227 protein-coding genes, 1 pseudogene, 1 riboswitch and 1 other annotated feature (1 of these 230 running past the window's edge) are annotated in these 230686 nt (G+C 44.7%); of the genes and pseudogenes, 64 read left to right on the plus strand and 164 right to left on the minus strand.

Translation table 11 applies throughout. The features are described 5' to 3' along the window. Positions 1–1960 carry the 5' portion of an ATP-binding cassette domain-containing protein gene (locus GC102_RS29795; RefSeq protein ID WP_171692733.1) on the minus strand. Its footprint begins 1205 nt before the window's first position, so the window shows 1960 of its 3165 coding nt (coding positions 1–1960); it begins with the start codon at positions 1958–1960; the stop codon falls past the left edge of the window. Between the two features lie 66 nt (positions 1961–2026). Here GC102_RS29795 and GC102_RS40755 point away from each other — a divergent pair, with 66 nt between their 5' ends. From GC102_RS40755 to GC102_RS29810, 3 genes are all read left to right on the plus strand, one after another. Beyond that, the gene (locus tag GC102_RS40755) at positions 2027–2281 is read left to right on the plus strand and encodes a tyrosine-type recombinase/integrase (RefSeq protein WP_171692920.1); all 255 of its coding nucleotides are present in this window, start codon (positions 2027–2029) and stop codon (positions 2279–2281) included. 279 nt (positions 2282–2560) lie between these two features. After that, positions 2561–3037: an SDR family NAD(P)-dependent oxidoreductase gene (locus GC102_RS29805; protein WP_246321190.1), complete on the plus strand. Its 477-nt coding sequence runs from the start codon at positions 2561–2563 to the stop codon at positions 3035–3037. 203 nt (positions 3038–3240) lie between these two features. Further along, complete coding sequence (locus GC102_RS29810) at positions 3241–4206, plus strand: cation diffusion facilitator family transporter (protein ID WP_171692734.1); 966 nt, start codon at positions 3241–3243, stop codon at positions 4204–4206. Positions 4207–4266: 60 nt separating this feature from the next. Here the strand turns inward: GC102_RS29810 and GC102_RS29815 are convergent, their stop codons facing one another. Next, a complete protein-coding gene (locus GC102_RS29815) occupies positions 4267–5325 on the minus strand; it encodes a LacI family DNA-binding transcriptional regulator (protein ID WP_171692735.1) in 1059 nt (352 codons plus the stop codon). Between the two features lie 186 nt (positions 5326–5511). Between GC102_RS29815 and GC102_RS29820 the strand changes: the two genes are divergently transcribed. Continuing rightward, a complete protein-coding gene (locus GC102_RS29820; protein WP_171692736.1) occupies positions 5512–6399 on the plus strand; it encodes an EamA family transporter in 888 nt (295 codons plus the stop codon). 230 nt (positions 6400–6629) lie between these two features. On the opposite strand, the gene GC102_RS29825 is transcribed toward GC102_RS29820, so the two are convergent. Genes GC102_RS29825 through GC102_RS29835 form a run of 3 tightly spaced genes read right to left on the minus strand, consistent with a single transcriptional unit; the run spans position 6630 to position 9301 of the window. Then, positions 6630–7436: an ABC transporter ATP-binding protein gene (locus GC102_RS29825; protein WP_312883409.1), complete on the minus strand. Its 807-nt coding sequence runs from the start codon at positions 7434–7436 to the stop codon at positions 6630–6632. A 3-nt stretch (positions 7437–7439) separates the two neighbouring features. Next, on the minus strand, positions 7440–8258 hold the full coding sequence (locus tag GC102_RS29830) for an ABC transporter permease (protein ID WP_246321191.1): 819 nt from the start codon (positions 8256–8258) through the stop codon (positions 7440–7442). Positions 8259–8281: 23 nt separating this feature from the next. Continuing rightward, positions 8282–9301, minus strand: a complete 1020-nt coding sequence (locus tag GC102_RS29835; protein WP_171692737.1) for an ABC transporter substrate-binding protein — start codon at positions 9299–9301, stop codon at positions 8282–8284. A 64-nt stretch (positions 9302–9365) separates the two neighbouring features. Beyond that, positions 9366–9474, minus strand: a riboswitch (guanidine-I (ykkC/yxkD leader). 160 nt (positions 9475–9634) lie between these two features. On the opposite strand from GC102_RS29835, the gene GC102_RS29840 reads away from it, so the two are divergent. After that, a complete protein-coding gene (locus GC102_RS29840; protein ID WP_171692738.1) occupies positions 9635–9820 on the plus strand; it encodes a hypothetical protein in 186 nt (61 codons plus the stop codon). A gap of 638 nt (positions 9821–10458) precedes the next feature. Here GC102_RS29840 and sdhB read toward each other — a convergent pair. The 3 genes from sdhB to GC102_RS29855 are packed head-to-tail and all read right to left on the minus strand — an operon-like array spanning position 10459 to position 13659. Continuing rightward, entirely contained in the window at positions 10459–11223 is a 765-nt protein-coding gene (gene sdhB / locus GC102_RS29845) for a succinate dehydrogenase iron-sulfur subunit (protein ID WP_047680827.1), read from the minus strand. A gap of 2 nt (positions 11224–11225) precedes the next feature. Beyond that, positions 11226–12989, minus strand: coding sequence for a succinate dehydrogenase flavoprotein subunit (gene sdhA / locus GC102_RS29850; RefSeq protein ID WP_171641079.1), 1764 nt, complete (start codon positions 12987–12989; stop codon positions 11226–11228). Between the two features lie 16 nt (positions 12990–13005). Next, entirely contained in the window at positions 13006–13659 is a 654-nt protein-coding gene (locus GC102_RS29855; protein ID WP_171641077.1) for a succinate dehydrogenase cytochrome b558 subunit, read from the minus strand. A 288-nt stretch (positions 13660–13947) separates the two neighbouring features. On the opposite strand from GC102_RS29855, the gene GC102_RS29860 reads away from it, so the two are divergent. Then, entirely contained in the window at positions 13948–14844 is an 897-nt protein-coding gene (locus GC102_RS29860) for a LysR family transcriptional regulator (protein WP_171692739.1), read from the plus strand. Positions 14845–14893: 49 nt separating this feature from the next. On the opposite strand, the gene GC102_RS29865 is transcribed toward GC102_RS29860, so the two are convergent. The 4 genes from GC102_RS29865 to GC102_RS29880 all read right to left on the minus strand — a co-directional run bounded on the left by GC102_RS29865 (position 14894) and on the right by GC102_RS29880 (position 19003). Beyond that, positions 14894–15631, minus strand: coding sequence for a response regulator transcription factor (locus GC102_RS29865; RefSeq protein ID WP_171692740.1), 738 nt, complete (start codon positions 15629–15631; stop codon positions 14894–14896). 93 nt (positions 15632–15724) lie between these two features. Beyond that, positions 15725–16975: a cation:proton antiporter gene (locus GC102_RS29870; RefSeq protein WP_171692741.1), complete on the minus strand. Its 1251-nt coding sequence runs from the start codon at positions 16973–16975 to the stop codon at positions 15725–15727. Then, positions 16975–17637, minus strand: a complete 663-nt coding sequence (locus GC102_RS29875; RefSeq protein ID WP_060647541.1) for a potassium channel family protein — start codon at positions 17635–17637, stop codon at positions 16975–16977. Before GC102_RS29875 ends, GC102_RS29870 begins: the two co-directional genes overlap by 1 nt. Positions 17638–17650: 13 nt before the next feature. After that, on the minus strand, positions 17651–19003 hold the full coding sequence (locus GC102_RS29880; RefSeq protein ID WP_171692742.1) for a TrkH family potassium uptake protein: 1353 nt from the start codon (positions 19001–19003) through the stop codon (positions 17651–17653). A gap of 275 nt (positions 19004–19278) precedes the next feature. Between GC102_RS29880 and GC102_RS29885 the strand changes: the two genes are divergently transcribed. After that, positions 19279–20850 (plus strand): CPBP family intramembrane glutamic endopeptidase, encoded by a 1572-nt coding sequence (locus tag GC102_RS29885; protein ID WP_171692743.1) that lies wholly within the window; start codon positions 19279–19281, stop codon positions 20848–20850. Here GC102_RS29885 and uvrC read toward each other — a convergent pair. The 3 genes from uvrC to GC102_RS29900 all read right to left on the minus strand — a co-directional run bounded on the left by uvrC (position 20810) and on the right by GC102_RS29900 (position 24075). Further along, positions 20810–22807: an excinuclease ABC subunit UvrC gene (gene uvrC / locus GC102_RS29890; RefSeq protein WP_171692744.1), complete on the minus strand. Its 1998-nt coding sequence runs from the start codon at positions 22805–22807 to the stop codon at positions 20810–20812. The two genes, GC102_RS29885 and uvrC, sit on opposite strands and share 41 nt — an antisense overlap. Positions 22808–23234: 427 nt before the next feature. Further along, complete coding sequence (gene trxA, locus GC102_RS29895) at positions 23235–23549, minus strand: thioredoxin (protein ID WP_057307540.1); 315 nt, start codon at positions 23547–23549, stop codon at positions 23235–23237. Between the two features lie 142 nt (positions 23550–23691). Further along, complete coding sequence (locus tag GC102_RS29900) at positions 23692–24075, minus strand: MerR family transcriptional regulator (protein ID WP_171692745.1); 384 nt, start codon at positions 24073–24075, stop codon at positions 23692–23694. Positions 24076–24284: 209 nt separating this feature from the next. On the opposite strand from GC102_RS29900, the gene GC102_RS29905 reads away from it, so the two are divergent. Then, on the plus strand, positions 24285–24428 hold the full coding sequence (locus GC102_RS29905; RefSeq protein ID WP_156410805.1) for a YqzM family protein: 144 nt from the start codon (positions 24285–24287) through the stop codon (positions 24426–24428). 141 nt (positions 24429–24569) lie between these two features. On the opposite strand, the gene dnaI is transcribed toward GC102_RS29905, so the two are convergent. From dnaI to GC102_RS29920, 3 genes are all read right to left on the minus strand, one after another. After that, entirely contained in the window at positions 24570–25520 is a 951-nt protein-coding gene (gene dnaI / locus GC102_RS29910) for a primosomal protein DnaI (RefSeq protein WP_171641064.1), read from the minus strand. 54 nt (positions 25521–25574) lie between these two features. Continuing rightward, a complete protein-coding gene (locus tag GC102_RS29915) occupies positions 25575–27095 on the minus strand; it encodes a replication initiation and membrane attachment family protein (protein WP_171692746.1) in 1521 nt (506 codons plus the stop codon). Positions 27096–27266: 171 nt separating this feature from the next. Next, positions 27267–27623 (minus strand): winged helix-turn-helix transcriptional regulator, encoded by a 357-nt coding sequence (locus tag GC102_RS29920; RefSeq protein WP_171692747.1) that lies wholly within the window; start codon positions 27621–27623, stop codon positions 27267–27269. Positions 27624–27749: 126 nt separating this feature from the next. Here GC102_RS29920 and GC102_RS29925 point away from each other — a divergent pair, with 126 nt between their 5' ends. After that, positions 27750–28784 (plus strand): zinc-binding alcohol dehydrogenase family protein, encoded by a 1035-nt coding sequence (locus tag GC102_RS29925; protein WP_246321192.1) that lies wholly within the window; start codon positions 27750–27752, stop codon positions 28782–28784. Positions 28785–28840: 56 nt separating this feature from the next. Here GC102_RS29925 and GC102_RS29930 read toward each other — a convergent pair whose 3' ends face one another. Both GC102_RS29930 and GC102_RS29935 read right to left on the minus strand, forming a co-directional pair. Further along, positions 28841–29713 (minus strand): alpha/beta fold hydrolase, encoded by an 873-nt coding sequence (locus GC102_RS29930; protein ID WP_171692748.1) that lies wholly within the window; start codon positions 29711–29713, stop codon positions 28841–28843. 75 nt (positions 29714–29788) lie between these two features. Beyond that, complete coding sequence (locus tag GC102_RS29935; protein ID WP_171641056.1) at positions 29789–30073, minus strand: YuiB family protein; 285 nt, start codon at positions 30071–30073, stop codon at positions 29789–29791. Positions 30074–30263: 190 nt separating this feature from the next. Between GC102_RS29935 and hemQ the strand changes: the two genes are divergently transcribed. After that, positions 30264–31010, plus strand: coding sequence for a hydrogen peroxide-dependent heme synthase (gene hemQ, locus GC102_RS29940; protein WP_171692749.1), 747 nt, complete (start codon positions 30264–30266; stop codon positions 31008–31010). Positions 31011–31174: 164 nt separating this feature from the next. Here hemQ and GC102_RS29945 read toward each other — a convergent pair whose 3' ends face one another. Both GC102_RS29945 and GC102_RS29950 read right to left on the minus strand, forming a co-directional pair. Next, positions 31175–31456 carry a hypothetical protein gene (locus tag GC102_RS29945; protein ID WP_029194771.1) on the minus strand — a complete coding sequence of 94 codons (282 nt, stop codon included), beginning with the start codon at positions 31454–31456 and terminating at the stop codon, positions 31175–31177. 27 nt (positions 31457–31483) lie between these two features. Further along, a complete protein-coding gene (locus GC102_RS29950) occupies positions 31484–32674 on the minus strand; it encodes an NAD(P)/FAD-dependent oxidoreductase (protein WP_047681609.1) in 1191 nt (396 codons plus the stop codon). A 413-nt stretch (positions 32675–33087) separates the two neighbouring features. On the opposite strand from GC102_RS29950, the gene GC102_RS29955 reads away from it, so the two are divergent. Next, complete coding sequence (locus GC102_RS29955) at positions 33088–34089, plus strand: NAD(P)/FAD-dependent oxidoreductase (RefSeq protein WP_171692750.1); 1002 nt, start codon at positions 33088–33090, stop codon at positions 34087–34089. Between the two features lie 311 nt (positions 34090–34400). Here the strand turns inward: GC102_RS29955 and sda are convergent, their stop codons facing one another. Continuing rightward, positions 34401–34565, minus strand: a complete 165-nt coding sequence (gene sda / locus GC102_RS29960) for a sporulation histidine kinase inhibitor Sda (RefSeq protein WP_373460170.1) — start codon at positions 34563–34565, stop codon at positions 34401–34403. Positions 34566–34896: 331 nt separating this feature from the next. Here sda and GC102_RS29965 point away from each other — a divergent pair, with 331 nt between their 5' ends. Next, positions 34897–35058 (plus strand): hypothetical protein, encoded by a 162-nt coding sequence (locus GC102_RS29965; RefSeq protein ID WP_029194774.1) that lies wholly within the window; start codon positions 34897–34899, stop codon positions 35056–35058. 45 nt (positions 35059–35103) lie between these two features. On the opposite strand, the gene GC102_RS29970 is transcribed toward GC102_RS29965, so the two are convergent. The 4 genes from GC102_RS29970 to GC102_RS29985 all read right to left on the minus strand — a co-directional run bounded on the left by GC102_RS29970 (position 35104) and on the right by GC102_RS29985 (position 37077). Further along, complete coding sequence (locus tag GC102_RS29970) at positions 35104–35784, minus strand: glycoside hydrolase family 73 protein (protein ID WP_171692751.1); 681 nt, start codon at positions 35782–35784, stop codon at positions 35104–35106. A gap of 150 nt (positions 35785–35934) precedes the next feature. Next, entirely contained in the window at positions 35935–36213 is a 279-nt protein-coding gene (locus GC102_RS29975) for a hypothetical protein (protein WP_171692752.1), read from the minus strand. Positions 36214–36384: 171 nt separating this feature from the next. Next, the gene (gene erpA, locus GC102_RS29980) at positions 36385–36756 is read right to left on the minus strand and encodes an iron-sulfur cluster insertion protein ErpA (protein ID WP_029194777.1); all 372 of its coding nucleotides are present in this window, start codon (positions 36754–36756) and stop codon (positions 36385–36387) included. Between the two features lie 132 nt (positions 36757–36888). Further along, positions 36889–37077, minus strand: coding sequence for a Spo0E family sporulation regulatory protein-aspartic acid phosphatase (locus tag GC102_RS29985; RefSeq protein WP_312883410.1), 189 nt, complete (start codon positions 37075–37077; stop codon positions 36889–36891). 332 nt (positions 37078–37409) lie between these two features. Between GC102_RS29985 and mqnE the strand changes: the two genes are divergently transcribed. Together mqnE and GC102_RS29995 are read left to right on the plus strand one after the other, a co-directional pair. Continuing rightward, positions 37410–38513 carry an aminofutalosine synthase MqnE gene (gene mqnE, locus GC102_RS29990; protein ID WP_376769421.1) on the plus strand — a complete coding sequence of 368 codons (1104 nt, stop codon included), beginning with the start codon at positions 37410–37412 and terminating at the stop codon, positions 38511–38513. Between the two features lie 44 nt (positions 38514–38557). Further along, a complete protein-coding gene (locus GC102_RS29995) occupies positions 38558–39622 on the plus strand; it encodes an NAD(P)/FAD-dependent oxidoreductase (RefSeq protein WP_171692754.1) in 1065 nt (354 codons plus the stop codon). Positions 39623–39624: 2 nt separating this feature from the next. On the opposite strand, the gene GC102_RS30000 is transcribed toward GC102_RS29995, so the two are convergent. Then, positions 39625–39879: a YuzB family protein gene (locus GC102_RS30000; RefSeq protein ID WP_057307555.1), complete on the minus strand. Its 255-nt coding sequence runs from the start codon at positions 39877–39879 to the stop codon at positions 39625–39627. A gap of 95 nt (positions 39880–39974) precedes the next feature. Here GC102_RS30000 and GC102_RS30005 point away from each other — a divergent pair, with 95 nt between their 5' ends. Then, a complete protein-coding gene (locus tag GC102_RS30005) occupies positions 39975–40220 on the plus strand; it encodes a NifU family protein (RefSeq protein ID WP_056829608.1) in 246 nt (81 codons plus the stop codon). Positions 40221–40285: 65 nt separating this feature from the next. On the opposite strand, the gene GC102_RS30010 is transcribed toward GC102_RS30005, so the two are convergent. The 5 genes from GC102_RS30010 to GC102_RS30030 form a co-directional block, all read right to left on the minus strand. Next, on the minus strand, positions 40286–41077 hold the full coding sequence (locus GC102_RS30010; RefSeq protein ID WP_171692755.1) for an SDR family oxidoreductase: 792 nt from the start codon (positions 41075–41077) through the stop codon (positions 40286–40288). 7 nt (positions 41078–41084) lie between these two features. Next, positions 41085–41795 (minus strand): Cthe_2314 family HEPN domain-containing protein, encoded by a 711-nt coding sequence (locus GC102_RS30015; RefSeq protein WP_171641040.1) that lies wholly within the window; start codon positions 41793–41795, stop codon positions 41085–41087. A gap of 37 nt (positions 41796–41832) precedes the next feature. Continuing rightward, positions 41833–42789, minus strand: a complete 957-nt coding sequence (locus GC102_RS30020; RefSeq protein ID WP_171692756.1) for a DMT family transporter — start codon at positions 42787–42789, stop codon at positions 41833–41835. After that, complete coding sequence (locus GC102_RS30025) at positions 42786–44549, minus strand: UbiD family decarboxylase (protein WP_171692757.1); 1764 nt, start codon at positions 44547–44549, stop codon at positions 42786–42788. The genes GC102_RS30020 and GC102_RS30025 overlap by 4 nt, the downstream gene beginning before the upstream one ends. Before the next feature lie 134 nt (positions 44550–44683). Further along, on the minus strand, positions 44684–45583 hold the full coding sequence (locus GC102_RS30030; RefSeq protein WP_171641035.1) for a COX15/CtaA family protein: 900 nt from the start codon (positions 45581–45583) through the stop codon (positions 44684–44686). Positions 45584–45828: 245 nt separating this feature from the next. Here GC102_RS30030 and GC102_RS30035 point away from each other — a divergent pair, with 245 nt between their 5' ends. Beyond that, complete coding sequence (locus tag GC102_RS30035; protein WP_171692758.1) at positions 45829–46350, plus strand: general stress protein; 522 nt, start codon at positions 45829–45831, stop codon at positions 46348–46350. 86 nt (positions 46351–46436) lie between these two features. Here GC102_RS30035 and GC102_RS30040 read toward each other — a convergent pair whose 3' ends face one another. Next, complete coding sequence (locus GC102_RS30040; RefSeq protein ID WP_171692759.1) at positions 46437–46781, minus strand: thioredoxin family protein; 345 nt, start codon at positions 46779–46781, stop codon at positions 46437–46439. Between the two features lie 165 nt (positions 46782–46946). Here GC102_RS30040 and GC102_RS30045 point away from each other — a divergent pair, with 165 nt between their 5' ends. The 4 genes from GC102_RS30045 (at position 46947) to GC102_RS30060 (ending at position 50440) form a co-directional block, all read left to right on the plus strand. Continuing rightward, a complete protein-coding gene (locus GC102_RS30045) occupies positions 46947–47786 on the plus strand; it encodes an SPFH domain-containing protein (RefSeq protein WP_171692760.1) in 840 nt (279 codons plus the stop codon). Positions 47787–47799: 13 nt separating this feature from the next. Continuing rightward, positions 47800–47991, plus strand: coding sequence for a type II toxin-antitoxin system antitoxin (locus tag GC102_RS30050; protein ID WP_171692761.1), 192 nt, complete (start codon positions 47800–47802; stop codon positions 47989–47991). 111 nt (positions 47992–48102) lie between these two features. Next, positions 48103–48465: a hypothetical protein gene (locus GC102_RS30055; RefSeq protein ID WP_171692762.1), complete on the plus strand. Its 363-nt coding sequence runs from the start codon at positions 48103–48105 to the stop codon at positions 48463–48465. Between the two features lie 673 nt (positions 48466–49138). Next, on the plus strand, positions 49139–50440 hold the full coding sequence (locus tag GC102_RS30060; RefSeq protein ID WP_171692763.1) for a DUF2515 family protein: 1302 nt from the start codon (positions 49139–49141) through the stop codon (positions 50438–50440). Positions 50441–50455: 15 nt separating this feature from the next. Here GC102_RS30060 and GC102_RS30065 read toward each other — a convergent pair whose 3' ends face one another. From GC102_RS30065 to GC102_RS30100, 8 genes are all read right to left on the minus strand, one after another. Continuing rightward, entirely contained in the window at positions 50456–52129 is a 1674-nt protein-coding gene (locus GC102_RS30065; protein ID WP_171692764.1) for a putative polysaccharide biosynthesis protein, read from the minus strand. A 33-nt stretch (positions 52130–52162) separates the two neighbouring features. Next, positions 52163–52642, minus strand: coding sequence for a DUF456 domain-containing protein (locus GC102_RS30070; protein ID WP_171692765.1), 480 nt, complete (start codon positions 52640–52642; stop codon positions 52163–52165). A gap of 42 nt (positions 52643–52684) precedes the next feature. Further along, complete coding sequence (locus GC102_RS30075) at positions 52685–53428, minus strand: Cof-type HAD-IIB family hydrolase (RefSeq protein ID WP_216628214.1); 744 nt, start codon at positions 53426–53428, stop codon at positions 52685–52687. A 26-nt stretch (positions 53429–53454) separates the two neighbouring features. Beyond that, positions 53455–55329, minus strand: coding sequence for an asparagine synthase (glutamine-hydrolyzing) (gene asnB / locus GC102_RS30080; RefSeq protein WP_171692924.1), 1875 nt, complete (start codon positions 55327–55329; stop codon positions 53455–53457). Between the two features lie 623 nt (positions 55330–55952). Then, a complete protein-coding gene (locus tag GC102_RS30085; protein ID WP_171692767.1) occupies positions 55953–58016 on the minus strand; it encodes a peptidoglycan D,D-transpeptidase FtsI family protein in 2064 nt (687 codons plus the stop codon). A gap of 18 nt (positions 58017–58034) precedes the next feature. Then, entirely contained in the window at positions 58035–58757 is a 723-nt protein-coding gene (locus GC102_RS30090; protein WP_171692768.1) for an HAD-IA family hydrolase, read from the minus strand. A 171-nt stretch (positions 58758–58928) separates the two neighbouring features. Next, on the minus strand, positions 58929–60077 hold the full coding sequence (locus GC102_RS30095; protein WP_376769422.1) for a transglutaminase domain-containing protein: 1149 nt from the start codon (positions 60075–60077) through the stop codon (positions 58929–58931). Between the two features lie 31 nt (positions 60078–60108). Then, a complete protein-coding gene (locus GC102_RS30100; protein ID WP_171692769.1) occupies positions 60109–60543 on the minus strand; it encodes a hypothetical protein in 435 nt (144 codons plus the stop codon). A 321-nt stretch (positions 60544–60864) separates the two neighbouring features. On the opposite strand from GC102_RS30100, the gene GC102_RS30105 reads away from it, so the two are divergent. Together GC102_RS30105 and GC102_RS30110 are read left to right on the plus strand one after the other, a co-directional pair. After that, the gene (locus tag GC102_RS30105; protein ID WP_171692770.1) at positions 60865–62031 is read left to right on the plus strand and encodes an MFS transporter; all 1167 of its coding nucleotides are present in this window, start codon (positions 60865–60867) and stop codon (positions 62029–62031) included. 168 nt (positions 62032–62199) lie between these two features. Beyond that, the gene (locus tag GC102_RS30110; protein WP_171641005.1) at positions 62200–62553 is read left to right on the plus strand and encodes a ribonuclease M5; all 354 of its coding nucleotides are present in this window, start codon (positions 62200–62202) and stop codon (positions 62551–62553) included. 21 nt (positions 62554–62574) lie between these two features. Here GC102_RS30110 and GC102_RS30115 read toward each other — a convergent pair whose 3' ends face one another. From GC102_RS30115 to GC102_RS30150, 8 genes are all read right to left on the minus strand, one after another. Beyond that, positions 62575–63207: an SCO family protein gene (locus GC102_RS30115; RefSeq protein WP_171692771.1), complete on the minus strand. Its 633-nt coding sequence runs from the start codon at positions 63205–63207 to the stop codon at positions 62575–62577. Positions 63208–63224: 17 nt separating this feature from the next. Beyond that, positions 63225–64202 carry a heme o synthase gene (cyoE, locus tag GC102_RS30120; protein ID WP_312883412.1) on the minus strand — a complete coding sequence of 326 codons (978 nt, stop codon included), beginning with the start codon at positions 64200–64202 and terminating at the stop codon, positions 63225–63227. A 206-nt stretch (positions 64203–64408) separates the two neighbouring features. Further along, on the minus strand, positions 64409–65263 hold the full coding sequence (locus GC102_RS30125; RefSeq protein WP_171692772.1) for an urease accessory protein UreD: 855 nt from the start codon (positions 65261–65263) through the stop codon (positions 64409–64411). Beyond that, positions 65256–65915 carry an urease accessory protein UreG gene (gene ureG / locus GC102_RS30130; RefSeq protein WP_171692773.1) on the minus strand — a complete coding sequence of 220 codons (660 nt, stop codon included), beginning with the start codon at positions 65913–65915 and terminating at the stop codon, positions 65256–65258. Before ureG ends, GC102_RS30125 begins: the two co-directional genes overlap by 8 nt. Positions 65916–65957: 42 nt before the next feature. Beyond that, complete coding sequence (locus tag GC102_RS30135; protein WP_246321193.1) at positions 65958–66683, minus strand: urease accessory protein UreF; 726 nt, start codon at positions 66681–66683, stop codon at positions 65958–65960. 40 nt (positions 66684–66723) lie between these two features. Further along, the gene (gene ureC, locus GC102_RS30140) at positions 66724–68406 is read right to left on the minus strand and encodes an urease subunit alpha (protein ID WP_216628221.1); all 1683 of its coding nucleotides are present in this window, start codon (positions 68404–68406) and stop codon (positions 66724–66726) included. A 13-nt stretch (positions 68407–68419) separates the two neighbouring features. Next, positions 68420–68803 (minus strand): urease subunit beta, encoded by a 384-nt coding sequence (locus GC102_RS30145; RefSeq protein WP_171692775.1) that lies wholly within the window; start codon positions 68801–68803, stop codon positions 68420–68422. A gap of 33 nt (positions 68804–68836) precedes the next feature. Beyond that, positions 68837–69139, minus strand: coding sequence for an urease subunit gamma (locus GC102_RS30150; RefSeq protein WP_029194808.1), 303 nt, complete (start codon positions 69137–69139; stop codon positions 68837–68839). A 283-nt stretch (positions 69140–69422) separates the two neighbouring features. Between GC102_RS30150 and urtA the strand changes: the two genes are divergently transcribed. From urtA to gerQ, 7 genes are all read left to right on the plus strand, one after another. After that, complete coding sequence (gene urtA, locus GC102_RS30155; protein ID WP_171692776.1) at positions 69423–70697, plus strand: urea ABC transporter substrate-binding protein; 1275 nt, start codon at positions 69423–69425, stop codon at positions 70695–70697. A 173-nt stretch (positions 70698–70870) separates the two neighbouring features. Beyond that, positions 70871–71776, plus strand: coding sequence for an urea ABC transporter permease subunit UrtB (gene urtB, locus GC102_RS30160; RefSeq protein ID WP_047681504.1), 906 nt, complete (start codon positions 70871–70873; stop codon positions 71774–71776). A 20-nt stretch (positions 71777–71796) separates the two neighbouring features. Further along, on the plus strand, positions 71797–72873 hold the full coding sequence (gene urtC, locus GC102_RS30165; protein WP_171692777.1) for an urea ABC transporter permease subunit UrtC: 1077 nt from the start codon (positions 71797–71799) through the stop codon (positions 72871–72873). Between the two features lie 49 nt (positions 72874–72922). Continuing rightward, complete coding sequence (gene urtD, locus GC102_RS30170) at positions 72923–73714, plus strand: urea ABC transporter ATP-binding protein UrtD (protein WP_171692778.1); 792 nt, start codon at positions 72923–72925, stop codon at positions 73712–73714. Further along, complete coding sequence (gene urtE / locus GC102_RS30175; RefSeq protein ID WP_312883413.1) at positions 73707–74402, plus strand: urea ABC transporter ATP-binding subunit UrtE; 696 nt, start codon at positions 73707–73709, stop codon at positions 74400–74402. Before urtD ends, urtE begins: the two co-directional genes overlap by 8 nt. Positions 74403–74628: 226 nt before the next feature. Continuing rightward, a complete protein-coding gene (locus GC102_RS30180) occupies positions 74629–75315 on the plus strand; it encodes a response regulator transcription factor (RefSeq protein ID WP_171692780.1) in 687 nt (228 codons plus the stop codon). Between the two features lie 169 nt (positions 75316–75484). Next, positions 75485–75940: a spore coat protein GerQ gene (gene gerQ, locus GC102_RS30185; protein WP_246321194.1), complete on the plus strand. Its 456-nt coding sequence runs from the start codon at positions 75485–75487 to the stop codon at positions 75938–75940. Positions 75941–75996: 56 nt separating this feature from the next. On the opposite strand, the gene GC102_RS30190 is transcribed toward gerQ, so the two are convergent. Further along, positions 75997–76293, minus strand: coding sequence for a hypothetical protein (locus GC102_RS30190; RefSeq protein WP_171692781.1), 297 nt, complete (start codon positions 76291–76293; stop codon positions 75997–75999). 250 nt (positions 76294–76543) lie between these two features. On the opposite strand from GC102_RS30190, the gene GC102_RS30195 reads away from it, so the two are divergent. Continuing rightward, positions 76544–77527, plus strand: coding sequence for a metal-dependent hydrolase (locus GC102_RS30195; protein ID WP_171692782.1), 984 nt, complete (start codon positions 76544–76546; stop codon positions 77525–77527). Positions 77528–77657: 130 nt separating this feature from the next. Here the strand turns inward: GC102_RS30195 and GC102_RS30200 are convergent, their stop codons facing one another. Then, positions 77658–77885 (minus strand): alpha/beta-type small acid-soluble spore protein, encoded by a 228-nt coding sequence (locus GC102_RS30200; protein ID WP_047681486.1) that lies wholly within the window; start codon positions 77883–77885, stop codon positions 77658–77660. A gap of 153 nt (positions 77886–78038) precedes the next feature. Here GC102_RS30200 and GC102_RS30205 point away from each other — a divergent pair, with 153 nt between their 5' ends. Then, positions 78039–78221: a DUF5325 family protein gene (locus GC102_RS30205; RefSeq protein WP_029194821.1), complete on the plus strand. Its 183-nt coding sequence runs from the start codon at positions 78039–78041 to the stop codon at positions 78219–78221. Between the two features lie 78 nt (positions 78222–78299). On the opposite strand, the gene trpS is transcribed toward GC102_RS30205, so the two are convergent. Beyond that, the gene (gene trpS, locus GC102_RS30210; RefSeq protein ID WP_171692783.1) at positions 78300–79283 is read right to left on the minus strand and encodes a tryptophan--tRNA ligase; all 984 of its coding nucleotides are present in this window, start codon (positions 79281–79283) and stop codon (positions 78300–78302) included. 65 nt (positions 79284–79348) lie between these two features. Next, positions 79349–79614, minus strand: a binding site (T-box leader). A 160-nt stretch (positions 79615–79774) separates the two neighbouring features. Between trpS and GC102_RS30215 the strand changes: the two genes are divergently transcribed. Next, positions 79775–80920, plus strand: a complete 1146-nt coding sequence (locus GC102_RS30215; RefSeq protein WP_246321195.1) for a permease — start codon at positions 79775–79777, stop codon at positions 80918–80920. A 551-nt stretch (positions 80921–81471) separates the two neighbouring features. On the opposite strand, the gene ilvD is transcribed toward GC102_RS30215, so the two are convergent. From ilvD to GC102_RS30245, 6 genes are all read right to left on the minus strand, one after another. Next, positions 81472–83157 (minus strand): dihydroxy-acid dehydratase, encoded by a 1686-nt coding sequence (gene ilvD, locus GC102_RS30220; RefSeq protein WP_171692784.1) that lies wholly within the window; start codon positions 83155–83157, stop codon positions 81472–81474. Positions 83158–83278: 121 nt separating this feature from the next. Further along, a complete protein-coding gene (locus GC102_RS30225) occupies positions 83279–84265 on the minus strand; it encodes an ABC transporter permease (protein WP_171692785.1) in 987 nt (328 codons plus the stop codon). Position 84266: 1 nt separating this feature from the next. Beyond that, on the minus strand, positions 84267–85775 hold the full coding sequence (locus GC102_RS30230) for a sugar ABC transporter ATP-binding protein (RefSeq protein ID WP_171692930.1): 1509 nt from the start codon (positions 85773–85775) through the stop codon (positions 84267–84269). Between the two features lie 70 nt (positions 85776–85845). Continuing rightward, complete coding sequence (locus GC102_RS30235; RefSeq protein WP_171692786.1) at positions 85846–86940, minus strand: sugar ABC transporter substrate-binding protein; 1095 nt, start codon at positions 86938–86940, stop codon at positions 85846–85848. Between the two features lie 268 nt (positions 86941–87208). Further along, complete coding sequence (rnhA, locus tag GC102_RS30240; RefSeq protein WP_171692787.1) at positions 87209–87856, minus strand: ribonuclease H; 648 nt, start codon at positions 87854–87856, stop codon at positions 87209–87211. Between the two features lies 1 nt (position 87857). Next, the gene (locus GC102_RS30245; protein ID WP_171692788.1) at positions 87858–88355 is read right to left on the minus strand and encodes a hypothetical protein; all 498 of its coding nucleotides are present in this window, start codon (positions 88353–88355) and stop codon (positions 87858–87860) included. Between the two features lie 159 nt (positions 88356–88514). On the opposite strand from GC102_RS30245, the gene GC102_RS30250 reads away from it, so the two are divergent. After that, the gene (locus tag GC102_RS30250) at positions 88515–88754 is read left to right on the plus strand and encodes an alpha/beta-type small acid-soluble spore protein (RefSeq protein ID WP_029194830.1); all 240 of its coding nucleotides are present in this window, start codon (positions 88515–88517) and stop codon (positions 88752–88754) included. A 193-nt stretch (positions 88755–88947) separates the two neighbouring features. Here the strand turns inward: GC102_RS30250 and GC102_RS30255 are convergent, their stop codons facing one another. From GC102_RS30255 to GC102_RS30280, 6 genes are all read right to left on the minus strand, one after another. Beyond that, on the minus strand, positions 88948–90108 hold the full coding sequence (locus GC102_RS30255) for a trans-sulfuration enzyme family protein (protein WP_171692789.1): 1161 nt from the start codon (positions 90106–90108) through the stop codon (positions 88948–88950). Between the two features lie 31 nt (positions 90109–90139). After that, complete coding sequence (locus GC102_RS30260) at positions 90140–90973, minus strand: carbohydrate ABC transporter permease (RefSeq protein ID WP_171640962.1); 834 nt, start codon at positions 90971–90973, stop codon at positions 90140–90142. 2 nt (positions 90974–90975) lie between these two features. Then, entirely contained in the window at positions 90976–91857 is an 882-nt protein-coding gene (locus GC102_RS30265; RefSeq protein ID WP_171640960.1) for a carbohydrate ABC transporter permease, read from the minus strand. A 69-nt stretch (positions 91858–91926) separates the two neighbouring features. Next, a complete protein-coding gene (locus GC102_RS30270) occupies positions 91927–93282 on the minus strand; it encodes an ABC transporter substrate-binding protein (protein ID WP_246321196.1) in 1356 nt (451 codons plus the stop codon). 119 nt (positions 93283–93401) lie between these two features. Further along, positions 93402–94079, minus strand: coding sequence for a FadR/GntR family transcriptional regulator (locus GC102_RS30275; RefSeq protein WP_171692790.1), 678 nt, complete (start codon positions 94077–94079; stop codon positions 93402–93404). An 804-nt stretch (positions 94080–94883) separates the two neighbouring features. After that, positions 94884–95882 carry an ABC transporter substrate-binding protein gene (locus GC102_RS30280; RefSeq protein ID WP_171692791.1) on the minus strand — a complete coding sequence of 333 codons (999 nt, stop codon included), beginning with the start codon at positions 95880–95882 and terminating at the stop codon, positions 94884–94886. A gap of 179 nt (positions 95883–96061) precedes the next feature. Between GC102_RS30280 and GC102_RS30285 the strand changes: the two genes are divergently transcribed. From GC102_RS30285 to GC102_RS30295, 3 genes are read left to right on the plus strand one after another with little or no spacing between them, the layout of a single operon-like run. After that, the gene (locus GC102_RS30285) at positions 96062–97093 is read left to right on the plus strand and encodes a FecCD family ABC transporter permease (RefSeq protein WP_246321197.1); all 1032 of its coding nucleotides are present in this window, start codon (positions 96062–96064) and stop codon (positions 97091–97093) included. Beyond that, positions 97090–98139, plus strand: coding sequence for a FecCD family ABC transporter permease (locus tag GC102_RS30290; protein ID WP_171692792.1), 1050 nt, complete (start codon positions 97090–97092; stop codon positions 98137–98139). Before GC102_RS30285 ends, GC102_RS30290 begins: the two co-directional genes overlap by 4 nt. A gap of 33 nt (positions 98140–98172) precedes the next feature. Next, a complete protein-coding gene (locus GC102_RS30295) occupies positions 98173–98985 on the plus strand; it encodes an ABC transporter ATP-binding protein (protein ID WP_171692793.1) in 813 nt (270 codons plus the stop codon). Between the two features lie 56 nt (positions 98986–99041). Here GC102_RS30295 and GC102_RS30300 read toward each other — a convergent pair whose 3' ends face one another. Further along, positions 99042–99410 carry an O-methyltransferase gene (locus tag GC102_RS30300; RefSeq protein WP_171692794.1) on the minus strand — a complete coding sequence of 123 codons (369 nt, stop codon included), beginning with the start codon at positions 99408–99410 and terminating at the stop codon, positions 99042–99044. 283 nt (positions 99411–99693) lie between these two features. Between GC102_RS30300 and GC102_RS30305 the strand changes: the two genes are divergently transcribed. Next, on the plus strand, positions 99694–100953 hold the full coding sequence (locus tag GC102_RS30305; RefSeq protein ID WP_171692795.1) for a methyl-accepting chemotaxis protein: 1260 nt from the start codon (positions 99694–99696) through the stop codon (positions 100951–100953). A 53-nt stretch (positions 100954–101006) separates the two neighbouring features. Here the strand turns inward: GC102_RS30305 and GC102_RS30310 are convergent, their stop codons facing one another. After that, a complete protein-coding gene (locus tag GC102_RS30310; protein WP_171692796.1) occupies positions 101007–102815 on the minus strand; it encodes a M3 family oligoendopeptidase in 1809 nt (602 codons plus the stop codon). A 156-nt stretch (positions 102816–102971) separates the two neighbouring features. Here GC102_RS30310 and GC102_RS30315 point away from each other — a divergent pair, with 156 nt between their 5' ends. Genes GC102_RS30315 through GC102_RS30320 form a run of 3 tightly spaced genes read left to right on the plus strand, consistent with a single transcriptional unit; the run spans position 102972 to position 104518 of the window. After that, the gene (locus tag GC102_RS30315; protein ID WP_171692797.1) at positions 102972–103136 is read left to right on the plus strand and encodes a YycC family protein; all 165 of its coding nucleotides are present in this window, start codon (positions 102972–102974) and stop codon (positions 103134–103136) included. Positions 103137–103139: 3 nt separating this feature from the next. Continuing rightward, a complete protein-coding gene (locus tag GC102_RS39710; protein ID WP_082562640.1) occupies positions 103140–103373 on the plus strand; it encodes a hypothetical protein in 234 nt (77 codons plus the stop codon). Positions 103374–103411: 38 nt separating this feature from the next. Beyond that, a complete protein-coding gene (locus GC102_RS30320; RefSeq protein WP_171692798.1) occupies positions 103412–104518 on the plus strand; it encodes a diguanylate cyclase in 1107 nt (368 codons plus the stop codon). A gap of 68 nt (positions 104519–104586) precedes the next feature. Here GC102_RS30320 and GC102_RS30325 read toward each other — a convergent pair whose 3' ends face one another. Beyond that, on the minus strand, positions 104587–105291 hold the full coding sequence (locus GC102_RS30325) for a DUF2225 domain-containing protein (RefSeq protein ID WP_171692799.1): 705 nt from the start codon (positions 105289–105291) through the stop codon (positions 104587–104589). Positions 105292–105333: 42 nt separating this feature from the next. Further along, the gene (locus tag GC102_RS30330) at positions 105334–105726 is read right to left on the minus strand and encodes a globin domain-containing protein (RefSeq protein WP_171692800.1); all 393 of its coding nucleotides are present in this window, start codon (positions 105724–105726) and stop codon (positions 105334–105336) included. 281 nt (positions 105727–106007) lie between these two features. Here GC102_RS30330 and spoVV point away from each other — a divergent pair, with 281 nt between their 5' ends. The 4 genes from spoVV to GC102_RS30350 all read left to right on the plus strand — a co-directional run bounded on the left by spoVV (position 106008) and on the right by GC102_RS30350 (position 111474). Further along, positions 106008–107246 carry a dipicolinic acid transporter SpoVV gene (gene spoVV / locus GC102_RS30335; protein ID WP_171692801.1) on the plus strand — a complete coding sequence of 413 codons (1239 nt, stop codon included), beginning with the start codon at positions 106008–106010 and terminating at the stop codon, positions 107244–107246. 1 nt (position 107247) lies between these two features. Next, entirely contained in the window at positions 107248–109848 is a 2601-nt protein-coding gene (glgP, locus tag GC102_RS30340; RefSeq protein WP_246321198.1) for an alpha-glucan family phosphorylase, read from the plus strand. 127 nt (positions 109849–109975) lie between these two features. After that, complete coding sequence (locus GC102_RS30345) at positions 109976–110650, plus strand: flagellar brake protein (protein WP_171692802.1); 675 nt, start codon at positions 109976–109978, stop codon at positions 110648–110650. A gap of 11 nt (positions 110651–110661) precedes the next feature. Next, positions 110662–111474, plus strand: coding sequence for an NAD kinase (locus GC102_RS30350; RefSeq protein ID WP_171640932.1), 813 nt, complete (start codon positions 110662–110664; stop codon positions 111472–111474). Positions 111475–111535: 61 nt separating this feature from the next. Here GC102_RS30350 and GC102_RS30355 read toward each other — a convergent pair whose 3' ends face one another. Together GC102_RS30355 and lipA are read right to left on the minus strand one after the other, a co-directional pair. Further along, positions 111536–111853, minus strand: a complete 318-nt coding sequence (locus tag GC102_RS30355) for a YutD family protein (protein WP_171692803.1) — start codon at positions 111851–111853, stop codon at positions 111536–111538. Between the two features lie 40 nt (positions 111854–111893). Continuing rightward, positions 111894–112769, minus strand: coding sequence for a lipoyl synthase (lipA, locus tag GC102_RS30360; RefSeq protein ID WP_171692804.1), 876 nt, complete (start codon positions 112767–112769; stop codon positions 111894–111896). A 155-nt stretch (positions 112770–112924) separates the two neighbouring features. Between lipA and larE the strand changes: the two genes are divergently transcribed. From larE to larC, 3 genes are read left to right on the plus strand one after another with little or no spacing between them, the layout of a single operon-like run. Further along, the gene (larE, locus tag GC102_RS30365; protein ID WP_171692805.1) at positions 112925–113773 is read left to right on the plus strand and encodes an ATP-dependent sacrificial sulfur transferase LarE; all 849 of its coding nucleotides are present in this window, start codon (positions 112925–112927) and stop codon (positions 113771–113773) included. Then, positions 113770–114546 (plus strand): nickel pincer cofactor biosynthesis protein LarB, encoded by a 777-nt coding sequence (gene larB / locus GC102_RS30370; RefSeq protein ID WP_171692806.1) that lies wholly within the window; start codon positions 113770–113772, stop codon positions 114544–114546. Before larE ends, larB begins: the two co-directional genes overlap by 4 nt. 9 nt (positions 114547–114555) lie before the next feature. Next, on the plus strand, positions 114556–115422 hold the full coding sequence (gene larC, locus GC102_RS30375) for a nickel pincer cofactor biosynthesis protein LarC (RefSeq protein WP_171692807.1): 867 nt from the start codon (positions 114556–114558) through the stop codon (positions 115420–115422). A 50-nt stretch (positions 115423–115472) separates the two neighbouring features. Here larC and larC2 read toward each other — a convergent pair whose 3' ends face one another. Then, entirely contained in the window at positions 115473–115961 is a 489-nt protein-coding gene (gene larC2, locus GC102_RS30380) for a nickel pincer cofactor biosynthesis protein LarC2 (protein WP_171692808.1), read from the minus strand. Positions 115962–116077: 116 nt separating this feature from the next. On the opposite strand from larC2, the gene GC102_RS30385 reads away from it, so the two are divergent. Continuing rightward, positions 116078–117127 (plus strand): M23 family metallopeptidase, encoded by a 1050-nt coding sequence (locus tag GC102_RS30385; protein ID WP_376769423.1) that lies wholly within the window; start codon positions 116078–116080, stop codon positions 117125–117127. A gap of 10 nt (positions 117128–117137) precedes the next feature. Here GC102_RS30385 and yunB read toward each other — a convergent pair whose 3' ends face one another. Beyond that, positions 117138–117935 carry a sporulation protein YunB gene (gene yunB, locus GC102_RS30390; protein WP_246321199.1) on the minus strand — a complete coding sequence of 266 codons (798 nt, stop codon included), beginning with the start codon at positions 117933–117935 and terminating at the stop codon, positions 117138–117140. Between the two features lie 463 nt (positions 117936–118398). Here yunB and GC102_RS30395 point away from each other — a divergent pair, with 463 nt between their 5' ends. Beyond that, positions 118399–119247, plus strand: a complete 849-nt coding sequence (locus tag GC102_RS30395) for a transposase (RefSeq protein WP_171692810.1) — start codon at positions 118399–118401, stop codon at positions 119245–119247. A gap of 339 nt (positions 119248–119586) precedes the next feature. On the opposite strand, the gene GC102_RS30400 is transcribed toward GC102_RS30395, so the two are convergent. The 35 genes from GC102_RS30400 to GC102_RS30570 all read right to left on the minus strand — a co-directional run bounded on the left by GC102_RS30400 (position 119587) and on the right by GC102_RS30570 (position 154534). Further along, on the minus strand, positions 119587–120450 hold the full coding sequence (locus GC102_RS30400; protein WP_171692811.1) for a hypothetical protein: 864 nt from the start codon (positions 120448–120450) through the stop codon (positions 119587–119589). A gap of 158 nt (positions 120451–120608) precedes the next feature. Next, positions 120609–121169, minus strand: a complete 561-nt coding sequence (locus GC102_RS30405) for a 5' nucleotidase, NT5C type (protein WP_171640915.1) — start codon at positions 121167–121169, stop codon at positions 120609–120611. A 63-nt stretch (positions 121170–121232) separates the two neighbouring features. After that, positions 121233–121877 (minus strand): pentapeptide repeat-containing protein, encoded by a 645-nt coding sequence (locus GC102_RS30410; protein WP_171692812.1) that lies wholly within the window; start codon positions 121875–121877, stop codon positions 121233–121235. A 92-nt stretch (positions 121878–121969) separates the two neighbouring features. Beyond that, positions 121970–122545: a hypothetical protein gene (locus GC102_RS30415; protein ID WP_171692813.1), complete on the minus strand. Its 576-nt coding sequence runs from the start codon at positions 122543–122545 to the stop codon at positions 121970–121972. Positions 122546–122800: 255 nt separating this feature from the next. Continuing rightward, complete coding sequence (locus tag GC102_RS30420) at positions 122801–123823, minus strand: ATP-grasp domain-containing protein (RefSeq protein ID WP_171692814.1); 1023 nt, start codon at positions 123821–123823, stop codon at positions 122801–122803. Then, positions 123820–124656: an HAD family hydrolase gene (locus tag GC102_RS30425; protein ID WP_171692815.1), complete on the minus strand. Its 837-nt coding sequence runs from the start codon at positions 124654–124656 to the stop codon at positions 123820–123822. Before GC102_RS30425 ends, GC102_RS30420 begins: the two co-directional genes overlap by 4 nt. Beyond that, the gene (locus GC102_RS30430) at positions 124653–125786 is read right to left on the minus strand and encodes a cysteine protease StiP family protein (RefSeq protein ID WP_171692816.1); all 1134 of its coding nucleotides are present in this window, start codon (positions 125784–125786) and stop codon (positions 124653–124655) included. The genes GC102_RS30425 and GC102_RS30430 overlap by 4 nt, the downstream gene beginning before the upstream one ends. After that, positions 125759–127174 carry a phosphoribosyltransferase family protein gene (locus GC102_RS30435; RefSeq protein ID WP_246321200.1) on the minus strand — a complete coding sequence of 472 codons (1416 nt, stop codon included), beginning with the start codon at positions 127172–127174 and terminating at the stop codon, positions 125759–125761. Before GC102_RS30435 ends, GC102_RS30430 begins: the two co-directional genes overlap by 28 nt. Further along, positions 127119–128222: an HpcH/HpaI aldolase/citrate lyase family protein gene (locus GC102_RS30440; RefSeq protein WP_171692817.1), complete on the minus strand. Its 1104-nt coding sequence runs from the start codon at positions 128220–128222 to the stop codon at positions 127119–127121. The genes GC102_RS30435 and GC102_RS30440 overlap by 56 nt, the downstream gene beginning before the upstream one ends. 75 nt (positions 128223–128297) lie before the next feature. Beyond that, a complete protein-coding gene (locus GC102_RS30445; RefSeq protein WP_171692818.1) occupies positions 128298–129035 on the minus strand; it encodes a MeeY/MeeF family manganese export membrane protein in 738 nt (245 codons plus the stop codon). Between the two features lie 32 nt (positions 129036–129067). Continuing rightward, a complete protein-coding gene (locus tag GC102_RS30450) occupies positions 129068–130324 on the minus strand; it encodes a TerD family protein (protein ID WP_171692819.1) in 1257 nt (418 codons plus the stop codon). A gap of 71 nt (positions 130325–130395) precedes the next feature. Next, positions 130396–130983, minus strand: a complete 588-nt coding sequence (locus GC102_RS30455) for a TerD family protein (protein WP_171692820.1) — start codon at positions 130981–130983, stop codon at positions 130396–130398. Between the two features lie 52 nt (positions 130984–131035). Beyond that, positions 131036–131617 carry a TerD family protein gene (locus GC102_RS30460; RefSeq protein ID WP_171692821.1) on the minus strand — a complete coding sequence of 194 codons (582 nt, stop codon included), beginning with the start codon at positions 131615–131617 and terminating at the stop codon, positions 131036–131038. Between the two features lie 39 nt (positions 131618–131656). Next, positions 131657–132256, minus strand: a complete 600-nt coding sequence (locus GC102_RS30465; RefSeq protein WP_171692822.1) for a TerD family protein — start codon at positions 132254–132256, stop codon at positions 131657–131659. A 106-nt stretch (positions 132257–132362) separates the two neighbouring features. After that, positions 132363–132809, minus strand: coding sequence for a tellurite resistance TerB family protein (locus GC102_RS30470; RefSeq protein WP_171692823.1), 447 nt, complete (start codon positions 132807–132809; stop codon positions 132363–132365). Positions 132810–133035: 226 nt separating this feature from the next. Then, on the minus strand, positions 133036–134364 hold the full coding sequence (locus GC102_RS30475; RefSeq protein ID WP_171692824.1) for an LLM class flavin-dependent oxidoreductase: 1329 nt from the start codon (positions 134362–134364) through the stop codon (positions 133036–133038). Between the two features lie 22 nt (positions 134365–134386). Next, complete coding sequence (locus tag GC102_RS30480) at positions 134387–134917, minus strand: GNAT family N-acetyltransferase (RefSeq protein ID WP_171692825.1); 531 nt, start codon at positions 134915–134917, stop codon at positions 134387–134389. A 41-nt stretch (positions 134918–134958) separates the two neighbouring features. Next, positions 134959–135435, minus strand: coding sequence for a DinB family protein (locus GC102_RS30485; protein WP_171692826.1), 477 nt, complete (start codon positions 135433–135435; stop codon positions 134959–134961). Continuing rightward, a complete protein-coding gene (locus tag GC102_RS30490; protein WP_171692827.1) occupies positions 135432–136619 on the minus strand; it encodes a M20 peptidase aminoacylase family protein in 1188 nt (395 codons plus the stop codon). The genes GC102_RS30485 and GC102_RS30490 overlap by 4 nt, the downstream gene beginning before the upstream one ends. Before the next feature lie 36 nt (positions 136620–136655). Continuing rightward, entirely contained in the window at positions 136656–137666 is a 1011-nt protein-coding gene (locus GC102_RS30495; RefSeq protein WP_171692828.1) for an LLM class flavin-dependent oxidoreductase, read from the minus strand. Between the two features lie 27 nt (positions 137667–137693). Continuing rightward, complete coding sequence (locus GC102_RS30500; protein ID WP_171692829.1) at positions 137694–138446, minus strand: amino acid ABC transporter ATP-binding protein; 753 nt, start codon at positions 138444–138446, stop codon at positions 137694–137696. After that, entirely contained in the window at positions 138443–139153 is a 711-nt protein-coding gene (locus GC102_RS30505; protein WP_171692830.1) for an amino acid ABC transporter permease, read from the minus strand. The genes GC102_RS30500 and GC102_RS30505 overlap by 4 nt, the downstream gene beginning before the upstream one ends. Continuing rightward, complete coding sequence (locus GC102_RS30510) at positions 139150–139932, minus strand: amino acid ABC transporter permease (RefSeq protein WP_171692831.1); 783 nt, start codon at positions 139930–139932, stop codon at positions 139150–139152. The genes GC102_RS30505 and GC102_RS30510 overlap by 4 nt, the downstream gene beginning before the upstream one ends. A 44-nt stretch (positions 139933–139976) precedes the next feature. Then, complete coding sequence (locus GC102_RS30515; protein WP_171692832.1) at positions 139977–140840, minus strand: transporter substrate-binding domain-containing protein; 864 nt, start codon at positions 140838–140840, stop codon at positions 139977–139979. A gap of 147 nt (positions 140841–140987) precedes the next feature. Next, complete coding sequence (locus GC102_RS30520) at positions 140988–141878, minus strand: LysR family transcriptional regulator (RefSeq protein ID WP_171692833.1); 891 nt, start codon at positions 141876–141878, stop codon at positions 140988–140990. A 186-nt stretch (positions 141879–142064) separates the two neighbouring features. Next, positions 142065–143648 (minus strand): sensor domain-containing diguanylate cyclase, encoded by a 1584-nt coding sequence (locus GC102_RS30525; RefSeq protein WP_171692834.1) that lies wholly within the window; start codon positions 143646–143648, stop codon positions 142065–142067. Positions 143649–143859: 211 nt separating this feature from the next. Then, the gene (locus tag GC102_RS30530) at positions 143860–144699 is read right to left on the minus strand and encodes a hypothetical protein (RefSeq protein ID WP_171692835.1); all 840 of its coding nucleotides are present in this window, start codon (positions 144697–144699) and stop codon (positions 143860–143862) included. A gap of 690 nt (positions 144700–145389) precedes the next feature. Next, entirely contained in the window at positions 145390–146736 is a 1347-nt protein-coding gene (locus tag GC102_RS30535) for a gamma-glutamyltransferase family protein (RefSeq protein ID WP_171692836.1), read from the minus strand. Continuing rightward, positions 146729–147748 carry an ABC transporter ATP-binding protein gene (locus tag GC102_RS30540; protein WP_171692935.1) on the minus strand — a complete coding sequence of 340 codons (1020 nt, stop codon included), beginning with the start codon at positions 147746–147748 and terminating at the stop codon, positions 146729–146731. The genes GC102_RS30535 and GC102_RS30540 overlap by 8 nt, the downstream gene beginning before the upstream one ends. Beyond that, the gene (locus GC102_RS30545; RefSeq protein WP_171692837.1) at positions 147748–148746 is read right to left on the minus strand and encodes an ABC transporter ATP-binding protein; all 999 of its coding nucleotides are present in this window, start codon (positions 148744–148746) and stop codon (positions 147748–147750) included. The genes GC102_RS30540 and GC102_RS30545 overlap by 1 nt, the downstream gene beginning before the upstream one ends. Before the next feature lie 35 nt (positions 148747–148781). Then, positions 148782–149702 (minus strand): ABC transporter permease, encoded by a 921-nt coding sequence (locus tag GC102_RS30550; protein ID WP_171692838.1) that lies wholly within the window; start codon positions 149700–149702, stop codon positions 148782–148784. Between the two features lie 13 nt (positions 149703–149715). Then, positions 149716–150633: an ABC transporter permease gene (locus tag GC102_RS30555; protein WP_171692839.1), complete on the minus strand. Its 918-nt coding sequence runs from the start codon at positions 150631–150633 to the stop codon at positions 149716–149718. Between the two features lie 104 nt (positions 150634–150737). Then, entirely contained in the window at positions 150738–152294 is a 1557-nt protein-coding gene (locus GC102_RS30560) for an ABC transporter substrate-binding protein (protein WP_246321201.1), read from the minus strand. A gap of 65 nt (positions 152295–152359) precedes the next feature. Then, the gene (locus GC102_RS30565) at positions 152360–153067 is read right to left on the minus strand and encodes a gamma-glutamyl-gamma-aminobutyrate hydrolase family protein (RefSeq protein ID WP_171692840.1); all 708 of its coding nucleotides are present in this window, start codon (positions 153065–153067) and stop codon (positions 152360–152362) included. 45 nt (positions 153068–153112) lie between these two features. Continuing rightward, on the minus strand, positions 153113–154534 hold the full coding sequence (locus tag GC102_RS30570) for an NAD-dependent malic enzyme (protein ID WP_171692841.1): 1422 nt from the start codon (positions 154532–154534) through the stop codon (positions 153113–153115). A 222-nt stretch (positions 154535–154756) separates the two neighbouring features. On the opposite strand from GC102_RS30570, the gene GC102_RS30575 reads away from it, so the two are divergent. The 5 genes from GC102_RS30575 (at position 154757) to GC102_RS30595 (ending at position 161537) form a co-directional block, all read left to right on the plus strand. Beyond that, the gene (locus GC102_RS30575; RefSeq protein ID WP_171692842.1) at positions 154757–155698 is read left to right on the plus strand and encodes a LysR family transcriptional regulator; all 942 of its coding nucleotides are present in this window, start codon (positions 154757–154759) and stop codon (positions 155696–155698) included. Between the two features lie 197 nt (positions 155699–155895). Then, positions 155896–156909: a hypothetical protein gene (locus tag GC102_RS30580; protein ID WP_171692843.1), complete on the plus strand. Its 1014-nt coding sequence runs from the start codon at positions 155896–155898 to the stop codon at positions 156907–156909. Between the two features lie 367 nt (positions 156910–157276). Then, positions 157277–158707: a peptidoglycan DD-metalloendopeptidase family protein gene (locus tag GC102_RS30585; protein WP_171692844.1), complete on the plus strand. Its 1431-nt coding sequence runs from the start codon at positions 157277–157279 to the stop codon at positions 158705–158707. Between the two features lie 424 nt (positions 158708–159131). Next, a complete protein-coding gene (locus GC102_RS30590; protein ID WP_171692845.1) occupies positions 159132–160547 on the plus strand; it encodes a peptidoglycan DD-metalloendopeptidase family protein in 1416 nt (471 codons plus the stop codon). Positions 160548–160910: 363 nt separating this feature from the next. Continuing rightward, the gene (locus GC102_RS30595) at positions 160911–161537 is read left to right on the plus strand and encodes a dienelactone hydrolase family protein (RefSeq protein ID WP_171692846.1); all 627 of its coding nucleotides are present in this window, start codon (positions 160911–160913) and stop codon (positions 161535–161537) included. A gap of 101 nt (positions 161538–161638) precedes the next feature. Here GC102_RS30595 and GC102_RS30600 read toward each other — a convergent pair. From GC102_RS30600 to GC102_RS30640, 9 genes and pseudogenes are all read right to left on the minus strand, one after another. After that, a pseudogene (locus tag GC102_RS30600) lies at positions 161639–161920 on the minus strand (AAA family ATPase); the annotation flags it as partial. Positions 161921–161933: 13 nt separating this feature from the next. Then, complete coding sequence (locus GC102_RS30605; RefSeq protein WP_171692937.1) at positions 161934–162398, minus strand: hypothetical protein; 465 nt, start codon at positions 162396–162398, stop codon at positions 161934–161936. Between the two features lie 87 nt (positions 162399–162485). Beyond that, on the minus strand, positions 162486–162635 hold the full coding sequence (gene rpmG / locus GC102_RS30610; protein ID WP_029195131.1) for a 50S ribosomal protein L33: 150 nt from the start codon (positions 162633–162635) through the stop codon (positions 162486–162488). Between the two features lie 34 nt (positions 162636–162669). Continuing rightward, positions 162670–163896: a GTP-binding protein gene (locus GC102_RS30615; protein WP_171692848.1), complete on the minus strand. Its 1227-nt coding sequence runs from the start codon at positions 163894–163896 to the stop codon at positions 162670–162672. 66 nt (positions 163897–163962) lie between these two features. Next, a complete protein-coding gene (locus GC102_RS30620) occupies positions 163963–164907 on the minus strand; it encodes a metal ABC transporter substrate-binding protein (RefSeq protein WP_171692849.1) in 945 nt (314 codons plus the stop codon). 15 nt (positions 164908–164922) lie between these two features. Continuing rightward, positions 164923–165807, minus strand: a complete 885-nt coding sequence (locus tag GC102_RS30625; RefSeq protein ID WP_171692850.1) for a metal ABC transporter permease — start codon at positions 165805–165807, stop codon at positions 164923–164925. After that, complete coding sequence (locus GC102_RS30630; protein ID WP_171692851.1) at positions 165753–166460, minus strand: metal ABC transporter ATP-binding protein; 708 nt, start codon at positions 166458–166460, stop codon at positions 165753–165755. The genes GC102_RS30625 and GC102_RS30630 overlap by 55 nt, the downstream gene beginning before the upstream one ends. Positions 166461–166642: 182 nt before the next feature. Next, positions 166643–167029 carry a hypothetical protein gene (locus tag GC102_RS30635; RefSeq protein ID WP_171692852.1) on the minus strand — a complete coding sequence of 129 codons (387 nt, stop codon included), beginning with the start codon at positions 167027–167029 and terminating at the stop codon, positions 166643–166645. 858 nt (positions 167030–167887) lie between these two features. Next, positions 167888–168469: a TetR/AcrR family transcriptional regulator gene (locus tag GC102_RS30640; protein WP_171692853.1), complete on the minus strand. Its 582-nt coding sequence runs from the start codon at positions 168467–168469 to the stop codon at positions 167888–167890. Between the two features lie 146 nt (positions 168470–168615). Here GC102_RS30640 and GC102_RS30645 point away from each other — a divergent pair, with 146 nt between their 5' ends. Continuing rightward, entirely contained in the window at positions 168616–168834 is a 219-nt protein-coding gene (locus tag GC102_RS30645; RefSeq protein ID WP_029195127.1) for an alpha/beta-type small acid-soluble spore protein, read from the plus strand. Between the two features lie 78 nt (positions 168835–168912). Here the strand turns inward: GC102_RS30645 and GC102_RS30650 are convergent, their stop codons facing one another. The 10 genes from GC102_RS30650 to GC102_RS30695 all read right to left on the minus strand — a co-directional run bounded on the left by GC102_RS30650 (position 168913) and on the right by GC102_RS30695 (position 183082). Then, on the minus strand, positions 168913–169758 hold the full coding sequence (locus GC102_RS30650) for an ATP-dependent DNA ligase (protein WP_312883416.1): 846 nt from the start codon (positions 169756–169758) through the stop codon (positions 168913–168915). 69 nt (positions 169759–169827) lie between these two features. Further along, positions 169828–170931 carry an SGNH/GDSL hydrolase family protein gene (locus GC102_RS30655; protein ID WP_171692854.1) on the minus strand — a complete coding sequence of 368 codons (1104 nt, stop codon included), beginning with the start codon at positions 170929–170931 and terminating at the stop codon, positions 169828–169830. Continuing rightward, positions 170928–171812, minus strand: coding sequence for a carbohydrate ABC transporter permease (locus GC102_RS30660; RefSeq protein ID WP_216628215.1), 885 nt, complete (start codon positions 171810–171812; stop codon positions 170928–170930). The genes GC102_RS30655 and GC102_RS30660 overlap by 4 nt, the downstream gene beginning before the upstream one ends. Positions 171813–171825: 13 nt before the next feature. After that, positions 171826–172725 carry an ABC transporter permease gene (locus GC102_RS30665; RefSeq protein ID WP_171692855.1) on the minus strand — a complete coding sequence of 300 codons (900 nt, stop codon included), beginning with the start codon at positions 172723–172725 and terminating at the stop codon, positions 171826–171828. A 67-nt stretch (positions 172726–172792) separates the two neighbouring features. Then, the gene (locus GC102_RS30670) at positions 172793–174481 is read right to left on the minus strand and encodes an extracellular solute-binding protein (RefSeq protein ID WP_171692856.1); all 1689 of its coding nucleotides are present in this window, start codon (positions 174479–174481) and stop codon (positions 172793–172795) included. 124 nt (positions 174482–174605) lie between these two features. After that, complete coding sequence (locus GC102_RS30675) at positions 174606–176282, minus strand: response regulator (RefSeq protein WP_171692857.1); 1677 nt, start codon at positions 176280–176282, stop codon at positions 174606–174608. Positions 176283–176295: 13 nt separating this feature from the next. Next, positions 176296–178104 (minus strand): sensor histidine kinase, encoded by a 1809-nt coding sequence (locus GC102_RS30680; protein WP_171642760.1) that lies wholly within the window; start codon positions 178102–178104, stop codon positions 176296–176298. Positions 178105–178123: 19 nt separating this feature from the next. Beyond that, positions 178124–179119 (minus strand): SGNH/GDSL hydrolase family protein, encoded by a 996-nt coding sequence (locus GC102_RS30685; RefSeq protein WP_171642758.1) that lies wholly within the window; start codon positions 179117–179119, stop codon positions 178124–178126. Positions 179120–179144: 25 nt separating this feature from the next. Then, positions 179145–181643, minus strand: a complete 2499-nt coding sequence (locus tag GC102_RS30690) for a hypothetical protein (RefSeq protein ID WP_171642756.1) — start codon at positions 181641–181643, stop codon at positions 179145–179147. Next, positions 181640–183082 carry an L-fucose/L-arabinose isomerase family protein gene (locus GC102_RS30695; protein ID WP_171692858.1) on the minus strand — a complete coding sequence of 481 codons (1443 nt, stop codon included), beginning with the start codon at positions 183080–183082 and terminating at the stop codon, positions 181640–181642. The genes GC102_RS30690 and GC102_RS30695 overlap by 4 nt, the downstream gene beginning before the upstream one ends. Positions 183083–183251: 169 nt before the next feature. Between GC102_RS30695 and GC102_RS30700 the strand changes: the two genes are divergently transcribed. Beyond that, positions 183252–184040 (plus strand): AraC family transcriptional regulator, encoded by a 789-nt coding sequence (locus tag GC102_RS30700; protein WP_171692859.1) that lies wholly within the window; start codon positions 183252–183254, stop codon positions 184038–184040. 181 nt (positions 184041–184221) lie between these two features. Here the strand turns inward: GC102_RS30700 and GC102_RS30705 are convergent, their stop codons facing one another. Genes GC102_RS30705 through GC102_RS30720 form a run of 4 tightly spaced genes read right to left on the minus strand, consistent with a single transcriptional unit; the run spans position 184222 to position 188215 of the window. Further along, positions 184222–184410 (minus strand): hypothetical protein, encoded by a 189-nt coding sequence (locus GC102_RS30705; protein WP_171692860.1) that lies wholly within the window; start codon positions 184408–184410, stop codon positions 184222–184224. A 23-nt stretch (positions 184411–184433) separates the two neighbouring features. After that, positions 184434–185204, minus strand: a complete 771-nt coding sequence (locus tag GC102_RS30710; protein WP_171692861.1) for a sugar phosphate isomerase/epimerase family protein — start codon at positions 185202–185204, stop codon at positions 184434–184436. Then, a complete protein-coding gene (locus GC102_RS30715) occupies positions 185201–186283 on the minus strand; it encodes a Gfo/Idh/MocA family protein (protein ID WP_171692862.1) in 1083 nt (360 codons plus the stop codon). Before GC102_RS30715 ends, GC102_RS30710 begins: the two co-directional genes overlap by 4 nt. 39 nt (positions 186284–186322) lie before the next feature. Continuing rightward, positions 186323–188215 carry an ADP-ribosylglycohydrolase family protein gene (locus tag GC102_RS30720; protein ID WP_171692863.1) on the minus strand — a complete coding sequence of 631 codons (1893 nt, stop codon included), beginning with the start codon at positions 188213–188215 and terminating at the stop codon, positions 186323–186325. Positions 188216–188332: 117 nt separating this feature from the next. On the opposite strand from GC102_RS30720, the gene GC102_RS30725 reads away from it, so the two are divergent. Beyond that, positions 188333–189217, plus strand: a complete 885-nt coding sequence (locus GC102_RS30725; RefSeq protein ID WP_171692864.1) for an AraC family transcriptional regulator — start codon at positions 188333–188335, stop codon at positions 189215–189217. 112 nt (positions 189218–189329) lie between these two features. Here GC102_RS30725 and GC102_RS30730 read toward each other — a convergent pair whose 3' ends face one another. The 13 genes from GC102_RS30730 to GC102_RS30790 all read right to left on the minus strand — a co-directional run bounded on the left by GC102_RS30730 (position 189330) and on the right by GC102_RS30790 (position 206162). Further along, positions 189330–191963 (minus strand): OmpL47-type beta-barrel domain-containing protein, encoded by a 2634-nt coding sequence (locus tag GC102_RS30730; RefSeq protein ID WP_171692865.1) that lies wholly within the window; start codon positions 191961–191963, stop codon positions 189330–189332. Between the two features lie 117 nt (positions 191964–192080). Beyond that, positions 192081–193865, minus strand: a complete 1785-nt coding sequence (locus GC102_RS30735; protein ID WP_171692866.1) for a type 2 periplasmic-binding domain-containing protein — start codon at positions 193863–193865, stop codon at positions 192081–192083. Between the two features lie 91 nt (positions 193866–193956). After that, positions 193957–194853 carry a carbohydrate ABC transporter permease gene (locus GC102_RS30740; RefSeq protein WP_246321202.1) on the minus strand — a complete coding sequence of 299 codons (897 nt, stop codon included), beginning with the start codon at positions 194851–194853 and terminating at the stop codon, positions 193957–193959. Positions 194854–194884: 31 nt separating this feature from the next. Continuing rightward, positions 194885–195829 (minus strand): ABC transporter permease subunit, encoded by a 945-nt coding sequence (locus tag GC102_RS30745; RefSeq protein WP_171692867.1) that lies wholly within the window; start codon positions 195827–195829, stop codon positions 194885–194887. Between the two features lie 170 nt (positions 195830–195999). Continuing rightward, complete coding sequence (locus GC102_RS30750) at positions 196000–197835, minus strand: cache domain-containing sensor histidine kinase (RefSeq protein ID WP_171692868.1); 1836 nt, start codon at positions 197833–197835, stop codon at positions 196000–196002. After that, a complete protein-coding gene (locus GC102_RS30755; RefSeq protein ID WP_171692869.1) occupies positions 197816–199465 on the minus strand; it encodes a response regulator transcription factor in 1650 nt (549 codons plus the stop codon). The genes GC102_RS30750 and GC102_RS30755 overlap by 20 nt, the downstream gene beginning before the upstream one ends. A gap of 167 nt (positions 199466–199632) precedes the next feature. Then, a complete protein-coding gene (locus tag GC102_RS30760; protein ID WP_171692870.1) occupies positions 199633–200700 on the minus strand; it encodes a Gfo/Idh/MocA family protein in 1068 nt (355 codons plus the stop codon). Between the two features lie 253 nt (positions 200701–200953). Beyond that, positions 200954–202051, minus strand: coding sequence for a bifunctional diaminohydroxyphosphoribosylaminopyrimidine deaminase/5-amino-6-(5-phosphoribosylamino)uracil reductase RibD (gene ribD, locus GC102_RS30765; RefSeq protein WP_171692871.1), 1098 nt, complete (start codon positions 202049–202051; stop codon positions 200954–200956). Next, positions 202044–202805, minus strand: coding sequence for a GTP cyclohydrolase II (locus tag GC102_RS30770; RefSeq protein ID WP_171692872.1), 762 nt, complete (start codon positions 202803–202805; stop codon positions 202044–202046). The genes ribD and GC102_RS30770 overlap by 8 nt, the downstream gene beginning before the upstream one ends. A 79-nt stretch (positions 202806–202884) precedes the next feature. Further along, positions 202885–204249, minus strand: a complete 1365-nt coding sequence (locus tag GC102_RS30775; RefSeq protein WP_171692873.1) for a hypothetical protein — start codon at positions 204247–204249, stop codon at positions 202885–202887. A 28-nt stretch (positions 204250–204277) separates the two neighbouring features. After that, a complete protein-coding gene (locus tag GC102_RS30780) occupies positions 204278–205048 on the minus strand; it encodes a DODA-type extradiol aromatic ring-opening family dioxygenase (protein ID WP_171692874.1) in 771 nt (256 codons plus the stop codon). A 27-nt stretch (positions 205049–205075) separates the two neighbouring features. After that, a complete protein-coding gene (locus GC102_RS30785) occupies positions 205076–205735 on the minus strand; it encodes an alpha/beta hydrolase (protein WP_171692941.1) in 660 nt (219 codons plus the stop codon). Between the two features lie 22 nt (positions 205736–205757). Then, positions 205758–206162: a DoxX family protein gene (locus GC102_RS30790; RefSeq protein ID WP_171692875.1), complete on the minus strand. Its 405-nt coding sequence runs from the start codon at positions 206160–206162 to the stop codon at positions 205758–205760. A 145-nt stretch (positions 206163–206307) separates the two neighbouring features. Here GC102_RS30790 and GC102_RS30795 point away from each other — a divergent pair, with 145 nt between their 5' ends. Next, positions 206308–206859, plus strand: a complete 552-nt coding sequence (locus GC102_RS30795) for a helix-turn-helix domain-containing protein (RefSeq protein ID WP_171692876.1) — start codon at positions 206308–206310, stop codon at positions 206857–206859. A 98-nt stretch (positions 206860–206957) separates the two neighbouring features. On the opposite strand, the gene GC102_RS30800 is transcribed toward GC102_RS30795, so the two are convergent. Then, positions 206958–207770 carry a TrmH family RNA methyltransferase gene (locus GC102_RS30800; protein ID WP_171692877.1) on the minus strand — a complete coding sequence of 271 codons (813 nt, stop codon included), beginning with the start codon at positions 207768–207770 and terminating at the stop codon, positions 206958–206960. A gap of 10 nt (positions 207771–207780) precedes the next feature. Next, positions 207781–208440 (minus strand): potassium channel family protein, encoded by a 660-nt coding sequence (locus GC102_RS30805; RefSeq protein ID WP_171692878.1) that lies wholly within the window; start codon positions 208438–208440, stop codon positions 207781–207783. A 158-nt stretch (positions 208441–208598) separates the two neighbouring features. Here GC102_RS30805 and sspI point away from each other — a divergent pair, with 158 nt between their 5' ends. Beyond that, positions 208599–208802 (plus strand): small acid-soluble spore protein SspI, encoded by a 204-nt coding sequence (sspI, locus tag GC102_RS30810; protein WP_171642708.1) that lies wholly within the window; start codon positions 208599–208601, stop codon positions 208800–208802. Positions 208803–208861: 59 nt separating this feature from the next. Here the strand turns inward: sspI and GC102_RS30815 are convergent, their stop codons facing one another. Then, positions 208862–209587: an MtnX-like HAD-IB family phosphatase gene (locus tag GC102_RS30815; protein ID WP_171692879.1), complete on the minus strand. Its 726-nt coding sequence runs from the start codon at positions 209585–209587 to the stop codon at positions 208862–208864. Positions 209588–209774: 187 nt separating this feature from the next. On the opposite strand from GC102_RS30815, the gene GC102_RS30820 reads away from it, so the two are divergent. Both GC102_RS30820 and GC102_RS30825 read left to right on the plus strand, forming a co-directional pair. Then, on the plus strand, positions 209775–210290 hold the full coding sequence (locus GC102_RS30820) for a carbohydrate ABC transporter permease (RefSeq protein WP_246321203.1): 516 nt from the start codon (positions 209775–209777) through the stop codon (positions 210288–210290). 11 nt (positions 210291–210301) lie between these two features. Further along, positions 210302–211126: a carbohydrate ABC transporter permease gene (locus GC102_RS30825; protein WP_171692880.1), complete on the plus strand. Its 825-nt coding sequence runs from the start codon at positions 210302–210304 to the stop codon at positions 211124–211126. 51 nt (positions 211127–211177) lie between these two features. On the opposite strand, the gene GC102_RS30830 is transcribed toward GC102_RS30825, so the two are convergent. The 5 genes from GC102_RS30830 to GC102_RS30850 all read right to left on the minus strand — a co-directional run bounded on the left by GC102_RS30830 (position 211178) and on the right by GC102_RS30850 (position 216318). Continuing rightward, entirely contained in the window at positions 211178–211648 is a 471-nt protein-coding gene (locus GC102_RS30830; RefSeq protein WP_171692881.1) for a hypothetical protein, read from the minus strand. 618 nt (positions 211649–212266) lie between these two features. Continuing rightward, positions 212267–213361 (minus strand): Gfo/Idh/MocA family protein, encoded by a 1095-nt coding sequence (locus GC102_RS30835; RefSeq protein WP_171692882.1) that lies wholly within the window; start codon positions 213359–213361, stop codon positions 212267–212269. 20 nt (positions 213362–213381) lie between these two features. Next, positions 213382–214011, minus strand: a complete 630-nt coding sequence (locus GC102_RS30840) for a ThuA domain-containing protein (RefSeq protein ID WP_171692883.1) — start codon at positions 214009–214011, stop codon at positions 213382–213384. Positions 214012–214041: 30 nt separating this feature from the next. After that, a complete protein-coding gene (locus GC102_RS30845; RefSeq protein WP_171692884.1) occupies positions 214042–215202 on the minus strand; it encodes a Gfo/Idh/MocA family protein in 1161 nt (386 codons plus the stop codon). A gap of 78 nt (positions 215203–215280) precedes the next feature. Then, positions 215281–216318, minus strand: a complete 1038-nt coding sequence (locus tag GC102_RS30850; RefSeq protein WP_171692885.1) for a LacI family DNA-binding transcriptional regulator — start codon at positions 216316–216318, stop codon at positions 215281–215283. Between the two features lie 263 nt (positions 216319–216581). Between GC102_RS30850 and GC102_RS30855 the strand changes: the two genes are divergently transcribed. After that, a complete protein-coding gene (locus tag GC102_RS30855) occupies positions 216582–217946 on the plus strand; it encodes a putative bifunctional diguanylate cyclase/phosphodiesterase (protein WP_171692886.1) in 1365 nt (454 codons plus the stop codon). On the opposite strand, the gene GC102_RS30860 is transcribed toward GC102_RS30855, so the two are convergent. The 5 genes from GC102_RS30860 to zwf form a co-directional block, all read right to left on the minus strand. Further along, positions 217941–218729 (minus strand): YheC/YheD family protein, encoded by a 789-nt coding sequence (locus tag GC102_RS30860; RefSeq protein ID WP_171692887.1) that lies wholly within the window; start codon positions 218727–218729, stop codon positions 217941–217943. The genes GC102_RS30855 and GC102_RS30860 overlap by 6 nt on opposite strands. Continuing rightward, positions 218695–219858, minus strand: a complete 1164-nt coding sequence (locus GC102_RS39715; RefSeq protein ID WP_171692888.1) for a glycosyltransferase family 4 protein — start codon at positions 219856–219858, stop codon at positions 218695–218697. The genes GC102_RS30860 and GC102_RS39715 overlap by 35 nt, the downstream gene beginning before the upstream one ends. 151 nt (positions 219859–220009) lie before the next feature. Further along, positions 220010–221593, minus strand: a complete 1584-nt coding sequence (locus tag GC102_RS30870) for a peptide chain release factor 3 (protein WP_171692889.1) — start codon at positions 221591–221593, stop codon at positions 220010–220012. Positions 221594–221639: 46 nt separating this feature from the next. After that, positions 221640–222710: a metallophosphoesterase family protein gene (locus tag GC102_RS30875; RefSeq protein ID WP_171692890.1), complete on the minus strand. Its 1071-nt coding sequence runs from the start codon at positions 222708–222710 to the stop codon at positions 221640–221642. A 195-nt stretch (positions 222711–222905) separates the two neighbouring features. Further along, positions 222906–224441 (minus strand): glucose-6-phosphate dehydrogenase, encoded by a 1536-nt coding sequence (gene zwf / locus GC102_RS30880; protein WP_171692891.1) that lies wholly within the window; start codon positions 224439–224441, stop codon positions 222906–222908. A 191-nt stretch (positions 224442–224632) separates the two neighbouring features. Here zwf and GC102_RS30885 point away from each other — a divergent pair, with 191 nt between their 5' ends. Further along, the gene (locus GC102_RS30885) at positions 224633–225010 is read left to right on the plus strand and encodes a hypothetical protein (RefSeq protein WP_171692892.1); all 378 of its coding nucleotides are present in this window, start codon (positions 224633–224635) and stop codon (positions 225008–225010) included. Positions 225011–225049: 39 nt separating this feature from the next. Here GC102_RS30885 and GC102_RS30890 read toward each other — a convergent pair whose 3' ends face one another. Further along, positions 225050–225496, minus strand: coding sequence for a GNAT family N-acetyltransferase (locus GC102_RS30890; RefSeq protein ID WP_171692893.1), 447 nt, complete (start codon positions 225494–225496; stop codon positions 225050–225052). A 167-nt stretch (positions 225497–225663) separates the two neighbouring features. On the opposite strand from GC102_RS30890, the gene GC102_RS30895 reads away from it, so the two are divergent. After that, positions 225664–226383 carry a hypothetical protein gene (locus tag GC102_RS30895; RefSeq protein ID WP_171692894.1) on the plus strand — a complete coding sequence of 240 codons (720 nt, stop codon included), beginning with the start codon at positions 225664–225666 and terminating at the stop codon, positions 226381–226383. Positions 226384–226511: 128 nt separating this feature from the next. On the opposite strand, the gene lepB is transcribed toward GC102_RS30895, so the two are convergent. The 6 genes from lepB to GC102_RS30925 form a co-directional block, all read right to left on the minus strand. Then, positions 226512–227060, minus strand: coding sequence for a signal peptidase I (gene lepB / locus GC102_RS30900; RefSeq protein WP_171646686.1), 549 nt, complete (start codon positions 227058–227060; stop codon positions 226512–226514). 26 nt (positions 227061–227086) lie between these two features. After that, on the minus strand, positions 227087–227734 hold the full coding sequence (locus GC102_RS30905) for a response regulator (RefSeq protein WP_047679491.1): 648 nt from the start codon (positions 227732–227734) through the stop codon (positions 227087–227089). A 54-nt stretch (positions 227735–227788) separates the two neighbouring features. Next, positions 227789–228853 (minus strand): sensor histidine kinase, encoded by a 1065-nt coding sequence (locus tag GC102_RS30910; RefSeq protein WP_171646736.1) that lies wholly within the window; start codon positions 228851–228853, stop codon positions 227789–227791. A gap of 49 nt (positions 228854–228902) precedes the next feature. Then, on the minus strand, positions 228903–229565 hold the full coding sequence (gene liaF / locus GC102_RS30915; protein WP_171692895.1) for a cell wall-active antibiotics response protein LiaF: 663 nt from the start codon (positions 229563–229565) through the stop codon (positions 228903–228905). Between the two features lie 173 nt (positions 229566–229738). Then, positions 229739–230365 carry a PspA/IM30 family protein gene (locus GC102_RS30920; RefSeq protein WP_171692896.1) on the minus strand — a complete coding sequence of 209 codons (627 nt, stop codon included), beginning with the start codon at positions 230363–230365 and terminating at the stop codon, positions 229739–229741. Positions 230366–230392: 27 nt separating this feature from the next. Next, a complete protein-coding gene (locus tag GC102_RS30925; protein ID WP_171692897.1) occupies positions 230393–230683 on the minus strand; it encodes a hypothetical protein in 291 nt (96 codons plus the stop codon). Positions 230684–230686: the final 3 nt, after the last annotated feature.

The following is a 230686-nucleotide window of genomic DNA, read 5'->3' on the forward strand; positions in this document are numbered from 1 at the left end:
TTGGATGAGCAGCCACAATATGGTTGATCAGTCCACCTATTTCATAGAGAAAACTATATTGACTATATAGATGTCGTTCAAGATCAATGGCGATGACAGGAGCAATCTTTTCAGATTCATATTCACCATAAATCACATGGGCAATTGGCGATAAGCTTTTTAAGATACCACCCTTATAGACGTTTTCTGCCTTTTTAAAATAGTCCAACTGATTTTCTTGTAAGTAGTGAATACCATTTTGGGGCTTGAGTGTGGAAGAAATATGCAATGGGGCAATACTATCTTCCCTATCTTTTTGACGATAATAATCATCATGACTGACAACATCAAGCTGCTTCACAGGTTCAGGCTGCCTTTTTCCAAAATCGATGATAAAATCGGAGCTTTCCATCATATAGGCATTATGTTCAATCATCAGGATGGAGACAGATTCATCTTGCAGAATGTCCCTAACACTATCAATAAATTGGTTTAAAATATTTTGAGATAAACCTTTTGAAGGCTCGTCAAAAATAAAAAGGGTATGTGGGTTTCTTGAATTAGTAAACAACTCAGAAACTAAATGAACACATTGAAATTCACCAGTCGATAAGGACTGCGTTTTTCTTTCCAGCGTCAAATAACCAAGTCCAAGTTTGATCAATAAGCTCAAGCGTTTATGAGCGATGTCTTCATTCGGCAGTTCATCAATAATATCTTCAATCGAGCGCTGAAAAATATCATCAATATCTTCACTATATTTGGTGAGTTTCTTTTTAATATCAAGAAACGTCGCAACGGTTGATCGACTGGAAATCGATTGATTTCGATCTTGCCCAACCACAACCAGTTTATCTTTTGGATAACGCTTCTGAAAATCTTTGACCATACACTCATTGACAAGTGTAGATTTACCGCATCCCGACTCACCCGTAAAGGTTACAAGTCTATTCTTGGGAATCTGAATTTCAGCCATTTGAATATTACGGCAGTAAAGATCATGAAATTGATAGTATTCTGTTGGCATTGCCTTATTTAGTTCACAATGGATTGGTTTTGGACGTGGTGATTCTTCAACAATTTTCCCACCGTATTTACCACTACCAGGTCCAAAGAACAATTGCTCATCTGCTGTGCCCAGCACCGTGTCAGAATGGTCAATGAGCCAAATTTGATTCTTATACCCCAATTGTTTAATCTCATCTAAAATTTTCAATAATGTTTGGTGATCAAGACCCACGGAGATTTCATCAATGATAATAACCGTATTTTCACTAGTTGCCATGAATTCTGCCAAGTAAAGTCTTGTTATTTCTCCACCTGACAATGTACCCATAATGCGATTTATTGTTAAGTAACCCATATTCATATTGATTATATTCTGGAGAATATGCTGCTTCGCTTCACTAATTTGTAATGCCTCTGCAAGAGAAAGAATCGTTTCAATGCTTAAGTTATTCATATCGGAAATACTACGTGGTTGATTTAATAATTCCATCTTATATTGCTCAACTTCTTGATTGTAGCGCCTACCCTTGCACTTTGGACAATCGACATTTTGGGTCATACTGCGCCCTTTACAATCTGGACACCAGCCTAAGGCATTATTAAAGGAAAAAACCTCTGGTGAAAGATTAAATTTATCAGCAAGCGTTACACGAATCTCTTTAAACACGCCTGTATGTGTGCCAATGGTTGAACGAGGATTGGATGAAATCGATGATTTTCCGAGAAAAAGGACTAAAGGCATTTCTTCCATCTTGATGGCACTGAAATTAGTTTCCATAATTTCAGGAAATAAATACTGATATTCAGCCTTTGGCAATAAAGAAACGAGACGCTTCTTGGATTCTTCACCAATGGTTTGACAAAAAGTTGTTTTACCAGATCCAGACAAACCAGCAATACCTAACGATTTATCTACTGGTAGATCTGCATCTAATAGATTAATATTATTCGAAATTAATTGATTTATTTTCATATGTACATCCTTTCTCTATACTTATAAACTTATTATTTCCATATTATCACAGTGTTAAATGTATGAATTGCTTTTTTTTGGACGGAAGAAGAGGCTAAAACTTTCTTTAGAGCTATTGATGGTTACAGACATGAAATTATATTCGTGTTAGCAATTCATTGCGGTATGCGTATGAGTGAAAGTCATGCGTTGAGGTTTTCAGATATCGATCTGAAAAGGGGGATTATATCTGTGAGGCATATCATTGACCCTGAAAGGAATTTGCAAAATCCTACCAAGACTCCCTTTAGGAATGTAAAACTACAACCAAACGACCCGTAAACGCTTAATGCAAAAGGGTTATTTATCATACACAAAAAAAAGGAACCCAGCCAACGGGGCCAGGTTCAAAAGTTTATATTAAAAAGGGGGTCTTGGTTATTATAATACCTCGCCAACATTATGAAACCATAACAGGAACATTTCAATTATGTTACAAATTAGAAAGCGCTTTATTTCCTTACCTTCTCCGACTATTACACCACTAAGATTCGATCCCTTAAAGCCGGGGTAATTGATTCTTATACATGTATTCCATTCATTTAGGAGGTTTTTTCCCCAATGACCGCACAAGAACAAAACCATCCAGAGTCATACGATAATTCAAAGAAAGTCGCCATTGTGACCGGCGCATCGTCCGGCATTGGCTTGGCATCTGCTATACGTTTGGCTGAAAAAGGGTTCAAAGTCGGGCTGCTCAATCGTCCAGGCGGTGAGCTTGAAGCAGCGGTGGCGAAAGTGAAAGCTGCCGGAGGAGATGCGGTCTCCTTAGAAGCGGATATTGCCGTCGAAGAAGAAGCGAAACAGGCTGTTCAATCCGTGATCGACAAATGGGGACGACTCGATGTACTAATACGGACCGCAAACCCGAGCTGGAAGAAATCACAATCCCTATTGAATTTCCCGAAGGAGATCATCCGCTTAGACACAAATCCGGAACCGCTAGTCAAGTCGCGAATCTGGTGCTGTTCCTCGCCACGGATCAATCCGACCATATTACCGGAACTTCCGTCTTTATCGACGGCGCAGAATCCTTAATCCATGGATGATAAAGGAGAACTTCCCATGCAGATCTCAACCGGAAACATAGTTAACATAAGCCTGAGAAATCAGGCTTTTACTATGCCCAACACTTGCCTCTCACGCTCTTCATATACTCTTTATACAAAATCAGTTGCACCTGACGAAGCTCTAGCATATAATTATCTTAATTAGAATTATTATAAACAAGGAGGAAACGTATGAGTATCGAATACGACTATCACCATCTCCATCATGTTAAAGAACAGAGCAAATCCAGAAAAACGTTATGGGTGACTCTCATACTGACCGCCTTTTTCACTATTGTAGAAATCGTAGGTGGGGTGCTCTCGAATTCCCTTGCTTTGCTATCCGACTCTGCTCATATGATCTCCGACGTCATCGCTTTGGGACTTAGTATGGTTGCTCTGAAGCTGGCTACTCGTCAGCCTAATGCGCGGTTCACCTTTGGTTTTCTGCGGTTTGAGATTATCGCTTCTTTTCTGAATGGATTAGCCCTCTGTATCATTGCTTTGGGAATTTTCATCGAGGGGATTCAACGTATCATTGACCCGCAGCCTATTCGCCTGGCTCTTATGCTTGGAATTGCTTCCATCGGTTTCGTTGTCAATCTTGTGCTTACATTGGTTCTCCATAACAGTGTGAAAGAGGAGGACAATCTGAATGTGAAAAGCGCGCTGTGGCACTTTTTCGGTGATTTACTCAGCTCGGTAGGTGTCATTATCTCTTCTATTATCATTTATTACACAGGTCTTCTCTTGTTTGATCCGCTGATTTCGATGGTCATTGGCGGCATTATTTTCATTGGTGGGAGCAAAATTATTCGAGAATCTTACCTGATTCTAATGGAGTCAGTGCCTGAACGCTTCAACTTAGATGAAATTCGCAGTGAGATCGCGCGTGTTGAAGGTGTTGAAGATGTGCATGAGATGCATCTGTGGGCGGTTTCGACCGATCACTACTCTTTAACTGCGCATGTGTTCATCAATCCTAACATTCAACCCTTCTGTGTTATTCTTGCGATTAATGAAACTCTGAAAAGTAAATATGGCATCGAGCACTCCACCATCCAAATTGAACACGCAGATATTAATCCACACGGGGATTATGGCAAAGAGTTCTTGAAGCATCAAAGACAAACGAATAGAAATGAGCTTCAAGTCTAATAAGCGATATACCAAAAAGACCGCTATACTTCTCATCTTAACGAGAGTATAACGGTCTTTTCATGTTGTTGTAGACTTCCGGACAATCATCTCCAAATCAATAAATAGCTCGTGTCCGTGAATATGCGGCAGGAACTCATCCAGCAGCTGTGTATTCTCCTCATCCAAGTCTTCGCCAATCTGCCTCATCAGAAAAGCGGCAACTAATCTCGTTTGCAGCTCGACAGGCATGTCGAAGCTTGTGATAGAGGGAAAGCTGGCCTTAGAAAACAGTTCATTGTCCATTCCAATCAACTGCACATCCTCTGGCACGCGAATGCCTCGCTCATGACACACAGCTAGAAGTTCCAACGCCAACGCATCATTAAAGGTGTAGATGCCGATAGGCCGCTGCTCGCCGCTTATGCGCAGAGCTTCCTCCAGTGTACCCTCGATACCGAGCTCTCCCGCATCCAGAAGCGCATGAACCGTCAAATTGGCCATATTTCCTAGCCCTGCCATAAACCCTTGAATACGCTGCTCATTGGCCCCCATCCCTTTACGCCTGCCGGCATAAATAATGGAGCGGCAGCCGCCCGCGAGAAAATGCTGGACAGCTTCCGTCGAAGCTTTCGCGAAATCCAAATTAACCGCCAGTTTGACGATGTCGCTAGGCCAGCCCCAGCCATTAAAGATAACCAGCGGCGTGCCCTCACCGACTAACTGCTGGGTCGATTGCATACTCATCGCTAAACCATGGCTTACTAAACCGTCTACTCTTCGCTGCAGCAAGTGCTCCAGGTGACGCTTCTCGATCACTGGATCCATACCCGCTGCTGAAAATACAGATAAATGGTAGCCGAAACTATGTACTTTCTGCTCCAGCTTCTCTGCAAATCGGCCATAATAGCCGCCGAAATGCGGTATGATAAGGCCTAACTCATAGGATCGACGCCGACTAAGGTTCGTTGCCATCACATTGCGGCGATAACCCAGTTGTACAACGGCCTCCTCCACTTTACGTATCGTCTCAGGTGACATCGGCACCTTTCTCCGATTCAAAACATTGGAAACCGTCGCAATGGAAACGCCTGCTTCGGAAGCAACATCGACTATGGTGGGCTGTTTACTTCTCTTCATAGGAAATCCCTCATTCTTGAAATGCTATAACTCATTTTATCGATAAGCAAATCGCTCGTCAAATTTCGATAATCTGTGCATTCCTACGGCAATTCGCTATAATGAATAGATTCGTGTATTCGAAAAATCAATTGCTTGGGGATACATGCAGCCCTATGAAAAGAAAACGTAAGGAGTTCACACATCATGTGGTTTATTGCTGCAGTCGGCAGTGCCGTACTATTTGGACTAACCGGCTTTTTTATGAAAGTGAGTCAGATGCGCCAAGGCTCTACACCGCATCTATTGCTCGGACTCTATCTCACAGGAACACTTGGCTTCGCAGTGAACAGTCTATGGGAAGGCTCCCTCTTCTTAGATGATTGGCGTGTTTGGTTAGCTGGCATCATCATTGGCGTGGGGTCAGGCTGGGGCAATGTCGTGTTCATGAAGGCGCTCGATAACGGTCCGGCAAGCTTGACAGCGCCGCTAATGAACTTAAATATTTTGCTAGTCATACTCATGTCCGTCACTATCTACGGTGAACGCTTACATAGCACGGAAGCCAGCGGCATCGTCCTGCTCATTGCTTCAGCGGTACTTGTATCCATAAAGCTCAAAGAGCCTCTCACCATCAAAGAGAAGAAATGGTTCGCACTCGTTGCGCTCGGCGGACTTCTGTTCTTCTTCCGCAACGGCGGCTTGAAAGTTACTGCCGAACTAGAGTTAGCAAATACGCCTATTCTATTCATCAGTTATCTGCTATCAGCATTTTGGTTCGCCATAGCCGCAGTTAGCCACACCAAGAAGCAGCAAAAGCCTGTCCAACAAGGTCTCATCACTACTTATGATGCGTTACCAAGTCGTACAGGACTTCTATGGGGGCTGCTTTCTGGCTGCTTCTCTTACGGTGGCCTTCAGCTTTACTCCGTCGCGCTGCAAATGGGGCCGGGATCCATCGTCGCGCCCATTTTCTCTACCTATGGACTAGTCGTCGTTGTCGGCTCTGTTCTGGTTTATAAAGAACGTCTTACCCTCTTGCAAACCATTGCCCTATTCCTTCTCTTTGCCGGTCTTATCCTGGTCAAACTATAGCGTCTAGCTTGTTTTTTTGTACGTAGATCCGTCTGTAGTCTGTGGTCTGCTCTTGCTGCTCCAGGATTCACAATTAGCTGATCTTTTTACATCTAAGTCTAGTAGCGGGACTGGGGTTGGGAATTCTCCGAGGGTCTGCCGTCTGCACTTGCCGTCCTCTAGGGAAACCACAATCCCCACCCCAAACGCAAAAAAACTCAGCCATTAAAGGCCAAGTCTCTTTCAATTCCTTACTCCTCATGATCCCCGATAAGCGAAATAATTTGCTTCTTCAGCTTAATAAACGACTCCGAATCTTTACAATCCAAATTCTCACGAAGTCCTTGCGGAATCACGATTTCTTGGCGAATCCTTCCCGGATGCGCCTGCATCACATACACGCGTTGTGATAAGAAGATAGCTTCCTCGATGTCATGAGTAATGAAAACGACGGTGGTTTTTTCCTTTTCCCAAATACGCAATAACAGCTCCTGCATCGAATTCTTCGTCTGCGGATCGAGTGCGCCGAATGGCTCATCCATCAGCAGGACTTCCGGATTGTTCGCCAAGGCCCGAGCGATAGCGACCCGCTGCTTCATACCGCCCGAAAGCTCCTTCGGCAGCGATCTAGCGAACTTTTGAAGTCCGACGAGCTCCATAAAGTGATCGGAAATGGCCCTCTTTTCGAATAAAGGAACGCCTTTAAGCGTCAGTCCGAACTCAATATTCTCCCTCACAGAAAGCCACGGGAATAACGTGTATGACTGAAATACCATCCCACGGTCAGCTCCAGGACCATCAATCTCATGACCGGAAATGCTTAACGAACCTGTCGTCAATGGCTCTAAACCAGCAAGAATTCTGAGCAAAGAGGACTTACCACAACCCGACGGACCTACAAAACTAACAAACTCATGTGCATCCACATGGAATGAAACACGATCCAACGCAACAAACTGGGATTTCTTCGTGCTATACACCTTCGTTACATCCGTCGCCGTAATTTTACTCACAGACACAGCTCTGTCATCTGAGGGCTCCATATTCAAAGCATACATATTTTAACGCCCTCCTTCCAACCACGGGAAAAATCTGCGGTGACAATAAGCAAATGTGCGGTCCGTTAGCAATCCAAGCAAGCCAATGGCGATAATTCCTACGAAGATCAAATCCGTATTGAGGAACCGCTGCGCTTTCATAATGGAGAACCCTAGTCCGCTGCTAGCCGCAACCAGCTCTGCTACAACGAGATATGTCCAAGCCCAACCGATGATTAAACGCATGGTATTCATTAAATCCGGTAGTAGAGCAGGAATAAGCACCCTCTCGATGACTTGCCAGCGGTTCGCACCAAGGGTATAGGAGGTTTGAAGCAAATCATTGGATACCGAACGTGTATTATCGGCAACCATCAGCATGAGCTGGAAGAAGCAGCCGATGAAGATGACGATCACCTTCGCCCACTCACCAATCCCTGCCCAAACCATAATGAGTGGGATGAAAGCCGTCGCAGGCATATACCGGATAAACTCTGTCGGAGGAACAAGCAGCGCTTCAGCGAAACGAAACGTACCGGCCAGAATGCCAAGCGGAATACCCAGTAAACAAGCAAGCAGAAAGCCCGCCCCTACTCGAAAAATACTTATACCAACATGGTTCCAGAAGACAGAACTCTGAAGTTGAATGGCAAACTGACGAAGTACTTGATCCGGTGTAGGTAAGAACGTACGATTTACAAAGCCGCCATAGCTGAGCACACTCCAGAAGAGCAAAGCTATCACAACAATGAGCACGACACCGGATGTATAGGTTCTACGGCTAATATCTCCCCGTATGGCAAACAAAGTTGATTTGCGCTTTTTTTTCACCATGGTGTCCATTTAGAGCCCTCGCTCTCCAGTTGTTATTTCTTACGTTCCTTCAGCACTTCTTCTACAAAGTGTCCATCTAAAAAACTTTCCGCTTTCGGAATAGAAGTCAGCATATCTAATCCCTTTAAGAACTCGGCTGTCTTTTGCGAAGTGAAGTGTAGAGATTCTAAGTTATCACCCTTTTGGAAAGCTTTCACATTATCTTCAAGTTGGAAAATTTTCACGCTATCCACGCCAGCTTTATATTCATCAACCGGCGTCTCCGCCGCTTTGGCCATAATTTTCAAAGACTCTTCAGGATTGGCTTTCCAGTAATCCAAAGCATCGAACCAAGCGTTGATAATTTTTTTCACATCTTCCGGACGATTCTTCGTTATTTCTTCTTTGAAAACTAGCAGATCAGGGATAAGTCCGGGTGTATCCTTTGAGGAAAATAATAGCTTGCCTTTGCCCTCTTGAATCGCCTTACTTAGGAATGGCTCCCATAGTACCGCGGCATCCAGGTTACCTGAAATGAAAGCAGGCCCTGCATCGTTAACCGTCATATTCGTATAAGCAACATCTTTCTCCGCAAGCCCCGCCTTTTCAAGTGCGGTTAACATCAGAAGGTGATCAACCGTTCCCAGCTCAGTCGCTACTTTCTTACCCTTCAAATCCTTCAATGAATTAATGCTCGGCTTCGCAACAACACCGTCTCCGCCATTGGAGTTATCATTCACTAGCACAGCCTTGAGTTTAATCCCTTTACTTGCTGGAGCAAGCGTATCGCTTAAGGTCTGGCTGTTCGCATCGACTTTCCCAGACGCCAATGCCGATAAGGAATCGCTATATACCGGGAACCAAACGAGATCAACGTTAACCCCATTTTTCTCAAAGAACCCCTTTTCCTTCACTAAATACCACACAAACCAACCCGGCCATGGACTGAGTGCCAATTTAATTGGTTCTCCGCTTTTACCTGTTGTGCTAGTTGCCCCTTTGCTCGTACATCCGCTAACTACTGTAAAAATCAATAGCAACGCCATCATCAGAAATACCACTCTTTGTCTCATTCCGATCTCCCTCTCCATTTGTACTGGTAAAAAGAAAAACCCGGAACGATATCATATTCTGATATCCTCCCGGGCTTTTATCCCTCCGTGTGCACGATGAAGCTCACCGTGTGTCTTCTCTTGGACCTGACCAACAGCCTTCATTCTGTCGCGGAACCCTAGAAAACAAGTTTGCTATGAGGTTTGGTACTTCGATGTCTTACATTTGTCTTAATCATACTTACATCTGACTTATATGTCAATATATATAACATAAATAAATAATGAGTTGTCAAAACAGCTATACGTGTAATATTATATAACACATAGAACGACAAAACGGAGGTGTATACGATGTACTCGATTCATTTCCACATCACCATGTTAGATAATCAACCTATTCTACCTAAACCTGTTGTATTAACGGGACCTTCTGTTTCTGAACAACAAGAAGGACACGCGTTTTCCGAGCATCCTCTCCTGATTTCCCCTATAAATAATCAAGCAGCCACTCAAGCTGATAGCCTGCCCGCTGACTAGCCTCACAATCCTACGAAGACCATTAGGGCGATCCTCCTGATGGTCTTTTTCTGTATGTTGAGTTTCCATCGGATATACCCAATTCTCCCTCACATCGGGCGACTTAAAGGCTAATTTGTTTGCAATAAAAGAGACTGTCGATATGCTTTCTCTAATGCGGATCCATGGACACCTGCTTTCGGTTATGAAGTCATCATTCGGAAACAAAGTACATGTAAATGGGCATCCGTGGTTAGCAGTGTTGTATTTTCTGCAACAATTCCCGCTCCCAAAGGCCATTTGGCGGGTTGAAGTTGTAGTTCGTACAACATTTTGACCCCATTTGTTGCGAAACGGCCTGTTTATGGATGAATTGTTGTACATTATGCAACAAAGTAGGGAGAGAGGCGCGATATAGGTAGAAATTGTTGTAATTTATACAACATCTTCCATCGATAGTCTGGATGAATTTATCTAGCTACCTCAAGCGAGCGTATATGACGATGGATTCCGATATAAGACACCTCAGTGTAGAACAAAATGGAATGAATGAAATCCGTGGTTGCAGTGTCGGAGGTCTAGATGAATACTTCTGGCGCTAAAAAAAGCCCGATACCCTGAAGATCAGGGTATCGAGCTTTATCCTTATTAAGCGAAGTTTACACGCCTAACCATTTTTTGAACATATGTTTCGTTGTATCTGCATTCAGTGCTGCGATAGAAGTCGTAAGCGGAATGCCTTTCGGACAGGAGCGTACGCAGTTCTGCGAGTTACCGCAGCCTTCGATACCGCCATCTGTCATCAACGTATCCAGACGCTCGTCTTTGTTCATTTCACCCGTTGGATGCGCATTGAACAGACGAACTTGAGAAAGTGCTGATGGCCCGATAAAGGAGTTCTTGTCATTCACGTTCGGACAAGCCTCAAGACAAACGCCGCATGTCATACATTTGGAAAGCTCGTAAGCCCATTGACGCTTCGACTCCGCCATACGTGGTCCTGGTCCAAGATCATACGTACCGTCGATCGGAACCCATGCTTTGACTTTCTTCAAAGCCGTGAACATGCGTCCACGATCGATAACAAGGTCACGCATAACAGGGAAAGTGCTCATTGGAGCTACGCGAATCGGCTGCTCCAGCTTATCAACAAGAGCCGAACAAGCTTGACGCGGCTTTCCGTTGATAACCATGGAACATGCTCCGCATACTTCCTCGAGACAGTTGGATTCCCAGCATACAGGTGTCGTCTTGTCACCTTTGGCATTCTTCGGATTACGCTGTACTTCCATCAAACCGCTGATGACATTCATATTGGAGCGATAAGGAATTTCAAATTCCTCGGTATAAGGTTTGGAATCTGGACTCTCTTGACGAGTCACGATAAACTTCACTGTCTTTTGTGCGCTTAGTGTCTCAGCCATGATTAATGTCCTCCCTTTTTCTTCTCCGTGGAGTAATCACGCTTCCGCGGTGCAATCAAAGATACATCGATTTCTTCATAGCTGATTTTCGGACCATCTGGCGTCCAATCGGCAATTGTTGTTTTCATGAAGTTCTCATCATCACGCTCAGTGAATTCTGGCTTGTAATGCGCACCGCGGCTCTCGTTACGCAGCAAAGCGCCAAGTGTCATCGCTTCAGCCAATTCGAACATGTTCCAAAGCTGACGCGTGAACGCCACCCCTTGATTGTTCCAACGAGCTGTATCTGTGATGTTGATGTTGTTGTATCTTTCTTTCAAATCCTTGATCTTACCAATTGTATCTTCGAGACGATCATTGTAACGAACAACCGTCATGTTGGCATTCATCATGTCGCCAAGCTCTTTATGCAGAACGTAAGCATTCTCCGTACCGTTGTTCATTTTGAGCAAGTTCTCATAACGATCTGTATGACGTTTCTTCTCGCGATCGTATACGATCGAGGAAGTATCATCAGCGTGCTTCTCTAAGCCGCGGATATACTCAACCGCTTTAGGACCGGAAACCATTCCATCATAGATGGCCGAAACGAGTGAGTTCGCTCCGAGACGGTTCGCACCGTGATGTTGGTACTCACACTCACCAGCAGCGAATAAGCCAGGAATATTCGTCATCATGTTGTAATCGACCCAAATTCCGCCCATGGAATAGTGAACCGCAGGGAAAATCTTCATCGGAATTTTACGCGGATCGTCGCCCATGAATTTCTCGTAGATTTCCATAATACCGCCAAGCTTAATATCAAGCTCCTTCGGATCTTTATGAGAAAGATCGAGGTAAACCATGTTCTCGCCATTGATACCAAGCTTCTGGTCTACGCACACCGAGAAGATCTCGCGAGTTGCAATATCACGTGGCACCAAGTTACCGTATGCTGGATATTTCTCTTCGAGGAAGTACCAAGGCTTCCCGTCTTTGTAAGTCCAAATACGTCCGCCTTCACCACGCGCAGATTCAGACATCAAGCGAAGCTTGTCATCTCCAGGAATCGCCGTTGGGTGAATTTGAATCATTTCGCCATTCGCATATTTAACGCCTTGTTGGTAAACAGCACTTGCTGCCGTACCTGTATTAATAACCGAGTTCGTTGTTTTGCCGAAAATAATACCAGGACCGCCTGTAGCCAAGATGACCGCATCGGATGGGAATGTTTGAATTTCCATACTACGCAAATCCTGAGCGGCAATACCACGGCATACGCCATCATCATCGAGAACGGAACCTAGGAACTCCCAATGCTCGAATTTCGTTACAAGACCAGCTGTTTCCCAGCGGCGTACTTGCTCATCAAGTGCATACAAAAGCTGCTGCCCTGTAGTAGCGCCTGCGAATGCCGTACGATGATATTTGGTACCGCCGAAACGACGGAAGTCGAGAAGACCTTCTGGTGTACGGTTGAACATAACACCCATGCGGTCCATTAAGTGAATAATGCCTGGAGCCGCATCGCACAAAGCTTTAACAGGTGGTTGATTCGCTAAGAAATCTCCACCGTAAACTGTATCATCAAAGTGCTCCCACGTGGAGTCACCTTCACCCTTCGTATTCACCGCTCCGTTAATGCCGCCTTGCGCACATACGGAATGGGAACGTTTAACAGGGACCAAAGAGAACAATTGCACGTGAACTCCGGCCTCTGCTGCTTTAATTGTCGCCATGAGTCCCGCAAGGCCTCCACCGACGACGATAACTTTTGAATTAGCCACTTCTGTTCACCCTCCCTTATTTCCCCGTATGCGCTTCTACCGGAAGCTGAAATTGCGTATCTGTAAATGCAGTCAAAGACATAATAAACATCACGGCCATGACAACGAACAAAGCCATCCAGATGATGGATGAAAAACGCTGCGCGCGCGGTCCAATTGTAATTCCCCAGCTAACCAAGAACGACCACATGCCGTTACAGAAATGGAATGCTGCGGAAAGTGTACCGATGACATAGATTGTAAACATAACCGGGTTCGTCGCGATATCATGCATCGTCCGGCCAAGCTCTTCATGCGCTACGTTACCGAATGCAACCTGCAAGCGGGTCTCGAAGAAATGCCAAGCAACGAACAAGAATGTAATCACACCAGTAACACGTTGAAGCATGAACATTTGATTACGGAAGTAACCATACTGCGACACGTTGTTACGTGCTTGATACGCTACGTACAGACCATAGACCGCATGATAAAGAAGCGGTATCCAGATTCCGAAGATTTCTAGAAACAGCACCAATGGCAAGCCATTTAACCAGTTAATTTGATCCACGAACGCGCCTGGTCCCTTTGTTGCTTCATAGTTCGTGAGCAAATGCTCAATAAGAAAGAAGCCCACAGGAATTACGCCAAGCAAAGAGTGGATCTTTCGAAAGTAATACGAATTACCCATAATTGAACCAATTCCCCCCTCATAAAAATTCATTCATCATTTATCCGACATTATCAGACAAGACAAGCCACATACCATTGTACTCTCGCCGCAAACGAGCGTCAACCCATAATCATCCAAGCCTATTTTGCCAAATCAGTGAATGATTATACACCTTCGTCCAAGAAATGTGAATAAAAAGTGACATGTACATCGTACCTCTTTCACACTTATAATGGAAGTGCCGTTTTTTTATATACACTTATAACTTAAACACATATACTAAGCGCAAAAGGAGTCGATAGAAGCATGGAACTTTTGGATGTTTTCGCTGTTGTTGTCGAACAAGTAAGCCTCAATAAAGCATCTCAGCTACTTAACATCTCTCAACCGGCTCTCTCTCGCAAAATAATGAAACTCGAGGAAGAGCTGGGCGTTGAACTCTTTATCCGCAAAGGGAAAAGGCTGGAGCTGACCAAAGTCGGTCAAATTTGCTATGACCATGCCTTAGAACTGCGCCATCTAGAGCGCAAGTTCAAGCAAGCGATCCAAACCTACAAAGCAGCGGGCAGCCACACTTCGATTACCATAGGAGCAAGCCTGACAACGCTGCAAACAACGCTCCCTGATCTCATCACAGACTACTTGCAGGATTACCCGCTGACAGAAATTAAGCTGCTTACGGGGAAGACGCACGAGATCGTTACGATGGCGAAAGAAAACAAAGTGGATATCGGCATCGTTGCTTCCCAGATTAATGCTTCCAGCCTTCATTGTGAGCCTTTATTCGATGATCACTTATGTCTGGTGCTTCCTCTAGGACATGCTCTTATCGATCACACTACCATCACAATGAACGATTTAAATGATTTGCCGATGATCCTCTTCTCCAAAGGTACTTGGTATCGCATTTTGATGGATGAGCTGTTCAACCGTTATACCATATTACCCAATGTACAAATGGAGATCGACTCCTTCGAAGCCATCATCCGACTCGTTTCAACCTGCAAAACGGCAACCTTGCTTCCAAGATCCTATTTACGTGAAGATTTGATTCGTAATAATGAATTGATTTTGCGCAATCTGGTCGAGTTAGAACAGACGAAACGAACGACTTCCCTCATTTACTCCGACCATACAGCGGATAATATGGCGTCTATGAAGTTTATAACTCAAGCGATCAATTACTTCGCTAAGCAAAAATAAAACCTCTATGCCACACATCCTAGAAGGTGCTGAGGCAAGAGGTTCTTTTCTAATAAACAAATTTGTAGCCTACACCCCAAACCGTCCGAATCCACTTAGGTTCTTTGGGATTGTCCTCGATCTTTTTACGAAGGTTAGCAATATGTACATCAATGGCCCGATCCGTAACTAAACAGTCAAATCCGCGAACCGTTTGCAGTAAATCTTCTCGGCTATATACGCGGCCTGGATGCTTCACGAAGCATTTCATAATTTCGAATTCCGAATAAGTCGTCTCTACCAAAACACCATGAACACGCATAGAGCGCGTATTCGGATTGAGCGTAATCTTCTTATCGATATCCAAAACTGCCTCTAATACCGCAGTTGTTGATCCTCCAACTGCTTCCATTACTTGACGAGTATTCACACTCGATTTCAAATACAAGTTGGAGCGCCGAATGAGAGCGTGAACTCTCGCACTCATCTCGTGCATACTGAACGGTTTACACATATAGTCATCCGCACCTGCCCCGAGCGCGTTAACTCGTTCAACAACTTTACTTTTCATCGAGACGATCATAATAGGTATTTTTGAGGTTTCCCGAACTTGTCTGCATAATGCAAGACCGTCCATATCAGGCAGCATCAGATCAAGCAAAATGACATCTGGATCAAACTGGGAGACAGCTGCAATGCCTTCTGCCCCATTCGGCTTTCTTATGACATGAAATCCTTCTTCACTTAAATACATAGTGACCATATCGCCGACCATGGCATCGTCTTCAATTATTAATACCTTATACATGGGGAGTCCACCTTCAGTTAGAAATTCTCTTGTTGTATATGTACTCGCAAATTTATTAATTGAATAGTCGAATGGTGATCAAAGAAATTTATTTTAATCATGGTTGTCGGGATCGTCGGGCTTTATTTCAAGACCCAGTTTACGCGCCACATAAGCAGTTGTACTTGCTTGAAACAAAATGGTTATAAGCACGGCCATAAACGTAACGCTGGCAATAAGCTCACTATGCTTAACGCCCATTCCAGCTACCATTCCGGATAACGCCGCGGGTATAACACCTGTCTCTCGAACCCAGAACATGAACAGAATTTCATTTCGTTTCCACTTCGCTTTACGATCCGGCCAAGTACAGATCAGAACCGTAAGCGGGCGCGCGATAAACATAAATACAAAGATAACACCTAAGCTTGTCCAGAAATGCTCAAGGATTAATGGGAAGTTCACTTGACTGCCTAGTAAGATGAAAATGAGCATGCGCATGATGACGGTAATATTTTCTGAAAAATGCTCCATTTCAAGCTGTTTATCATTCATTTCCAGCTTAAAAGTACCCGCATTCCCCCAGATCAATCCTGCTGTAAAGGTCGCCATAAAACCACTTACACCTAATGCTTCTCCCGCGATATAAGCACCAAGTGAAGTCACAACCATCGCTATCGTAGCGTAGTCTCTTAGATGACCCAGCTTCAAATGAGCCGTCAGGAACGTCATCACATAACCAATTATCGCACCAACTAGAAGCCCACCCAGTGCTGTCTTCACAAAATCAATGACACCCGAAGCAACAGAAACCTCTTGTGTGCCAAGTATAATCGCTAATAAAGAAAAAGTTAGTATCGAAGCCGTCGCGTCATTAAAAGCAGATTCACTTTCAACCGTTTCACGCACTTTCGGGCGGATCTTCACTTGTTTAAACACTGGGATCAGGGTTGCAGGATCTGTTGAAGCAATAATCGCTCCCAGCAATAGCGCATAAAGCCAAGGCAAATCCAGCAGCAAATGAGCGACTACTGCCACTGCACCGCATGTGATAAGAACGCCAGGAACGCTGAGTAAACTTACAGTAAGCCATACCTTGCGAAGACCAGAGAGTCTGATATTGCGTCCTCCATCGAAGAGGATTAAGGTAGAGCCAATGACAAGGATGAATTGATTCGTAAAAGATGTGCTGGACTCGGTAATCCAATGAAAGGCTTGTCCCACCAGCATACCCGCAATGAGAAATAGAGCAACGTCAGGAAGCTTCAACCATTGCGCTGCTTTCCCAGATATCATGCCCAATCCAAAAATAAGCACAAGTAAAATGATAACATGATCAATTAGGATCGAGGTTGTATTTTCCATTACCCGATGACTTCACTTTCAAATTTATCAATTTGATTGTTGGTTCCGATGATGACCATCACATCATTCTCATTCACGACATCGCCCGCCGTTGGTGCAATGATAATCCCATTTTGTTTATTGATAGCCACAATGCTGCAGCCATACTTAGCACGAGGGTCCAGCTCTCTGAGAGCAAAGCCACATAGATTCTTAGGGACAGATAATTCCACGATCGTGTACTCTTTGGAAATCTCAATATAGTCCAGAAGGTTAGGTGATACCAGTTGATGTGCAACACGAATTCCCATATCTCTCTCCGGATAAATCACACGGTCAACACCTAGCTTATTCAGTACTTTGCCATGCAATTCGGACAATGCCTTAGCGACAACCTTTTTGATCCCCAAATCTTTAAGAACAATGGCCGCTAGGATACTCGATTGAATATCATCCCCAATGGCTACAACAGCGCAGTCGAAATTTCGTACGCCTAATGACTTCAATACCTCTTCATCCGTCGCATCCGCAACTACCGTATGGGTAAGCACAGAACTCAGCTCATCAACGACTTCTTCATCTTTATCAATACCCAACACTTCATAACCAAGCTTTATGAGTTCTTTGGAAATACTGGCCCCAAAACGACCCAGCCCGATTACGACATATTGATTTTTTTTCATATTTCTACTTCCCCTATCCAATCGTGATTTTACCCTCTGGGTATCTATATAATTCTTTCTCTTGCTTCGGCTGCAGAGCATAGGCTAATGTGATAGGCCCAAGACGCCCAGCAAACATCGTCAAACTTATGAGAATTTTCCCAAATGTTGTTAATTCAGGAGTCAAACCCATAGTCAAACCTACAGTACCGAAGGCGGATGTCACTTCAAACAAAATTTTCAAAAACTGTGAATCCTCCGTCGTCGATAACAGCATAGTGACAATAATAACTAAAAACAGAGCCATCATGGTTAAGGTAATAGCCTTGAGAATACGATCCTTAGCCAAACGATAACGGAAAATGACAATATCCTCTTTCCCACGGATCATCGTCACTATAGCACTAATTAGAATCATAAATGTAGTTGTTTTAATACCTCCGCCTGTAGAGCCGGGTGAAGCACCGATAAACATAAGAATAACAATGAAAAATTGAGAAGCTTGACGAAGAGCTCCAATATCTACCGTATTCGGACCGGCTGTACGCGGGGCAACGGATTGAAAGAAAGAAGCTAATACTTTGCCTCCCATATCAAGTGAACCCATGGTTCTGTTATTTGTAAATTCGAATATAAAGATGACAAGGGCTCCAAACACAATAAGAAAACCCGTCATGCTAAGCACAACTTTGGAATGCAGGGAAAGCTTCTTCTTAGTCTTATAGTCCATCAAATCGGACATAACAATGAATCCGATACCCCCGAGCACAATAAGCGCCATTACAACGAAGTTCACCACGAAATCATCGGCATAGGCTGTAAAGGAAACAAATGGTGCATCGACAGTTCCAAACAAATCGAAACCAGCGTTATTAAACATCGATATGGCATGCCAAATCCCGAAGTAAAGGGCTTTCGGAAAACCCAAATCAAACGTCCAACGAATCGTTAAAATCACGGCTGCAATGGCTTCAATTGATAATGAATAAATAATAACTTTACGAATAAGTCGTACGATACCTTCCATACTGCCTTGGTTAAAAGCCTCTTGAAGAACTAGCCGTTCTTTTAACGTGATTTTTTTACGGAAGGCAAAAGCGATTAAAGTCGACATCGTCATGAAACCCAAGCCGCCAATTTGAATCAAGCTCACTATGACGATCTGCCCAAACATCGTGTAGGTGCTCCCTGTATCCACTACGACCAAACCCGTCACACACGTAGCCGAAGTCGCTGTAAACAACGCATCAATGAAAGCAATAGAATGTCCGGTTGCCGAAGCAAAGGGAAGTGTCAAAAGCCCTGCTCCTAAGAAAATAATAGCTGCAAATCCGAGAACGAGAATTTGTGGAGGCGTCAATCGCCAAATATTCATTTTTTTAATCATAGTGCCTCCTGTATTTACAAAAAAGACATAAGGATTTCCAATACGTTAACGGTAGGGTTCCCCCGTTATTATTTAGAAATTCCGAACGTTACCCAATTGATAGGTATTATATAATTGTTTTTAATTCTTTACCACTAAATTGGCTTTCTTTTTAAACTATGATAACGTGAAAGATGTGATTTCAGAATCGAGAATGTAGAAGGGAACTCACTATGATCAGGCCAAAATTAAATCGTTTTCTCCTCTTCCTTGCATGCATTGGAGTTGCCCTTTACTTGGGAATATCCGCATTGTACGGACTTCAGGCCGAAGAACCGTCAGCAGCAGACAATCCAACAATTACGAAGCAGCAGGCTGCGGATCGCGCAGCTCAATTTGTAAGTGAGCGTTACGATGTGCATAACCCGAAAACCTTTGTTGTTTATCAGTCCAAGAAGGATCGCAGCGGTTATTTGCAAAAGGAGCATTTGTTAGAAGCTTATATGAAGGATTATGGGGAACGTTACCCCATAGATTACTATCAAGTAAGCGTAGAAGATCCCAAGACCAACCGTCAGTTTGAAGTTGAGATTAATTACACGAATGCATCTGTTATTGGATGGCGTGAAACGCAAAATCCCTCCGATCAGGCAATCATCAGTAAGCAGAAAGCAGACATTTTGGCCAAGCAGGAAATTCGGAAGCAAGGATTTGAGCCGGATGACTTCGCACCCATAGATAAACGGACCGCCGAAGACGAGCGAGCACATGGAACAACCTTATTTTATGAAAAACAAACGAAACCGCTTGGTGAAGCAAAGTTACAGGTTCGAGTTGATTTCGATGATAAAAATCTGACCGGTTATAACGTGCTGTTCAGCTTACCGGCGTCGCATCAAATCTGGATCGATCAGCAGGATCGCTCCGCATCTATCATGACTTGGATTTCCATGGGCTTCACACTCATCATGACCATTGCCGCGATTGTATTCGCCATCATCTATAGAAAACATATGAAATTCAGTAGAGGGCTGCTTTTGACAGCCATTTTCTTAGCCATTTATATCACCAACAATTTTAATATGTACCCTGCTTTTAGGTCTATGAGTGGAGCTCTGAACGATGAATTCGCAACATGGGCAGCTATTATTTTCATGAATGTAGTGACTGTGTTGCTCGGCATATCTCTCTACCTAGCTTTAGTAGCAGGTAACGGATTGTGGAATTCAATCGGAGCGCGGAAATGGCCTGCTTGGAAAGAATCATCATTTGGGACTGAGGTTTATAACGGCATGGGGCGCGGCTATTTGCTTGCTCTCTTCATTTTAGGCGTTCAGCAGGTGCTCTTTTACACAGGTGAAGTAAATTTTGATGTTTGGGCTGTGAACGATCCGTCCGATTCAGTTCTTAATATGGTAGAACCTCGCTTCTTCCCTCTTATGGCTTGGGTTGCTGCCATATCTGAAGAGGCGACCTACCGACTGCTCGGCATCATTCTATTCAAGAAGCTGTTTCGCTCAAACTTTATTGCAATTGTTATTCCCAGCGTGATCTGGGCGGCCAGTCACACTCAGTATCCCATTTATCCAGTCTATACTCGGCTAATCGAGGTCACCATCATAGGCATTATTCTTGGTTATGTCTTCCTTAAGTACGGTTTCATTACCGCCGTATTCGCTCATGCCTGCATGGACAGCATCCTCATGGGGATGTCCCTCTTCTACCTCGGACATGTAAGCGATGTGCTTGCTGGCATTTTCTATATTGTTCTGCCTGGTTTGATTGGCTTGCTGCTAGCCTGGCTGCATGGAAAAAGGCGGGGTCCCCTTATTCCTGGGGAGCCGCCGCCTCGCCTTGAAGCGCTTTGAGAATTTCGTTAGCTAATTTCTCACCTATACCCAGAGGCTTGAAGTCTTGGACTTCAGCCTCTTTTATTTTGCGTACGGAACCAAAGTGCTTAAGCAATGCCTTCCGACGTTTCTCGCCTATGCCAGGAATCGCGTCCAGCTGTGAAACAACCATCGACTTCGCCCTAGTTTCGCGGTGGAACGTAATCGCGAATCGGTGAACCTCGTCTTGAATCCGCTGCAGCAGGTAAAACTCTTGGCTGTCACGCGGCAATGGCACAACTTCTGCAGGATCTCCGATCATGAGCTGCGCTGTTTTGTGCTTCGCATCTTTTACGAGTCCACAGATCGGAATGAATAGGCCTAATTCATTCTCAAGCACGTCTATGGCTGCTGAGATCTGCCCTTTCCCACCGTCCACGACAATCAGGTCAGGCATCGTGAGATTGTCCTTAAGTACGCGCTCGTACCTCCGACGTATGACCTCGCGCATTGTTTCGTAGTCATCCGGGCCAACGACCGTTTTGACTTTGTACTTGCGGTACTCCTTACGATCCGGCCTGCCGTCCACGAAGACGACCATCGCAGAAACCGGGTTCGTCCCTTGTATGTTCGAGTTATCGAAAGCTTCGATACGGCGAATCGTTCCCGTGCCGAGCCACTCTCCAAGATTCTCGACCGCTTTGGTCGTGCGACGTTCATCGCGCTCCACCAAGCGAAATTTCTCATCCAGTGCATTGCGGGCGTTGTCTTTGGCCATATCGACCATTTGCTTCTTCAGCCCTCGCTGCGGGATATGCACCTTGACCTTGAGCCAGGATTCCAGTGCTTCGCGGACATCCTTCTCTTCAGCCTCTACCTGAGCAACAACTTCCGCAGGGATTTCCGCAGGGGTGTCAATTGTGGCTTCAGTGGGAGCTTCGGCAATGACATCTGTAGGTACAGCTGTAGGCTTATCGGCATTTCCTTCGGCCCCCGTCATGGGAGCAACAACCGCTTGTACGGGTATCGACGGCAGGAAGATCTCCTTCGGCAGCGCCGGATTGTCGCTGTAGACCTGAGTAACGTAGGTGATGAAGTCGTTGTACTCATCACCATAATACGGAAATAGCGATACGTGCCGCTCGATGAGCTTGCCCTGACGCATGTATTGGATGTGCACAGCCATCCAGCCCTTGTCGACCGCGTAACCGAAGACATCTCGGTCTAGCGCATCAGCCGTCGTGATCTTCTGTTTCTCCATCACGGCGTCGATGTTCATGATATGATCGCGCAGTTCCTTGGCGCGCTCGAAGTTCAGTTCCTCCGCTGCGGCCAGCATTTTGGTCGTCAGCTCTTCCTTAATAACGTCGTGTCCCCCGTTCAGGAAACGGCTGATCTCTTGCACCATCCGCTCGTTCGTCTCGGCGGTTACGTCGAATTCGCAAGGCGCCAGACACTGCCCGATATGATAGTATAGGCATACTTTCTCGGGCATCGTCTTGCACTTGCGCAGTGGATAAAGCCGGTCCAGCAGCTTCTTCGTCTGCTGGGCAGCAAAGGCATTCGGATAAGGGCCGAAGTACTTGCCCTTATCTTTAAACACCCGCCGCGTGACTTCTAGGCGCGGCTGCTCTTCATGTGTAATCTTGATGTACGGGAACGTCTTATCATCCTTCAGGAGTACGTTGTACCGCGGATGATGCTGCTTAATCAGATTACACTCAAGAATCAAAGCCTCCATGTTAGAGGAGGTAATTATATATTCAAAGTCGCGGATTTCGCTGACTAGTTTTTGCGTCTTTGCACTGTGGCTCCCCGTGAAATAGGAGCGCACACGATTCTTCAGAACTTTCGCTTTTCCCACATAAATGATGGTACCTTCGCGGTTTTTCATGATATAACAGCCTGGTTTATCCGGTAATAAGCTCAGCTTGTGTTTGATTACTTCCAGACTCTGTTCGCGGACTCCAGCGTCCTCTTGCTCATGCTCGGTCATGTATCCATCTCCTCTCGCACAAAAACTTACACCATATTTCCTCGTTAATTTCGGGAGTTCCTAAGTTCCCTAAACCTAAGTTCCTAAGTCCTTAAGTCCTTAAGTTCCTAAGTTCCATGTTGCACTGCGTACAACATTTTCACCTCAGGGCAAGCCATTCCTCTGTTTATCTTGCAGTTCATACAACAATTTAACCTGAAAATACGCTCACAGAGGAATAGCGGCCATTTTTATTGTACAAAATACAACATTCGTCCATAAATTGACCATCTACTCGAACAATTGTTGTATTTCGTACAACATAATCGTCGCAGTAGCTACCAATTATAAACGCTCCCCTGTTATCGGAAAACAAAAAAAAGCTCTTTTTCAGCATAGCAGAAAAAGAGCTTTTTCTCACGAACAATTGTTTCTAGTTTGTAACAAATTATTGATGACGAGAAACAACATTTTTCAGCGCTTCTTTGGATTGGAAGCCAACTACTTTATCAACTGGCTGTCCGTCTTTGAAAACGATCAAAGTTGGGATACTCATAACACCAAAGCGAGCAGCCGACTCTGGATTGTCATCCACGTTTACTTTTGCGATTTTCAAGGACTCAATTTCTTTATCAAGCTCTTCCAAAACGGGAGCGATCATTTTACAAGGTCCGCACCAAGGTGCCCAGAAGTCTACAAGTACTGTACCTTCTCCTTCAACTTCGGCTTTAAAGCTGTTATCAGAAACATTCACGATTGACATGATAGTTCCTCCTTCTAAGAATGGATTTGATTTATAACATCAAGTAGTACCTAGCTACCGATGAACGTCAACATGTAAAGTATACCACACCAGTGGGTCATTTCAACCAAGCCATAAGTTAGCAAAAAGGTTGAAATTAGATCTACTTAGCAGGTAAACCTACAGGCAGCCCCTGAAGTCTTTGCTGCTCGATATAAGCAATACGATCCTTCAAATTAGCTTGCAGCATCTGCAGCATCTTCATCTGTTGTTCGATTTCTTCGAGCTTCTCTGTGTAGAGTGGCAGCAAATCATCGCACATCGACTCCTGATTTTTCATGACGCAGTTCAGAAAGCTTTCAATTTGTTCGGTCGTAAAGCCTAAGCTCAAATAAAACTGAATGGTCTTCACGCGCTCAACAGCCATCTGATTGAACACCCGATATCCGTTTTCTTCACGCTGTGTCGCGATTAGCCCTTTCGCCTCATAATACCGCAATGAACGAATACTGGCTCCGGTAAGTTTGGATAACTCACTAATCCGCATGGCCTTCACCTTTTTCCTTTTCCTTGATCAAGTAAGGATGATTTCATTGTAAACCATGACACTAATGTTAGAGTCAAGTCTTATTTTATACTTTCCGCTGCTATCTGTTATTGTTTGCACAATTGTCACTTTGATAAGCTTTACAACTTTCGACGAATTTGGGTATACTAAACTTAAACATACGAATGTCGGACGTAGGGGGTAACCACATGAGCGATCCTAAACACCCTGAGCTTCACGTGTACGAAGAACCGCGTAATGATTTCATGGATGTAGGCATTGGCTTTGGCGCTTTCTTTGGCGTATTGTTTCTAATTGCAGCCATTGCAACCGTGATTCAAGTTATGAAATAAGAATGTCCAAGCCTGAAAGAGAACCGCTTTGCACTCAGTGTGAAGCGGTTTTTTTTCAAGCCTTTTGTTATTAGGAAAAACTTATAATTTCTTATATGGTCAAAAAAGCTGTACAGATAAACTCATCTGTACAGCTTTTTACTATTTCCCACGCTTGTTCGTACCTGTCACCACAACCACATCGACAAAAGGTCGAATACGGTCCATAATCCGTTGTCCCTTGTATTCCTCGTCACCATCTTTATTCGTGAAGCTGAAATGCTTTTCCAAATCAGAGAGTGCGTAATTGGATGTGAAAAAGGTCGGCTTACGATTCATGCGATGATTCACGATAGCGCCAATAACATGATCTCGCAGCCACGGATTCAAATTCTCCGCGCCAATATCATCGAAAACTAATAGATCCGTATCCTTCAGAAGATCAATCGTTTCCTTAAGCTTGTAAGGCTCTTGGAACATACCCTTCAAGTCCTCGGCAAAGTCCGGCATATAGACGATTGCACCTGTCATACCGACTTTGGCCAGTTGGTGCAGCATATAGCCCATAAGGAACGTCTTTCCCGTTCCAAATGATCCGGATAAGTAGAGTCCTCTAGTTTGAAGCCCCTCTTCCATGGTCAGGCTGACATAGTCGTTAATTTGCATAACGGCTTTCGCTCGATCTAGATCCGTTTCAAGGATATCTCCAAACGAGTAACTGCGCGAAATCATCCGCGGATCCACGTGAAAGGTGCGGATTCGGCTGCTTATGGCATCCTGCAGCTGCTTCGCGTTGAACTTCTTACAAGCTACCTTTTCCTCATGAACAAACGACTTTTCATTGACGGAATCGGCGGTTAACATCGTATAATGCCCTGTCATATCATTCGGACAGTTTTCTAAACCTGGACAGTTCGAACAGTTTTTGAACTCTGTCACATATTGATACAGCTTGTTCATATTAATCTTAATGGTATAGTCATCGACAAATGGATACTTTTGGCGAAATTTGTGAACTAAGGCGTCATCCATGACAACTTTAATTTTCGCTTCTGCCTTCCGTCTCCATTCGGATTGCGGCATTGATTTGAGTAAGTGAGAAAGGGAATCCATGCTTCCTGCACCTCCTTATAATTCTCTTGTACGTTGTTCCTTCGGCGCTAACCGTCAGCTCTTCCGATTAAAGCGCTCGTCCAGCTTCTGCGCCATCCGTCTCGCGGCTTCCAGCTCTTCATCCGTCAGCCTCGATGCCGCCGCTGTGCCGGCATCCGGCACAACGATCGGAATATGAGGCTTCTGCGTCTTGCCTTGTCGGCCTCTAGTTACAGAGCCACCGCCTGCTTTAGCGGCCTCAACCTTGGAAGCAGCCTTCTGTTTGTAGCTGATTTTCTCACGCACATATTCCACTGCTTGTTCGTAAGTGACAATTTGCTTGCCCAGCATGTCCGATGCGACCGCCTCAATCGAAGACTTGGCCCATGAGCGGCGGTCGATATGTAGGAAGTGGATCAAGACATTAATGACTTCCTCTTTCAATCTATAATTCAAATCAATCTTCTCAAATATATTAAGTACACCGTCCGGAATGGAGCCCTGAGTAAAGAACATTTTCAGAACTGCCGTATACGGTTCATTTCGCATAATGTAATTGTATTGATGATCTGTACATTCGCCGCGCAGCTGCTGCGGTACTTCTAGGTAATAAGCCATCTCGACTGACTTGTCTCCAGACGTATCTAGCATATCCTCATTCGATTCGCCTTGCGACTTCTCTTCTGACCTGGACAACGTGCGCTCTCGTTCCTCATCCCGCTTCTTGCTCTGTCTGTAGAACAGATTCGCATTATACTGCATAAGATCCATCTGCAGCTCGCCCTCTTCGGTGAATGCGCCATCCTCATCCAGCAAACGGCATGTTTCCTGAAGCGATAGGTTGTACTTCTTCGCCACGATATTAATTGCAGCCATCTGATCCGGTTTATGTTTGAGAGCTTCAACGAAAACGCGATTACTCGCTCCTCGCGGGAACCTCATAATGATATCCGCATACTGGAAGCCTTTGGTTGTCACGTCCATACGAGCGTCTCCCTGTTTACTGGCCGAGGCCTCATACAGGGCTTGCTCCAGCTCGTAATCAACCACCTGAGTATTGAGGCGGAATAGATCATAGAACGGAACAGACAGGTTCTCTTCACTCGCATCACGGCACTCTTCCGGCTCCGGCGAGAGCAGCTCTTCCCGAAGGGACAGGAGCATGAACTTACCGACCTTATCGCGGAGCAGCAACGTCAAATGCTGATTGCGGAAAAACTCATTGGGCCCTAGCGGAGGGAACAAGGTGTATACGAAGACATAGTCTTCTTCACCAGGAAGAAACTTGCGAGTTGTCTGCAGGAGCCCTATGGCTTCAAGCTTCGAGGATTGCTCTATTAGATATTTGCGTCCTCGCTCCCCCTGCTCAAGCTCGAGCAGAAGAAATAGCTTTCGTTGTTGTTCCAGAGGCGAATATCCGACTTTTTCTGCACTCATCTGCAGATAAAGTGCTTGATAGAGGCTAATAGCCAATCCGCCGATCATAGGCTGATACATAATAGCTAACATTTTATAATCCAGACTGCTCAAAGAAAACTCACGGTTCACACAAAACCTGTGGTTCTCGGTGAAATGCAGCATATTCGTCATTCTCATTCCGTTACAGCACCATCCTGCCTCAACCGATTACAGCTATGTAAGCTTCTCGGTTTCTCTCTATTAGTCTACCACAAAAATCGACACGCTTGGTATCTACGAGAGAAAGATAATATTACCTAATATGAAAAAACCAACCTTTCGGACGGCAAAATTCCGACAACTTACCCGTTAGACGCGACACTCCGACTTATTTTTGTAAGCATTGCCCCAATCTTTCATAAGTAAAATAATAGGGACCAATGTTTGTCCGAAGTCAGTCAACGAATATTCAACCTTTGGAGGAACTTGATGATACACCTCGCGGTGGACAATGCCGTTCTCTTCCAGTTCCCTTAGTTGTAGAGTCAGCATTCTCTGCGTAATGGACGGACAGATTCTTCTGAATTCATTAAATCTTTTGGTCCCTCCAATCAGGTGATATAAAATAACGCCTTTCCATTTGCCTCCGATAACATCCAATGTATATTCAACTGGACAGCCTTCATCATTATGAAGGTTGCCGTACCCGCTTTTACGATCACGCATTACGATTCAGCTCCTTAACAGTATACAAATTGATACTACATAACACGATTGTGCGTACTTACTATTTTAAAACGGATCGATTAAACTAACAACATAGAACATTTATTTGAATGAGGAGATGGGAATATGATTGCAAAAAATACTATGAAAGCAGTAGGTCTATATAAGTATTTAAATGTGGAGCATTCGGAAAGCTTGATTGATGTGGAAATTGAGAAGCCGGTTCCTGTTGGTAAAGATCTACTTGTCAAAGTTAAGGCTATTTCTGTAAATCCAGTCGATACCAAAGTTAGGGCTCCAAAAGATAAGACTGAAGTATCACCAAGAATTCTGGGGTGGGACGTCGCGGGAGTAGTGGAACAAACAGGACCGGAATGCACATTGTTTCAACCAGGCGATGAGGTTTATTATGCAGGCAGCATTACACGCCCGGGCGGAAACAGCGAGTTTCATCTTGTCGATGAACGTATCGTCGGAACGAAACCTTCAACGCTTGATTTCGCTCAATCGGCAGCGCTGCCGCTAACAGCCATCACAGCTTGGGAGGCACTGTTTGACCGACTAGGTGTGTCCCACAATAAAGACATAAACACAGGTAAGGTTATTTTGATCATAGGTGCTGCTGGAGGCGTAGGATCCATTGCAACACAACTAGCGAAGTATGCCGGCCTGACAGTGATTGGTACGGCTTCCCGTCCCACATCGATCGATTGGGTGAAAACAATGGGAGCAGATCATGTCATCAACCATCACAATTCTTTCGTTCCTCAATTGAACGCTCTCGGTTTACAGCATACCGACTATATCTTGTGTTTAAATAGCACGGAGCAGCACTGGCAGAACATGGCCGAAGCGATTGCGCCGCAAGGCAAAATTTGCTCCATCGTTGAGACGGACCAGCCACTCAATTTGACTTTGCTTAAAAATAAAAGCGTAACGTTTGTCTGGGAATTAATGTTCACCCGCTCGATGTTCCAAACGGAAGATATGATCGAACAACATAACCTGCTAAATGAAGTAGCCCAACTAATCGATTCTGGTACCATCCGTACCACTTTGGCTGTAAGGTTGGAGCCTATCGATGCAACAAATTTGCGGAAGGCCCACGCTATGATCGAAGCAGGCGACACAGTTGGAAAGGTTGTTTTGGAACATTTTTAATTCTTGTGTAGAAAAAACAGAGCCTGTTGAGTTTTCTCAACAGGCTCTTCAATCTATCAGAGTGGCAGCTGACTTTCCTTGATGTCCTCGCCATACATGTCTGGGTTCAGCTTCTTTGCAATCGCTAGGTCCAACTGTATACGCTGTGTCTGAATATCTTCCAGGCTGTCCACCCAAAGGCGGATCAAGTTATTCATCTTTGAAGGGTTTTTAATCGGAATTTGATGCTTAGCATCCTTTATGAAATAGAGGGAGCTATGTGGCAGCTCTTCATGGAGTATGTTCGCATACCGATGAAATGTGCGGTCCTTTTGACCATAAATCAATAGGATCGGATGCTCGATCCCCCGAAGACGGCGCGTACAGGTGTAGGTAAGCGCCTGTTCATAATATGGCTTCACATTTTTTGCATCATCGCTAACGGAGCTTTGGTACAGTTCCTGATAAGTAGAAGCATTATCCGCATTCCCGAAGGTGATCGCTTTTTTCAACAAATTCATAAAGAGACCAGAACCGGCCATCCGCGCGGCGAGCCATACCCTGCTTTTGTTATAAGAATCCGTTAATTCGGACATCCCGCTTACCACGATTCCCCCAAAGAAACGATTCGGATATGTAAGCAGGGCTTCCAGCAGCAACGAGCTGCCTGTGGAATAACCACATAAGAACGCTTTTTCAATACCCAGATAATCTAGCAATTGTCTTATATCTTCAACAATAAGCGCATAGCTAAATGTACGTTCTGAAGACTTGCTCGCACCATGCCCTCTGATATCAAAAGTAATGACTTGAAAATGATCCGAAAGCTGCTCTTTTTGATACGTAAAAGTCTGTAAGGTTAATAAAGGTGGATGAATAAAGACAATTGGGGTGCCAGTCCCCGTAATCTCAACATTCAATTTGGTTCCGTTCACATGGGCCAAAGGCAAAATAGTCTCCTCCGAAAGGTCAATTTAGGCAACTCAACCTTAGAATGACCAGTTCTGCCTATTTCTATGAAAACCTTAAAACATTTTGAAGCCTCTAATCCGCAGCGCTTTAATGGCCGATCCACTTAAGATAGCGCCAACTAAACCACCGATAGCCGGAACAATATCAACAATTGTGAAGCTCTCTCCGCTGGAAAGAAAAGACGCCTCTCCTATTGAACCATAAATAACAACACCGATAACCAAAGCAATAAAAGCATAAAGTGGAAACCATGTTGTTTTCATTAGCATATTCAAAATAAACCCGATCCCAAAAAATAACACTATCATTAAGACAGTGGCAATGACCATTTGTAACAATGTATGTTCCCCCTTAACAATGTAAGAAGCCGTTCATCTATCTGACTTCCTTATAATTGTAATCCACGAAATGTCACAGGTAAAGTGTACACAAATTGAACATTTCCCTCTTCACCCTTTGTTCATTTGCCCTTTCCCCATGAATTGGATACAATGTAGGGGATATTAGCCCTTGAATGGAGGAAAACCAATGAGTGAAGCCGTACAAACGCTGGAAGGCTGGTATGCGCTCCATGATTTCCGTCTGATCGACTGGAACGCATGGCATGCTGCAACCCCGCAGGAGCGTAAGCACGCAATGGACGAGCTGAATACATTTCTGTCTCAGTGGCAGCAATTCGAGAACGATAAACTAGGCAGTACTGCCGTTTATAGCATCGTTGGTCAGAAAGCCGACTTTGTATTCATGCAAATGCGCGAAACGCTTGAAGAACTGAATGAATTGGAAAATACGTTTAATAAATCAAGCTTCGCCGCTTTTACAATCCCGGTCTATTCCTACGTATCCATTGTAGAATTAAGCAGTTATCTAGCTAAGCCAGGTGTGGATCCTTCGGAAGATCCGGAAATTCAAGCCCGCTTGAAGCCTATCCTGCCTAAATCGAAGCACATTTGCTTCTATCCGATGAATAAGCGTCGCGATGGCAATGACAACTGGTACATGCTCCCTGCCGAAGATCGCAAAACAATGATGCGCAGCCATGGCATGATTGGACGCACATACGCGGGTAAAGTCAAACAAATTATTACCGGTTCCGTAGGACTTGATGATTGGGAGTGGGGCGTAACCCTGTTCTCCGATGATCCTCTTCATTTCAAAAAGCTTGTTTATGAAATGCGTTTCGACGAAGTGAGCGCACGTTTCGGTGAGTTCGGCGACTTCTACGTCGGCAACCTGCTGACACCTGATAAATTTGTTAAATTAATTCAAATTTAAGAGATAACTCAAGAGTGAAGGACTCCTTGTCCTTCACTCTTTTTGCATCCCTGTACAATCAACAATGTGCACATTTTTGAAAGAGGGTAAACAGCCATTGCAGACGAATGAAGCAAAAAAAAGAAAGCTTGCTCAGTGAAGAGCAAAGCTTTCTTATCAATGAATTATTCCTCATCCTCGTCGTCACGCAGGGCAGCCTCTAATTCAGCTTCCATCTGCGCTTTACGAGCCAGATACGCTTCCGTATCACGGTCACGCTGACGACCTTTTTCTTTCAAGCGTTCAATCGCAGGAAGAATGAGAATATCAATTTCCTTTTGCACAACGGCTACATGATCATAACGCTTCTCAGTCTCTAGAAAGTGACCGACCTCGATCAAGGCATTGTAACGATCCAGTTCATCCCGGGTAAGAAGTCCTCTTACTTGGACACTGCAGTGCCGCATGGCGATCCCCCCGTTTACAAATGATGACTAGAAACGTCCCTTACGTATAACAAGTGGAATACCGCCGATAATGTAGAGGTATCTCATATCAACCACTTTTTTCATCATGGCTGCAACATTACCTTTAAGCTTACGGGAACCAACGATACCAATGGCTTGACCTTTACCTAAGGAAGCAACTGTACCTTTGTTGGAGTATTTGAAAGTTTTCATTTGCGAACCGCGAATGGAAGCAATCAGGTTGTGCGCAACAGCTTCACCTTGCTGCATAGCGATTTGGGCTGTTGGAGGGTATGGTCTGCCTTCATCGTTCATCACGATGGAACAGTCACCAACAACATAGATGTTATCGAAACCTGGCGCATGCAGGTGCTCATCAACTTTAATTCTGCCGCGCATCGTTTCGAAGCCAGCTTCATCAAGCATATGGTTACCGCGGATACCGCCTGTCCAAACAACTGTAGCTGCTTTGATGAACTCATCGCCAGCGATCAGAACACCTTCAGGTGTACATTCTTTAATTGCTGTACCGATTTTGAAAGTAATGCCTTTGTCAGTCAGAACTTTCATCGCATACTCAACAAGCTCAGGATCGAATCCTGGCAGCGCTGTTGGAGCTGCTTCAATATTATAAATCTTCACAAGGGAAGGATCCACGTCGAATTCTTTGCAAAGCTGTGGAATACGGTCAGCAAGCTCACCAATGAACTCGATGCCAGTAAACCCTGCTCCACCGATAACGAATGTCAGGTAATCTTTGCGATCTGGCTCACGCTTGTACTTCGCAAATTGATACTCAATATGTTCACGAATGAAACGAACGCTGTTGATACTGCGAATGTTCAATGCATTTTCTTTAAGACCTGGAATACCGAAAGTTTCAGCTTCGCCACCAAGACCAATAACGAGGTAGTCATAGGAAAGCGTTCCATCTTCGAGAATAACCTTTTTCTCGTGCGGACGGATCTGTGTAACTGTGGATTTCACGAAATCAACTTTAAATTCATCAATCAATTTCAAAATGTTCACGCGTGCATTTTCAGGATTATCTGTCCCTGCAGCAGGCATGTGAAGATGGGTAGTAATGTAATGATAGTCATGTTTGTTTACAAGTGTTACATCAGCTTCATTGTAATTTAATTCTTTTTGCAAACGAATTGCGGATAGGATCCCGCCATAGCCTGCACCCAAAATAACGATTCTTGGTATTCTACTCATATCTCTCTCACTTCCATATCCGTATTTATAGTCCTATGGTTTCTCTATCTTGTGAAAAATTACACAAACAGCTTCAAAAGTAGTATACTGCCTCTAGTTTGCACACAGCTGCAGCGAATTATGATGAAACAGGATGAAATTAGTCACAACATGCGTAAACCGATTCTCATGATATAATATAATTTTCATAAGTAAATATCAAGTGCTATTTTGCTTTAAAATAAGGCGTACAGGCCCTTCTAGCCTGACCAACCACTGTAAGCATTATTTATCATATATATAAGCGATTTATATAAAGAAATCTCACTTTTCTGTTTCCTTCAATAGAAGAGACGTTTATAATGGAATAATGATTGTGACTGTACACAGGAGAATCACACACATCAAAAGAACTGAATCGGAGGAGTCTAAGAATGAACGAGAGAGAAACAAATCAAGATATCGTAGATATCATAGTAATTGGTGGAGGCCCTGCTGGAATGTTCGCATCTTTCTATGCGGGTATGCGCCAAGCATCTGTAAAAATTATCGAAAGTATGCCACAGCTTGGTGGTCAGCTTGCAGCTTTATATCCGGAGAAATACATTTATGATGTAGCTGGGTTCCCAAAAGTAACGGCACAAGAATTAGTGGACAACTTGTTAGCTCAAATGAAACACTTTCAAATCAATACTTGCTTGGAAGAGAAAGTACACCAAGTGATCAAAATAGAAGAGCGTCTCTTCGAAATAACAACAGACAAAGGCACACACTACAGCCGCGCCGTTATTATTTCAGGTGGGGTCGGTGCATTCGAACCGCGTCGCCTTGAGTTACCGGAAGCCGCGCAATTCGAGAAGAAGAACTTGCATTACTTCGTTAGCGATTTGAATGCATTCGCTGGCCAAAAAGTGTTAATCAGCGGTGGCGGCGATTCAGCTGTTGACTGGGCCTTAATGCTTGAGCCTATCGCAGAGAAAGTCACGCTTATCCACCGTAGAGATAAATTCCGTGCACATGAGCACAGCGTAGAAAACTTGATGAACTCCAAAGTAAACGTTGTAACTCCTACGGAAATCACTAAACTTCACGGTAGTGACCGCATTGAGCAAGTAACGCTTAAAGATATCAAATCCGGCGAAGAAACCGTACATGATGTCGATGCTGTTATCATTAACTTTGGCTTCGTTTCTTCCCTTGGTCCGATCTCCGAGTGGGGCCTTGAGATTGAAAACGGCTCAATCGTTGTTGACTCCAGAATGGAAACAAACATTCCAGGCATCTTCGCTGCCGGAGATATCACAACTTATCCTGGGAAATTGAAACTGATTGCTGTTGGCTTTGGTGAAGCACCTACTGCTATTAATAACGCTAAAGTCTATATTGACCCTAATGCCAAGCTTTCGCCAGGACACAGCAGTAACTTAAAATTTTAATCTTCTCAAATAAAATGGGGTATTCTAAACCTAATCTACGGATTAGGAGGAATACCCCTTTGTCATATATATGTCCGGTTTGCAACGGCCTACAGGAGCTGAATACCGAGTGTCCTGTTTGTTCACAACAGATGAATGATTGCGGGAAATGGAGTGACTATCTAGGTCCCTACTCTCCTTATCGAGAGATTGATGATATCTCCATGTCAGATGGGACACTAGGATCACAGAATAATCAATGCCTTCATCTGGTAAACTGCGCCGACTGCCACCAGAATTTTACCATCCAAATAACTTCATGATGAAACTCTCTAGTTTAGCGGGGTTTCATCCTTGATGTAGACGTGCAGTTTTAAATTACGTCTCTGTATTTCTGCGAGCAACAGGTCAACAAAATCTGATTCCAATCTCAAATCTAATGCTTTGTAATAAGAGTCAATCAATGTTTCGTCACTAATTTGTCTCACTGAAATCACCTTTATTCTATAATTTGTAATTATATTATCATGGGGGGAAAATTAGAACAAGCGTTCCGTTATCCACAGATACCTGTGCATATCCTGTGGGTAGATTGTTAATATGTCCCAGAAACTCACTGTATTTATGGGGGATACTGTGTATAAAGTTATGCACACGCTAAACTGTCAGTCTGCCGATAAAAAAAATTGATCAAAATAACGGAAATATTTTACGTTCACTTAACATATCGTTAAGTTTGTTCACACAATTGAAAAGAAATTTTAATCGTCATTTAATATTTATAGCCTACAATGATAGTAGAAAGACAAAAACAAAGGAGTGAAAGATATGATCGTCTACGATATTGTACTAAATGGTGAAATTAAAGAAACGATTAAGCCTCGTAAGAACCGTTTGAAAGAAATTTACGCATTTATGCTAGAGCAAAGTAAGCTCATGAAAGCCAAGTATGGTGATAATGTTAAAATTAAAGGCCGCATGGTGTATTAGGGATAAGCAACCCGTTACACTTGCGGCCTTTTTTCTTCCATGCCATTAGATGATCCCTTTGCGATGAAGAACTGTTAATAATCGATAGAAATCATAGCTCCCTTTCTCCGGAGTATCGATTAATGAGGCTTTGACCGCAGCATCTACAGCAGCTTTCGCCCATTGTGGTACGACCTCCATCGCCGCTTGCTCCTCTAAGGAACTTACTCTATTTTGTAAGGCTACGATTTGTTCCTGCAGTTTCTCTAACATAAGAACGACCTCCTCATCAAAGTGAGTTAAACCATAGGTTTGAATAATCGTATTCAGTTTACTAGCATAAGAGGGATCCGTTGCATACCCACTGCTTTGCAATGCTTTCACTTGCTCACCAGGACTTCTCGCTATTCTGACACTAGCATAACGAGGGGATCCAAAAAGTAAATCCTGATCACGAAACCCAGCCTCAAGCGTAGGATATGCGCGAAAATCTCCAGGTACGTTATCATAACGTATACCTCCAATGACTTCCCATGTTGTTGTTGAAACGCGATCCCCCTGCCAATAGGGTGTTAACACCCCATTACCAACCTTATATCCGACTAGATTGTTCCACACGTTCAAATTGCCCCCAGTCTCATGAATGGCTTGCGCAATTCTCACTGAAGGATAGATCGGTGAGTTCTCTAAGCGAAGCTTCACTGCAATAGGTGCAATCAACTCAATAAATTCCTGTCTAGTAGCCATCGACACACCTTCTTCTTATATCACTAGTAAACTAAACCTTTCAATCTATTCTATTCTTTCAATGCTTAAAAGGGTTCCGCTAGTCATTAGTTTTTTTGCAAATAATGTAAAAAAGGCTCCCACAAGTGCAACTATCCTGCACTCGGGAAGCTAATGAATCCAATAACCAATCAACATCATAAGTAATCCAAATATAGCCGAATATCGCTTTATCGTTCGGTTCGTCTTCGGGTGAAACAAAAGCAGCCAAATCATAAAACCAATAGGAATTAAAATACCAATTTTTAAATTGAATGTTCCTAAAATGTAATATCCAACTAATTTCAACCCTAAATATCCTTCGTCCTCTTCCCTATTTCTGTAAAACAGCATTAATATGAAAATGACAACAATTGTAGAGATGATTGAAACATTAAAATTCCAATTCACTTAAAAGATTCAACTCCTCTCACCAACTGTAGGAATTCCTTGTTATGTATATTGTAGCACTTGAAGGATTGTCTTTGCTAAGATGAAAATACAAAGATGAAAACAAAAAAACCTCCCAAGACAAGTGTATTTTAAAATACACATGTTTGGAAGGATAATTCTTATTGTTCATTAAGCCTCAACTTTATCGTCACACTTCTCGACTAAGCCCTCTTCATCCTTCACTTTGAAGGAAGAGCCGCATCCACAGGAAGCTACTGCGTTCGGATTGTTAATGGAGAACCCGCCGCCCATGCCTGCGTCTGTGTAGTCAATTTCAACACCGTATAAATATTTGGAGCTATCTTCGTCCACAACGACCTTGAGGCCATGAATGGTAAATACTTTATCGTCATCCTTCTGCTCATCATCGAAGCCCATGCCGTAAGAGAAACCGCTGCAGCCTCCAGCTTTGACACCTAGACGCAAGAACAGGTTCGGTGATTCTTCAGAAGATAGAAGCTCTTTAATCTTATCTGACGCTGATTCACTAATGTTAATCATAACGGAAATCCCTCCCTAAAGTTCTCCTTATGGAAAACTGGCAATATACTAAGTTTTCGTAATGCTTACTATCAAGTATACTCCTATCTGGCGCATTGCTCAAGGGCAGCTGCGCAGTCATTCTTAGCCATTTCAGCCATACTTACGGTTACGTCGTATCGCATAATATTGTAACAGCAATTGATCGAGCTCTCGACTGCACTGCTGAACTTCTGGATGAAGGAAGCCGTATGCCGTACCTAAGGAAACCATTTGGCCTCTAAGCTGTTCTATTTCTATATTTAATCGTTCCTGCGGTTCGGTCACGAATACTGGTATCACGATATAATCACCTTTAGCCCTACGTAATCACATTGCAATAGTATACAGGAATTTGTTAATATTGGGAATAACATTTCCTAATATAATAGGAAATATCATGTCCTAATTGTATATTGTCAATTTATCTCCATCTAAATGATATTGCCCCTCCCAACACGTAGGTTTATAATGGGATGGATGGATTGCACGTATAGTGAAAAGCGATGTGAATTCCTGAACCGAACTGGATGAACAGGTACGCGAGCGTCTCACACCGCAAAACGCATTTGGTCCTTATCTAGCTGAATGCGTCGATTCAGTATGGACTTTATTTACTATTCAGAGGAGGAATAATGATGAGTGTTGTGACTACAGACCCGGTCAAACGGATGGCCGAAATTGCTGACAAGGTTGAGAACAATCAACGTCTATCTATGGAAGATGGGCTATTTTTGTATGAATCGGACGATTTACTAACCATCGGTCAATTAGCGAACAAAGTGAACACACGAATGAACGGAAACAAGGTTTATTTTGTCCAAAATATGAGTTTGTACTTTACGAATGTATGCGAGGAGCATTGTGCTTTTTGTCATTTCCGCCGCGACGAAGGTGAAGAAGGCTCATACACTCTGACACCTAGTCAAATGTTAGATTATGTAGCTGAAAATTTTAATCCAGAAATTAAAGAATTTCATATTAGCCAAGGGCATAACCCGCATTTGCCTTTTGAATATTATGTGGATTGTATCCGCCAATTGAAGCAAGCCTACCCAGACGTTACGATTAAAGCTCATACGGCGGCTGAAATTGAATTTTTCTCGCGTATCAGTGGTCTCAGTTTCCGAGATGTCCTCAAAACACTAATGGATGCAGGTTTGTCCACTCTTCCAGGAGGAGGAGCCGAAATTCTAACTGAGCGCTACCGCACTAAAATGAAGGTAGAAAAAGCGTCCTCGGAGGAATGGATTGACGTACATCGTAACGCTCATTTGCTCGGAATGAAAACTCACGCAACGATGTTGTACGGCTCAATTGAAACGAAAGAGGAACGCATTCGTCATATGATGCTGCTGCGTGAGCTTCAAGATGAAACAGGCGGCTTCTTAGTATTCATTCCTAATTCCATTCAACCGGCAAGCAAAAATGCAGGCCTCAAACAACGGGTACCAGCTTGGGATGAACTGAAAACCATTGCGATTAGTCGTTTGATGCTGGATAATTTCCCGCATATTAAGGCTTATTTCATCAACATTGGTACGAAGTTAACCCAGCTATCCTTCGCTTTCGGTGCTTCGGACGCACATGGTACGATCGTGAAAGAGAAGATTTCCCATGCTGCTGGTGCATTGTCACCTGAAGGTCTTACACGTGATGAACTCGTTTATCTTATTAAAGGCGCAGGACGCGTTCCTGTTGAACGTGACACCTTTTATAATGAAATCAGGGTATATTAGTCATACTAGAGAAGAGATATTGTTCAGAAGGGATATTGGATAGGATGAAAAAGTTCGTGATTCTCGGAGGAGGTTATGGCGGTTTGACCATAGCCTTAAACATGCTGGAGAAGGATTTACCAGAAGATACACTATTAGTACTTATTGACCGAAGCCCTTTTCAAGGATTAAAAACGGAATATTATGCACTAGCTTCAGGTACGATTGCTGAAACGCATATTCGTGTTGCCTATCCGAATGACCCACGGTTGCTGCTAACATTCGGTGAGGTTTCTAGCGTCGATTTGAACAACAAGCAAATTCTTTTTGAAGACCAAGAGCCGCTATCGTACGACTGGTTAGTTATCGGTCTGGGCTGTGTGGATAGTTATCACGGAATTGTCGGTGCTAAAGAGTACTCTTCCAGCATCCAGACTCTTTGCCAGACACGTGCCACTTACCAGCGCATTAACGACATTGCGCCATATGGACAAGTCTCCATTATTGGAGGAGGTCTAAGCGGTGTTGAAATGGCAGCTGAGCTCCGTGAAAGCCGGGCTGATTTGAACATTCGATTAATCGATCGTGGTCCAAGCTTACTTTCGGCATTCCCGAGCAATCTGCAGCAGTACGTCCGTGAATGGATGACGGAACATCATATTGAGCTCCGTCCTCAAGTATCGTTAGTCCGACTAGATGGTGGAGATTTGTACAACGGGGATGAAATTATTAAAACCGATGCTACGATCTGGACAGCAGGCATTCAGCCAAATCCAATCGTGGAGGCTTTGAATGTGCCCAAAGACCGCCAAGGCCGTATCCTTCTTAATGAGTATCATCAAATTCCAGATTATCAAGAAGTGTTCGTCGTAGGGGACTGTGCTTCCCTGCCGTTCTCTCCTAGTGCGCAAGCGGCGCAAGCCCAAGGCAAGCAGATTGCCGAAGCCATGCTGTCGATTTGGAAAGGCGATACACCTCGTCTTGGTAAAATCAAACTTAGAGGTACACTGGGTTCACTTGGTAAAAAGGCCGGCTTCGGCATCATGGGTAAACGTACGTTAATGACGGGTAAGATCGCTCGTGTACTCAAAAGCGGTGTACTCTGGAAGTCGAAACGCCACTTCGGGTAAGATTAGTCTCCAAGAAGTTCGTACATTGCTTCTATTTCTTTAATCCGGTTTAAAATGCGCTCGTGAAGAGCATCGGCGCTTTCAGCTGCAATGATTTCGCCATTCACAAGCGCATAAGGTTCCATATAGCACTGTCCGCAATTGCCTAGACAGCCGTATTCCATGACGTCGAAGTCAGGATTTTGTTCCAAAGCTTTCATGACTTTATCAGTTCCATGGTGCATATTACTGGCACAAAACTCAATGATTGGTCTCATTATATAAATTCCACCTTATGTTGATATTCAAGCCCACAACCATTTTCATTTAAACATTATTGTAATATAATAATAGAAGAAAGGAGATGAATCAAATGACTGAAAAAACAAAAGAAGTAATTTATGATGAAGTCCTTGAGGTTTTAGATAAACTCCGTCCTTTTCTACAACGCGATGGCGGTGACGTAGATCTCGTTGATGTAGAAGACGGTATTGTGAAGCTGAAACTTATGGGTGCCTGCGGCAGCTGCCCGAGCTCAACAATCACGTTGAAAGCTGGTATTGAACGCGCATTGGTTGAAGAGGTTGAAGGCATAACAGAAGTCGTACAGGTATTCTAATTACGACTATATCATAAGAAAGAGCTTACCTCTATGGTAAGCTCTTTTTGCATATAGGATAAGGACTAGTTTTTACGCTGGTTAAGCACCGGTAATGGTTGGATGGGATCGAGGCCCCCAGAAATATCCATAATATTCCCAGTAATGAAATCGGATGCAGGTAAACAAAGGAAATCAATGACTCTAGCTACATCTTCGCCTGTCCCAGGTCTCCCTACCGGTGTTTCCCCATCAACCTCCAGACGCGCTTCTTGCATCGTCCGTTCTTTGTTCTTACCTCGAATATCGCCAGGACATATCATATTGACAGTGATCCCATGACTCGCTTCTTCTTCCGCCAAAGTCTTCGTAAAGGAAACTAAGCCTACCTTAGCCGCCGCGTATACGGCGCGATGCGTCCAGCCCCTAGCTTCAGCCGCCTTTCCGAATCCAAAGTGGACAATTCGTCCCCAGCGTCTCTCCCTCATCATAGGCAGAACCAGATGATCAAGCTCCATAACACCGAGCAAATTGCCGCGCATCAGATATTCAATCTCATCGATGTTATAATCAGCGAAAAAGCGCCGCTCTCTGAAGAAAGGCCCGGCATTATTCACGAGAATATCAATCGGACCGAGCGCAGATGTTGTTTGTTCCACCATACGTATAATATCTTCGCGTTTGGCGACATCGCCTTGGACGGCCACGCTGCGAACACCTAGATCTTCCAATTGAAGGACAAGCTCAGCGGCTTCTTTTTCACTATTTACATAATTGACAGCTACCTGACAACCCCGCCTTGCTAGGGTAATCGCGGTCATTTTGCCCAAGCCCTTGGCGCTGCCAGTAATAAGAACCGTTCGGCCTCTTAATTCCATGGTCCTCTTACCCCTTTGCAATACTTGCCGTAATATAAGAGAAAGCTATTGTTAAGGTTCGGCACACCATTTCAAATCCCTGCTGCAGATCAGCGACATTTGATTTCACATTTTCAACATGAATGCGTTCTCCTGGAATCGGTTCTTTTTGCATAAGATCATCCAGCATTTCAGCATTAATATAATGAATTTCCATATTACGCTGATTGCGGAGTCGATCTAATGCCGATTTATAATCCATTTTGAGATTATAAAGCTGGAGCTCCAGTGAACCGTGAATATGCTTTTCATGCATGCGGCGCAGTACAGTAAAGTACGAGAACCGAGACTTAAGCGTTTCTGTTTTCAGCTCGAATAGATCATTCATAAATGTGCCCAATTTGTCCAAGATCGAAAACAAGCGAATGAAAGCATTTTTATAAAAATAAACAAATCGATGATATTCTTCGACCTCTTGCGGGTTCATTTCCTCCAAGAATGCCTTACTGATATGTTCAGCGTAACGCTCACAGCAATATTTGCTCTGTTCCAGCTCATCCAAGGCATCGATAAACCCCTTGCTCCAGATCGCCCGTCTATGGTACTTGGGATACTCTGAGGCTAAGTGGCTATGCTCCTTAGATTCCAACAGCTCAATATATGTTCTCACCGCGTTGCCAGCGTCTAGAAGAAGTCCGCTATCGATTCGTTTCGGTTCATTGAACAATACTCGCAGCACGGGCACACCCCTTTTTCATCCTAGCAAATTTGTTCGGTTATAGCTTTGCTGTTTGTTCGCTTAGCAGGGTCTGTTTCACCTTCTGTGAACGATCCCGTTGCACTAAATACATAGCTGCCAAAACCCCAACACCACCCAAACATTGATACAGAGAGATAGACTCATGTAAAAAAATGAAGCCTGCAATAGCTGCTGTTACAGGAAGTAAGTATCCATAAGCAGAGGATTTGAACGGCCCTAGCTTAGCTAAGCTCCAGTTGTGTATAGAAAATCCTAAGGCAGTAGCCAACAAGGAGGTGTAAATTAAGCTGATCCAACCTGTCGAAGAGATGGCCGCATAATAGGCGGCGTCAGCACGCAAAAGTACGAAGGGCAATAACGAAAGCGCCCCTGCTGTCATTTCAAGCGAAATCAACAGCGGCAGCGGATAGCGTAATACAAGTCGATTCATACCGATGAGATAAATGGCTCCCATAACACTGCGCATCAGTAATAGGATATCTCCTTTAAACGTTTCCCCTCCAAGATGGAATCCATCAACCCCACCTGAGACTATGATGATTACACTGCATAAAGCTAATGGAATCCCTATAAGGATGCGCCATGTGAGCCTCACTTGACCGGCTATTAAAGCGAAAAGAACCGTTATGACGGGCATGAAGCCCCGCCCTAATACAGCGCCATTCGCGGAGTTAGAAAACTGCAAGGCATACTGCAGAAGGGCTTCCATGCCAATAGCATTGAGAATGCCTAATCCACATATAAGGAGAAGATCTCTTCCGGCAATCTGTATCTTCAACGAACGCGATCGATAATAAAAGTAAGTATAGACCCACAGCATCGGAATCATACTCGCGAAGCGCAACCCGTTAAAAACGAGGGAATCCCACTCTCTTCCCCCAATCTTTAGCGAAGCTAAATTAATGCCCCAAAGGATATACACCAGAACAAATCCTGCATGTGGATAAAAGGAACGGAGCCGATCCGCATTCATGCGAAATATTCCTTCCAGCGGCGATCCACGAGTTCCACGATATCTTCCCGCGGGAACAGCTCATCTGGGTATCCCGGTTTCATACGAGCATCAATCACAATCGGAACCTCATACGCGATGTGATGACGATTTACGCTGGACTGCGCGTACATGTCACTTGCCGGATTGAAACGAGTGAACACGGTCCATAGGAACTTGGTTTGGTCGTGCACGATGCCGCTGGCGTCATCCACTAAGATGACAAGCGGCCACTCTGTTAAGCGGCTGGCTGCATTCGCCAGCAGACGCTGTGGCAGCTCCGGCTCCGCCGCGTAAGATGCCCCTGAGACAAGCAGACATCCGCCGCAGTAAACGGCGATATCATGGATCTCAGGCAGCTCTCCGGCGGTGTAGGCTCTTGGCAGGTCGCGTACAGGGTCGCCTGTCCCGAGAAGGACTGCTTTGCTGCCGTGATTAAGCTGGCCACCTGTATAATCAAGCGTATCATGCGATGTTTTGTTGAAGATGAATAGGTCACGACCCGGATCAAAACGCTCCAGCACAGTTTCAAGCAGCTCTGTGAAGTTGGCTAGGACCGTCGGCTTGTCCGTGACGATCAAGAACTTGGTGAGTGACAGCTGACCCTCACCTAGAATGCGGAATGCCGTGCCAAGCGCCTCACGGCTATAGCTCTCACGGACGACAGCAGCTGCGAGCGGGTGGAACCCGGTCTCTGCATACGTCCAGAGATCTTTAACCCCCGGCATCGCCATCGGAAACGCGGGCTCGAGAAGTCTTTGCAGGAATTCGCCAAGGAAGTAATCCTCTTGGCGCGGTTTACCGACGATCGTCGCCGGATAGATCGCGTCTTTGCGGTGCCATACATGATTCACGTTGAATACCGGGAAATCATGGATGAGTGAGTAATACCCGAAGTGGTCGCCGAACGGCCCTTCGGCACGTCTCGTATGCGGCGGTACGGAGCCGCATATCGCGAACTCCGCCTCGGCCACGAGGCGGTGCCCCCCATGGGGGTTTTCCACCATGGGGAGCTTCTGCCCGAGGATGAGCGAAGCGAGCATCAGCTCGGGAAGGTGCTCGGGCACTGGCGCAATCGCCGAGGCGATGAGCGCAGGCGGGCCGCCCAGGAACACGGTGACAGGTAGCGGCTTGTTGCGTTTCTCGGCTTCGTGGTAGTGGAAGCCGCCGCCTTTATGTATTTGCCAGTGCATCCCGGTAGTGAAGTCATCGTAAACCTGCATGCGGTACATGCCGAGGTTATGATGACCGCCGTCCGGATGCTCGGTGTATACGAGCGGCAGCGTGACGAACGGGCCGCCATCTTCTTGCCAGCTCGTCAGGACAGGCAGTCCCGCGAGTGGGTTGTCCTGCTTCAAGCCGCCGAGAATCGGCGCTTGGTTCGGTTGTACTTTCTTCGTTCCAACCTTCAGCAGATCCATAATGAGAGCACGTTCGCCCCAGAGCGCTTGCGGCGTTGGAGGCATTAACGTGCTTGTAGCGTTAATAACCGCTTTCATGAATTGCTCCGGTTTGGGGCCGAAGGCAAGATCAACGCGTCTTGTTGTCCCGAACAGATTGGAGACGACAGGGAATGAACTTCCTTTGACATTCGTGAACAGCAAGGCTGGGCCTTGCTCATCAATGACTCTACGATGAATCTCGGCGAGTTCTAAATTTGGGTCTACTGGAGCGGAGATTTCAATCAGTTGATTTTCGCGGCGCAAAATGTCTAGAAAAGCTCGTAAATTCGTTGGTACCATGTATGTTCCACCTTTGACCGTGAGATTGTAGATGAGTAATTGTAAGTAAAAAGGAAATAGCCTTCCGCGTCAGAAGGCCTCCTCTACCGCAAAGGTAGCCCTGCCGTGCTTCCAAGGAGCTCGTCCGTCAGGTATTAAGCTTTGCGGTCATATAGCGTAAGTACGCATAAATAACATAAGAATCCAAACATGCAAGAAACAATAACCGCGTGAATCATGCCGGTAAATAAATAAGCAACTTCATTCCCCATTGACCAGGTCACCACGGCACCACTAATCACTTGAAGAGACACTAAAATTAGCGCCCATTTGCTGCCAAATCTTAGTTTGTCTGAGCCATGATAATAACGTTTGGCTTGTAAGTAAAGAAACAAAATACATATAAAAAGCAGTAATGCCGCTACACGGTGGGTAAAGACAATACCCGTTGCCCCGCTAAGTTCAGGGACTACTTCCCCATTACATAAAGGCCAGCCCGAACATCCACCTGATGAAACCGTGTGACGAACGAATGCACCCAGATAAACAACGACATAGCTGTAAATCGTCGTTATCCATACAAGGGCTTTAAAGCTGCTGCGAATGGCCGTATCACGCTGGAATTGCCCCCAAGGCGTAAAAACAATGGCTAATAGCAAAGAAAAAGCAAAGGCCAATAAGGATAATCCAAAATGTAATGCCAATACGAGTGAAGATTGCGGCCATACGACAGCCATAGCACCCATTGCTGCCTGAATGAGCGTCATCAATACCGTAGCAGAGATGAAAAATTTGGCATCTCTACGTTTCACATAACGAAATACAAGGATGAATGTAGCAACCAGGATTAACGTCACAATGCCGACAACCAATCGATGGCTGTACTCAATAAGCGATGAAATCGTATGTGCCGGGACGAATTTCCCATGACACAGGGGCCACTCATCTCCGCAGCCTCTACCTGCGTCAGCCTTCGTAACTAAGGCACCCATTGCAAGAATAAGAAACATGCCAATGGCGGAAAGATTCGCTAATCTTTGAATCAATTTTTGCATGATTGCACCTACTTTTATGTCGTGACTTCTGTTAATCATGTCGAATGATGTTGTTCCGCTTTCAATTATAGCTGTAATAAGTAGGCAAATCCATTCGCAATTGTTACAAAGCTCCGAAACCACGTAGAAGGCCGTTCTGAAGTTCATAAGGCATTCAATGTTTCAATTTTTTGGACGAGGGTAAATAAAAGATGAGCACCAAATTATTGCGGTTCAACCAAAATCGATCGCAGGAGGTTTTATCTATGGGTAAGCACATTATTGGAGTATTCAATTCGGAAGAAGAAGCCATTCGCGTGATTAACCAACTCAAAGTAGAAGGCTACAGAGCAGATGATATCTCGGTTATTGGTCGGAATAACGAAGGCTTAAGTCATATTGAGAATGAAACTGAAACCAAAGCGGAAGAAGGGCTTGCAACAGGCGCAGCTGCTGGCGGTGTATTGGGTGGCGTTACGGGATTACTGCTGGGTATTGGTGCACTCGCCATTCCAGGTATTGGCCCCATCATAGCAGCTGGACCAATTGTCGCTACTTTGACCGGCGCAGCCGTTGGCGCGGGTGCAGGCGGCCTTGTCGGCGGTTTGATCGGCTTAGGTATTCCCGAGAACGAGGCCAAGGATTATGACAATTACGTTAAGGATGGTAAAATCCTTGTCCTTGTCGAATCTGACTCGACCCGCGATCCTAAAGCCTATGAAACATTTCGCAATAACAAATCGTTGAATGCTAACACCTATACCCCTGAGTATGGGTATCGATCCTAGATATATACTTGGGTTAAAAAAATCTCTCTTTGGTAAAATGGGGTCAAACTTGACCCCATTTACTCAAAAGAGAGATTTTTTTGTGCTTATGACTTTAGCGCATCGGACACTTCGATAGCACGACCCAGGAACTCCTCAATTTCTTCGCGTGTTTTACGTAGTTTACTGACGAAACGAACCAGTTCTTGGCCTCCACGGAAGGCGATAAAGCTCGGTATACCAAGGATGTTCAACTGCTCACAAAGATCAGGTACTTCGTCGCGGTCTAACTCGATGAATGTGATACGCCCAGCATAAGCTTCTTCCACTGCCGGCATGAAGGGTTCGATATAATGGCAGTCTTTGCACCAACTTGCTTTGAATACAGCAATGGTCAACGTAGGCTGCGAGATTTGTTCTTGAAAAGCTTGTTCATTGGATACTTTAATCATGACGAGCACCTCACTGCTTAGAATTTATTAACTTATAGCATGCCCTAACAATTGTGTCAAGATTAAAAAATAGGCAGCGTTCTGCTTGAAAGACATTTACAATAAAAGTAAAAAGTGATATCATATGAATATCAGAAAGATATTTTTCTAAGGGGTGCTGCAGGAATGAAAGAAACGAATGCTTGGTCATTAAATGGTTTTCTCGGTTTATTGTTATTTATTATCGGCGGTGGGATTGGCGTTTTCCTTCTTACGCAAGAACGAATTGCGCCGGGCATCATCCTTATTATTCTGGGGCTGATATTCGTCTCGACGATCACTGCTGTTAATCCGAATGAAGCTTCTGTCATCACTTTCTTCGGCAGCTACTTAGGTACAATTCGAAAGAGCGGCCTATGGTTAATCGTCCCTTTTTCACACAGAAAGAAAATTTCATTGCGGGTGCGCAATTTTAACAGCGTTAAACTCAAAGTAAACGATATTGAAGGAAATCCAATCGAGATTGCGGCCGTTATTGTGTTTAAAGTAGTCGATACCTACAAGGCCCTCTTTGATGTCGACAGCTACGAAAAGTTCGTTGAAATTCAAAGTGAAACGGCACTGCGTCATGTCGCTAGCAAATATCCTTATGACCGTTTTGAAAGCGAAGGTTACTCACTTAGAGGCAATGCAGATGAAGTTGCCGCTGAGCTTAGCCTTGAACTGCAGCAGCGTCTGTCTGTAGCAGGTGTAGAGGTCATCGAGTCCCGCCTGACCCACCTTGCTTATTCGACTGAAATTGCCAGTGCCATGCTTCAACGCCAGCAGGCTTCTGCTATTCTGTCCGCTCGCCAAATTATTGTTGATGGCGCTGTGGGTATGGTTCAGATGGCTATTGCTCGTTTGGAGTCCGAGGGCATGCACCTAGACGAGGAAAGAAAAGCGGCCATGATTAACAATCTTCTTGTTGCGATTGTATCGGACCGCTCAGCGAGCCCGGTCATTAATACCGGTTCGTTGTACTAACGGGACCAGGGCTATGGCTCCTAAGAAAAATTTCCCGCTACGACTTGATCCCAAGCTGTACGAGGCTTTGGAACGTTGGGCGGAGGATGAATTCCGCAGTGTGAACGGTCATATCGAGTATTTGCTGCGTGAAGCGCTCCATCGAACCGGACGTGTGATTAAACCCGGAACAGAGCAAACCAATTCGGAAAAGACAGATGAGTGATTTTTATGATGACCTTGCGATTAACCTCGCAAGGTTTTTCTATTTATTAAAGTTTCTAGCCATCGCATTCAGGGTAAATAGAAATAAAGATGAGATAAGGAGTGATACAGCATGCCAAGAACAAAATACTGGGTTAGCGTCGGAAGGCAAGAAGTCGTGCCAGCCAGTGACGTGCTCATTCGAGACCATTATGAGTTCGAGATCCACGCCAATGAAGCTGAGCTTCTCCTGCTCGTTGAACAATTCCGGGAAATCAATCTGGTAGATAAACAATTGGTGAAACGGGCAAGTACTCCGTATGAGGCGTTCCCAGAAAAAGATCAGGACATGAAAAATCGCGCTTATGATGAGCGGCTTAAGGATATTTATTTTCTTGTGTACCAGTTGGGGACGACTGAAACAAAGAAGCATATTGAAGCTATGAATCTGGGGGATTTACCGGAATACCAGAATATCAATAGCAAACCGGAATAGACCGTCAATTCATTCATCCAATCTTGTTCTACATTAAGTATCTTAAACCAGGATCTATCCTCAAACATGCTCACTTAAGGTTGTCGGATGAATGAATCCCTATTCTCGGTTGAATGATGTTGTAGAAAGTACAACAATTGCTACCTAGATCCCGCCTCTCTCCCTTCAATGTTGCATAACGTACAACAATTGGGCCCTATAAAGGCCATTTCGCAACAAATGGGTTCGAAATGTTGTATAAACTGCAACATAAATTTGCAAAATAGCCTTTTGGCGTGTGTTTTGTTGTATAAATTACAACATTGGTAACCACGATTATCCATCCACCCTAACGAAGCTGTTAAACGACCATAAAATCACATTTTGTAGTATATCTTTTTATGTTGAAAAAAGGGACCTTTCGGCCCCTTTTTCAACGTTTCCGGTCTTTCACAATGCACTACCTAATTGATAAATGATCAATCATTACATTTCTTACTTCTAAATTATCTTTGCGCTCGATTATTCCGGCAAACCATCTTCCCACTACGTTCGTAGGAGTAATCCCTCTAATCCCTCTAGGAATAATACGATGGAAACCATAGCCATAATTGGCCGCGTTCCCACATACCTGTAAGTGAATAAGCAAACACTAGAGGCAAGGATTCAGAGAAGGTCGGGGAGGTATTTGGTGTTGGGAGGAACAGTCAAATCCAGAGGTAAGAACGTTAAAGGCGTTCTCAGCAAAATGAGAGGACTGCCGAACGCAGTCGCACAGCTGTTCAAACAGCAAGCATCACTGCTTTTGCATTCCTCTGCTAAAATAGTTGGCCCTTTGGAGGAAATTCCTGTCACGACAGCATTCATAGGACGGCTGGAAAAGGGTCTAAAACATCAATTAGATCTGCAGCAAAGCGGTGTCGTAAGTTCTCCTCTCTCCACTGATGAGAAGGCGATTGTGCATCAAATCAAGGAACACACTCAGCGGGAAAACCGAAATAATGTGACACGAACTAACGCGTATTGGTCTTGCTATCAAGCTAATCCGGAGCTTCACTGGGCACTGCTTGCCCATATGGTTTCACGCAACGGGGGTTGGTGCATGACCGATCTTCGCGGGGAGCTGCTGCCAAATTTGATAAGCAATGAATTGGCCCAGCATCTATTTGCTTTTCTGGAACGAGCGAACGGTCTTATTTTTCAAGATGCTTATCCTCAACTACTGCTCTACCACGAAAGCAAGAAACGAAAGATGAATTTGTTTCATCTCCTTCCGCATATGGGCATTTCATCCTGGATGATCCCTGTTTGGAGCGACTTTATGACGTATCAAGAATCGGCCGCGCTAACGATTGCACTTATTGTTAATGAGCAAAACTACATCGAAAAACGAATCGTAAAGAATAAACATTTTCAGCAAAACGTGTTGAATACCCCTTTGTTCAAAACACAAGCATGGCTGCAATTGAATCAAATCGGGTTTCCCTTTTTTCCCGCATCGATTGAAACACAAGCTCCTCAGCCGAATCTGGCTGGGCTGATACTTGAGAATTTCGCTAGCTTAACAGAACGCATCGAATTCGGAAAAAGCTTGTATGCGATACTTTTCGGAGCACCGGAAGTACTTCAAGGCGTGCTTAGATTTGCGGCCACAACTCCCCACACTGGATCACGTTCCGATTACTGGCCTCACCTGTTTGCCCAAATAAGAAAAACCCCTCCCGATATGAAATATCAGGAGAGGTTGGATGGCTGTGCCCTTAAGAAAGGGACACTGCCGTTTTATAGTCCTAAGCTTACATCGGTATGGCCTGACAGGATCTTAGCCCCCGTAGAGCCCGGTGACTGGTTTACGAATGTGAAGGAGGCACTGGTGCATATGCGCTCCATTCCTGTACCGATTCCTTATGATTTAACAAAAGAAGTGTACTTTGGTTTAAGCAAGATTGAATTAGGCATTGTAGCTGCCCAAGCGATTAAAAAAGTGATACGGTGACTCAGCTAGGCTTGGCTAGGAACGTTTGATAAGACGACTCACTTTGCCGATTAGCTTTTGCACTGGCGATGGGAAGTTCTTCACATCATCCTTCGTTACAACACGTGTAACCATCAGCATCAATGGATACAAGGCAGCCGAGAAGCCACAAACAAGTACAGCATTTATTCCTTCATTTAGTCGATACAAGCTAGTTGGATGCACATACGTATGTGTGAGCCATTCTGCCCCTAGACCAAGGATAACTATAACAACGATGGAAAACAGTAATCCGATGAAACGACGTCCGAGGATTGTAAAGTCGACTTCTTTACGAAGCGATCGCAAATTGAGCCAAGACATGACAATAAAACAAAGACCCGTTGAGCCGATGATTCCATAGATGCCAAACCACTGCGCAAGTAAGAAGCTACCAGCTAGCTTGACTGCAATACCAACGGCAACATGCAGCATTAGCGGTTTCATTCGGCCCATGCCCATAAGGACAGCGCCCGATGTTTGCATTACAATTTGAAACATAGCTCCTAATGTGAGCAGCGAAATCATGTGAGGTCCATGACTCATACCGAAAGCGGTATCCTCATGCCCGAACATGAAGAAATCTAATGGACGCGCAGCAATGGCGATGACCAATACAGCCGGTAACCCAGAAAGAATCGAGAGTTGAAGCACTCTAGTTGTATGGTGACCAACCTGTTTCATATCTTTGCGGGAGTAGGCCGCTGAGATGATGGGAACGACGGATTGACTAAGCGCGATGGCCAAAATAATCGGAATCCCCGCCAAGGACTGGGCACGTCCTCCTATGATACCAACAAGCCCAAGCGCTTCACTTCTGCCAATTGTCCCTTCTAAGAGCGGGATAATGATAGAAGTATCGATCGCATACACAAGTGTAACCGTCACTGAGAAAATAACGATCGGAATCGACAGCTTCAATAAGCTGCGATAGATTTCACTATAACGAACTGGCGTATGTGATTGTGGCGATTTCGTGCTTCCCACAGCTATCTGTTCGGCCACTATGTTCGACTGCGCATCTCTACGCTTCAGCTTCAAGGCATAGTAAAGCATAACGGCAAGTGCCGCAATCCCTCCCATGACCCCTCCAAAAGATGCGCCCGCAACTCCCCAACCTAAGCTGATGTTCAATAAAATAAATGCCAGTCCGATTGAGGTTACGAGTCTGAATATTTGTTCCACAACCTGTGATATTCCGTTAGGCATCATGTTTTGTCTGCCTTGGAAATACCCCCGCATAATGGCTATAAGCGGGAAGAACAGCATGGCTGGCGCTATAGCGCGAGTAGCTAGTGTCGCATCCGGTCCACCATGCGAAATGTGCTCGGCATAGATCGGTGCAAAGACATATAGCAGCGCCGTCATCACGACTCCCGCTACGATTGCAAACCATATTGCCGCGCGATAGATCCGCTGCGCTTCAGCAGGTCTTCCGATCGCATATTTCTCGGACACCATTTTGCTTAGTGCGCTGGGGATACCGGCAGTTGCTACAACAAGTAAGATCGAGTATAGATTAAAAGCAATGGAATAACTGCCCATTCCTTCTTCATGAAGCAAATGTACCAGCGGAATTCGCTGGAAAACGCCGAGAAACCGCGCTATTAGCGCGGCTACGGTGAGAATGAGCGTCCCTTTTACTAGAGAATCTTTGGTTTCCTTCGTCAAGTCCGTTCCTACTCTCTTACAGTATTCATTCCATTAAAAAACCCAGATTAAAAAGATAATAATCATCGCTAGCTGAAGCGCAATTTTCACCGCACTGCTTGCAAAGAAACCGAGTACAGAGCCAACACCGGCACTTATCGCCTTTTTCCACGACGTACCGATGATGATTTCACCAATCACTGCGCCTAAGAAGGGGCCAATGAGTATGCCGAAAGCTGGAATAACAAAAGGCCCAATGATTAGACCAATTGTACTACCGATGATAGCCGCCTTCGAGCCTCCGAACTTCTTTACCCCTAGCGCACCTACTGCGTAATCGGCCACCATAATGATGATGACAATCAAGGATTGGATAATCCAGAACCCGAATCCGAACGGTTCGAAGCTAATCAACCAACCATAGATGAAGAAAGCTCCATAAATCGCTAACACACCGGGCAGTACCGGATAAACAGCACCAATCATACCCACTACAAATAAAAGGATAACTAATGTCCAGCCTAAGGTGATCATAGATCTCATCTCCTCCAATCTAAGAGGCTTATCACTTCTACTTTACAGCATATAAGTGCGAATCACTTTAGCAATGGCATGTTCATTATTGGTAACGGTCGTAATATCGGCAATTCGTTTCACTTCATCCTGTGCATTACCCATAGCTACACCGAGACCTACTTCACGAATCATCGCGATGTCGTTTTCACTATCTCCCATCGCAATGACTTCGGACATTCTAATGCCTAGAAGCTGACATACAGTCTCTACGCCGCTCGCCTTACTAATACCTAATGGGTTAAGTTCAATATTAGAGGGATGGGAATTCGTTATTTCAAGTGTTCCCCATCCCTCTACGATGTCCCGGATTTGCTGCAGTTTCTCCATATTTTCGGTAAAATAACCGAACTTTAGCCATTCTTGGCTGTCAATGTCCATGGCTTCGCTCTCGCGATTGAACACACCTTCCACCGAATAAGCCCACCACCAACAATCATGCGTTTGTGCTAAACTATGCAAATTACGTACTGTCTCGGCAGGAAGCAGGGTCCGTTTAAGCAATTTAGACGGAGACTCCCATACTTCACTCCCATTGACCACAACAAGCGGTGAGGTAAGCCCTAGCTCCTGAATATAAGGCATGGCGCTTACAGCTCCGCGTCCTGTAGACATAATAACGATCTTACCCGCTTTAGTGGCTTCCTGAATCGCTTCTCGGTTTTCAACTGATATTTTTTTGTCATCGTCCAGCAAGGTGCCATCCATATCGAGGGCAAGTAATTTATAAGATCCCACGTTTCCCATCCCCTGTCTCTACGTCATTAGTAGACCTAGTAAGCAGCGAGCACTTTCTTAGGCAGTTCTTCCATAAATGTCACATGCCAGAGGGCAAAAATATAGATGGTCCAAATGCGGCGAGCATAGTCGCCCTGACCATTACGATGCTTATGCAGCATGCGCTCCACAGCGTTGATGTCAATGTAATCTTCAATCCCGCTGGACTTAATTTGCTCAAGGACCATATCGCCCATCGAACCTTTCATCCAATCGCGCAGCGGTACCGGGAAGCCCAGCTTCGGACGGTTCAGGATAGGATCAGGGATGATACCTTCCATCGCCTTGCGGAAAATGTACTTCGTCGTTCCATTCGCGATTCGGTACTTTGCTGGAATACGGCGTGCCACTTCGAATAGTTCCTTATCGAGGAAAGGAACACGAAGCTCAAGTGAGTGTGCCATCGTCATCTTGTCAGCCTTCATCAGAATATCGCCAGGCATCCATAGATTCATATCGATATACTGCATCCGGCTCACAGGATCAAGATGCGTCGTCTTGCTGTAATAATCGCCAGCAATTTGCACTGGATTCTTATAGTTGCGCAGCATCTCACTATCAAGGCGCAGCACCTCCGCTTTCATATCCTCGGAGAAAATCTTGGCGTTGCCGAGGAAACGCTCCTCAAGCGGTGTCGTGCCCCGCAGTAAGTAGTTGCGGCCCTTCACACTGCTTGGCAGCATCCGGGCAAAGCGGTTCAGCATGCGCTTCACCGATGGCGGCAGCTGGTCGATCGGACGCAATGATTGCGGCTCGCGATAAATGCGGTAGCCGCCGAACAGCTCGTCCGCGCCTTCGCCGGACAGAACAACCGTCACGTGCTCGCGCGCAAGCTTCGCCACGTGATAAAGGGCAATGGCCGAAGGATCGGCGACAGGCTCGTCCTGGTGCCAGATCGCCTTCGGCATCGTGCCGAAGAAATCATCCTGCGTGATGATTTTATCGTAATGCTCTGTGCCGAGTGCCGCAGCCGTTTGGGCGGCAATCGGCGTTTCATTGTTGGCGCCTTCGAAGCCAACGGAAAACGTGCGGATCGGTTCGATATTCCGCATATGTGTAGCAATCGCCGTCGAGTCAATCCCGCTCGACAAGAAGCACCCGCGATCCACATCACTCACCATGTGGAGCTTGACCGAATCCTTCAATGTTTCACGAATTTGTTCCACGTACTCATCAAACGGGCGCTCCTCCGGCTCAAACATAGGATCCCAATATTTATGTATCGACATTTCTCCGTCGAACGTTATTTTGACCGTATGCCCTGGGGGAAGCTTATGTATGCCATGGAACATCGTGTTAGGCTCCGGCACGTATTGAAAGGTCAGATAGTTCAGCAAGCTGTCCGTATGGATCAACCGGTTCATGCCGTCCGCAGCCAGCAAGCTCTTAATTTCAGAGCCAAACAAGAACTGACGGTCATTGACATGATAATAAAACGGCTTAATGCCGAAGTGGTCTCTCGCTCCGAACAGCTGCTTCTTTTTCTTGTCCCAGATAACGAAGCCAAACATGCCGCGCATGTATTTGACGCATTCCTCTCCATACTCCTCATAGAGGTGAACGATAACCTCCGTATCACTTTGCGTGCGGAATTGATGCCCACGCTCCTGCAGCATGCTGCGCAGGGCTTTATAATTATAAATTTCCCCGTTGAAAATGATCCACACAGAATCATCCTCATTAGCCAAAGGCTGATGTCCTTCTTTCAGGTCAATAACAGACAAGCGGCGAAAGCCAAGACCAATTCGATTATCCGTCCAAAAACCGGAATCGTTCGGACCCCGATGAACAATAACATCTGTCATTTGCTGCAACATTGCAGTGGTTGGTTCTCTATCTTCAAAATACATTACACCCGTAATACCACACATGGTGAAACTCACTCCTCCGTACCATTCATCATCAATCTTTCTATTCGACAACCGATATACTAGTATACCATATCTGTCCGTCATACTGGAAATGCGATGAAAGTACGTGAAAGCGCTGTATCCTATAGAAAAATGATGGAAATCAGAAGTCGCTTTAATGAAGCTGATAACCTGGTTTTTTTCATACATTTCTCCACCTTTCCTATACGCATAAAAGTTTGCCTCATGCAACTTTTGGGGTGAAAAATGTCCTTTCCCCTAGACTAGGATATGCTCAAGGATGGGAAACGGTTCCTGCACTTGTTTAGAGTCATTCAACTTTCGTGAGGGCAGATGAGCAATAGTGGTTCCCCATTGTTGTATTATCTACAACAATTCACACGCTCAAAGGCTATTTTGCAACTTGAAGTTGTAGTTTGTACAACATTTCGAGCCCATTTGCTGAAAAATGGCCTGTTCAGGATCATTCAACAGCGAATATTAAACATACGACCCCTAACCCAAAAACATAAAAAGGGTCTGCTTCCGCAGATCCCTTTTTAGTACTACCTTTTTTCTGACCTTCCAAACTATTTAATCCACTCTGCTGGCACGATTCGAATAACAACGAATTCAATAGCGATTTACCACGGCCTTTTCCCGCCGCCCAGCTTCGTCAGAATACCGTCGTTCGCCGCGTCATAAGCCTGAAAGATTTTGGCTGCTATCGGGGATGCCCCATAACGTCCGAATCCACCTTCAGGTACAACAACTGCAACGGCAAGTTTTGGATTCTCTACGGGAGCAAAGGCGATAAATACGGCATTTTCTACCGTGCCTCCCGATACTGCTTGCGTCGATGTACCTGTTTTGCGTGCTACATTATACGGTAATTCCTCAATGCCCTCGGCGCCACTTTTCATCCCATGAATAATGACATTCCAATCTTCTTTAGCAAATTCAGAGGAAAAATCCTCAATAACCTCCGGCTCAACCTTTTTAACTAATTCACCCTGGTAGTCCCGAATTTCATCTACAAAAAGAGGCTTCATACGTTTCCCGCGACTGGCCAGTGTAGCTGTGTATTGAGCAAGCTGCAGTGTTGTCGTTTTTTCATTCTGTCCCCATGAGGCGTAGACCATTGCGGATTGGTAACTATCTTTTTGAGCATTTTTAATAAAATCGTTGGAACCTGCAAATTCACCAGGGAGACCGCTTCCTGTTTTCACTCCCATACCGAATTTCGCAAGGTATTCTGCCCATTTCGCTGTAACCTTTGGAGTTTCTCCCCCATATTTCAAATAAAAGGGAATGCCCACTTTTGCTGACATATACGTGTTAGAAGAGTGTTCAATAGCAGACGAAGCATTAATCGGTCCATAAGCAGCTTTACCAGAGTTAGAGATTGTGCTGGTGCCACCCTTACCAAAGCTAAAAGATCCTGTATCGTAATAGTCCTCATAAGCGCCGAATAATTTCTCCTTAAGACCTATTAATACAGACAAAGGCTTAATGGTTGAACCCATAAATACAATGGAAGAAGGATGCTTCGCATTTTCTTTTTCATCTGGATATTTCGATTTAGCAGTCATGATGGATCCATTCGAAATATACGTACCAATTTCCTTGTAAATATTTGGCGAAATACCTCCGGTCCAAGCATTAGCATCGTAATCCGGATAGTTTGCCATAGTGACAACGCGACCCGTATCCACTTCCATCGCAACAGCAAAACCAGAGGAGGCTTTCATCCCGGTTTTCATATACAGATCATTGGCATGAGAAGGGCTGCGTAAATATTTGATATGTTCCTCCAGCATTCTCTCTGTTGCCTTCTGGATATCTTTATTAATCGAAAGATATAGATTATTCCCTTTGATAGGTGCTGTCACTTCGGCTCTTCCGATAATTTTCATAGCCGCATTTACTGGATATTTCCTACTCCCGTTTTTACCTCGCAGCTCATCCTGATACATGCGTTCGATACCATCAAATCCGACATTTTCAGAGTTCAGGTACTCTTTGCTATTTGGGCTATCTTCATAGATATCTTTGGCCGTTTGTGTAGAAAATGATTTTAAATATCCAACCAAATGTGTGGCAATTGTCGTATTATCATCATCCATCTCATAGGTACGGATACTCTCCTCCGTTACTTCTAGCCACTTAAATTCATCTCTATGCTCTAGTAAATAGGCGATTTCTCCTTTGGATAAATCAGCCTTAAGCCGCCGCGGAACCCAATAGTAACTCGGATCTTTAACCTTATTTTTATTGATATCGTAACCTAAATCCATCGCTAGAACGATCTCTTCGGGTGTTGGGCTAATCGAATTCGGTTTGGCATATTTGTCAAAAACATCAACCTTTAACCGCTTAGCAAGCGCAATAATTTCATCCTTCTTGTCTTGTTGACCTGGTTCAACTCGGAAAAACAAGGACTGAACAGGAATCGTATAAGCCAGAGGAGATTTTGTAGAGTCGTAGATATTGCCTCGAATGGGAGCGATACTCGTGGTTTGATTCGTATTTGTATTCTCCGCCTCTTTAAGATCTTTGGCTTGAACGAATTGTAAGATAGCCAAACGGACGATTAAGACAGAAAATAATAAAAATGTTATAAAGAAAAATATATTGATCCGAAACGAAAAGTGCCGCTTTTTGGTAATCTCTTTTTTCTTCGGATCATCCATAATGGATGACTTCATCGCCTCTCAGATCCTTTCTTACGCTATGGCTTGTTCATGAAACAACTCAAGCAGGGAATGAATACCCTCCCCTGTATGATAGGAATAACGGATAATTCGCACAGCATCGATACCGACTTGATTGGGCGCCCAGATATCATTCGTTTCATGGTCGCCGATATAAAGAATATCCTTAGCCTCTAACCCTGCCCTATCCAGGGCAAGCTGGAAAATCGCCGGATCTGGCTTCTCTAGACCCACTTCTGTTGAAACAATGACGGGGTCGAAATCATGCAAAATCCCCTTATCCTCCAATATGGCTTTCAAGGTAGGAGCAAAATTGCTGATAATCCCAATTCGAAAACCCTGTGCCTTCAAACCATCTAAGAATGGCTTAACATCATCAAACAATTCATAATACTCAGGTGCCGTGTAAATGTCGTAGAGCTCGTGGCAGCAGGTATAAATCTCTTCCTCTGACCACTCCTCATGAATGCCCAATTTATGAAGCACGTATTTATATAGATTGACCCAGAACTCACGATCTGACTCTGGACTGCAAGCCACGAAATTGTCCTGCTTATTCACATAATAAAAAAGACGAAAAGCTTCCGTAAATAGTTCACTAATATGAGCTTCATCACGATCCACAGATCGCAATTGTAAATACTGTTTGAGTATCGTCTGGGCTGCTGGAATCGTAAGTAAAGTGTCCCCTGCATCTAAGTAAATCATCTTATATTCCTGAAGTGGTCTCCGCATACAATCTCCCTCATTCTTATAAACAATCCTATCTTATTAGTGTACCACATTTAATCATCATATGAGAAAACCCTCCAGATCTATCCATGATTTCCCTTAAAAGATAGGTCGATTGATACAAAAGAAGCCCTCCTTTGATCTCCAAAGGAAAGGCTTCTTGCTGATATTTTTTTAAGCGTCTTTGATATGAGTTTGATCGAAGTTAGGCGGATTGAACCAGTTGCCCCCGCTTGCCACCCAGGTGGAATCTAGCGGAACCCAGCGATCAGACTCCTTCAGGTAAACCTCATTCCAAGCGTGAGGCCCATAGCTGCCCTGCCCGTCATAGCCTAGCCCCGTCACAACTTTCACATCAAGGCCGATGGATCTGGCCATCTGTGCATACAACCTAGAGTAGTCTATACAAACCCCTTCCTTGGTGTTGAAGGTATCCTCCGGCGTCTGTTCCTTCCAGATTCGTTTCTCTTCATAAAGAGTTACCTTATCCCAATCATATTGGATTCGGCTGCCTACCCATTTGTACAACAGCTTGGCCTTCTCTTCATCTGTCTTCCCACTGGCGGTTACTTCTTTTGCTGCATCTGCAATATTGCCTGGAACTTTCGCGTCTAGAACTTCATACTTACGCTGAAGGATATTCGTAAATTCCTGTTCCACAGCACGTGTGAACACGGGCACCTTGTCGGCAATGAAGTCACCCGTGAAAGGTGAAATGACTTCTTTTGCACCTTTTTGATACATCTGTGAGGATTCAATGTAGGGTGTGACCAAAGAGTGCGGGAATAACGTTACATAAATGAAAAGCACGGCAATAAGAATGAGCGCCCTAGCGATTCCTGCGACAGAACCAATGGCTCCACCAGAGACAGAACTAATAAAAGAATTGCTGCGCTCCCTGTAAGGATCACGATTAGCCAACCAGCTTCCTAACAAGGGATCAATCAACAGGTTCAGCAATTGCTTCACGATCATATAGCCAAGTAAAAACAATACACCGAAACGCAGCAGCGGGAAATCGCGGATACTCGTCATGGCTGTATAATAGATTTGTTTAAGCATGCTTATCCCTACGGATGGAATTTGCAAATTCTGCCCTTTCAACCAGGTTTGAATCACAGGCGATACCCACTGGACCCCTTTCCACGCGATAAACATGGACAGAATGACGATAACCGCCTCCACGAGCATAGACAGAAGATGTTTGGCTGAACCTGACCCTCCTCGGAAAAATCCTTGAACGACAGAGCCTACAAATGTGAGAACGATCACGATGGATATTAAATTTATCGAAGTTGATTGTAACCACGTCATATCCGCCATGATTTCTCACCATCCTATTTTTATAATCTTTTTACTGCTTAGCGTTTTTCTTTGCTTGCTCGATGAAAGCATTAACAGCTGCGTTCGCGTTCATCTTAAACGTTTTACCAAGAAAGGTGACTTGTACTTCATCCGTCCCTGCTTTGCCTTCCACCTTTAAGCTCTTCGTCGTAATAAGGAAGGAACCATCGGGATTCGCTTTAAATTGTGCATCTTTGGCTTCCGAGGTTAATGTACTGATAGCCTTATCTTTGATTTCATCGCCGACTTGCGAGACCACGCTTGCCCCAATATCCTTTATTTTATCCTTATAACTCGCTCCATAAACGACAAGAGCCCCAACAATCGCGATGACCAGAATCCATTTCACCACGGTTTTCACAATTCCGATCACGATAAAAAGCACAATAATAGCGGCAACAATTAAGTACCAACGATCCTGCGCAAAGGAAATCCACTGATCCAAACTAACCCCTCCTAATTATCCAAAAGTCCCTTCCTATCATACTACAGGGAATCCTTAATCTTCATCTCTTTTTTTCCTTAACATGGCTAACTTTCGTTCTATCTCCTCTGTTTTATCGACTCTACTTCTTGTCTTTCGAAAAGACTGCCTCAAGCGAAAAATCAGGAAAATAGCCGCGCCAGCGAGTAAAACAATCACGTATGCGTCCATAAAGCCTCCTAAAAACAGAAATGTGTCATTTGTATGGAAAGGTCATATCTATGGGACGAGCGGCGTACATCTTAAGAAGAGACAAGTCTAAATGATTGAGGTGGTGAGAACATGCGAACAGCTATTTGGTTGTACTTATTTATGTTTGTTGCTTTTTTCGATTTACACGCGCAGTACCCGATTCTTTCTCCCTTCGCCTTATCTTTAGGAGCAGCTCCTTCATTTATAGGGCTAATTATGGGCGTATATTCAATTACACACTTGCCTGGAAATCTAATCGCTGGCTATGGCGTAGACAAATACGGAAGTAAAATCTTTATTGTCTTTAGCCTGATTGTAGCAGGGATCATCTTACTTTTTCAATCCAATGTGAAAGATCCTTGGCACTTGCTATACATTCGTTCGATTAGCGGATTCGTACTCGCTTTCTTATCCCCTGCTTGCTTATCGCTGCTTGCACGCATAGCCAAGGATCGCATCCATCAAAGTAAACTGATGGCTGGCAATGGTCTCATACATACCCTTGCTTCCGTGGTATCTCCAGCAGCAGGCGCTGTCTTGGTTGCCAAAATCGGATTTACAACAGCCTTCTCCGTGTTAGGTTGGATTCTTATTATCACAGGCATACTTGCGATCTTCGGTGTGAAAGAAAAGCAGCTCCTAGCACAAACAGGAAGCAAATCCCCCATCTTAGATCATCATGGTCATGGCATGCTGAGTGATGAATCAGATCTACCCGCCAACGTAACGATTCCGTGGTTATTCTTTCTCATTCCGATGGCACTCTCTTGCTCGCAAGGCATTCTTTTCTTTGAGCTTCCACTCATGCAGTCGGCCAGAGACTCTATCCTAACGTCCGGCGTTTTTTTCACTTTAATCAGTTTGGGTGCCCTTTTAAGCATCAGCTTCTGGTTCTTAAATAAGATCCCCCCATTTATCCGAACGGTCTGTGGTAGTATATCGCTTGCGATCGTTTTCTTCGGTTTAGCCATTCAGTGGCCGATACCGCTAACTGTTTCCCTTTTCCTAATCGGAATGGCGAAAGGTGTCATTTATCCCGCTCTCGCTGCCCTTCTTGCCGGTATAACAAGCAGCAATCGTTATGGACGCGTCTTTTCCCTTCTTTCCATCTCCTATTCAGTTGGCGCCTTTATAGGTCCAATGATGGCCGGACAGCTTCGTGACCACATTTCCTCTTACTTCATCGCGTTCTTCATCTTAATGCTAGCACTTTCCCTCTTACCGCTGCGCACATTTAAAACGCCTATCACAACGTAATTTCCGATAAAATGGCGGCTTGAGCTTATCAAGCCGTCTTTTGCGCTGTCAATCCCTGTCATTTCCCGGGAAATTACACAATCATATTTGCCAAATCGTCGAATGAAATCCTTGGATCACTTGCGAAAACGGGTTATACTACAAAAAAACCTAAAGCGAGGAAATCCCATGTCGATTGTCATCATTGTAGAAGGTAAAAATGATAAAAGCCGTTTAAAACGCGTGGTTGATGAAAATGTCATGATCCTGTGTACATTCGGTACCCCAAGCTCGTTAACTCTGGAAGAACTGAGAAAAAAAGCGGAAGACAATCCTGTTTTCATATTTACGGATAATGACTCTTCCGGCAAAAAAATACGTTTTCTATTGCGAGAAACGTTTCCAGACGCAGAACAAATTTATACACGCAGAGGGTATGCTGGCGTGGAAGGAACACCTGAGGAATACATCATTCAGCAATTAGAAAAAGCAGGACTGGATGAGTATATCAAATACCCTGCTCCAGACCCTGCTTTTGAATAGTTAATATCATGAAGGATTGACTTACTTTCCTTTAGATAAGGTCACGACATCTTTGACAATATGGTCAACATCCAACTCTGGGTTGCTCGCATCATAATAATTCCGGAGTTTTCCTTTTGGGTCAACCAGCAAAATAGCATTCGAATGCGAGAAATTACCATCTTTTTCTTTGATCACCATAATGCCGAAATCTTCCGCAAGCTTGTGAATTTTCGATTCCTCGCCACGCAGGAATGTCCACCCACCCGGAACTGGCTTCGATTCAAATCGGTTACCGAATTCTTTAAGCACTTCCGGTGTATCTCGTTTTGGATCGACTGTTATGGATACAATTTCCGCTTTAGTACCCAGCAAATCTTTTTTCTTCAAAGATTCCTGAACCTGAGAAAGCAAGAAAGTCGTCGGCATGCAAACATCTGGGCAAAAGGAATAAAAGAAGTATACAAGTCTAACTTTACCATCCATATCCTGAGAGGAAACAGGTTTACCGTCTAAGTCCTGCAGTTGAAACGAAGGAGCTTGTTTCATTGCTGTTAATCGTTGGTCAGGTTCACTGCCGTTTGCCCATAATTTATATGCAAATGATGCAATCATGGCAATTAATATAGCGCCCAGCGCTAATTTAAACCAGTTTTTCCCTAGAAACGTATTCATTACTTTAGCCCTCAATTCTAACTAATTTTCACAGTATCAATGACCATGAGGAACGATAAGAGAGTTAAATACAACAGAGAGAACAGGAACATACGCTTTGCCCATACCACTTCAGCCTCACCTGTTGCCTTAAAGCCTTTGATACTCATGAAAGCCCAAATTAATCCTAAGATAGTTGATGCGAATAAAAATAAGTAACCTAGATATCCATAAGCCGTTAACATCACGGTTACAGGAACAAGTAAAACCACATAACGCACCATACTAATCTTGGTCACGTAGGTCCCCTTCACGACGGGTAAAAGCGGGAATCCTGCAGCGCGATATTCTTCCATACGGCGAATCCCAAGAGCCCAGAAATGCGGAGGCTGCCAGAGGAATAAGAAAGCAAAAAGGAGAATAGCTCCAAGATCAACCGTACCACTTACAGCACAGTACCCAATAACGGGAGGTGTAGCACCAGAGAATGCCCCCACGAATGTACTCCATACCGAAGTTCTCTTAAACCATGCTGTATAGAGCCAAACATACAAGAACAGGCCAATCAGTCCGATCAATGTTGCAAGTGGCGACTGAGCTCCAAAATATAGGACTCCAAGACCGATCGTTCCTAGAATAATACCGTACCATAGAACGACATTAGCGCTCATTCTTCCGCTTGGAAGAGCTCTATTCTGAGTCCGCTCCATCTTCGCATCCATTTCACGGTCTAAATAATTGTTGAGCACCGTTCCTCCTGCCATTACAAGAGCTGTTCCTAGCATGGTCATAATAAGGTGTACCCAGCTTACATCCCAATGTGCCGCCATCCAATAGCCAGCAAAAGCTGTCATTAGATTGGAATAAATAATGCCTGGCTTAACCAAGCGATAAAAATCTTTCAAGGTCACAGGCTCAGCCGATGCTTGAATATTGCTAGCTTCTATGGATTCTGTCCCAATAGACCCTTGTGACGAACCGTTCGAAACGCTTTCGTAGCTAACTTGATTTCCCACGTAAACGTCCTCCTCTATGTCGAATTTCCGAGCAAACTGAATAATGAACATTCTCATCATACCAACCCTTACAACGTTTGACAATGAAGTGCAGCCAGTTGTCATCATATTGTCGATTCTCCTTCCAGTATGCGTGGAAAATGATCGGAACATTCGATTCCATGTAAAAAGGAGCCCCCAGGGCCCCCTTCAATCGTTTAATCCTATTATTTATTAACCATAAGTGGCGTTAATGCTAATAAGCTGAGGCGAATATCATGCCATGCCTTCGTCAAAGCCAGCTGTAATTCCCAAGCATGTCTTCCCATGACTGTGACGATTAAACCGTATTTATGCGTAAGACTAGCTCCTATGCGGACCTCTACACCTTCAAGCTTCTCAAGACTCTCCAATACTTTCTCAAGATGCAGCTGTTTAAGACGATCCGAGAAAATGTACAGATTACCGAGATGTGTCTCCCGCTCCCAGCAGCCTGGCGCTGATAGCTGCATGGTCTGTGGTTCAATTCTTTGATTCTGATAAAAAATCAATTCCTTGCCGTGCCAGACTTTCATACGATTCATATAACGGGAATACTGAAATATTTCGCCTCGCTGCGTTCGTCCAGGACAACATACATCCGAGAGAATCAACGCAGACCCCAGTGATAAATGAACATCCATTTCTGCGACTAGGCTTGCATCCTTATAGAGCATTAAGGGCTCCGGAATGTATTCCAGCAGTGCGTCAGCTTCCAAATGCAGCGTCTGACGCTGCGTACTTCCATGACCAACTTCAGACGGATGCACCTTCGTGAACGATTGGTTCGTTAGAAAAACACGTGCGCCCTCTCCAAGGCGCACGTTGATTTCATAATGATCCCCCGACATGAGTCCTGGGGAGCAGTCCATCATATAGACGCCCAATTGATCCGCAGGGTGGGCGTCCTGGATGAGCGTTTCGTTCTCGTAACGAAACGTTTTGGCGATTTTGAGCGGGGAGGCGTGGTATTTGTGGACGAGCTGCGTCAAGCCGCTGCGTACCGCAAATTCCGCCTTAATCTCCCCCGTCACGCTAGGCATGGCTGAACTCCTGTTCCACCCATGTGACAATATCGTCCAAACCTGTACCGCCCATCAGGTTTGAGAAAATATACGGACGGTCGCCGCGCATCTTCTTCGTATCCGAATCCATTACTTCCAGGCTGGCGCCTACATACGGGGCTAGATCGATTTTGTTGATAATCAGCATATCGGAACGCATAATGCCAGGACCGCCTTTTCGCGGTATTTTTTCCCCTTGGGCGACATCTATAATGTAGATGAAACGATCTACCAGCTCTGGGCTGAACGCTGCAGCCAAATTATCGCCGCCGCTCTCGATGAAAATAATATCGAGATTCTCGAATCGCTTCTCCAGCTCTTCGATGGCTTCGAAATTCATCGAAGCATCCTCACGGATCGCTGTATGCGGGCATCCGCCTGTTTCTACCCCAATAATGCGGTCCTCGGGCAGTGCCTCGGAGCTAATCAAAATACGGGCATCTTCCTTCGTGTAGATATCATTCGTGATCACCGCAATACTGTAGCGGTTGTTGAGTTTCCGAGCCAGCCGCTCCACTAGCGCTGTTTTACCAGAACCAACAGGCCCGCCGATTCCAATGCGCATTGGGCGACTCCGATCCACGGCTGGTTTTTCCCATTGGTGGTGATGATGACCTTGACCTTGACACATAGTCATTCCTCCTAAAATTATGATTAGGGCATAATTGCCTCATTAAGACATGAATAATCGCGAATACAGCGTTTCGTGCTGCATCATAGCCAGATCTGCGGCTGGTGAATTCGTATACGCATCCAAGGGATCCAAATGCGCTACACGCTGCCACTCGCTTCCGGTCAAAGGAAGCAGCTTCGCAAGAAGAATTTGTCCTTGGGTTTGCCCCATGGACATGAGTCGGAGCGCACTGTTGATGCAGGTCATAATACAGCTGTAAAGATAACCTTCCGCCGCTTGATGTAAGGGCACACCAAGGTGATAACTCACCCATCCATGGACAATCGGATGATTGGAGCTGCAGTTGCCGGCTTTCACAGCTTCGTCCAGAGGCAGCCAGTTCAGATCTGGATACATCGAGCGCGATAGTTGGAGCAGCCTGCGGCCCATCTTTTGAACGCCGCTCCTCGCTTCACTCGATACACGCTGCACATGCAGCATGTGGTCGATTTCCCAAAGCTGCTCCCATCCCTGTCTTGGAATATGGGTATAGGCTGCTTTGATTACCATTGCATCTGACGTTGCCCAGCTACCCGCGAGCATCGTGCGAATATAAGCTTCGAGTTCTTCAATCGTTACTAATCGCTCTTGCTGTACGAGTGTTTCCAAACCAAAGGAATGAGAGAATCCGCCAATGGGCAATGCTGAATCCAGAAGCTGCTGATAAGCGAGCCAGTGAAACCTCGGCGTCATCTCTTCAATGAATGTCGTTGTCTGTGTTGTCATCGCTTTATATCGTCACCTCGATCAGGGACTTCCTACTCTTTTAAAATAAGAAATATAACTGCGCCATCGGCAGCTCGGTTGCCGGCTCACACGTAATCGCTTCCCCATCAACTTTCACTTCGTAGGTCTCTGGGTTTACTTCTATAGAAGGCGTTCCGTTATTATGAATCATGTCTTTCTTCGATATATGGCGACACCCTTTCACAGGCTCGACACGCTTTTGCAGACCTAATTTCTGAGCGATGCCACGATCATATGCTGCTTGAGAGACGAAAGTAATCGAGCTTTGCGTCAAAGCTCTACCAAAAGCAGCAAACATCGGACGCCCAAATACAGGCTGCGGTGTTGGAATTGAAGCGTTCGGATCTCCCATCTGAGCGTAGGCAATGCTACCGCCTTTGAGTACAAGATCCGGCTTAACCCCGAAGAACATCGGGCTCCAAATGACAAGATCCGCGAATTTCCCAGGCTCAATGGAACCGACAAGGTGCGAAACACCATGTGTAATCGCCGGATTTATTGTATATTTGGCGATGTAACGTTTAATTCGGAAATTGTCGCCTTCTTCTGTATCGGGAGCCAGCGGCCCACGCTGTTTCCTCATCTTATCGGCCGTTTGCCATGTACGAATAATGACCTCGCCAACCCGCCCCATTGCTTGGGAATCTGAGCTTAGCATGCTGAAGACACCTAGATCATGAAGAATATCTTCCGCAGCAATCGTTTCCGGGCGAATTCGAGAATCCGCGAAAGCAACATCCTCGGGAATACGGCTGTCCAAATGATGACACACCATGAGCATATCCAAATGCTCTTCAATCGTGTTGATCGTATACGGACGTGTCGGGTTTGTAGAAGACGGCAGTACGTTAAGCTCAGCAGCCGCACGGATAATATCCGGCGCATGCCCCCCGCCTGCTCCTTCGGTATGATACGTATGAATCGTACGGCCCTTGATAGCTGCGAGTGTATCCTCGAGAAATCCCGCTTCATTTAATGTATCGGTATGAATAGCTACTTGAACGTCATATTGATCCGCTGCTTCGAGACAATTGTCGATTGCCGCCGGCGTCGTTCCCCAATCTTCATGAAGCTTCAAACCAATAGCTCCCGCTTCTATTTGTTCCGTCAACGGAGCTAGAAAAGAAGCATTACCTTTACCCGTAAAGCCCAAGTTCATGGGAAAAGCTTCAGCTGCCTCCAGCATACGCTGCATGTGCCAAGCACCGGGTGTACAGGTTGTAGCATTCGTACCTGTGGCAGGCCCTGTCCCTCCACCTATCATCGTCGTCACGCCAGAAGAAAGCGCCGTTTCAATTTGCTGGGGACAAATAAAATGAATGTGAGCATCGATCCCGCCCGCGGTTACAATTTTACCTTCACCCGCAATGACTTCCGTGCTTGCGCCCACGATCATATTGGGATGCACGCCATCCATGATGTCCGGGTTCCCCGCTTTACCGATACCCACGATATGACCATCCTTGATGCCGATATCTCCTTTGACAATACCCCAGTGATCAATTATGACAGCATTCGTAATCAGGGTATCCAGAACACCTTGATCGCGGGTTGCACCGCTGGATTGCCCCATCCCGTCGCGAATGACCTTGCCGCCGCCAAATTTACATTCATCACCGTATACGGTGTAATCATGCTCGATTTGTGCCCATAGCTCGGTATCAGCCAAACGAATGGCATCTCCCGTTGTAGGTCCGAACATTAACGCATAACTTTTACGATCTATTCGATTCACCGGGCTTTCCCTCCCATGCTTGCCATCTTTCTCTCGCAGCACTTGTCATATTTCCATTAGCTGCTAAGCCTTGACTCAAGTTATTTAGTCCATAAGAAAGTTTGGCTCCGCCAAGTTCAACTAACTGAATAGGTTTCTGTTCTCCTGGCTCAAAACGGACAGCCGTTCCCGCTGGAATGTCCAACCTCATGCCATAGGCTTGTTCTCTCGAGAAGTCCAAAGCTCTGTTCACTTCAAAAAAATGAAAATGCGAGCCGACCTGAATGGGTCGATCTCCTGTATTCGTAACGATAAGATCAATCGTTTGTCTTCCTATATTCATTTCAATATATCCCTTGACTGTTCGATATTCTCCTGGAACCATCTTCTCGCCCCTTTCGATTAATCATTTGTATAGTTAGGTTATTGGTTCGTGTACGGTTACTAATTTGGTCCCGTCGGGAAACGTAGCCTCTACCTGTACCTCATGAATCATTTGAGGTACACCTTCCATAACTTGCTCCGCTCTGAGAATCGTTGTGCCGAATGCCATCAATTGAGCAACGGTCAATCCATCCCTGGCCCCTTCCATAATCTCGGATGTTAGCAGCGCTATGCTTTCGGGATAATTCAGTTTTAAGCCTCTGGCAAGTCTTCGGCGCGCTAGATCAGCAGCCACAGTAATGAGCAGCTTTTCTTTCTCTCTCTCCGTTAAATGCACATCTTCACCTCATTAAAATCCGAATAATGGTAATCCTTTATCCTTATTATATTCGTGTATTCTAGGATTGTAAATCATTAATGTTAGATATCATTACATGAAAACAATGATTTCTGACGTCATTTTTCGCATTTTATGTGATTTTCACAAAGGAATAGCTAGTTTTTGTGCGTTGTTAACAAAAAAGCTTTAATTGATGTTATCTATATTGACACCAACTTGTTTCCCACTTTATCATAAGCCTTGTAATCCAAATCTTGTAAGCAAAGGGAGTGGGACGTGAATGAGAGAGATACGAAACAAAGGTAAGCTCACAGTCGCTTTGAGTATGGCTTTGATGATGGTCATGGCTGGCTGTGCAAAGACAGAGCCAACTACATCCACGACAACTACACCTATGGCGACAAAAGCCGCTGAAGCAAAGGCGGAGACGAAGGATGAAACTGTACCTGTTGGGATTCTTCACTCACTAACAGGCACAATGTCCATAAGCGAGGTGTCTGTAAGAGATGCAGAACTTATGGCAATTGACGAAATTAATGCAGCTGGGGGACTCTTAGGTAAAAAAATCAAGCCCGTGATTGAAGACGGTGCATCCGATTGGCCGACTTTTGCAGAGAAAACGAAGAAGTTACTGCAAAAAGACAGCGTCGTAACCATCTTTGGCTGCTGGACATCTGCCAGCCGCAAAGCTGTGCTTCCGGTCGTCGAACAAAACAAAGGATTACTGTGGTATCCGGTACAGTATGAAGGCGTGGAATCATCACCTAATATCTTCTACATTGGCGCAACAACGAACCAACAAATTATCCCCGCGGTAACTTGGCTTCTTCAAAACAAAGGCAAGAAATTCTACCTTCTTGGTTCCGATTATGTCTTCCCAAGAACAGCCAACAAAATTATTAAAGAGCAGTTGAAAGCCGAAGGCGGATCGCTTGTTGCTGAAGAATACACACCTCTTGGACACACGGACTACAATACAATCATTAGTAAAATCAAAAAAGAGAAACCAGATGTCATTTTCAATACACTGAACGGCGACAGTAACGTAGCCTTCTTCAAGCAATTGAAAGATGCAGGCATTTCATCCAAAGATCTAACAACAATGTCCGTAAGTATCGCGGAGGAAGAGGTTCGCGGTATTGGAGCATCTGTCCTAGATGGACACTATACAGCTTGGAATTACTACCAAACAACAGATACACCTGAGAATAAAAAATTCGTTGAAGCTTACAAAGCTAAATACGGTAAAGACCGTGTTACGGATGATCCGATCGAAGCTGGTTACACGGCCGTTTACTTATGGGCTGCTGCTGTTAAGAAAGCAGGATCCTTTGATGTAGAGAAAGTGAAAGCTGCTGCCAAAGGTATCGAGTTTAACGCACCTGAAGGTAAAGTGGTTATAGATGGAGAGAATCAACATATTTCCAAAACGGCACGTATCGGTCAAATTACGGCTGATGGCCAAATCAAAGAAATATGGAACTCCGGTCAACCACTCAAACCAGATCCTTTCCTCAAAACATACCCTTGGGGCGGAGATGTTACGAAAAAATAAAGTTAGTTATTGGGGCCAGGACTGCCTAAGGGCAGTCCTGGATTTCACCAAAATATAAGAAATTATATGTTTCACACGATAAGTCGGCTATATTTCTGGATAAACGCCCCCGTCCAAGAAGGACGGGGTAGACGTTTATTTAGTTTACTTGGGGTTTACTGGGAGGGATTATCATGAGTCTGCTGCTTCTACAATTATTTAACGGTCTAAGCCTTAGCTCCATTCTGTTGTTGATCGCCATCGGTCTTGCGATTACATTCGGCTTGATGAATGTTATGAATATGGCACATGGCGAATTCATTATGATCGGCGCCTACATGGCTTATCTAGTCCAGCAGTGGTTCCAGAAGTTTCTACCGGCCTCCGCTTTCGGATGGTATTTCATCGTGTCGTTAGGTGTTGCCTTTGCGGTAGCCTTCTTCGTCGGCTGGCTGCTCGAAGTTTTTCTCATTCGATTCATGTACGGCAGACCGTTAGACAGCCTGCTTGCTACATGGGGAGTAAGCCTTGCCTTGCAACAGCTTGCACGCACCATCTTCGGTGCTCCTAATGTGGCTGTTAAGGCACCCGAATGGTTGGAAGGCGGACTTCATTTATCGGCCGACCTCATTCTCCCCTACAAACGCCTCTTTATTATTGCTTTGGTTGCGCTTTGTATCTTGGTGATTTATATGTACCTGTACCACTCTGCCGGAGGAAGACGCATGAGAGCTGTTATGCAAAATCGTGAAATGGCTGCTTGTCTCGGTATTTCCACACGCAGAGTAGATGCTCAGTCCTTCGCTTTTGGATCCGCTATGGCAGGAATTGCCGGATGCGCCTTAACGCTGCTTGGACCCATTGGACCAACTATAGGCACTTATTATATTGTGGATGCGTTCATGGTTGTTGTACTTGGTGGAATAGGTAAGCTGATTGGAACCGTAGCAGGAGCATTAGGTATTGGGGTTTTCAATACAGCTTTGGAATATACAACAAGTGCTACGCTAGGTAAAGTGCTTGTTTTTACGCTTATAATCGCCTTCTTGCAGTGGAAACCGATGGGACTTGTGACGATCCGTTCAAGATCCTTAGATTGAGAAAGGATGTGGCATCTTCCATGCTCTTAACGGGAAAATCCAAGCTCAAATTGATCGTCTATTCCGTTTTTTTGATCGCTATCGCTCTGGCTCCTCTGTTCATGTCAGACTTCCGACTTTCCCTACTTGGCAAGTTTCTCGCTTATGCCATCATTGCCATGGGAATTGATCTTATTTGGGGCTATACCGGGATTCTTAGCCTTGGCCATGGCGTCTACTTTGGACTTGGCGCTTATTGTATGGCTATGCATCTTAAGCTTGCCGCGACGCCAGACCAACTGCCGGATTTCATGTCATGGAGCGGTGTTGAAAGCCTCCCCTGGTTCTGGGTTCCTTTCCATAACGCAGGCGCTGCATTCCTTCTTGCCCTCATTGTTCCAATGATCGTCGCGTTCATCTTAGGATATTTTACATTCCGCAACCGCATTAAAGGTGCTTTCTTCTCCATTTTGTCACAGGCGTTGGTCATTATTACCGTAACGTTATTCGTTGGCCAACAAGGCTATACAGGTGGAACTAACGGACTAACCAATTTCACCACCTTTCTTGGATTAAACCTGCAATCACAATCTACGAAATTATTATTTTTCTATCTCACTTTAGCTGTTGTTGTTGTCGTTCTTATCCTATGCAGTCTACTCGTCACCAGCCGTATGGGGAACATTCTCACAGCCATTCGTGATGGTGAAAATCGGGTCCGCTTTATTGGCTACAATCCAGTCACTTATAAAGTATTCATTTACTGCGCTTCAGCCGGATTAGCCGGACTTTCCGGCGTGCTCTTCGTCCTTCAGGAAGGCATTATCTCACCCGCACAAATGGGCATTGTCCCTTCGATTGAGATGGTTCTTTGGGTGGCTATCGGGGGGCGTGCAACGATCGGAGGCGCTGTTCTTGGAGCGTTAATCACCAACGCAGCCAAAACAACGTTTAGCGAAGCTTACCCCGCCTGGTGGCCGATTATGCTCGGAGCCATGTTCATTATTGTTGTACTGCTGCTGCCCAAAGGAATCGTTGGTATGATCACACACTACACCTCCAATTGGAAAAAACCAGTGCTTCCTAAGCCGATTTCTTCATCGCATGAAGCAAGCTGACCATACACCAAGTCCTTAATGTTATGAAACTTGAAGGGGGAACATCCCAATGCTAGGACAATTAGCGAAACAACAACCTGTAACCGGAGAGAAAATCCTTAGCGTTAAAGGGCTTGAAGTGAGCTTTGACGGTTTTAAAGCCTTACGCAATCTGGACTTTTCCTTGCAATATGGAGAGCTTCGGTTTCTCATTGGGCCGAACGGAGCAGGTAAAACAACGCTCTTAGATGTCATTTGCGGGAAAGTGAAGCCTTCGCAAGGTCACGTTTATTTCAAAGAATCAATTGATCTTACCAAGCACCAAGAACACCAAATTGCACAGCTCGGCATTGGACGTAAATTCCAAGCACCTTCCGTTTTCTCAACATTAACCGTTTTTGAAAATTTGGCTCTTTCTATGAAACAGCAGCGCGGCCTCCTTAGCGCTCTATGGACCAAGACGACGAGTGAACAGCGAGACCGCTTGCATCTCCGACTCGAGATGATTGGCCTGCAAAGCAAAGTCAAAGAGCGCGCAGGGTCACTCTCTCATGGCGAGAAACAGTGGCTTGAAATCGGGATGCTGCTCATGCAGGAGCCCGATCTACTGCTGCTGGACGAACCTGCCGCTGGCATGACAGATAGCGAAACCGAGAAAACAGGTGAGCTGCTGCACGAAATAGCGGCCAATCAGACGATCATCGTAGTTGAACACGACATGGCGTTTGTTCGTAAGTTCGCTAGAACGGTCACGGTACTTCATGAAGGCACCGTGCTTCGAGAAGGCACGATGCAGGATATTCAGAATGATGATAAGGTTGCTGAAGTTTATCTTGGAAGGAGAGTGGAACGCGGTGCTTAACCTTCAAAAGATAGAAGCCGGTTACGGTGAGAGTATGGTTGTACGCCATGTCAACCTTCAGGTGAAACCTGGGCAAATCGTTTGTCTAATGGGCCGCAACGGTGTAGGGAAATCCACACTCATGAAGAGCATTATGGGACTCATTCAGCCGAGGTCCGGCACGATCCATTATAACGAACGAAACATAACGTCCTTCCCACCGGATCGACGAGCCAAATTAGGGATCGGCTACGTGCCGCAAGGACGGGAGATTTTCCCACAGCTTACGGTCGAGGAAAACCTGCTTCTTGGACTTGAAGCTGCAACAGATGGAAGAAAAAAGCTCCCAGATTCTCTCTTCGAAACCTTCCCCGTGCTTCGTCAAATGCTTCACCGCAAAGGAGGCGACCTCAGCGGCGGACAGCAGCAGCAATTAGCGATAGCCCGTGCCTTAGCCCCGGACCCCAAGCTGCTGCTGCTGGATGAGCCGATGGAGGGCATCCAGCCTTCTATTGTCATGGAGATTGAAGCCATCATAGAATCAATCAAGCGCAGTCGAGAAATTGCCGTATTGCTGGTCGAACAAAGCTTAGAGTTCGCTACAAGCATCGCCGATTACTATTATGTATTGGACCGGGGGACAATAGCCGCCGAAGGTTATGCCGAGCATTTGAGCGAAGATCAAGTCCGAAAGCATTTAACGGTATGATTCTCCTTACATGGACTCACATTATAAAAGGAAGCTGGATTACTTGACCTATGTAATTAGGCGTCAAGTACCGTCCAGCTTCTTTTTTTTCATACGAAGGAACTAATTATGAAGTTAAACTGGACGTCACAAAATGGATAATGATAACATGCATATATAGGATCGAATGTTGCGTCCGGCATATCGAGCACCGAACTTTTGGATGGAAAAGGAGGGGGGAACGTTTATGTCTAAAATTTTAATTATTGAAGATGATTTAAGCATTGGTGAAATGATGTCGATTTATTTGTACGAAGAAGGCTATCAAGTTATGCGTGCGGAAACTGGACGTCAAGGCGAAATGTTATTCCGAGATTTCGAACCCGATGTCATCGTGCTTGATATTATGCTGCCTGATGTTGACGGGATTCAGCTATGCACAGACTTCCGAAATTCGTCAACCATCCCCATTCTTATGGTATCCGCCAAAAATGAGGTCTCCGATCGCGTCAAAGGCCTGCAGACTGGCGCTGATGATTACCTATGTAAACCATTCTCAATGAGGGAACTGTCAGCAAGAATACAAGCATTACTGCGACGTTCTCATGCTTTTCCTCCGCCAGCTCAATCTACCGCTACGACCGAGCAAATCGTTCATCTGGATCTTGAGAAGCGCTGTCTTTTTGTACATAGCAAAATCATAGAGACCACTTTCTCTGAATTTGAAATTATGAAACTTTTTTGGCAGAATCAAGGACGAGTATACAGCCGGGAGGAGCTTTTAAACCGGGTCCGTGGTTTCGATTCCTATGTAACTGAACGTGCAATCGATGTACATATCGCAAACCTTCGCAAAAAAATAGAAGCTGATCCCAAAGAACCGAAATATATAAAGACGGTTTGGGGTGTCGGTTATAAATTTCTACTTACGTAAGCTCCCAATGGGGCTTTTTTTTGTTTGAGATAATTCAGCAATAACCAGTCACCAAATGGGCAGATGCACAATATGATGATTATGGATAATGACACGAATTAAGCATCTGTTTCACATTTCAATTATGAAGAAAGCTTTCTCAAGGAAAGCTCAAGGAGGAAATACGATCATGTTGAATAACCCTTACAAAATTGGTAATCAAGGAAACCAAGGTATGGCACAGCAAGTCCCTTACGGATATCCTTATCCGGCTTATCCCGTTCCAACAACGGGTATGAATAAACCTATGCCAATTGGAACTGGATTTCCACCTGCTGGCGGTCTGCAAACCGGTGTAAATGTACCTAGTCAACTCCCAATGGAAGAATCCTATATCGAGAATATTCTCCGTTTGAACCTTGGTAAAATGGCTACAATCTACATGACATACGAAAATAACTCGCAATGGAATGCCAAAATTTTCAAAGGCAAACTGGAAGCAGCTGGCCGCGATCATATTATTATCAGCGATCCAGCTACCGGTATGCGATACTTATTGCTCATGGTGAATCTAGACTACATTACATTCGACGAGGAGCTCCAGTACATGTATCCATACGCGGGCGGAGTCGGCCCCCAGAGATAAAAGTTAGATCACATATAAAGCCGCTTGCTCTTTCGTAAGAGCAGCGGCTTTTTTTGTCATGAAGAAGTCACTTCTGTGAAATGCCACATATGCAGTTTGCGCAGGCCGCCTTCAATCCACTCTTCCCAAATGGCTTGCTGTGAAACATCTTCGGTTCCATGCAAACGTTCTTGTTTCAAAGAAAGATACTCCTCATAAGTAACTTCCTTCCAAATTTCAACAAAAAGCCCTTCCTGATCCGTTCCCTCTAGCAGTTCAAATCGCCCTTCCCGCCGCTGCCATTCCTGCATATAGATGAGAAAAGAGTCCCGAAAAGCGGGTTTTATGGCATACTCTACAAAAACTTTAGACATTTTTAGATCTCCCTCTGATTTATTTTTTGCTCCAAAATGGTAAACTAATAAAAAGACGGAAAAATGACCATGCTTACAAGGATAAATGATTTCGTCCTCTTATAAGGACGAGCGCGTTTATCAAGGTTGATGCGAAGCAAAAGTATAAAACTTATACTTTCTTATCAACCGAAGTAAGTTTTCCTATGGAAAACTCAGCCCATGCTTACGAAGAAAATTTTCTACGGAAAATTCTTAGGAGGAAACCCATTTGGACACAGGCACTCATCTCGTAATTGGATTAGGGTTAGCGGGACTGTCTCAAATTGACCCTAGCGTTTCTGCAGACACAGCGGCAACCACTGCAGTCTTCATAGGAACTGTTATTGGCTCACAGATTCCGGATGTGGACGGGCTGCTCCGTTTTAAAGGGAACGCCACTTACATTCGAAATCACCGCGGTCGTTCTCACTCTTTGCCGGCTTTACTATTATGGACGCTGCTGATCACTGGAGCCCTTGCTCTTTTCTTCCATGGAATCCCCTTATTGCACCTTGGTATGTGGGTAGGAATCGCCGTTTGCTTCCACGTCTTCACAGATTGTTTCAACACATATGGTACACAAGCGTTTCGGCCATTCTCTGAGAAGTGGGTGTCATGGAACATTATACACATCTTTGATCCCTTTATCTTTTCAAGCCACATCGCAGCTATTTTCATGTGGTCTTTCCATGTCGCTAGTCCAAAGCTGGTATTTCCGACTTTGTACGGGGTTATCGCTCTATATTACATCTGGCGCTCTCTCGACCATTACATCGTAGAAAAAGGGCTTTATCGCAAAGACCCCACCCATATGCCAGGGGATAAATACACACTTATTGTAACATTCAACCTCTACGTGTGGAACGTTGTGAAACGCAGAACAGACGGCACCTTCCAGCTGGGTGAACTGAAGAATTCGAAGCTTAGGTGGATCGACACCGTCAAATGTGAAGACCATCCAGCCATCGAGGTGTCCAAAAGTCACGAAGACATCCAAGCCTTACTCTATTTCTCATCCTTCACCTGTGCTGAAGTGAAAGAACACCGCTTCGGCTACGAAGTTAGATGGGCTGATGTGCGTTATCGTCACCGCAAGCAGTATCCTTTCGTAGGTGTTATCCGGATGGATCACAATTTCCAAACACTCGATTCTTATGTGGGCTGGGTAAGTGACACTAGGCTTGAAAAAAAGCTAAAAGTGGATCTTTATTAGAAAAAAGGCGCGTTAACCAAACGCGTCTTTTTTACATTTAAAAATAGACGTACAAAAAGCCCAGAGGGTTTTTAAGCCCCTGAGCTTTATTGTTAAATAATTCGGGAAAGCTATTAACGAGTCAGGTTACCTAGCTGCGAAAGCCAGATTGTCCTGCCAGCGTTTGCTCAGCAATTTGCACCAAGCGACGAGTAATGTTACCCCCGATTGCACCAGCATCGCGAGTAGCCATATAACCCATGTAACCATCTTGAGGAATTTGGATGCCCAGCTCTTGAGCTACCTCATATTTCAATTGATCTAAAGCTTGAGTGGCTTGTGGAACTACCAATGTGTTGCTGCTACGATTTTGCGCCATAAGGATCAGACTCCTTTCAGTCAGCTATAATCTTTGATGTATTTGCAAGCTTGCAAAGATAGTATGTGGAGGAAATGAATTTATATGCACAGCGATCAAAAAAGTTTAAAATAAGAAGACAATGTTCATTCTTCTAGAAAGTAGGTCACGTACATGAGCAAACCACTCGCTCTTCTTTTCGCTGTTGTTGGCACCTTGCTGCTCGCCTCCATCAGCTTATTCATTGCCCTCAGGCAGCCTTGGATGATCCTTGCCTGTTCCATCATCTCGTTAGGCTTTATCGGATATGGATTTGCGGTTAAAGCGAAGATTCGCAAGAAAAATACACGATCTTAACGAAGGAATCTACAACTATCGTCAACAAGAGAAAGAGCCCAAACAGCTTTTTTAGCTGTTCGAGCTCTTTTTTGCTTTTTATAGAACGACGAAGCCCATCCGTTTCTTCACTTCGAGCAAGGTTTGATCAGCCACTTCAGCTGCTTCCTGCGCACCTTTTTTCAAGATGTCGAAAATTTCGCCTGAGCTGCGAATTTCACGATAACGTTGTTGAATCGGTTCGAGAACAGCCACGATGTGTTCAGCTAGATCCTTTTTGAAAGGACCATAGCCTTGACCATCGTATTTGGTTTCAATCTCAGCTAAACTCATCTCAGCAAAGTGTGAGTAAATGGACATCAAATTACTAACCTCAGGTTTGTTTTGTGGATCATATTTTACCTCACGGCCTGAATCAGTGACCGCACGGCTCAGCTTCTTACGGATCACATCCGGCTCATCCAGCATGGCGATGTAACTACCTGCATTCGGACTGCTTTTGCTCATCTTTTTAGACGCATCATCCAAAGACATGATTCTCGCACCAATCTCAGGCATATAAGGCTGCGGCATGACAAACATTTCACCAAAACGGTTATTGAAACGGTTCGCCAAATCGCGCGTCAGCTCCAAATGCTGCTTCTGATCATCTCCAACTGGGATAAGGTCGGCATTGTATAGCAAAATATCAGCAGCCATCAGAGATGGATACGTAAATAGGCCTGCACCTACGGAATCCTTGCCTTCGGATTTGTCCTTGAACTGTGTCATACGCTCCAGCTCTCCCATATGCGTCAGCGTCGTCATGATCCAGCCAAGCTCTGCGTGCGCATGAACATGAGATTGTAGGAAAATGGATGCTTTACTAGGATCTAGTCCCGCAGCAATATAAAGCGAAGCTATAGACTCTGTTTGCTCCTTCAGAGCTGCCGGATCCTGAGGAACCGTTATGGCGTGCATATCGACGACCATAAAGTAACAGTGATGCAAATGCTGCAGCTTCACATAATTGCGAAGTGCGCCAATATAGTTGCCAATCGTCAGCTGTCCGCTGGATTGCATACCGGATAATACTCGTTTCATTGGATAATCCCTCCAGATTCTTAACTTCAAATGGTCTAAAAAAAACAACAAAAAGGCCTCTCCCCGCAAGGGACGAGAGACCGTGGTACCACCCTAATTTGTCCGTGAACAATTGTTCAATAAGACCTTCAGGCTCTGATAACGGGGAGCTGCCGTTTGGCATACTTGGACAGATGAGGATGTTCTCCGGCCTAGGTTCCGGCAACCTACATACTGTGTTCAGCCTCATGCTCAAGGATCCATTCGGTTTGCTTGTTTCACCGGTTCACACCAACCACCGGCTCTCTGAGAAACAGAAGACAAACTTACTTGTTCCTATCATCGCGAATTGATTTTATATAATTATACACCCTTACAATCCATTGTCAATAAAGGACATTGTCCTATCTGAACCTACATGTACATAGGATAGATCATACTAGCCTTTCTATGGATAAAAATAACTCCGCGTCCTTCGGGGACGCATCAACGGACAAAGGGGTGTCAACGAATTGCCATCGACTCTATATCGCTGGAGCCTTCCTATCTCCACGATGATTTGCGCGTTTCTCCTCATCTTAATTGTGACAACGAGAGAGCTTCCTCCAATGGGTTTGGTCATTTATGAAATCAAGCACGTCTTTACAGCCTTCATGGATATTTTTCTCGACGCTTTGCCTTTTATGTTACTAGGCGTCCTTCTATCCACGGTTGTTGAAAACTTCATTCCTGAAGCGTTCATCAGACGCATGACGCCGCGGCACCCGCTAGGAGGTATCTTATTTGCCTGCGTTCTTGGCATCATGTTCCCGCTCTGTGAATGCGGAATGATTCCTTTCGTTCGCCGGCTCATGCGAAAAGGAATGCCTGTATACATAGCCGTCATCTTCATTCTAGTCGGTCCAATTCTGAATCCTATCGTCTTCGCCTCGACGTTCATGGCTTTCCGTGGCGAGCCCTCGATGGCATATTCTCGAATGGGGCTTACATTTGGTGTTGCGCTCATCGTTGGACTGCTGCTGACACGTTTCCTGAAAGGCAATCCTTTGCGTCATCCTATCGAAAATGAGGCAAATACGCTGCACTACCACGGGGGTTCCAGCCCTCGACATCACGCCGACCACATACACGCACACGACCATGGCCATGATCATCACCATGAACATCACCATGGCCATAACCATAATCATCATCATGAACATGAACATAATCATGATCATCACCACGGTCACAATCACTCGCACGACGGTGGTCGTATGATGATTATGTTCAGCCACGGTACGACCGAGCTGTTCGAAATGAGTAAGTACTTAATGCTGGGCGCTTTTTTGACCGCTCTTATCCAAACATTCGTTGCCCAAGACAGCTTATCCGCGATCGGTCAGGGACCTTTCATTTCACATGTGTTCATGATGGGCTTTGCCTACTTGCTCTCCCTATGCTCAACAACAGATGCATTCGTAGCAGCCTCCTTCGCCAAATCCTTCTCTCCAGGCTCCTTACTGGCTTTCCTTGTATTCGGCCCTATGATCGACGTCAAAAGCACGCTGATGATGCTCTCCATCTTTAAAGCCCGCTTCGTGCTGACTCTCTCCATCGTCGTCGCGGTTACGATATTGACAGGTTCATTGCTTTTCATGCATTTCTTTTTAGCTTAAAAGGAGATTTTGTATCCAGCATATAGGGATTCTCAACCGTTTAATCAATCAACAGCATAAGCCTCCAAATAAATAAGCGCGGAAAACGCGCTTATTCTGGATTGCCCGAACAATTAAGCGCGAAAACCGCTTACAGCGAGATCTCTGCGGGCTGTAGCTCGTTGACAGAGTCCAAGAAGCTGAAAATCGACTTCTCAGCAGACCATCCTGCGCATCCGCGCTGAATAAGCTCGGAAAACGCGCTTATTCTGGAGCACCCAAACAATTAAGCGCGAAAACCGCGCTTACAGCGAGAGCTCTGCGAGCCGTAGCTCGTTGACAGAGTCCGAGAAGCCGGAAATCGACTTCTCAGCAGACCATCCCTACATCCGCGCTGAATAAGCGCGGAAAACGCGCTTATTCAGGAGCACCCGAACAATTAAGCGCGAAAACTGCGCTTACAACGATAGCTCGCATAGCCGAAAGTTTCTGAGTAGCTTTGCTACTCCAAACCCAAAACATATAAAAAAGGAGCTCGCATCAATCGCGAGACTCCTTTTTTATATAAACAATTAAAACTTCAGAATGGCGCCTGCACTAGCATTTGTCACCATTTTCGTATAACGCGCCAAATATCCAGTTTGGATTTTCGGTTGGAACTCTGTCCAGCTCTCGCGGCGTTTCGCGAATTCTTCATCGCTGATTTGCAATTCGATTTTACGGCCGTCCATGTCCACATCAATGATGTCGCCATCATGTACGAAAGCTAATGGTCCGCCCTCAGCCGCTTCCGGTGAGATATGACCGATCGAGATCCCGCGGGATGCGCCAGAGAAACGTCCGTCAGTAATTAACGCAACCTTCGCGCCAAGACCCATACCTACGATTTGGGATGTAGGAGCCAACATTTCAGGCATACCTGGTCCACCCTTCGGACCTTCGTAACGGATAACAACGACATGGCCTTCTTTAACATGACCGTTCGCAATACCATACAAAGCTTCGTCTTGCGAGTTGAAACAAATAGCTGGGCCAACGTGACGTCCGCCAACAGATTTATCAACCGCGCCGACCTTAACGATACTGCCTTCAGGAGCAAGGTTACCGAACAGTACAGCTAGTCCGCCTCTTTCGCTGTGTGGGTTCGTAATTGGACGCAGCACTTCATGGTTCAAAATTTCACAGCCCGCAACATTTTCACGCAACGTTTTGGCTGTTACTGTCATGCGGTCACCGTCAAATGCACCCGGCTTTTTGAGAAGCTCGTTAATAATTGCACTCACACCACCAGCCAGATGCACATCTTCAATGTGATAATCGGAAGCTGGAGCGATTTTTGCTAAGTGAGGTACACGTTCTGCCACTTCGTTAATGCGTGAAATCGGGTACTCGATACCCGCTTCAGCCGCGATAGCCAATGTGTGAAGAACCGTGTTCGTGGAACCACCCATTGCCATGTCGAGAGCAAATGCGTTATCGATCGCTTCGATCGTAACGATATCACGAGGCTTGATATCTTTTTCAATTAGGACCATCAATTGTTTCGCACAATCTTTCACGAATTGCTTACGCTCTTCCGCAACAGCCAAAATTGTACCGTTACCAGGCATTGCCAGACCAAGACCCTCAGCCAAGCAGTTCATGGAGTTCGCTGTAAACATACCGGAACAAGATCCGCATGTCGGACAGCCGTATTGCTCTAATTCTTCAAGATCAGCTGCATCAATATTACCAGCTTGGAAAGCACCTACGCCTTCAAATACGGAGGATAGGGAAATGGATTTACCGTTTTTATCTTTACCGGCTTTCATCGGGCCGCCGCTTACTAACATCGTAGGGATGTTAACGCGGAGGGCACCCATAATCATACCCGGTGTAATTTTATCACAGTTAGGAATACAGATAAGGCCATCGAACCAATGAGCATTAACAACTGTTTCCAAGGAATCAGCAATAATCTCACGGCTTGGCAAGGAATAACGCATACCAATATGCCCCATCGCAATACCGTCGTCAACACCGATTGTGTTGAATTCGAAAGGAACACCGCCCGCTTCACGGATCGCTTCCTTCACGAGTTTACCGAACTCTTGCAAATGAACATGTCCAGGAATAATGTCTATATAAGAGTTACAAACCGCAATAAACGGCTTGCCGAAATCTTCCTCTTTAACGCCGGCTGCACGCAGCAAACTGCGATGCGGAGCGCGGTCGAATCCTTTTTTAATCATATCGCTGCGCTGTTTTGGATGAGCCATTCTCAATTCCTCCTAGATTTCTTTTCTTTTGAGAAAAATAATGAATCTATCATACCACACTTCTCGTAAAAATTCTGCCTTTAGTATGATAACGCGTCAATGTAACACCAAACATTCCACTTTAGGCTTTGCGTCGATTCAAATGAACGAAAGTAATGGCCAATGCCAGCACCAGCACCCCGCCTTTGACAATATCAAATCCGAAATAAGGCACATTCAGCATCGTAAGTCCATTGAGCAATACGCCAATCAATACAGCACCAAAGAAAGTCCCAATAACATTAGGCTTCCCTGCACCTAGCACGGAATACCCGACGAACACCGAGGCAACGGCTTCCATCAGAAGCGGAGCACCGGCATCAATCTGTCCGGAACCGACACGAGAAGCATACAGAATACCTCCGAACGCTGCGAAAATACCGGACAACACATAGGCCGCTAAGCGGATTTTGTTAACAGATATCCCAGAGAGACGTGCTGCCTCCCGATTGCCCCCCGTAATGTAGAGCTGGCGCCCCCAGCGAGTGTACGTCAGAAAGACATGTACGGCAATAACAGCCACAATCATAAGAATAACAGGCACAGGTACGCCAAGAAGCTTGCCTTGTCCGATCCAGAGAAACTCCGGCGTAAACTTCCCTTTGGCCACCGTGCCGTCTTGGAATCTCATATTATTATAGATGGAAAAGCCTTTCGTATACGTTTTTTGCACGCCACCGATGATGTACATTACTGCTAAAGTAGCAAGTAAATCCGGAATGCGAATTTTTACGATGAGCCATGAATTTATGAGACCGATGATAGCTCCAATAACAAGAGGAACGATGATGACCAGTATTAATGGCTGTTGATACCAAACCATCAAAGCCGCCGCAGCCACAGTCGATAATGAAACCGTTGAGCCGACGGATAAGTCAAAGCCGTCTACAATCTGCGATAACGTGACACCAATAGCGACAAACATTACTATCGATATCGACCTTAAAATGTCAGCGATATTGTCATACGTCATAAAATTCTCATTAATAATCGAAAAGACGATAACCACCAACGCTATGATGAACAAAGCACCGTATTTAAATGTAAAATCCAAGCTTCTTTCCTTCATGCTATTCAGCCTCCCCCGCACTCGCATACGTTAAAATGAGATCCTGCGTCGCTTCCGCGCGGGAGAGCTCCTTCACCACAGAACCATAGCTCATTACTAAAATGCGATCGGCAATCCCTATAATTTCATTCAGCTCACAGGATAAATAAATAATGCCTTTACGTTCCGATGCCAACTGACCGATCAAGCGGAAAATATCGCTTTTCGCGCCAACATCGACCCCTTTGGTCGGCTCGTCAAACATATAGACATCGGCATTCGTCGGCAGCCATTTGCCTACGGCCACCTTCTGTTGGTTGCCGCCGCTTAGATGCTTCACCACGCGATTCGGATCGCTGGGCTGCACGCCCAGTTGCTCGACCATCTTCGCCGCGTGCACACTCTCTGCGCCGCGCTGCACAAAGCCGAGCGAGCTCAGCTTGCGCAATATCGGAAGCGACAGATTGTGCTTCACGGTCTCCTCCACGAGGACGCCCTGCTTGCGGCGCTCCTCGGGCACGAGCGCGATGCCGGCGCGCACGGCATCCTCCGGCTGGCGCAGCGCGAGCTTGCGCCCGGCGAGCCACACCTCGCCGCCGTCCGCGACGTCTGCGCCGAAGATCAGCCGGCTCAGCTCCGTCTTGCCGGCGCCGACCAACCCCACGACGCCGAGGATTTCACCTCGGCGGAGGGCAAAGCTAACGCCGCGCACCTTGGTGCCGCGGCGCAGCCCTTTCACCTCGAGGAGGGTATCGCCGATAGGAACATCGGCTTTGGGGAACTCCTCGGTGAAGGTCTTGCCCAGCATCACCTCAATGACCCCGGCGATGTCCATGTCTGCGGCCGCCTGCGTGAGCACGTGGCGGCCGTCGCGCATGATCGTGATCCGGTCAGCGACACGGAACACTTCCTGCAAGCGGTGGGAGATGAAGATAATCCCCACCCCTTCGCGCTTCAGGCTGTCCATGATCTGGAACAGCCGCTCTGACTCCTCCAGACTAAGCGGTGCTGTCGGCTCGTCGAAAATGATGATCTTGGCCTTATGCGCCATCGCTCTAGCAATAAGAACAAGCTGCTTCTGGGAGATACTCAGCTCGTCCACCTTGCTGCGGACAGAGAACGCAGCCCCGATCTTTGCTAGAATCGCTTCAGCTTCCCGATGCAGCTTTCTCCAACTGACCCAGGCTCCGCCTTGAACCATTTTATCCATCATGACATTTTCGGTTACCGTAAGCCCAGCTACTAAGGCTGTGTCAACTTCTTGATAGACGCAATAGATGCCTTGGTTCATTGCTTCCTTAGGCGTCTGTATGTTGAGAGACTGGCCGTTTATAGAAATTTGCCCCGTATCATGGGTATAAGCGCCTGATAAAATCTTCATCAAGGTACTCTTTCCAGCACCGTTAGCCCCGAGCAAGGCATGAATTTCTCTGTTTTGCAGGTCAAAATCAACCTCCTGCAGCACCTTCACGCCGGGGAACGATTTGGTGATGCCTCTCATATGCAGCAAAGATCCATTGTTTTCCGACATCATCATTCACCTCTCATCTCAATCTGAAAGTCCCATCGCATAATGACGATGGGACCTTATTTGGATTACATTATTTTTTTTCTGCAGCTTTCAACCAGTCCGTATAACCTTGTTGGCTTCCGCCCCAGCCTTTGACGTATTCGCTAAGCTGTGTTGTATTTACTTGCTTGTCCTTCGGCAGTTGGTCTCTGGATACATAAACAGGCTCCAATACCACTTTCTCAGGCGTTTGATCACCATGCAGCTTTTGATACAGGTAACGCACTTGCACGCGGCCGATATCCTTCGGATCTACCGCTGCTGATGCCACCCATGGGCTTTTCGGATCTTGCAGCAATTGCAAGTCTTCATCGCTCAGGTCAATCCCGTACACTTTAATTTCTGTACGACCTGCTTGTTGAATCGCACGAGACGCGCCTTTCGCGAACTCATCCCAAGCTGTCCATACCGCTGTGATATCGCCTTTGTTCGGGTATTTCTTCAGAATCGCTTCCATTTGCGTTTGTGTATCTAACGCAGGATCTTTGGCTGTACCGAATGCAGCCACTTCTTTAATGTCCGGATATTTCTTTTGGAAAGCTTGGTACGCTAGTTGTCTGCGTTCCATCGGTGCAAATCCAGCTACCCATACTTTCACGATGTTTCCTTTACCGCCGGCATCCTTTGCAAGCTGCTCAAGCGTAGCTTCAGCCATCTTCTGATCGCCTTGCTCTAAGGACGTAACGCCTGGAACAGTAAGAATCGAATCGAAACTTACAACTGGAATTTTCTTTTCTAGTGCTTTCTTCACGCCTGCTTCCAATGCTTCAGCTGTTCCATGATCGATGAGAATACCATCGAATTTCTGATTAATCGCTGCATCCAGATTGGATGACATTTTCGCCAGATCCGTATCAGCAACGAATACCGTTACCTTACCGCCAAGTTTCTCTACTTGTTCCTTCACGCCTTCTACATACTGAGACGAAAATGTACCTGTATTGAATTGCATCACGAGTGCAATTTTCTTTCCGCTTAAATCTGCTGCTTTAGCTGCATCAGTCGCTTTCGCGCTTGCTGCAGGTGTTGTCGTTGCGCTGCTGCTCTCTTTTTGTCCGCAGGCCGCAAGCAAGCTTCCTACTAAAGCCAAGATGATGAATAAACCGCCAATTTTCGTTCTTTTCATGAGTTACCCTCCCGATCTAATGCTCTTCTCTATTTCCTATCAACTCTATCGAATTATTATGCCGAGTAATTTAATAGGAATTACTGTATATTAGCATTGGAAGGATTTCCCGTCAATACATTTGAAGATATTTTCTCTTACATTTCGACTTTTTTTACCACATAAGAAAGTATAAGCTTTCGGTTCCCGAAAACCGCTTTCTTATTGGCGATAAAACCTACCTCTAAACACGGTCGCTCATCCTTGAATAGCCTCGATAGAGGTTTTCTCATTTCCTACCGAAATCAGCCTTAATTTCTCCCCATTTCCGCGTATCCCATTTCATAATTTTATTCGTATAGGTGTTCGTTTTGAGCCATTTCAACGCCCGATCAACTAATGTCCAAATTTCTTCTGTGGAAGCATCCCTAACTAGATTAGTGGAAACCTCCTTTTTACGTATCCAGCTCAAAGCTGTGACTGAGTCCGTATAAATGGTTTTATTACTGCCTTGCTTCTGCAAATAAGCGAGCCCGTGAACGATCGCAAGAAACTCACCCAAATTATTCGTCCCTTTGGAAATAGGGCCTTGATAGAAAATAATCTCGCCCGTCTTCGTGTCGACACCTTTGTATTCAACAATTCCTGGATTCCCGGAACAGCCAACATCGACGGAGATACTGTTATAGTCGACTTCAGGAGCCGTCTCAGGGGTAGCTGTCTTGCCCTTAGCAGTCGCAGCTGTCCCCCCATTTCCAGAGAAATTCAGCGACTTCTGCCACCCCTTCTCCAGTGCCTGACGTGCTTCCAGCTCCGATTCATACGATTTAAATCTAGCTTGCGGATAACCTTTGGTCTGAGCCTGACAATCAGCCCACGTACGGTAGATCCCTGGTTGATGTCCCACCCAAACAACATAATATTTCACTGATGCCATCTTATTCACTCCGTAATTGTTGATGTATTTGATGTACAAGATCTTCGACAACTTTCACTGTTTCACCGAAATAAGGCCGATAGTCCAAGTCTTTAATAAACGCAAGATAAGTTTCCCCTACCGCCAATACCTTCTTGCTGTACTCCAAGCTGGGGATCATATGCGTTTCAAGCTCGCGGTACGTTCCATTAGAGCGTTCCTCAACAGATGCGAGTTCCACTTGTTCATCCGCTAGATGACGGACAACGAATGAAAACCCTCTGCATTCCGGATCTCCGCAGCCGCATACAAAGAACGGCATTCGCTCCCATTGATCCGCTGGCGCAAAACGATTCGGCGTGGTATCATGCAAGGCACTGTACAAGAACGCTGGAAGCCCCACATCTACACAGAGAGGCTCTTCAATAATGATACTATCGTCCACCGCCATGAGGACATCTGCCTGAATAATTTGTAAATCCTTATCTAGGGACCAGCCCTTTATGGACATATCAAACATAACTCCTGCCTCCGCTCTCCCATTTATTCGGTTTTTTCATTATAGCAAAGACTTTGCATTCCTGCTTTTAAGGTTTTTCTTGTGGTGAAAATTTCCAGTTTAGGTTATGAGTATAATTCCTAAAAATGATTATACTACCATTACTGGAGGTGATATCAGATGGCATCAGGACAATCTCGTAGCAGCAACCAACTAGTTGTTCCACAAGCTACACAAGCTCTAGACCAATTGAAGTATGAAGTTGCTCAAGAATTGGGCATCCAAATTCCTCAAGACGGTTACTATGGCTACATGGCTTCTCGTGATACAGGAGCAATCGGTGGTAACATCACTCGTCGTCTCGTACAAATTGCTGAACAGCAACTTGCTGGCGGCGCAGCCGGTAAATTCAGCAGATAACAGCTTCCCCTATACTTACGTTTAATAAGGGCTTTCTTTCGAGTAGCAACCTACTTGGAAGAAAGCCCTTCTATTTTTATGCTAACAAATAAATAAAGGAAGCCCATGCACAAGTGCATAGGCCTCTTACAGATCCGTATAGGCAAGTTGTCGCATACGGTTCCACCGAGATTATCCCCTCGGGGGATGATGTTCATAGTAAAGTAGCCGCAGCCGCATCGTTTATATCCCGAATCAGATCCTGAGGATCCTCAAGGCCCACGTAAAGGCGGACAATGTGCCGCTCGGTATCTCCGCTCCGCACCACATTTACGTTGACTAGACTTTCAAATCCACCCCAGCTAACGCCAATTTTGAAATACTGGAGCTTCGTTGCCCAAGCCTTCAGCTTCTCCAACGGTTCTAATGATTCGAACGAGAATAAGCTGCTGAACCCTTTTAACTGTTGAAGCGCCAATTCATGCTGCGGATGCGTAGGGAGTCCTGGATGGTGGACTTTAACGGCGTAAGGTTGTTTGCTAATATGCTCGGCTACGAGCATCCCACTGCGCTGATGGCGTTCCATTCTAAGCGGAAGAGTCCGCAATCCGCGCATCACTTGCGCCGCTGTTTGTGGTGTCATGATCCCACCGAATAGCATATACTCCGAATTGCTAAGTCGAGTCATGAGTTCCATTGAACCAATGACAACCCCGCCCAAGCAATCACTATTTCCGGATATATATTTTGTTATAGAATGGACAACCAGATTAATACCTAACGCAATCGGCAATAAGTGACATGGTGTAGCCCATGTGTTGTCGATGATGGTCTTGATTCCCTTGCTCGCGGCAAGCTTAGCACACGCTCGCAAGTCTTGAAGCTCGAACGTCATCGTTGTCGGACTTTCCAAATACATCAATTTCGTATTTGGCTTGATGGCTTCTTCCCAATTGTTGAGTTCGGTCCCGTCAACAAAAGTAGTCTCTATACCGAACTTGACCAGGTAGGATCCGAGAAACTCGCGTGTCGGACCGTAAGCGTGATTCACGCAGACGATATGATCGCCTTGCTGGACAACAGAAAGAACTGCCGCTGTAATGGCGGCCATCCCCGAAGCGAAGCACTTCGCGTCCTCACCGCCCTCCATTTCGGCTAGCTTCTCCTCCAGATTGCGAACGGTCGGATTATTGCCACGCGAATAGACGTGATGTCCTAATACATTTTGCATCGCCAGATCGAATTGCTCGTGAGTTTCGAAGGCGAATAAACTGTTTTGATAGACGGGGACGTTAATCGCCCCATGGTGTCGAGTATCGTACGGGTCATGCGCCGCCTTGGTGTAAAGCGAATCCCCCGATTGATCTTTATTCATAGATGTTTCTCTCCGATCCGAAATTTGCTGCTTAGCCCTTCACTGCGCCTTGCGTGAGGCCTTCTACGATAAAACGCTGCGCGAACGCGAACAGAAAGACGGTTGGAATGACGGACAAGACGGTGCCTGCCGACATAGCGCCCCAATCGACGTCATATTTGAGAATAAGTGAGTTCAATGCCACAGGCATCGTCTTAAGTGCGTCGTGATCGATGAACATGACCGCCATAAACAACTCGTTCCAGTTCTGCACGAATGCGAATATAAAAGTCGATGCGATCCCTGGCATCATGATTGGCACGATAATTCGGATTAGGGCAACGAGCCGCGAGCAACCGTCGATCATTGCCGCCTCTTCCAGACTGGCAGGAATGCGTTGAAAGAAGCCCCGTAAAATAATGGTCGAGAATGGTATTAACCCTACCGTGTACATGAGTACTAGAGCGATTCTGGAATTAATTAAATCCAATTGCGTCATCATGAGGTAAAGTGGTCCGAGCGATATGAATCCTGGCAGCATCTGTGTCGCGAAAAACGCCAACATAATTTGCCGATGTCCGCGAAATTGAAAACGGGCAAGGACATAAGCGCTCAAGACGGAGATAACAATAACAATTAGTGCTGATGAGATAGCTACCAACAAGCTATTACCGATGTAGACATGAAATTTGGATATTTTAAAAATGTTGATATAATTGTCGAACGTAATATTCGTCGGCCAATATTTAAGCGGATAAGTGAAAATCTCGTTCTGGGGTTTTAATGAAGTAATCAAAATCCAATATAGCGGGAACACCATGATCACTAGATGAAGCGCTAGAAAAAACACCTTGAATGGACCTATGAATTGTAAGCGCGTCTTCATGGTTAGAAATCCCCCATCTTTTCAGATTTGGTTACGGATAAGTAGAACAACGTGTAAAGCAATAGAAGCACGATCATGACAACCCCGATGGCGGATGCCGCGCCGTAATCACCAGCGTAAATGATTTTATCCAGCATTAATGATGATAAAATGTGCGTACTTCCTGCTGGTCCACCGTTCGTCATGCCGTAAATGATCGTAGGATCATTAAAGATCCAGATGACCCGAAGGAGAGTAGTCGTAATGATCGTTGGTAAAATGTAGGGCAGCGTAACGCTAAGCAGCTTACGCGCCTCGCTCGCTCCATCCATCTCGGCTGCTTCGTACAGCTCGGAAGGCACGGATTGCAGCGCTGCAAGCAGCATAATGGCGAAAAATGCGATGCCGTACCATACGTTTGCAATAATGACGGAGATCATTGCCCATTTGGGATCCGACAAGAATCCGATTCGCGTTTCGATTATACCGGTCTTGAGCAAAAGATCGTTGATGACGCCGATTTGTGAATTGAACATCCACTTCCAAATCATCCCGATCAGAAACCCCGAAAGCGCCCAAGAGTAAAACACTAAGCCTTGGTAAATCCCTCTACCCCGGAATTTTTTGTTCATTAATAGCGCAAGCGTCAGCCCAATGAGAAATTGAAATACTAAGGAAAAAAACACCCAGTACGCACTGTTCGTCAAGGCAGTCAGAAATTTAGGATCCGTGAATGCATCCCGAAAATTTTGCAGACCGACAAAATGAACATTTCTAAGATCGAACAGTTTGTATTCTTGAAATGCCATGATGCCGCCCTTTAGGAACGGATAATATGTGAAAATAAGGACCAGTAATAGAGCGGGGAGCAAACCAAATAAGATGAACGGCTGCCGACTCTTCATTAGATGCACCACCTCATATAGAAAAATGGTAATGGGCAGCGAATCGCCACCCACTACGAAGGTTAAACGCTATTTTTTCTTCGACTTTTGATCCATCCAATAAGCGTCCCATTTCTTCAGAACGTCTACGACAGTGAATTTACCCAGCAAATACGCTTGACCAGACTCCATGCTCGCTTGATTCCATTGACCCGTGCCTGGATATTGGAACGGCGGCTTGTAGTTCATGAATACGTCCGGCTTGTTGGACATATCCAGCAACGTTTTGTAAGGACCTGTTTTGAAGTACTCATCGTTTGCCGCTGTTGTGTGAATCGGTACTAAGCCGTACTTTTTACCAAACTCAGTATTCTGCTCAGGATTAGACAAGAAGGCGATCAACTTGAATGCCGCTTCTTTGTTCTTGGATTGGGATGCGATACCCCAGCCAGCTCCACCTGCTTGAATGAGAGCCTTGCCGCTTGGTCCCGTTGGCATCGGTGCCGTTGCCCATTGTTCCGGCTTCATTTTCTCCTGAATGGTTTGAATGACGTCCGGATCTTGCAGCAGCATGCCTGTTACACCTGAGGTGAAAGCTTGTACCTGCTCTTGGAAGCCCCAGTTAACAGCATCCGAAGGCGAAGCTTCTTTATAAATTTTCATATACAATTCAATGGCTTCCTTAGCTTCTGGTGAAGAGTAAATCGTATTGCCGCTCTTTAAGAACTGCGCATCTTCCAAATTCACCTGATCCCCGTTATAAGCGAGTACCATCTGGTCAGTGATGCCTGCAGACCCCATACCGCCTCGGAATGAGAACCCGTACCGGTTCTTAGCAGGATCAGTTAGCTTCTTGCCCGTTTCATATAGTTCTTGGTAGGAAACCGGCGGTTTCAAACCTTTCTCTTCGAACCAGTCTTTGCGGTAGAACAATTGACGCTGGTACAAGCCATTCGGAATGAAATAAAGTTTATTGTTATTCGTTGCAATCGACTTAGCCACAGCTGTTACTGTACCGAAGTCTTTCCAAGTACCCGTGTAAGTATCGAGCGGATCAATGTACCCGTTGTTCACATACTCCGCTATGTTCAAATCTCTTACTTCTAGAACGTCTAGTTCTTGTTTAGCTGCAAGCATTGTTCTGATCTTATTATCCGCTTGATCGAACGGAGGTGAGATGAGATCGACCTTAATTGTCGGATTTTCTTTCTCGAATTGGGAAATCATCGCTTTGAGAATGTCGGTCCGTTTCGGGCTCGTCAAGCTCTCGATCATATGAACGGTAACCACTTTACCAGAACTTGCTCCGGCACCCGCTTGATCGCTATTGCCTTTCGCATCACTTTTTGCAGTGTCCGTATTGCTGCCGCAAGCTGCAAGCAACCCCATTAGCATCGTAGATGCAACTACTGTTGGCCATACTTTACGCATTTGTTTTCCCCACATAAGAAGATACCCCTCCTCGGTTGCGATTAGATTATGATGTATCATCCAGTCATCCTGTCTGATAGGTTGATCATAATTGATACCGCTTTCTCCGTCAAGTAAAAAAATCGACAATTTTTTTAATAGGTTTTGATCAGTTTCTCGATAATATCCATCATTTGATGAAACTCGCTTGTCGCTCTTTCTGGATCATGCTGAGAAATCCCCTCGTAAATCGTATGATGGAAAGGATAGGTCTCGTCAAATAAGCGCTTCTCTCCAAGCGGATCGTTGAAAAACTTTTGATAAAGTCCGCTCATGGAGTTAATAACGCTTTCCAGGATCGGATTACCTGAGGATTTAATAATGTGTTGGTGAAAAGCAAGGTCGATTTGCGAGGTATCTTTCCCGCTATCTTTCAGCCTTTTATATTCTTGTAAGATTTTTTCCAACTCTTTCAATTGATTAGCATTGATATTGCGTGCCGATAGCTCCACTGCCTTGCCCTCGAGTGCCCGACGCACATCAAGAATGGAAAGTAAGAACTTCTTCTCGTTCTCCACCTTCACTTTGCCGGTGAAACGAAACGTATCAACGTCACGCACAAAAATACCCTTGCCGTTCTCTACACGAACAATATCAACGGCTTCCAAATATCGCAGAGCTTCCCGCAAGGACGAACGGCCAACACCAAACATCGCGGTTAGTTCTCCGGCGGAAGGCAGCTTGTCTCCCTCTTTCAAAGCATGTTCCTCAATATATCGTTGAATTTCTTGTGCTACTAGTTCATGAACATTGTATTTCTGAATTTTCGGCATCGATTTTTCCCCTTATCTTCGAACCTGTGTACCTATCAGACAGGTGAATCATAGTATGAATTCTATGAAGTTGTCAAGATGTGTGAACAAAGTTTTTATATTAGGATATTTACATCCGTGTGGTGACTGGTGCACAAATAAGCGCCATTTTGGCGCTCTCAGCCCTACAACTAACCTCAACGCCGCCTGAGAGCGCCAAAAAGACGCTTTCGGCTCGCTTTTCGGCTCCTCAAACATACAAAACCTCAAAACCTACAGCTTTAAGCGCCATTTTGGCGCTCTCAGCTCTACAACTAACCTCAACGCCGCCTGAGAGCGCCAAAAAGGCGCTTTCAGCTCGCTTTTCGGCTCCTCAAACACACAAAACCTCAACGCCCACAACTTTAAGCGCCATTTCGGCGCTCTCAGCTCTACAACAAACCTCAACGCTGCCTAAGAGCGCCAAAAAGGCGCTTTCGGCTCGCTTTTCGGCTGCTCAAACGCACAAAACCTCAAAGCCCATAGCTACAACTTGCCTTTCTAATTCACCAATTCAGCTCCTACTTTGCGAATCTCGCATCAAGCCTCCTAATTCCATTGGATTAATCCAATAGAATTTGGAATTTGGCGGCCTAAAAGTCAATTCCATTGGATTATTTCCAATAGAAGAATTTCGAAGCCTGAGAGCAGATTCCATTGGAAAAATCCAATGGAACTATGAAATTCGTTCTGAATACCGATTCGAATGTCCCCAGAAGGTCAATAGGCAAAAAAGGGACTGTCCCCAAGTAGATTTTTATCTACTTTTGGGACAGCCCCGTCGTTTTAAGGCTTAACTTGATATAGGTTATACAAATCATCCAGCATAATGTTCGCCGCTTTGACACCGCCGGCTGTATTCCAAGTCGCATCATTCACTTTGATTAACTTATTTTCTTTTACCACTTTAAGATTTTTCCAGAGCGGGTCATTCATCCATTCCTGCTCTTGCTTGGTCCCTTTGCCATCTCCGGTCTCATAAGTAAAATAAAACACTTTATCCGCAGCATCAAGCTCCGTTAGACGCTCCTTGGTAATGTCTTCGAACGATTTCTCATCACTCTTAGCATCCGAGCGAACGATACCGATTTGTTTAAAAATAACACCCGTGAACATATTGCCGTAATAGTATCTGGTTTTGCCACCCATAAAACGAACGACAGCCACTTTCTCTTTCAGCTTATCGCCTGCCTTGCTTTTGAAATCCTCAATGCGTTTATCGAAAGCTGCGATGACTTTATCGCCTTCAGCTTTTTTATTTAGTGTATCAGCGTATAAAAGGAAATTACTTTTCCACTCACCGCGCAGCGTCTCCGAGTAGACCGTTGGAGCAATGGCTTTTAATTGATCATAGACTTTCTCATGACGCATCTTATTGCCAATGATTAAATCGGGTTTAAGCGATGCGATCAATTCCAAATTCGGCTGTGATTCACCACCGACTGTTGTCACACCCTGCATATCAGCTTTAATATGATCAAACCATGGGTTGCCATAATAAGACTCAACCGCACCAACCGGTTTAATGCCTAACGCTAGAAGTGCTTCCGTTCCTTCATTGGTCAAAATGACAACACGCTTTGGATTCGCCGGTACGGGCGTTTCTCCCATGGCATGTTTAATGGTTCGAAGACTATCCGCCTTCGCTGATTCTTGAGGTGCTGCTGAAGCTGAAGGCTGTGAACTTGGCTTTTCTCCACAAGCCGTCAAAACAACGGACAAAATAAACATAAGTGCAATAAGAGCCCAAGCTCTTCCTTGTTGACGATTTCTTTTTCCAAACATATAAATGAGTTCCCTCCACGCAGTCAATTGATGATAACGATTATCATTATCTATCACATATTACTAATTTATCACCTGCCTGTCAATCTATATTGATAATGATTATCATATTCGTTGACTTCGCTAGTCAGACTCATTAAAATAAATGAAGCAGCATTTAAGGAAGCAGGCACTCATTCATGAACCATTCAAGTTATTCAAGCAAAGAACGTCTTCACCATTTCTATAAAAGTATTGGATTACTCGCAGCTTGCTGCTTGTTGGCTGCAATGATGCTCAGCAGCGTCACGTTCGGACTACATACGTATTCATGGGATCAAATTATGACCTCCTTTGCGCAAGCAGCCAAACCAACAAACGAGGCTATCATCATCCAAACCGTACGCATCCCAAGAGCCTTGATAGCTGCACTCGTAGGAGGAAGCTTGGCCGTTGCAGGCGCGCTTATGCAAGCTATTACACGGAATCCGCTGGCTTCCCCAAGTATGTTCGGCATTAATTCAGGCGCTGCCTTTGCCATCGTGTTATCCGTTGGATTTTTTAATGTTTCCAGCCTTACTCAGTTTACATGGATTGCTTTTGTCGGTGCTGCATTCAGCTCTGCGCTTGTCTATGGACTCGGTTCCTTAGGCCGCGACGGCTTAACCCCAATGAAAATTACGCTAGCAGGCTCAGCAATGACGGCATTTTTCGCTTCATTAACCCAAGGTATCTTGCTTGGAAATGGCAAAGCCTTTGACCAGGTCTTATATTGGCTTGTCGGATCCGTCGAAGGACGGACAATGGCCATGCTCCAATCCGTTTACCCTTATATCCTAATCGCTTGGATTGGTGCTATATTCTTATCACCGCACATCAACATATTATCTATGGGGGATGATGTAGCCAAAGGGCTTGGACAACGCACCGTATACGTGAAATTCATTACCGCAGTTGTGATTGTCATTCTTGCCGGAGGCTCTGTTGCTGTTGCCGGTCCGATTGTTTTCGTAGGGATTATCATTCCACATATCGTTCGCTTTCTTGTTGGAATCGATTATCGCTGGGTCATTCCGTATTGTGCGGTTCTAGGCGGTATTCTTTTAGTTGGAGCTGACATTATAGCTCGTTTCATTGTTATGCCTAAGGAAGTTCATGTCGGTGTAGCGACAGCCATTCTCGGAGTACCCTTTTTCATCTATATCGCTCGTAAAGGGGGACTTCTGAAATGAGTCATTCCCATCGTTATGTCACCATTCGAAAAAAGGGCTTCTCTTATCTGATCAGTAAGAAATCTCTGATTGTTTCTCTTTTTCTACTCCTTGCCGTCATCATCGTGATGATTCTGAGTACGGGAATAGGAAGTATCTATATCAAACCTGCTGAAGTCGTTCGCGCTGTATTTGGTTACGGGACTGATCCTAACACGATGATCGTCAGGACTTTGCGTCTACCTAGAGTCATTGTTGCTGTCTTGATTGGTGCATCGCTTGGTGTAGCCGGAGCCATCCTGCAGGGAATTGTACGAAATCCGCTAACCTCGCCGGATACGATTGGCACAACGGGCGGGGCTACGCTTGGAGCTGTTTCTTTTTTCTTTTTTTTCTCAGATAAAATCAGTATTCATTGGCTGCCAGTTGCAGCTATTATTGGCGCTTTTGCTGCTACATTACTGGTCTATTCACTCTCATGGAAAAATGGGATCACGCCTCTGCGGCTTGTCCTTATTGGTACGGGACTTACAGCTGCGATGAGCGCACTCTCCTATCTCATGCTGCTTTCCGGACCGATTATACTGGCTAATCAATCTCTGACTTTTATGACTGGCAGTATTTACGGAGTTTCCTGGAAAAAAGCGGTTTACCCGCTCTTACCTTGGGTCGTGGTATTAATTCCCATCATCTTCTTGTATGCGCGGCACATTACCATACAGTCCTTAGGTGAAGATATCGCCCGTAGTGTTGGAAGCAACGTCCAACGTCAACGCTTCCTATTGATCATACTTAGCGTTGCACTATCAGGGGCTGCAGTCGCTTTCGGTGGTGCGATCAATTTCATTGGTCTCATGGCTCCGCACATTTCCCGTAAGCTCGTAGGTCCAAGCTTCGGCGCGCTTATCCCTGTGTCCGCGTTGACTGGTTCCCTGCTTTTGTTATTAGCTGATTTAGCAGGACGCTTCTTATTCAAACCGCTCGATATTCCAGCAGGTGTATTCACAGCAGCTATCGGCGCCCCTATCTTCATCTATGTGCTATATCGCAGTAGAAATCGCGGTTAACAACAACGGTTTTACTTAAAGGAGAATAGACCTATGCCGACCCTGGAAAAAGCACTAGAAGCACAATCGCTTCAGTTAACATATGGAGAGACAACGATCTTCCACGGCTTGAATTTACAAATACCTAAAGGCAAAATTACCGTATTTATTGGCAGCAACGGCTGTGGGAAATCAACACTTCTACGTTCCCTTGCTAGACTGCTGAAGCCGAAATCAGGCGCAATCCTACTGGATAGCATGGAAATCGCCAAACTCTCCACAAAAGAGGTAGCCCGGAAAATGGCTATCCTCCCACAAGGACCTTCCGCGCCCGAAGGGCTTACCGTACGACAGCTCGTGAAGCAAGGACGCTACCCTTATCAAAGTTGGCTGCAGCAATGGTCATCAGAAGACGAAAGTAAAGTCATGCATGCCCTCCAGCTTACGAATATGCTCACCTACGCGGATCGCAATGTGGATTCCTTATCTGGCGGGCAGCGTCAAAGAGCTTGGATCGCCATGACACTGGCTCAGGACACCCCTACACTGCTCCTCGATGAGCCCACTACCTATCTGGACCTAACCCATCAGATTGAGGTACTGGATTTACTCTTCGAGCTGAATGAGAACGAACAACGCACGATCGTTATGGTGCTGCATGACATCAATCTGGCCTGCCGTTATGCCCATCACATCGTAGCCATTAAGGATAGTTCTGTGTATGCAGAGGGTAAACCAGAAGACATCGTGAACGAGCAGCTGTTACTAGATGTGTTCGATATGAAATGCAGCGTTGCGCCTGATCCTATTTTCCGCACACCCATGTGTATCCCTTACGGAAAGGGTCGCGTTCTGCCCCATAAATAATGAACAACCCCGGTCATCAACGTGACCGGGGTTGTTTGCGATAAAAGGTATAAGTGCTAAATCGTCCTTGCAAAATTAGCCATATTATAATTACTTTCAAACATAATACTTGCAGACACCATGTTTTGCCTAATGGTGAAATCGAACAAAATTTCACCATGGGTCCAACTTTTCTTCCGTTTCAAAGATTCAATCGCCATCTGCCGAAAGGATTGATATTGCAGCTCCGTCAAACCTTTGGTCGTGGTTGCAGGCAATACGCCGTCCTTACTTTCAAACGGAAGGTGCTTAATACCGAATTTACCAATTTCGTTGTTGCGAATGTGAACAAACACAGTACCGGAATTCACATGAGATAATTCTTCTTTGATCTTTCTAAACACCAAATCGATTTGTCTAGCGAGTGGCATTTGATCCAAATTCATTACTTTCCTCCTTAAGTTTTATTTTTTTACTTATTATGTAATTTATGCGACTGTAGACCTATTATACTCACACCATTTACATAATTCAACAGTTTATTTACATTATTCACACAATTCTTACTATTTTTTATGTAACGTTAATATTATTCCCATTTCAGTTGTAAGAAACGAACGATATTTGTCGAAATGATGTAGAATATTTCCAAATTCAATGTTATAATTTGCAAACACACATCATGGATTCCAACACAAATAAACAAATTTCGCAGAGGAGTCGGTCGGATTGGATAAAGTATCATCCTTATCGTTCAGAAAGAAACTACAACTTGGTTGTTATGCACTTATTGGTTTGAATTCACTCTTCATGCTAATTGTTACATTTGCTTCAGATTGGAATCGCTTACTTGGTATCATATTCCTACTTATTATTCTTGGAGGCAGCTACCCGTTTATTCGATGGTTCGAGAATCAGCTAACGGAACCCATTGCTGATTTATCCCGAATAGCGCTCAACATTTCCAAAGGAGACTTCTCTCAAAAAGTAACCGTAACCTCAGATGATACACTTGGACAGCTTGGTCAATCTTTTAATAAAATGATAGATAAACTACGCGAAATTCTTCGCGACACAGGAACAATTTCGAAGCAGGTTTTTCAAACAAGCCGCGATATTTATGTTAAAAATGAAAGCTTCCGTACAGTCCTAGAACAAGTGAGTATTTCGGCCCATGAGCTGGCCTCGGGTGCCGGGCAAATTTCAGAAGAAGTTTCTGGTGTTTCGATCACCTCCAAAGACATTGAAGTCAGAATCGTCAATTATGCCGGTTCTGCGAAAGAAATGAAAGATCGCTCGGATCAGATGATGACCCTTGTAGAAAAAGGACGCACGTCCGTTGAAAGTCAAGGCATCGGTATGAAACGAAATGTAGAAGTTACACAGCAGGTGTCTGATACAATCGACATGCTGGCTCGTCAAGCCGAAGGCATCAGCAGCGTTACTCGTTCCATTTCCGAGATTGCTGAGCAAACGAACCTCTTGTCCCTCAACGCTTCCATCGAAGCTGCTAGAGCTGGCGAACATGGCCGGGGCTTTGCAGTCGTCGCTCAGGAAGTGCGCAAGCTAGCTGAAGAGTCAACCTCTCTTACACGTGAAGTATTCGGTTTCGTGAAGAGCATCGAGCAAGGCATTCAAGAAGCCATTCGCAGTATTCAAGTGAACGAAGATGTCGTAAAAAAACAAACCGTGTTAATCGAGCAAACCGAAATTGTTTTCGCTGAGATCGTCGGAAGCGTAGGCTTTATTTCGGAAGAAATTACTCGCTTCGCGGAAGAAAGCGAGCAAATGCTGACAAGCTCCGAACAAATCGCTGCGGCGATGGAGAACATATCGGCGATCACGGAGGAATCAGCAGCTGGTACACAAGAAGTTTCTGCTTCTATGAATGAGCAGATTGCTACGGTACAAGGGATCGTGACACAAGCCGAAGAGATGACGCGTGTAGTCACACAATTACAACAGACGATTCAGATTTTCAAACTATAAGCTTTTATTGCACAAAAAAGGCTTTCCCACTTCGATCATGGGAAAGCCTTTTTTTATACTTGAACTTTAGCTTCTGTTAGTTCCATGAACTGCTTCACATCTTGAGCTGCCATATCGACTGCGCTTTGCCAGAAATCCGGCTCTGTCAGATCAACGCTGAGATGTTTCTGAGCAAGCTCCTCCACGTTCATGCTGCCTGTGTCTCTAAGCAAAGAGATGTATTTTTCTTCAAAAGCTGCGCCTTCCTGCACCGCTCTCGCGTAAATACCTGCACTAAACAGGTAGCCAAACGTGTAAGGGAAATTATAGAAAGGTACATCCGTCGCATAGAAATGCAGCTTAGCCGCCCAGAAATGCGGGTGATAGCTGCTTAAAGCATCTTTATAAGCAAGCTTCTGTGCATCCACCATGAGCTCATTCAAACGCTCAACGCTAACTAAACCTTGACTTCGTGCTTCGTAAAAGTTCGTCTCGAAGATGAATCTCGCATGGATATTCATGAAGAAAGCGATCGCGCGCTGGATTTTATCCTCGAGTAAAATGATGCGTTCTTCATCTGTTGAGGCACTCTTCACGACTGCGTCCGCTACAATCATTTCAGCGAAGGTAGAGGCTGTCTCAGCGACGTTCATCGCATACTCCTGTGCTAACGCAGGCATATCCGTCATGACATGCTGATGGTAGCCATGACCTAGTTCATGGGCTAGTGTAGAAACATTGTTTAGCGTTCCGCCATAGGTCATGAAGATACGAGTCTCACCCGCTATCGGGAAAGAAGTACAGAAGCCTCCAGGTCGCTTCCCTGCTCGATCCTCAGCTTCGATCCAGCGCTTCTCAAAGGCTTCTTCCGAAAAAGCTGCCAGCTTCGGACTGAACTGTTTAAATTGATCGATAATTAGACTAGCACCATCGTCATAAGAAATTTTCTTCGAGGAATCGCCCAGTGGCGCATCCACGTCAACCCAAGCCAACTTATCAACGCCAAGCAGTTTCGCTTTACGGTTCAAATAAGCAACGAAAATATCTTTGTTCCGGTCGATCACTTCCCACATGACATTCAACGTTTTCTCTTCCATACGATTGATAGCAAGCGGCTCTTTATGTATACTTTTCCAACCTCTGTATTTATAAACCTGAAGACGGAAACCTGCTAGATGGTTTAATGCTTCGGCACAATATTCCTCTTTATCCGTCCATGCTTGTTCCCATTTTTCAAACAGATCCAGTCGTTCTTCACGATTCTCTGTATGCAGTTTATTAAACGCTTGACCGGCAGATAGCTCCACCTGTTTACCGTCAACCTCCACAGGCATACGGAATTGACCAACGGTCGTATTGTACAGATCTCCCCACCCATGATAGCCATCTACGGCCAAATCATTAATTAAGGCTTCCTGCTCAGGCGGCAACTTCTCTTGGGCTAAGGCACGTCGCTCATGGAGCGGAAAAGCAATGGCTTTGAACGGCTCTTTCTGCAGTAGAGCAGACCATACATCATCAGGTATCCCCGTCAGAACTTGATCAAAATGGGTGAGCGAAGATAAATGCTCTGCAAACAAGCTTTTGACCTGTCCGCTAAGTACAGGCGCTTTCTTATCCTTCTGGTTATCCGCTAGCAAGCAGCCTACGAAAGAATCCGCCTCATGGATATGCTTTAAATTATGCTGAAACAATTCGATCAGTCTTTCTAGCGAAGCTGTATCTTCTGCCTGTTGTGGTGAAGGGGTATTTCGTACTTGTTCTTGAAAAGCAGCAATCGATGCTTGAAGCTCTTTCAGATGAGCTGCGAATGCAGGAGACTCGCTTCCCCCAGGAAAAAAGTTTTCTAAATTCCATGTTTGATTAAGAGGTAAATTAAGCAAAGCTATCACCTTTCCTTTCCATCTTTTATTAAATCATAAACGCCACCTGATCGCCAATAATACTCATCTTGCTCATTGCTTCTAGGTAAAAAGTATGATTCAATTATAGGTAGTTCCCACACCATATATTCGGAACAGGATGGGTGATTTCAAATTATGAAACCGTTACAAATTTCTCCAGAAACGGCCATTAAGCTAGCTGAACAACTTAAGGTGCCTTTAGAACATCTCATGCATATGCCACAACATATTTTACTGCAAAAATTAGCGGAGCTCGCTAAAGCTTCCTCTACGGAAAATAGCGATCCAGAATCGAAGTAAGCTTTGATCCCTTTCGCTAACACTTGGCCTTATGACATTATTATGAAGGACATTTATGTGGCCCAATGTCCCTTTTGCCATAGCCCCAATGTGCTGCTGCCGTTGAAAATTCACGAACTGACATCCATTCACGAAGGTAAAAAAAAGCTGCTTGTGTTTCCTTGCTGCCATAATAAGTTGACGCTCGTCGACACAGATCGCGATTATTTATTGGCGGACACCGCAATACGCAAATGAATCGTAGCTTCCAAGCGCAAGGAGTAGAAAGAGTCCGTATGAATGAGTACCTCGTTCCTTTGACAAGCGCATGTACGTTAGTTACGTTAAATTACATGGCAATGAAAGTTCGCAGCAAGATGCTTATCGATTCTTATGAGCACTTGATTGCACCATTGCTCACAGGATTAGCCAGCATCATCATGATGCTGGTCCCCCTACCAGAGCTGTTTGTCCTGATTGATTTACGTTCTGTCCCTATCTTTATGGCAGGCTTGCGTTATGGACTGCCTGTTGCCCTGTTATCGACTGTATTACCTTCGAGCCTTACCCTCTTCACGCAAGGAAGCCATGCCTGGTTCATCATCGCACAAGAACTGCTTGTCCCAGCACTGATTAGCTCCTTGTTTCACAACAAAGAATACCGCAGCGGTTTCTTGGACATTCCTATTCGACATGGGCTCCAAATATGCTCATTCGTCTTCCTCCTTCGCTTACTCATACACGAGCTTCTAGAGAGCAACCTATCATGGCCATACGCCTTAGATCAATTGTTTATGCTGGCCATCATGTCAGCTACTTTCATCATCATTATCGTCATGGTCAATGATGAGAATAAAAGTTGGCGGCTGCAGCGCCAGTTAGAAATGCAAGCCAATCAAGACAGCCTAACCAAGCTACCGAATCTGCGCAGCTTTATGCCGATTGCCAGCAATGCGCTTCACAAACGCAGAGTATCCATCATGATGATTGATTTAGATAATTTCAAGCAATACAATGATCAGTTTGGACATCTGGAAGGTGATCAGCTGCTCCGCGAGATCAGCAGTGTTTTACGACACCATATCCATGAACAGGATTATTTGGCCAGATATGGAGGTGAAGAATTTATTCTTCTCAGCTCAGAGATTGATCCCCTACGGCTAAGCAAATATGCAGAGCAGCTATGCTCCATAGTCGCTGATACGTTCCACCATAAGAACCTTACGGATTCTGCACCAATAACGATCTCAATAGGAATTTCAACTGCAGAGGAACCTCAGGCAGAACTGAAACGAATCATCTCTGAAGCGGATCATGCGCTTTATGAATCTAAGCATCGCGGTAAAAACCGTTCTACCCTTTTCAAAAGAGTACAATTAATCAATGAAAAAATGAACGCTTAACCATTCAAGGGATTGAAATCAACCCCAAGAATAGATAAGCGTTCATTTGATTAATACGGCAATATTCACTATGTAGCTTGTTTCATTTCGTCTGGCAGCTCCATACGAATAGCAAGCATATCTTCGCGGGTTGCTATCCATTGTTCACGGCTTGCTCTAATCATACCAGCATCCATAATTTTGCGGTCATTAATAATGCGTGAAAACCATTTGACCGCCTCATTGAAGCGGCTTAATCTGCGATTGAGCTCTCCTATTAAGTACATGAGTCGAGCATTATTGAGATCCAAACCTTCTGTTTCATACACACTGACATATGCGTCCAAGGCAAACGTTAGGAAACGTTCCTCCTGCTCCCAGTCTCCTTTGGAACGATACAACCAAGCCAAATGGTGTAGAAGACCTGCTATAACACGCGATTTCTCATCTCTAATCTGCGCGCTAAGAAGGGCTAACTTGTAACTCAGAAGCGTATCTTCCCAGGTTCTTTCTCCGCAATAATTGCGCATTGACCAGTTTTGAGCCACTCTCTCGTAAAAGACTTCCCTCTGCGTCGGTTTCCATTTATCCGAAAAGTTTTCCGTATGGGCATATCCGCAAAACGGACAGACCCTCACGACATAAAAGTCGGGGTTGATGTCTTTATAATGAACACAGAAATCCGTATCAGTTTTGCTAGCTTTCTTGAAACTCGGGCGAACCTTCATCGTTTTGTAGGAATTCTCGCAATATGTGCACTTCACTGAAATTTCATATAAAGGTTCAACCATCATTGAAACCCCGCCTTCACTAATGTTGTATGTAGGAAAGAAGAACTATTCTCCTTCAGATGTGTTTATAAAATGATAGGCAGAGCCTTTAAGACGTTCAAGTAAAAAATCCCGCAAATCAGCCGGTAGTCCGACTTCCACCATGGCTTCCGACATACAGCTTAACCAGGCATCTGCACGTTCTACTGTAATCGGAAATGCCATATGTCTACCTCTCATCATCGGATGTCCATGTGTATCTGAATACAAGGTTGGACCACCAAAAAACTGACTTAAAAACATGAACTGTTTATCTATAACTGGTCCTATATCGGAAGGGAACAGAGGCGATAACAATGGATTCTGCTGAACTTTTGGATAAAAGGCTTCCACGAGTCGGCGTACCGTCTCCGCTCCCCCCATCAATTCGTACAACGTGCTGCGATCACTTTCTGACATTAGGGTAAACCTCGCTATTCATAATCACTTTAATAGTTTTCTAAATCCTCATCCCCTGCATGCATGAGCGTTTCTCGAATGACAAATACGAACATACATACAACCAAACCAGCAATGACACCTGTCATTTGAATCACTCCCGCTGCCTAGGATATAAGACTTTACTAGTTCTATTTTACCATAAAACCAGACCATGAACAGTACCAAAGTCTAAGTATTTTGGGACGGCATGTATGTCCCATCCCGTTCATATAGTTGAGTAGGAGGAGGTATCCAATCTCATGCGGAAACGAAATTTCACGGCTGCGTTACTCATGGCTTTTGTTGTTGTTGCCATTATTCTATGCTTACTTGCGTTCCCTCATGACGGTCTTCAAGCAGCCTTGCGCGGCGTTTCCATTTGGTGGGATGTGCTCTTTCCCGCACTTTTCCCTTTCTTCGTCATATCCGAAATTATGCTTGGCTTCGGTATCGTTCATTTCTTCGGTATGCTGCTCGATCCAATGATGCGTCCCGTCTTCCGTATCCCTGGCATCGGTGGCTTTGTAATGGCCATGGGCTTCGCTGCAGGTTACCCGGTCGGCGCTAAGTTAACCTCCCAGCTGTGGGAGCAGAAGCTTGTCAACCGAGAGGAAGGTGAACGACTTGTTGCGTTCACAACAAGCTCCGATCCGATTTTCTTAATCGGAGCCGTTTCGATAGGCTTCTTCCACGATGCTTCTTTGGCAATGATCTTGGCTGTTGCTCATTACGGAGGATCCGTGCTTATAGGTTTAATGATGCGATTTCACGGCAGGAAGAGCCTGCCTACAGCGCAGGAGACTAAGAGCAAAGGCGGGGTCTGGAAGCGTGCTTTTGAAGCGATGCACAGCGCTCGAATCAACGATGGCAGATCCATAGGAACACTACTGAGTCAGTCCATTCTTCAGTCGCTCAGCTTGATTTTCGTAGTAGGTGGATTAGTTGTCTTCTTCTCTGTTGTTTTAGAAGTCTTAACAGCAGCTAAAGTCATGAATGTGATCTACCTGCTCATAACCTCCATCCTGCAAATCACAGGACTCCCCCATGAGTTATCACAAGCAGTAATGAATGGTTTGTTTGAGGTGACACTCGGGGCGAAGGCTGCCGGGAATGCTCCAGCGTCGCTCGCGCTCTCCAGCAAAGTGGCTATCGGCGCTTTCATTTTGTCATGGGGCGGCATGTCCGTTCATGCTCAAATAGTTAGCCTATTAAGCCATACGAATCTGCGTTATTTGCCATTTGTCACCGCTCGCTTCATCCATGCCTTGCTCTCAGCTGCTATTGTTCTCGTTTTTTGGGAGCCTATGCAGATTTTTCGTGAAACCAAATCCGTTTTCTTACCTCAATATGATTCGGCTTCTCCTGTTCTTAGCTATTTAAGGCTTATGCTGCCAATTAGCGGAACGGTCTTCCTTGGTGCTTTTTCTGTCATTGTCGGACTCTTTGCTGCATATTCCTTACTTAAACTGGTGTATGAAAAGGTTGGTGGAACAAGATAATATGGGTAACCACGATCATGATGATAAAGGGAGAGAACATCCAGATATGCAAGCAGCCTTCCCCCAAGAAACGAAACTTTTGCCTCCAACGATTGAGCGTTTAACTGAGTTATCATTCAACTTATGGTTCAGTTGGAACCATGACGCCTTACAGCTTTTTGCACAAATGGATCCTGCAAAATGGGATCAATGCGGCCATAATCCTGTTCGTTTACTTCACCTGTTAGACAATTCACAGATCGAGGCCCTTAGCGGAAATCAAGATTTTGTAGCAAACTATCAACAAGTAATTGCCAAATTCGATGCTTATATGAACGGCACCACTTGGTTTCAGGAGAAGCATCCGGACCAGGGTCATGTACAAATTGCTTACTTCTCCGCGGAGTTCGGCTTTCATGAATCATTGCCGATTTATTCAGGAGGACTGGGAATCTTAGCTGGTGACCATACGAAATCTGCAAGTGATTTGGGTATCCCTTTGATCGGTGTTGGACTTCTTTATAAAAAAGGCTATTTCACGCAGAAAATTGATGCCTCCGGTGGTCAACAAAGTGAACTATATCCTTATGACTTCACCAAGCTTCCAATCGAACCCGTCCTGCAAAATGGCCAGCAGCTCGTCGTTTCCATTGATATGCCTGGTCGCGCCATCACCCTACAGGTTTGGCGTGTACGTGTCGGTCGTAATTCGATCTTTTTGCTGGATGCCGATCATGAAGCCAACAATCCAGCGGACAAAGAGCTGACCGCTCAGCTGTATGGGGGCAATCAAGATACGCGGATTGCACAGGAAATGGTTCTAGGCATTGGAGGCGTCAAGGCGCTTCGGCGGCTTAACATCTACCCTAACGTGTACCATATTAACGAAGGGCACGCGGCTTTCCTCACGTTGGAGCGTCTGAAGGAGCTTCTGCATCTAGGTCTTCCGTTTCATGTGGCGGTTGAAACCGTTCGCTCAGCCACTGTATTTACTACCCATACGCCTGTACCTGCGGGGCATGATACCTTCTCCATCGAGATGGTGGAACACTATCTCGGGCCTCTCCTAAGTGAGCTCTCACGGCACAAACAGGACATTGTAGCACTAGGGCTCGATCACCATACGGGTCAATTCAATATGACCCATTTGGCCATGAATACAGCCGGACTGCGCAATGGGGTCAGTAAGCTGCACGGTCAAGTATCTCGAGAAATGTTCAAAGAATTTCACGGTCATATCGATGCAAGCGAAGTTCCCATTAGCTCCATTACGAATGGTGTCCATCTGGATACATGGACAGCGCCGCAATGGAAAGAACTGCTTGATCGTTTCCTGCCTGGTTCATGGCGGGAAGAACAAGCTAATAAGCACCAGTGGGCGCAAATCGAGGTCATTCCAGACGAGTCCATCTGGAAAGTGCATCAACAACTGAAAGAAGATCTAGTTCGTTACGCCAGACGAAATTTGTTCGAGCAGCGCAAGCGCAATGGGGAATCAGAAGAGCGGATTGAGGAAGTCAGACAGTATTTGAATCCCAAGGCATTAACCATTGGATTTGCCAGAAGGTTTGCGACCTACAAGCGAGCTAATCTCATTTTTAATGATTTGTACCGCCTTAAGAAGATCATCAATGATCCCGAGAGACCCGTACAATTTATTTTTGCTGGTAAGGCTCACCCTGCAGATTACCCAGGTCAAGAGCTTATCCGTGAAATTTATCGCGTTTCGCAAATGAAAGAATTCGTCGGAAAAATCGTTATTCTCGAAAACTATGACATGAATATGGCCCGTTACCTCGTACAAGGGGTAGACGTATGGTTAAATAACCCCCGTAGACCTCTTGAGGCCAGTGGAACGAGCGGTCAAAAGGCCGCCATGAACGGGGTACTTAATTTTAGTGTACTCGATGGCTGGTGGGAGGAAGGCTACAACGGTGCGAACGGCTGGGCTATCGGTTCCACAGGAGCGGCTGACTGGGCTGCACAAGAGAAAGAAAATACACAAGCCATCTATCACATTTTAGAGAAAGAAATTATTCCGCTGTACTACAATCAAGGAGCACTCCCGCATCAATGGATCAGCCGCATGAAGCGTTCTATTCAATCGCTAAGCCCGGTCTATAACACGCATCGCATGGTGCAAGACTACACAGAACTCACCTATTTGCCTACAGCTCAGCGAGCCCGACTCTTTGTTTCTAATCACTATGATGTTGCAACAAAAGTTGCCGATTACAAACAGTTCATCCGTTCGAACTGGTATCACGTGAAAATCATTGGCATCGATGACCGCTCTGCCAAATTATCTACGGAAGTGCCGTTAAACGAGATAAAACCATCAACGAAGGAAATTACGACACAAGTTCACTTCGGCCCCATTTGGCCGCAAGATACGGCAGTAGAAGTCATTTATTATGAGGAAAATGGCGAAACTTGGGAGCAAAAAATTATTCCAATGGAACCTTTAGGCGAACTGATTGAACAGATGCAGAGCTATAAAGCGACCATTCCATCGCATCTCATTCATGGGCCTCACTTCTCTATTCGCGTGCGCCCCATCTCATCTAACTTCGCACATTCCTTTGAACTTTCCTTAGTGACCAGCACATTATCGTGGCAGTAAATACGTGAATTCCTAGATAAAGCCCCGTTTGGGGCTTTTCTTATTTTCTTTTATAAATTATTATGAATAGAGAACTTACGGTATGTGCATGCGTTCGTGAATGCAAATCTAACCACTTGGTGATGCTATGGATTGGAATAAGGCACTGGAATTGGCATATATCGCACCGAATACGGATTGTCATTTGATCATTGTCGGAGAATGTAAAGATGGGTCGCCTTTTTGCTATGAAGAAAATTTCTCCATAGATAAAATAGGAGAGTCTTCATTCACCGTTTGTTTAGAGCTATCCGGAATTTTTCCATTCGACAAATTAGAGCATATTTCTTTCATTGAGTTTTCTTTTAAAGACCGTGGAGTTTTATATTACGCCTATGTCGATTTAATTCAACTTGAATTAAAGAAGACGATATGTTACCTTTCACTATCCATTCCCGAAGAAATTCATCATCATCAGAACAGAAAATACAGCCGAGCTAAGCTCTCCCTTCGAACACCGATCACACTGCGTATTGTTGGCATTCGCGGCATATCCGCAAGCAAGGGAGTCGCCTTTTCCGGACAACTTCTTGATATTAGCGCGAGCGGTCTTTCTTTCGTTACGACGAATCGGCTTTTCTTTCCCTTATTTTTGGAATTCAGCTTCATTCTCCCCGGGTATCCCCATCCTATTACCGCCTATGGTGAAATTATTAGGGTGACGAATTTCAGTAATGATTCTTATCGGGTTGCCGCCGAATTCCGACATACACCTGAATCAATGCTTCAGGACATTGATAAATATTGCTCGATTACTTCTTAGGAGGAAACCAATTGAAATACAACGTCATTGAACGAGGCGATGACATCTCCAAGGGGCTGACAGAGCGGTTCCACAAACTCGCCGCACAGCATGGCATGCCGAGGGATGAAGAAAATCCGGACATTGTCCTTTCTATTGGCGGAGATGGCACGATGCTGCAAGCTTTTCATAAATATGTGCAGCAGCTTGATCACATCGCTTTCGTTGGTATCCATACAGGACACTTAGGTTTCTTCGCAGATTGGAAACCAGATGAGCTGGATCATCTAGCTTCATTGATGTTCAGCGTCACCACCCCCGAGGAGCTGCGTGTTGTGCAGTACCCCGTCGTAGAGATTGAAATTACGACAGAAAAGGGCTCCGAGACGCATCTAGCGCTCAACGAATTTACAATACGAGGAATCGAAGTATCACTAGTCGCTCGACTTCACGTTAACGACGAAATGTTCGAAATGTTCCGCGGTGACGGAATCTGTATCTCCTCGCCTGCTGGCAGCACTGCTTACAACAAAAGCTTAGGCGGAGCAATGGTCCACCCTTCGCTCGAAGCGATTCAAATTGCAGAGATTGCCTCGATTAACAATAGGGTCTACCGCACACTCGGTTCTTCCATGATTTTACCGAAGCATCATCACTGTGACATTTATCCCAAGGCGCAGCAGAATATGCTTTTATCACTTGATCACTTATACTTGCAGCGAAACGACGTTGTTTCTATCCGCTGCCGTGTAGCAGCTAACGTGAAAGTTAAGTTTGCCAGGTTCCGCCCATTTCCTTTCTGGAACAGGGTTCGGGAAGCTTTTGTTGGGTTAGAAGTGAAATAAACAAGAAGAAGACGCCCCTCACTCCATTGGAGAATGAGAGGCGTCTTTTGGTTTAACTACATTAAAGAGTAGTTGTAATCACTTCAGAAGGCACTTGCTGCTTTGTTCCATTCACTTTTTCGATAATGAAATAAGCGCAACCGAAGTTACAGTACTCATTCAAGTAATCTTGAAGAGCGGCGATGGATGATTCCTTTGTCGCCTTCGGATGGATTTCTTTAAAAAATCCTCTCAGCCTTAACTGGCTGTAACCCCAATCGCCGACAATATAATCGTATCGCTCCAATACTTCGCTAAAGCGTTCTTTAAAAACTTCAAAATTCCAGCCATTCTTATGGTCTGTTACAAGCTCGTATGTTTTATTTGCAATATGAATCATGGTGGTAGGAAGCTCTCCTTTCTATGATTCGTTCGTTAATTTAAACGTTCGATGCGGCTTGAACCTGTTCATGGGCATGGTACGAGCTGCGTACCAATGGTCCCGACTCAACGTGCTTAAAGCCACGCTTCATGCCCTCTTCTTTGAGCATAGCAAACTGTTCAGGCGTATAATACTTGGCTACAGCCAAATGCGTTGTAGACGGCTGCAGGTACTGCCCAATCGTCATAATGTCGCAGCCAACTTCGCGTAAATCCTCCATCGTTTGCAGCAGCTCGTCCCACTCCTCGCCTACGCCAATCATGACGCTGGATTTGGTTGGGATGTTCGGAGCAATACGCTTCGAACGCTCCAGCAGTTCTAGAGAACGGCGGTATTTCGCCTTCGAGCGGACGCGGTCTGACATGCGCTCAACAGTCTCCATATTATGGTTCAAGATATCAGGCTTAGCCTCAAGAACCGTAGCCAGTGACTCTTCCCGGCCCAAGAAATCGGGGATCAGCACTTCGACTGTGCACATTGGCAATTTGCGGCGTATCGCTTTGATGGTCTCAGCGAATATCTTCGCGCCGCCATCCGCTAAATCATCGCGCGCTACGGAAGTGACAACACAGTGACGCAGTCCCATTTGTAAAGCGGCATCAGCTACACGTTCTGGCTCTTCAAGATCCAGCTCGGTAGGCAGCCCTGTTTTGACTGCACAGAATCGGCATGCTCGGGTACAAATATCGCCCAGAATCATAAAAGTGGCTGTACGATTGGCCCAGCACTCATGAATATTTGGGCATTTGGCTTCTTCGCAAACCGTATGCAGCGTCTTGGAACGCATCATTGACTTTATTTCTTTGAAATTCTCATCTGTCTTGAGATTGATTTTTAACCAGTCTGGTTTTCTCTCTAATGGCTTTGGAGGCACTATAATTCCCGCCTTTTATATGGTTTCTCGTTCTTGTTATTATAACATGAATGACTGACAAAACAATCCACTTTGCCAGTCAGTTGTGATACACTTATCAAGATGGCCAAAACAGCTTAACCTATCACGTAAAAGCTGTATGGGAGGGAAGAAACATGAGCATACAAGAAGTAACACGAGAGAAAGACCGCAAGCTTGGAGAAATTTTAAGAGGTATGGGCCGAGTATTAATCGCCTTCTCCGGAGGGGTTGACAGTACATTCGTCCTCAAACGTGCGCAGCAGGAGCTAGGAGATCAAGTCTTAGCCGTCACTGCAGCATCCGAAACATTCCCTTCTCGGGAATTCGATGCCGCCGCCCTACTAGCAGAACAAATCGGTGTCCCACTGTACAAAACAGAGGTCAAGGAACTAGAGAACGCGAATTTCGTCGCTAACAATCCTGATCGCTGTTACCATTGCAAAACGGGACTTTATTCACATTTGCAGCAACTCGCCAAAGAGTTAGGGTACCCCTACATTCTTGATGGCTCAAACATGGACGATCTCGGTGATTATAGACCGGGTCTACAAGCCAAGAACGAGCAAGGCGTCCGTAGTACTTTGCAGGAGTCCGGCATGACCAAAGACGAGATCAGACAGCTTTCCAAAGAGCTAGGATTGAGTACTTGGAATAAACCGTCTTTTGCTTGCTTGTCTTCTCGTATCCCTTACGGGACGCAAATTGAGAAGTGGAAAATCGACCAACTGGACGAAGGCGAATACTTCTTGTCCCAGCTTGGATTGTATCAGGTGCGCGTACGTCACCATGAGAAGATTGCCCGGATCGAGGTTATGCCGGATGAGATTCATAAAGTCGTTGAACACCGTGATGCGATCTATGAAAAGTTCAGCAAGCTTGGCTTCACTTACGTGACGCTCGATTTACAAGGTTACCGCACGGGCAGCATGAACGAAGTACTGTCCAAGGAGACGAAAGACAAGGTGAAAGAAGCATCCTTATGATGGACTTAGAGAAAATCCTAAAGCTCGTCCAGGCGGGCGATCTGGACGTAGAAGAAGCCAAAAAGCAAATCATCAAGGAAGGCAGCGCCGCAGGCCCGGCTAACCTTGATCTTGGATTTGCTCAGCTCGACATCGATCGCGAGAAGCGTACGGGCTTCCCCGAGGTCATTTTCGGGGAAGGCAAGACCGCCGAGCAGATCGAGGCGATTTTCCGGCGGCTGATGGAGCACACCGACCGCGTGCTCGCTACGCGCGTAGACGCGGCCAAAGCCGCCCATGTTACCGCTGCCGTGGAAGGTGTCACTTACCACGAAACGGCGAGGTCGCTGACCTGGTTTAAGCGACCCATGCTTAAAGTCCACGAAGGCTATATCGCCGTCGTGTGCGCAGGCACCTCCGACCTCCCCGTGGCGGAGGAGGCGGCTCTTACGGCAGAATGCCTAGGCAGCCACGTTGAACGTATATTCGACGTGGGAGTAGCAGGCATTCACCGGCTCTTCCGCCGGCTGGAGCTCATTCGCGGTGCAAACGCGATTGTGGTCGTTGCCGGCATGGAAGGCGCGCTCGCCAGCGTCGTCGGCGGGCTAGTAGCCAAACCGATCGTGGCTGTGCCGACAAGCATCGGTTATGGCGCGAATCTTGCAGGTATCGCCCCCTTGTTGTCGATGCTAAATAGCTGCTCACCAGGAATCTCAGTAGTGAACATCGACAACGGCTTTGGAGCCGGCTACTATGCAGGGCTCATCAACAAAAATATGTCGAAACGAGCGTGAGATCCTACAATGCGCATTTTATATTTAGACTGCTTCTCAGGAATCAGCGGCGATATGACCCTTGGTGCTTTAGTAGATGCGGGAGCAGATCGAGCTTACATTGAAGAAGAGCTTACCAAAATCAAGCTAGAGCCGTACATGTTGGAATGGAAGCGCGTTGTTAAACGCGGTATTTCCGCCTTAAAGCTAGATGTCATTCTAGACCCACAGCATCCACCAAAACATCATCGTCATTACTCAGAAATCGTACAAGTCATTCAACAGGCCGGATTCAATGAGCGTGTAACAGCTCTCAGCTTAGCTATCTTTGAAAAGATCGGTATTGCTGAAGCCAAAATCCATGGCATTCCCGTTGAAAAAGTACACTTCCACGAAGTCGGAGCCATTGACTCCATTGTTGATATCGTAGGTGTAGCCTTAGCCATTGACTCCCTACAAGTCGAGCGCATCTTTGCCTCTCCAGTACCGCTAGGTTCAGGAACGATACATATCGATCATGGTATTTATCCCGTACCCGCTCCGGCAACACTGGAAATGATGCGAGGGTTACCCATTGCTTCAACTAACTATAGCCTAGAGATGACCACGCCAACTGGTGCCGGAATTATTTCCGGAATCGTGGACGAGTTCTCCAAAAGCTTTCCTCCTATGATCGTTGATACCATCGGTTACGGTGCAGGTACAAGAGATTTACCTAATCAACCTAATGTGCTTCGCGTCGTAGTCGGTAAAGTAGATCCTTATATTGGAAAATGGCAAGTAAGCCACGAGCACCTTGCACATGAGCATAGTCATGGTCATGGACATGGACATACACATGATGACCATCATCACCACCAACATGAACAGTCACATACACACCCGCACCATACATGAGTCTTCACGGAAACCATTTATAAAATGCCAAAAACGCCTCTTCCTTTGAATCAGGAGGAGACGTTTTTTTGTTTTTGCTGTATGAACTGCATCCTAACTTCCTCATATACCTGCTTCAAAGGAACTTTATGCTCCTTAGCAATTTGTTCGCATTCTTTGAACTCTGGTGCATATTGTACCATTTCCCCCTGATGATAACCGACTTTTACCGTTAAAGGTCCCCATCGTGTTAACACTTGCTCGAATTCTCTAGCCAATCTATGACAGGAAGCGTGCATATACCGGATGCCAAGTGTCGTTGTCTCGCTAAAAATCACTTCCTCTACAACAGAGAGTCGTTCATCTTCAACCAGCACATTCAGCATAATCCCTGGTCTGCCTTTCTTCATAATGATAGGAACTACAAATACATCGTTCGCACCTACTTCAAAAAGCTTATCCATTATATAAGAAACCCACTCCGGGTTCATATCATCCAAATTAGCCTGAATTAACAGCATACTATCGTCCACATGCTCATCCCTATGATTAAAACTCACTATCCTCACCTCTTACAGGCATCATAGCAAAAATCGGATAACAACGAAAGATGCAGGGATAAACATTCGTAGAAAAGTACATCCTAAGAACTAACATTTCAGGAAGGATGATAGAGATGAAAAGCAGACCGTTTTGGTCGCGGGTTCTTGTTCTTAGCCTCCTCCTATCAGCAACCGAATCCGGGACTCTTTCAGGCAGATCTGAATCCCAAGCCGCTGCATCTGACCAATTATTTGCCGCAGCTCCGTCAAAAGTTAACCCGAACTTAAACACTGAGCGGAAAGAGCTATTCGAAAAAACAAGCATCTTGTCAGGCATTCCATGGGCATACCTTGCCGCAGTTGATCAGTACGAAAGAACCATGAATATCGCGAAAAAAAGACCCGTGCATCAAGGGATTACCAGCATTTACTTCCCTGAAGCAGATTGGGTCGGCTTATTGAATCCAGACCAGCAAGATACGAATCCAAGAAGCATCTCCTTCTTTCATGGTTACGGGCGAGATGGTTCAGGTGACGGCATCGCAGATCGAAACAATGATTTAGACGTACTAGCAGCTATGGCCACACTAATGAGCAATAATGGCCAACAAGAAGAAAATTTACAAATTAACTTGTGGAATTATTATCAAAACTCGCGCAGTGTTGAACGTATCAAGCAATTCGCTACAATCTATGCCACACTAGGTACCCTCGATGCTTACGAGCATGCTTTTCCACTACCGGTGACCGCGGATTACTCCTATCGCAGCACATGGGGTGACAGTCGCGGGTGGGGCGGGCATCGTTCCCATGAAGGAACAGATTTATTTGCTGGTTATGGTGTTCCAGTACGAAGCACTTGCTATGGCATTGTGGAAATTAAAGGCTGGAATCCCTACGGAGGCTGGCGGATTGGTATTCGAGATGTAAACAATATTTATCATTACTACGCCCATCTCTCTGGTTATCAAAAAGGAATCAAAGAAAATGATATTGTAAAGCCTGGACAAACCATAGGCTGGGTAGGTAGTTCTGGTTATGGTAAGCCCGGAACATCAGGTAAATTCCCACCACATCTTCATTTTGGGCTTTATCGTGATAATGGGCTAACCGAATGGAGCTTCGATCCTTACCCCTCCCTTCGCAAATGGGAACGTGAAGATCGGATGAAAAAGAAAAAATAAAACCGCTCCCTTATTGGGGCGGTTCTTTTTGTGTATTGCTTTCTTGCGTTGAAACTCCCTCTGCCTTTGGTGTAGTTGTAGTTCCCGCATTCGGAATGCTAGGCAGCGATAAACTCGGTGGACCCGCATCCTTATTACTACCCACAGGTTTTCCCTTATTATCATAATAATACGTAGGGACATCCCCAACCACGAGTGAGTATGAAATAGGAATTTCTGTTTCAACAATTTCAGTATCGGAATCAAAGGGAATAATCACAGATACTTCAGCAATAATACGAACATATACTTCAAACATAACCATATTGATTCCCGCATTTTGAGAACGTGTATTCAGATCAACCTTCACATTACCAACTGGCAGAAGCCGAATCGGTATATCCGGGCCAAATGAGGAGAGAATAGCACTATTCATCGCTTGCCCAACCGGAATATGCTCTGATATACTTTGCAAATCCTTCAGTTCACCTTGGACAGTTTTAATCGTATCCGCAGTTATACGCATATGTTCATTATAATTAAGCATGAAGCCTGTTATTTTACCGTTTTTATCCATCTTCCAATCAATTAACTGCTCCGCACTCGTACTTCCAGCCACATGATCCGCAATAGCACTATTAATCGCCTGTGTTGCTATCTGCTTGATGCGTACTTTTGCCAAATTCATCAGCGGAGGTCTAAGATTACGTTCCACGAAAATAAAAAACTGCACGCCAAATAAGACAAAGATGAGAAGACCGATCAACAGCACCTTTTTGCGGTTTGTTTTCCCTGTAGGTCTGCTTCTCCAGCGTCGCCTTAGCAGCATCCCATTCCCTCCCCTAGCCACTCAAATCAATTAGTACTACCTTATGCGGACATGGAGTGAAAAAGAAGACACGTTCCCTACAGCAAGTCCACACCGCGACCCATCACCATAGTATCTTTCCAGTTGCGTCTCATCCATTCCATATTTACTCATCTCTACACCCCATCGACTCCACATCTACTTTTCACACCCATCCTTCAGCGGCACAATTTGTCCCTTCCTATCCTGTCCTGTCTGCGTACCTGTATCTCATCTCATTGTTATCTTCCTTCCCACGTCACCTCATCTTGTCTCCAACCCAACTTTTCACCACCTCTATTGACACTATCCCCATTACTCAGAAATTAGAAAATCATTCATTTTCAAATCAAATATTTCCATTTCCCTTGAAATAAGATCATATGTTTGGTATATTACTTATAGGAACATATATTCCTATATTAGTTCAAATGGAGAGATGCATATGAATTTTGCAAGTATGTCACTTGATCAATTTCAAAATCATTTTTCCACTGATAGTGCTTGCATCGAGTATATCTTTCATACTAAGTGGCCTGAAGGTTTTAGCTGCCCGCGTTGTAAACATAGTCATGCTTATGTGACAACTACCCGTCGTCTTCCGCTTTACGAATGCTGTCACTGTCGCCATCAAACGTCTCTTATATCGGGGACAATTATGGAGGGAAGCCGAACTGAACTAACTAAGTGGATGCTGGCTCTTTTTCTTTTCTCCCGTACAAATAAAGGTACGACCGCAATCGAACTTTCTAAACTTATTAAGGTTACTTATAAAACTGCCTGGCTAATCTTATATAAAATCCGTTCTATGATTCATAGCTCCGATAATCAAACTCCGCTTTCAGGCTCAGTTTGTATTAATTCGGCTATCTATGGACGTCCTTATAATCCTTCTGTTCGCAAACACCCGCAAGAGCACCTTCTTCTCATAGGCTCATCAGTTAATGAATGGAATGAATTTACCTACCTCAAAATAAAGCACGTACTTCTTACGAATCCAAAAGAAAGACATATTCCTCATTTCGAAACAAAAGCCTTCCAACAACAGCACATAGAATCTGATACCCAAAATATTGAAATTGTTACAGGTTTTTATACCCCTACACGACTTCGCCCATTGCTCATTTTCGCTAAACAAGCTAGTAAATGGATAAATAAAACCTTCCATGGCCTCGGACCCAAACATTTGCAAAAGTACTTAGACGAATTTAGTTATCGGCAAAACCTTTCTTCAAAAAACATACCTATTTTTGCCCATTTAGTTCAACTATGCTTCAAACCCGCTTGCTACTAATAAGACAAACAGTAGTATTCTATTTGGCTATTCAATTTTTTGTAATTATAGAAATAAAACTTAGTTTCAATTGAACGACAACTTGATAATGCGTTCATACATACATACATACATACATACTTCTTACTTACTTACTTACTTACTTACTTACTTACATGCATACATTCCTACATTCATGTTTGCTTTCATTCTGAGTTAAGGGGATAGTGAGCATAGTGGACTGGAAGCGAAAAACCACCTTTGTTGAAAGGTGGTCAAGTTTGGATTTATGGTATGAGGGTTGGGGGTTGGATACTTGGTTTCCTGGTTCTTGGTTCTTGGTTCTTGGTTCTTGGCTTTTTAATACCGATCCATGATTAGCTGTGTTTTCAGTGAATCTTGTGCGAGGAACCATCCTTTACTTTGCAGATAGGTAATTAGTTCATCATGCTTACTGGATGCTGTCGATTCACTATTTGTTTTAAATGAAGCTTCAACAACGTATTCAGTTCCCGTACCAACTGCGTTAAGAATAGGCCACACTTCGATATAAAGCTGTTGGCCGTTCCATGTTCCGATTGAACGTTTAGCTAGAACCGGACCGTAGACACGGGAAGAGGAAAGCTTGCTAGTCCCCCAACCACTGTAGAGCCAATTATTAAATTTATCAGGTGCATTGTTAATCAGAAGACTGCGGGAATCGGTCTGGTTTGGGAGATCCATACCGCTATAGCCTGATTTAGTACCTGTCTTTGGACGTGTGATACTTAGTGTCTTTTTCTGATATCCCCACTCGACTTGCGCCTCGTAGCCTGTATCGCTGGAATCAAAGCCTTGTTGGTTTGCGAGTGTTAAGGCACCATTAATATCGTTGCCAATAACTGCATAGCGCTTTTTGTAGGTAAGTTCGAAGTCGTTTTCTCCCTCTGTCTTACGAATCCTTGGACTCCACACATTGTTATAAATGTCCTTGGCGTTCGTGTCCAGGAACTGGACGTTCATTTTGGTCACGCTATCAGGCATGCCAAATGCACTCTTTACGCTGCTTGTAAGTTTAAAGTCTGATCCAAGAACCGCACTTGGATTAAGGAGAAGCTTCACTTCATAATTCGGTACCATGTTGCTCGCAGCTGCGGCAGGCTTGGGTGCTCCGCCTAGACCAGCAAGTAAACTTGTTCCTACTACGGCCACTAGGACGACCATCATAGCATTTTTCTTTAACATCAGTTCATCTCCTCTACTCTTATGGAAAGTTAACCCATATAGACTGACATTAAAGTAAGAATGTCATTGGATGATTATCTACACTTGTATTTATTGTAAATCTTGTTAAAGGAGTAAAAAAAGCTGAACCCCTTAACATTTAGGAATTCAGCTTTGTTTCATTTTATAATTTCTCGGAGTTCATCCCAAGATACAATTCGAGGCAGGTCCAAGTGCTGATTATACGATCTATCTTTCACATATAAGTTCAATGGGAGGTGAGACAAGGTTTCCAGAACGGCCGGTTTATCATCAAAATAATAATCCAAGTTCAGTTTTTCAATAATATGTACTTTCTCGGAATCACTCATCCCACAATAAAAATGTCCCTCAACCACCGGGAAACCGTTGGCTATTAACCATTTTTCCGTTCGGTCTGTATGCTCTTTGGCCCTTGCCGTAATATAGTAGACCTCATGACCTTGATGTACTAATTCCTGCAAGATATCTACGGCATAGGGAAAAGAAGGACACTGAGAATAATAAATGTCATCACGGAGGCTTGACCACAGCTTACCTCCTTCTTCTTTCGTCAAACCGAAGGCACTGTGAATTTCCATCGTCGTTAAGGCGTGGAACGCGTCCAAGCCAATATTTTGCTTAAGCTTATGGTTATAAATATGAAAGGCATGTTCTCTTAAATTAATAAGTGTATCATCGATATCAAAGCCGAATTTCAAGGTTAACTCCTCATTTCACGGATATACTAGGCTGCCGGAGCAATTTCCTTTATTATTTTCCCCTTATTCCTTCAATATAAGTCCGAAAAGACTTGCAAAAACAGAGGCTTGTCCCCTCGAAATGATGCAGCCGCGTAAATCCTCTATACTCACACCTAAACTTGTAAATTCACAGCTGCTGATATCAATTCCTGCAAGCTTCACACCCGTGAATTGTGCCCGGTCCAGTTGACAGTTATCAAAATACACTTTTTGCAGCGCGGATTCGTAGAAATCAGCATTTAAAAGCGAACACTCCTGAAAAACAATCTGCTTGAAGTTAGCCATACGAAAGGTTGCATAGTCGGCCAAGCATGTATGAAATAAGACGTTTCGTACGGTTGCTTCTGTCAGGTCAATGCCCATGATTTTGCAGTTTCTAAATTCAGTCCGATGGATCGTAGCTTCACCAAAATCAACGTTGGATAGATCGCATTTCTCGAAAATAACATCTGTCAGCTCTATGTCTTTCATCGATATCCGTGTGAAGGTGATATTACGAAATATCACTTTATCAAAAGCGACTTTATATGCGGACTGATTATCAATGATACAATCACTTATAAGACCCGTATGAAAGCTATCTTCCGGCTGCATTTCCTCGTTCGGCAGTGTAATGGCTGGTATTTCTTTGGGGATTTTTGGTGTTTCAATTTTGGGAATGCTCATCTGGTACTCCTTTGTAATCAAGTGATAGGCAAAAAAATAAGCCTTACGGCTTTTTGAATTTGTACTCTTTGGTATTTAAGTCTCCCTTTATACTACCATCTCTTCTTCCCACCAGACAAATCTTGATCGCTTAACCCATTCAATTTCTCATACAATCCTTTCCACATCACATAAATGGATTGAATCTGAATAAACTCCTCGTCCGCCGGTCCTGCCCCTTGCATGAACATGGCCTCTAACATTTGTTTGTAAAAAGTCATTCGTTTATGAATAATTTGTTTCTCCATGTCTATTATTTCATCCAAGGTATGATAATCCATAAATGACTTCATATCGTCGGGAAGCTCTTCATCCAGTTGTTCTTCTCTAGGTGAAGGAGTTGGTCTAGGTGTAGACATGCTCGTTCTATTACTTAAATCTACTGTCGTCCGCAACTCTGACAATAGGATATTCTCTTTCGCGCACATGACATGAAAATATTTATTTTTGAGCAGCTCATTAATCACAAGCTGACACATATCTTTATTCCGTATTAACATACCATCAAAGGGATGAAGTGTCCAAACATGATCTTTCTCATATATATTGAAAGTGAACCATTCGTTAGCATACAAAATTCTGGTATTAATAGTCGACTCGTCAACAATCTCAAATGTAAAATCCAGCAACGTACAGCCCCCTCCCCAGCATCACAAATCTATTCTTATATTCTACCAAATCATAACAAAAAAAAGAAACCTTTTCAGGTTTCATAGATGACTATTTTTCAATGAATTTAGACACATATTCTGCTTTTTCAGCGCTTGCTACGACAATGAGCACAATGATTATTCCAGAAAGTATAATCCCGCTTATTATCATCCTGTGCACCTTCTTTGACAGATTTGTTCATCTATATTCAAAGATATGATGCACGGTTCCTTTTATTCGCCTAAATCCATAATAACGTATTTCTCAATATGACTGGCCAGAATGCCATAATTAGGCTTTTGGTTGTCCACATGTCCACCCAAAATGGATTTCACTGCTAAATAAGGGAAATTAATACCTGATAGACAAGTCACATGCAACCCGCCAGACATCCTCGGATTAATCTCAAGTAATTTAGGCACACCCTGATTGTACTTCACTTGAATGTTGTAATTAAACGGAATCTTGTAGGTGGCAGCAACCTGATGTGCAATTTCGGTCAGCTCAGGCACTTCCTCAAGCAGCCTTAGCCGTCCGTCAGCTTTACGACGCGGCACAGCGGCAAGTAATTCCCCAGAAGCCGATGCTAAGCAATCAATGCTGTACTCAAAGCCATTTAATAATTCCATCACCATCAGGTCCTCGAAACGGTCTACGGATGATAAGGTCTTGTATACCTGTTCCGTAGAGAGATATGGTGTAACTGTGCCGAACAGGTCACTTAATGTATCCCGCCCATTGCTGATGATCCTGAAGCCCATACCGCCCTCGGCATTCGTTGGCTTCATACAAACCTGGTGACCTGCGCTTACGAGCGCCTCATAGGCTGTAATAAATTCATCTGCCGTATTCACCACATGATAGTCAGGGATTGAAATAATGTTCGTTTCCCTAATGGCTTCATAAAACTTTTGTTTCTCAAGCAAGTTCTCTAATAGCTCAAGGTCACGACAAACTGTTACTTTCGTTCCTACCTTTTCGAACAAATCAATATGCTTCGCAATTGCGTACATATGTAATCTGGGAATGAATACATCAATGCCATGCTTTTTGCAGAAATCTAGGGCAAACTCCACATAATCATCATCACCTAAAACAGGTTCGGTATCCGCGTAATCAGCCGCCTGTAGAGCCATGTGGGTACGGTCTGGGTGAGTAGCATACATTTTGAATTGGACGCCATCTTCATTATTGCGAATGCTATTCATATAATGATAGGCTACTGAAAACCAACGGTTAAACCATACTTTTTTCATGAGGACTCCTTTATGACAAATAGATTCGTTTGCTCTATGTTTACGGATTCAACATACTTAAGTATTTCGTCCGTAGCGAAAATCCCGGATTCCTCGGTAAATGAATAGTTCCCCGTCGATTGAAGCTGCTCTTGTCGAAATAATTCTCCGTGCCTAGGGACTATAGAGAAATCAGCAAAATCAATCAAGATCTGATCCAATAAGGAATCACCAGATGCTATAACTTGGCGCTCCTCTGTTAATTGTTTTAGATGCTGAACAGCATCTCTTTTATTAACAACTTGGGGAACGACATAGACCTTTCTTCCTTGAATGGAAGTGCTCCAGCCCATGCGCTGAAGTTCTTCACTCATCTGAGTAACTTCCTCTAGCGGCATCTTTGCCCGGTCAATGATATGAGAAAAAAATAGCTCGTCGCAATAGCTAGAACTGATGACCCACTCCTGATTAAGGACACGATCTAGCAATTTCCTGACATCCTGCACATGCTCACTTGATTCACTAACGCGAGCAACTATAGAGGCTTGCCATTCTAGGTCCGGATGTCCATCTATCAGAATATTCCCGCCGTTGCTCGTAATTGCATAGGTGGGCTTCAACATTTGACTAATTAAATGTATACGATTGTACTGCTGCATGGTTCGTGTCGTAACCGGGATGAAAATGAGCTCAGTCATCAACTTTTGAAGCAGCTGGTAGGAACTTGAGGACATATACGATCTCACTTTACCGTCAATAAGCTCTGCTGTAATAATCCGATTGCCTAATTCTTCAGCACGCTCTAAAGGCTGTGAATAGATTAACGTTTGATCTAAATCGCTTGCAAATATCATTCGGCATCTCCTTTCACGGATTTTATAATACCACAACAGGAATAAGTGAGACCTGGGTACACTTCTATAGGTACTTCCCTAGCTTCAGCTAAAAGGAGGATATGACGTATATTCGGATTATCTAATCGGTCTACTAATATCCGCCACGGCACTCTACGGAGCAGTACGCGGGTCGTTTCTCCAACACCGGGTTTAATCAAGTTGATATCCGCAATCTGATACTCGTTCTGAATCGCTTGGATATCTCGCAATCCCTTCCATGAAATCGCTGGAGGATGCTGGAGTAGTTCCCTGGCACTTTGCTGTGCCTCTTTCACTACCTCATCAAAAAAGGGCACAATCTCCGCAATAAAATGATTGGAGAGATCCTGGTCCAACCACTCTTTATAGTATTTGGAACCATGAAAGTCATTCTGCCCAATGAGATCCTCGCGCAGCACCGTTCGACTCATTAAACCGGATACCACAGCATTCAAACATGCACTCGGAATCAAGAAATCCTCTCTCGTTCCAAACATATCCGTGCAATGACCAGGATCAGCGAGCACAGCAAGATCATCGTTCAGCTTGATCCCGTAATCTCTTTCCAGCTTACTGCATGCCTCTATAAGTACTTTACGGATTGCTCCCTTGCCGGTCCACCCGTCGACGAATTGTAGATTCGCGTCTGGATGCTTTTGCAGGATATAAAACAAAGCGTTCTCGTCAATCCCTTTACCCCGAATAATCGAGATGCTGTAGTGAGGCAAGTCCAACTGATACATCTCTTGCAGGTAACGTCTTATTAGAATACCGACCGGCGTGCCCGCTCTCGCAAGAGAGACCAGCACCGTATTCGGTCCTTTTTTATTTCGAATAAGCTCTGCCGTAGTACCGACTGCTAATGCTACTTTCTTGGCTGACATCTGCAGCGTCTCTCGGTACAATTTTAAATAATCAGACGTTGGTAGATGCTCTTGCGGTAGCATTTCTGAATAATGAGTACCCGATTGAATAGCTAGTTCTCTCGCATCCATCGACTTTTCCAGCTTAACCTCGCTCAAATCCTTTAGCAGGAATGTCACATCGGAAGCTGGATAGCTGCCCAAATGCATTGGCTCCTCTATTGGTCTAACTCGCCAATCTTCCATGTTTCATTCTCCTTCCATTCAACCGTTTGAGGAGAGAAAATGACAATATGAATCTGTTTCAGCCCTCGCGTTTGAAGAATTTGAAGCAATGGCTGCATCGAAGCTGGATCTGCTTCTCGTTCCATAAATAAATAGAGATCGTCATACTCTCCTACTGGAACATTGTATAAGAAATGAGTTACGTCGGGATCCTCCGGAGATGAGTACGGATAGCCTACCTTGACTGCGTAATCCTCTGTATCAATGGTATGAATTGGACTCCTCGTCGTCGATTGGTAAGACACACCTTCTCCCATTTCAGCGGCTATTCGCATGGGGATATACATAAACTCACCTGTGCCTATGCACAACGTCTTCTTACCTATACGAGTAAGTTTCAACTGCTTGGCGGCTTGAGATATTGAATGATCGGATTGTTCGCTTTCATCCGGCGTAAGACCAAATCTTCCACTATGCTGTAAATAAGGATGTTGGCTCACGTAAGGAGCATGAGCGAATAGATGATCTATATACGTGAAGTGAATGGGTCCCATTTGATTTGGAATAGGAAGGACAGGCACTTGGGGGGTTAAACTTTCAGATGAACCCGTTACTTTTACCTCACCTTTGACTAAGGAAAGCACGTGGATGGAGATACCTAGCTCCAGCTCTAGCTTCAGAAACTGCTGCTGATCCTCTGGGGTTCTCCAATCAAGCAGAGCAAGGATGTAGTAGGTTTTCTTCGGAAATTTCCCCTGCATATCTCGAATAATGTTTAAAGAGGTCTTACCTGTCGTAATTTCATCATCAACAAGGACTACAATCTCAGGATGTGTAAGCATCTCAGGATCATTCGCGTAACAATAATGTGCTACCGCATGGGAATGCTCCTCACTGAAATTAATGATGGATGCCGATCCTTCGATCACTTCACGCGTGGTATGAATATAGCTGCCACCCTGACCAAAGGTTTCATAAACGGCATGTCCAATAGCTGTGGCAGTTTCAGCAAACCCTATAAAAGCAACAGATTGCGGCAAGCTTAAACGATAGGACATAATTTCTTTATAGGCCGCCTCGGCCTGAGAAGGATCAATAATGCCCTGAATGGCTTGAGGGATTAACTGCTGCGGCATAGTACCTTTTAAAGCTTGTTGCAAGAGTAATGCCAGTGAAGCTCCGCTTAATAAGGAGGAATACGGATTCACAGGGATATGTTTCCCCAGCACTTTGCTAACAAACAGAAACGATCGTTTCTTATTGATTCTTGCCGCCATGGCGAACAGAGAGTCGAGGGGAATCTCAAAGGGATTAGAGGTCAATGTCACTTGAAGCTCTAAATCACCTGCGATCTTATACGTATGCTCGATTATGCTTGAGCAATAATCCGTCATATTCTTGTTGTTCATGCAGCACCCCATAAATTTGTGATCGTAAGAGAATACGTCTAGCCCAGCTTAAATGAGGTTTGATTTCATTCATTTTATTGGCATATGCGCTCTTAATAACGCCATGATCGCCATTATTGTTCGTAATAATGCTTGTTGCATCCGTATACTCTTCATGAGTCACCGCGTATAGCGATTGAACGGGTTTAATATGAGTAGGATGAATAATCGTCTTGCCAATCATGCCGTTCTCTTTATCCATAATCACTTCGCGAACCAATCCCTTTTGAGGGAAATATTCCCATACAGGCCCGGAAATAACGTAAGAGGCGTCAACACGCCCAAATATATTAATAATGTCAGCTACACAATCTCGAATTGGCGTTATGTCATAAATGGTCATGTCTGGGCTGCGTCTCAAACCAAATAGGCTCGAGAAATCCGTAGCGCCAATTCTTACATTGAGGACCAAGTTCTTATACTTCTCTAGAATCTCTTTAATTGTTTGAAGTGTATGGGTACGGCTTTCCTTATAAATCACAGGGCCAGACTCTAGAATTGGCAGACCATAAAGCATGGGGGCAGAAGACGGTTTCTCATCATTATAATTTTCTAGTATTTCAAAATAAGCCGCTCCATTGTCTGCAGTAAATTTCGGGAATACAAATCCCGTTAAAAGGGCTACGTTCTCTTCTAATCTTTCGATCAAGTAATTTAACTGATTCACACTTCTTACTCGTACGAATAAAAGCGGAAGATTATCCGTATGAAGAATTCCGACCTCCATGAAGGTGGCTAGCTTATTCATTTGATTCACCAAGGATTCTTCTGCGGCATGAACCTCATTTTCACCAACGGCATCTTCCAAATCAAGAATAACAGAAACAAGACCTTCAATTTTACCAAAAGCGATATCTTCCGCAAACGTGTGACGTGTAGCAGGCATATAAAGTGCAGCACCAATGGAATAAGCTAGGATTTCTTTGCGCGAATGATTATGGAAGGAAGTCGGAGGTAAATAAAATAGAGCTTTCTCTTCATCCGCTGTTAAATAATTAAAATATCTCAATCCCGATTCCTCCCTCTTTCGTTTAAGAAACAATCCCCCCGTAAAGGAGGGATTGTCATTGTATAGACGGTATTATTAGCTAGCTGATTTCTGCTTGTCCTTTTTGCGAAGCAAGCTAAGAACAATCGTGCCTCCAAATATGACTATAAGCGTTGAGAAGAAAAGAACATGTGAAATATGGACACCGAATGCGCCTGCAATCATCTTAAGACCAATAATGATAATAAGGATGAAGGCAGCTTTCTCCAACTCTGGAATCTTGTCAATGAGCTTTAAGAAGATTTGCGCCACGCCTCTCATCATAAGTACACCTATGATGCCTCCAAGGAACAATACCCAAACCTGGTCACTTACACCAAAGGCAGCCAGTACGCTATCGACACTAAAAGCAATATCCATGACTTCTACAGCAAGAACAGTACGCCAGAAGGAAAGTCCTTTATTCTGAACCTCCCCTTCCTCTTCCTTCTTCTTGAAGAAAAGATTACTGATGGCAATCCAAAGGAGATAGGCGCCGCCGAGCACTTTAATCCAAGTAATTTGAACAAGGAACGTACCTACTCCAATAGCTATGAACCTGAAAATGTAGGCACCTAGGAGTCCGTAGAATAAAGCTTTTTTCTGCTGCTCCTTCGGTAAATGCTTTACCATTACTGCCAGTACCAATGCGTTATCAGCGGATAAAAGACCCTCTAAGATAACTAATGTCCCGATAATTCCCCAGTTAACTGGATCAGAAAGTGTTGTTGAAAGCACTTCCCAGTCGAAAAAGTTAAGGAAGTTGTTGATAAAACTTTGAAAAAAATCTGACATGCCTTGACCCTCCTGTATATTTCGCTAATTATTTACTTATTTCCTGCAACCCATCTCATTCCCCATCCAAAGGCTTCATCTAGCGCCTTATGTCCGGAGAAATATTGAACAAGCCGCTCAATGCTAAAAGTTTCATTGTTTTGGTTACGAATTAACGCAATGGCACACATGCCCTGACGATTATCGTGTTCGTTCAATTTCACTTCGATGTCGGGTCCGCCATCCTGTTTGATGGACACTACGCCATCTGCTTCAGACCACGTGGTTGCACCTTCGTAAATGAAGGTGAAAATTAGAATGCGTTCAAATTCAGAGAGCTTATTTCCATTAATTCGAATGTTCTCTCCTGTTGTTACCGAGCCAGTACGGTCATCACCGTCTAGTGCAATATACGGCTCTCTGTGGAGTGAACCGAATCGGTTGCCAAGCGCTTGAATAACGCCCTTCTCACCGTTCTTTAATTCATATAAACAAGCTAGATCCAGATCGATCCCTTTACTTTTACCGAAAAATCCACCAGGTTTCTTCTTCTGATTCCAGTTTAAATTAATGACAATTTCCCCGAGATTACCTGTTGTCTTCTTCGCAAGACTAATGCGATCGCCCTTTTTCTTCAATTCAATCTTATTCAGATTAATTGGAGCTGGAGGGATAAGAGGAGGTTTACTCGCTTGCGCCGGAGTTGGAACTGGGGGAGGCGTCGGTGTCGGATTAGGTACAGGGTTAGGTGTAGGTTCATCCTTAACCTCAATTCCGAAATTTCCGCACAGCGCTTTCAGCCCACCGGAAAAGCCAGATCCAATCGCACTGAATTTCCATTCTGTGCCGTATCTATATAGTTCCCCTACAACAATAGCTGTCTCAACGGAGAATTGATTTCCTAATTCATATCGCAACATATCTTGCCCTGTGCTAGGATGAAAAATCCGTAAATAAGCTTGTGTCACTTGGCTGAATTGCTGCTTTAGCTTCTCACCCTCATGGATGGTTAGTGTAATAGCAACTTTCTCAACATTAGCTGGAACGTTAGAAAATTGAATAGAAAATTGCTTCTTATCGGTCCCTTGAGAGGGTTGATCGATGAAATTCACACCGCTTTTTGTAGGATTGTTGTAGAATACCAACTGTTCGTCATTATCTACCTTCCCATTAGCGCCTAACAAGAATGCTGAAGTATCCAGATCTATGTTCGTAGGAGAGTTCCATCCGAGTCCAATACCAATCTGTGAGAGTCCCGGATTTGTTTTTGTAACATCCGTCTTTTGGCCTTTAACAAGAGATATATGCATAAGGGCTGTCCCTTCCGTACTAATAATTGAAGGGTGATGCCTTACGCGCACCACCCCACCTGTTTCTGAATTTACTGAGCATCAAGTCCATAGTTTTTACAAAGGGCTTGGAGACCACCTTGAAAACCACTTCCCACAGCTTGGAACTTCCATTCTTGACCTTGGCTATCTCGGTACAATTCACAAATGACAACGGCAGTTTCTACAGAAAAGTCCTCGCCCAAGTCATAACGTAAAATCTCCCGATTCGTTACCTCATCAACAAGGCGAACGAACGCATTCGATACTTGTCCGAAATTTTGGTTGCGATTCGATCCATCATGAATCGTAACAGCTATTCCTACTCGGTGAATATGCGCAGGGATTTTGGAGAAATCAACTTTGATTTGCTCGTCATCCCCATCGCCATCACCTGTACGATTATCGCCGGTATGCTCAACACAACCATTGACACCAACTAAGTTGTTGTAAAAAATGAAGTCCTCAAGCCCTTTAGCTTTACCTTCAGCATGAAGAAGAAAGGCTGACGCATCCAAATCGAATGAATGCCCACCACTATATTTGTTCGTATCCCAACCTAATCCGATAATCGCCTTACTTAGGCCAGGGTTCGTCTTCGTTAAGTCAATTCTTTGACCTTTTGACAAGCTGATTGTCATTGCTGCATCTCCTTAGAGTTTTCGCAAGAAAACTAGCATTATAAGTAAAATCTTAGGAAGTTTGCAAGCCGTAATCGCGAGCTAATCCTGCAAGACCGTCTTTGTAGCCGCTACCGATTGCGCTGAATTTCCATTCGCCAGAGTTACGGTACAATTCACCGATAACTACGCCTGTTTCAATGGAGAAATCTTCTCCAAGATCAAAACGGATCAATTCTGCGCCTGAACCTTCGTTAAGAATACGAACGTAAGCATTGGAAACTTGTCCAAAGTTTTGCGCTCTTGCTTCAGCATCATGAATTGTGATGCAGAAAGCAATTTTCTCTGTTTCAGCTGGAACTGCACTTAGATCAACGCTTACTTGCTCATCGTCACCATCGCCAGCACCTGTACGGTTGTCGCCATTATGTACGATTGAACCGTTGGCATTCTTCGGGTTGTTGTAGAAGATGAAATCAGATTCAGATCCTACTTTACCAGAAGCATTAACAGCGAAAATGGAAGCGTCTAGATCGAAATCTTTACCGCCATCATATTTGTTCGTGTCCCAACCTAGACCAACAACAACTTTAGTTAGACCTGGGTTTGTTTTAGTTAAATCTACTTTTTGACCTTTGGATAGTGAAATTGCCATTGAATATGACCTCGCTTTATAGGGGATTTGGTGTTGCTATTATTGATAACGTTTAACCAATTGTCCAACCGTTGTATCCGTGCTGCCTTCACCAATCGCGTTGAATTTCCATTCGCCGCTATGACGATAAAGTTCACCAACAATCAGGGATGTTTTACCTGAATAATCATCGGTTAGATTAAACTTAATCAATTCTTGGTTATTCGAATCATTCACTAACCGGATATAGGCGGATTGAACGAGACCAAAATCTTGTTTTCTATTCACGCAGTCGTAAATATTAACAACGAAAACGATCTTACTAACATCCGCAGGAACTTGTCCTAAATTAACAGATACTTGCTCATCATCGCCATCGCCTTCCCCTGTGCGGTTATCACCGGAGTGAACCACTGAACCATCAGGGCTTTGCAAGTTAGCGAAGAAAACAACATTCTTCTCTTTAGTCAATTTTCCATTCTCATCTAATAAGATGACGGAAGCGTCGCAATCAATTTCAACAGCTGTTTTTTTGGATCCGAAGAAACCTTTCTTCTCCACAACTGCAGGATCCCAACCTAGTCCAACTACAACTTTGGAAAGACCCGCATTACCTTTTGTTAAATCAATTTTTTGACCTTTGACCAAACTAATTGTCAACGAGGTCACCTCCCTTCATATCCTGTATTCGTACACTCTTTCATTTGATACGGATGAAGTTCGAACACGTTTCATTTTTCCGATTAAATGTTTTGTAAATCGACGATCAAAGACTAAATTCGCTAGGATTGAGGTTCAGCGCGTTACAAATATCTTTGACAACCTTCTTCTCTTGATCATCAAAATCTCCGTCTGCAGCACCAATTGCGCAGCATACCGCAATGATGATTCGTCCAACTTCAGGCTTATTGTTGAACTTGGAAATAACTTTAAGCGCCTCTTGCTTGCCTACAATGGCTGAGAATTCAAAGTTGCCAGCAAAATGGTTAAAGCGAGCGATGACATTACTTACATCAAAAACTTTAAGCTCTTCGCTACGGCTGATGTAACCAATCATCTTTTCTTTTTCTGAATTACCAATACTGCCATCAGCGGCCGCTACAATCGCACAACCTGCTACAACGGCATCCAGAAAATCTTTGTTTTGAAATTTTTTGACTTGCTCGGACAAGCCTGTTTTCGCGCTTGAAAACCATGATTTAAACGTACTCATTTCAGCACCACCTATATGATTTAGTAACACATTTTGACTATAGGCTACATTTTTCTCCACAATAGTCTATGTTCACAGTTTATACGATTACACATTTGTTTTCAAATATTGGAATTTCGAAGCTGCTTTGGGAAATAATTCAACCTAAACGCCATAAAACCGCCCAAAACGGGCGGTTAAAGACTAAGTACATAAATTGGAAATGAGTACCAATACTAATTGATTTTTAAATAGTAGCCTCTACCTTCGTGTAGCGATTCACCGGAATCGGTACGCCTAGGTTTCCCCGCAGCGTGTCAGATTCATACTCTTTCCTGTATATACCGCGCTCTTGCAGGATCGGCACAACGAGATCGACGAAATCGTCCAATCCTTTGGGAAGAGCTGCAGCAATAATAAAGCCGTCTGCCGCTTCTTCTTTAAACCAGAGTTCGACACGATCCGCTACTTGTTCAGGTGTTCCCGTGAACTCATTGCGCGGGGTCGCCACGCTAAGCGCCACTTGTCTCAAAGTGAGATTTTTCTCTTTGGCCGTCTGCTTGATTTTATCCGTGCCGCTGCGGAAACTGTTGCTGCCGAAATCACCGAGATCCGGGAACGGTTCATCAAGCGGGTATTGAGAGAAATCGTGGTGCTCAAAGAAGCGCCCAAGAAAATCCAATGCTTTATCAATCGTAACTAAGTTAGCAATCTCTTGATATTTGCTTTCTGCTTCTTCTTCTGTGCGCCCGATAATCGGGCTAATCCCAGGAAGAATAACGAGATCTTCGGCTAAACGGCCAGAAGCTACCGCTCTGCTTTTAATATCCTGATAATAAGCCTTAGCTTCCTCAATCGTTTCGTGTCCGGCAAATATGGCATCTGCGACTTTAGCCGCGAAAGCACGACCATCCTCAGAAGCTCCTGCCTGGAAGATAACCGGCTGACCTTGCTTCGAACGAGCAATATTGAGTGGTCCCTGTACGGAGAAAAACTCCCCTTTGTGGTTCAACGTATGCAGTTTGCTCGGATCAAAGAATACGCCGCTTTCTTTATCCCGGACGAAAGCATCGTCTTCCCAGGAATCCCAAAGTCCACGCGCTACTTCTAAGAATTCATTTGCGATTCGATATCGTTCTGGATGTGTAGGGTGCTGGTCTTTGCTATAATTTCTAGCCGATCCTTCTAGCGGTGAAGTTACGATGTTCCAGCCTGCACGCCCATCACTGATCAGATCAATCGAGCCGAATTGTCTGGATACTGTAAAGGGCTCGCTGTAGGAGGTCGAAAGTGTACCAACAAGACCGATATTGGACGTTACAGCAGCCAGCGCCGAAAGAATTGTAATCGGTTCAAACCGATTCAAAAAGTGAGGGATGGATTTCTCGGTAATGTACAAACCGTCCGCAATAAAAACCAGATCGAATTTACCGGCTTCAGCCTTCTGAGCCTGCTGTTTATAAAAGCCAAAATTGACGCTCGCATCAGTAATCGCATCGGGATGGCGCCATCCTGATATGTTTCCACCAACACCATGAATGATTGCTCCAAGCTTCAGTTGCTTTTGTTTTGACATCGTCATCACGTCCTTATGATTATTATTGAAGAATCGCTGCTTCTTTCAACTGCAAGCGGTAGCTTTTTACGACGTTTTCACCCTTTAAAATGTCCTTATCAAATGCCCGTTCGAAGCCTAAACGCTCATAAAGCTTCACGGCAGATTCCATCATATCGGAAGTGTGCAGATGCAGCGTAGAAGCACCCAATTCCAAAGCTCGCCGGGCGCTTTCTTTAATTAGCTCCGTAGCGATTCCCTTGCCTCTAGCTTGCGGAGAAACAGCTAATAATCGAATAATGGGAGTATGGATATCCAATTCAGGAAGTCCATAGGCAACCTGAGAAGACAGGAACAAGAGGGAGCTGCCCACGATTTCCCCATTGATTTCGGCAATTAGTCGTGCAGAGGGAGCGTCGCCATCTACAGAGGCAAGAATGTTGTCTCTGTACTGCTGCCATCCTTCGGGAGGAAGAACTGCTTCGTACTGACTGTAGGCATCAATAAGAAGCTGCCTGATCACCTCACGGTCTTCCGTACGAGCTTCACGAATCCGAATCCTATTTGTACTCATTTCCCCCACACCTCTTTCTATCACAATAGGTTTAATCGGTTTTATATGGCGGCTTGCCTAGCTTGTTTAATCCGCTCTATTTGGGCAAGATGCACTTGCACATGTGCGGTGAAAGATTGAACGACATCCGTTAATGCTAACGTCTGTCCTTTGAAGTTAACACCCGTTTTCTCCCAGTCTTGTGGGGATAATCTTCGCAATAATAGGCTGTTATACGTCAACAGCGCTTGGAAGGCATCCAAAATATCAACGGCTGCGCCTTCATTCGCCTTGGCACTACTTACCCAAGCATCTTGCCCAAAGGCAGGCAGTTGAACCGTGGAGCCAGAAATGATCTCGCGAATGCGAAAGGAAACAACGATGTTATGATCCGTCAAATGGGACAAAACTTCCGTCACACTCCATTTATCCGCGCTCTCCTTCCATCTCAACTGCTCATCGGTAAGACCTTCAATCGCTGATCTTAACTGTTTATTAGTATCTATATAAGGCCCAATATCGATTACAAGTTGACTCATCCTGATACCTCCACTTCGAATTTGGAGCTTATTTGCTTGAGAGCTTGCTCCGCTAATATGGCAAAATAGTTGGCGCTGATCGGCAGCGCGCGCTCATCGAGATCAAAGGCGGGATGGTGCCATTCCTGCGTACCCGATGTGCCCATGAAGAAGAAGATACCTGGCACCTTCTTCTGATAGAAAGCGAAGTCTTCCCCTGCTAGAGATGGTGTAGGCGTGATGACTTGCAAGCCTGCAATATCCGCAGCTCGGGTTGCTAATTCCGCTAACCCCGCATCGTTCTGCACGGCTGGAGGACCCTTGATCCATCGTACAGTTGCCTTCGTCCCATAAGCAGCCGCTACACCATGAACCACTTGATCGAACCTGTTCAGAACCGTGGTTCGAACCTCCTCATTGAATGTCCTCACCGTTCCATCTAAGACAGCTTTATCCGGAATGACATTCCAAGCGGTTCCACTGTGTATCTTGGTGACGCTTATCACAGCGCTTTGCAGCGCACTCACATTTCGGCTTACAATCGCTTGGAGTGCTGTGACGATATGTGCGCCGGTTACGATGGGATCTATCCCCGCTTCAGGCACTGCAGCATGTGTGCCCTTACCCTCGACTTCAACAACGAACCCATCTGCAGAAGCCATGAGTGGCCCCGGTTTAATGCCGATTGTGCCCACAGGAAGATCGGGCTTATTGTGCATCCCAAATACCGCACGAACCCCCTCTAAGGCACCGCTCCTGATGACCTGCTCCGCTCCTTGCGCTTTCTCCTCTGCCGGTTGGAAAATGAAACGAACCGTGCCCTGCAGCTCCTTCTCTTGCTGCTTTAATAAGAAAGCGGCGCCCAGAATAGCTGCGGTATGAAAGTCATGTCCGCAAGCATGCATGGTGCCCGGAACCAATGAGGCATAAGCCAGTCCAGTAGCTTCCTGGACAGGCAAAGCATCAATATCGGCTCGCAGCGCAATAATGGGTCCTTCGTGCAGACCTCCAACCTCCGCGACAAGACCTGTTTTCAGCGGAAAGTTAGCCACTCGGATGCCCGCTTCCTGCAGCCAGCCTCGGATCGATGCGGTTGTTTGAACTTCTTCGTTTGATAATTCCGGATTTTGATGCAGATGACGCCGAATCGCGATCAGTTTCTGCTCAAATGCCAACTGTGATTGTTCCGATAGCGCCTCGCTCATTCTCATTCCCCCTCCAATTGACGTATGGCGTTTTACCTACACAAGCAGCTCCGAGAATGCCTCACTAAGCAATTCAAAGGACCGCAAGCGCTTGGCGAAATCTTTCACCGATGTTGTAACGATGAACTCATCTACCCCATACGTTTGCTGGATGTCCAGCAGCTTTTGGCGGACGGATTCTTTGGTGCCTTTCGTAATCTCCGCTTCCTTCTCTTCTACGGTGAATTTAGCTTGTGTTTGCCGTCCATACTCCTCGGCCTGTTCAAGCGTTCCAACCGTCAATGTTTTGCCGTTTTCCAAATGGATTTTGACATTTTTATATTCGCCAGCCAGCACTTTGGCCTCTTCTTCTGTGTCAGCTACAATTAAGGACAGAGCCAAAATCGCCTTCGGCTGTCCGCCTTGTTCTCGATTAAATCCAGTGTGATACGCTTCAAAAGCAGCCGCTGCCACAGCATGATCTCCATTAATGAATTGGGCGAACACATAGGGAAGCCCTAATTCAGCAGCTAATTCTGCACTGGCCGCAGTAGCGCCAAGCAGATAGATATCCGCTGGTTGTGTCGGAATCGGAGATACTCGAAGGCCTGTAAGCGGATGATCAGCATCCAATCGATTATGAACAAATTGTTTGAGTTCCTTCAGCTTCTCCGATAACGTAGCTGGTTCTGTGATGCCCTGCTGCAGAGCTTTTGTAGAACGAGGAAGCCCGCCTGGTGCCCTTCCGATACCGAGATCTACTCTTCCAGGTGCTAATGATGCAAGGACATTAAAGTTTTCTGCTACTTTGTATGGACTGTAATGCTGCAGCATGATACCGCCAGAGCCAATGCGAATGCGCTCAGTTTTCGCTAATAAATGAGAAATTAGCACCTCGGGTGAAGAACCCGCCAATTGATCGGAATCATGATGCTCCGATACCCAAAAACGGTGATAGTCCAGCTTTTCCGCTAATTGCACAAGCTCAATCGTATGCTGCAGAGCGGCTTCCGCATTCTCCCCCGGGAAAATAACGCTTTGATCCAAAATACTAAGTTTGATCCCCATAATATCCACTCCGTATTCGCTGTAAATTTAAATGTTAAACGTATACTCCGGCGTAATTCTTTTCAGAAATTGTCTCGTACGCTCTTCCTTCGCATCACTAAAAATATCCTGAGGCCTTCCTTCTTCCACAATCACACCTTGATCCATGAACACAACATGATTAGAAACTTCACGAGCAAAGCCCATTTCATGCGTAACAACGATCATCGTAATGCCTTCTTTGGCAATTTTCTGAATAACCTCCAACACCTCACCAACCAACTCAGGATCAAGTGCAGAGGTTGGTTCATCGAACAAAATCACTTCTGGATTGAGTGCCAGCGCACGGGCAATGCCCACCCTCTGCTGCTGTCCGCCTGACAGTTGGCTTGGATAAGCGTCCAGCTTACTTCCCAGCCCCACTTTCTCCAGCATTTGAATGCTCGTTTGCCGTGCAGTTTCTTTGGATTGCTTCTGTACAATGACAAGGCCTTCCATCACATTTTCCAGCACCGTTTTATGTTTAAATAAATTGTAATGTTGAAATACCATCGCCGTTTTCTTGCGCAGCGTGTGAATATCCTGTTTGCTCGGGCGCTTGCAATTGATGGTGAAATCCCCAATCGTTACCTCACCTTGATTCGGCTTCTCCAAGTAATTGATGCAGCGAAGCAGCGTCGTTTTGCCTGAACCGCTTGGGCCAAGGATACAGACGACTTCTCCTTTTTTCACCGTCAAATTGATACCTTTCAGCACCTCATGCTTGCCGAATGCTTTGGTGATATTCGCCATTTTGATCATCGTACACCACCTCGGTTATAAATATTTATTCGTTTCTCCAGCAGCTCCGTTATCTTCTCGATCAGAATCGTCACTCCCCAAAACAGGAAAGCCGCGGCAATATAGGATTCAAAGAATTTCCAATTTGTCGTAGCAACGATTTGCGCTTTGGCATTAATTTCAACAACGGATACCGTGAAAGCCAGTGTAGAACCGTGAAGCATACCAATGAACGAATTGGATAAGTTAGGCAAGCTAACAGCCAATGCCTGAGGAAGCACGATGCGCATTAACGCTTGCGGTGTTGTCATGCCGATCGAATAGGCAGCTTCGATTTGCCCCTTATTCACAGCTAGAATGCCTGATCTAACTACCTCAGCCAAATAAGCTCCTGCTGTAATCGAGAAGGAAAGAAAGGCAAAACCGATCATTGGAATAGAAGTCGATCGGAAACTCCAACCGAGGGCTGCTGCCAAAGAATCAATAATCACAGGCAATCCGAAATAAATGAGCAGCAAGTGCATGAGCATCGGTGTTCCTCGGATGAACGTCACATAGCCGCTTGCGATGTAATGGATAACAGGTACGCGGTATATTCGGATGATCGCCACTGCGGATCCAATCAGAAATCCAAAGAAAACCGATACAAACGTAATTAGCAGCGTAATGGGCAAAGCAGAAAGCAGTTGAATAAAGGCGGAACCGATAAACCCTAGATCGAGTTTCATGATTGATACCCTCCTTTATCCGTTTGAGCGGACGCTGCCCAAGGTGTCTTAAACAATCGCCTAAATGTAAACTTTGAATCACGTTGAACAATGGATTGTTCATGCCGCAGCAGTCTTTTCTCGATATCCAAGAACATCTTCTCTAACCCGTAACAAATGACAAAGTAGATAAGTGATAAACAAATGTACGTTTCAATAAAATGCTGAGTTGCCGCACCAAGCGTCTGGGCTTTCCCCATCAATTCCATCGCGCCTAACGAAAAGGCTAACGAAGTATCCTTCAAATTGGCGATAAGCAGATTCGCAAAGTTCGGTATCGATATGGCAAGCGCTTGTGGCATGATGATACGTGTAAAGGCTTGGAACCCTGTCATACCTATCGAATAGGCAGCCTCAATTTGCCCTCGATCCACAGCTTTCACGGCTGCCCGAATGACTTCAGAGATATAAGCACCTCCATGCAGCCCAAAAGTCAGAATGACGAAGGTCAGGACGGGGGCTTTGGAGACATCGACATTAACGAGCTTCAATATCTCGGGAAGTCCATAATAGATGAGGAACAACTGTATGAGGATCGGCGTCCCCCGGAAAAATGACACATAGATTTGGGATATCCTTCTTAAGACCGGAACCTCATACAGCCTTGGCAGGGCTATGAGGAATCCGATTAACACACCCAACAGCATAGAGCAAGCTACAATAAACAATGTGATATGCAGGTATGATACTAGTTTGGGCAAAAAATCAAAGACATAGGTGATTTCAAATTGTTGTTCCATTCGGACGATCTCACCTTTCTGTACCGTTCTTACTCAAAGCTGCATTAATCTTTTTTCGTATAGTCTCCGCCCAGCCATTGAATGCTAAGTTTGGAAAGCGTTCCATCTGCTTTCACTGCCTTCAACGCCACGTCGATTTTATCCGCAAGAGCTTGCCCGTCTTTATCATTTTTACGGAAGAGGAAACGAACCTCAGCTTCTTCAATAATCGGACCCACTGCTTTTAATTTGGTTTGCGGGTCGACCAGCGGCAGTAAGAAATCCGCTCCGAGTGCTCCGTCCGCACGTCCTGTTGTAAGCTGACTAACCAAGTCGTTGGCAGCACCGTTTTGGTAAACAATTTTGATCGCGTTATCGTTTGCTTTATTATAATTTTCTAATAGCGTAGCTTCGGCACTAGTCGCTGTCGTTAACGCTTTTTTACCTTTTAAGTCATCAATCGATTTAATGTTGGTATTGTCTTTAGCCACGATAACTTTTGTTTTCCAGTAGGCATAAGGCTCGTTGTTGAACAGGTATTTTTGCTCTCTTTCCTTGTTCTTCTCGATTTCGTGGGCAACAAAGTCAATTTTGTTCGTTTCCAAGCTGAGGAGCAGGTTAGCGAAATCCATCGTTTTGAATTCAAACTCATACTCAGGAAGGCGTTTATCCAGTTCTTTGACAAGCTCGATATCATAACCGGTAAGCTTACCGTCTTTATCAAGAAAAGCTACGTTCGGAAATTGTGTGCCCGTTCCTACAATAATCTTCTTCACTTTGACAGGCTCCGCCCCAGCAGTTGCAGCAGCAGCCTTAGTACCTTCAGCGGCTGCCCTCGGTGATGCGATCGTTTCAGTATTTTTCGCCCCGCAGCCTGCTGCTACCAAAGCCAAAGTTAGTGTTGTTCCAAGGATTGTTAATTTTCTCATCTGTGTATACCCTCCATTTTTTCGGTTACAATAATAAAACTTATAATTCCTACTTGTTTTGTATGAATTAATATTAGCACTAATTTATCATCAAGTTTCACAACTGGATAATAGAGTTTTTCTATAAGCATATATAAGAATCTGATATTACCCTTTCGTTCGGCCCCATAATCCTTTGCAAATATCCAAAATACTGTTGAAAAATAACGTATTTTCCCCATTTAGCGTAATCAAGTTCGTCTGTAAGGCAATGCCCGCTGTCTCTGGGAAGTCAATTGGAAATAGCTTATTGTCCTTAACTTCCTGACTGGCGCTAAGCCCAGGCAAGAAAGCGATACCCGCCCGCTGTAGAACGAGCTTCTTGGCTGTTTCGGAGTTATCCGTCTGGATCTGGATGTTTGGCGACTCCTTCAAACTATCAAATACACGGTGAATCCGCATCCAGTCTAGCGAGCCGCACTCAAAGAAAATAAGAGCCTGACGTCCGATATCTTGGATCGTTAAGTTTTCTTTCCCAATAAAAGGATGCCCTTCATAGACATAGAGTCGAATAGGATCTTCATAAAATTTTGCTGACAAAAGACTTGGATGAGTGACTCCCCGCACAAAGCTGATATCCACATCTCGGTTCAGAACTTTGTTGACGAGATCATCCGTTATTCCTGTCATTAGTTTAAAATTGATTTCCGGGTATTTATGCTTCATCTTAGGGATGATTGCTGGCATCATGTAGTTAGATACAGATACCGTACAGCCGATTCGCAGCTCATTAGGCAGCGCCTTTTTCTGCTTAAGATGGATTTTACCCTTCTGAAATGTTTGCAGTAATTGCTGCGCGTAAGGAAGAAACTTCCTGCCATCTTCCGTTAAATGTACTTGCTTGCCAATTCGATCAAAGAGCTGACAATCCAATTCCCGTTCTAACGATTGAATTCTAGCTGTTACCGAAGGCTGGGAAAGGAATAATACTTCCGACGCCTTGTTAAAGCTGCCATAATGGATGACATACACGAACGCTTCAATATTCTCAATATTCATCGCAGTGCCCCTCCAGTTAGACCTAAAAAGATGTTACATTCATTATTCCAATAAGTTAACTCGGAATTAAATATTTTCATTACTATAAGCTATCTACCAATCGCTGTCAATATAAGAAATGTCTCTTCATTAGAAAAAAACCTTAGCTCCGCCGCAAATTCTTGCGATTGATCTAAGGTCTTTGGACTATGCATATTTAGGATCGTAAACAACGGTACAATTCCGCCCTTTTCCTTTGGCAAAATAGAGCGCTTGATCCGCATGCTCAAGCACTTCATGTGCCGTCACTCCATCTGTTGGGAATGAGGACACTCCCAAAGATACCGTGATGGGTTGACCTACTGGGCTTATGGTCAATTCCAACTTATTACGAATTTTCTCTGCATACAGATACGCATCCTCTTTCGTCACATGGGGCAGCAGAACAATGAATTCCTCTCCGCCAAACCGGAAGTAGTGTTCGTTCTCACTTGCCATTGAAAGCAGAAGCTTTCCTAAATATTTTAGAACGGTATCTCCTACAAGATGCCCATGCGTATCATTAATAACTTTGAAATGATCAATATCCAGTACAATGAGTGAAAAATCTATGCCTTCCTCCAACCATTCAAGCATTTGTGTTTCCATGCTCCTTCTGTTGGCAAGACCCGTTAAATTATCCGTTTGAGCTTCCAGTGCATATTGATTCGCTCTCTTTTGCAAAGCATCGATCGTGATTAACATGGTTTTATACAAATGATAGGCTTCATACGTATTCGTTCTTACCTTTGGCAGATCTGCGACTTGTTTGCCATTCAGGATTTTATAGGCAGTCGCAGCCAATCGAGCATAGGGAAGAGTCAACTTCTTGGCCAGCCATGCCGTTAGCATAAGTATAAGCAGGAGAAAGGGTAATGAGTACAGAATGGCATTTTGGATCAAACCCATCGATTTTTCATTTATCTCTTCCAGCGGCGATTGCACAACGATCCCCCAACCATTAGCAGGTACATAAGAATAGCCAGCAAGCATTGGTACTCCCAATGTATTCACGACTTTCTCCTTACCGCTATGACCATTAATGAGCTTGGCCACCGCTGGATTAGCGCTCACATTCTGACCTAAACGATTGTGTTCTGGATGATAAATAAGATTACCGGCCCCATCGACCACATAGATATATGAACCTGATGGAGAGTAGCTGTTGGAACCGAATATATCATTTAATACATTGTTTTCTCGTAAATAAATAGCGCCTCCTAAAGAACCCATGTACTGGCCTGTGGAATTAAATATAGGATTTGTCATTAATACAATAAGCCTATTCGTTACAGATTCAAAAGGTGCTGAGATCGTAGGCTTTCGCTGCTCAATCGCATCTAAAACGGCTTTCGATGTCAGTTTTTTGCTAGTGAGACCTACTGAAACAGGAGAAATGGCTAAGACATTCCCATTGGCGTCATTGACCATTTGTGAGTTGAAGTAATTGCTGCTCCCCGTTACCAAATCCAATTGCTCTTGAATAGAATCTTGTGTTTGTATACTCCTCTCCAGGTGTTCAGAGGTCACTTTCAAGCTTTTTTCCATTGCTTTGAAAAGGGAGTTCATGGTCACGCTCATTTTTTTTGCACTTTCATAATTAAGCTCAAGTGTCGTTTCATACAAGGAATCTCGTTCTGCCTTAAATGAAGCAGCTATTTGAATGATCGATATGATCGAAATAGATACAAGCATCAATAGGGTAATAAAATGAACAAGTCGTATCCGCGGAGCAGCATCGGCTGTTCTCATACTCCTCATCTCCTAAAAAGATAGTTAGGAGTCGTTTCGACAACTTTCGACAGACTTCCTTCATTTTTAATGCTAAGCATACAATTGAAATCAAAACAATGTAAAAAGCACGAAATTCGTGAATTAAGGCTGCAAGAGGCCCGTCGCCTTATGCTTTCGGAATCAGCGGATGCTGCAAATGCTGGATTCCAATTAAACGGTTTCGTGGTAACTAAACCTTCCAGTTCAGTACGGTTTCCAGCATGGATTTCAGATGCTTCACGCGGTGCAGCTCAGGTTTTGCTTTTACTAGTTTAAATTCATTCCTAATATGCTCGACGAAATCAATCCGTAAGCGTTCTAGCTGCTCCTCCGTTAAAACGTACGTATAATCTCGGACAGATTCGTAAGTATGATACCATTCGCTGTTTTCCAAGAAGGTAAAGGATGAACGTTGGTACCACTCTTTTACATGATTCTTCAATGCAGCTGTGATGGTTTCATCGTTCCCCGACATTGCAAACAGTCGATCAGAGGAAATTAAGGTTCTGTACTTGATCATGGTGTCATCAGGGAACGAATTGGGAAGTCCATAAAATTGGATTACAGAGTCCAATATCTCAATATAGGCATGTGGTCCAGCTAGTTTCGGATTAAATTGACACTTAACCGCGGCATGGGCGATACGCTTAAGCATACTTAGTGCTTCTGCGGCTTCCTTTTTATCAGGCGAACCTTGAAAAAATAACCCTTGCTTTCCTGCACGAATTTCAACCCGATCAATCGCATCATAGAGTGCATCTTCGAATTGATCTTTGCTGTACGGTGCCCACTGATGGATATGATCTGTAAGTTCTACGCTCATGCCAAACTCCCTACGGATAATGCTCAGCAGATTAATCCCGCCGCTGCCGTTAACTACAGCAAATATATCGTGTAAAAATCTTTCCAAGTTTTTCGCCTTTTTCGTAGCCCCCATAATTTCGCTGGGAATCGTATAAATGGTCGCAGCCTCTTTTTGTTCGAGATCGGTAATGAGCTGCTTCAACTCTGAGAGTAATGGATGCTCCATTCTTCAATCCTCCACGTTATCTTTTTTATTGAATAGTTCCCCCAACTGCCAATTTTTATCAAGTTAAGTCCTTTGAGTTTTCGAATTAGACTTCGGTTATGAAAAAAATACAAACCTAAGTATATATAAGACATCATTATGTCTTTATAACATTTCAATAGTACACACTATTTAAATATAGTGTATACTATTTATGAGATCATAAAGCAAGAAAAGAGTTCAAGGAAGGATTGAGATGCGTGATAAACAACATCCATTCAATGGCTAAGGAATTTATTATTTCCGCCCAACCTGATCTAACGATCGATAAGGAAGCTAATAAGGACAGACATCTGCTATGTCCAAGGTGCAACAACAAAGCCGGGGAAGTCCTAATACTAGGGGAAGTCTGCATTCTTTGCTTGGACGAATTGGAGTTTGGCTATCCTTCCTTTCCCTCTTATTCATTAAGTGAATACAATAAAGGCGGCTAATATGAGCCGCCTCTTTTCATATTCTTACAGCAATAAAGTAAGTTCATACCGAATTGTGTTTTCGGGAGTGTATTCTATTCGCTTACTTGACTTGCTCCTCCCCGTCTTGGATCGGCAGCACCAACTATTTTTCCTGTGTCATGCCATCTCATTAACCCGTGAATCCCCCCGTAATACATAGGATCCTCATTGTTCACTACCTCATATCCGAGCTTGGTTAAATCATCCGCCACAGCAGCCGAAAGCGGCTCTCAACAGATATCATTTTTTCATCTATAAAAAACCGCGAGGCAGCTACTGCTTCTTCGAGGCCGATCCTTTTTTTTATAACATTTTCCAGAATGACAGATAGTATCATAGGGATACGCTTGCCTCCTGCCGAGCCAATCACAATGGTTCTTTCACGGTTTCGTATGATCGTCGGACACACGTAACTTTGTGGCCTTTTTCCCGGCTGCACCTGATTAAGGGAGATTGCATCATTCGTAAAATTACGCATTTGATTATTGAGAAAAAATCCGCCTGTTTCAATACCCTGACCAAAAAAACCGCCTATTGTATTTGTCGCAGACACACACATTCCATCTTTATCCACAATGGAAAAATGAGTTGTATTAGCAACATCGTCCAGAGCAGCGGGTATCTCTGATATGATGTCCGGTCTGATGTTGTCAGCCAATAAGCCGATTAGCTCACGGCTAATCAGCCTTTCTACCGGCGGAGAACAAAAGTCCGGGTCACCCATCGTGCTTTTTCTCAGCTCATAGCATTTCCTTATGACCTCGCCCCATTGATGTATATAAGGGATAGATTGCTTCTGCTGCTCGTGCAGCTCTAGCAGTTCACTGATCTTTAACGCTTGGATCAACGTTACACCTCCGAAAGGCGGAGGTGATGTGATCACATCGTAATTGTCGTATTCACTGTAGATTGGCTTTTTCATGGACACGCGATAGTCCCGTAAGTCGTCTTGTGTCATTCCGTCTACCATAGCCGAAATTTGTTGCCCCAGCTCACCCTGATAAAACCAAGCGGAGCCGTTATCACGAATTGCTCTCATCGTCTTGGCAAGTACTGGCTGCTTCAACCATTCTCCTTGACGAATAGCTTCCCCCTCGGGAAAAAAGCTTGGATGCTGTTCTGCAATCAATTGCGGAGATTTCACCAATTGCCGATGTAAGGCTGCACCGGAGGCAAAACCCGCTTCAGCAGCGCTTATAGCAGGATCCATTAAGGTTGCCATATCCAAAGTACCGAATAATTCATGTACCTTCTCCATGCCTTTTACAAAGCCCGGGACCCCAACCTCTGAAGGCGAGATAACCCCCGACATAGGTGCAACTTCCCGGTAATCGCACACTACCGATTCTTGTATCTTTGCAGGCAATATTAACATGACACCGCCTCCCCCGATCCCGGAAGCATAAGGTTCGACCACGCTCAACATATACGAAACCACGATAGCGGCATCTGCCGCGTTGCCTCCGGCCTTTAATACGGACATCCCCGCTTCCGTCGCCAGAGGATGTGCTGAACTGACACCATACTGATGCTGATTACCCATAAAGTGACGCCTCTATTTCCCCAAGCGGATAATGGCAAGAAACGGATCGATCCAAACCTATCTGACGTAACTGCGGTTCCTCTACACGGCACCGGTCCTGAACGTAGGAACAGCGGGTATGAAATCTGCAGCCTGAAGGTGGATTTAACGGATTTGGAGTTTCCCCCTCCAATGCTTTCTTCTCTTTTCCGCGAAGTTCCGGATCCGAAACGGGTACGGAGGCAAGAAGCCCTTCGGTATAAGGATGTAAAGGACGGTTAAGCAAATCTTCCTTTTTGCTGATTTCCATAATTTTTCCCAGATACATAACTGCGATGCGATCGCTAATGTAGGCAACAGCCGGAAGGCCGTGAGCGATGAAAATGTATGTCAGCTTATAACGCTTCTGTAAAACGGAAAGAAGATTAAGTATTTGTGATTGTATGGACACATCCAGAGCGGACACCGGTTCGTCGCAAACGATCAATTTAGGCTTCAGGGATAATGCTCGCCCGATTCCTACTCTTTGCCGTTGCCCGCCGCTGAATTGATGAGGGAACCTCTCTGCAAAATCCGCAGATAAGCCCACCGCTTCCAGAAGCTTGTGTACTTCTTCCTCCAATTTATCCCCCTTGGCAATCCCGTGTGTACGGAGCGGTTCAGCAATGATATCAAATATTTTCAAACGGGGATTTAATGATGAAAACGGATCTTGAAAAATCATTTGAATATCCTTGCGTTTTTTGCGAAGCGTTTCGCGTGACATTTCGCTAAGATCAGTATCCTCAAACAAAATTTTCCCGGAGGAAGGCTCTATTAAGTGCATAATCATATTCCCCAACGTCGATTTCCCGCATCCCGATTCACCCACAATACCGAGAGTTTCACCCTCATAAACAGTAAGGCTCACTTGATCTACCGCTTTCAATATTTGCGTTTTTCTTTTTATGAAGCCCTTGGTAATTTCGAAATGCTTGCTCAACTCGTGGACTTTCAGGAGCACTTTACGTTGTTCTTTCGTTTCCACTATCATCACCTCTTCTCCGCCCATTCTTTTTCGAATTCTTCCTGATACATCAAGCATCTAACCTGATGATCCGACGCTAATTCTGTTAAACGCGGCTCATTACGGCTGCATGCCCCGGTTGCGAAGGAACAACGCGGATGAAAGCGGCAGCCTTCCGGCATGTTCAACGGGTTAGGGACCGAGCCTTCTATGGAATCCAAGGTCTCCAGGATATTGTGCAACTTTGGTATGCTTTTTAACAACCCCCGCGTATAAGGGTGCTTTGGATGTTTAAATAAGGTATATACGCTGCATTGTTCGACAACTTGGCCTGCGTACATAACCACAACTCTGTCTGCCATTTCAGCAATTACACCCAAATCATGAGTAATCAAGACTATGGAATTACCTTCATTCTGAATAATTTCTTTCATTATTTTCAAAATTTGCGCTTGTATAGAAACGTCCAGGGCGGTTGTCGGTTCGTCAGCGATCAACACTTTAGGACTGCAGGAAATCGCCATCGCAATCATCGCTCTTTGACGCATACCACCGCTTAGTTCGTGGGGATACGATTCGTACACACTTTCAGGCCGGGGTATTTTAACTTTGTTCAACAGCTCCAAAGCGTGTTGCTTTGCCTCTGTCTTGTTCATCTTATTGTGGTTCATAAGTGATTCCTGAATTTGATGGCCGATACGGAAAACCGGATTTAATGCGGTCAGAGGCTCTTGAAAGATCATACCGATTTCCTTGCCTCTAATCTTCCGCATCTCATGATCACTTAATTTCAATAAATCCCGGTCCCGAAAACGAACTTCTCCCTCAACAATTTTTCCCGGACTTTCAATCAACCCCATAATAGAAAGGGAGGTTACGCTTTTGCCTGATCCAGATTCCCCCACAATACCAAGTGTTTCCCCCTCTTGTAATGTGAAAGTAACGTCGTCAACAGACGGCACTGCGCCTTTATCCGTGAAGAAGTAAGTTTTTAATCCATTAACTTGTAAAATAGGTTGTTTCAATGTATTTCTCCTCCCTTCATGAATGATGCCTACTATTATATGTCTTGAGAACGAGGGTCGAAAATATCACGCAACCAGTCGCCCAAAAATATGATACCTAGCGTCGTGATAGTTATGGCTATTCCGGGGAAAGTTGCGAGCCCCCAATTAGTAGCCAAGTATTCACGTCCGGTGCTCAGCATTCCGCCCCAAGAAATAGTAGGAGGTTGAATGCCTAAACCCAAGAAACTCAGTGAAGCTTCCGAAATAATGGTGGTCGCCATGCTTAATGTCCCAAGCACACAAAAGGATGAAAACACATTTGGTAATAAATGTCGGATCATAATCATCCCGTCACGTACTCCAATCGATTTAGCGGCTCTGACAAATTCTCTTTCTTTTAGACTTAACACCTCGCTTCGGATAACCCTTGCATAAACTACCCAATTCGTGACACCCAACACAACAATAAGAGTAAACATACCGGGTCCGGTTACTTTCAATATAACTAGAGTGAACAGAATATTAGGAATAGCCAAAAAAGAATCAACTAATCTCATAAAAACATTATCCAGCCATCCGCCGTAATAACCTGAAATCAAACCAATAGATAAACCGATAGCACCCGCCACAATAATCGCGAATAATCCTACAACCAAAGAAACCTGGGAGCCGTATATGATTCTGCTTAACAAATCCCTGCCCAAGTTATCGGTACCAAGAACATACTGCATGCTTCCGCCATCCAACCAAAAAGGAGGGGCAAGCATATCGGTTATATGTTGTTCTGAAGGATCATAAGGAGCCAACCACGGCGCAAATAACGCCGTAAAGATAACGATTGACATAATTACAAAGCCGATCGTGCCTGTTTTACTTTTGAGCAACAATCTAAACCAAAAGAAGATACGGTGATTTTCTTTTTTGTTTTTCTTTATGAGTCGACTCACCGGAACTGCTTGCTCACTACTTATCATCCGTCTTCTCCCCTTATCTGTACTTGATACGCGGATCGAGCCATCCGACAAGAATATCCGTTACTATGTTAATCAATATGACGGACACAGCAACAACAAATATAGCTGCTTGTACAACTGCCATGTCTTTTGAATTAACAGATTGTACAATTAATTGGCCTAATCCTGGCCATGCAAAGATGGCTTCCGTAACAAGAGCACCGCCGATCATACCGCCAATCTGCATCATAATGATCGTAACGACCGGAATCAAAGCATTTCTGAATGCATGCTTGTAGATGACAACAGAATTCTTTAATCCTTTACTCTTTGCCGTTCTAACGTAATCCTGATGTAAGGAGTCAAGTAAACTCGAACGGGTTAACCGGGCAATATAAGCGGCATTACCGAATCCAAGCGTAATCGCCGGCAGAATGAGATGTAAGAATGTGCCGCTTCCCGAAACCGGTAACCACTGAAGGTTGACACCGAAAACGAGAACAAGCATAATTCCAAACCAAAAATGGGGCATCGCCTTTCCGAGAACGGTTCCTGTCGTTACAAAAAGTTCGAGAATAGAGTTTTTGTGAGTTGCGGACAATATCCCAAGCGGTACTGCCAAACAAATTGCGATTATTTTGGCGGCTACTGCCAGCTCTAATGTAACAGGCAGTCTTTCCAGTACCAACTCCAGCGCATCCTGATTAAACCGGAATGATTTACCAAAATCACCGTGCAGTACATCCCATAAGTAGGTCGCATATTGAACATAGAATGGTTTATCTAAATTTAAAGCTTTCCGGAGTGCATCCATATCTTCTTGGGTAGCGTCCTCCGGAAGCATTAATGCAACTGGGTCCCCGGATAAGTGCATCAAGACAAATACGATAGAAACGATGATCAACAATACGGGAACCATCTGTGCCAATCGTCTTAGGGCATAACTTCTCATGGAATTCACTTCCTTATGTTATTATGCGAACAAGCTGTTAAGAAATATTGAAAGATAGGGGCATATATTGCCCCTATTGAAAGATCAGCTTTTAAATAAGCAAATCAGCGTTTTGAAATTTCGTATACTTTGTACATTTCGTCTAAACGAGGGGTGAAGTTCACAGATTTACTTGCTCCGTAGCTGTTATGCTCCAGATACAGGTACAATCTCAAAAATTGATTCGCTTCCACTTGTTGTGCCATTTGATACTGAGAGTCCCTTTCACCTTGATTCATGTTCTTTTCAGCTTTTTTCAATATCTCTTCCAACTCCGGACTGCTAAGACCCAAATTAGTTAAGCTTCGTACCGAAGTGAGATGCTCGCTGACCATAGTGAAAGCATCGAAGTTAGAGTTCGCCAGCCAAACCATATGTAAATCGCTGACTTTGTTTACTTTTCTTATTTCTTCATAAACACTAAATTCAAGTAATTCCAATTTCACCTTAATACCTACTTTAGCCAGCATACCGACTATCATCTCGGTAACTTCCTTATCTTTTGCATAACGTCCTGTGGTCGATTGCATCGTCAGTTCCAAGCCATTCTCGTATCCTGCTTCTTTCAATAATTCCTTAGCACGCTTTTCATCATATACAGCAACATTGAACAATTTTGGATTTGCCCCGAAATTACCTGGTGTAATGCGTGTTCGCGTCGTAGTACCCAAACCGCCTAATAATTTATCAATAATCAGCTTCTTATCTATTGCCAACTCAACGGCTTCCCTGACTCTCTGATCTGCCATTGGAGATTTTGGATTAGTAACTTTTGGAACAAGAAATGCTACACGGTTCGAAGCGCCGCTTATGATCTCGGTTTTATCATTTCCTTTCACACGTGGCCAATCATTGCTGCCGACTGAGGGAATTATATCCACTCCACCCGTTAAAAGCTCTCCAACTCTTGTCGAGCCTTCAGGAAGAATACGGAACACTACCTGGCTCCAATCTTTTGCGGCACCTTCAAAGTATTGCTCGTAAGGCTCTAACTTAAGGTGGCTGCCTTTTTTCCACTCGACAAACTTAAACGGTCCTGTTCCAACAGGCTGCTGGTTGAAGGAATCCATTCCCTTTTCTTCTATGTATTTTTTCGGTAAAATTGCAGCACTTGTGCGGGCAATGACACTCAAGAAAAGCGGGTTTGGTCCGTCCGTAATAAATTGTACCTTGTACGGATCAATAACCTTCACTTCTTTAATTGATTTGTAATATACACTTTCGCCCAGCGTTTTCTCAGCAACTGCTCTTTCGAAGGAAAACTTGACATCCTCGGCAGTCATTTCTGTGCCGTTATGAAACTTAATGCCCTTTTTAAGATCAAATTCCCATGTCGTATCGTTTACTTTTTTATAACTTTCTGCCAAATCAGTGGTGATGTTTCCTTTAGCGTCGCGTTTTAATAATGTATTGTACATGTTATTGACTGCCATCCATGTTACAAAATCATTATGGGCGTAAAGATCCATGGATTTGACCTCTGTAGGCAGCGCGATTGTCAGTGGACGCTTTTCATCCTTCTTGTCGGGTTGAGCCGTATTATTCTTACTAGTGGTACAACCCGCCAGCAAAACTGCAAATGCAATAAAACATAAAAGAGCTGCTTTAATAGAACGCTTCATATTTATATCCCCCTATTATTTTTTTCACAACATAACAACAGCCACAATAAAGAATAGCCGGATAACTAATGTTGACAAGCCTGGACGAAAGCATTAAACAGTTTCAGAGAGTAAATATCGTTCTTGCCGGTCAAATTTTCCGGATGCCATTGTACGCCCAAAACAAAACGGTGCGTCTTGCATTCAAATGCCTCAATGATACCGTCACTGGCTCTTGCACATACTTCAAACCCTTCAGCAACTTTTCTTACCGCTTGATGGTGGTAGCTGTTCACCTTAAAACGGGTGGATTGAACAGCTTGATGGAGCAGCGAGTTTTCTGCAACATCTACAAAATGCGTTACGTGGCTCCGGGGCGCATTTTGTCTATGCTGCAAAAGCTGATGATCATGTTGGGCATAAATGTCCTGAAAGAGATCCCCGCCAGCAGAAACGTTAATCATTTGACTGCCCCTGCAGATGCCCAGGATTGGTTTGTCTAATCTCAAAAATTTGCTTATCATCATAATTTCGAAATGATCCCTTTCAGGACATACTTCGCCTAATTCCGGATGAGGTTCTTCTCCGAAAATATTGGGGTCAACATCTCCTCCTCCAGTAACCAATAAACCGTCAATTGACTCCACCAGCCGGTCTACTTCTGAATCCTCCGTTAGATTAGGCAACACGATCGGCACTCCGCCCGCTTTTACAATTGCACGAATATTACTCAACCCGGTAGTCAGCAGTTTCTCATCTCTGATATTCGATGTAATTCCAATAATAGGTTTCAATTCATACACTCCTTCTGCAAAATACCACGAGTTTATATATCTTTGTTAGCGGAAATCCTTCGGCACTTTTTTGGCTACTCCCGTACGAATAGCGGCTTCAATTACCCTGTTCCGAACTGCGCTAACCACTTTTTGATTAAATACGCTTGGTATAATATGACTCTTGCTTCTGTCCTCGTCAGTAATGATCGAGGCGATAGCACCGGCTGCTGCAAACTTCATTTCTTCATTGATTGTGACTGCTCTGCAATCCAAGGCCGCACGAAATATTCCTGGAAAACAAAGCACATTGTTGATTTGATTCGGATAATCCGAACGTCCTGTTGCAATTACCGCAGCTATATCTTCAATATCCTCTGGGGCAATTTCCGGATCGGGATTGGCCATGGCGAACACGATCGGATTTGCCGCCATCGTCATGACATCCTCTCTCATCAACAAACCTCCAGAGGAAAGGCCGATAAATACATCTGCTCCACTTAACGCATCGCGTAAGGTGCCCGAAAGCCGCTTTGGATTCGTTTCCATTGCGAACCATTCCTTCATCGGATTATCATACTTTTGGTCAGCGGTCAGTATCCCACGCCGGTCAACGCCCACGATCTCCTTTACACCTGCGGCAAGCAGCATACGGGTACAGGCCACCCCGGCAGCGCCGACCCCGCATATAACAACCTTGATCTCTTCCATAGATTTGTTCACGAGTTTCAAAGCATTGAGCAACCCTGCATACATGACAACCGCTGTCCCATGCTGGTCATCATGAAAAACCGGAATATCCAATTCTTCACGCAGCCGTTGTTCAATCTCAAAACACCGTGGCGCTGAAATGTCCTCAAGGTTAATCCCGCCAAATACGGTGGCTATATGCTTTACGGTTTGGATAATTTCTTCCGTATCCTGAGTGCTAATACAGATGGGGAAGGCGTCTACTCCCGCAAATTGTTTAAACAAGACCGCCTTTCCTTCCATGACCGGCATAGCTGCACTGGGCCCAATGTTTCCAAGTCCGAGAACAGCGCTTCCGTCAGAGACCACAGCTACTGTATTTTTCTTGATGCTGAGGGTAAATGCTTTGGCAGGATCTTCTTTGATCGCCATACATACTCTGGCTACATCCGGTGTATACACCCGGGACAAATCGTCGCGGTTTTGAACCGGGCTTTTGGGCACTGTCGAAATTTTCCCACCAAGATGCAGCAGAAAGGTACGGTCGGATACATGGATCAGCTTTATCCCTGGGATTCTAGAAACCGCTTCCTCAATTTCACCGATTTGCCCCGCTTCGGCGACGTTTATCGTGAGGTCTCTTACTGAGATATTCTTTCCCGCGTCCACCAGATCAATGGCTATGATGTCCCCCCCTGCCCCTGTAATGCCTGTCGCAACCTCACCGAATTTGATATGAGAGTCCATTTCAATACGCAGTATAATATTTTCTCCTTTATTAAAGGCTATTTTCCCCATACTCTTTCCCCTCTCACAGCGCTTATGAAAACGCTTTACTATGTTTATAGTTTAATACGACATGAGAGAAATTGGAAATACTGCTTCCTTATAAATATATAAGTAGAAATTATTAATTGCCGTTTTCCTAATAGTGTTTCGAACAATTCCGGTTACAAAAGCAAATCGAAATGCTATAATAAATTGTCGAATCATATTGTCATATATTAGGAGATATCTTATATGCAAGTAAGTTATTTGTCATTACGTTATTTTATGGAAGTCGCTTTTTGTCTTAACTTCAGCCATGCAGCCCAGAAATTGCATATTTCCCAACCCGGATTGAGCCAGCAAATCACAGCCCTCGAAAAAGAACTCGGCATTAAACTGTTGAACCGTTCAACCCGAAACGTTACATTGACCGCAGAAGGTGATTATCTTCATAAAAATCTTTTACCCTCATTCGATAACATTGAAAATACCGTCTCGCAGCTTGTGGAAGCCGGAACTGTCCCGCAAACGACTATTCGAATCGCGACCGTTCCGTCCGCTGCAAGCAATCTGGTCCCTTACCTTATTAAAAGATTAAAAGAAGAGCATCCGTTAATCGAATTTTATATCAAGGAGACAACCTCCGTTCACGCAGCCGAGCTTGTACAGAAAAGCGAATATGATATCGCCTTTATCCGAACTCCTATAGACCTCAAACAGACGATACAGCCACCGCTTAAGTGGATAGAGTTTTCCAAGCATCCTATGAAGGTAGTATTATCCTGCCAGCATGCGGCAGCCGTACAAGATGAGATCGATCTTTACGAGCTTAAAAACGAAACTTTTTTACATTATGACCCTAAGCATTCGCCGTCTCTTTATTATTTGCTGGAGCATGCATGCCTTTCTGCAGGATTCATTCCAAAAACCATCGGGGCCGGGCCGGAAATTTTGACCATTGCCAATCTGATCTCCAATGGAATCGGGATTACCTTAATGCCGCAGGATATGCTGGAACTTTTAAATTCTTACAAGATCAAAGCTATTGCATTGAAAAACCTGTCTCTTTTCAGTTCGATTTCTGTCATTTGGAACGACGTGAGCGTACCTTTAATTACGAAGGACGCATTGTCTATATTGGAACATTTGCCGCATTACACTACAAAAGAGTCTATGAAATCAAAGACATTATAATCTCAAACCGAAAGACAGCATCCATCATGAATCGGGATACTGTTTTTTTTATGGCGAATAGTCTCTCAACTTTGAGGGCCTGGCATAACTTTACTTATAACCCCTGATTATAAATTTATAATATATTCATATTTTTGCTTTATTTCTGATGATGTTACATTTGTTCATGAAATACATTTAAGAGAGGGGTAAGGTTCATGAATTCTGTAAAAATGGATGTCATTTCCTATGGCTTAGGTCCAATAGGTATCAAAATTATGCAAAGCTGTTTGCAATCCGATCATATTCGGTTAATTGGAGCGGTTGATATTGATCCTCAAAAAATCGGAAGAGATGTAGGAGAACTAGCAGAGAGCACTGCTGTGGGAATTAATGTTGTTCAGAATTTAGATGAAATCGATACGACACGGCTGGAGGGGCGCAAACTTGCACTCCATGCAACAGGATCCAACCTGCCACAGGTTTGGCCGCAAATCAAGCAGTTACTAGATCAAGGATATTCCGTCATTTCTACTTGCGAACAATTAGCTTATCCATGGCACCGCTATTCGGATTTATCCAAAGAAATTGATCTATATGCACGCGATAAAAGGCAGTTTGTAATTGGTACCGGAGTTAATCCGGGATATATCATGGATTCTATGACTTTATTTTCCACTTCTGTGACGCAATCGTTGTCGAAAATTAACATCTACCGTAAGGTAGATGTTTCCAAACGCCGTATTCCACTGCAGAAAAAAGTGGGTATCGGTATGTCACCGGAAGAATTTCACCAGCTTGCACAAAACGACCGCATAGGTCATGTCGGACTTGAGGAGTCATTGCGTCTTGTTGCTTATGGTTTGAATCTGACCTTAACCGAAGTTACTAACAAGATTGAACCAACCATTTCCCAAGAAGATACTGTCTTACCAATAGGACCCTTAAGAAAAAATGAAGTAAACGGCTTGCATCAAAATTCAAAGGGTTCTACGAAGGAAGGGATACCCATTGAATTGGACCTGATTATGTCTGTAGACGTTGTTACGGAGGACAGGATCATTCTGGAAACGAATGATATGGGTACTGTAGAGTTTGTTGTCCCACAAGGTATTTTTGGCGACACCGCTACCATCAATGTTGTAGTTAACACCGCAAAAACGATGCATTCGTCTAATCAGGTTGGTTTGTTAACCATGGCTGACATTCGGCTTACCAGAAATTTAATGTAAGGTACACGTTCAATTTTTAAAAAATTATTCCAAACATATAAAACAACTAATCCCTTGCCTTTCATACAAGCATGGGGTTATTTGTTTTAGAAATGATTAAGCAAATATATAACCCCTTATTATAGAAATATAAGTATTTCGTATTTCAATTAAGAAATTTCCAATGTTACAATTCGAAAAGAAAGCGTTTACAAACGTTTCCTGTTCAATTCTTGCATATTTGAAAGGAGGTGGGGCCATGAACTCTTCATTAGTTTTCCAGTTTTACTAGCGCCTTTTCTATGGATTTGTTAGTTAGGTTCGTTTTACAACAACGATGCTAATTTCGTACAGGATCTATATTTCGATACGATAAGGAGGAAATTTTATGACTACGTTACAGAATCAGAAGCCCTTATTAAAGAAAAGCGTTTTATGGGGTTTATTGATGAGCGTACTTTTCCTTGTATTATTTAATACGAATGTCCTTGCAGCACTTCCCGCACCCACCGGACTTACGTCTGATTCCGGGAATGGCCAAGTGACTCTTCATTGGAATACCGTATCCGGCGCTGTTGAATACAATATTTCACGGGCTACCTCCAGCGGTGGCAAATACAAGGTCATTGCCAACGATATTACATCGACGTCTTTTACCAATACCGGTATAAGCAACGGGGCTACCTACTGGTATAAGGTGGCGGCTATCGATTCCGCTGGAACCACAGGTACGTATTCCAGCGCAGTTTCAGCCACTCCGAGTGCGGTTCCAGCTGCACCGACCGCATTGATAGCAGTAGCGGGTGATGGGCAAGCTGTTCTCTCTTGGGAAGCATCGGGCAGCGCTACGAGCTATACAGTTAAGATGAAAACATCCTCGACCGGCTCTTATTCGACTGTGGCAAACGGAGTAAACAATACGACATTTACCAAATCAGGCTTGACAAACGGCTCTATTTATTATTTTGCCGTCACCGCTACCAACTCCAGCGGCACCAGCGCCAATTCAAATGATGCCCGGGTTACTCCTGTGGCCACGCCTGCAGGCAGCGTCTATTGGCCTCTAAGCTTTTCAACTTCCGTCAATGGGGACGAAATCCGCTATCCATACGGTCCCCGCAGGCCCGGAGATTATGATTACCATGCCGGAATCGACATAAATGCTCCGGAAGGTACCCCTGTCTATGCTATGATGGATGGAACCGTAACTAATATTACTCCGGATAATGGCAACTCAGGTCCCGGCAACAAAGTCCTTGTCAATCACGGAAATATGCATTGGACCGGTTATTTACATTTGAGTGCGTTCGCTTCGGGACTGACTGTAGGTCAAACGGTTCAAGCCGGTGATCTGATTGGATATGTGGGGCACACCGGCGCGAATTCCGACCATTTACACATTACTTACATGGTAGGACTAACCTCCGAAACCAATAACGAATCCAGAAGCAAGAACCCGATGGAAATACTGCCTCATAGCCAACCGACGGTCACCGCTGCGTTCCGCACCGATACAAGCAATACAGTTGACATCAACATCCCGGTCCAGCAGAACACTATTCGCTGGATCATTCTTAAGGGCCAAGGACAAACAAAAATCGCAGATTACTATGATATCGTTGGCCAAGGTTCAACGAACCGCAACAATCAAAGCCAGTATGGCATGTATATTGACGTTGACGCTCCTGTCGATCCATACCCGGCAGGCGGAGGAAATCTGCATCTCTTTGTCCGGCCTGATCCTTCTTCCTCCTTCGTCGCGGACAGAATTATCATTAAAGACTTTAACGGTAACACACTGATTGACGAGACAAAATAAAAAAGTCTGTATCAAAAAGGAACTGTCCTAGTCATGTTATGACTTTTGAGACAGCTCCTTAAGTAAGACTCTTTAATATTTCTTAATTTATAGCACTCATTCGGTTCAAGGAACAGGTCCAGTATAACCAAGTGCATGTTGAGTAGATCATCGCTATTGGTAAAGTGTTGGAGAAACACTTCTATTTGTCGATCCTAAATAACCTAGAAAATGGTTAATCAACAGGCATATTCAAAAACATAAAATAAATAATCCCTTGCCATTCATGCAAGCATGGGGTTATTTGTTTTAGAAATGATTAGGCGAATATATAACCCCTTATTATAGAAATATAAGTATTTCGTATTTCAATTAAGAAATTTTCAATGTTACAATTCAAAAAGAAAGCGTTTACAAAATTTCAATACGATTAGGAGGAGATTTTATGTCTACGTTACAGAAGCAGAAACACCTATTAAAGAAAAGCGTTTTTTGGGGTTTATTGATGAGCGTACTTTTCCTTGCATTATTTAATACGAATGTCCTTGCAGCACTTCCCGCACCCACCGGACTTACGGCTGATTCCGAGAATGGCCAAGTGACTCTTCATTGGAATGCCGTATCCGGCGCTATTAAACACAAGATTTCACGGGCTACCTCCAGCGATGGCAAATACAAGCTCATTGCCAACAATATTACATCGACGTCTTTTACCGATACCGGGCTAAGCAACGGGACTACCTATTGGTATAAGGTGGCGGCTATCCCAGGTACGTATTCCAGCGCTGTTTCAGCCACTCCGAATGTGGTTCCAGCTGCACCGACCGCATTGATAGCAGTAGCGGGTGATGGACAAGCTGTTCTCTCTTGGGAAGCATCGGACAGCGCTACGAGCTATACAGTTAAGATGAAAACATCCTCGACCGGGTCTTATTCGACTGTGGCAAGCGGAGTAAACAATACGACATTTACCAAATCAGGCTTGACAAACGGCTCTATATATTACTTTGCCGTCAATGCTACCAACTCCGTCGGCACCAGCGCCGATTCGAATGTCGCTAGGGTTACTCCTGTGGCCCCGCCTGCAGGCAGCGTCTATTGGCCTCTTAGCTTTTCAACTGCTATCAATGGGGACGAAATCCGCTATCCATACGGTCCCCGCAGGCCTGGGGATTATGATTACCATGCCGGAATCGACATAAATGCTCCGGAAGGCACCCCTGTCTATGCAATGATGGATGGAACCGTAACTAATATTACTCCGGATAACGGCAGCTCAGGTCCCGGCAACAAAGTCCTTGTCAATCACGGAAATAAACATTGGACCGGTTATTTACATTTGAGTGCGTTCGCTTCGGGACTGACTGTGGGGCAAACGGTTCAAGCCGGCGATCTGATTGGATATGTGGGGCACACCGGTGCGAATTCCGACCATTTACACATTACTTACATGGTAGGACTAACCTCCGAAACCAATAACGAATCCAGAAGCAAGAACCCGTTGGAAATACTGCCCCATAGCCAACCGACGGTCACCGCTGCGTTCCGCACCGATACAAGCAATACAGTTGACATCAACATCCCGGTCCAACAGAATACTATTCGCTGGATCATTCTTAAGGGCCAAGGACAAACAAAAATCGCAGATTACTATGATATCGTTGGCCAAGGTTCAACGAACCGCAACAATCAGAGCCAGTATGGCATGTATATTGACGTTGACGCTCCTGTCGATCCATACCCGGCAGGCGGAGGAAATCTGCATCTCTTTGTCCGGCCTGATCCTGCTTCCTCCTTCGTCGCAGACAGAATTATCATTAAAGACTTTAACGGTAATACACTGATTGACAAGACAAAATAAAAAATCGTGTATCAAAAAGGAGCTGTCCTAGTCATGACTTTTTTGACAGCTCCTTTTGCTGGTGCGACATTTTCAACACTTTCAATTTTAAATGAGGTTTCTGAAAACTTCCGATAAGTAGTGATTTAGGTCGGAATGGAAACAACGTGTGATTCTGTTACTTAGACTGCAAGGAATATGAGAACACAACGTCGAATAAGAAAAAAATATGCTGGTCGCTTCTTGCCAGTTTACTGTACATGAAACAAACACTACTCTTCGCAGAACTTCTTTTCTTCCTAAACGGGAGTATAGTGATGCAAAGTGGAAACAAGTGAAAAGAGAATTTATTATAGGTGCCACAGTTTTGATGGAGGAAAAAAAATGATTAGCATACAAAAAGATTCTGATACAGCAATTATCGTTGTTCACGAAATTTATGGAATCAATCAGCATATGAAATATGTTTGTCAATCATTATCTGAATATGACTTTGATGTCTTTTGTCCGAATTTGTTAGAATGGGAGACGCCTTTTGACTATTCTCAAGAGGGAGATGCTTACTCTAATTTTATGGAGAACATAAGTTTCACAAATGCATGGGTCACAATTAAAAATTTGTTAACGGATATTAAGGATGAATATGAAAAAATATTTGTCGTCGGATTCAGTGTAGGAGCAACCGTTGCCTGGCTATGTAGTGAAGAACAGCTTGTTGATGGAATAATTGGGTATTATGGTTCTCGTATCAGAAATTATATGGAAATTTCACCTCAATGCCCTACATTGTTGTTCTTTCCGCAAGAAGAAAAATCATTTAATGTTGATGAGTTAATTTCGGCTTTAGATAACAAGAATAAAGTCGAAGTTCATAAGTTTAACGGACAACATGGATTTAGTGACCCATTCTCTCCAAAATATAACGAAGAATCAGCTAAAAAGGCATTTAACCAAATGTTGATTTTCCTTCGGATACATTTAGACGAACGGAAACCGATAGTAAAAGATTAACCGCCTTAGTAGGTTTTTTGGTCGAAAATCATATAATTTGTTCAATGAGCTTTCTATTTTCCTGCGAATCCCCATGTATATTTAGTCAAAAACACATCAAGCTCTGCCTTGCCTGGCAATTCATACGTCATTCTTGTATCAAAACGACGCCACACAGCCGTATCCAATTCTTCTTCCAAAATCGTCGCAGCCATAAATGTGCTATTACTATGGAATTCATCTAAACATTGCAGCAAAGTATTGACCACTCGCGCCATCTCTTTCACTTCATCAATAGAATCTCTAGCCCTTGCAATCGCATCGAATTCATCGAGAAACAGTACACATGGCGCATGCTTGGCGAATTCGAAAATTTCACGAATATTCGATCCCGTTTCACCGATACGTATTCGGTGCTTAAAACTCATTCCCAAAGGACTCAGCGCATTGCTGGATCATCTGACAAAAGGAACGGTTATGGCCTATGTAAAAGGATGAAAGATCGTATCGGTTCCTTGCGGGTTCAAAGGAAATCAATAAGCGATGTCTCATGCGCTTCATGGTCAATTGGACGAATTGCTCGGCTCGTTCAGAGGCTATGATCGTGAGATAAGCATACAGGGAATGGTCTTCTGGTTCGTCAAGTGGGCTTACACCTGCACAAGAGAATTCAGTCGCTATTTGCTTCTGCTGAAGTAACATCAAGGCTGGAAACAATTCCGCATCCACGTTGATATGTCCGAGAAGTTTGGTCTTCTTAGCATGCTTGCGCTGTTTCTCGCGTGCCGCCCATTGCAATAATTCCTGCTCGCGGCGATGCCACTGAGCATCCGTGTGATGACTTAGAATGACATCTCTTGCCTCATTGGTGTTCAAACTCATCAAACCCATCAACCTCCTTTGGGATAATTATAATCCCTTTCGTAAAGCAGAAAACCCGGACAAGTAAGCCCGGACTTTCTTGGTTTATTAACGTGTTTCGCGATGAAGCGTGTGACGCTTTAGACGTGGACAGTACTTTTTCAGCTCCAAACGAGATGTTTGGGTTCTTTTATTCTTCGTCGTTGTATAGTTTCTGTCACCCGTTTCCGTACACGCCAATGTAATAATGACTCTCATGCTGTTCACCTCCTATCATACATCATTGCTGAATTTATTGTGGCAAAGGGCACGCTTCCTCTAACTCCATTATGGCATTCGGCAGCTCATCCTCGAAACGATTCCAATCTCCTTGCATTTCATCATCCGTTAATAAGCAGGCATCCAAAGATGCCACTATACTAACCCGGTCCATCTCAATGCCTATAAATACAACCTTGTTCATGCGATCTCCATAGGTATCATCCCAGATCTTGATTTGATCTGCGTCTTCTTCAAGAACAACTTCTCTTTCGCCATCTGGCAGCGCCGCCACCCAATACCCTGCTGGACCGAAGCGAATAGAAGGACCTGCTTGGCTTAAGTTCTGGGCGTGATCGTTGCGCGTTGCGAGCCACATGATCCCTTTAGTTCGGATGATCTCAGCCGGCCAATCTTCCATCCAACTCATCAGCCGCGAAGGCTCAAATGGACGAATTCTTTCATAAACAAAAGAAGAAATGCCATATTCTTCGGTTTCAGGTGTATGCGTTTCTTTCTCCATTTCCCGCATCCAGCCTGCAGACGTACTTGCTTCATCAAAATTAAATAAATGAGTGTTCAAAATTTCTGATGGAGCAACTTTCCCGTGAACCGAGCGAATGAATTTGGCTCTAGGTTGTAATGTGCGCAGCACGCCCTCTAGCTCATTCAGCTCATCTTCTTCTAACATGTCACATTTGTTCAAAATTAGGACATCACAAAACTCAATTTGATCAATCAGAAGATCAACAACATCGCGTGTATCCTCTTCACCCACAGCCTGACTGCGTTCAAGGAGCGTTTCTCCAGAAGAATAGTCCGTCCAGAAACGGTAGGCGTCTACGACGGTTACCATCGTGTCGAGACGGCAAAATTGCGTAAGATCAATTCCTTGCTCTTCATCCATATAGGTGAACGTTTGCGCAACCGGTAAAGGTTCACCTACACCCGTTGATTCAATAAGAATATAGTCAAATTTATTCTCTTTAGCAAGCCGCTCTACTTCCTTCAACAGGTCTTCACGTAATGTACAGCAGATACAGCCATTGGACATTTCAACCAAGCTCTCATTCGTACGGGAAAGCCCGTTGCCTTCTCTAATCAGCTCAGCATCGATGTTGACCTCACTTAAATCGTTCACAATAACGGCAACTTTTAAGCCATCACGATTATGTAGTACGTGGTTTAATAGCGTTGTTTTGCCTGCTCCCAAATAACCGCTTAAGACGGTTACAGGTATTTTATGATCTACCAATGTCATAACCTCTTTCTATTCGTAATTTTTACGTATTTGAATGATTAAAAAAAAAGCACCGCATGTTTCTATTTATTCATTTAACGCTTTTTTCAATGCTTCCAGATTATTCGTCATAACACCGATGTAATCAAGGTTTTTCTTCTTATCATCGTCCGTTAATCCTTCTATTGGATTCAGCACATCCGTTTTTGCACCGACTTCTTTCGCAATTGTATTCGCAACCTTTGGATCTACCAAGGTTTCAAAGAAAATCGTTTGTACCTTATTATCTTTTGCAAATTTAATAATCTCTGCCATTTTATCAGGAGCTGGCTCTTCTTCAGGGGAAAGTCCGGCAATAGGAACCTGCGTCAGCCCGTATTCTTTGGCCAAATAACCAAATGCAGCATGCTGCGTGACGAATTCTTTACGTTTTACATTTTTAAGGCCCGTTTTGAATGACTCGTCTAAGGCTTTAAGCTTTCCGATATAGGCATCCGCATTTTTACGATAATCCTCTTTGTGAGCAGGATCAGCTTGCGTTAATCCAACCACTATGGCCTCAACCTCTTTTTGAGCAAGAACCGGAGTTAGCCAAATATGCGGATCTAGGATTTTTTCTCCATGCGCTTCTTTCTTGTGATCCTCTTCATGCTCTTCTTCCGGTAAGCCTTCCATCAATTCAATTCCTTTAATGGCTTCAACAACGACACGATTCTTATTCTCAGCGCTCTTAAGTGCTTGCTCTGCCCATCCTTCAACGATACCGTTGTAAACGAACACATTGGCGTTCTTCAATTGTTTCATATCTTTCGCACTAGGCTCCCAGTCATGGGGTTCAGCTCCCGACGGGATTAGAGCAATAACGTTGGCATGATCACCTGCGACCTGTTTCGTGAATTCATACATGGGATAGAAGCTTGTAACAACATTTAATTTGCCGTCGCTTGAAGCGGTGTTAGATGCACAGCCCGATAAGAGGGCAGTTGATAGTACGGTAAAAGCAAGTGATTTCGTTACCCAGATTTTTTTCATTGTTTTTTCCTCCTGCTATTTGTTGAATGAAGTAATTGTCGCTTCTTTGGACATACGAGGGATGGTGTCTATTGCATTTTTTGCTTTGCTTTTGCTTAATGTCAGAATGACCTTTTTCAAACCCAAGCCAGCAATAAGAATGAATAAGAGAAGCAGCGCTATCGTACCTCCCGGGGGTGTACTAAGCTGATAGGAAGCGGTAAGTCCGGAAATGACACCAAGCAAACCAATACTCATAGCTATAAAAAGTGCAGATGTGAAACTAGGTGCAATTCGAATGGCAAGTGCCGCGGGCAGCACAATTAATGCCGAAACGAGAAGAACTCCCACTATTGGCATAGCCGCAGAAACAATCATACCTGTTAAGACGCTAAAGCCAAGTGAGATCCATTTCACAGGAAGCCCATTTGTCTTAGCCGTATCTTCATCGAAGGTAATCTGGTAAAGCGGGCGACGGAATAGATAGAAAAAGATGCCCCCGATTATCGCGACCACGAACATGAGGAGAAGCTCGGTTTCATTCACAGCAACAACAGAGCCGAATAAATAAGCGGAGAAGCCTTTATTCATGCTTTGCTTGAGACTCATGATGATCACTGCTGTGGATAATCCACCCACCATGATGATGGCAACCGAAATTTCACTATAGGTTTTATATGATCTTCTTACATATTCAACAGCTATAGCTCCCAGCGTAGCTACGACAAATCCAGTCAAGGTTGGATTGATGTTTAGATACGCGCCTCCAGCAACCCCTGCCAAGGAAACATGGGAGAGCATGTCAGCCATCAGTGCTTGCCTGCGAAGCATCAGATAAACACCCAGAATCGAAGCTAAGATGGCTATTAACCCACCGGCACAAAATGCCCGCTGCATGAAGTCGTAGTGCAGCATTTCCATCCGCCATCCTCCTTCCTCTCCAGCTCAATGATACGATCCAGATAGGGAGCTACCTCGGCAAGGCCATGCGTCACCATAACAACGGTTCGCCCATGAGCTTTCACTTGATGATGCATCAACTCGTAGAAGCCAAAGCGGCTATCCTGATCCATCCCTGTCGTCGGTTCATCTAGAACAAGCATATCGGGTTCCTGTGCAAGGGCTCTGGCGATGCAAATACGCTGCTTTTGGCCGCCAGAGAGCTCACCAATCTTGCGCTTGCGCAAATCCCACATCCCAACCTGACGTAGTGCTCTCTCCGTCTGCACCTCATCTTCTTTGTCGAGTTTACGAAACCAGGAGCGGCTTGCATACCTACCTGATTGGACAAACTCCAATATCGTGCTAGGGAACCCACTGTTGAAAGCGGATATTTGCTGAGATACGTAACCCACTCTCAGCTTCGCCCCCTCTTTATTGGTCGAGGACAAGAAAATACTCCCTTTCCAAGGATCAAGCAAGCCAAGAAGCAATTTCAGCAAGGTCGACTTGGCTGCGCCATTGGGGCCCGTTATAGCTACAAATTCACCCGACTGAATCTCTACACTCGCGTCTTGAATACAAGGGACGTCATTGTAACCGAATTCCACATCATCCATGGAGGCAACCAGCATAAGAACAAATCCTTTCCGATTTTATATGTAAAAATTACGATTTGAGATTGTGTCTATCCTCGATTCCTATGTCGAAACCCAAACTACAGGCAATTTTTTAGGCATGCCACTGGTAAATCGTAATATTTACTCATTACAATGAAGAATATATCTTTTTCCAGCGGTTGTGTCAATAAGAAATCTTATAGCACGAGCTGAAGCTCGTCGACAGAGTCCGAGAAGCCGGAAATCGACTTCTCAGCAGACTGTCCCGCGCATCCTTGCTGATTAAGCTCGGAAAACGCGCTTAATCTGGAGCGCCCGAACAAATAAGCGTGAATTCCGCGCTTATAGTGAGAGCCATCGAGCCGAAGTTCTTTGACAGAGTCCGAGAAGCCGTAAATCGACTTCTCAGCAGACTGTCCCGCGCATCCATGCTGATTAAGCTCGGAAAACGCGCTTATTCTGGAGCGCCCGAACAAATAAGCGCGAATTCCGCGCTTACAGCGAGAGCTCTGCGAGCCGGAGCTCGTCGACAGAGTCCGAGAAGCCGGAAATCGACTTCTCGACAGACTGTCCCGCGCATCCATGCTGATTAAGCTCGGAAAACGCGCTTAATCTGGAGCGCCGAACAAATAAGCGCGAAAACCGCGCTTACAGCGAGAGCTCTGCGAGCCGAAGCTCGTAGAAGGAGTCCGAGAAGCCGGAAATCGACTTCTCGACAGACTATCCCGCGCATCCATGCTGATTAAGCTCAGAAAACGCGCTTAATCTGGAGCGCCCGAATAAATAAGCGCGAAAACCGCGCTTACAGCGAGAGCTCTGCGAGCAGAAGCTCGTAGAAGGAGTCCGAGAAGCCGGAAATCGACTTCTCGGCAGATCATCCCGCGCATCCATGCTGATTAAGCTCGGAAAACGCGCTTAATCTGGAGCGCCCGAATAAATAAGGGGTAAGCTTTGCTTACCTCAAACCCAACACATATAAATAAATTCTATTAAGAAAAACGGCTTACGCTGACCTTGGGTGAGAGGTTATAAAGGTTGATGTAAAGTGAGCTACGTTCAAGACGTATTCGTTTACATTCACTTGCTTATCCGTAATGTTGTATTCTATACAACTTTAGACAAGCTAAAACGCGTTTTCCACGCAATTGTTGCAAAAAATACAACAATTCTAGCCAAAAGTAGCTTTTAAGCATGGAAAACGGCTAAATTGTTGTACAGCATGCAACAATCCATAACCTGCCCAGAAAAATCAAGGAAATTGTTGTACACTGTACAACTTACCAATCTATTTCCCCATAAATAAGGGGGAAACCGCACTCCCCCCAAGCCACAATACATATAAATTCTTATAACTTAAGAAAAAACGGCGTTCACCCCAAGGAGTGAACGCCGTGTATGGAATCTAATGCGCCTGCTCTTCTATACTGAATAGCGCATACGGTTTATTTTTTTATTAAACCAAACGAGGTATTTAGAATGGTTTCGATTTGTTCCACAGGCACCCCTGTTTTCTCAAGAATACGGGTGCCGCGCAAGGCATTAGCCAAGAAAGCTCCTAATTCTTTGCTTGTGTAGCGTGTCGTAATCTCTCCTATTGCTTGCCCTTTACTAATCACTTCCTCGAGCACAAGCTGGACGTCACTAAACATTTTTTCAACTTCCTTGGTTACTTCCTCATCGCTCATTCCAAATTCCAACGCTGTGTTCACCATCAGACATCCGTTGCGGCTATCTTCATTTTTCAAACAAAGTGAAGCCGATTTAACAGTGTCTAGAATTTCCGTTGGCGCCCCGCCGCGATCGACCAATTCCCGAAGTGAATCGAGGTTTTGCGCTCGATAAAGCGCAAGTGCTTTTAAAAAGAGTGAGCGTTTGTCTTGAAAGACGCCATACAGACTTTGTTTTTTGACATGAGTCTTATTGGTGAGATCTTCGAATGAGGTTGCTTTGTAACCTTTGGCCCAAAAAACTTCCATCGACTGATTCAATACTTTATCAACATCAAATTCTCTTGGTCTGCTCATAAGTGAATCATACATATGGTTGACTGTGAGGTCAAGAATATAAAGAGATGATTCCCTGAGTTTTGCGAAAATAAATTTTTGTAAGATGAATAAAAAACCATTTAATCCACAAAATACTCCTACACCACAAAAAAGGAGTGAATCAAATGGCTAGAAGAAACAGCAATACATTAGTCGTGCAACAAGCAAGAGCAGCTCTTGACCAAATGAAATATGAAGTCGCTCAAGAATTAGGTATTCAAATTCCACAAGATGGTTATTACGGCTACATGGCTACTCGTGATACTGGCGCAATCGGTGGTAACATTACACGAAGATTAGTTCAACTGGCCGAACAACAACTAACCGGCGGAATTAGACGCTAATTCCTTTGGTGATGTGTAAGCAAAACAAAAGACTGTAACCACCACTTCCTCCTTTGGTGATTTCAGTCTTTTTTTTGCTCAGGTAACGAATTCTATGAATACTGGTGACCGAAGCTTTCCGTTTTTGCTCCAATTTTTTGTCTTAATCTTTGCCATGATTCGTGGTTCCATATAAGCAAAATTCTTGTCTTCCTTGAATACTAAGCGATTCTTCAAACTATCTAAAGCTTTCTGGTGAATTGGTGTTACACCTGACTCTATAACCCCGACAGGGAACTTGGAGCCGTCAGCTGCATCGATAGAGGCCAATAAGGCAAAATTATTTTTTCTGTAACCGGATATGTACACATCCGCATAAGTCCAATTGATCACTTTTTGCCACTGTTTGGAGCGTTTTTCTATTTCGTATTTGGAATTTTCTTTTTTAGATTTCATGATGATGCCCTCAAGTCCCCGCCCGCGAACCTGCTTAAAATATTCTACTGCATTCCCTTCGAACACTTTAACCTTTTTATAATTTTCAGTTTCAATGAACGCCTTGTCCAACAGTTCTTTACGCCCCAGTAAAGTTAGACCCGTGACATCAATTCCTTTGTATCTCAAAATGTCGAATGCGCAGAATATCACAGGTGTTTTGTTTTTCCTTGATAAAAACCTGGTCGACATGGCTTCAAAGTCTGGTTTCCCTTGATCGTCTATAACCATTAATACTCCATCGAGTATTGTTCCTTCAGGCAGGGGGCAATTATACAATTCGGGGAATTTATTTGTAATCAAGTTATTATGTCTTGTATAAACATAGAGTTTATCCATATTGGAAATAATACACCTTAGACCATCTAATTTTAATTCCGCTATATGATTTTTACTGTTAAATGGTTTATTATCTTTTGCGTCGTACGCTAGCATAGGAGAAATGAACATTTTTTATCACCCTACGCTAAATGATACTGCACAGTTATTCATCTGCCTAATGGAACTTGAAGGAAAACCTCATTTGAGGTAAGGAAGTAAAAGTTTTTCCAGCAATGGTTTCAGCGCATCGCTTATTCTCTTGTATCCCAAATCGGACGGATGAATGCCATCTACCGTGCATTCCCCGTATTCTAATCCGAGCATCTCTTCTCCATTAAAGAAATGGATGTTATGATCTCCACTTTGCCGCAATCGTTCTACCGTTTCCTGTTGAATTTGCTTTCGCTCCTCCCGTACTCGAGACATGTGGACGTCAAATGCCTCTTTCGCGAGCCGGATTTGTGAAATAACTAGAATGGGTACTTCGGAATATCTGGACCGAAAAATTCGAATAAACTCAGGGAGTGTCTCTCTAAGACGTTCCGTGCTTGGCGTATTCCCCTCATAATCCAGTACAAGCAATGCAGGGTCGGGGATTTCACTGATGATTTGGGCTAATTCTGGTTCTCCCTGAGCATTCCCCGAGAACCCGAGGTTCACAAACTCAAGCGGAAACATCCGACTCAAGATGTTGGGATAAGCCATTCCCGGTCGAGATGCGCAAGCCCCATGCGTAATGGACGTACCATAGATAAGGACACGTTTGTCGGAAACGAAGCCTGGAGAAACTGCAACTGAGGCGGATGGATCAATCCCGATCCACATTTCCTTCACCCCCATATACAAAGGGAGATTCAATGTAATCTCTTTCATTTGATCTCCAAACGATTCAAAAAGAATGGCTTCATATTCCGAAAGCGCAGGTTCGTAACAAGTGACGTTTACAAATTTCTGCTCTCCGTGTGAACGAATGTAGCAATCTACACCGCATTGACCCGTAGCCGGCATTTGATACATATTCGCTTTATCCGCCAAAACAACCCGTACGGATAGCTTCGGGGAATCCGTCTGGAAGTGAATTTGAACACCCGCTGTAAAATTCGCAAGCCGGTCCACTTCCGATCGAATTGGATACGCCGGCTTTAATGGCAACCTGCGGTAGACACCATCTTGTTTAAGCCATGGCAGTCCCGTAACACGAAAAGGCTCCTTTAGAGGTGAGTACCATCTCCAAGCTTCATTGTTATTGTTATTGACATCGACACTCAAAGCTGAGTCTAATTTACTAACGTCGTTGCTCATCCCTTCACACTCCCCATCACAATTCCTTTGGTGAAATAACGCTGTAAGAATGGATACAACAGCAGAATCGGTAATGCGCCGAGAAAAATTTGTGCCGCTCTCGCCGTTCGATCCGAAACCAGATTAATCAGTTCCAAATCCGTCGTGCTCTTCATCAAAGTTTCGAGTCCAACCACAACGGTGTACAGATAACTTTGCAGCGGATAATTTTCCGGAGAGTTCATAAATAAAATACCGTCAAACCAAGAATTCCACTGTGCAACCGTTGAGAACAAGGTCACAGTTGCAAGCGATGGCGCCGACAGCGGGACATAAATGCTCCAAAGGATTCTAAAGTGGCTCGCACCATCCATCAAGGCCGCTTCCTCCAATTCCTTCGGCAAACTTCGGAAGAAATTAAGCAGGATCACAATATTAAACACCGGCACCGCATGATGCAGAACTAGAGCCCAGATCGAATCCAGTAAGCCAAGTGTGCGAATGGTCATATATAGCGGGATGATGCCGCCATTGAACAGCATCGTAAATACAAAGATCCACACATAAATGGTTCTTCCTTTCAATGCGGACGATTCCTTCGATAACGGATAAGCAACCAGAACCGTCAATACCATGTTAAGTGAAACACCGAGCAACACCCGCTGCAGCGTAACGAGAAGAGAATGAGTAAATTCCGGCTTGCTTAATATGAACTCATAGGCTTTCCATGTAAAATCAACCGGCCAAAGCTTAACCATACCCGCAGCAGCGGCATTATTTGAACTGAAGGAAAGAGCCAGCAAATAGAAAAGCGGTAATATACATATGCCAGCAAGCGCGATAAGCAGCATATAGTTGCATATAACAAACAATTTTCGTGACCATGTCATTCGCTCGACCAAGATGATCTCCTCCTTAAAATATTCTATAGTTGGCAAAGCGGTAAGCGAGTACATAGGACAGAGAAATCAAGATGAACGAAATCACGGATTTAAATAAGCCTACTGCCGTTGCCACACCATACTGCGCATCGACCATACCAATTCGGTAAACGAAGGTATCAATAATATCCCCGCTCTGGTACACAATGGGACTATATAAATTAAATACTTGTTCAAATCCGGCATTCAAAATATTACCGACGCTAAGCGTCGCCATTAATACGATAATCGGTGCCATTCCCGGAAGCGTAATATGCCAGGTTTGACGCCATCGGCTTGCGCCATCCACCACAGCCGCTTCATATAACGATGGATTGATGCCTAAAATGGCAGCAATGTACACAATCGTACTGAAACCAAATTCCTTCCATTCATTGGAGATAACCAACGTGAAAGGGAACCATCTATTATCGCCAAGGAAGAAAATCGACTTGATGCCAACTCCTTGCAAAAGCTGATTTACGATTCCCTGGGAAGGTGAAAGAATATCTAACAAGACACCGCTCAGAATGACCCATGATAAAAAGTAGGGCAAATAAATGAGCGTTTGCACCCATCTTCTTACGACTTCCTTGCGGAGCTCGTTCAATAGAATGGCAATCACGACCGGAACGATCAAACCTACGGCAACTTTCATACTGGCGATGTACAAGGTATTCCAAAATACTTGATAAAAGTCTGGCAGATCCATGACATATTTGAAATTGTTCAATCCAATCCATTTGGACCCGAACACGCCTTTGGCCGGTACGTATTTCTGAAATGCGATCACAACTCCGACCATGGGAATATAGCTGAATATGAGGATTGCAAGCAACCCTGGTATGAGCATCAGATGTAACGGGAGTCCGATTCTCCATTTTTTACCTACCATATAATTCCCCTCCAGACCCCAAGGACAGTAGGAGGCAAGGTTGCCCTCACCTCCCATGTCTACCTATTTATTTATTTTTGTTATACCAGTCATTAACTTCCTTCTCGATCGCGTCACCACCCTGTTTCTTCCAGTCCGCTACAAATTTATCGAACTCATCAATTGAAACCTCGCCCATAATAATTTTGGTGAACGTTTGATCCTGCATTTTCTTTAGCGTAGCCTGCTTCTCCGCCATTGTAGGTGTGGCAGCACCAACAAAGTCATTGTATTTGCCAACCTTATTATTGTTATATTGGTTGATAACACTGTATGACCCCTCCGCTCCGAATACAGCGTTAGAGAACCACATGGAATCGTCGCCCGCTTTGAATTTGGTCAGCCTGTCAAAATGAATATTCGCTGGGAATCCAAGCTTGCTGCCATCGCCGGATTTAAGCGCATCTTGTACCTTGAGAAAAGCCTCTAAATTCGTGTTTAGCGGATCGATCACAACAGGCGCATATTTCGCTGGTAAAATACCGGTCTTGGGGTCCGTAATAAATGGATTCGGATTCGGACTATAGTTGGTTTCGTAGAAATGCTTCAAATAAATGTTGATGAGCTTAATGGCAGCCTCCGGATGCTTAGCGCCTTTTTTCACCACGTAAAAGACATTAGCCGTATCCAACAATTGAGGATTGACCGCTTTGCCATCTGTGGACACTATCGGATACGCTTTCCACTGTGCCTTTGGATCTTTCGTATGGTTTTCCTTTTGAATATATCCACCATCTGCGACACTCCCATAAGCTAGACCCAATCTTCCTGCCGCCACATCCTCCTGCACCTTCGTCGTTGTTTTGACAGCAAATTCTTTATCAATAAGTCCGCTTTTGTATAATTCCTGTAATTGCTTCAAGCCTGCTTTCATTGCCGGTTGTACCGAGCCGAAGACAAGTTTGCCATTCGCATCTTTCGTCCAAATTTCCGGATAAGCGTTATATCCGTTTAGAAAGCCTCCAATTACACCGTGACCGGAGAATAATTCCTTATTAAGACCGAAGCCGAAAGTATCTTCCTTCCCGTTCCCATCCGGATCCTGCTTAGCAAAAGCGGTAGCAATTTTGACGACATCTTCAATTGTTTTAGGCTCAGGCAAGTTCAGTTTTTGCAGCCAATCGGTTCTGACCCAGATCATTTGTGCCGTGCTGACTCCTCCATTGGAGTAGGTTCTTGGTATTCCCATTAATTTACCGTTAAAGGTTGCTGCTTTTAAACCGATGCCATTATCCTGTTTCAACACATCTACCGCAAATGGGGTTGCGTATTGCTTCCAAACGGTTGTCAAATCCTCAAGCAATCCGGCTTCATTAAGCCTTTGCATTTCTTCTTTATTGACCTCCAGGAAATCCGGCAAATCACCCGAAGCAATGGAAACGTTCAATTTCTGTCGATATTGCGATGAGTCTACCGTCCAAAGATTTTTTACTTTGAGCCCGTAATCCTTTTCGAAAATTTTCGTCCAAATGTTACTGTCGATCGAGTCTCCTTCGGCATACTTAAATGTCGCATCGACTTGCCTAACTGTCGTCACTTCAATCGGAGGATCGTATTTACCTAACGGATCGACTTTTTGGGCTTCCGCTGCTGTGGTCGCTTTAGACTCAGGTGAGGATGATACCGCAGGCTTCGTATCCTTCGTGCAGCCACTGACAACAATACTTGCCATGAGCAATGTGCTGAATGAGACCGTCATCAGACTTCTTTTTTTCATTGCTTTGTCCCCTCGCTAATGTACGATTTTCCTTACACCTTTATTATAAAATGAGGCTTCTGCGATCGAAATGGGACTTTCTTGCGATGATGGACTTATATTAACGAGTTCATAATACGTTTGATCAGCGGTTTGTTTCGTCCATGGCTTTTGCCGAATCTCTATACTCGAGTGGCGTATATCCGGTCACTTTTTTGAATAAACGAGTGAAATAGTGAGCCGATTCCAAGCCGATCTCGGTGGCGATTTCGTTAATTTTGCGATCTCCGGTTTTGAGTAAAAGCTTTGCTTTGTTGATCCGTACTTCCGTGATATAGTCCAGAATCCCTTTGCCGGTCATCTGTTTATAGAGTCTAGACAAATAAGGAGAACTCAGATAAACCAACTGAGAGAGCTTCGTTAGAGATAAGTCCTCATGTAAAAACTCATGGATATAATGATGGATTCGCCCGATAATGTCATTGGTCCGCTCGACTTGCTTTCTTCCATTGAAATCAGCCAGCGTTTCGCCCAGCTCTCGGAAATAGCGGATAGCCTCATGCCAGGAAGCATGCTTGCTTAACTCGAGCAATGGCTCCGGATCAATAGAAGCTCCGAGCTGCGCGAACAGCCGACGTCTGTTTAAGTAGGAGAGAAAGAAAGCCGACAGATGGGAAAACAGCTCCATCGCTAGAAACTTCCCCTCGCTTCCTGATAAAAGCATCTCATCTATTTGGAATAACTCCATAAACAATTGTGTGAATGGCTCTTTTTCTCCGTTGTCCATGTACGTTTCAAGCAGATCGAGCTTACGGACCTTGGACCTCATATCATTTTCAGCAAAAAAAATCCGGCTCGATCTATGCTCCCCCTGTGCAGGATCTGTTTGCTGACCGGTAATCAGCATTTCCTTCCCCCGACCGATGCCAAGCCCAAGCTGCAGCTTGAGCGTTTCAACCCGCTCCGAAACATGTTCCCAAGGACATGGCTCCGCTTCAAAAGCCAATGAAATTGGCACCTTCAGAAGGCGTTTACAAGCTGACTGGACAAGCTCCGCACTGTCACCGAGCCTATGCGTTGTCGTTGTCCAGTCCTCTCCGTCCTTCGGCTGAATGAACCAAATGAACCGGGAACGGTCATATTGAATCGCAACGAACCGAACAGATGAGGACAAATATTCTTCGGCGATATTGTGGATCGAATAAAATAGCAGCGGTTTCTCTGAGGGTAGAGCAAAAGCACCCCATTCGTCGATTCTGCCGACAGCCGTCATGATGGGAAGCTCGGGATCCAAATCAATCGCCAGATTGGCAAATCGCTTTTTGCGGTTAGCAAGAGAATCCACTTCATTTTGCAAAAATTCAACTAAATATTCGCGTCGCAGCGAGGGCAGCGCCAAATGAATCTGCTGCTTCGCTTTTTGTAAAATATGTTCCTCATTAATTTCCAGCCGAATATCGGCAATCGCCTTTTCAATGGCTCGAACAATGGCCTCATCGCCTTCTGTTTTCAATACATAATCCACGCCGCCTTTGCGTATCGCTGACTGTGCATAGGCAAAATCATCATAACCCGTCAGAAATATGGCCTTGCACCGGGGCCAACGCTTTAATATTTGATCTGCAAGCTCCATCCCTGTCATACCCGGCATTCGAATATCTGTCAGTAAAATATCGACTTTACGATCACCTAGTTTCTCTAGCGCTTCATAACCGGAGTATGCTTTGGATAGCTCTAGATCAAGATGCTCCAGCTCTTGCAGCGTTTCCAGCAAATAATTAACGGCAATCGGTTCATCATCCACAATCATCATATGGATCATCGTACTTGCCTCCTCAGGTTTTAATAGGCGGTATATGGATGGGCAGCTTGATGGTAACCCTTAGCCCTCCTGCTTCAATCGGTGTTAATACGATACCGGCGATTGTGCCGTATTTTAGCCGCAGTCGTCTGTGCACATTCAGCATGCCGGTTACTTCCTCCGGATTGTCCTGCTCTAGAAGTCTTATCTTCCATTGATTCAGTTCGTGCTCCGTTAATCCTTTACCATTGTCTTCGATATGAATGAGCAAGAGCTCCGTGCCATCCATGGAATGATCAAGCTCTACGCTAATGCGCAGAAGCCTGTCGGATAAGGCTCCCTCAAAACCGTGCTGATAGGCATTTTCAACAATCGGCTGGAGGATTAACCGCGGTACGATTACCTGCTTGCACACTTCAGGAATCTCGTCGAATATAAATTGGATACGATTGGAAAAACGGATGGATTGAATCTCCGCATAAGCACGTACATGATTGAATTCCTGTTCAAGTGCTGCATTCTCACTTCCACTGCGTGTAATGTATTGAAAATAATCACCCAAATACTTCGTGAATTGCGTCGCATTGTCAAAGTCGTGAGCCTTCGTCATACGATACAGCAAATAAAAGCTGTTATATAGGAAATGAGGATTGATTTGCGATTGCAGCTGCTTCAGCTCGGATTGTTGAGCATGTATCTTCTGCTCGTATACCTCATAAATTAACTTGTTCAAATACGCTACCATGAAATTGAATCGTTCATATAAATAGCTAAATTCATCGTTGCTGCTATGCTGCAGCATAATCTGCATATTGCCTGATTCCACCTTGTGGAATGCGCGTACCAGTTTCGTAAGTGGGCGGTGTATGATGCGAAATATCCAGTAGGCGAACAACAAAATCACAATCAATGCGACAAAGGAAATCATCCACAGGTAGCTCCGGTATTTCTCTAGAGGGCCCATAACTTCACTTTCAGGCACATAGACAAGTAACGTCGCTTCCAATTTTGGCAAATAGGCGAAAACGGTCAGATAGCTTTCTTTCTCAATACGGATCGATAACGTTTGCGCTTTTTGTTCCTTCAACGCTCCTGATGATCCCAGATTAGCCTCCGAAAGAGCGATCTGCTGTTCAATTTTATTTCTAATTAAAGTCGGTACTTCTGTATTATTCGTATTCACGACCGTTAATTCTGGAAGCATCAAAGCAGCACCCCCCTGATCATAGCCAGAGAGCTGCTGCAAATAGCGTTTCAAAGCTGGGATCGAAATTTCCTGCTCCAGCACAAATATGGGATTACGAGTACTTGATATCAGCGGGTTCGGATAGTGCTCACGGATGAATAGCTTATTATTCGATTGGACAATGAGCGATTTAGATTGAAGCACGCTTTGCTTTAATTTCTCTAACTCCTCTTGCGGCAGGTCACCGGATAAATCGTCCGTAGCAACTATACGCGAAATGAGAGGAATATAGGCACTAGCCCGCTCCACGTATATGCTTGATTGCTTCATGAGCTCGAGTTTGCGCTGAAACCTCTTCATCGCTTCTATGCGCTGATAGGTTGACATGCTGTCCTCGGTTAGACTTAAAGCAAGCAAATCATCGTCATTCACATACTCTCGCTGCAAACTTACCATTCTATCAATCTCATTCTCCAATAAGGTTCGGTAAAATTGAACTTGAGACTGCAGCGATTTGGAAATTTCATTCTTGACGATATCCGCTCCCCATTCGTTGATCCGGGTTCCAAGCGCATACAGCGGCGAAATCACAATTAAGAAAGCCAGGACAAGCTTAGTAAATATCGAAAACCGCCATTTCCTCCACTGTATGACCATGCGATCAACCACCCACTTATCAATTTGAACTTAGAAGACTATTTAATGCCTGTGCATATAAGCTGTGACCATAATCATTCGGATGGTTCACATTATTGATTAATAAGCTTTCGTGTGTTTTACCCGCAGTAAGCTCGTCAAGCCATATCCGCTGAAGATCAGCGACCCCGACCCGATATTTGAAGCCCAGCTCTCGCAGCTTATCGGCGTAGTCAGTCACATTCGGGCTGGCATATGTCCATAACGGATTCGGAAGGCAGGGGGTGATGAGAACGATATCTGCTTCCGTATGCTTTTGAACTGCTTCGATCATTGTTGCTATATTCCGTTCAAATTGCGCGGGGGAAATCGCATTCGTTCCATTTGCTTGTTTATTTTGGTCATTCATCCCGTAACCAATCGTTACCAAATCAGGTGCTTGCGCGATGACATCATCTTGCAGCCGCTTTAGCCCTCCCTCACTGCTTTCTCCGCCGATGGCTTTCATTCGCACATCGATAGCCGCCCCGGGGAAGCGCCTTCTGAGCGTTTCTGCGAATCTGTTGTGAAATTTATTAGCTTCCTCGCTTACTTCCGCGCCTGTACTAATACTATCGCCGAACACGACGTAGGTGACTGGCTCACTGTTTGCCAGCTTTGCGAGAATCCGTGATAGCGCTTCTGATCCGACTGCGACGTCTGAGGCCGCAGTCGGATCGAAATATTCATAATCAGCATAAAGGATGTACGTCTGATTCGTGATATCAGGGTAATCGCTATGATTAAAGTCCGATTTCCCGTAAGTCGGATGCTTGCTCCAATCCGGGATGGAGCTGGCTGCCGTACGCTTTATCGTGCCGCTTTCATAATCGACGATGTAGTCTGTTCCTTCCGAGTACAGTACTTGATCCGGATATTCGGAAGATGCTTTGCTGCGCAAGCGTAGGCTTTCTCTCACCAGTGAACGGAAACGCAGCTTATGTGGTTCTGTAGCCATCATAACAATCGATTCACTTACCTGATTACGAATATTCATATTTTCTCTCCCTAGAAGATGACCTTTACCATGATATATCAATTGTACCGCTAATCTTAGACAAGAGTAGTCGATTTCCTACTATTTTACCTGATAAATCCAAATATTGTTCACCGTTCTTCACTTCGACAATGCCTGCCTGCAGCGCTGCAATTGGCGGGTAAATGGTCACGTCTGCCTCAATTAGATTGTAAACGCTAATATTACGGACAGTTCGTTTCTTCGATGTTGGAAACGGCTGATTTTCTCTGGACGTAATGCGGGACGATTGTTTTTGATTAACAAAAACTCGGCAATCGTCATGAAACGTTCGATCAAGCGCATAAGTAGCCATTCCTTCCCCAATAATGGCTGATTGTCCAATGATGACTGGAGCACCATCTGGAAAGCGAAGCTGCAGCGTTACGGATGTGTCCTGTTTGCAGCCGGTAAGTATGAACCCGTTGTCGTGTCTGGCGATGAAAAATAGCGCATGATGAGCATCTTCCTCATCCTTTGTTTGTAAGAAGGAATAATCGAATTGTTGCAGCAAATAACGCACGATAACTGAGCTATCCATGAACTCCTTCTCCTGCCGCACTGGCAGATGCGTCACTCCGGCCGATTGAAACGGCAGCGATCCGCGTACCCAACCAACCTTTCCTCCGTTCCATTCAGGCAACGCTCTAGAGAGCGTGAACGTACGTTCTAGCCCATCCTGCTTCACTGTTGCATGTACTTGCGTAAAAGGATCGGCTGCATCATCCACTACCTCACTTAAACCACCGCCAGAGATGTGCGAGCTGTGATCAATCAGATGAGTCCCATTTTCCCTCTGTTGTTCAACACTCGTGATCGTATCTTCCGGCAATGACAAGTTTACAGAGAAAGTACCTTCAAGCGCATTCTCGGATCTGAGATTCATCAGTTGGCGTAGAGCCGGATCTTCGACAGTGCCGTAGATGAGTATCTTTCCTCCCTGACGGATATATTCGACGATTCGCTGCGCTTTCTCCCCTTTTATCCAAAAGGCGGATGTAAACAAAATCGTATCTTGAAGCTTATGGATGGCATCGTCCTGCATGGCGAAAAAGTCATCGGTGCTTAGAACCGTATTAAGCGGCAGCCCTTGGTTAATCGCATTACGCACAAACCAATCATTGAAGAAAACGTCGGTCGAATGCTCGCCCGATTCAGCCATCGCTTCATGCAGCTCTCGAAACGGATACAACCAAGTTAGAATCCCCGGCTGATCGGGCGCGTCCTTGAAGGCCTTCTTGATATGAGGAATAACCTCCATCGGTACATTTTCATCTAGCACGCCTTTTTCCGTATCAATGGTCAAAATTTCCACGACACGTGGGCTCTCCAACTCTCCATTAGTGTTAACACGAGCAACAGAGAGCGGACAATAAATGTCATGCGGCTCTCGGTCGTACAGATCCCACCACGGATTTTGCCAGAACCAAGGGTCATTGGCATAGAAGCGGTACGGGTAAGTCTCTCCCGGCAGCACTGCAATGCGCGACATGTAACCTGTCAACTCTAGGCCGAAATCGTAGTTAAGGGCTCCCCACGGTGAGTTCGGTGGTGGAAATTCGATATAATTTCTCTCATAAAGTTCAAGCAAAGGAATGCAGTCCTTGGCCAGATCCATGCCCGTTCCGTAGTTCGTCCCGCGTATTTCAGTCCGGTAATTCGGGCATTCCTGCTTGAATAGTTCCCAGAACGACAGCATCTTCGACGACAGCTCTTCATAGTCCGCCAAAGCAAGCTGCGTGCCATCGTAATTGGCCCCCAGATACGTCCAGGGAAAGTACGACAGCGCGAATCCATTGGAAAACCAAATATAATCAAAGCCTAGTGTCGGTAAAAAGCTTGCACACTGCCGCCCCAGAAACTCTCCAAACGCTGTGTCATTGGGAATACCGTCAGGGTACGACGCATAAGAGGCGTTATCCGCTTTCAGCTTCGACCAACCACATACGACCGTATAGTCCGCCTTCAGCGAGATGAATTGCCCGTTTACTTCGGCGCGATTGATTTCCGGGTGCAGCTTGTATTTGAAATCTGAGTAGGCAAACTCCGGTCCTGCGTCAAAGGTGGCTCCAACCTCCATGCGAATACCGTAACGCTCAGCTGCAACTTTTTTAAAGGATGCGATAATGAATTGCAAATCACCGTAGGTGATTCGCGCTGGTTCGCTGATGTATGGTCTAGCGATTCGCGGGTCTTTATCATCCTTGATGTGGCCGAAGTACTCCTCATTCGCGAATCCAATGTAGCGTGCCCATTCGATCTCACGCTGCAAATCGCCGTCCCAGACTAGGATCTCGCTTCCGTCAGCGACCCAAAGCAGCATGGAACAACTTTCTGCCATGCCGATGAGTGGAAGCCACTGCCGAATAGCTTCCGCACACACGGCTTCGATGTCCTCAGGCGCCATACTTTTGAATGGCTTTAGGCTCATTTCCAATGTGACTCTTTGCAAGGTGCGTTTTGGGTTAACTGGTATACTCATACTCATACTCATACTCATACTCATACGATTTCCACCTCAATGCCTAGTACTTTGGCGACATTACGGATCTTCGAACTCACATGCCCCACTCCGAGTGCAAAGTGATGCGTAGGACCAGCCGAACACCATCTTTCCACGAATTCTGCAACACTGTAATTAAATTTACAGCGAGTATTCGTGTTTCCTGTCTGCGGAATTTCCCCTTTGATGGATTCACCTTCCGTGGCGATCATTTTGAATTTGCCGTCAGCGGTTTGTGAAATGCTGAGCAAAGTAACAGGGCCTGATTTGATGCTGAATTCGACGCCGATTCCCGAACCGCTTTTGCCATGAAACAGATCCAATCCGCGAATGACCGGCTGCCCGTCGCTAATCTTGATGTTGTGCGGTCCGTCATGTCCGACCAGCACGATATCATCGACGAAGTCGCATGGATGCAGCTCCGCGAACGAGCCCCCTGCATCAAGACGATCCATGATTAACATCGCTGCGCACGTTTTCAAATCGGCTTCTCCGGCAAGCGGAACCCCTTTACCCGTCAACAGTGAGTTGCCGAGCACCATATTCGATCCGATTCGTTCATATTCATTATTGTCGAGCCCCCGGTAATAATAGGCCAAGCCAGTTAACCCAAATTCCAATATCAGCTTATCCAGCCCGACTGCCACTTTCGCTGACCATTCCAGATCTTCCTGCTTGATCGGTCTTGTCACCGGATCGATAAATGGATCGGATATTTTGAAAACGCTTTTAATTTCATCCTGTTTGTCGGCCGTTTCCTTAGGTGTTGCCCCATTTACCAGCTTGGCTAAATCGCACATCTCCAGCATTTGCACATGGGAGCCAAAGGAAGCCGTAAAAGCCGTCGGATCGGAGTTCATATCATACATTCCCTCGTAGGTATGCCCCATATAACCGATTTTTGCATATTTGAATGCTCTGCGCGTATTGGCGACTTGGCACCAGCCTTGCAATTCCTTCATCGCACGTTCATCATCATAGAGCGTTCCTACGATCATCCCTGCGGCAGGCTTTCCTGCTCGCACAAGCACACCGCCTATTTCAGGGAGTGAACATATATTATCGTTGACTAACTGCATATACGTCGTTGTATTGCGGTAGTCAAGACGCTTTCTTGGCTGCAAAGCAACAAGTACCGTCGGAACGGACAAGTTCAGGATCGGGGTAGCAGCCGTCGAAGACGTCACATATGTGCTCAAGAAGCAAAATAGGAAATCAACATCTTGGCTTTTCAAATAAGTCGATGCGGCGAAGGACTTATCTACACTATCGACAAAGCCTGCCGAGACCACCTCGACGTCATTCTTGCGAAGCATTTCCTCAAATTCACGGCCGTAGCCCTCCAACTCCTCTTTTAATCCCGGAAATTGTGCCCAATAAGGCTCGTGACCAACCGTCATGACGCCGACACGTGCTTTTGCTTTTTTGAATAAAGTACTCATTTCACTCATCATCCTCCTCGGTAAGTTTACCCTTTAAGCTTAGTGAAATCGGTCTATTGAAACAATGAACAATACAATAATTATTTCAATTATTCTACGATTTCAGTTACAATAAGAGGATCAACACCCACACGACAGAGACGAGAGAATTTGCCGAAAGGAGCCTTCTATGATCGAACCGGTTGCTATCTATTTCGAGCATTGTGAGCCAAACTGGCATGTACCAAAAAGTAAGACGAACAACCATATTTTAATACTCATTACAAGTGGAAGCATTCTCTACACGGTTGAAGACCAACCCTTTTCTATGCAAAAAGGCGATCTTATATTTGTTCCCCAAGGGGTTTGGCGCAGCGCATCGAAATCGACCAAAGAAGCTCATGACATGTATGTTGCTCACTTTCATTATCGTGGTGACGGGGATGGACTTCCCATGTTGTTCGAGCCCAAACGTTCTTTAACCAGACCTTTTAACTTTGACTATATGAAGCAGAGGTTTTCACTGCTGACCCAGCACTGGCTGCGCAAATCCGCCTATTCAGACACAATCTGTCACAGCATCCTACTTGAAATGCTTGCTGTTATCAACGAAGAAATCGATTCTCAATCAACGCAGGGCAAATCCTATAGTATCGTTATGGAGCTGCAAGCCTATATTCTCAACCATTATCACCGCACCATCTCCGTGACCGAATTAGCTGATCACGTGGCGCGAACCCCTAACTATGTCAGCACCATTTTCAAACAGGTTACCGGACAATCCGTCACGGACTACATCCAGCAAATCCGCATTGCCGCCGCCTGCGATCTGTTGACCAACTCACAGATGAACGTAGGAGAAATCTCCGATTTCCTCGGATATTGCGAGCAGTCGTATTTTAACAAAGTGTTTAAAAAATGTACTGGCACCCTGCCCTCAACCTACATGAAGGAAAAGGTGAAAATATGGAAATCTTAAAGGGCAAATAGGCTATAGTGGTTACCAATGTTGTATTCTCTACAACAATTCACACGCCAAAGGCTATTTCGCAACTTGAAGTTGCAGTTTGTACAACATTTCGAGCCCATTTCTTGTGAAATGGCCTATATAGGACCAAATTGTTGTACATTATGCAACAACGAAGAGAGAGAGGCGAGAATTAGGCATCAATTGTTGCACTTTCTACAACATCTTTCAACCACAAATAGGGATTCTTTGACATGTATCCACAGCATGTATCCATAATCTCACTCAGCTCAGCAAAATCTATAGCAAACCAACCTAAATAGGGGGAAGCTTTCGCCTTACCCCCTACCTCAAAAAATTCTGTTAAAGAAAGAGCTGCCACGAGGCAGCTCTTTCTTCATAGTACTATCGCTTTTCCAAAAGTCGGTCAGCTATTCGGTGTAAATTTTCTAAGCTAAGATTCACGCAGTCCATTGGATTGCCTTGACATACATCCTGCTCCACAACGTACCAATCTACACCATTCTGCTCTCCCCAAATCAAAATAGGGTCGAAATCGATCACTCCAGTGCCAATTTCAGCATACGTCCCTCGATCATCGTTGGTCATATCCTTCAAGTGCATTGTCGGCATCCGGAGGCTATACGGACGAATAAATTCAGCCGGATCTTTCCCTGCTTTCTTCACCCAATAGACATCTATTTCTGCCAAAATGGCATTATCCGCAGAAGGCTCAATCACATATTCCAAAGCATTCATGCCGTTAACGCTTGTTTCAAACTCGAAAGCATGGTTATGAAAGCCGATCGTAAAGCCCTCGGGCTGCAATTTCTTCGCAATTTCATTTAGTTGTATGCGAAATTGTTGGTAGCCATTTTCGTTTCGCAGCTCATGCGGAACAGAAGGACAAATAAGGTACGAGGTATGAAAGAGACACGCTTGTGCCATTACATTCTCCGCGTCATTGAGCAAGCTTTCAAATGAAACGTGCATACCTGCGGTTTTTAATCCGGTTTCCTGCAGCACCGTGGAGATCTCTTGTGCGGAATAACCGCAAAGACCTGCCATCTCGACCCCAGCCCAGCCCATCTTTTTGATCTCCCTTAGTACACCAGGAAAGTCTTGTTCACACTCTTTGCGCAACGTAAATAGCTGTACGGCGAATTTTTGCTTCATGAATAAATTTCTCCTTTGATAGCTTCCATAATCATCTTGAAGATCACAAGATCCTGCAGGTAGTCCTCAGGCGTCGTTTTTGGCTGTAACCCTTTCGTGACCACTTCATAAAAATATTCAAGCTCATACACATAAGCGTCCTTATAGGTCGGGCGAATGGTAGATTCCTCGAAGCTATCCCCGATTGTTTCACTGATATGCAGCGTCGTTGGCAATTGTCGGATGTACGGAGTGTCATATTGAATTAGAACAGATTTATTCTCACCATAAACCTCGATATGAGCATCAAACCGCCCCTGCTGGTCCATCCCTGTTTCAAATGTGACGTTGAAGCCATCATATTCAAAGATAGCATTCTTGAATCTGCCCCCCAACCAGGATGAAGCTGCCTTCACAGCAATGGGCATTCCTATTAATTCCCGCATGGCCGAAATATCATGGCTATTTAATCCAAGCAATAAGCCATAGGCTCCATACATGTCACCAGACGCTTCACCGACCGCTTCTCTCATTAACTTGGCGTTTCTTTCCTTACGGTCCTGCACAGCATCATCTGGGATATCATTGAAACGATATACAGGGTTGGACTGACTCGTGAAAAATTTGTTTTGACCGATAATATCACGAACTCTCACATAGATAATCGGTCCAAGCGACTTCACCTCTTCTAATACCCGGAGGTAGGCGGGAGCAAATCGTCTCATATAACCAACCATCACCTGTACATTTGCCGCGTCCCTCGCTTGGATAATCTCATGAACCTCCGCTTGGGTGACACACATTGGCTTCTCCACAAATACATGAATTCTCTTGTTCAACGCTGCGATCGTGGACTCGGTATGGTATTCCATGTTATTCAGTACAAAAACAGCATCAAGCTCTGACTGTTCAAACATGTCTATTGCGTTCAAATATAAGTGCTGAACGCGATATTTCTCTCCCATCTTCGCTAGTAGCTTTGGCGAAATATCACAAAAAGCAACCATCTCATAGAGCTCCGGCAGGGATTCCAGAATCGGCAAATGAATCATTTGCGCCACTTCCCCCAAACCAATAATTCCCACTTTTATCCTTGTCATTTTTTATCTCCTCAATTACTGCTAATCTATTCTCATCTGTTACCCCAATAATATATCTGTATGGTAATAGTATGAACCAGGCGATGTGGTGTTTCGAAGCGCTACCGGTAAGACATACACCTCCAGCGGATAACCATTCCCAGTATATTCCAATTCCACCTTATGGATTCCGGCAGGCAAGGTTAACTCCACCCATTGCTCTTTATGGCAACGATTATACGCCGGCATGAACTCCAACGTTTCTTTACAATCAATCACAGTTTGTCCATTCAACTTCAGTGTTACGGGACTGTTAGCAGCTGCAATGAGACGAAGCTCCCGTTCGATGGGGTTCGTGAGCGTCGTTTCCGCCCGATATACTCGGTTAGCCGTCAACAGAGCAGAATCTAATCCAAGAACCTCCTCCCATGCCAATCGGTTCCCTGAGACATAAATCTCTTTTCCCGCATCGTTTTCCGTTCCCCAGACGATCCATCTGGATGCGCTTATCAAGGCGAAAGGCACCTTCTGAACAGCCCATATCGAATGATCATGAATTCGCGTCCAGCAAAAAGTAAGCTCATGACTTGCAGCCGCAACCGCAGAAGCCCGAATTTCTACGTCCCACTGGAAGGATTCGTCAGGCTGCAGGCTGACCTCAAGCTCATCGGGCCGGGCCCAGTCCTTAGGCAGCTCCAGCGCTATGCTTCCATCAATCGGGACTCGCGATCGGTTCGTCAGGGTAAAATGCAATGTCTTCCTTTGACCTGCTCCAATGGCAGGGCCTTCAGATCCGAAGTCAATCACCAGTTCGGCATCCGGACAGCTTTGAGTTCCCTGTGGCAGCAAATACAGATTGGATGTAACTTTTCTATCCCAAAGCTCCCTTATCGTTCCTGCCGTTTCTGCTGCAGACGCCTCCAATCGGTTCCAAGACGTAGGCAGGTCGGGATGCACTAGAATCCCCGTGTCCCAAGCGGCCAAGATCTGTTTGCCCATGCGGATGGTACGTCTGGTCAACTCGTCCAAATCCTTCGGCGCGGGAAATCCTTTGACTGGAGGACTGACAACAACACGGTCGCCAACCGGCTTCACCCATTTATCCGGCAGCTCTTCCGGCCCGAGCAGCATGCCCAATATCGCGCCCAGCGTCGCAGCGGTACAATCAGTATCGTAGCCGCAGTTGACGGCTTTCAATATCGCATCCTCAAAATCCTCGCCATACAGCCATCCCAGGATCGTAAAAGCAATATTTTGCGGAGCGTCGCAAAAGTTGTCATTTCCATGGTACTCGAGAATAAGTGAACGTGTTTCTATCCAACTCTTCCCTTCTGAATGCCAACGGATGAGATCCTTCAAAGCTTTAGCGGTTCGGCAATCCTCGGGTATATATGTCATTCCGATTTCAATTAGCGTATCTCGGTCCTTCTCAAAGAAAATGGCGCTCTCCAAAGCGGCAAAAAACATTTCTCCGTATACGCCTTCCCCTCCGGCATGATCCACTATCGCGTCCTGATAAGCATAATGAGCCGCAGTTGCTGGCGCTCCAGGTGCTGCCATTGCCCAAATTTCGGAACGAATCGGAGAGCCCATACAGTCATTGAACGGATTGTTAAACCAGCCTGCAACTGGCGCGAGAAGACCTCTTCGTAGATTTGCCAAGGCGTAACCGTATTCATCAAAAGGGAAGAAGATGTGTTCCATCCATTTCTGCCCTAGCTCGCGAGAGGTCAATCCCGGCCCATACTGTTCCAAAGCGTGCAGCCAAACCAATTGCAGATCCAAGTCATCGTTCTCGAGCGGACCGTCAGGTAACACAGGATAAAAGGTCAATTCCAAAAGCTCTTTCTTGCCCTCGACGGGTCCCCCAAGCGTCCCTCCGATATTTTTACCAAGCCATCCCCCGTATACGATTCGATAGTAATCCTGTTCATTTAAAATACTGGTGCTCATGTGTATTCCTCCGTCATTTGATATAATGGTAATGATTTCATTATAGGAACGGCTCCTTCATGGAGCCATGTACATAGTTGTGTTCTTGAAAGAATAAACATCGGAGGTTGTCATGCCATGTACTACGCTCTGTCTCGATTGTCCAAGCTCGATGTCAAATGGGCGGATCTTTTCGATGCGAATACCCACACCTTCTTTGCTCGGCATCATAATCCCTACTACGAACTGATCGTCATTGCCGACGGTACGGTTCATTTGCAGACTAACGAAACCCGCACGACGCTACAAACCGGTGAATCGCTGCTTATGATGCCTTGGGAGTCACATTCCGGTTGGAATCCCCATGAAAGACAGGGCCAATTTTTTTGGGTGCAATTTTCCTGTGAACCCGGCCTGAATGAATTCGTGCTGGATCGGGCGTCTGAGCTTAGTATTGTCCATGCCGAACGTACGGAACTAAGAACCACTGAAATCCTTCACGAGGATTTACTTGTAGTGCCTCGTCAGTTTCGTTCCTTACAGCGTTTTAAGCTGCTCGGCTTATTTGAAGAACTAGTGGAGACAATGAAACAACCGAACGGTTATTTTCGTTTTCACGCTACCCTTTTGCTTGGCGAAATACTTCGGCTCATGGCGAGTGGTTTCTTGGAGCAGAGCCACTTGGACACGGCTTTCCCCGCTTCTTACCTGACATTCCGCAAGCTGGTCAACCATTTGAACAATTTTTACGAGTCGGACATTTCCAAAGAAACGTTGGAGCGGGTGCTGGAGCGAAAATATGAATACCTTTGTCAGGTGTTTAAAAAATATGCTGGAACGAACATCCATAACTACATCCACCAACTTAAAACCCAACATGCCAAACACCTGCTGCGCAATACAGCTAAAAGCGTTAAGGAAATTGCTGAGGAAGTCGGGTATCCAGATCCTTTTTACTTCAGTCGGATGTTTAAAAAGATCGCAGGCGTCGCCCCTCAGCAATATCGGAACACTGGACAATGAGGTAGAAGTCGCGCAGGAATGCGGCAATGTCCATCAACCGAAGCCTCCCGAATCCAACTGGATCCGGGAGGCTTCAGCATATCTCATCCATATAAAATGCGTTTACCTTGACTTATTCGTTATGTGGAACGGTAACTGTACTTACTGCTGTTGATTTATTGCCTACATTGTCGGTTATCGTATAAGTTATTGTATATATACGTCCTGTTCCATTACCTAATCTTTCCGCACGTAAATTAAATGTAGTGGCCGATGTCCCAATAGCGGCCTCAATGTCACCTTGACCACTATCCGGTTCATTGCTCGTGATGGAGGTTAACACCACAGATGCGACGCCTGATGTAGCATCACTCGAACTCAGCGTGGCATGAACAGTCACCATTTTATGATTTGGCGGCCAGATAGACGTTTTATCTAATTGTACGGTTAATAATGGTGCCGTCTTGTCAATCTTAACTGTTGTCGTATGTTGCTCTTCAATGTTACCTGCGTTGTCTACGCTCCAATAGGCTAGCGTATGCACGCCGTCAGTTGTCAGCGTAACGGAATTCCCGCTTTGTTGTGCGCCGCCGTCTATGGTGTAATAGGTTGCGGCTACCTCTGATCCGCTACTGACGGATAAATTATTTGTCGCTGTAAGGCCTACCGTGACCGGATTCACGTACCAGCCATTTTGCCCTTCTGGCTGTGCAGGCGATAAGGTTGCTGTTGTGACCGGCGGTACTTTATCCAATTCAATGATCATCATGCTCTCCGGTTGGATCACATCAATATAGGAACCGCCCGACAAGCTCACTTCTGTCTTGCTCAACGTTATTCTGCCTTCTGCGATTGCAGAAGCAACTTCAGTCGAGTTGTAGATAATTCGCTTGGCCTTTTGATTCGTGTAGCTTGCATCGCCGAGATGAGCTGTCACGCTAACCGGTTTATCCCATGGATTCAACAGGAACAGCGCTTGAGAGCCATCGGGTTTATCGATCATGTACGACAGCAGAGTCGAATCGGCAGAAGTCGATGTAACCTTGCGGATAGAGGAGCCAGGCTGAATTTGACTGGAAAGGAGCTGATACGAATAATAGGCTGGTCGAAGAGGATAGCCTTGCTCCTTGGTTCCCCACATCCCATAACTCATTATCCAGCCCGTCTCCCCCAGTTCCCCGTAATTCATGTCAAAAGCTTCCCAATACGAAAGGCCTTTCACGCCAACCGCAAGTGTCTGCATCGCATAAGCCGCCAACTTCAGCATCGATGGATACCGTTTCGGCATCAGTACGTCATCTACTTTACCTGGGGTAAATGCAGCAAAACCAGCTCCGTACCCCACATTGGTTTCCCAAAGAAACTCATCTAGCCCTTTTGACTGTGCAAACTTTGCCACCATAGCAGAGCGCAATACCGTAGAAGCCATCGATCTCTTGTAATGGACATAGCTATGGTAGGACAACATCCCCAAGTTGCTTTGAAGCGGCCCGGCGATCGCCTCGGTAAAGGTATCGCTTGCCGACACATCTCCGCCAATCAATTTCACATCTTGAAGACCGCGGGCTGCCAAAACATCAGCCATCTCCTGATACAGCGCCACATAGTCCGCAACAGTGCCCGGAAAGCTGTTGCTGTTATCCGGTTCATTATAGAGTGTAAGTCCATCGATATGCAGCTGCTTGTTCTGCAGCAGCCACTCGATGAGATCGGCCATATGATCCGCAATTACCTCCTTGGGCTGTAAATAATTCGGCCAAGTCATAACGAGATTAACTTTTGCCCCAAGACCTTTGATGATTTGCAAATCTTTCACCAGTCCATTCATCAAAGGAAGCGTCGTGAAGTCGTTGCCAGTGGCAGTCACCCACCAACGCGTGTCGGTAAATACTCGCACCCAGGCCGGTTTAATCAGCTGCAATCGCTCTGTAATCAGTTGTTCGTCCTGAGTCGAAAGCCTCCCAGGCCTTGCGAAATGCGGATTCAAATTCACGCCTAGTCCGCGTATATCGGTATTGATCAAACTATTCGTGACGTTCAACTCAACCTGCTGCGCGTAGACAGCATTGATCACCGAACTGTCCGAATAGTAAGCAAGCGCAGCATCGTCGAAATAGGCCTTCCCCATGCCGTTAAGAATAAAATTCAATTTGACGGAAGCCGTCCCTTGGGGAATGACCCCGACTGCTCTGCGGTACGTCCAGTCTGTATTTCCAATTATGGGTCCCGTTTGATCAAACGAAATGCGCGTCCCGCTACCGTTGTAATATTCAATAGCCATATACGCACCAATGCCTTGGCATGTGGTTTGGTTGGCAACCAAAATCGGCTTACACGCTACGTTTTCCGCTTTCACCCAGCCGCTGAATGCGATTGATTTGCCGACCTGCAGGTTTCCGTTGACGGTGAGTGTCTGGGTATAAGATGAGAATGTGTTGATACCGTCGTTAGTGGGTTCGTTGATGAAAGCCGCTCCGCTACCGTTCCTTCCAGCTGTATTGTCGAAGTTAAAGATGTAACCTGGCATGACTCCAGCCGGTATCCATCTAGTCGATCTTAACGCGTCATCAAAACCGGGAGAAAGAAGATTATATGGCTGTGCCTCGCCTATCTCCGTCGGGCCGAATACATTCGGCCCGAGTTCATCCTGATTGAAAGCGTTTGCGCTTCCGCTAATAAACAGGCCAGAAGAGACAAATAATAGGGTCGCCATAAGGGTGACAATCGTACGCAAGGATGTCCTTTTCCAATTGACAAAATACATCATTAATTCCTCCTCGTTTTATCATAACTCTTTGCGATCGTATATTCAGTTGCCGTTCAGCTTCCCACCAGGGAAACTGAGCGGCAAAAGATGCAATTATTTATTCAAATTAGTTCATTGCTATTTTAGATTCAAATCCTTAGCCGTTTGTTGAGCGTCTACTAACAGTTGATGTAACTCATCATAGGCTTTATCTATGCCGAGGTTTTTGAGGTCTGAAATGGCCTTTTTCTTAGCCGCGTCAAATTCCGCATCATCCTTGGCCATAATAAATTTCGCGACATTCGCCATAAAATATTGGTCTGCTTTCGTAAAGATCTGCGTAGTTGCGTCTGAAGGTTGGGCCACCAGCGCCGGAACTGGCCAAAATTTCGTTGGTGCTGCGAATTTTCCTTCTTTCACCAACTTGTCATATACCTGCCCTGGGTATAACAAGTCCTTATTGTAATGTTTGGCAAAATCCTTTTCAGCGTTTGACACAAGTCCCGGATTTACCTGTTTGCGCAAGTCAACCGGCGTACCATCTTCCGTCGGGTAGCTCTCTTCAAATGCAGCCAACCTTTTAAACGCACCTCCTAGACCATTGGCTTGAAGATACTCTGAATTGTTCGGCTTTGCCATTTCTCCAATTAATTGCGCTTTGCCATCCACAATATCCCAATCCTTGCCTTTCACCCCATTGTAAATAAATCTTGCTCCTTCCGGAGAATTTAAGTAATCCAACAGCTGCAGGGTCCGTTCCGGATACTTATTATGCGAGGTGATTGCTTTAGCGATCCCTATACCCCAGCCCAAAGGGGTCTCGATATTGTACAAACCGGAAATTACAGGAAATGGCCCCGGAATTGTGAGCATTTGCGCATCATCTTTACCTGTATATTTCACTAAATCAGCTCCGCCTGACCAAACAGAGAGATGTGAATTCAGCAATTGCCCCGTGATAAGCTTTTCTTGATATTGCGGACTCTTCTGTGTGAAGCCTTCCGGATCAAAGAGACCCATCCGATGAGCTTTGTTGTAAAAATAAATACCTTTCCAAAATATTCCATCTTCCTTCGTGTATTGGTCTTCCACTTCTCCGGTTTTCAGATTCAATTCTTGACCGTTTGCCAAATTATTATAGCCATTTACGAAAGGATAGGTAATAATGTAAGGCCATGTTCCCCAATCTGTCCATGCGGAGAACGAATACACTTTTTTCCCGTCTTTCGTTGTCGGATTCTTATCTTGAATCTGCTTCATGACCTTCAAGAAATCATCTTCATTTTTCATCTCCGGATAACCGGCTTCTTTGTACAAATCCCATCTTGTATTGAAATTGACAAAAGCAGTTTGGCTTATGAGATCATTATTAGCTTTCACTTGTGACGCTGATAAGAAATAAACCTTATTCGTGTTATTGCTGAACGATTTTCTGAATACATCTAAAGATGTTTTACTGTATTTGGTAATATTAGCTCCATATTTAGCAATCAAATCATCCAAAGGGATGACCTGGCCGCTTTTAATCATCGAATTAGCCAATGTGTAAGTAGATCCAACAAAAACAAGGATATCCGGCAAATCTCCGCCTGCTATCATGGTTTTTTGTTTCACATCGTCACCAGTTATGATATCCAGCGTAATTCCAAATTTCTGCTTGATGGCATCCCCAAAAGCATTGTTCTGAATGCCTTCACGTATAGCTTTAGAAGACGGAGCGACAAATACTTTTAAAGTGATAGGTTCCATGGAAAGCTTCGGATCTGAGCCCGGTGTTGAACTCGAAGCTACTGCATTCGGTGAAGCTGAATTAGCAGGCGTTGTAGCTGGTGTACCGCTTTTGCCGGAACATGCGGATAGTACAAGAAGCGCCGTGATAAGCGTGAGCGGAACCAGACTTGATCTACCTTTTAGATGTTTCATTCTATACCCCCTTATTATAGGTAAAATCTATAATATAAATGGTTTTCTAGAAAAACCAATATATCCTCTGCGAAAAGCTTGCATGCTAAAATTAGCCTTTGACGGCACCCAGCATAATGCCTTTGATGAAATGCTTCTGCAAGAATGGGTACACCATCATAATCGGAAGAACCGAAATCATGGTAATGGCCATTTTAATCGTCTCTTCTGAAACTTGAACTTCCAAACCAGATCCTGCAGTCTGTCGTGCAGCGTTCTCAGCTATGGCTTTTGAGTCATTGAGATAGTTGAATAAAATGATCTGAATCGTTTGCAAACCTGGTTTGTGAACCAGAAAGTAGTTATCCATCCATGTGTTCCAGCAGCCGACCGCCGCATAGACGGCAACGGTTGCAACAATGGGTTTGGATAAAGGGAAAATAATTTTATTGAATAAAGCCATAAATCCAGCACCATCTATTTGAGCCGATTCTTCGAGTGAATCTGGGATTTGCTCGATATACGTTTTGACCAGAATAATATAAAAAGCATTGATGGCTCCGGGGATGATATATAGAAGGAAATTGTCTTGTAATCCGTACGTTTTCATTGTAATGAACCATGGGATCAACCCGGCACTCAGATACATCGACGAAATCACAAATCGATACACGATCTTACGGTAAAGCATCTCCCGCTTGGTTAATAGATAGGCGAACATAGAAGAGAAATAAACGCATATCATGGTGAACAATACTGTTTTTAAGACGGACACTACAAATGCCAGAGGTACTGTTCCTAGAGCAAGTATGTTGATATAGCTGTCGAAACTGATTTTAGTCGGGAAGAAATAAATTCCCCTCGCCGCAGTTCTTGGGTCACTGATCGAATAGATAAAGACATAGTAGAATGGATACATGCAAACAAGTGTAAATAGCGTCATAAATACATAATTAAATTGGTCAAATAATCGTTCCCAAATTGAACTTTGTTGCTTGCGTACCATCATGTCCTAAACCTCCTTATCTTCAATAGATTGTTTACACTAACGATTCGCCCCTTGTTTTCTTGGAAAGATAGTTCACAGAGAACAAGAGAATAATACTAATGATGGATTTCAGCATGCCAAGAACCGTAGCATAAGAATAATCGTTGATGATCCATCCCGTTTTGTACACGTAATAATCCAAAACTTCCACCTTATCCGCCACAAGTGAATTATAGAAAACAAAATATTGATCAAACCCATTATTCAAGAGATTGCTGACCGATAACAAGAGAAGAACAAAGAATGTTGGGGCGAGTCCAGGCAATGTAATATGCCGCATCAATCCAAATTTACTAGCACCGTCTATTCGGGCAGCCTCATAAAGCCCTGCATCTATGCCTGCTATCGTAGCAATATAAATAATCACGCCCCACCCCAAGCTTTTCCATATGCCTAACCCTAAATGAAAGAACCATGCGGCATCATTATTGCCCAAAAGCCCGATCACTGGAACACTTAAATGCAAGTTTTTTAACAGTGTATAGTAGAGGCCACTCGTTGAAAAAATCGAAAAAGAGAGCGAGAATACGACAATCCAGCTAATAAAATGAGGAAGTGTAGTGCTCGTTTGAATCCATTTTCTAAACTTGCTGCTTTTTATTTCATTGAGCATAATGGCCACGATCAACGGCAATGGCGCGAATATGAGATTCAGAAAGCTCATCGCTAAGGTGTTTCTTAAGATCCGGAAAACCTCACTTCGTTCCGCATATATTTTCACAAAATTATCAAAACCTAAAAAATGCAGCTGCGAAAACTTCAACGCCGGATTGTAATCATAGAAAGAAAAGATCCAGCCGAATAGTGGCACATAACTGAAGGCAAATACAAAAACACTAAACGGAATCGCGATGAGAAAATATTTCAATCCTGCTCTATTTTTCTTTCTGGTTCTATGTAACGGCTTTACTACAGTCATGGATATTTCTGATTGCATAGTTCCCTCCGCGAAGCGTTTTTTTTCATTAGGTGCTATTCAATACTTGTGTATATCCATAATAGTAATGGTAAAAATGGGGAATAAAAATGAACAATTTTACGAAATACAGAACAAATATGAGCACTTTGCCCCAATAAAAAAAGCGTTTACAATTAGGTGGTACTTTTTTACGATTTTTGGACTTTCGGGATTGTTACTTTCAATTTAGTCCCTATATGCTGTTCACTTTCGATTTGAATGCCATAAGGATCGCCGAAATGAAGCAGAATTCTTCGATTTACATTCATTAAGCCGATGCCTGTTTCTTGTTGGTTATCTTCACTACCCTTGCTCTTCAAAAATTCTCTGATTTCTTGAACCTTCTTGTTGGACATGCCTTCGCCATTATCGTAAACAAACAATACAATTTCATGGTTTTGTTCTTCGGCAGTTATGATGATTTCACCACCATTTCGACTGTTAAGACCATGATAAATCGCATTTTCTACCAATGGTTGGAGGAGAAAACGAAGGATTTGGCATTCCATGACGTCATTGGGTATGCTGATTTTGGCTTTAATCTCCCCAGCATACCGATAATTCATAATTTTGATATAATTCTCGAGATATTCGATTTCTTCACGGATGGAACATAATAGATCATTCTTTTTGAACATGGGATGCAGGATGTCACCTAACGTTGTAAGACTTTCCACAATATTGTCCGCTTTGACCATGATGGCCATCCATTTGATGGTATTTAACGTATTGTAGAAGAAATGGGGATTAATCTGCGACTGCAAAGCGCCAATTTCTATCCTTCTCTTCTCTTCCTCGATCGTTTCCTTTTGCTTAAGCAGCTCCACGATACTTTTCGACATTTTATTAAATTGCGCAATCAGAATCCCAAACTCATTTCTCACATCCAGATCAAGTGTAAGACCTAGATTCCCTAGTTCCATTTTCTTCATGACCGTAGTTAAGCGATTCAGCGGCATCGTAACCTTACGGATCCAGTACCTGGATAAAATAGCTCCAAAAAGCAAGCTAAAGATAAACATCATGATCACAATCTGCCTTAAAGTCAAAATATCCTTGGTAAATTCACTCAAGGGAATTTCATAAATTAAGATCCAATCAAAGCTGCTGCTTTTATAAGTCATGATTTGCTTCCCGTCGTGTTCATAGCTAGATAACTTGTCGCCGCCGTTAGTAGCAGATATGAATTGCAGCGGAATCGTACCGTGACTGCCTATCTTGGCTTCGTCGCTGTGAGAAACAATTTTACCAAAACCATCCATGAGGTACATTTCTCTGTTCCTATTATCACTTGCATGGTTATAAATATCAGTGAAATACTTCATATTCACATTAACTACGATTGTCCCCGTCTGACTATTCGAAAATATGCTTCTGGCTGCAGATATGTAATAAGTCGGCTTTGAATCTGCTGCTTCTTTAGAGAGCGTATTGCTTGTCGCTATGTTGAAATCCTGAGCCGTAAAGCCACCAAACCAAGTCAGTGTTAGCGCTTTCGATTTAACCGCAGGATAAATTTCCGACCTATAAAATTGGTTCTGTTTACTCGATGAATCATAAAGAATATCGTTACTATTTGAACTAGCCCTAATGACGAATCCGTCTTCCCCATAAAAGCTAATGGAATCGATAAACTTGTAATTAGAAAGCATTTGTGCGAAATCTTTGAAAGCTATCTCCATCTGAAGAACACGATCAATCTCTGTCACGTTCTTGTAATCAATCAAATTTTGCAATTCGCTGTCCAAAACAAGCTGCCTGGAAACCTGATCCACCTCACCCGCAAAAATAGACAAATTATAATCATATTGTTTTAACTGCTGCAGACTATTCTCTTTCGCATTGTTTTTTAATATATTTAATATCCCTGAATATGAAAAAATCGAGCTTATGGTGAAGATAAGCAGGAACATGACCAAGAAAGAAACAAACAAGAGATTGGACAAGGAATTTCGATATTTCCTTTTAAAGAATGCTTTCATCATCCCCATTATCCCCATCATTCCTTTCTGCCCGATTCTCCACAAACCATTGCTTCTGAAACTCATTCGGCCTCATACCTGTGACCTTTTTGAAAACGCGGCTAAAATAGCTGTAATCCATATACCCTACCTTTTCGGCGATTTCATAGGATTTAAGATGTGTGTTTACCAGCATATCCTTGGCCATGTCTATTCGGAAACGGTTCAAATACTCAATAAAGCTCAAATCTAAATTTTTTTTGAATAAACTGCTGAAATGATTAGGGCTCAATTTCACCTGATCCGCTACTTGCTGCAACGAGATATCTTGATGGTAATTCATTTGAATAAACTTCGCCGCTTCTGCGATTTCTTTGTCGATGAATTTCTTCTTCGCATGACTGCTTTTAAGCTCGGAGAGGAATTGTTTGAAAATATCTATCGTTTCGTCTAACGTTGTGCATTTATGAATTTGGCCCGCAAAATCAAGCGCCATGTTGGAGATATCATCCATGTATACATTTAAATAAACGGTTGGCCAATGGATCCAGCGGATCACCATGATTTGGATTTCTGCTTTGGAAATAGTTGCTGACTGGGTAAGGATTTTTATACCCGCTTCTATTTCTTTCGCGTACCTCTCATTAAATTGATCTGAATCTTGCCACATTTGTTCGAGCTTCATCCTAATATCTTTCAGTACGTTGTCTCTCCCCATATCTTGCCATTGGATGAATCTCTCATTCCCCAATATAAATCGCTGCTCTAGTGCGGTGACACATTCACGATACATTGGTTTAAGCGAAGAATATCCGTTATTTATGGTGCTAATTCCGCAGGAGATCGATGTGTTAAGGTATTTCTTGATTATGTTGTTAATATGTGAAAGGATTTCTTGTACATTCTGATAAATCTTTTGCTCGCTAATCACATCTTGGAAGCTGAAAAGCAGCATATATTTCTCGTCTTTCTCATGAAGAACTTCCCCTCGGAGGTATCCACCCAACAATTCATTGATGATGTTCAGAATACTGAATCGGATCAGATTTCCTTGATTGTCTTTTAATTTACTTTCCATTTGCTCAAATTTATCGATCGCAAGTACACATAGGACCAGCCGCTCCGGACTTATGCGAAAATGTAATTTATTCGTCACTTCAGCAAATTCCGCTTCCGAATATCGCCCGTAAAACAAATAATCCTTCACTGCATTTTCTTTGAGATGAATGATGTTCGCTTTCAAATCTTCTTGCGTGGTAGTAGTATGTATATTTTCTTCCAGTAATTCAGCTTGTACTTTTTTCAAAACAGATTCCATTTCAACAATGGACATTTTTAGTTTGAGAATATAGTCAGAAATTCCCAATTGAACGGCTTTTCGCAACAAATTGTACTCGTCATAGGCTGTCAAAATAATAATTTTCGTTTTTGAGTCTTTTTCTCTAATTTGAGAAATAAGCTGCAATCCATCCATGATTGGCATTTTAATATCCGTTAAAATCAAATCTGGTTTTTGGTCATGATAAACTTCCCAGGCTGCTTGTCCATTCGAAACATCCGCAATCACTTCCATACCCAATTCGCCCCAATCAATGGAGCTTTTCAGACCAATCCGTACCAACATCTCATCTTCTACAATCAAAACTTTATACATCGACAACCCTCATTTCTTAGTTAACACTTTTATATAGTCATTATTTGGAAAAACGGAACTCTTTGATTTTACTTTAACATAAGATATTCTCTTTGCTAGTAGCTCCTAAGGATATGAGTAGCGTAAAACATCAAACGACAGGGGAAGATAGTCCCCTGCCGTTTCTATTACTTCATTGCTTCAATCATCATCTTGAAGATCACGAGATCCTGCAGGTAATCTTCCGGTGTCGTCTTTGGCGGCATCCCTTTCGTGACTACCTCATAGAAATACTCAATCTCACACACATAAGCATCCTTGTATGTCGGGCGAATAACCGATTCCTCAAAGCTGTCCCCTTTTGTTTCGCTAATAAGCAGCGTCGTTGGCAATTGTCGGATATAGGGTGTGTCATACTGAATAAGAACCGATTTATTCTCACCATAAACCTCGATATGAGCATCAAAGCGTCCCTGTTGGTCCATCCCTGTTTCAAATGTGGCGTTGAAGCCATCAAATTCGAAAATCGCATTCTTGAATCTGCCCCCCAACCAAGATGAAGCCGCCTTCACACGAATGGGCGTTCCAATCAATTCCCGCATGGCCGAAATATCATGACTATTTAATCCAAGCAATAATCCATAGGCTCCATACATGTCATCAGCTGCTTCACCGACCGCTTCTCTCATTAATCTGACGTTTCGCTCCTTACGGTCGTGAACAGCTTCAATTGGAATGTCATTGAAACGATACACATGGCTGGATTGACCCGTGAAGAACCCGTTTGGACCGATAATATCACGCACTCGTGCATAGATAATTGGTCCAAGCGACTTCACCTCTTCTAATGCCCGAAGATAGGCGGGAGCAAATCGCCTCATATAACCAACCATCACATGTACATTTGTGGCATCTCGCGCATCGATAATCTCTTTAACCTCAGCTGGGGTGACACACATTGGCTTCTCTACAAAAACGTATATGTTCCTGTTTAACGCCGCAACGGTACACTCCGTATGGTATTCCATGTTATTCAGTACAAAAACAGCATCAAGTTCGGACTGTTCAAACATGTCTGTTGCGTTCAGATATAGCTGTTGAACGCGATATTTCTCCCCCATCTTCGCAAGAAGCTTTGGGGAAATATCACAAAAAGCAACCATCTCATAGAGCTCCGGCAGGGATTCCAGAATCGGCAAATGAATGATTTGCGCTACTTCTCCTAAACCAATAATTCCTACTTTAATCTTTGTCATAATACATTCTCCTCCGATGTCACATCCTGGGATACCCCCTACTTTAGACAGTTAGGTTTTAAATGTATATTTCGAACTTTGTTGATTTCTTTGAATAATGACAATCTTGAGGAACAAGAGCTTCAATTAATGGCTTTATGTTTGATATTTGCTTAGGCTTGAGGGGGAAGAATAGAAAATAGAGCTCAAAAGGTCATTTATCGACCAATTGAGCTCTATTTGCGTGTCATCAATATCGAATCCAAACTTCATGTTATCCCTCTTTATATATCGGATATCCAATAAATTTAAAATCATTGCCCAGTGTTTCAACACTTACATCGGATAGCTCTACAGCGTCGCTCATTTTATCAAACCCGGTTCCTCCTAGAAACGATGGCGCATTTTGGCCACCAATTAATTTGGGAGCCATGTAAATAATCATTTTATCTACGAGCCTATTTTCAAAAAAAGAGGCATTGATTTCACTGCCGCCTTCAATCAAAAGAGAAGAGATTAACTGCTTACCTAGTACCTGAAGAACTTCGAGTGGATTAACCTTGCCGGTCTTCTCGGTTACAAATATTTTGACACCTGCTGATTCCAATGCTTTTCGCTTTTCAGGCTCATGAGACTTTGTCGTAAACACCCATGTTGGGGCTTGCCCATCCGTTACCACCTTTGCTCCCGTAGGTAAACGTAAAGTGGAATCTAGGATCACGCGAACAGGATTCCTGCCATTAGGCATCCTTGTTGTAAGCTGGGGATCGTCTTTTATCACTGTATTGACGCCAACAAGTATCGCGGCGTTCTGATTTCGAAGCATATGGACGTCCTCGCGAGCTAAATCGGAGGTAATCCATTTGCTATCTGATGAAAAACTTGCAATCTTTCCATCCATCGTGATTGCGGATTTTAGTGTTACAAATGGCGTCTGCTGAACGATAAATTTATTAAAAACTTCATTCATTTTTCGGGATTCTTCTTCACATACACTGACGATGACTTCGATGCCTGCTTCCTGAAGTATACTTACTCCTCTACCCGATACCAATGGATTAGGATCCATTGAAGCAATAACCACCCGTTTTATACCGGCTTCCCTGATGGCTACTGCGCAAGGCCCGGTTCTACCATAATGAGAACATGGCTCAAGCGTTACATAAATGGTCGCCCCTCGCGTGTGTTCGCCAGCCATACGAATAGCATGAATTTCAGCATGAGGCTCTCCCGCTTTCATATGAACCCCAATGCCCACGATCCGGTTATCATTCACAATGACAGAACCAACAAGTGGGTTCGGATCTGTCTGCCCTTTCATAGCCATCGCATTCTGTAATGCCAGCCTCATGTAAAATTCGTGGTTAGTCATTATTGCAACAGCCTTCGCCTTCATTGTAGTGTCCGGACCGCTCGACTTTCGTTTTCAAATATTTCTCGTTATACTCGGAAACATCTCCCCAAAGCTGCACCCGATCCTCTACATCCAGACCTGCCTTACTAAGCGCATCTAATTTTTTGGGATTGTTTGTGATCAGTGTGATCGGCTTTGTCCGAAGTGCTTTTAAAACCTTTATCGCGTCGCTATAATCACGTGAATCATCAACAAAACCAAGTTGAAGATTGGCATCCACCGTATCATATCCGTTTTCCTGTAGAATATAAGCAAGAGCTTTGCTGAAGAGTCCGATGCCTCGTCCTTCATGATTTGCCAGATAAAATAACGCGCCGCTTCCATGCTCGGCAATATGTTTCATCGACTGTTTGAGCTGATATCCGCAGTCACATCGCTTGCTGCCGAAAATATCTCCGGTATGACAGATGGAGTGAAACCGAATCAAGGCATGTTCTGCATTTTGAAAATCCCCATGGACAAGTACACTCGATTGTTGATATTCCGCTAAATTAGCAGCAGATAATTTGGCGACAATACGCTCAAAATCTTCAGTCACTTCGTTGCAATTGAGCCAGCAGTACCACTTAAACTGGACTGTCTCCCCAAGTAAGTTAACTGGCAGATTAATGGGTCCGACAAGATATACGGCTCCTTCGTCCGTTTTGATCAGTTTTATTTTCTCTTGTAAAAGAGAAATCACTTTAGGATCGAAGCTTTTTACAGCAGGCATGGAAACGTCCCCTTTAATAATCTGGATTGGAATTTCCGACAAATAATCTTTGTCTTATTTTGCTTAAATAAATGCGCGATTATGTGGGGGCTACAACAACCATCAAATATATGATCAGCACGATCGCCATACACCCGGCGAATTTATAATTCGGCACGGCTACCTCAAACACCGGCTTCTTAAACAGACCCGCCAGCAAATTGTTCACGGCCGAGGCTGGTGATATAGGATTGGACAAGCTCCAGCTTCCCAGCAGCAGTACTGCGAAATACATCGGACTGATCTGCACGCTCACCGGATCAATGCCGCCAGCAAGAATGGTGACCGGCACGATCGGATGAAGACCGATTAACGAGGTTCCCGCAATGAGAGCCACCGTGAATACCGAGAATGTTAAGGATACCGACAGCGGTATTTGCTCCAGCAGTGCCGGAACCGTGGTTCCGAACCTCGTTACGCCGATTGAACCGCTGAAGAAGCCGGCCGCCAAAAATAACGTGATTTCCTTCTGCAAGGCGGGTAGCGTAACGGTAACATGATTCTTCAACCCTTGTCTGTATACGGCCATCGACCCTTTAGCCATGCACCAGATCAGCGGAAATAATACAGCCGCCATACAAATTAATATCACCATCGGCAGCTCAACCAACCGCTCCAATACCAATATGGCGATTATAGCAGTTATTAAATATATCCCTAGCCCTATCGGAAAAGCCGCACTCCCCTGCTTCTTAGCCAGCTCATGTTGAGGTGGCTCCGTTTCAGCCTCCCGCAGCTCCCTGAAATCGACCGCCCAGCTTACGACGAGGCTAAGGACAGCCAAACCGAGCAAATAAGGCAGAACAGACGACCAAGGTAACTCAAGCGCCGATGTCACGAGCGTCATCGCGGCGAAATACGGCGACCATAGAATCGCCCCCGCAAATCCCCGGTTTAGCGCATTGGCAAGCAGCCGGGACATACCGGGTTGCGGCTTTACAAAGACCATTTGATACACGACAGGGATCGAACCGACATTGATAAACACGCCCATGATTTGTGTAAGAAACTGTGTTCCTATGAATAAAGCTGCTTTGCTGCGAAAGTTTGCTTCGTAGAAACGCTTCAAGGCGTCGACGTATACGGGAAGCCGGACCGGAATCCCAAACAGCGGCGCGAAGAGGAACAGCGTAACGATCGTCACGTTTATTCCCGCCGACTTGAACCAAACCGAGGCCTCCACGTTCTGAAGCAACATGAGGACTGTCCCGGCAACCATAAAGGATACTGTAAGCCAGAGGGTCAACCCCTTAAGCTTCGGCAACAATATGGCGATAGCAAAAAAGACAAGGCATCCCAGCAGAGGAGTAAACATCTCCAGCTGCGTCAGCTGCTGTACAATATAAATCGCGGCAATGGAGAATATGATCATCCTCTCCATTGCCGCTTTAACTGCGGATTTCATCTGATCCGCCCTCTTTCACTCATCATTATTAATTAAATTGCCAGCAGCTTAAGCTTAGGTTGCCGTATTGATAGCTGCGGTGAAGCAGCTTCGCCTGACGATTGGAGTCACCGGATCCCATTGCGAGAAGCAGCGGAATAAAGTGTTCACTCGTTGGTACGGACTCTTGGGCATTAGGAGCTAGTTCTTGATATTGAAACAGGGCTTCCGTATCCCATGACTCGAGCTTATTCTGGAGCCAGTTGTCGAACTGCTCCGCCCACTTATCAATTCCTTCTGACGACCATTTCAATCTTCCTAAATTATGAACTGTTCCTCCGCTTCCGATAATAAGAACATCCTGTTCCCTTAGTTCTGACAACGCTTTGCCGATTTGATACTGCTGCTCGTTGCTCAGATGACGGTTCACGGATAGAGCAACAACCGGGATATCCGCCTCAGGATACAGCAGCTTCAAAACCGCCCAAGCCCCGTGGTCCAGTCCTCTTCTCTCATTCAGAACGCTTTGAATGCCGTGCTTTTCAAACAGCGCTCGAACATGCTCGCTTAGCGAACGATCGCTTTTGGCCGGATAGGTCATCTCGTAAAGCTCATCCTGAAACCCGCCAAAATCATAAATGGTTTCATACGTTTCAGCAGCGCTGACCGTCTGTACCGATTCTTCCCAGTGAGCGCTAAAGAGCACGATTGCCTTCGGTCTAGGTGTATGATCCTTAAAGTTCTTAAGCAGTTGTGTATATTCGTTATCCTCAAGCACGATCGATGGGGCGCCGTGCGCGAAAAAATAGGAAGGCATCATGAGGCTTCTCACTCCTTTTTTTTGTTATCAGTCCTTTTTTGTAATCAAACCAGCATCATGCTTAAGCCAATTTAGAAAATCAAGCTGGTTCTCTTCCGATACGCCGTGGTCGGTAGGATATAGTTTAAATGTCAAACGCTTCGTTTGATCCTTCAAATACAACGCCGTCTCGTGGCCGATCCGAACCGGGAATACGGAATCGTACTCTCCATGGGAAATAAATATCGATACGTCCTTCACGCTTCGCAGTAGATACTCCGTCTTCACAAAGTCAGGAACGTACCCGTTCAGCGCAACGATTCCGTTCAGCTCATCTCCCATTGTAAGTGCAAGTGTCATCGACAGAATTGCTCCTTGGCTAAAGCCAAGCAAATACCGTTCGCCTGGATCGATCGGATACTTTTCCGTTGCATAATGTATGAATGCTTCGAGTTGTTTCACCGCTTCGTCAAACATCTCGCGGATGGGATTGCCCAGACTCTTCAAATCATAATATTGGTAACCGGCACCTAGCGGCAAATTGCCGCGAATTCCGATAATGATGAAATCATCAGCCAACGGAGCGACCAAACCAAACATATTTTTTTCATTGGAGCCTTTGCCATGCAGGGTAAAGACGACTGGATATCTCTTGTCCGGGTCCATATTGGCCGGTAAATGAATGTCATATTGATAAAACGGGTTCATCATAATCCCCCTTAGTAGTAAGTTATGCACTGCGTTTGTTCATAATAAGACGGTCGACTGAGAGAGTCGATTGTTCGGTAACAACCAGATACAACGAAACCAACATAAATCCAAGATCAAGCTCATAGCCTGGCATTTGTCCATCTCCCAGAAGTCCTGCCGAAAGCTTCGTTGTTAAAATTGCACCGATCAGCATGACTACAAACAATGCCGATACATAACGAGTAAACAAACCCACAATTATCATTATGCCGCCGACAAGCTCAAGCATCGCTACCACATAAGCCAAAAATCCCGGTATACCTATTGAACTGAACCATGCATCTACATTGCTAAGTCCCATTTGAAGCTTAGCGACTCCGTGAGATAAAAATATAATTCCTATCACTACACGCATAATAACCGAAACAACTGCTGTCTTTGTCATTCTTATCCCCCCGAAAAATATTAGTTATAAAGAAATAATGTTTGTATAAGTAATATAATACTGGACACACTAGCGTGTCAACTTAAAATTTGTTAATATGTAATTATAATTTGTATTACTTATATTTTAAAGGAGGTGCAATCGTATGGATATCGGCTCCACAATACGAGCGATTCGGAAGCGAAGGAATATCACAATCGCTCAAATTTGCGAAGAAACCGGCTTGTCCCAAGGCTTCATGAGTCAGGTTGAAACCAATAAAACCTCCCCCTCCATATCGACGTTGGAAAATATAGCGCAGGCTTTAAAGGTGCCTTTGGCTTATTTGCTCTTAAAGAAAGAGGATCGAATGAGTATTGTTCGGAAAGAAGAACGAAGAATCACAACAAGCGGTTCCGAAAATCTAAAGGTGGAGCATCTGAGCTCTACAAAGAACGTAAGGATGATGCTTGTAGAGTTCCCTCCCGGGACTTCGACGGGGGACGTACCTCATGCTCATGAAGGCGAGGAGGTCCATGTAGTCATTAAAGGAAGAATATACGCAGAGCAGGGAGAAGATGCGGCTGAATTCGGAGATGGCGATTCGTTCAGTTGGAACGCATGCACGCCCCATGTGGTGAGAAATATAGGGGAAGACACGGCAATCGTGCTTATATCCATCTATACAGAAAGCGACAGCGAACGAGACCTTATCTAAAATGGTAAGGGCAGTCTGGAGTCACTCATTTCGATTAACCAAAAAAATAGCCCTCAACTGAGCCAAGCGGCCAAGTTGAGGGCTTTCTTTTTCATCAGTTAGAAGCCATGCGGTGGCACCAACCGCTGCCGCGAAGCCTCAAACAGCAGCACCGTCGCGGCCATCGCGACGTTCAGCGATTCCGCTTTGCCCTGCATCGGAATAATCACCTGCACATCCGACTGTGCAGCGACCTCCGGCGACACGCCCTTGGCTTCGTTGCCGAGGATCAGCCACGTCGGCTGCCGCAGGTCCGTGTCGTAACACGAGCGCTGCGCCTGCAGGCTCGTGGTCACCAGCCGCACGCCGCGCTCACGCGCGCGCGGCAGCAGCTCGAGCAGATCTGCCTCAACAATCGGCAGATGATACATCGATCCCATCGTCGAGCGGATCGTCTTGGGATTGTACAGATCGACCGTGCCGCGGCCGAGCACAACAGCCTTGGCCCCGACAGCATCCGCGCTGCGGATGATCGTGCCAAGGTTGCCCGGGTCCTGAACGCCGTCCAGGACGACTACAAGATCATGCTCGCCGGCGAGCAGCTCGTCCATGCCAAGCTGTGGCCGAGCCACAACGGCCAAAACCCCCTGCGGCGTCTGCGTATCTGAGCATTTTTCAAGCACAGCCTGGCTGACGCCAACCCATTCCACTGATGAGGTAACCTGCTCAGCTAATCCAGCAGGAACCCCTTTTTCCAAGCTATACAGAATGGTCTCTACTGGAGCCTTTGCACTTAATGCTTCCTCGACCAGATGGTAACCCTCAATGATATATTTCCCTTGTTTGTCCCTGCCTCGGCGTTCTAAAAGCTGCGCCCATTCTTTGACTCTGGCATTCTGAACAGACATAATTTCCGTATGTACGCTTGTCATTTATTCCTACCTACTCTGCGAAAGTCACTTCAAAAGTTTGAAGACTTGAATTTTTACCTACAAGAACCAAAATATCGTCTATTCTAAGCGGCTCTTCCGCACTTGGCGGAATGATCAGCTGCTCATTTTGTTTGATCGCAATCACATTACAGCCATATTTAGCCCGGATATCCAACTGTTTGAGGCTTTTACCAATCATTTGTGTAGACACCTTAATCTCAACGATGCTGTAATCGGCAGAAAGCTCTATGTAATCGATAATATTAGATGAGATCAAATGATGCGCCACACGCTGTCCCATATCTCTTTCTGGATAAACGACTTTGTCTGCGCCAATTTTCTTTAATACTTTCCCATGCAGATCATTTACAGCTTTCACTACAGTCGTAGGTATGCCCATTTCTTTGAGGATTAATGTAGTCAGAATACTCGCTTGAATATCCTCTCCAATAGCCACAACCACAACGTCAAAATTACGAATACCTAGAGCTCGCAGCGCTTCTTCATCCGTAGAATCTGCTTGAACGGCATGTGTGACGAAAGCTGAAACCTCTTGAACCGTCTCTTCACGATGATCAATAGCAAGGACCTCAAACCCTAATTGTGACAATGTTTTAGCGACGCTAGACCCGAATCTTCCCATTCCAATAATCGCAAATTGCTTTCTCACTGTTGGCGTGTCCTCCAAATTCCTAAGATGATTATAATTATAACATACTCACGGGCCGCAACTCACTATGCATGGATAGGTGGCGAAGTATGGAAGGATGAACGGCTTGAAACTTGCGCATATTAATATCGATAACGAAATGGAAGCGAGGTCCACGAATGAACATCACCTTAAGACAGGCCATCGTCCAGCGAGTCCAGAATAAATCGAATAATGAGCTTCAGGAAGTAATTGAGGATTCCATCGGCGGAGAAGAACGGGTTTTGCCCGGACTTGGTGTGCTTTTCGAAATCATATGGCAGCATAGTGAAGCAGATATTCAAAACCAACTTGTAGAAACACTCAAAGATCATCTCGAATGACTCTACCACATCTAGCTGGCTAGGGGGTTGCCAGTGGCATTCCCTTAGCTGGTTTTATCCTAATTTGGGAACTTACAGGCAGCAGGAAATCTCCCTTGAAGACGGTGAGTCGCCGTGCCACTCAGAAACGAATCCCAAGCTGGTCTTAGTATGTTTAAAATATCATGAAACGTCTCAAATGGATAATAGGCCGTTCCTTCCTCTTTCAAATATCTAGCAAGACTCGCTCGCGCAAAAATCCAATCAGCAAAGCCGGAGCCATAATAGTCACTGCTGCCATCACCAATGTAAATGACAAGCCATCCTTCCTCTTTTAGCTGCTTAACAACACTTGCCTTGCAGCACCCGCACCATTTGCAGGCTGGATTCGTATTCTGGACCCCAAACTGAAATTGACCATCCTCCAAATAGGTAATCGGATTCCCGATAACTCGGTCCACTATCACCTGATCACGACCTAAAATTTGCTCAATATAATAAAGCATCCCATCACTTAAAACCGTAACGGGCACATCTTTCTGCTGGCAAAAATCAATAAAATCCCGCGCACCATCCCGCAAATGCACACTCTCAATCAGCTTATTAACCTGTTCCTGCCGATCTGCAAGATTAGGATAAGCCGCTTCAATCCAAGCTAAAGAACCGACCTTTTTCTCTCGAAACTGGCGCGAAGCCTCTACCACTTGCGGCTCATTCAATACACCTAATCCTTCCATCAATACATCGCCAACATCCTGTTCCATCAATGTTCCGTCAAAGTCTGTCACGACCGCAATTTTTTGCATGGCCAGCTTGTCCCCCCTATTAAACTCAGAATCCGATAATCTTAGTTTTCTATATAACAACAAAAAAACCTGCCCAAAGGGACAGGTTCCTACGCTACGCGTACTATTCTACTTTCATCACTTCGACTTATAACTTGGCCCATTCTAAGCCGCAGAAAGCATCAATTGGGGACTCACCACGAAATGGTTGACGATTTTCGATCCTGAATTCGGGATGTTTAATAAAATTCTGGACTTGTCCGGGCTCGGATTTTTGAAGCACGCTTGGTTAGGCGACATGCATACGGCTTTGGGAACCTTATTATTTATTCTGATTTGGTCGGGCTTCGGTTGGGGGTTGTTATTCTATTACGCAGGTATAAAAGGAATTCCGGAGGATCTGTACGAAGCTGCTAATTTAGACGGAGCCTCAGGGCTTATGCTGCATTTAAAAATTACCGTTCCTTTGCTTTCACCCGTTATTGCCGTTCAAGTTACTCTTGCCATTGTGACGGCCTTAAAGCAGATGGAAACTGTTTTTCTTACGACAAATGGCGGACCCGGTGATTCCACGCAATTCCTCGCCGTTTACTTATATAACAAAGCGTTCTCTGCGAGCCAATATGGTTATGCAAATGCAATTTCGATTCTTTTTATTCTTATCTGCCTGATCGCTACTTATTTAAGCAACAAGTTAATTCGTAGCGATGCAGCAGAATACTAGGCGGTGATGTCATGAAGAAAAAACATAAAATAATGCTTTGGATCTTGTTCCTGCTGGTTGCCTTCGGGCAATTGTTTCCGTTAATTTGGCTGGTCGACTTTTCTTTCAATAGCAGCAGCGATTTTTTCTCCTCGAGCATTTTGAAATGGCCTAGTTCACCTCAATGGCAAAACTATATAAATGCTTGGGTCGATGGCAAATTTCCAAAGTACTTGCTTAACAGTGTGCTGATTTCAGCTGTAACTATTATCTTGACTGTCTTCCTTTCCTTATCGCTAGCCTATGCGTTTACCCGCATGCAGTGGAAGACGCGTTCTTTCTTTTTCACAGTAATATTACTGGGTATTATGATTCCGATTCATGCAACACTGCTTCCCAACTTTGCTATTTTCAAAATTTTAGGACTAACGAATTCCTATCTTGGCTTAATTCTTCCCTACACGGCCGTTTCGGTACCTCTTGGAACCTTCATTCTATCCGGATTTTTGCGCAGCATTCCTGGAGCTATTGAAGAATCAGCTGTTATGGACGGTTGCAGCATTTACAGGATTGTCTTTCAAATTATCATGCCGCATACGATGCCAGCATTAGTCACTATAGCCGTTACAACGTTTCTGACTTGCTGGAATGAATTTATTATGGCATCCACATTCTTAAGTAAAGATTCACTTAAAACGTTGCCATTCTCTGTCATGAATTTCACCGGCCAATATTCATCCGATTATGGATCACAATTTGCCGTCATGGTGTTAACTTCGATACCGGCTATTATCATCTACGCCATATTTAATGAGCAGATTACAAAAGGCGTTACCGCAGGTGCAGTCAAGGGTTGATGTCGGAGGACAAGAACATGGGGTTAGTTAACAAACAAAAAGCAGGTACCGCTACCTGCTTTTTTTTCTACGAAATCTAAATCCCCCATAATCAATGACTACGATCTGTTTACTCCGCTTTAAACGCAAGTGCTTCTTTAAACGCAGGTTAAGGGCATACGGTTTATAATATTGGCCTGTACCCTTGGATGGAATGATTCCATTGTCCAAAAATTTCTTTACTAATTTCATAAGCAATCGTCTATTTATTCGGGAATTCCGGAATTTCCGATCATATTTTTTCATAGTTACCCAGCGATAATCCGTGTCGTAATCGATAATTTGCGCAAAATATTTTCTTATCGGTTTCAAAGATGATTTATACATGTCTACTTCCCTCTTGTTGCATTTGATCCCTTTTTTTGATTTTGCTATCTTCATAACATAGCCGTTACCTAAATCGTATACAACTCGCGTTACACCAGACCCAATGAATTTCTTCCCTTTTATTTTCCTTTTCATGTACGGATTCATCTTAATCAAGACAGCTCCACCTCATTCTTAATAATGTAATGCCCTCCAACTGCGCCATTTACGGATTTAATTATAAATTTAGTATATGTCGAGAACCTCGACCCGAACTGGTTGTACATTTAGATTGTAAAAAAATGGTCTTTACGTGACACATATCCACAGAAAAAAAGTAGAACATGTTGTTCCCTGTGTAGCAACATGTTCTACTTTTTCACGAAAATCACATCGCTTCTCGAATTGGGATAACTTCGTTGTTTTAGTTACTTTTGATGATCCCATCCAGAAAAATTCACTCCTTCTAATTAAACTACGATTTAGTGGGCTTACTTTGAATTGAGACGGTTCTAATCGAAACGCCCTCTCTTTTCCCCTTAGTTCGGAAGCATTTAATATGAATTGTCGGATCCATGGAGACAATAACTGTTGTGGAGGTACAAACTCCCCTCGCTTCGGAAAATGGGGGAAATGAATTAAATAACTTAATATGAATGGCTTAAGACCGATCTCTTATAGCCTCCAATGTGAGCAATCTACTAGCTTTATGATCAGGGTTGGTATCATTGATACTTTCTTATCAACTCAAAAAATCCCCCTCTTAATCAAGAGGAGGATCCATGTATTAATTTATTATAGTACGGTATCAGGTGAAAGCGGAGCTGGTTTCTCACAGCTGCTTTGCATCACATAATGCTTCCCTGAGTCGGACGCATCGTGGAAGCCATGCATCGCCTCGAGCACGTGGTACGCCAGCTCACCATTCGCGCGGTGTGCATCACTTTGGCCGCTTATCAAGGCTTCAGCCATGGCCGCAACACCTAAACCACGGTGGTTTTCTTTATAGCCATGTGACAGAGGAATCGGCTCCCAGTCTGAACCGCCTCTGCGAATAAGCACCTGACCTCCGAATGTATTCGGGTCGGGAACGCGTAAAGAACCTTGACTGCCGTAGATTTCAATGTTCGGCAGCTGTGTGCCTCCCATAATATCAAAGCTTGTTACAAGCGTAGCAATCGCACCACTGTGGAAATCCAGCACACCAGCAATATGCGTTGGGGTATCTACTGTAATTTTTTGCCCGCGTTTCTTCTCACTAGAAATAGTGCGCTCCGGGAAACTAGCGGTAGCCGAGCCGGTTACTCGGCGAATTGGGCCAAGTAAAGCCACAAGCGCTGTTAAGTAGTATGGACCCATATCGAACATAGGGCCACCGCCCTTTGCATAATAAAACTCAGGATCCGGATGCCAGTGCTCATGTCCTTTGCCCATCATGAATGCCGTTGCCGCGATCGGTGTGCCAATCCAGCCGTCATTAATCAGCTTCAAACACGTTTGAATACCTCCTCCAAGGAACGTATCCGGTGCACTGCCAACCAGTAATCCCTTGCGGCGCGCAACTTCTAGGATCTGCAAACCTTCTTCACGGGTTACAGCTAGCGGCTTCTCCACATACACGTGTTTGCCCGCTTCCAACACTTGAATACAGACTTCGGCATGCGCTGCCGGAATCGTCAAATTAATCACAATATCAATATTCGGATCATTCAATAACTCTTGAACCGTATACGCATGAGGAATGCTGAATTCCTCCGCACGAGCCTTTGCTCTATCCACATCGATATCTGCACATGCGAGCAGTTCCAAATGCTCAAAGTTAGGAATATTTTTCATATAGGCTGCACTAATATTCCCGCAACCGATAATACCAACTTTCTTCTTACTCATCGCTTACTTCCCCCTAATCGTTATCGTGTTGCCCACAGCAAGCCGCGGCGCATTAATTCAAGTGTTTCTGGCATACGAACGATGTTAGCTTGGTGACCCAGCGAGTTATAATACACCTTGCCCGCTCCATAGGTTTTGGTCCAAACAACCGGCATCTCCACATCGCCAAAGTCTGTAACCGCATGTACGTGAATGGCTGGATCCACATGCATGTAATACTTTTCCGAGACAACGACAAAATCATCCATGCCCTCGGTCAATAGATGCCCCCGATCCTTGATTCGAACCATATACGTCACGCCGTCATTCCCAGGATGAGCTACCCATTGACCACCGACCATGTATTGATATTCCACTTCATTACGGAAGGAATCTCCCATACCTCCATGACAACCTGCGATGCCAGTTCCGCCTTCTTTTACCGCTGCGATTAACGGTTGCAACTGCTCACTTTCGATTTTACCCATGGTCCATACTGGAACGATAAGATCAACGCCCGCCAAACGCTCAGCATCTTTGAAGCTGTCCAGTGTATCCGATACTTCCACGCCAAAGCCTTCCTCACGCAGTAACCCTGCGAAAATGCCAGCCACCTCTTCAGGTTGATGACCGTCCCAGCCACCCCATACAATCAATGCTTGTTTACTCACGGCCAAAGCCCCTCTCCATACTTATCTATCCTAGACTTCGCTAATACTCACCCAGCGTCGCTGCGCAATGGATTGATCCACCGCTTCCAGCACCTCTTGACACTTCACACCATCTGCGAAATTCGGGACCGGCTGACGGTCTTCCGAAAGTGCGTTCATTAGCTCAACGACTTCGTGTACAAATGTGTGCTCATAACCAATCGTATGTCCTGCTGGCCACCAAGCATCCATGTAAGCATGTGACGAATCTGTCGCCAGAACACGTCTGAAACCCTGTACATCCTCATCATCGCTTGTAAAATAAACCTGTAATTCATTCAAACGCTCAAAATCAAACTTCACACTGCCCTTACTGCCGTTAATTTCAAAAGAATTCGTGCACCGGTGCCCTGGTGCAAAACGAGTGGCCTCGAAGCTGCCGAGCGCCCCGTTCGCGAAGCGTGCCATGAACAGCGTCGCATCATCGACCGTTACCGGTCCGCGCGGTGCATCCTTGCTCCCTTTGGCACTAAGCCCCGCCATTGAAGACGGCAGCGGACGCTCCTTAATGAACGTCTCACTCATGCCGATAACCTCCGTCATGTCACCGACTAAGAAGTGCGCCAGATCGATCAGATGCGCGCCCAAGTCGCCGTGCGACCCAGAGCCGGCAATCTCCTTCTGGAGGCGCCAGACCAGCGGGAACAATGGATCTACGATCCAGTCCTGCAGGAACCAGGCGCGGAAGTGATAGATGTCTCCGAGGCGGCCGCTCTCGACTAGCTTCTTCGCGAGCTGCACCGCAGGTGCAAACCTGTAGTTGAAGCCCACCATGTGCTTCACCCCGGCTGTTTCAGCCGCTTCCAACATTTCCCTTGCATCCGCAAGGGTCAGCGCCAGCGGCTTCTCACAGAACAGATGCTTGCCGGCCTTCGCCGCAGCAAGCGCGATTTCCTTGTGCGCATCACTGGGCGCATTGATATCGACGATGTCGACATCGAGATGCGTAACCAGGTCGCGCCAGTCGGTGACATACCCGTCCCAGCCGAATTGTTCGGCTGCGTTGCTGACACCGCTTTCATCTCGACCGCAGATGAGCTTCATCTTCGGTACCGCTGTCTGCGGGAAAAACATATGCAAATCCTTATAAGCATGACTATGTGCTTTGCCCATAAACTTATAGCCAACCATACCAATATTGAAAGATTTCATAAAAGTGCGCCTCCCTAGAGCTTTGCCTTAGCAAAACTAGCTTCGTTAGCATTCATTTGAGTTCTTTCATCCAAATACCTATGAATCATTTATGATGACTGCTCTCGATGATTGTCGCACAACCAAACTGGTTGGCAGCTTGATTCGTGTATCCTTGGTGCCTCCCCCATGCAGCAAACCTGCCAGCACACTGCGTGCTGCTTCTTTGCCCATCTCATAGAAAGGCACATTGATGCTGCTTAGCGGTGGATCGCTGAGCTTAGCAGCATCCGAATCATCGCAACCAATAATAGCGAAATCACGCCCGGCGATCCAACCTCGCTCACGAAGCCCTTGCATCAAACCGATCGCCATGCGATCATTGGCCGCAAATACTGCTTCCACCTGATCCCGATGTTCCCATAACCCTGATGCCGCTTCATAACCGCTTTTACGGCTGTAATTGCCTTCAAGCAGAAGCTCAGGCGGAACTTCTAAACCCGCTTCACTCATTGCTTTCATATAGCCCTGCAGTCTATCGCCAGAGTTCGAGTACTGCGGCGAACCGTTCAGAAAAGCAATCTTCCGATAGCCCTCTTCCTGTAAATGCCTAACAGCCCTATAACTGCCCTCTACATGATCCGCATCCACCTCATGAAAGGATAACCCCTCGAAGCTTTGATTGACCAAGCAAAAAGGCAGTCCCTGCGCCTGCAGCTGCATAAGCGATTCCCGCTGCTGCGGAGTATCCCTTGAACCCAGGATGACACAAGCATCAACCTTCTGCGAGCGATAAAGTCGGGTGTAATCCAAACTCTCATCCGGTGTTAAAAGCGACAGCAGCATATCGTAGCCCTGCTCCCTCACTTGTTCCCCTATGCCGCTTAATATTTCTGAGAAATAAAAGGCTGAGAAGAGATGCACTTTGGGCATATAGGGCAGCACAACGCCAAGATTACCACTGCGTCTCCGAGCGAAGCTTTGCGCAATAGCATTTGGATGATAGTTGAGCTGTTTAGCAGCTTCAAGTACGCGCTCTTTCGTAGCAGGCTTCATGGGGCCTAGCCCATTGAATACACGGGATACGGTAGCCTCTGAAACCCCTGCTAGTTCAGCAACCTCTTTTCTCGTCACCATGCATAAGCCTCCAATAATTCATCCATTAAACTAACAATGTACACGCGTACATTTTCTCATTCAAAAGCCATTCATGTCAATATAAAATTGTTGAACATTTTATTCGACAAGATTCGACATTTTCATCAATTTTACATAAAGTTAAACAAATGTTTTACTATTTTTTGTAAAAATATCTAAATTATAATCTTGTCTACCGTTCGCCATTCGACTTATGATAGGGGGTACAGTGGATAACTATGATGTGGGAATGAGTGATAGCAATGAAAGCAGTCTGGCGCCTTTTTCACTTCGCCGCATCGAAAAAATTAGGTACTCTTAGGAGTAAGAAAATAATCACTCGCATTTACCATCGACAGAAGCTTTTATCTTTGTTAAAGCAGGCTATTGGAAATCAACATCATGATAAGCACATAACCCTATTTAGTTCCCTTCTCATCCTTGATATTGACCGGTTTCGCCAGGTTAATTTCTCGCTCGGATACATGTCTGGCGATCTCCTTTTGGAAGAAGTGGCCAATCGTCTGCGGTCCGTACATGGCTGTGACCTAGTTGTTCAATCAGGAGATGATGAATTTGTTCTCCTTATATATGCTAATACCCATGATCAGCTTTCCCAAACCATTCAAAGTATCCAGCACGTCTTTGTTACATCATTCATTGTAATGGATCAAGAATGTTTTATTACCGCGAGTATGGGGATAAGTGCTGTCGAGATATCACTAGCTACGATCGAACAAGCCTTGCATCAAGCTGATCAAGCTCTCCTAGCCGCTAAGCGTACAGGTAAGAACAAGCTTGTCACCTATAATTCCTCACACGTACAGCGGTTCACCAATCAAATTCAGATGGAAACTGAGCTGCGGAAGGCTATACTTGAGAATCAACTCATCCTATACTACCAGCCACGTCTTGAACTCTCCACCGGAAACATTATTTGTCTGGAAGCGTTGGTGCGCTGGAATCACCCGCAGCTAGGCTTAATAGCTCCTAACGAGTTTATTCCGCTTGCTGAAGAGAGCGGTTTGATTTTGTCACTTGGTGAATGGGTGCTTCGCGAGGCCTGTCTCCAAAAAGCGAGATGGCTGGAAGCCGGTATTTTAAACTATCAAATTGCTGTTAATATTTCCCCTTGTCAATTTCAAGATGAGTCCTTTTCCGATAAGGCCATTCAGATTATTGAGCAAACCGGTATCGACCCTGCCTTTCTGGAATTTGAAATTACCGAAAGCTCCATTATGCAAAATATGGATACAACCGTCGCGGTGCTTGATAAGCTATGTAATAAAGGGATTTCGATCTCGATCGATGACTTCGGCATTGGCTACTCATCACTTAATTACTTGAAACAATTCCCTATCCATTGTCTGAAAATAGACCGTTCTTTCGTGAAAAATATACATAGCAATAAAGATGATTGGGCCATTACGAATGCCATTATCCATCTCGGCCATGCACTTGAGGTACAAGTGGTTGCAGAAGGCGTAGAAGAATGGAGCCAACTTGAAATATTGAAAGAAACAACCTGTACGACGATTCAAGGCTATTTATTAAGTCCTCCTGTATCTGCTATCGAAATTGAGCAAACCTTTCATAGGAATAACAACAAGCCGGTTATGATTTCATAACCGGCTGTAAGCTTTGGCATAGCGTCTCATTTTGGCAAAAATACGTTTGTCACTCAATCTCCGAAAAATATAGGGATCAGGACTCGTATTGACCTCGAGAATCCATGGATGCAGCTTATCGTCCAATGCCACATCGACACCGATCTCCTTAACCCCTTTATAACGCGAGTTAATCGCCTTTGCAACCTTCGTCCCCAGAATGTGCAGCCTCTTGACATAAACCTTCCGCTTACTTGCAGGCAAATACCTGTGGAGCAGCGTATCCACCGGCTTCAATGTTCCTCCATTGTGGAAATTGGTAACCACTTTTTTCGGATGGGCCACTCTGCCTATGACACCTGTTGTCTCCCACTTCTGAAGAGGCGTTTGTTGAACCATGACACGAAGATCGAACCGGTTTCCTTTGTATTTGAGCAGATGAATCCCCTTCTGTACCAAATAATTCCTTTTTTTTGTCTTTTTACTGATAGATGCGTACATTTCTTCAAAGGTTTTAAACTGTCTTAGTCGAATGCCTGACTGATACGAATAAGGCTTTTCAGCCCCCTCTTCGGCCTGTTCCACCCGTATAACACCGTTTCCAAACATACCTACATTCGGTTTAATATACACCATTTTATATTGGTTGAGCATTTCCCTGAGTGTCTCTTGATTCATTCGTTTAGTTTTTGGTACATATTTACGCAGCTCATGCTTAGCTTCAATTGCTTTCGTTTTACCGATTTTGCTAGTGACGTACCTAGCTCTACTAAGACGGACCGGTTTCTTTGAAGTCTTTTTCATGTTTTGCCTCCAGCTTCAGTCTATAGAAGTCGGCCAAGGATTGGGCTGTGGCCTGCCAGCTGAATTGTTTTATGACATCTTGCCGCGCTTGTTTAGCTAAACCCTCTGCCCATTCTTTCCGTTCGGCCACTGCCACAATACTTCGCGCGAATGCGCGAGGATCGCGGAATTCTTCGATCAGAACCCCGTTATGTTCATGCTGAATGACCTCTTTAATTCCCCCAATATTCGATGCGATAACCGGAAGACCAGAAGCCATCGCTTCCACATTCACTAGTCCAAATGCCTCATGCTTTTGGGAAGGACATACGAAGCAATTCGCAAGTCCGTATATTTCATGTATCTTACGATGCGGAATATTGCCTAGAAATTTCGTTGGCACTCCAAGTGTATTAGCCTTCCTTTTAAGAAGCGCCTTAAAGCCTTTTCCTTGCTCGCCCCCAGCAATCAACAGCTTCAATCCAGGGATCGATTTTCTAGCCAGATGAACAGCACGAATTAAATGAGGGATACCTTTGCGCTTGATAAGTCGGCCGACATAAAGGATCTGAAAACCTTTATTGCTAACCCGATACTTTCTTCTTAAACGTCTCCTCGCTTTCTCCGATTTAGGGCTAAATCTAGCCACATCGGTCCCGAGGTAAATCTTGTGAAGCTGATTTCGCTGTTTCGGATACAGTCTTGAGAGCTCCTGTGCGAGTGAACTGCTGTTAGCTACAATCCAGTCAACTTTGTTTAATTGCTCGGAACATCTGCGAATGGATGCATAGGGAGGCTTCACAAACGTTAAGGAATGTAAGAAAAGAGATACTGGTGTTTTCGGAAAATGGCGTTTGATGACGGCAGCATAATGGGGTCTATTATCGACTTGAATCCAGTCAAATGTCTTTCCTTTGGTTGCCTTAAGCACTTCCTTCAAGTACGTACGAGAGCTGCCCGTAGGTACTCTTATGATCGTAAGTTGACCTCGTCGTGAAATGCTGCTGTACCTGGGATGATGCCTCGAAATAATGGTAACTTGATGCTTTTTGGCAAGCTCGTGTGCAATGGAATGAATGGATATTTCGACGGAACCACCTAGAATTGGCGGTACTGGAATTTGTTCAGGAGCAATGATTAAGAGGTGCACGTCTCTAATTCACTTCCTTAGGGCTAGCTTAATGATTACTTATTAACCCGTACCTATTGTATGAAGCAAACCGTCCATTGGCGACAAAATTGAAAGAAGAGGCTGTTCCCAGATTAAGATCCGGAGCCAGCCTCTTCTTCAATTACAACACTTATGGAGCGCTTGTTAAAAATTTAGCATTCGGGTTTTTCTCGATCGAAGAGCGCAGCGCATACTCGCTCTCGAACAAGCCTACATAATTCCCTTTTTTATCTTTTACCAGCTGTGAGTTAATGCGGAATTTACTTGGATCCAACTTCTCGTCTACAATCCAGCGTGCGAACTGATAGTTCTGGCGCTGTAATAAAATATCTACGCCATACTCGGATTTCATCCGATGTTCAAGCACTTCGAATTGCAGTTGACCAACCACGCCAAGAATCATATCCTCAAAACCAATGGTAGTGAATACTTGAATCATACCTTCTTCGGTCAATTGATCAATCCCTTTGAGGAACTGCTTTTGCTTCAAAGCATTCTTGATCGAAACTTTGCTGAACAGCTCAGGAGAGAAAGTAGGCAGCTCGTCAAAGACGACCTCTTCCCCTTCACTTAGGGAATCGCCGATACGGAAAATACCGGGATCAAACAAGCCAATGATATCGCCTGGAAATGCCTCTTCGACGATGTCACGGTCTTGCGCCAAAAATTGCTGCGGCTGAGCTAACTTAATATCTTTACCTAGTCGAACATGTTTCACGGACATTCCACGTTCAAACTTTCCAGATACGATACGCAGGAAAGCCACACGGTCGCGGTGAGCTGGATTCATGTTCGCTTGAATCTTGAATACATAACCTGAGAATTTCTCTTTTGTAGGCTCTATGATGCCTGCTGTGCTGTTGCGCGGCTCAGGCGGTGGAGCAAGCTGTAGGAAGTTCTCTAGAAACGTCTGCACACCGAAGTTGTTCACGGCACTGCCGAAGAAAACAGGTGTAAGCTCGCCTTGCAGTACTTTCTCCATATCAAACGGATCACCGGCTACATCGAGCAGCTCGATATCCTGGCTTAATTGTTTGTGCAAGAATTCACCTGCAATTTGTTTCACTAATGGATCATCAACACCATCTACCTTGCGCACTTGAATCTCTTTGTGATCTTCACCTTGGTACAGCTCCAATTGCGATTTCCCACGATCGTAAACCCCACAGAACTGCTTACCCGAGCCAATCGGCCAGTTCATTGGATACGAACGAATGCCGAGCACTTCTTCTAATTCCTCTAAGAGTTCAAACGGGTCGCGGCCCTCGCGGTCCATTTTGTTAATAAACGTGAAGATCGGGATTCCGCGCATTCTACACACCTGGAATAGCTTCTTCGTCTGCATCTCGACCCCTTTGGCGACGTCAATCAGCATCACCGCGCTATCCGCAGCGGTAAGTGTTCGGTACGTATCCTCACTGAAGTCTTGGTGACCAGGTGTATCCAGAATGTTCACGCGATGCCCTTCGTAGTCGAACTGCATAACGCTGGACGTTACCGATATTCCACGCTGCTTCTCAATTTCCATCCAGTCGGATGTAGCGTGCTTGCTTGCCTTACGCCCTTTGACCGTTCCGGCTAGGCGAATCGCGCCTCCGAATAACAGCAGTTTCTCGGTTAATGTTGTTTTACCCGCATCCGGGTGAGAAATAATCGCGAACGTACGTCGCTTAGCGACTTCCGTTGCGAGAAGTTTAGTGAGTTGCGTTGTCATCTGTTAGATTATTCCCTTCTTGTTTTACATTTAAGCTTACTATGAATCAGGCTTGAACTTTCTGCAAATCAACACTCCAATTCGCTTCATCTAGGAAAGTTCGATTGCTAAACTCTCGACCGCGGACGACGACCTTATCCGCAAATACTTGCACATATATGCCCTGAACTTTATTCTTGGCTTCTTGCTGGTAGGCGCGGTTAAGCGTTCTTCCAACCGAAGCATTGTGGAAATAGTGGAAAGACTCCTGCACATAATGCGGTGTCCCATTCTGGAAATCTTGATGGCGATGTCCGCAGAATACGAACACATTCTTATAAGGCTTTAACGTCTCGCGGAACTTGATTGCGCGTATTAATTGATGTGATCCCCCATCTGTGCCACTGGGCGGCAGCGGTTGATGCGTCATCACAAACAGTGGTCTTCCTGGTTGATAGAGGCTTTTCACCCGTTCTTTGAACCAGTCCAGCTGCTCATCGGAATACCAAGCTCCCTCACCGACCTCCGGCTTCTCTTGCACATAAGCTTCTTGTGAAAGCAGCAAGATGGAGTGACCCTTGGTCGTAAAATCATTGTAAAGTGTTTTGTAGCCAAAAAACTTCTTGAACGACTCTCGGCTCATCGCGTCACTTTTGCCGTTGGGAACAGCTGCTTGATCCCAGATATTCGCTTTATTAATCCAGATCGAGTAATAATCGTGATTTCCCATGTTTGCATGAACAGGTGGTAGTTTATATTCACTTACAATGGTACGCAGCTCCTTATAATCTCGTTCCGTTCCTGTGTCCGTCAGATCGCCTGTTAGCATAATAGCATCAACAGGACCGTCGAAATGTGTAATATCATCAAGCGCTTGCCTTAATTTCTTACCCGTAAGTGCATCACCTATACTGATATGAAGGTCGCTTAATATAAAATAGGACATGAGGGGACCTGTCGGCAAGGGTTCTGCCGAAGATGTTGCCACGGATTGAGCAGGCTCCGGTTTCACAGATGATAGGGCAGGCTGAGCATCTGGAATAAACTTTTTCTTAACCATTTGACTGAAAATCGCACTTAATCCAACGAGCGCAGCCCCTATTGCCAGCAGCCATCTGATAAAAGCTCTTCGTGACATATATGCACCTCATGTATTGAATAATAAGATTTACTCCGTAATATTTATTATACCACAAAAAAATCCAACAGGCAGAGTCGCCAGTTGGATGTTAAGCTTGTTACCTCAAGGATAAACGGCTTACGCCGTCCATAACGAGCGCGTTTGTCAAGGTTGATGCGAAGCCAGATTATTCCCTTAGCTTATACTTATCAACTATGTTAAAACCGTTGTTTTTTGAACGGCTTCCCAATCAACTTCACCTTCATTTTGACCGTTAATCGGCCACCACTTGAAGCCGTCATCGCTTAGGAGCTTCGTTGCCTCTTCAGGCCCCCAAGATCCGGCTGGATAGTGTTTCAGATCCTCCGTCTTCTCACTCCAAGCTGCTGCAATACGATCCACATAGGACCAAGCAAGCGCCACTTCATCCCAACGGGTAAAGTACGTGGAATCTCCACGCGTTGCATCATACAGCAAGCGTTCGTAAGCTTCCGGTGTATTGATACCGATCTGGCAGCTTTGGCAGAAGTCCATCGCTACTGGCACGATGACACCTTCTGAGCCCGGCTGCTTCGCATTCATTTTCAAATAGATGCCTTCCATCGGGTTCACACGGAAAACAAGTAAATTTGGCTCCAAGTCATGCTTTTTAGCCAAATACACATTATTCGGAATATTCTTGAATTCAACAACGACCTCCGTCGTTTTGACTGGCAGCCTTTTACCCGTACGAATGTAGAAAGGTACACCTGCCCAGCGGAAATTATCCACGTGAACTCTGGCAGCGAAATAAGTCTCTGTTGTTGATTGCGGATTCACCGAATCTTCTTCGCGGTAAGCAGGCAATGCTTTGCCTTTGGACGAACCACTCGCATATTGACCACGAACCACATTCGCACGAACATCGTCGCCGGATTCGAATAAGCGGAGGGAACGCAGGACCTTCACCTTCTCATCACGGATGTCTTCCGGATGCAGACGACTTGGCGGTTCCATTGCCATCATCATCAACATTTGCAGCATATGATTCTGACCCATGTCGCGCAGGGCGCCAGAGTGATCATAATAACCGCCGCGTTCTTCAACGCCGACAGTTTCACTTAACGTAATTTGAATGTTAGCTATGTATTTGTTATTCCAAAGTGGTTCAAAGAAGGCATTCGCGAAACGAACGAACTCAATATTTTGCACCATTTCTTTACCTAAGTAGTGATCAATCCGGTAAATATCTTGCTCTTCAAATACTTGGCGTAGTTGTCCATTCAAGCGCTCAGCTGAAGGCAGGTCGTAACCGAACGGCTTCTCAATAACAAGACGGTGCCAGCCTTTGGTTTTGAGCAATCCGCCTTCACTTAAGTTGTACGATACGTTACCGAAAAGCTCAGGAGCCAGAGCCAAGTAGAACAAACGGTTTCCACCGGTTTGATATTTCTCATCCAGTCTGGCAGTCAGTACATTAAGTTCATGAAAACCAGCGACATTATTGATATCCAGTGACATGTATTCAAAACGCTGTGAGAATCGATCCCATTCCGCCTCATCCGTCACTTTATAACGGGCAAAATCCTCAATCGAATGCTTTACATCATCACGAAACTGTTCATTCGTGCGAGGTCTTCTAGCCAAACCAACTACCGCAAAATTTTCCCCTAACTTTCCTTCACGATATAGGCTATAAAAAGCAGGAAACAGCTTTCTTTTCGCCAAATCGCCCGTTGCTCCGAAAATATAAAACACAGCTCCACTCATCTATGCATCATTCTTTCTCTATTAGGATTAGTTAATATGCTTAGCATACCTAAAATAGTCAAGCTATTCAACTTTTCTGAGAACTTTCTGCCATAACTTTTTCTTATGAGAAAATAGACATTCGTCTATACCGAACCGCCCGGCTATGAATAGGCTGAAAGTACACAATAACACGGAGGTGCTAAGATACGATGCAGCCTATTCATCCGATTACTGATAAAACCTGTCGAAGCCTATATGGAAAGCCTGTTCTTATTTTTTTAAACGATGGCTCCGAAATCTATGGCATATTAAGTCGTATTGAAAAAAACAAGCTGATCCTGAACGATGATGTCACTTCGAAGCTAAATTCGGCTACGAAGAAAACCAAAAAAGCCATTTCCAAATCAAAAGTTAAAACGAAGACGAAGCAAGCAAAGCCACTAGATCAAACCTCATTCTTGGGCACAGCAGATGAGGGGTATTCTTCCTTTGGCCTTCCTCTCATGAGTTTCGGTGGCGTGGCCCCTGGCTATCAAGGCGCGATCGATATTCAACTGGAAAAGATTGCAGCTATGTTCAGTGAATGATGAAGGGGCTGTAGATGAAATCATCTGCAGCCCTTTGTCTTAACTTCTCAATTTCTTACTCATTTTGTAGCAGCTAAGCTCAGGAATAAACGATTGGATTTCGTAACCTTTGCCTAAGTAAAATCGAATCGCTTTAGGGTTGCTTTCATCGACAAAAAGTTCAGCCGTCAAACAGCGCTCACTTTTCCCGTACTCTTCGGCGACCTTCATAAGTTCATGCCCCCAACCTCTCCCTTGCTCACGAGAATCGATGGCTAACATATCAATGAACAGCACACGCGATTTGCGAATCATCGTGATGAATCCGAACGGCTGTTTAAGCCCTTTGGCAGTAACAAACGTTTTATTCTGATTCAGTCTCTTCCGTATTTCTGAAAATGTTACAGAACTACCTGTGTCATACAATCTAGAAAAGGGTACTAACTGTTCAACGACTAATCGATGAATAGCTCGATCGTCAATGGAAGCCAATCGTTTGCGTATCACTTGGCACCGCCTCCACAAGAAGCAATAATGCTATCTTATGTTGGCAAGACCGCAAATGACTCAGCTTGATTAGGCAGCTTTTTTTACTGTTCTAACAAAGCAAGTACCAATTTACCCCAGTCCCTACGAATGCTATACTATAAATAAGCGAAAATGAGGTGATCTCCATGATTTATGCGTATCCCCCAATCATGGCTTTGAACAGCTATCAAACCCATAAAGACTACTACCGGGTAAGCGCGGTAAGCGGTATTGCCGGCGGTAAATCAAATACCATTCGACGGCCACTTGACATGCCCTTTGAAGAATTAGCCTACAAACAACACGCTCAGTCTGCCGCGAAAGGCGTAGCCGAATTTGTGCAATCTGCACAGAACGTTAAACAATCGGCACAAGCCTTGGTAGAATCTCGACTACCTGCTGTTGCCTACAAGTCAACACCTCTTTCGTCAGAAGCCGATAGCGAATCTATCATTGAACCTATACGTCAATTTGTAGATACATATAATGAATTTCAGGACAGTTTGCGGGATTCTCCCGAGTATTTAAATCGCTCACTTCTCCTAGGCCTAGAGCAAGCCGCTAAGCCCTATTCTCTGAAAGAGATTGGGATAACAAAGCTGGATAACGGAAGCTTGGAACTCCAAGAAGACGAACTTCAAGATCAGATTAAGAACCATTTCAGCTCTACGTTAAAAAGTCTTGGCAGCATTACAAACTTCGCCGCCACACTCTCGAATTCAATTGGACAATTGCAGCAATTGCCTTCGGAGTCGTTGTTCCAAATGTCACGTTCACAGCTTAAGCCTTACGGCCAATATCGATCCCAGCTCCAAGCATATCTCCCTGTTCCGATGAGTGGACTGCTGCTTGATGTTCAGATGTGATTGATAATTCAAAATATTGCTCTTTCGTAAAATGATAAAATCTACTTTTCACTTGAATCGTGAACGCAAAAAAACGACCCTCTGGGTGAGCTCATGCACATGCATGCTCACCCAGAGGGTCGCTTACTTTAGAATAGTTTCTTGCCTAATACATGATCAAGAGGGATGTATCCGATCACTCTGCTATCCATACTATTATTTCGGTTATCTCCCATCACGAAAATATGATCAGCAGGCACCGTCCATTTCTTGTTTCCGTTGGCTCTCATTGCTTCGTTAATGTAAGGCTCGTCAAGAAGCACGCCGTTACGGTACATCTTGTCGTCCTTGAGCTCCAATTGATCTCCCGGCTTACCAATTACCCGTTTGATCCAGACATGTTTATCATCGCCACTCGTAAATAAACTGAGCAGAGGGCTGTCTAACAGGTCATTCTTGAATGTTCTCTTAAGATCGACTCTGGAGTCGATAATGACAATATCCTCATATTTCGGTTCATAATTAAACGTATGAGAAAGCTTTGATACATACACGCGTTGACTGTCATGCAGCGTCGGATCCATGGAATGTCCCATAACCTTTGTTGATTGGAACACGAAAACACCAAGAAATACGACTAAAATAAACGAAATGGCAATGGAGCCAAACCAACTCCAAATTTGCTTTAATAGATTCATTCGTATCGCTCCCTTGTGACTAATTGCTATTCAGCCAAACCATGTTTAAAGGCATAGATGGCGGCTTGTGTTCGATCTTCCACACCTAGCTTGGCCAGAACATTGGTGACGTGAAACTTTACCGTCTTCACACCGATAAACAAATCATCTGCTAGCTCTTGATTGGACTTACCTTTAGCAATCAAGCGAAGCACTTCCATTTCACGATCAGTTAACTCTTCATGTGGCTCTGCTGCCGGCTTAGGCTGACGAAAGCGATTCATAATCTTGGAGGCAACCTGAGACTCCAGAATGGACTGCCCTTTAGCCGCCGCTCTTATCGCTTGAGCGATCTCGGAGGCGCGGGACGTTTTGAGCAAATAGCTGAAAGCCCCAGCTTCAATCACTGGATACATTTTCTCATCATCTAAGAAGCTCGTCAACACAATGACTTTGCAATCCGGGTAAAGTTGCAGCAGCTTCCTTGTCGTTTCGATACCGTCCATACCTTCCATGACCAAATCCATGAGTACGACATCGGGTCGATATTCCTGTGCTAGCCGGATGCCATCATGACCATTGCTGGCTTCCCCGACCACTTCAATACCATCCTCTGTCCCTAGTACGGCTGCGAGTCCGATCCTGACCATTTCGTGGTCATCGACAAGCAAAACCTTAATCAACGCGTCGTCCATTTGCTTCTCCTCTCGATAGAAAACTATTTTTGTCCTGCTAACTATTCTTAACGGTTAATTTTCCACAACATATTCGGTAGTAGCGAGTATAGGCACACGAATCTCAATACGTGTACCTCGATCAGGCGCCGTAATGATATCCACAGAGCCGCCGATTTCATTAACCCGCTCCTTCATGGACACTATACCATATGATGTAAGCTTCTTAGCATCTAATTCAAAACCGACCCCGTCATCGCGTATCGCAAGCCGAACACCGTCAGGACGATGCAGCAGCTTCACTTCCAGCTTGTTCGCCTTAGAATGACGTAGAGCATTGGAAAGCGCCTCTTGTACAATACGGAACAAATGGTCCTCAATCCCCTTATTCAAGCGGATATCCTCGTCCATATCCCAAGTAATCGCCATGGGCACTTTAGCCGCAAGCTCCTTCAGAAGCTCGACAAGTCCTTCGGACAGTCGTTTCCCTTCCAGATGGATAGGTCTTAAATGCAGAAGCAAGGCTCTCATTTCCGATTGGGCGACAGAAGCCATCTCCTCGATGAGATGAATTTGCCTTTTTGCCTTCTCGAAGTCTTTATCCAAGGTCCGCCCTACTGCCGTTGCCGTCATCGATATTGCGAATAGTTGCTGGCTCACCGCATCATGAAGCTCCCGCGCCAATCGCTGTCTTTCTTCAATCACGGCAGATAGCTTTGCTTTCTCCGCAAGCTCCGCATTATCATTCGATAAGCGCTGTAGGGAAGTAACCTGCTCTTCCCACCGCTTCATAATACGGCCTAACTGATCACCCAGGCGTCCGATTTCATCTTCACCGTGTTGGAAGCCGCCGCGGGCAAACGTCCCTTTTTCGAGCAAAATCATCGTTTCCATCATTGGCTCAAGCCTCCGAGTAATTCGGTTGCTATTCCAGAAGCCATACACAGCACCAATGCCGCCTATCACCAAAATCGCCATGAATGTAAATTTAACGCCCTCCTGCCAGCTCGTAAATGGCACTATCAGATTGCGTGAATTCAAAAAATAAATGATCGCGCCAAACACAACGAAACTAAAGATGATCGATTCACTCATGCTGCGCCATATCATATTCGTTAATCGTCGTTTATAGCCGTCCAATTGGTGATGAACCTCCTCGAGATCTTTACGCGTGCCTAAGCGCACATTCTCACAATACTTTGATCTTGATATCTCCTACGATGTAAGAAAGCACAAGTTTCACGCGGTGATCGCAAAGCTCATAGTTAGGGGATTGCCAAATCAGCTTGTTCATAACCCCTGACTCACGCTCATTCGCAACTTGAATCTGCCCAAACGAGATGGAAGCTGTCACAGCGACACCGATATCCTCCGGCACTTTTATATCTACATCTCCTACAACGCCTTGCAGGATGACCGTGGTTTCCTTTTGCTCCAAAATCGCAAGTGAAAGATCAATGTAGGTTTCTCCAATAATGTACCAAGTGGAACTGTTGCGTAAAATCCAAGGCTCACGGCCTAAACGGACGCTATCCACCAATTTCTGCTTTTGCATATACGTGTCGTCTTTGTGTACTTGCTTAGATCGTATGAAAAACAAACCTAGCGAAATTAAAACAATAGAGAACACAATGGTAATGTGATCACCGAATAAAATCACTGCCCCTACGCCGATCAGTACATAACCTTTGCGCTCTTTGCGTGAACGGACCCGATGAATGCCTAGCAAGATGAGGATAATGGCAAGAATGGGGAAAAAGCCTATCGTATGATCTAGAAGCAAAAAAAGACCGGCTCCAATCAGCACAAGTGCTGTATTGCGGTTACGGTTGCTTTTAGTTTCTTCTCCCATCGCTGCACCTCCTCTGGCTGACTGTTAATTAGTTCATATAGATTCTTAGCATACCATAAGAATGGACGACCTCCAAGATGCAAATCCTTGCGCGGCAAGGCTTCCGCATGAATCATGGAGGTCAAGGACACTTCTAGCGCCTACTTATTAGGCGCTCAAGGGATAACACGCGGCTATTTCTTGCCGCGCGGGTCGGTGTCATCGCTGGAGCGATGCTGCTGCCACTCGTGCTGGAACTTGCCGCGCAGCGCGCGCAGTTCCTGTTGAAGGTTGCCGCCGGCTTCCTTCAGCGTCTCTTGCGACAGGCGGCTCGCTTCGCGCAGCCCCTGCAGTGCTTCCCGGCCGAGCTCGCGGCCGGTCACTTCCAGCTCGCGCCAAGTGTCGCGAGCCTCTTTCTCGTGCAGCCCGCTGCTCGGCGGCTGCACCCCCTCGGCTGCGTGCCCCGCACGCAGCCCGCGCAGTTCATCCGCGAGCGCCAGGCACACGTCCTGGCTGCTCGCGTACTGCGCGCGGTAGTGCTCGCAAGCGGATTCCTCGCGCTGCTTCTCTTGCAGCGCTAGCCGCGCGAGCTCTTCATCGCCGGCGCGCATCGCTAGCTCAGCTTGCTCGCCGCGCAGCTGAGCCATCTCCTCCGCGTTCACACTGTGGCTTCGCAGCTCAATAGTTCGCTGCAGCGCCTCCTGATAGCGCTGTTCCAGCTTCTCAATCACGCTGTCCCCCCGTTCATGATGATCATGTTTGCCGGTCGTTTCTTGCCATGCAGCTTCTGCCATCTTGCCAATGCGATCCAATATACTCATGTTGTCACACCCCCAATTTCTTATGATTTAAAATTCATTTCTTTTCTTCAATAAATGAATACCGTACACCACTAAACATGCTGCGAACGCAATTGCGATAAAGCCCGATAGTTTAATGGTCAATATCAAGCCGCCCAAACCGGCGATAAACCATCCAATTTTCTTACCATTCTTAATGCCTACATAACCTAACCCAAGCATAGCTGCCGGGAATAACAACCCCATTAAATGAACATGACCACCCAACTGATGCAGACAAATAAGTAAACCTGCCGTGATCAAAACCAATGCCATCCCTTTCGATCGATCCATACTCATATT

Source organism: Paenibacillus germinis, from assembly GCF_013141785.1.
Taxonomy (GTDB): Bacteria; Bacillota; Bacilli; order Paenibacillales; family NBRC-103111; genus Paenibacillus_E; species Paenibacillus_E phytorum.

Bases quoted from the DNA above. Each gene is read 5' to 3' on its own strand.
- GC102_RS30265 (WP_171640960.1), bottom strand. From the start codon at position 91,857: ATGAAGAGTCGGCAGCCGTTCATCTTATTTGGTTTGCTCCCCGCTCTA.
- GC102_RS30385 (WP_376769423.1), top strand. From the start codon at position 116,078: ATGAAAAGCAGACCGTTTTGGTCGCGGGTTCTTGTTCTTAGCCTCCTC.
- GC102_RS30250 (WP_029194830.1), top strand. From the start codon at position 88,515: ATGGCATCAGGACAATCTCGTAGCAGCAACCAACTAGTTGTTCCACAA.
- GC102_RS30790 (WP_171692875.1), bottom strand. From the start codon at position 206,162: ATGACAAAGACAGCAGTTGTTTCGGTTATTATGCGTGTAGTGATAGGA.
- GC102_RS30860 (WP_171692887.1), bottom strand. From the start codon at position 218,729: ATGAAAAAGACTTCAAAGAAACCGGTCCGTCTTAGTAGAGCTAGGTAC.
- GC102_RS30695 (WP_171692858.1), bottom strand. From the start codon at position 183,082: ATGAGTACTTTATTCAAAAAAGCAAAAGCACGTGTCGGCGTCATGACG.
- GC102_RS30085 (WP_171692767.1), bottom strand. From the start codon at position 58,016: ATGAAGTCATCCATTATGGATGATCCGAAGAAAAAAGAGATTACCAAA.
- GC102_RS29875 (WP_060647541.1), bottom strand. From the start codon at position 17,637: ATGAAAAAAAATCAATATGTCGTAATCGGGCTGGGTCGTTTTGGGGCC.
- GC102_RS30590 (WP_171692845.1), top strand. From the start codon at position 159,132: ATGTCTACGTTACAGAAGCAGAAACACCTATTAAAGAAAAGCGTTTTT.
- spoVV (WP_171692801.1), top strand. From the start codon at position 106,008: ATGCGGAAACGAAATTTCACGGCTGCGTTACTCATGGCTTTTGTTGTT.
- erpA (WP_029194777.1), bottom strand. From the start codon at position 36,756: ATGATTAACATTAGTGAATCAGCGTCAGATAAGATTAAAGAGCTTCTA.
- GC102_RS29945 (WP_029194771.1), bottom strand. From the start codon at position 31,456: ATGCGGCACTGCAGTGTCCAAGTAAGAGGACTTCTTACCCGGGATGAA.
- GC102_RS29965 (WP_029194774.1), top strand. From the start codon at position 34,897: ATGATCGTCTACGATATTGTACTAAATGGTGAAATTAAAGAAACGATT.
- GC102_RS30700 (WP_171692859.1), top strand. From the start codon at position 183,252: ATGATCGAACCGGTTGCTATCTATTTCGAGCATTGTGAGCCAAACTGG.
- GC102_RS30735 (WP_171692866.1), bottom strand. From the start codon at position 193,865: ATGAAACATCTAAAAGGTAGATCAAGTCTGGTTCCGCTCACGCTTATC.
- GC102_RS30730 (WP_171692865.1), bottom strand. From the start codon at position 191,963: ATGATGTATTTTGTCAATTGGAAAAGGACATCCTTGCGTACGATTGTC.
- GC102_RS30850 (WP_171692885.1), bottom strand. From the start codon at position 216,318: ATGGTGACGAGAAAAGAGGTTGCTGAACTAGCAGGGGTTTCAGAGGCT.
- GC102_RS30625 (WP_171692850.1), bottom strand. From the start codon at position 165,807: ATGGAAATGCTGCACTACGACTTCATGCAGCGGGCATTTTGTGCCGGT.
- GC102_RS30300 (WP_171692794.1), bottom strand. From the start codon at position 99,410: ATGAATTTGGATCAAATGCCACTCGCTAGACAAATCGATTTGGTGTTT.
- urtB (WP_047681504.1), top strand. From the start codon at position 70,871: ATGAGTCTGCTGCTTCTACAATTATTTAACGGTCTAAGCCTTAGCTCC.
- GC102_RS30585 (WP_171692844.1), top strand. From the start codon at position 157,277: ATGACTACGTTACAGAATCAGAAGCCCTTATTAAAGAAAAGCGTTTTA.
- urtD (WP_171692778.1), top strand. From the start codon at position 72,923: ATGCTAGGACAATTAGCGAAACAACAACCTGTAACCGGAGAGAAAATC.
- GC102_RS30035 (WP_171692758.1), top strand. From the start codon at position 45,829: ATGGGTAAGCACATTATTGGAGTATTCAATTCGGAAGAAGAAGCCATT.
- GC102_RS29810 (WP_171692734.1), top strand. From the start codon at position 3,241: ATGAGTATCGAATACGACTATCACCATCTCCATCATGTTAAAGAACAG.
- GC102_RS30020 (WP_171692756.1), bottom strand. From the start codon at position 42,789: ATGAATGCGGATCGGCTCCGTTCCTTTTATCCACATGCAGGATTTGTT.
- GC102_RS30000 (WP_057307555.1), bottom strand. From the start codon at position 39,879: ATGAGACCAATCATTGAGTTTTGTGCCAGTAATATGCACCATGGAACT.
- ureC (WP_216628221.1), bottom strand. From the start codon at position 68,406: ATGTTCGGACCTACAACGGGAGATGCCATTCGTTTGGCTGATACCGAG.
- GC102_RS29955 (WP_171692750.1), top strand. From the start codon at position 33,088: ATGAACGAGAGAGAAACAAATCAAGATATCGTAGATATCATAGTAATT.
- GC102_RS29950 (WP_047681609.1), bottom strand. From the start codon at position 32,674: ATGAGTAGAATACCAAGAATCGTTATTTTGGGTGCAGGCTATGGCGGG.
- urtC (WP_171692777.1), top strand. From the start codon at position 71,797: ATGCTCTTAACGGGAAAATCCAAGCTCAAATTGATCGTCTATTCCGTT.
- GC102_RS30720 (WP_171692863.1), bottom strand. From the start codon at position 188,215: ATGAGCACCAGTATTTTAAATGAACAGGATTACTATCGAATCGTATAC.
- GC102_RS30075 (WP_216628214.1), bottom strand. From the start codon at position 53,428: ATGGGAAACGTGGGATCTTATAAATTACTTGCCCTCGATATGGATGGC.
- GC102_RS30670 (WP_171692856.1), bottom strand. From the start codon at position 174,481: ATGAAAAAAAGAAGTCTGATGACGGTCTCATTCAGCACATTGCTCATG.
- GC102_RS30050 (WP_171692761.1), top strand. From the start codon at position 47,800: ATGGCTCCTAAGAAAAATTTCCCGCTACGACTTGATCCCAAGCTGTAC.
- GC102_RS30710 (WP_171692861.1), bottom strand. From the start codon at position 185,204: ATGAAGCAAAAATTCGCCGTACAGCTATTTACGTTGCGCAAAGAGTGT.
- GC102_RS30740 (WP_246321202.1), bottom strand. From the start codon at position 194,853: ATGATGGTACGCAAGCAACAAAGTTCAATTTGGGAACGATTATTTGAC.
- GC102_RS30505 (WP_171692830.1), bottom strand. From the start codon at position 139,153: ATGAAACTCGATCTAGGGTTTATCGGTTCCGCCTTTATTCAACTGCTT.
- GC102_RS30885 (WP_171692892.1), top strand. From the start codon at position 224,633: ATGCAGCCTATTCATCCGATTACTGATAAAACCTGTCGAAGCCTATAT.
- ribD (WP_171692871.1), bottom strand. From the start codon at position 202,051: ATGACTAACCACGAATTTTACATGAGGCTGGCATTACAGAATGCGATG.
- GC102_RS29840 (WP_171692738.1), top strand. From the start codon at position 9,635: ATGTACTCGATTCATTTCCACATCACCATGTTAGATAATCAACCTATT.
- GC102_RS30855 (WP_171692886.1), top strand. From the start codon at position 216,582: ATGAAAGCAGTCTGGCGCCTTTTTCACTTCGCCGCATCGAAAAAATTA.
- GC102_RS30515 (WP_171692832.1), bottom strand. From the start codon at position 140,840: ATGAGAAAATTAACAATCCTTGGAACAACACTAACTTTGGCTTTGGTA.
- larE (WP_171692805.1), top strand. From the start codon at position 112,925: ATGAGCATACAAGAAGTAACACGAGAGAAAGACCGCAAGCTTGGAGAA.
- GC102_RS30320 (WP_171692798.1), top strand. From the start codon at position 103,412: ATGAATGAGTACCTCGTTCCTTTGACAAGCGCATGTACGTTAGTTACG.
- GC102_RS30530 (WP_171692835.1), bottom strand. From the start codon at position 144,699: ATGGAGCATCCATTACTCTCAGAGTTGAAGCAGCTCATTACCGATCTC.
- GC102_RS30870 (WP_171692889.1), bottom strand. From the start codon at position 221,593: ATGACAACGCAACTCACTAAACTTCTCGCAACGGAAGTCGCTAAGCGA.
- GC102_RS30055 (WP_171692762.1), top strand. From the start codon at position 48,103: ATGCCAAGAACAAAATACTGGGTTAGCGTCGGAAGGCAAGAAGTCGTG.
- GC102_RS30490 (WP_171692827.1), bottom strand. From the start codon at position 136,619: ATGAGCGAGGCGCTATCGGAACAATCACAGTTGGCATTTGAGCAGAAA.
- GC102_RS30070 (WP_171692765.1), bottom strand. From the start codon at position 52,642: ATGATCACCTTAGGCTGGACATTAGTTATCCTTTTATTTGTAGTGGGT.
- GC102_RS30640 (WP_171692853.1), bottom strand. From the start codon at position 168,469: ATGAGCAGACCAAGAGAATTTGATGTTGATAAAGTATTGAATCAGTCG.
- gerQ (WP_246321194.1), top strand. From the start codon at position 75,485: ATGTTGAATAACCCTTACAAAATTGGTAATCAAGGAAACCAAGGTATG.
- GC102_RS30550 (WP_171692838.1), bottom strand. From the start codon at position 149,702: ATGATAAGTAGTGAGCAAGCAGTTCCGGTGAGTCGACTCATAAAGAAA.
- GC102_RS29900 (WP_171692745.1), bottom strand. From the start codon at position 24,075: ATGCGGATTAGTGAGTTATCCAAACTTACCGGAGCCAGTATTCGTTCA.
- GC102_RS30925 (WP_171692897.1), bottom strand. From the start codon at position 230,683: ATGAGTATGGATCGATCGAAAGGGATGGCATTGGTTTTGATCACGGCA.
- GC102_RS30655 (WP_171692854.1), bottom strand. From the start codon at position 170,931: ATGAGCAACGACGTTAGTAAATTAGACTCAGCTTTGAGTGTCGATGTC.
- GC102_RS30495 (WP_171692828.1), bottom strand. From the start codon at position 137,666: ATGGGGATCAAACTTAGTATTTTGGATCAAAGCGTTATTTTCCCGGGG.
- GC102_RS30395 (WP_171692810.1), top strand. From the start codon at position 118,399: ATGAATTTTGCAAGTATGTCACTTGATCAATTTCAAAATCATTTTTCC.
- GC102_RS29870 (WP_171692741.1), bottom strand. From the start codon at position 16,975: ATGGAAAATACAACCTCGATCCTAATTGATCATGTTATCATTTTACTT.
- GC102_RS30615 (WP_171692848.1), bottom strand. From the start codon at position 163,896: ATGACATTGGTAGATCATAAAATACCTGTAACCGTCTTAAGCGGTTAT.
- GC102_RS30750 (WP_171692868.1), bottom strand. From the start codon at position 197,835: ATGATGAAAGCATTCTTTAAAAGGAAATATCGAAATTCCTTGTCCAAT.
- GC102_RS30500 (WP_171692829.1), bottom strand. From the start codon at position 138,446: ATGATCAAAATGGCGAATATCACCAAAGCATTCGGCAAGCATGAGGTG.
- GC102_RS30355 (WP_171692803.1), bottom strand. From the start codon at position 111,853: ATGATTCATATTGCAAATAAAACATACGAGCTTGTAACAGACCATAAG.
- GC102_RS30690 (WP_171642756.1), bottom strand. From the start codon at position 181,643: ATGAGTATGAGTATGAGTATGAGTATGAGTATACCAGTTAACCCAAAA.
- GC102_RS30270 (WP_246321196.1), bottom strand. From the start codon at position 93,282: ATGTGGGGAAAACAAATGCGTAAAGTATGGCCAACAGTAGTTGCATCT.
- larC (WP_171692807.1), top strand. From the start codon at position 114,556: ATGCGCATTTTATATTTAGACTGCTTCTCAGGAATCAGCGGCGATATG.
- GC102_RS30245 (WP_171692788.1), bottom strand. From the start codon at position 88,355: ATGTTTGATATGTCCATAAAGGGCTGGTCCCTAGATAAGGATTTACAA.
- GC102_RS30255 (WP_171692789.1), bottom strand. From the start codon at position 90,108: ATGAATAAAGATCAATCGGGGGATTCGCTTTACACCAAGGCGGCGCAT.
- GC102_RS30560 (WP_246321201.1), bottom strand. From the start codon at position 152,294: ATGAAGCGTTCTATTAAAGCAGCTCTTTTATGTTTTATTGCATTTGCA.
- liaF (WP_171692895.1), bottom strand. From the start codon at position 229,565: ATGGGAGAAGAAACTAAAAGCAACCGTAACCGCAATACAGCACTTGTG.
- GC102_RS30775 (WP_171692873.1), bottom strand. From the start codon at position 204,249: ATGAAATCCGCAGTTAAAGCGGCAATGGAGAGGATGATCATATTCTCC.
- GC102_RS30780 (WP_171692874.1), bottom strand. From the start codon at position 205,048: ATGATGCCTTCCTATTTTTTCGCGCACGGCGCCCCATCGATCGTGCTT.
- GC102_RS30575 (WP_171692842.1), top strand. From the start codon at position 154,757: ATGCAAGTAAGTTATTTGTCATTACGTTATTTTATGGAAGTCGCTTTT.
- GC102_RS30895 (WP_171692894.1), top strand. From the start codon at position 225,664: ATGATTTATGCGTATCCCCCAATCATGGCTTTGAACAGCTATCAAACC.
- GC102_RS30665 (WP_171692855.1), bottom strand. From the start codon at position 172,725: ATGGTAGGTAAAAAATGGAGAATCGGACTCCCGTTACATCTGATGCTC.
- GC102_RS29860 (WP_171692739.1), top strand. From the start codon at position 13,948: ATGGAACTTTTGGATGTTTTCGCTGTTGTTGTCGAACAAGTAAGCCTC.
- GC102_RS29825 (WP_312883409.1), bottom strand. From the start codon at position 7,436: ATGTATGCTTTGAATATGGAGCCCTCAGATGACAGAGCTGTGTCTGTG.
- GC102_RS30095 (WP_376769422.1), bottom strand. From the start codon at position 60,077: ATGGCGGATATGACGTGGTTACAATCAACTTCGATAAATTTAATATCC.
- GC102_RS30005 (WP_056829608.1), top strand. From the start codon at position 39,975: ATGACTGAAAAAACAAAAGAAGTAATTTATGATGAAGTCCTTGAGGTT.
- GC102_RS30845 (WP_171692884.1), bottom strand. From the start codon at position 215,202: ATGAAATCTTTCAATATTGGTATGGTTGGCTATAAGTTTATGGGCAAA.
- GC102_RS30180 (WP_171692780.1), top strand. From the start codon at position 74,629: ATGTCTAAAATTTTAATTATTGAAGATGATTTAAGCATTGGTGAAATG.
- GC102_RS29835 (WP_171692737.1), bottom strand. From the start codon at position 9,301: ATGAGACAAAGAGTGGTATTTCTGATGATGGCGTTGCTATTGATTTTT.
- hemQ (WP_171692749.1), top strand. From the start codon at position 30,264: ATGAGTGAAGCCGTACAAACGCTGGAAGGCTGGTATGCGCTCCATGAT.
- GC102_RS30430 (WP_171692816.1), bottom strand. From the start codon at position 125,786: ATGGAAGATTGGCGAGTTAGACCAATAGAGGAGCCAATGCATTTGGGC.
- GC102_RS30115 (WP_171692771.1), bottom strand. From the start codon at position 63,207: ATGAATACGTTTCTAGGGAAAAACTGGTTTAAATTAGCGCTGGGCGCT.
- GC102_RS30715 (WP_171692862.1), bottom strand. From the start codon at position 186,283: ATGACAAGGATAAAAGTGGGAATTATTGGTTTGGGGGAAGTGGCGCAA.
- ilvD (WP_171692784.1), bottom strand. From the start codon at position 83,157: ATGGCTCATCCAAAACAGCGCAGCGATATGATTAAAAAAGGATTCGAC.
- GC102_RS30835 (WP_171692882.1), bottom strand. From the start codon at position 213,361: ATGAGTAAGAAGAAAGTTGGTATTATCGGTTGCGGGAATATTAGTGCA.
- GC102_RS30190 (WP_171692781.1), bottom strand. From the start codon at position 76,293: ATGTCTAAAGTTTTTGTAGAGTATGCCATAAAACCCGCTTTTCGGGAC.
- GC102_RS29915 (WP_171692746.1), bottom strand. From the start codon at position 27,095: ATGAGAATGACGAATATGCTGCATTTCACCGAGAACCACAGGTTTTGT.
- GC102_RS30460 (WP_171692821.1), bottom strand. From the start codon at position 131,617: ATGGCAATTTCACTATCCAAAGGTCAAAAAGTAGATTTAACTAAAACA.
- GC102_RS30030 (WP_171641035.1), bottom strand. From the start codon at position 45,583: ATGCAAAAATTGATTCAAAGATTAGCGAATCTTTCCGCCATTGGCATG.
- GC102_RS30635 (WP_171692852.1), bottom strand. From the start codon at position 167,029: ATGGATGCGCGGGACAGTCTGTCGAGAAGTCGATTTCCGGCTTCTCGG.
- GC102_RS30455 (WP_171692820.1), bottom strand. From the start codon at position 130,983: ATGACAATCAGCTTGTCAAAAGGTCAAAGAATTGACTTAACGAAGACG.
- GC102_RS30920 (WP_171692896.1), bottom strand. From the start codon at position 230,365: ATGAGTATATTGGATCGCATTGGCAAGATGGCAGAAGCTGCATGGCAA.
- GC102_RS30875 (WP_171692890.1), bottom strand. From the start codon at position 222,710: ATGTCACGAAGAGCTTTTATCAGATGGCTGCTGGCAATAGGGGCTGCG.
- sdhB (WP_047680827.1), bottom strand. From the start codon at position 11,223: ATGGCTGAGACACTAAGCGCACAAAAGACAGTGAAGTTTATCGTGACT.
- zwf (WP_171692891.1), bottom strand. From the start codon at position 224,441: ATGAGTGGAGCTGTGTTTTATATTTTCGGAGCAACGGGCGATTTGGCG.
- GC102_RS30650 (WP_312883416.1), bottom strand. From the start codon at position 169,758: ATGTTCATTTCTCCTATGCTAGCGTACGACGCAAAAGATAATAAACCA.
- dnaI (WP_171641064.1), bottom strand. From the start codon at position 25,520: ATGGATTCCCTTTCTCACTTACTCAAATCAATGCCGCAATCCGAATGG.
- GC102_RS29815 (WP_171692735.1), bottom strand. From the start codon at position 5,325: ATGAAGAGAAGTAAACAGCCCACCATAGTCGATGTTGCTTCCGAAGCA.
- GC102_RS30755 (WP_171692869.1), bottom strand. From the start codon at position 199,465: ATGTATAAAGTTTTGATTGTAGAAGATGAGATGTTGGTACGGATTGGT.
- GC102_RS30480 (WP_171692825.1), bottom strand. From the start codon at position 134,917: ATGAGTACAAATAGGATTCGGATTCGTGAAGCTCGTACGGAAGACCGT.
- GC102_RS29970 (WP_171692751.1), bottom strand. From the start codon at position 35,784: ATGGCTACTAGACAGGAATTTATTGAGTTGATTGCACCTATTGCAGTG.
- GC102_RS30470 (WP_171692823.1), bottom strand. From the start codon at position 132,809: ATGAGTACGTTTAAATCATGGTTTTCAAGCGCGAAAACAGGCTTGTCC.
- GC102_RS30145 (WP_171692775.1), bottom strand. From the start codon at position 68,803: ATGGTTCCAGGAGAATATCGAACAGTCAAGGGATATATTGAAATGAAT.
- mqnE (WP_376769421.1), top strand. From the start codon at position 37,410: ATGATGAGTGTTGTGACTACAGACCCGGTCAAACGGATGGCCGAAATT.
- GC102_RS30555 (WP_171692839.1), bottom strand. From the start codon at position 150,633: ATGAGAAGTTATGCCCTAAGACGATTGGCACAGATGGTTCCCGTATTG.
- rpmG (WP_029195131.1), bottom strand. From the start codon at position 162,635: ATGAGAGTCATTATTACATTGGCGTGTACGGAAACGGGTGACAGAAAC.
- GC102_RS30645 (WP_029195127.1), top strand. From the start codon at position 168,616: ATGGCTAGAAGAAACAGCAATACATTAGTCGTGCAACAAGCAAGAGCA.
- GC102_RS29920 (WP_171692747.1), bottom strand. From the start codon at position 27,623: ATGCGTGATCGTAAAAGCGGGTACGGCAACCTTCATAATGATGAAGGC.
- GC102_RS30125 (WP_171692772.1), bottom strand. From the start codon at position 65,263: ATGCCTAGCGTGACGGGGGAGATTAAGGCGGAATTTGCGGTACGCAGC.
- GC102_RS29905 (WP_156410805.1), top strand. From the start codon at position 24,285: ATGAGCGATCCTAAACACCCTGAGCTTCACGTGTACGAAGAACCGCGT.
- GC102_RS30620 (WP_171692849.1), bottom strand. From the start codon at position 164,907: ATGAAAAAAATCTGGGTAACGAAATCACTTGCTTTTACCGTACTATCA.
- GC102_RS30800 (WP_171692877.1), bottom strand. From the start codon at position 207,770: ATGACAAGCGTACATACGGAAATTATGTCTGTTCAGAATGCCAGAGTC.
- GC102_RS30540 (WP_171692935.1), bottom strand. From the start codon at position 147,748: ATGATAGTGGAAACGAAAGAACAACGTAAAGTGCTCCTGAAAGTCCAC.
- GC102_RS30475 (WP_171692824.1), bottom strand. From the start codon at position 134,364: ATGTCAAAACAAAAGCAACTGAAGCTTGGAGCAATCATTCATGGTGTT.
- GC102_RS30445 (WP_171692818.1), bottom strand. From the start codon at position 129,035: ATGTCAGATTTTTTTCAAAGTTTTATCAACAACTTCCTTAACTTTTTC.
- GC102_RS30260 (WP_171640962.1), bottom strand. From the start codon at position 90,973: ATGAAGACGCGCTTACAATTCATAGGTCCATTCAAGGTGTTTTTTCTA.
- GC102_RS30510 (WP_171692831.1), bottom strand. From the start codon at position 139,932: ATGGAACAACAATTTGAAATCACCTATGTCTTTGATTTTTTGCCCAAA.
- ureG (WP_171692773.1), bottom strand. From the start codon at position 65,915: ATGTGTCAAGGTCAAGGTCATCATCACCACCAATGGGAAAAACCAGCC.
- GC102_RS30410 (WP_171692812.1), bottom strand. From the start codon at position 121,877: ATGAGCATTCCCAAAATTGAAACACCAAAAATCCCCAAAGAAATACCA.
- sspI (WP_171642708.1), top strand. From the start codon at position 208,599: ATGAACATCACCTTAAGACAGGCCATCGTCCAGCGAGTCCAGAATAAA.
- GC102_RS30110 (WP_171641005.1), top strand. From the start codon at position 62,200: ATGTCGATTGTCATCATTGTAGAAGGTAAAAATGATAAAAGCCGTTTA.
- GC102_RS30485 (WP_171692826.1), bottom strand. From the start codon at position 135,435: ATGAGTCAACTTGTAATCGATATTGGGCCTTATATAGATACTAATAAA.
- GC102_RS29880 (WP_171692742.1), bottom strand. From the start codon at position 19,003: ATGATTAAAAAAATGAATATTTGGCGATTGACGCCTCCACAAATTCTC.
- lepB (WP_171646686.1), bottom strand. From the start codon at position 227,060: ATGAATCTATTAAAGCAAATTTGGAGTTGGTTTGGCTCCATTGCCATT.
- GC102_RS29830 (WP_246321191.1), bottom strand. From the start codon at position 8,258: ATGGACACCATGGTGAAAAAAAAGCGCAAATCAACTTTGTTTGCCATA.
- GC102_RS30345 (WP_171692802.1), top strand. From the start codon at position 109,976: ATGGATTGGAATAAGGCACTGGAATTGGCATATATCGCACCGAATACG.
- GC102_RS30285 (WP_246321197.1), top strand. From the start codon at position 96,062: ATGAACCATTCAAGTTATTCAAGCAAAGAACGTCTTCACCATTTCTAT.
- GC102_RS30580 (WP_171692843.1), top strand. From the start codon at position 155,896: ATGAATTCTGTAAAAATGGATGTCATTTCCTATGGCTTAGGTCCAATA.
- uvrC (WP_171692744.1), bottom strand. From the start codon at position 22,807: ATGACCGAGCATGAGCAAGAGGACGCTGGAGTCCGCGAACAGAGTCTG.
- GC102_RS30825 (WP_171692880.1), top strand. From the start codon at position 210,302: ATGAAGAAAAAACATAAAATAATGCTTTGGATCTTGTTCCTGCTGGTT.
- GC102_RS30760 (WP_171692870.1), bottom strand. From the start codon at position 200,700: ATGACAAAGATTAAAGTAGGAATTATTGGTTTAGGAGAAGTAGCGCAA.
- GC102_RS30770 (WP_171692872.1), bottom strand. From the start codon at position 202,805: ATGCCTGCTGTAAAAAGCTTCGATCCTAAAGTGATTTCTCTTTTACAA.
- GC102_RS30630 (WP_171692851.1), bottom strand. From the start codon at position 166,460: ATGCTGGTTGCCTCCATGGATGATGTGGAATTCGGTTACAATGACGTC.
- GC102_RS30290 (WP_171692792.1), top strand. From the start codon at position 97,090: ATGAGTCATTCCCATCGTTATGTCACCATTCGAAAAAAGGGCTTCTCT.
- GC102_RS30520 (WP_171692833.1), bottom strand. From the start codon at position 141,878: ATGAATATTGAGAATATTGAAGCGTTCGTGTATGTCATCCATTATGGC.
- GC102_RS30045 (WP_171692760.1), top strand. From the start codon at position 46,947: ATGAAAGAAACGAATGCTTGGTCATTAAATGGTTTTCTCGGTTTATTG.
- GC102_RS30400 (WP_171692811.1), bottom strand. From the start codon at position 120,450: ATGTTAAAGAAAAATGCTATGATGGTCGTCCTAGTGGCCGTAGTAGGA.
- GC102_RS30685 (WP_171642758.1), bottom strand. From the start codon at position 179,119: ATGAATATTCGTAATCAGGTAAGTGAATCGATTGTTATGATGGCTACA.
- GC102_RS30325 (WP_171692799.1), bottom strand. From the start codon at position 105,291: ATGATGGTTGAACCTTTATATGAAATTTCAGTGAAGTGCACATATTGC.
- GC102_RS29995 (WP_171692754.1), top strand. From the start codon at position 38,558: ATGAAAAAGTTCGTGATTCTCGGAGGAGGTTATGGCGGTTTGACCATA.
- GC102_RS30040 (WP_171692759.1), bottom strand. From the start codon at position 46,781: ATGATTAAAGTATCCAATGAACAAGCTTTTCAAGAACAAATCTCGCAG.
- GC102_RS30815 (WP_171692879.1), bottom strand. From the start codon at position 209,587: ATGCAAAAAATTGCGGTCGTGACAGACTTTGACGGAACATTGATGGAA.
- GC102_RS30605 (WP_171692937.1), bottom strand. From the start codon at position 162,398: ATGAGTTTGAACACCAATGAGGCAAGAGATGTCATTCTAAGTCATCAC.
- GC102_RS29925 (WP_246321192.1), top strand. From the start codon at position 27,750: ATGATTGCAAAAAATACTATGAAAGCAGTAGGTCTATATAAGTATTTA.
- GC102_RS30090 (WP_171692768.1), bottom strand. From the start codon at position 58,757: ATGCGGAGACCACTTCAGGAATATAAGATGATTTACTTAGATGCAGGG.
- glgP (WP_246321198.1), top strand. From the start codon at position 107,248: ATGGGTAACCACGATCATGATGATAAAGGGAGAGAACATCCAGATATG.
- GC102_RS30785 (WP_171692941.1), bottom strand. From the start codon at position 205,735: ATGAACCCGTTTTATCAATATGACATTCATTTACCGGCCAATATGGAC.
- rnhA (WP_171692787.1), bottom strand. From the start codon at position 87,856: ATGGCATCAGTGAAATATTATGTTGTTTGGGTGGGACATCAACCAGGG.
- trpS (WP_171692783.1), bottom strand. From the start codon at position 79,283: ATGAAACGAGTATTATCCGGTATGCAATCCAGCGGACAGCTGACGATT.
- GC102_RS30230 (WP_171692930.1), bottom strand. From the start codon at position 85,775: ATGTCGGAAAACAATGGATCTTTGCTGCATATGAGAGGCATCACCAAA.
- GC102_RS30295 (WP_171692793.1), top strand. From the start codon at position 98,173: ATGCCGACCCTGGAAAAAGCACTAGAAGCACAATCGCTTCAGTTAACA.
- GC102_RS30200 (WP_047681486.1), bottom strand. From the start codon at position 77,885: ATGGCGCAAAATCGTAGCAGCAACACATTGGTAGTTCCACAAGCCACT.
- larB (WP_171692806.1), top strand. From the start codon at position 113,770: ATGATGGACTTAGAGAAAATCCTAAAGCTCGTCCAGGCGGGCGATCTG.
- GC102_RS30330 (WP_171692800.1), bottom strand. From the start codon at position 105,726: ATGTCAGAAAGTGATCGCAGCACGTTGTACGAATTGATGGGGGGAGCG.
- GC102_RS30205 (WP_029194821.1), top strand. From the start codon at position 78,039: ATGAGCAAACCACTCGCTCTTCTTTTCGCTGTTGTTGGCACCTTGCTG.
- GC102_RS30135 (WP_246321193.1), bottom strand. From the start codon at position 66,683: ATGACAACACAGACAACGACATTCATTGAAGAGATGACGCCGAGGTTT.
- GC102_RS30795 (WP_171692876.1), top strand. From the start codon at position 206,308: ATGGATATCGGCTCCACAATACGAGCGATTCGGAAGCGAAGGAATATC.
- GC102_RS30280 (WP_171692791.1), bottom strand. From the start codon at position 95,882: ATGTTTGGAAAAAGAAATCGTCAACAAGGAAGAGCTTGGGCTCTTATT.
- GC102_RS30675 (WP_171692857.1), bottom strand. From the start codon at position 176,282: ATGATCCATATGATGATTGTGGATGATGAACCGATTGCCGTTAATTAT.
- GC102_RS30905 (WP_047679491.1), bottom strand. From the start codon at position 227,734: ATGGACGACGCGTTGATTAAGGTTTTGCTTGTCGATGACCACGAAATG.
- GC102_RS30010 (WP_171692755.1), bottom strand. From the start codon at position 41,077: ATGGAATTAAGAGGCCGAACGGTTCTTATTACTGGCAGCGCCAAGGGC.
- trxA (WP_057307540.1), bottom strand. From the start codon at position 23,549: ATGTCAATCGTGAATGTTTCTGATAACAGCTTTAAAGCCGAAGTTGAA.
- GC102_RS30420 (WP_171692814.1), bottom strand. From the start codon at position 123,823: ATGAAAAAAGTATGGTTTAACCGTTGGTTTTCAGTAGCCTATCATTAT.
- GC102_RS30570 (WP_171692841.1), bottom strand. From the start codon at position 154,534: ATGGGGAAAATAGCCTTTAATAAAGGAGAAAATATTATACTGCGTATT.
- GC102_RS30225 (WP_171692785.1), bottom strand. From the start codon at position 84,265: ATGAAGGAAAGAAGCTTGGATTTTACATTTAAATACGGTGCTTTGTTC.
- yunB (WP_246321199.1), bottom strand. From the start codon at position 117,935: ATGCTGCTAAGGCGACGCTGGAGAAGCAGACCTACAGGGAAAACAAAC.
- urtA (WP_171692776.1), top strand. From the start codon at position 69,423: ATGAGAGAGATACGAAACAAAGGTAAGCTCACAGTCGCTTTGAGTATG.
- GC102_RS30535 (WP_171692836.1), bottom strand. From the start codon at position 146,736: ATGGGTAATCAGCATCAGTATGGTGTCAGTTCAGCACATCCTCTGGCG.
- GC102_RS30235 (WP_171692786.1), bottom strand. From the start codon at position 86,940: ATGAAAAGAACGAAAATTGGCGGTTTATTCATCATCTTGGCTTTAGTA.
- GC102_RS29855 (WP_171641077.1), bottom strand. From the start codon at position 13,659: ATGGGTAATTCGTATTACTTTCGAAAGATCCACTCTTTGCTTGGCGTA.
- GC102_RS30425 (WP_171692815.1), bottom strand. From the start codon at position 124,656: ATGATATTTGCAAGCGATTTAGATCAAACGTTAATCTATTCACAGCCT.
- GC102_RS30315 (WP_171692797.1), top strand. From the start codon at position 102,972: ATGAAACCGTTACAAATTTCTCCAGAAACGGCCATTAAGCTAGCTGAA.
- GC102_RS30525 (WP_171692834.1), bottom strand. From the start codon at position 143,648: ATGAGAACAGCCGATGCTGCTCCGCGGATACGACTTGTTCATTTTATT.
- GC102_RS30725 (WP_171692864.1), top strand. From the start codon at position 188,333: ATGTACTACGCTCTGTCTCGATTGTCCAAGCTCGATGTCAAATGGGCG.
- GC102_RS30680 (WP_171642760.1), bottom strand. From the start codon at position 178,104: ATGGTCATACAGTGGAGGAAATGGCGGTTTTCGATATTTACTAAGCTT.
- GC102_RS30450 (WP_171692819.1), bottom strand. From the start codon at position 130,324: ATGCATATATCTCTTGTTAAAGGCCAAAAGACGGATGTTACAAAAACA.
- asnB (WP_171692924.1), bottom strand. From the start codon at position 55,329: ATGTGTGGTATTACGGGTGTAATGTATTTTGAAGATAGAGAACCAACC.
- GC102_RS29805 (WP_246321190.1), top strand. From the start codon at position 2,561: ATGACCGCACAAGAACAAAACCATCCAGAGTCATACGATAATTCAAAG.
- GC102_RS30435 (WP_246321200.1), bottom strand. From the start codon at position 127,174: ATGAACAACAAGAATATGACGGATTATTGCTCAAGCATAATCGAGCAT.
- GC102_RS29865 (WP_171692740.1), bottom strand. From the start codon at position 15,631: ATGTATAAGGTATTAATAATTGAAGACGATGCCATGGTCGGCGATATG.
- GC102_RS30595 (WP_171692846.1), top strand. From the start codon at position 160,911: ATGATTAGCATACAAAAAGATTCTGATACAGCAATTATCGTTGTTCAC.
- GC102_RS30275 (WP_171692790.1), bottom strand. From the start codon at position 94,079: ATGCCGAAAATTCAGAAATACAATGTTCATGAACTAGTAGCACAAGAA.
- GC102_RS30745 (WP_171692867.1), bottom strand. From the start codon at position 195,829: ATGCAATCAGAAATATCCATGACTGTAGTAAAGCCGTTACATAGAACC.
- GC102_RS29820 (WP_171692736.1), top strand. From the start codon at position 5,512: ATGTGGTTTATTGCTGCAGTCGGCAGTGCCGTACTATTTGGACTAACC.
- GC102_RS30025 (WP_171692757.1), bottom strand. From the start codon at position 44,549: ATGGTACCAACGAATTTACGAGCTTTTCTAGACATTTTGCGCCGCGAA.
- GC102_RS30105 (WP_171692770.1), top strand. From the start codon at position 60,865: ATGCGAACAGCTATTTGGTTGTACTTATTTATGTTTGTTGCTTTTTTC.